The organism is Mesorhizobium sp. A623, assembly GCF_054489405.1.
On sequence record NZ_JBTMXB010000002.1, the window covers coordinates 1 to 227,310 of the forward strand.

Here is a 227,310-nt window from a genome sequence, read left to right on the forward strand (position 1 = left end):
CTGCTGCGCTTCATTGTCCGTCTCCAAAAGTGGGCGGACTCTACCAAAACATGGAGGAAGTTTAGGGTCTAAGGTCAACATGGGGGTACGTCCCCCCTGCTGCCGGGGGGTGTCTCTCCCAGCGGTGGCAAGGTCAGGCGTCCGTCAGGCACCCGCTAGGCAAGCTCTGTCACACCTGTGTCACAACAGATCGAAGGCACGGCTGGTTTTCTCGGCGTCGAACCAAAAGTGGTGTAAGCCCGGCGTCGGATGGGTTGTGTAGCTTTAGGAAAGGTCGTAGACTGCGCAAGCAGTTGATTTATCAACCTTTTCGGGAGGATCAAAGGTCCGACGAGGGAAGCACTGAGGCTATCTTAGATGGTCTGGATGGTGGGCGTGACAGGGATTGAACCTGTGACCCCTGCAATGTCAATGCAGTGCTCTCCCGCTGAGCTACACGCCCATCCGACGCCGGGCTTACACCACTTTTGGTGCAATGCGTCAATAGCTGCGGAGAGGAAAGAAGCGCGGTTCGTCAGGCTGGCGCAAATGCGGCCTGGAACGCGATGGAATAATGCATGCCGCCCGAACGTGCCCACTGGTTTCGGGGCAACGCTATGCACCACAACCAGGGCTTGAAGCGCGGCGCGTCGATCCGTTCAGGGGTGGCGTGCCTCAGGTCAGGCGGCTTGCAGCATCTTCTCGACTTCGTTGACGAGGTCGCGAAGGTGGAAGGGCTTGGACAGCACCTTGGCGTCTTTCGGCGCCTTGGAATCCGGGTTGAGAGCGACCGCCGCGAAGCCGGTGATGAACATCACCTTAAGATCGGGATCGATCTCGGTCGCGCGTCGCGCCAGTTCTATCCCGTCCATTTCCGGCATGACGATGTCCGTCAGCAACAGCGAGAAGGGTTCCTCGCGCAGGCGCTCATAGGCGCTCGCGCCATTGTCGAAATCGCTGACATGGTAGCCGGCGCGCTCCAGCGCCTTCACCAGAAAACGGCGCATGTCGTCATCGTCTTCCGCCAGAAGAATGCGTGTCATCATGTCCCGTCCGAATCACAGATCAGGGTTGCTGCTGCGCGAACCCGTTAACCATCCTGTATATGAATTGCCGACGGTAAAGATCAAGTGAATGATGAGCCAGAAGGCAAGCGCTTCAAGCTGGCTCTGGCCGTTGAAAAACTGGACATGTGCCCGGTGAGGTGGCACGGTCCGGCGATAGTGTCTGGATGTATGCGGGTAGGCTTCAATTGAACACGGCAGCCGAGGATTTTTCGGGCATAGCGCCCTTTGAAATCAGGGCGAGCGCCGAACAGCGCGTTCCCTTCATCTTCAGTTCGCCGCATAGCGGCCGCCATTATCCCGAACGGTTCCTCGCCATGGCGCGGCTTGACCGCAGCGCGATCCGCCGTTCGGAGGATTGTTACGTCGACGAGTTGTTCGGCAGCGTCGTGCCGCTCGGCGCGCCGCTGCTGGCGGCGAATTTCCCGCGCGCTTATCTGGACGTCAACCGCGAGCCGTGGGAACTCGATCCGCGCATGTTCGCCGAGCCGGTACCCTCCTATTGCAACATCCGCTCCGCACGTGTCGCCGGCGGTCTGGGTACGGTGCCGAAGCTGGTCGGCGAGGGGCTCGACATTTATGCCGGTCGCCTGCCGCTCGCCGAGGCGGTCGAGCGCATCGAGGCGATCTACAAGCCCTTTCATGAAACGCTGAAGCGGCTGTTGACGAGGACGCATGCCGCCTTCGGCTTCGCCGTCCTGGTCGATTGCCATTCCATGCCCGCCAGTATTCGCGTCGGCGACAATGGCGCCCGACCCGATTTCATCATCGGCGACCGTTTCGGAACTTCAGCCTCGACCGCATTTTCCGACGCGGCGATCAACATGCTTTCCGCCATGGGCTACAGCGTTGCGCTCAACAAGCCTTACGCCGGCGGTTTCATTACCGAGCATTACGGCCGGCCGGCCCGCCACCTCCACGCCTTGCAGATCGAGGTCAATCGCGGTCTGTACATGAACGAGCGGACCTTGCAGAAGTCGGTCGGCTTCGACGCGCTGGCTGACGATCTGGCGCGGTTTAGCGCTGACCTGATGGCGCTGCCCGATGCCTATTTCCTGGATCTGCCGCTGGCCGCGGAATAAGCGAGTTCTTTTACGGATCATTCACGCAGACAAGTCGGAGCGTTCACGGCACACCGAAGGCGCTTCGTTCGGCAGTATTCAGGAGACAAGAATTGGATATATCCACCGATTTCATGCGCCGCCTCGCACAGGCGGCCGCAGCCGAGACGTTGCCTCGTTTTCGAAAGCAGGGCGTGGTGTCCAACAAGGAGCAGGGCAGCTTCGATCCGGTGACGGAAGCCGACCGGGAGGCGGAGCGCGTCATCCGCGCGCTGATCAATGCGGAGTTTCCCGATCATGGCATTCTGGGTGAAGAGCACGGCAGCGAGAACATCAGCAGCCGGCATGTCTGGGTCATCGATCCGATCGACGGCACCCGCGCCTATATTTCCGGGCTGCCGGTGTGGGGAACGCTGGTCGGGCTGACGGTGGACGGTGATGCGGTCGCCGGCATGATGTCGCAACCCTTCACGGGCGAGCTTTTCTACGCCAACGCCTCCGGCTCGCATTATGAGGGACCGGGCGGTCCGCGAAAGCTTGCCACGCGCAAAACGACGCGTCTTGCCGATGCGACCTTGTTCACCACGACGCCGGCGCTGTTCAAAGGCAAGGAAAAGCGGGCGATCTACGACGGTCTCGAGCGCCAGGTGCAACTGGCGCGCTACGGCACCGATTGCTACGCCTTCGCCATGGTGGCGTCGGGCAGCGTCGATCTTGTCGTCGATCCCGGCCTGAAACCCTACGACATTGTCGCGCTGATCCCGATCATCGAGAAGGCGGGCGGCGTCATCACCACCTTCGAGGGCGGGCCGGCGGAAAAGGGCGGCGATATACTGGCGGCAGCTACGCCCGAACTGCATGCCGCCGCGATGGCCGCGTTGCGGGGCTGAGCCTACAAAGTACCGTCGTCGGTGCCGGGTATGAAAGCGTCGAAAGCGGCGAAAAATTGCTCGCGGTAAAGATCGGCTTCCTGCAGGATTTCATGGGCGGCGCCGTCGATTGTCAGCAGCGCGCCAAGGCGCAGACGCCTTGCATAGGCTTCGACGGCGCGCGTCGAGACGACCCGATCGGCACCGGCGGCAATGACCAGCGTGGGGACGTTGATGGCGGCCATGAACTCTGGAGCAGACACGATGCCGGAAGCCTTGCTGGCGGCCCTCAACCAGCCGATGGTCGGCCCGCCGAGCGCCAATTGTGGCCAGGTTTCGTAAAGCAGGGTGTTGCGCGCATATCGCGCCGGATCGGACGTCACCTTGTTCACCTCGAACGGCGTCCCGCCCTTTTGGCGTGGCCCCCACGCGGCGTACAGCCGCCCAAGGCCAAGCAGCCAAAGAACCGTCGTGACGCGGCGCATGGTCTTTGTCGAGACCCGCTGGCCGGGTAATGCCAGGAACGGTGCGATCAGCACCATGCGGCGAACCCGGTTGACCATGGAAGGGGCCGCCAGCAGCGCGATCAGCGCTCCGGCCGAATGGGCGAGGATATAGTAGGGGCCGCGACAGTCGGGCAGCACGATTTCCTCGAAGAATTGTTCGAGATCGTCGCCGTAATCCGAAAAACGCCTTACATGGCCGCGTTGGCGGTCGCGTACCAGGCGATCTGAATCACCTTGCCCGCGCCAATCGATCAGGGCGCTGCCCAGCCCCCTGCCGGACAGATCGCGGATCGTCTCGAAATATTTCTCGATGCATTCGTTGCGGCCGGGAAGGATGACCACGGTTCCCTTCATCGGGCGGCCGGTGGCTGCGAAATGCGCGTAGCGGATTTTTTTCCCGTCACGCGCGGTGAGAAAGCCGGTTGTCGCTTTCTTGGGCGTCGGATTGCCGGGGATTTCGTGGAAAATGTCCGTCATTCAACGCTTCGGCTGGCATCTGCGCCTGTGCGTCGACAGGCCTGCCATGGTGATAGAAAGCAAACCAGCCAAAAGCAAATGGACTTTGAGCGTCGGACCGAAAGGGGTTGCCGGTTTTCGGGTTATCCCGACGCTCGCTCACAGTGCCAGACAAGCAAGGCCGGAAGCGACCTGCGGTGCGCTTCCGGCCTCTGTCGATCCAGGGGAAGGGACGTTACACCCGGACCGGCCTCTTCGCGGTGGTTTGCGGCACCGCTTGTTCGTTGATGTCGAGGCCAATCTAGCGCGGTCCCGCTGAACGCAACCCGAAGCAGTGGTTCATTCGCCGTTCATCGAAGGCGCGCGCCTGTCGGGAATTTTGCTGTCGGGGAAATCTTGAAAAGGCGCTTGGCGCCCCCCAAATGTCTCCTGCGGCAGCCGCTATAGGGGCCGCTGGTCCAGCCGAAACGCCGTTGACGGGTTCGGCAAAGGCCAATCGCAAACCATGTTGCTCACCAGGAGAACAGACCATGCGTCATGTTGATTTTTCCCCACTTTATCGCTCGACCGTCGGCTTTGACCGGTTGTTCACCATTCTCGATTCGCTGGCCCAGCCCGATGGCGGCGCGCAGACCTATCCGCCCTACAACATCGAGAAGACCGGCGAGGACGCCTATCGGATTTCGATGGCGGTAGCGGGTTTTTCTGAAGACGAGATTTCGATCGAAGCGCACCGCAATGTGCTGACCGTCAAGGGTGAGCGCAAGGAAGAGACCGACGACGAGGGCAGCGAACTGCTCTATCGCGGTATTGCCAGCCGCGCGTTCGAGCGCCGGTTCCAGCTTGCCGACCATGTCGACATCACCGGCGCGGTGCTGAAGAACGGCCTGCTTTACGTCGACCTCAAGCGCAACATTCCCGAGGAACTGAAGCCGCGCAAGATCGCGATCACTTCGACCCCGGCGAAGGCCAGGCAGATCGAGGCCAAGGCAGCCGCGTAACGGATACCACCGTCTCCTCCCGAGACGAGAGGGTGGCGCAGCGATGCGCCGCCCTCTTCTTATTTGGCGAGCAGATGGCCGAGCTTGTCGACATCGTCGGCTTTCGTGGCAAAGCTTGCGACGAAACGATAGAGGCCCTCGTCTTCCCCGAGCGGGCCTTCGAAGCCTGCCGGTGCGTGCCAATCGTAGAAGGCGGCCCCTGCCGCCAGCATCTTTTCGGCATTTTCTTTCTTCAACACCGCGAACACTTCGTTCGCCTGCGGTTGCCAGGCCAGCCGGGCGGCGGAGGAATTCTCGATTGCTGCTGCAAGGCGCACCGCCATGGCATTGGCATGGCGGGCGGTTTCCAGCCACAGGCCGTCCTTGAAATAGGCGTCGAACTGCGCGGCGATGAAGCGCGATTTCGAGAAAAGCTGCGCGGCGCGCTTGCGCAGGAAAGTCAGTTCCTTGTCCTTGTCGAGGTCGAAAAGCACCACCGCCTCGGCGCACCAGCAACCGTTCTTGGTGCCGCCGAAGGACAAAATATCGACGCCGCGCTTCCAGGTCATTTCGGCGGGCGTCGTTCCCAGCGAGACCATCGCGTTGGCGAAGCGCGCTCCGTCCATGTGCAGCGGCAACTTATGCCGCTTGGCGAGCGCCGAGATTTCGGCGATGGCGTCGAGGCTGTAGACCGTCCCGCTTTCCGTCGACTGGGTGATCGTGACCGCAGCCGGTCGGCCGGTGTGGACGACTTCCGGGGCGAGGCGGGTCAGCGCCTGTTCCAGTTTCTTCGGGTCGATCCGTCCGAGCGCGCCGGCGACGGGCAGCAGCCGCGATCCGCCCATGAAGAATTCCGGGGCGCCGCATTCGTCTTCCATGACATGCGATTCGCGGTGGCACAGCGAAAAGCCGCCGGTCTTGTTGTAGGTGGCCAGTGACAGCGAATTGGCTGCCGTGCCGGTCGCCACGAAAAACACCGCGACTTCCCGCTCGAAGATCTCACTGAAACGCTCGTAGACGGCGCGGTCGAGATCGCCGTCGCCATAGGCGGTGGAAAAGCCGGCGGCGTTATCGGCAAGGCCGGCTGCGATCTTCGGGTGGGCGCCGGCCCAATTGTCGGAAGCGAAAAACATGGATGTATCTGCCTGGATGAGGGAACACGAAATTCGCCGCGACATTGATGGGTTTGGGCGCGAAGCCGCAAGAGCCAGGCGGCAAAAAATCCATGAAGCCAAAGGCGCGCGGCGGATGGCATCGGCAAATAATTTCAGGACCGCGGCGGGTCACGCAATTTTCGTTCGCGGACGCCTCAAGATTTTTACGAAACGGTCTTGTGCGGGGTTTCCAATTCTGTCATAAATTTAGGACAGCATTGCTGTCTTATTTAATCGCCCGCTACAGACTTCCTTGGCGTATCATCTTCGTCTTGGCAGTTTGTCGAGAGCAGCGCGCAGCGACCGACCTGTCTTCGGCCACGCCATGGCCGGCGGGATGTTCAGTCGGGTTCGCGTAATGGACCGCCGCTGTAGACGTTGAGTTTCGCAATTCGTGCCGCAGATTTTGGGGGAAGCCGATGCTTCCTGACGCAGCCAGCGGCCGACCGAAAAGGATGAGGACATGACGAAGTTGACGCTTTCTGCGACGAACGGCCAGGCCGCGCAGACGAAAGCGACAACCGTCAAACACCCCCCTTTGCGCACCGCCTTGCGAACCACGGACGGAATGGCCGCGCAGGGTCTCTATCACCCCAGCCGCGAGCACGATGGCTGCGGCGTCGGCTTCATCGCCAACATGAAGAACGTGAAGTCGCACGGTATTGTCGTCGACGGCCTGGCCATGCTCGAAAACCTGACGCATCGCGGCGCTGTCGGGGCCGATCCGCTGATGGGCGATGGCGCGGGCCTGCTGGTGCAGGTTCCCGACCGCTTTTTCCGCGAGGAACTGGCCGGGCAGGGCATCGAACTGCCTCCCGAGGGGCAGTATGGCGTCGGCCACTGGTTCATGCCGCAGGATGCGGCTTTGCGCGAGCATATCAACGAGATCATCCGCGAATCGGCCCAGTCGGAAGGCCTGCCGCTTATCGGGTTCCGCGATGTGCCGGTCGATAATTCGGCGCTGTCCAAGGCCCCGGAAATCGTCGCGGCAGAGCCGTTTCACCGTCAGGTCTTCATCGGGCGCACGCCCGATATCGACAATGACGAGGAATATGAGGCGCGGCTTTATCTGCTGCGCAAGGTCATTTCCGGCCGCATCTATGCGGAGAACGACAACAAGGATATCGGCGCTTATTGCGTATCGCTGTCGGCGCGGACCATCGTCTACAAGGGCATGTTTTTGGCCTATCAGGTCGGGTCCTACTACAAGGACCTGGCCGATCCGCGTTTCGAAACGGCGCTGATCCTCGTTCACCAGCGTTTTTCGACCAACACCTTCCCGTCCTGGAAGCTGGCGCATCCCTACCGCATGGTCGCGCATAATGGCGAGATCAACACGGTTCGCGGCAACAACAACTGGATGGCCGCGCGGCAGGCGTCGGTCGATTCGGAACTCTTCGGCAACGACATTTCCAAGCTGTGGCCGATCTCCTACGAAGGCCAGTCGGACACCGCCTGCTTCGACAATGCGCTCGAATTCCTGTTCCAGGGCGGCTACAGCCTCGCACATGCGATGATGATGCTGATCCCCGAAGCCTGGGCCGGCAACAAGCTCATGGGCAGCGACCGCAAGGCGTTCTACGAATACCACGCAGCCCTGATGGAGCCGTGGGACGGCCCGGCGGCAGTGGCCTTTACGGATGGTCGCCAGATCGGCGCTACGCTCGACCGCAACGGCCTGCGCCCAGCCCGCTACATCGTCACCGACGACGACCGCGTCATCATGGCGTCGGAAGCCGGCGTTCTCGACGTGCCGGAAGAGAAGATCGTCAAGAAGTGGCGCTTGCAGCCGGGCAAGATGCTGCTGATCGATCTCGTCAAGGGCCGTATCGTTTCCGACGACGAGATCAAGTCGGAGATCGCGACCCGGCATCCCTACAAGACGTGGCTTTCCAATACGCAGCTCATCCTCGAGGATTTGAACCCGGTCGAGCCGCGCGCGCTGCGCCGCGACGTGTCCCTGCTCGATCGCCAGCAGGCCTTCGGCTACACGCAGGAAGACCTGAAGCTGTTGATGTCGCCGATGGCGACTACCGGCCAGGAAGCGATCGGCTCGATGGGCACCGATACGCCGATCGCGGCGATGTCGGATCGGCCGACGATGCTCTACACCTATTTCAAGCAGAATTTTGCCCAGGTCACCAACCCGCCGATCGATCCGATCCGCGAGGAACTGGTGATGAGCCTGGTGTCCTTCATCGGCCCGCGCCCGAATATTTTCGACCTGGTCGGCTCATCACGCCGCAAGCGGTTGGAGGTGCGCCAGCCGATCCTGACCAATGCCGATCTGGAGAAAATACGCTCCATCGGTCATACCGAAGAGCGCTTCGATACCAAGACCATCGACATCACCTATTCGGCCAGCGAAGGGGCTGGTGGCATGGAGGCGGCGGTCGAGCGGCTGTGCGAGCGGGCCGAGGCGGCGGTCGCCGGCGGCTACAACATCATCATCCTGTCCGACCGCCAGATCGGGCCGGACCGCATCGACATCCCGACGCTGCTGGCGACGGCGGCCGTGCATCATCATCTGATCCGCAAGGGGTTGCGCACCTCGGTCGGGCTGGTGGTGGAATCCGGCGAACCACGCGAAATCCACCATTTCTGCTGCCTTGCCGGCTATGGCGCGGAGGCGATCAATCCGTATCTCGCCTTCGATACGCTGGCCGACATGCACAAGAACGGGGCGTTTCCGCCCGAGGTGGATGCCGGCGAACTGGTGTCGCGCTACATCAAGTCCATCGGCAAGGGTATTCTCAAGGTCATGTCCAAGATGGGCATCTCGACCTACCAGTCCTATTGCGGCGCACAGATATTCGATGCCATCGGCCTCAGGTCCGAGTTCGTGGACAAGTATTTCACCGGCACGGCGACGCTGATCGAGGGCGTGGGCCTGGAGCAGATCGCGACCGAAACGGTCAAGCGCCATGCCTCGGCGTTCGGCGACGATCCGCTGCTGCGCAATACGCTCGATGTCGGTGGCGATTATCTTTTCCGCATGCGCGGCGAAGCCCATGCCTGGACGCCGGATGCCGTCGCTACCTTGCAGCACGCGGTGCGGCAGGGTTCGTGGGAGACGTTCAAGGCGTTTTCGGCGCAGGTCGACGATGCGGTCGTGAATGCTCACGCCATACGCGGCCTGTTCCGCATCAAAAACGCCGAGGAAACGGGCCGCACCAAGGTTTCGCTGGATGAGGTGATGCCGGCCAGCGAAATCGTCAAGCGCTTCTCGACCGGGGCGATGTCGTTCGGCTCCATCAGCCGCGAGGCGCACACCACGCTGGCCCGCGCCATGAACGCCATCGGCGGCAAGTCAAACACGGGCGAGGGCGGCGAGGAAGCCGATCGCTACAAGCCGCTGCCGGGCGGCGGGGCCAATCCGGAGCGTTCGGCGATCAAACAGGTGGCGTCGGGCCGCTTCGGCGTGACGGCGGAATATCTCGTCAACTCCGACATGATGCAGATCAAGGTGGCTCAAGGGGCAAAGCCCGGCGAGGGCGGGCAGCTGCCCGGCCACAAGGTCGATGCGACGATTGCCAAGGTGCGCCATTCGACGCCCGGCGTCGGCCTGATTTCGCCGCCGCCGCACCACGACATCTATTCCATCGAGGATCTGGCGCAGCTGATCTACGATTTGAAGAACGTCAATCCGGCTGCCGATGTTTCGGTCAAGCTGGTGTCCGAGGTCGGCGTCGGCACGGTCGCCGCCGGCGTCGCCAAGGCGCGCGCCGACCACATCACCATTTCCGGCTATGACGGCGGCACCGGCGCGTCGCCGATGACGTCGCTGAAACATGCGGGCAGTCCGTGGGAGATGGGTCTTGCCGAGACGCATCAGACGCTGGTGCTGAACGGCTTGCGCTCGCGCGTCGCCTTGCAGGTGGACGGCGGCCTGCGCACCGGGCGCGACGTGGTGATCGGCGCGCTTCTGGGCGCGGATGAGTTCGGCTTTGCCACCGCACCGCTGATTGCCGCCGGCTGCATCATGATGCGCAAGTGCCATCTGAACACCTGCCCGGTGGGCGTGGCGACGCAGGACCCGGTGCTGCGCAAGCGCTTCAAGGGTACGCCCGAGCACGTCATCAACTTCTTCTTCTACGTTGCCGAAGAAGTGCGCGAACTGCTTGCCGAAATGGGCTTCACCCATCTCGACCAGATTATCGGCGACACCGACCTGCTGGAAAAGAAGGCGCTGATCGAGCATTGGAAGGCGCGGGGTCTCGATTTCTCAAAAATGTTCTTCAAGCTGGACTTGCCGGCTGAGCAGACCCACTGGACCGAACGCCAGAAGCATCCGATCGACGATGTTCTCGACCGCAAGCTGATCGAACTGGCCAAGCCCGCGCTTGAGGCCAGACAGCCGGTGCGCATCGAGGTGCCGGTGCGCAATGTCGACCGATCAGTCGGCGCGATGTTGTCGGGCGAAGTCGCCAGGCGCTTCGGGCATAAGGGCCTGCGCGAGGATACGATTTCGGTGAAGTTTTCCGGCACCGCCGGGCAGTCGTTCGGGGCGTTTCTGGCGCGGGGCATTTCTTTCGAACTGGAAGGGGCGGCCAACGACTATGTCGGCAAGGGGCTTTCGGGCGGTCGGCTCGTCATACGGCCGCCGGAAAACAGCAAAATTCGCGCCGAAGAATCCATCATCGTCGGCAATACTGTCCTCTACGGCGCGACCGAGGGCGAGGCCTATTTCAGCGGCGTTGCGGGGGAACGGTTCGCCGTGCGCAATTCGGGTGTCGCGGCCGTCGTCGAGGGCGTCGGCGACCATGGCTGCGAATACATGACCGGCGGCATCGTCGTCGTCATCGGCCAGACCGGCCGCAACTTCGCTGCCGGCATGTCGGGCGGCGTCGCCTATGTGCTGGACGAGGCGGGCGACTTCGCCGAACGCTGCAACATGGCGATGGTCGAACTGGAGCCGGTTCCCGAGGAAGACGATCTGATGGAGAAGCTGCTCCACCATGGCGGCGACCTCGACCACAAGGGCCGCGTCGACGTTTCCGGCGACATGACCAGCCATGACGAGGAGCGGCTTTACCAGCTCATCTCCAACCATGTGCACTACACAGGCTCGAAACGGGCCAGAGAAATCCTCGACGATTGGGTGAGTTTCAGGCCGAAATTCCGCAAGATCATGCCGGTCGAATATCGCCGCGCCCTGATCGAGATGGAGCGCTCGCGCATGGGCGTGGCGGCGGAATAGTGAAAGCACATCGGCTTACGAAGAAGAGTTTGACATGGGCAAGGTAACGGGCTTCCTCGAAATCGACCGGCAGGTACACAAGTACCAGCCGGCTTCCGACCGCATCCGGCATTTTCGCGAGTTCACGCTGCCGATGTCGGACAAGGAGGTCGAGAAACAGGCGGCGCGCTGCATGGATTGCGGCGTGCCCTATTGCCATGGGCCGACAGGTTGCCCGGTGCACAACCAGATCCCGGACTGGAACGACCTCGTCTATCAAGGCGATTGGGACAACGCGATCCGCAATTTGCATTCGACCAATAATTTCCCGGAGTTCACCGGCCGCATCTGCCCGGCGCCCTGCGAGGAAGCCTGCACGCTGAACCTCGAAGACAACCCGGTCGCTATCAAGACCATCGAGCAGGCGCTGGCCGACAAGGCCTATGAGACCGGGCATATCCGCCCCTATCCGCCGGCACAGAAGACGGGCAAGCGCGTAGCCATCATCGGCTCGGGGCCGGCCGGCATGGCGGCGGCCCAGCAGCTTGGCCGCGTCGGGCACGAAGTGCATGTCTATGAGCGCGAGAGCCGGCCGGGCGGGCTGATGCGCTACGGTATCCCCGACTTCAAGATCGAAAAACATTTCATCGACCGGCGCATCGAGCAGATGGGCGGCGAGGGGGTTTCTTTCCATTGTGGCGTCAATGTCGGGGTCGACAAGCCCGTGTCGGAACTGCTCGCCGAATACGACGCGGTGCTGTATTGCGGCGGCTCGGAAACGCCGCGCGCGGCCGGCATTCCGGGCGACGACCTGCAGGGCGTGCATGATGCGATGCCCTATCTCGTGCAGCAGAACAAGCGCATCGGCGGCGAGGATATCCAGTCGGTCGCCTGGCCTTCGGAGGCGATTTACGCCGGCGGCCAGCATGTCGTCGTCGTCGGTGGCGGCGATACCGCGTCCGACTGCGTGGGAACGGCATTTCGTCAGGGCGCAGTTCGCGTTACCCAACTGGACATCCGCCCGCAACCGCCCGAGAAGGAAGACAAGCTGGCGGTCTGGCCCTACTGGGCGACCAAGATGCGCACGTCCTCCAGCCAGGCCGAAGGCGCCGAGCGCGAGTTCCAGGTGGCGACGCTGGAGTTCATCGGCGAAGAAGGGCAGCTTACCGGCGTTCGTTGCTGCGAGGTGGATGAGGCGCGCAAGCCGGTCGCAGGCTCCGAATTCGTCATCCGCGCCGATCTCGCCTTCATCGCCATCGGTTTCGCCGGGCCGCTCAGTAAGGGCGTGGTTTCGGAACTGGACGGCCAGATGAGGATTGCCGCCGACAACCGCCGTTCGAACAATGTGGCCGCGAACGAACGCGACTACCGCACCAGCGTCGACAGGCTTTACGCGGCGGGCGATGTCCGTCGGGGCCAATCGCTGGTGGTCTGGGCTATCCGTGAGGGCCGCCAGGCGGCGCGCTCCATCGACGAGGCGCTGATGGGAGAAAGCGTCCTGCCGCGCTAACAGCATCGGTTCTACGTCGTCAGGGCGTGCTTGCCGTTGTCGTTCGGCGTGGAGCGGCCGTCACGTCGGTTTTGCCGTTGGGCGGCCATGAGAAATCGTCGGCGCGGCCCGGTGGCACGCTGGGCCCGTGGCCTGAAATCGCTGTCGTCTCGCCCGGAATTTTTCCATCGTGGCTAGGCATTGCCGCGCCGAGCAGTTCGGTACCGCCGTCAAGCGCCGGGTCGCTCAGCAACATGGGAACGGTCCTGTCGATGGCGGCAGGCGGCGTTCCGGCCTCGGGCGTCTTGACTGGTTCGCCCGCGGGGGGCGTGCCTGTGCCTGAATCGGTTGGCGACCCCAGTCCGAGTATCTTGGTCAGGGGCTTTTCGACATAGAAGGCGAGCTTGCGCCTGCCGGCCTTGGTCACGTTGATGCCGTCGTCGGAGCGCAGGCGCACAGGCTGGCCGTTCATATCCGGCCCGGTGATGACGAAGGCGCCGTTTTCGTCGGCAAAGCCATCCCAGATATCGATGAACGCGCCGCCGCCCGCTTGCGCGGCCTCGCGATAGATGTCGTTGAACGCCAGCATGTCCGAGGTCATCCTGGCATTCTTGAACGACGGCATGCCGACCCAGAGAAGCGGCACCTTGCTCGATGCGATCGCCTTGCCGAACGCTTGCGTGCGCGCTTCATATTCCTTGGTCCACGCTTCGGAGCGAGGGGATTCGCGCGCCTCGCCGATCTGCATCTGCTGGCGGTCGTTGGACCCTATCATGACGATGATCGCGGCAGGCTTTGCTTCGGCGATCACGCTGCCGATCTGCTTGGGCCAATCGTAATAATCGTCGCGCACGAAGCCGGAAGAGCCGTTGCTGCGGTTGACGATGGCGACGCTCGGATTTTCTTCGAAGGCCTGTTCCAGGCCGTCGGCCAGCCCGGAGGCCATGAAATCGCCGACGACCAGCACCGTGCGCGCATCCGGCGCCTTTTCCACGGCAGGCGTTTCGACGACCGCCGGCTGACGCTCGACCCGCCTCTTTTTCGCCTTTGGCGGAGCAGGAAACCGGTCCAGGGGCTGTACGCGCTGGCTCTTGCGCGGGAACAGGAGGTCGCGCAGGGACCAGCCCTGCTCCTGGGCCATGGCCGGCCTGGAAAACGTACCGGCAACGGCGATGCCCAGGACAACGAGTGCCAGAACGAGGATCGGTAACGCGCGATGCGTCGCTCTAATGCGTAAAGCCGGCCCCACGTCCTTCCTCCGTATCGGGAGCGAACGCTCCTACCGCTTGCGCAGCCATTTGAGCACTTCCATGCTCGGATGCCCATCGGGGGTCAGGCCTGCCTTTGCCTGGTAGGCCAATATGGCGGCTTTCGATCCGCTGCCAATCTTGCCGTCGAATTTGCCGTCATAATAGCCGTGTTCCGACAGTCTTTGCTGAAGTTCCTGGCGTTCCTCGAACGACAGCTTGGTGAAGGGCCGGTTCCAGTCCTGCACCAGCCCGCCATAGCCGGCAATCTGATCGGCAAGCAGGCCGACGGCCATCGCATATTTGTCGGCGTTGTTGTAGCGCTTGATGACGGAAAAGTTCTTGATCATCAGGAATGCCGGCCCGCTACGGCTGTCCGGCACCTTCAGTACCGCGCTGTCGGATTTGCTCGTGAAAGGCTTTCCGTTGGCGCGGGTGAGGCCCAGCGCTTCCCATTTAGCGACCGACATCGAACCGCTGGGGAATTTGCGTCCCGCAGGCAATTCCACCTCGTAGCCCCATGTCCTGCCGGTCTGCCAGCCATTCTTGTGCAGAAGATTTGCAGCGGTCGCCAGCGCATCGGGAACCGAGGTCCAGATGTCGCGCCGGCCGTTGCCGTCCATATCGACGGCGTAGGCCTGGTAGCTGGTCGGGATGAACTGCGTGTGTCCCATGGCGCCGGCCCAGGAGCCGCTGAGATGACTTTCGTCGATGTCGCCGGTCTGCAGGATTTTCAGCGCGGCAATCAACTGCGTGCGCGCGAATTTGGCGCGCCGCTTGTCCGCATAGCCGAGCGTCGCCAGCGAGCGCACAACATTGCGCATGACGTCGTCGCGCTTGAGGATTTCGCCATAGTTCGATTCCATCGACCAGATGGCGAGCAATATGTAGCGGTCTACCCCGAATCTTTTCTCGATGCGGTCGAGCCAGGGCTTCCACTTGCGCGCCATTTCCTGGCCGACGGCAATCGAGTGGTCCTGAACCCGGTTGTCGAAATAATCCCATGCGGGCGCGGTGAATTCAGGCTGGTAGCGTGCCTTCTCCAGGACGACGGGGTCGATATCCTTGATGTTTCTGAAAGCCTGATCGTAAGTCTTGCCGGAAACGCCATGCTGGATCGCCGTCGCGCGGAACCCGGCTACCCACTGGCGGAAGCCGGCATCGGCAAATGCCGAGGTGGAAGGCATCAGTATGGCGAGCGAGAGGCCGATGGCCGTCATCGTGCGCGAGAAACGTCTGGTTGCGTTGCAAGGGGGCACTTTTTCCTCCTTCTCTATCCGGGAAAGGTCAGTCATGGCCCATGCAGGTTATGAATTAGTTTACCATAGGCGGGCTGGGGAACGAAAAGATGCAAAAGTGATTATTGTCGGTGAACGACCAATGCTCCGCTGTTCAGTAATCCTCAATTTCGGCATGACACTATCGCCTGAAAGGCCGTCCGAAAGGTTTGGCCGTGGCATCGACAAATGGATTTGCCGAAGAGCCTCCAGAAACGGATAATCAAACGCATGAAAAAAGTTCGCAAGGCAGTTTTTCCGGTCGCAGGTCTGGGCACTCGCTTTCTTCCAGCCACCAAGGCGATACCGAAGGAAATGCTGACCGTAGTTGACCGGCCGGTCATCCAGTATGTCGTCGACGAGGCGCGCGATGCCGGCATCGAACATTTCATTTTCGTCACCGGACGCAACAAGGGGGTCATCGAGGATCACTTCGATATCCAGTTCGAGTTGAATCACACGCTGAACCAGCGCGGCAAGACGGCGCAGCTGGCAAAACTGGACGCGCTCCAGCCGAAGGCGGGGCAGACGAGTTTCACCCGCCAGCAGGAGCCGCTCGGTCTCGGGCACGCCGTGTGGTGCGCGCGCGAACTGGTCGGCGACGAGCCGTTCGCCCTGCTTTTGCCCGACATGATCACGCTGCCGGAGCATGGCTGCATGAAGGATATGGTCGACCTCTACAACCAGACCGGCGGCAGCATTATCGCGGTCGAGGAATGCGATCCGGCCGATACGGACAAATACGGCATCGTCGGCAAAGGCGAAGACGTTCACAGCGGTTTTCGCATCAGCGGCATGGTCGAAAAGCCGAAGCCGGGAACCGCGCCGTCCAATCTCTATATCAATGGGCGCTACATCCTGCAGCCGCAGATATTCGACATACTGGCCGACCAGGAACGCGGCGCGGGCAACGAAATCCAGCTTACCGACGGCATGCTGAAGCTCCAGGCCCAGAAGGCGTTCTATGGCTATCACTATCGGGGCCGAACCTTCGATTGCGGCTCTCCGGAAGGGTTCGTCGAGGCAAACGTCGCCTTCGCGCTGGCCCGCTCCGATACCAAGGAAAGCATGCGCGACGTTATCCGCAAGCTTCTCGACTAAATCAGGTCCGGGAAGGGCTAGCGCGGCGGGGGGATAATCCCGGCCGCCGCCCTAGCGCTGCAGCTTCAGCCCGACGAAGATGCTGTTGGTGGTTGCATCGCGCCCAGGCAGGTTGCTGGTCAGCTTTTCTGTCCGCGCGCGCGTCGTCAGGCCGGCATAGCGGTTCAGCCACCATGTCAGGCTCGCCTCGGCGCTCAGCGTCCGGTCGCGCGCGTCCGATCCGACATAGCGCCGCCAGTCGACCCCCAGCGCGGCATTGCCGGTCAAATTGTCGCGAATTTGCCGTTCCAGCGACAGTCTGCTGGAGTAAAGCAGCGAACCGCTCTCTCCGGGATTTGTCGTGCCTTCGACGATCGTTGAGCCGGAAAGGCCGATCGTGGTGCCGCGCTCGGGCGACCATCGCAAGTCCGCGTTCACCGTCGCGCCCGAGACCGGCCCGAGCCGGTCGTCGTCAATGGCGTCGCGCAGCCAGCCAGCGGAAAATTCTCCGGCAAGCTTTTCGCCCAGGTCGAGTTCGACGCCGGCGCTCGCGCCAAACCGTATCGCCGAACGTTCATAGCCGCTGTTGTCGATGCGCTGGCCATATACCCGGCGGCCGGTTTCCACCTCGACGAAGGGTGTCAGTGCGGGCGAAATCTCGTAGCCGCCGCGAAGCTTGGCCGTATAGAGCGTGGCATCCCGATCCTTTTGCGAAAGGCTTCCACCCGACGATAGTTCGGCATCGCCATAGATGTCGTGTTGAACGGCGCCGGTTAGGGCGAACCGGGCCTTGCCGACATCCTTTTCGATGCCGAGGCTGCCGTCCAGTGTCTGGCGCAAGGGCTGCGAGATCGCTCCTTCGATGGCGTCTGGTGAGGATGCCGATTCCGGCGCCGCCTCATAACCCAGCTTGGCGATGGCGCGCAGGTCGTTGGCCAGGTCGATGTTGAGCGTTCCCTCGACGCGGCCGCGTAAATCGTCGATCTTTTGGCCCGACAGCGTCTTGCGGTAGGTGAGATAGCCGTCGGCGCTGGCGGAATTCTCTCTCCAGTCGGATGCGGCGTTGAGGCGTAGCGTCGTTTCCGACAGCACCGCCGAGGAGCCGTTGAAGCTCGAATCGGCGTTCGAGGTGGCCGTGACACCCTCTTCGAGGCTTGGCCGCAGGATGAAAGAACCGGCCCGGATGCCAACGGCGGCGAAGGGGTCTTCTTCTTCCGGCTTTCGGTCCCCACCTTCGATGGAGCCTGTCCGCTCGACGCCCGGATCGAGCTGCTGCCTGTCGTCATAGTCGACGGTTCGAGCCCGCCGATTCGCGCGCTGCTGCAATTCGTCGCCGGCCGGGTCGGTGTCGGTCGCATTTGGGTCGGTCGAATTTGTGTTGGCCGCCGTCGCTCGTTTGGTCGGCGCTGGCTTGCCATTTGACGTGGCCGGGATTTCTTCGTCGGTTTTTCTATTTCTGGTCGCGGCGGACGATTGGCGCTTCGGAGCGGCTGCCGGGCGTTCGGAAAAAGGATCGTCGGCTGCGGCCGGCGCGGTTGGGTCGTCGGTGGGGTCGGTCAGGGCGCCGGTGCTGGCCGGGACGTAGGTGGGAGGAAGAAGCGCATCGGAATTCGCTGTCACGGCTTGTCCGGCCTGCGGCCGCGCCGGAACCGCACCCGTGATGATCCGGTTCTGCTGGACCGAATTTTCCGAAACCTCACCGCGCAGCCCCAATTGCTGGGCGTAGGCCGACGATGCGCCGGCCCACGCCAGGGCGCTTGTCGTCAACAGCAGCGCCAAAGCGGCCTGCCTTGCGCCGGCGCTTCGGCTTGTGAAATGGGTACGCGGCATCGTCACCTCGGCGGCGCACGCGCGCCATGCTTACCGAACCGTAAATGGGGATGGTTAATGGAGGGTTGAGAACAGCGTGCTTGCGTGCGGGGCCCGGCCAATTCCGTTGGACAGGAGGCCGTCAACGCAGTAATCGCATGCCGATGGCAATATCTGGGGTTCCTGGAATGAAGCAGCCGGACCGGCAGGCATCGATCGATTCGGCATTGCGAACCGTCTCGACGGAGAGGGCGGGCGTTGAGGCGCTGGCCCATTCGCTGGAGAACGGCCTGTCGGAGCCGTTCGCGCGGGCTGTCGAGACGCTGGCCGCTATCAAGGGGCGCGTCATCGTCACCGGGGTCGGTAAAAGCGGCCATATCGGTTCCAAGCTTGCCTCGACGCTTGCCTCTACCGGAACGCCGGCCTTTTTCGTGCATCCAGCCGAGGCCAACCATGGCGATCTGGGCATGATCGCTGAGGACGACGCGATCATCGCCCTGTCATGGTCGGGCGAGACGGTGGAACTGAAAGGCATCATCGCTTATTCGCGGCGCTTCTCCATTCCGCTTATTGCGATCACGGCGGGCCAAACTTCGGCGCTGGCGCGCGAGGCGGATGTGCTTTTGGCGCTGCCGCGCGCTGCCGAAGCGTGTCCGCATGGCCTGGCGCCGACAACATCGGCGCTTCTGCAACTGGTGGTCGGCGATGCGCTGGCGGTTGCGCTTCTTGAAGCGCGCGGCTTTACGCCGGATCACTTCCGCACATTCCATCCGGGTGGGCAGTTAGGTGCGAACCTGACGCAAATCCGCGAGATCATGCATGTGGGCGACAAATTGCCGGTGGTTGCCTCCGGCACCGGCATGCGCGAGGCCATACTGGAGCTGTCGGGCAAGGGCTTTGGCTGCGTGGCGATCGTCGACGCCGACGGCGCGCTGGCCGGCATCATCACCGACGGCGACATACGCCGCCAGATCGGCAGCGACCTCCTGTCGATGACGGTGGATCAGGTCATGACCAAAGGGCCGAAGACGGTGAAGCCGGAGACGCTGGTGGCAAAGGCGCTGCAGATGATCAACGCGTCCTCGATCACCGCGCTGATGGTGGAACAGGACGGCCGCCCGATCGGCCTGGTTCATCTGCACGATTTGCTGCGCATCGGTGCGGCGTAGGTCGGTCCCGCCCCTAACCGGTCAGATAGGCTCGACGGTCAGTTCCAGATCGGTTTCCGCTGCAGAGACGACGCGCACGCGTGTACCGGCGGGCAGGTCGGGGCCTGACACGCGCCAGAACGTGTCGCCAAGCTGGACGCGGCCGCGCCCTTCGCGGATCGGTTCGGCAAGCGTGGCGGTCCGGCCGATCATCTGTTCGCCGCGCCGGTTGAGCAGCGGCTGGTCGGTTGGCTGGTTGCGCCCGCCCATGAGCTTCTTGCCGACATAGGCCGACAACAGCGACAGCGCCAGAAAGACCAGGACCTGCACCTGCCAGGCCCAGAACCCGGCATCCCACAGCAGCAGCGATATAGCCCCGACGATCAGCGCGGCAATGCCGATCCACAGCAGGAAGATACCGGGCGCGACAATCTCCGCGCCCAGCAGGACGATGCCAAGCACCATCCATGTCCATGGGCCGAGTTCCGAGACGATGCGCTCGATCATGGCTGCTTCCGTCTGACCATGGCCGGCCTCAGTTTTCACCGGTACGGATCACCGGCGGCCGCGAGGCCTGGCGCTGCGCGCCGGCGGTGCCGTCGGGCCGGAAAACTTCCTTGGCGATCTCGCCGATGCCGCCCAGCGTGCCGATGAGCGACGAAGCCTCCATGGGCATCAACACCACCTTGGAGTTGGTCGCCGAACCGATCCGGGCGAGCGCTTCGGTATATTTGAGGGCAACGAAATAGTTGAGCGCCTGAACGTCGCCCTTGGATATGGCTTCCGAAACGACCTGCGTGGCCTTGGCCTCGGCTTCGGCGGAACGCTCGCGCGCTTCCGCATCGCGGAAGGCGGCTTCCCTGCGGCCTTCCGCCTCGAGGATCTGCGACTGCTTCAAGCCCTCGGCATCGAGAATCTGGGCGCGCTTGTTGCGCTCCGCCATCATCTGGCGGCCCATCGATTCGACCAGATTGGCCGGCGGATTGATGTCCTTGATCTCGACGCGCGTGACCTTGATGCCCCAGGGATGCGCCGCCTCATCGACAACGCGCAGCAGGCGCTCGTTGATCGCATCGCGGTTCGACAGCAATTCATCGAGGTCCATCGAGCCCATGACGGTGCGGATGTTGGTCATGGTCAGGTTGAGGATGGCGTTCTGCAGGCCGGCGATCTGGTAGGCTGCCTGCGGCGCGTTCAGCACCTGGTAGAAGGCGACTCCGTCGACGCCGACGATGGCATTGTCCTTGGTGATGATTTCCTGCGTCGGGACGTCCAGCACCTGCTCCATCATGTTCATCTTGGCGCCGATTGCGTCGATGAACGGGACGATGAGGCTGAGGCCGGGCGTCAGCGTCTTGGTGTAACGGCCGAAGCGCTCGACGGTGTAGTTATAGCCTTGCGGAACAGTCTTGATGCCTTTGAAGAGCACCAGGATGACGAGGGCGACAAGCACAAGGACCGCAATGTCGAAACCAGAGAAATCCATTCCGCCTACCCTCAACGCTATACGGCAGGACGGTCATCCGTCTGCTCCGTAAAAGACACTTAAGGGGAATTGGCCACCGTTACAATCGCGGGAGGCTAGGCCGGGGTATCAAACCCAGCCGGACAGTTCGCGCCGAACCATTGCCTCGATCACCGCCATGCCCTCGGCGCTGTCGTTGAGGCAGGGGATATGCGAAAAGTTCTTGCCGCCCGCGGCCTGGAATTCCTCCCGCACTTCGCGGCCGATTTCGTCCAGCGTTTCGATGCAGTCGACGGAAAAGCCCGGATTGACGACGGCGATCGATTTTATGCCGTCCTTGGCCAGTTGCTCGACCGTCTTGTCGGTATAGGGCTGCAGCCATTCCTGCGCGCCGAAGCGGGACTGGAAGGTGATGATCAGTTTCTTGTCGTCCCATCCCAGCCGTTCGCGCAAAAGTTGCGTCGTCTTGTGGCAATGCTGGAAATAGGGGTCGCCCTTTTCGAAATAGGCTTTGGGAATGCCGTGGTAAGAGGTGAGCACCACTTCCGGCTCGAAGTCGAGCGTTGCCAGATGGGTCTCGATTGAACTGGTCAGGGCGTCGATATAGACCGGCTCGTCATAATAGGGCGGCACGCTGCGCACGGCCGGCGCGCGGCGCATCTTCATCAGGGCACGAAACAACTGATCGTTGGCCGTGGCCGTGGTGGTCGCCGAATATTGCGGATAGAGCGGAAAGCAGACAATGCGGTCGCAGCCCTGCTCGACCAGCTTTTGCGCAACGCTTTCCGTCGAAGGGTTGCCGTAGCGCATGGCCCAATCGACCACCACGTTGGGAAGATCGGCTAATGCCCGCGCCAGCTTCTGCCCTTGTGCGCGGGTGAAGGTATGCAGCGGCGATTCGTTTTTTCCCCGGTTCCAGATGCGGGCATAGTTGGCGCCCGATTTTTGCGGGCGGGTGGTCAGGACCAGGCCGTAGAGGATCGGATACCAGATCGCCTTGTTCAGTTCGATGACGCGCGGATCGGACAGGAATTCGCGAAGATAGCGCCACATCGGCTTGTAATCGGTGCCGTCCGGCGTGCCGAGATTGACCAGCATGACGCCGACCTTGGCGGGCTTGACCGGCGGAAACCCCTTCGGCAGCGGGCTATCGGCCTTCGCGGCGATCGGATCGACGAGGTCTGGCAAGGTCATGGCGGGCTTTCTCCGGGCATCGTTGCATACCTAACGATGCGGAGCCAGGTTTCAATGCCGCGTCTGGCCGCACCTTGCCCGACAGGGCCGGGTGCCTCCGGAGTTGCCCGCATCCCGTAATGGCCCTGCCGGTGCCGGCTTAGCTGCGCCGCGTCAGCACGAAGTTCTGCCCGGCGGCGCTCGTGCAGTTGAGCTGGCTGGTCGATACGAGCAGGCAGTTGAAGCTGATCGGCGACTGGCGGATCAGGGACGTACCGTTGATCTCCACCGAGGTTGCACCGGTCGCGATATAGCTGCCTTCGGCCAGCTTCTGGCCGGTGTCGGTCGCCACCGTCTGGAAGCTGCCGGACGAAAGCGTCGACAATCCGGTGCCCTGCGCGTCGATCCAGGAGCCCTGGACGCCTTTGGGCGCCTGATTGCCGGCCAGTGGCGTGGAAGGCCCGCTCGTGGTGCAGGCGGCGAGCGCCATAGCTGCCGCCACGGCAAGGCCGCCCGAAGAAATGGTGCGCAAAAGCTTCATATGAAAGTCCTCTCCTCAGTCCGCCCCTTTTCAATCGCCCGATTTCCGGGTGATTGCAAGGCACGCAGGTGGGGGGCCACCCCCGCTATCGCACGAGGATGTTGCGGAACTGCCACGGGTCGGCCGTGTCGATGTCTTCCTCGAACAGGCCGGGGCGGTTATCGAGCGGCGTCCAGTCGGTGTAGTAGCCTTCCACCGGTCCAAGATAGGCCGACTGGACCTCCAGGCAGCGCCGATAGTCGATCTCGTCGGTCTCGACGATGCCGGCCTCAGGGTTTTCCATCGCCCAGACCATGCCGGCAATAACGGCCGAAGTTACCTGAAGGCCGGTTGCATTGTGGTAGGGCGCGAGCCTGCGCGCTTCTTCCAGCGACAGATGCGAGCCGTACCAGTAGGCGTTCTTGGCGTGGCCGTAGAGCAGCACGCCAAGCTCGTCGACGCCATCGACAAGTTCGTTTTCCTCCAGCACGTGCTGCACGCTCTGGGCCTTGCCTTCGGCACCGAACATTTCGTGCAGCGACAGCACTGCGTCGTTGCAGGGATGATAGGCATAATGGCAGGTCGGGCGATATTTCGCCTTGCCGTCCGCGCCGTGAACGGTGAAGAAATCTGCGATCGAGATCGCCTCGTTGTGCGTCACCAGAAAGCCGTATTGCGGGCCGGGCGTCGGGCACCAGGAGCGCACGCGCGTGTTGCCGCCGGGCTGTTCGAGATAGATCCCGACAGCCGAACGGTCCTTGTGCGTCCTGGCGTTTGCCGGCATCCACTTTTCGTTGGTGCCCCATCCGAGTTCTGCGGGTTGCAGCCCTTCTGCGATAAAGCCTTCGACCGACCATGTGTTCCAGAACACGCCCGCCGGCTTGGGCTTGGCGGCGCGCTGCGTGTCGCGCTCGGCGATGTGAATGCCCTTGACGCCGGCTTTCTCCATGAGCGCTGCCCAGCCGGCGCGGTCGTGCTGCGCCGGTTCGGAGAACTCCAGCCCAAGGTCGGTGGCGAGATTGAGCAATGCCTGCTTGACGAACCAGGACACCATTCCGGGATTGGCGCCGCAGGTCGAAACGGCGGTGGTGCCGCCGGGATTGGCGAGTTTTTCCTTCAACAGCGTCTCGCGCAGCGCGTAGTTGGTGCGGCTGGCATTGTCGGCCTCGGCGTCGAAATAGAAGCCCAGCCACGGCTCGATAACGGTGTCGATATAGAGCACGCCCAGTTCCCGGCAGAGCCGCATCAACTCGACCGACCCGGTATCGACCGACAAATTGACGCAAAAGCCCCGGCCGCCCCCCTTGGTCAAAAGAGGCGTCAGCAATTCCTTGTAATTGTCCCTCGTTACCGCCGCCTGCATGAAGGCGATGCCGCGTTCGTCCAGCGGGGCGCGGTCGATGTCGCGCGGATCGATGACGATTGCCCGCGTCTTGTCGAACTTGAAATGACGCTCGATCAACGGCAGCGCGCCCCGGCCGATCGAGCCGAAGCCGATCATCACCATGGGACCACTGATTTCACCGTAGACGGGCCATTTTTCATTCGCCATTTTCGGGGGCGCTCCTTTTCTGTTGAGACGATGGGTTGTGGAACGTCGGTTCCCAGACGAAAACGGGCCGTCAGCGGCCCGTATTGTCGGTGGCAATTATAGAGGGTTGGCTTTGCAAAAGCGAATCCGGGCCGTCGTCAGTCTGCGCCCGCCATGCCCTGCAAAAGAGCGACGAGCCGGTCGCGGTCCGCCGTCACGCCCTTGTAGTCGAGTTGCTTCTCGTCGAGCGCGGAAAGCTGTTCGGCGAAAGTTGCGGCCAGCGTCGCCCGTTCGGGATGCTTGGCCAGCACCTTTAGCGGGTCGAGATGGATGCGGATCGTGAACAGGATGTCCTTTGAGGCCGGCAGTTTCCGCAGCGTCTGCCGCTCGACGCGGATGAAGGCGTGGGCGGCGATATCGCCGTTCGGATAGCGCGACGGGCGGCTGGTGGCGCGCTCGTCTCGCTCGACGTCGGAAAGCGGCTGATAGAGCGCATCGCCCGCCTGGATGGACCAGTTGTAGCGCTCGAGCGGCTGGTCGATCTGCAAGGCGTCGAACATGCGCGCGATCAGCAGGTCCGGCCGGGAGCCGGGGCCGAAACCCGGGACCGGGATATGGATTTCCTGCAGCGGCTTGCCGAATTTTTCCACAAGCGACCATGAGGACGGGAAGCACAGCGAACCGGCGACCAGTCGCCAGCCCTGCTCGCTCCGGCGCATCAGGATCAGGTCTTCCTGGACCAGCAGCGAGGCGGCGTAGATCGGCTGGCTTGCCAAATTGCCGGACGGCTCCGGTGAAGCCGCGCTCGGCACATCCGGAAAATGCCGGCGCATGTGGTCGGTAACGAGATCGAGCACTTCCTGCTGCGCGGTTTGTGTACCCGCTTCGGCGACGAGAATTTTTTCGGGTATTTTTGCGTAAAGCCGCCGCTTCTCCGCCAGATGAGCGGAATGGTGCTCGTCGACCTCGATCCAGTTGTCGAGATCGAGCGGCTTCAACCCGATGGTGAACAGTTTTGAAGAGCCGTCATAGGGCGTATGGGCAGGCAGTTTCGTCACGATTTGTGTGCTCGCTTGATGTATTCCTTGGGTATCAAGCGGCAACCGGCTGCGCAATGCATGGGTCTTAGGCCAGCCTCGCCGGGATCAGGCCGCGTAGCGAGTTGCCGACATATAAGGCGCTGGCGGTGCGCAGGTCGGCCATGGTTAGGACGGCTTCTTTTGCTTTTGCCCGGTCCAGCATTTCTGCGCGCAGCACGCCGGCCAATAGTCCGCAGCCGAGGCGCGGCGTCAGCAGGATGCCGCCGCAGAAATCGGCGAAAAGCGTGGTGATCGTGCCTTCGCAGACTTCGCCGCGCTCGTTGGTCAGAAGCACCTCGTCGGCTTGCGCGGCCGGATATTCGGCGCGCGCCCGCACATAGACCTCGCGCCGCGTGGTCTTGTGGCGAAGCAGCCCGTCGGTGGAAGCCAACCGCGTTTGCGCCAGTTTCACACTCCAGACCGCGTCAGCCGGGAGCGGTTCATAAGCCTGGGTGGTGGCGCTCGCGGTGCCGTTTCGCGCAAGCACCAGACGCACGCGCAGCGGCAGGGCGGATCGGCTGACAGTGCTTTCGAGCGTCGAGCCGATTTCATCCGCCCCATAGTCGAAACCGAGTTCCGATGCCGATGCACGGAGCCGTGCCAGATGCCGCTCGAAACGGACAAAGCCGTCGCCCGGCTCCCAGCGCATGGTCTCGATCAGGTCGAAGCCGGCAGGCTCCCCGTTGCGAAGCGGGCCTTGAGCAGACACTCCTGGTATTCCTCCTCAACCTTGGAATCGAAGACGATGCCGCCGCCGACATTGTAGACGGCTTCGCCGTCCGGAAAGAGCGACAGCGTGCGGATCGCCACCGAAAAACGCATCGTGCCGCCCGGCGCGATCCACCCGATGGCGCCGCAATAGACGCCGCGCGGCGTGCGCTCCAGATCGTGCAGGATTTCCATCGCCCGGATTTTCGGCGCGCCGGTGATCGAGCCGCAGGGGAAAAGTGCGGCGAACACCTGGCGGATGCTCAGGCCGGGCAGCAGCTTTGCGCGTACGCGGCTGACCATCTGGTGCACGGTCGGATAGGATTCGATGTTGAAGAGTTCGGGCACTTCCAGCGTGCCGACCTCGCTTATCAGCGAGATGTCGTTGCGCAGCAGATCGACGATCATGCGGTTTTCCGCCTGGTTCTTCTCGTCGTTGCGCAGAAAGGTTTTCAGCGCCGCGTCCTGTGCCTTCGTTTCCCCGCGTGGCGCGGTTCCTTTCATCGGATGCGCCTCGATGATGCCTTCAGCATCGATCTTGAAGAAAAGCTCGGGCGAACGCGACAGAACGATGGGCTCGCCCAGATCGACCAGCGCGCCATACCGCACTGGCTGGCGTTCGGTCAGCGCGTTGAAGGCGGCAAGCGGTTCGCCGGACCATTGCGCATTGACGGGAAAGGTCAGGTTGCCCTGATAGCAGTCGCCCTCGCGGATATGGCGGTGCAGGCGCGAAAAGCGCTTTTCATAATCCTCGAACGACCATGCCGCTTTCGCGTCGAAGATCGGCCCGTTGGTGGGGGGCTGGCGTGGCGCGGCTACTGCCCGCTCGGACGGCCCGTCGAAAACGCCAAGACATAGAAGTGGGGCGCGGCGGTTTTCCGGCAGCAGCGGCACCAGTTTGGGTTCCAGCAGGTAACCCGCTTCGTAGGAGAAAAACCCGGCCAGCCATTTGCCGGCATCGTGGGCTGCCTGGGCCGCCGCCAGTGCCGGCTCGAATTCATCGGCATCATAGGCTGCGATGATCGCGGCGGGTTGCTCGAACAACACCTCCCGACCGGCAAGATCGTCTCGGAACAGGGCAAAGGGCGCGGGCATGAAATGAAGGGTCCGTTTAGTCCAGCGCTTCCAGTTCGTCGATCAGCCCGCCGATAACGCCAAGGCCGATCTGCCAGAAGGCGGGGTCGGTCGCGTCGAGGCCGAAGGGGGCGAGCAGTTCGGAATGGTGTTTGGTGCCGCCGGCGCGCAGCATGGTGAAATATTTGTCCTGAAAGCCGCGCTCCGCGTTCTGGTACACCGCATAGAGAGAGTTCACCAGGCAGTCGCCGAAGGCGTAGGCATAGACATAGAAGGGCGAGTGGATGAAGTGCGGGACATAGGTCCAGAACGTCTCGTAGCCCTCACGCAGCTTGATCGCCGGCCCGAGGCTTTCGGCCTGCACTTCCAGCCAGAACTGGCCGAGCTTGTCGGATGTCAATTCGCCGTTCTTGCGCTCGGTATGCACCTTGCGCTCGAATTCGTAGAAGGCGATCTGGCGCACGACCGTATTGATCATGTCCTCAACCTTCTGCGCCAGCATGGCCTTGCGCTCGCGCTTGTCTTTCGTCTGGTCGAGCAGCGAGCGGAAGGTCAGCATCTCGCCGAACACCGAGGCTGTTTCGGCCAGCGTCAGCGGCGTCGAGGCCATCAGCGCGCCCTGGCCACCGGCCAACACCTGATGCACGCCATGGCCCAGTTCATGCGCCAGCGTCATCACGTCGCGCGGCTTGCCCATATAGTTCAGGAGAACATAGGGATGCACCGACGGCACGGTCGGATGGGCGAAGGCGCCGGGTGATTTTCCCGGCCGTACCGGCGCGTCGATCCAGTGACGGTCGAAGAAGGTGCGGGCGATGTTGGCCATTTCCGGTGAGAAGCGGTCGTAAGCCGTCAGCACCGTGTCTTTGGCCTGTCGCCAGGGAATCGTCGCCTGCGGGGTTTCGGGCAAAGGCGCGTTGCGGTCCCAATGGTTCATGGTGTCCATGCCGAGCCAGCGCGCCTTCATCGCATAATAGCGGTGCGACAGGCGCGGATAGGCCTCGCGAACGGCGGCTGCGAGTGCATCGACGACGGGGCGTTCGACGCGGTTGGCGAGATGGCGTGAATCTGCGATGTCCTCGAATCCGCGCCAGCGGTCGGAGATTTCCTTGTCCTTGGCCAGCGTATTGGTGATCAGCGTGAAGCTGCGCAGGTTTTCGCGGAAGGTTGCGGCCAGCGCTTCGGAAGCCTTGCGGCGAACCTCGCCATCGGCATCCTGCAGACGGTTGAGCGCCGGCTCCAGCGTCATTTCCTCGCCATCGATGTCGAAGCGCAGGTCGGTCATCGTTTCATCGAACAGGCGGTTCCATGCGCCCCGCCCGGTGATGGATTTCTCGTGGAAAAGCTGCTCGATGCGGTCTTCTAGCTGGTACGGCTTGTCCTTGCGCAAATCGAGGACCCATGGCCGGTAATGGCCGAAGGCGGGGTCGGCATCCAGCGCCTGTTCGAGCACGGCGTCCTCGATCAGATTGAGTTCGAGCGCGAAGAACAGGAGATGCGCGCTGGCATCCGTCATTTTTTCCTGGATGTCGCCGTAAAGCTTGGCCCGCTGCGGGTCCGAGGTGTTTCCGGCATAGATCAAGCCGGCATAGGAGACGATCCGGCCGATCAGTTCCTCCAGGCCTTCATAGGCCTGCAGCGCCTCTCCAAGCCTGCCGGAACTGCCGCGGCCGGCTTCGGCGGCGAGCGTGCCTTTCCAGCGGTTTTCGAAAGCGGCGGCATCGGCGGCGGCAGTCTTGAGGTCGCGCGCCAGTTCCGGCGCTTCCATGCCGGAATAAAGATCGCCCAGGTTCCACTCCGGCAAATCGCCAAGCGCTGCTGCACGCTGGTCGGCGCCTTGTGCGGGGGAGGCGGTTGCCCTGTGGCGAAGCGAAACGGTGCGCATGACAGATACCTTGTAGAATTGAGGCTTGGGTGGAGCAGGAACCTTGCCGAAGAGGAAAAGCCGATCAAATCCTAAGGAATTCGTTCACCGGCTTTTTTGAAAGCTTATTTAGAACCCTGTGCCAAGATGATCCATAGGGCAAACTTCCTCGGGCGGGCGATTTCCATCAGTCATGGCAGGTTCCATACTCATAGTCGATGACGATCCGGTGCAGCGCCGGCTGCTTGAAGCGGCGGTAACACGGTTCGGCCATACGGCAATCGTCGCGGATGACGGCGAAGCCGGCTTGTCGGCGATGGACGGGCCTAAAGGCCGAGACATTTCCGTGGTCATTCTCGATCTGGGGATGCCGGGCCTCGACGGCATCGGCGTGCTGAAGGCGATGCGCGAACGCGGCATCACCATTCCCGTCATCGTGCAGACCGCGCAGGGCGGCATCGAGACGGTGGTCCTGGCCATGCGGCATGGCGCTTTCGACTTTGTCGTCAAGCCGGCCTCTCCCGACAAACTCAATGCGTCCATTACCAACGCGCTGAAGGTCGAGGCTGTCGGCGACGAAATAAAGCGCTCGGCGCGCCAGGGCGGGCAGCGCCTCACCTTCAAGGACATGATCACGCACAGCCCCGCCATGGAGCGGGTGATCCGTCTCGGGCAGAAAGCCGCGGCGTCCAGCATCCCGATCTTGATCGAAGGCGAATCGGGCGTCGGCAAGGAACTGGTGGCGCGCGCCATCCAGGGCAGCGGCGATCGCCGGACCAAGCCTTTTGTCACCGTCAATTGCGGCGCGATTCCCGACAATCTGGTCGAATCCATTCTGTTCGGGCACGAAAAAGGATCGTTCACGGGCGCTACCGAGAAACACACCGGCAAATTCGTCGAGGCGCATTCGGGCACGCTGTTCCTGGACGAGATCGGCGACCTGCCGCTCGACGTGCAGGTCAAATTGCTGCGGGCTGTGCAGGACGGCGAGGTCGATCCGGTCGGAGCCCGCTCGACGGTGAGGGTCGACATAAGGCTGATCTCGGCTACGCACCGCGATCTCCTGCAACGGGTCAAGGACGGAGCCTTTCGCGAGGATCTTTTCTATCGGCTGAACGTCTATCCCATCTTCGTGCCGCCGCTTCGGGACCGGCGCGACGATATCGAGCATCTGGTCAGGCATTTTCTCGACAAGGTCGGGCCAGCCGATCCGCGCCGCCGCCTGAGCGGCATTTCCGATGCGGCCCTTGCCATGCTCCGAGCCTATGACTGGCCCGGCAATATCAGGCAGTTGGAAAACGCCGTGTTCCGGGCCTCGGTGCTGGCCGAAGGCGATGTGCTCACCGAAGAGGAATTTCCGCAAATCCGGGCGCAGGTCGAAGGCGTCGTGCGTCTTGGCGCCGAGGCGGAGGCTCCCGCCGTTGCGGCTGAAACTCCGGCAGAGGATGCGTCCGCACTGACGGCCACCGGCGCGCGGGCCGATCTTGTGCAAGCGCGGCCGGGAAGGCTGGACGCGCTGGACGAGCGGGGCAATGTCCGCTCGCTTGCTTCGGTCGAGCTGGAGATGATCAAGCTTGCGATCGACCATTACAACGGACAGATGAGCGAGGTAGCCCGCCGCCTCGGCATCGGCCGGTCGACGCTTTACCGCAAGCTTAAGGAATACGGCATCGATCCTGAAACCGGCCGGATGGAGAGGCTCGCATCCTGACGGCGTGGACAGTGTCCACGCCTTGCACTTGCCCGGGGAATGCGAGCGACAATCACGCATTGTGGCGGACGGTAACAGATAGTGTTGGTGACTACGCCGAAAATTCATCTAAACCAACGGTTTACCACGATTGGCTGATGCCGGTTTTCGCCAGGGTATCGCCATGGTGTTACCGCATTTGAACTTCAATAAGCGATGATTAACCATTAGGATCGATAATCGGATGTGACTCGGTACATCCGTTTGGTCAAATCCGGGGACAAACGGCAGCCTTTAGGGCCATTTGATTTGAACAGAATCGAACGACACGCACATGGGCGGCGTAAGCCAGTCTGGCCGCGATGGTTGGCCGCGATGGTCTTTGCTACCGGCCTTCTAGCCATGAGTTCGGGCGGTGCATCCGCCTCGACGCGGTCGTTGAAATTTTATCACCTTCACACGCACGAAAAGGCCGAAATCGTCTACAAGCGCAATGGCCGCTACGATGCGGCCGGCCTGAAGAAGATCGACCATATCTTGCGCGACTGGCGGCGAAACGAGCCGGTCAAGATCGATCCGCGCCTGCTGGATCTGGTCTGGGAGGCCTATCGAGCCACAGGCTCGCACGAATATATCCAGGTCATTTGCGGCTACCGCGCGTCAGCCACCAATTCGATGCTGCGCAGCCGCAGCAAGGGCGTGGCGCAGAAAAGCCAGCACGTTCTCGGCAAGGCGCTCGACTTCTATATTCCAGGCGTGCCGCTCAAGAAGCTGCGCGATATCGGCCTGAAGATGCAGGGTGGTGGCGTCGGCTACTATCCCACTTCCGGTTCGCCCTTCGTCCACATGGATGTAGGCAATGTTCGCCATTGGCCGGGCATCAGCCGTCAGGAACTTGTGCGCGTGTTCCCGAACGGCAAGACCTTGCATGTGCCGAGCGACGGCAAGCCGTTGCCCGGTTATGCGCAGGCGCTCGCCTCTTACAAATCGCGCAAGAGCAGCGGGACGACGGCAATCGCTCTCGCCAGCGCCACCAGTTCCAGCCGGTCCGGCGGTCTGCTTGCTGCCCTGTTTGGCGGCGGCGCCGACGAGGAGGATGACGTTGCCGATGTCGCGACGGCGGCTCCAAAGGCCAGAACCGCAAAGGCGGCCCCCGCGGCAAAGAACAGCCTGCCCGGCATCACTATCGTAGCGCCCGAGAACGCGAAGCGCACCGACCTTGTCCAGGTTGCGGAAGCCGCGCCTGAACCCGAAGCGGATTTGCAGCCGCAAACGCCTGAAAAGATCATCGCCGAACTGCCGGCGCGCAGCATCCCGCTACCGGGCTTTGCGCCTCGGCCCAAGGTGGATGTCGGCGTGCAGGTGGCCGAAGTCGCACAGCCGGCTGAGCCGAATAGCGTTCCGTTCGCGGTCGCGTCCGCGCAGCCGGTAGAGGCAGCACTTCCGGCAACGGCCGACGTCCCCTTCGAGGCTGCAAGCGAAGTACCGTCTTCCGACGACGCGCCGCAAATTGCCGCAAACCATGTCCCGCTGCCCAGCTGGCGGCCGGAGATGAGGACGACCTCCGATATGATGCCCAAGGATGCGATCCTGCTGGCGCTTGCCGATACGACCGTCAGCGGCAATGCGGCAAGCGACGTATTGGCGGTGTTGCCTTCGGCGCGGCCGGCCGTTGCCACGCCGGTCGACGCCAAACTGGCCGATGTCAGGCAGGCTCAGGTTACGCGCGACGAGATCAAGGCGGTTCTGGATCGTGTCTCTACCGCCGATTATCAGGTGGCTTCGCTGGCAAACGCGCCACGCTCGGCCTTCAGCGATCCGGCCGGGATCGATGCGGCATCGCCGCGAGTGGCTATAGCTAGCCGCCCGTCCGGGTCCGATCCTGCCTCAGCCATCGGTGCCGGGGTGAAGACGACCCGCAAGGAAGCCCGCGCCAGCGCGCGCGACCTCAAGCCCGAACCAAAGGCGATCGTGGTGTCGGCCGAGCCGAAGGCTGCCCGCTGGGCGCTGCACAGCGCGGACTATGTCGCGACGGTTTCGGATTCCACGACCGCGCCGCGTTATGCCTACAACCTCGTGCGTACCGCGCCGAGCGAAGTCTATACGAATGGCTTCCAGTCCGGCAACGAGATGGCCGACGCCAACCGCTTCACCGGCAATGCGGTGAAATTCCTGTCGGTGGCCCGCTTCCAGACCAAGTAAAAATACATTCGACCGCAAAAAAGGCCGCGCTGTTTGCGCGGCCTTTTTCGTTGATGGGCGAAGAAGTTTGAGGATCAGACTCAGCTTTGGCCGAGCCTGCTTGCCTCGCGAGCCAGCGCCTCGATGGCTTCCCATTTGCCGGCCTTGACCAGGTCGTCCGGGGCAACCCAGGAGCCGCCGACGCAGGCGACATTGGGCAGGGCCAGATAGTCGCCGGCGTTTTTCAGGCCGATGCCGCCCGTCGGGCAAAAGCGGACGTCGGCGATGGGTGACGCCAGCGCCTTGAGAAATGCCGCGCCGCCGGCCTGCTCTGCGGGGAAGAATTTCAGGAAATTAAGCCCGGCTTCTCTCGCGGCCATGATTTCGCCCGGCGTGATGGCGCCGGGAAGCAGCGGGACCGGGCTGTCTTGAGCGGCGGCCAGCAATTCGCGGGTGATGCCGGGGCTGACGATGAATTTCGAGCCTGCCTTGGCAGCATCCTCGAACTGGCGCGCATTCAGGATAGTGCCTGCACCGACGACGGCCTCTTCGACTTCCGCGGCAACGCGCCGGATCGCCTCGAGCGCATCGGCGGTGCGCAACGTGATCTCGATCATCGGCAAGCCGCCCCGCGCCAGCGCCCGCGCCAACGGAACGGCATGAGCGACATCGGCGATCTTCAGGACAGGGATCACCCGCTGGCCGTTGAGAAGGGACATAAGCAGTTCGGTCTTGCTGGACATTTCGATCTTTCTGGAAGGCGTCGTGAATTTCAACCGATTAACATGAGGGCGGTTTGCTGTCCACGATGCGGGCGGCGAAGCCGTCTCAGCTTCGCCCGAACAGCCCCGCCAGCCAGCCGGTGAGCCGTCTCCAGACTTTCCCTACAGGGCCGGGGGCTGTCAACGCGCCCTCGATGGCGGCGTTCGTTCTTGCGCCGACGATCCCGTCTATCGCCAAGGCGTGATCGCGCTGGAACGCCTTGACAGCCTGCACTGTGGCCGGCCCGAAAACACCATCGGCGGCGAGCGGATAGCCGAGCGCGGTCAGATCGTGTTGCAGATCGGCGACGGACGTTCCTTTCGAACCGCGTTTGAGCAGGGGCATGGCAGGCCGTGCCTTCGGATCGCGGGACGAATAGCGCGAATAGGCGGTGGCGAGCTTGGTCTCATAGGCGTTCCGCTTATAGGCCGGGCCGTTATAGGAGCGGGCAAAGCCTGCCCAGTCGTGCTTGCGCAGCGCGTCGCGCAGGCCGGCCTTGTCGATGTATTGCATCATAAGGCGGACCTGGCCTGCAACGCCCGAGCGGGCGGTGGCCACGAGCGCATCGACGTCGGCATAGCCAAGCCATGCCCAGTGCGCGCCCATCACCTGCCCCAGGCCCCAGGACACCGATTCATAGGCGGCCTTGGCGTCTATCGCTGCCGCCTGCTCCAGCATTCGCCAGCGGGCGGTTTGCGTCCTGGGGTTGGCGATCGCGCCGGCTACCGGTGCGGCGAGGCCTTTTTCACGGGCGACGGCCCGCTTCCTGTCGCTTAGCCGCCGGTCGAAATAATGCGCCTCGAAGCGTATCAATGGTTCTCGCCTGCCATCGACATCGGCAAAGGCGGTGCCACCGCTTTCCACATCCGCAACCGCCAGAAGCGCTGCTGGTTCGATGTCGAGGCTCTGAGCAGCCTTGGTGATCTCCAGAATAATCTCTTCAGCGAACATGCGAAAATCTCCCGTTTGGGGAAATTCTCACTCCATTGCCCGGCCCGTGGACAAGCTTCAGGCAGTGACGCGTCGGCCGCTTTTTGGGGCAGCTCGGTAAGGCCTTGATTGGAAACCACAACGGGCTTTGTCTTGAATCGGCGCGCCTGACCGTTTAGGGGCTTTTGCGATGAGCGTTTCCACACCCCCGCATCCGTTTCGCGTCGCCGCGCTCTACCGCTTCTGCCGGCTTGAGCGGTTCGAGGAATTGCGCGCGCCGCTGACGGCGTTTTGCGGTTCCTATGGCGTCAAGGGTACGTTGCTGCTCGCCTCGGAAGGCATCAACGGGACGGTCGCGGGCACGGAAGCAGCTATCGCCGAACTGATTGCCTATCTTGGCGGCATCCCGGAATTTGCCGGCCTCGAGGTGAAGTTCAGCAGCGCCGACGCCATGCCGTTCCGCCGCATGAAGGTTCGGCTCAAGCGCGAAATTGTTACCATGGGCGTCGACGGGATCGATCCGCAACGGAGCGCCGGCACCTATGTCGCGCCGTCGGACTGGAACGCCCTGATCGCCGACCCGGATACGGTCGTCATCGATACGCGCAACGGATACGAAGTTTCGCTCGGGACGTTTCAAGGGGCGCTCGATCCCGGCACGGAAAGCTTTCGAGAGTTTCCGGCATGGGTCGAAGCGCATCGGGAGGAGTTCGAAGGCAAGAAAATTGCCATGTTCTGCACCGGCGGCATTCGCTGCGAAAAGGCGACGGCCTTTGTGAAGGCGCAGGGTATCGAGGACGTGTTTCATCTGAAGGGCGGCATCCTGAAATACCTCGAAGAGGTGCCGGCCGAGCAAAGCCTGTGGGAGGGCGAGTGCTTCGTCTTCGACGAGCGTGTTTCGGTGTCGCACGGGCTTGTCGAGGGCGAGGCGGAACTTTGCCGCGCATGCCGTTTCCCACTGACGGCAGACGACCGGCTGTCGCTCCGGTATGAGCCGGGCGTTTCCTGCCCGCATTGTTATGAGGCTCGCTCGCAGGAAGATCGCGCACGCTACGCCGAGCGCCAGCGCCAGGTGGAACTGGCGGCGGCACGAGGCGAGGAACATATCGGCGGCTAAGAGCCCATTTGCTAACTCTACCCAGCCGGTCATCTGACGCAATTTTCTGCGCTTCCGGTGCTCACGTACTGATGTACGCTCCGCTTCGGTTCTCGAAAACCACGCCATATGCCTCGGCAGGGCGAATTATCAAACGGACTCTAAGCGCTTGCCGTCATTGTAATGCCAAGGTTGCGCCCCTACTTCATCGGCACCTGAAACCGGCCCATGGCTGGCCAATCTGGAGGCGTTGATGTTCGATCCCAAGAAGCTGCTCGACGATCTGCTTGGTTCGCAAGTTCCCGGTACGAGCGGGACCGTGCGCGACAAGGCGGAGCAGGCCGTGCAGTATGCCAAGAACAATCCGCTGGCGGCCGGCGCATTGGCAGCGGTGCTGCTTGGCACCGGAACGGGCCGGCAGGTTACCGGTGCGGCCGTCAAGCTTGGCGGTCTGGCGGCAATTGGGGGCCTCGCTTACAAGGCGTATCAGAACTACCAGAGCGGTAAGGCGCCCGCCGATGCACCGGTCGCGAGCGAGCCCGAATTGTTGCCGCCGCCGTCCGATACAAGATTTCACCCGTCGCAGGCACCGCAGGGCGAAACCGAATTCGCGCTGATGCTGGTCAGGGCGATGATTGCCGCCGCCAAGGCGGATGGTCGGGTCGACGACGAGGAGCGCCGCAAGATCGGCGAGAAGCTCAGCCTTTCGGGTATGGCCGGCGAAACGGAAGCTTTCCTGAAGGCGGAACTTGACGCGCCGTTCGATATTGGCGCGCTGGTCGCGTCTGCCCAGAGCGAAGAGCAGAAGGTCGAGCTTTATACAGCCTCGCGTCTTGCCATAGATGCCGACACCCGCGCCGAGCGCGGCTATCTCGATCTGCTTGCGGGACGCCTCGGCCTTCCGGACGCGCTGGTCGATCACATCGAGGCTACGATCTCCTCCGTAAAAGTGCCCGCACCGGCCGGAACCACGCCGAACCCGCGCTGGTGACCGTGACATGGGAACGGCTCTTTTCGCGTTAAGATTTCGTTAACCGAACAAGCGCATGGTTCTCATCAGTCGGATAGGCTTTCCTCCTCCCAAGCCAGTCCGGATCGGGGCGGTCGCCAATGACCGCCCTTTTTGTTGCGGCCAGATCGACCTCGGCAATGCGCCGACCGGGATGGCGCAGCCGATGGCCATTTGTCTGCCGCGCGGGCACTCGATGTCGCGACGGCGCGGAAACCGCGCTGGTCGAAGCCCACGGTCCGGGTGGATCATTATATTGGTCCAGTTAGGTGCTAAATCGAGCTTTCGACAGGTTGCTCATTCGACACGGCATTTTTGAAAGCCTGCGCGTGGGTATCAAAACAAGGGGGATTTTTGCGTGTCCGACGATCTCGAGAACTGGAAACCCCGCCCACGGCCCGAACGCAAGATCATGAATGGCCGTTTCGTGCGGCTTGAGCCGTTGGATGCGGGCAAGCATGGCGACGGCCTGTTCGCGGCATCGACGGTGCCGGATGCCGACGGCCGATTTACCTGGCTGTTCGAAAATCCCCCCGAAAGCCGCGCCGCGTTCGATGCCTGGATCGAGAAAGCGCAAGCCAGCGAAGACCCCCTGCAGTTTGCGGTGATCGACAAGGCCAGCGGCAAGGTCGCCGGGCGGCAGACGCTGATGCGGATCGAGCCGAACCATGGCGTCATCGAGATCGGCAGCATCTATTGGGGGCCGCTGATTTCGCGCAAGCCGGCAGCCACGGAGGCGCAGTATCTGTTCGCTCGCTATGTGTTCGATGAATTGGGCTACCGCCGCTACGAATGGAAGTGCCACAACGATAACGCGCCATCCAAGCGTGCGGCAGAACGGTTCGGTTTCAAGTTCGAGGGCATCTTCCGCCAGCACATGGTGGCCAAGGGTGGAAATCGCGATACGGCTTGGTATGCGATCATCGACAAGGAATGGCCGGCGCTCAAAAAGGCCTATGAAAACTGGCTTGACCCTAGCAACTTCGACAGCGAAGGCGTACAGAAAAAGCGCCTCGAAGATTTCTCTAAGTAATTGAGGCGTAAGGTTATTTCATCACAGGGAAGGTATGTGATGACACACGCCCACGATGACGGGCCGCATGGCCACAGCCATGGCGGCGGCGCGCATGTCCATGCGGGCACGGACAAGAAACGCGTGCTGATCGTGGCCTGCCTGACCGGCGGGTTCATGGTCGCCGAGGCGATTGGCGGTTGGCTCACCGGTTCTCTGGCGCTGCTGGCCGATGCCGGCCACATGCTCACCGATTCGGTGGCGCTGGCGCTCGCATGGTATGCGTTTCATCTGGGCGACAAGCCGGCCACCGGCCGCCACACCTATGGCTTCGGCCGGGTCAAGACGCTGGTTGCCTACACCAATGGCCTTGCCATTTTCGTGGTGGCGCTGTGGATCTGCTACGAGGCGTGGAGACGGTTCGAGGCGCCATCGCCTGTGTTGGGTGGGCCGATGCTGATCGTTGCCGGGCTCGGCCTGCTGGTCAATATTGCCGGGTTCCTGGTGCTGCATGGCGGCGACCGCGAAAGCCTCAACATGCGCGGCGCCATATTGCATGTGCTGGGCGATCTGCTGGGATCGGTTGCGGCGATCGCGGCGGCCATCGTCATCCTGCTTACCGGCTGGATGCCGATCGACCCGATCCTGTCGGTGCTGGTGGCGGTGTTGATCCTGTTCAGCGCCTGGCGGTTGATGCGCGAAGCGGCACACGTGCTTCTGGAGGGGACACCTTCCAGCCTTGACCGCGATGGGATTGCCGCCGATCTGGTGAAGAATATTCCCGGCCTGCGCGAAGTCCACCATATGCATGTCTGGTCGCTCGACGGCACAAGCAATATGGCGACGCTGCATGCCTGTCTCGTCGAGGGCGTCGATCCTTATGAAACAGTGCTTGCCGTCAAGCAGCGGTTGAGCGCAAAGCACGGCATCGACCACGCAACCGTCGAGCCTGAATTCGGCCGGTGCGCCGATGGTCCGGACCATCATCATGACCACGCGGATGACGATCACGATCATGCGCACAATACGCCGCGGCCCCGGCACTATCATTAACGGGCCGCGTTGAGTAAGACCCGTGCAGTCTGCCTCACTTCAATTTCCGGACCGGGGTTAAGAAAATGGATCGCGACAACAGGAATGCGGCAATCGCCGCTGCTGTGATCTTGGTGCTGTTCTTCTCCTTTGCCTATTACCTGCCGGTCATCATGCTGGCAGCCGGCAAGGTATCGGGAATATTGGCGGGCGTCGTCGTGGCCGTCTTCATGCTGGTGCTGTTCGTGGTTTTCTGGTTGCGTGGCCGCAGCCAGCGCCGCAAGGGCAACTGATCTGGTTGAGCCGCTCTCAGGCGCTTAGAGCGGCGGAAAGAAGCAAAAGCCCGAACAGGAAGACGAAGGCCGCGCCGCCGATCTCGACGAGCGCATGGATGCGATTGCCGAGGCGTCCGTCTCCGGCGAAGTAGACGGCCCAGTTCTTGGCGGTCACCGCGATGGTGGCCAGCGCCGAGACGGTGATGGCGGTGCCGAGCGCCATGGCGAGCACCGACAGGATACCGCCCACCCACAGGCCGTTAAGCAGCGCGAAGGAAAGCACGATCAGCGCGCCGGAGCAGGGGCGAATGCCGACGGCGACGACCGCGGTCCAGGCCGTGCGCCAGTCGAAACGGTCGCCGGACAGCAGTGCTGGATCGGGTGCGTGTCTGTGGCCGCAGGTCTCGCAAACCTCGATTCCCTGGCTGGGAAGCTCTTCGCGGTTATGCGCGGGGTAGCGCAGGCGACTGTGTGTTTGCGTGCAATAGGAGCCGTCGGCATGGATATGGCCCGCCGCCGACGCATGGGCAGCCGAAAGGCTGCGGGCAGCGCGTGCGCCGAACAGCCGGAGCAGCGAAGGCCCGGCTTTCTTCCACAACAACCATGCGCCGAAACCGGTTACAAAGACGTAGCTCGAAATTTCAAGAAAGCGGGCGGCATCGGTCATCGACACCGATGTGCCGCGCAGAACGAAATAGGCGAGCAGCATGACCACGATCGCGGTTATCGCCTGCAGCAGCGCCGAAACGAACGACAGGAGGATGCCGCGCCGCAGCGCTACCTCGTTCGCCACCATGTACGAGGAAATGACCGCCTTGCCGTGGCCGGGGCCGGCGGCGTGGAAGATGCCATAGGCAAAGGACAGGCCAATGAGCAGCCAGAGCTTGCTCTCATCCTGGCGCATGGCCTTCATGGCGTTGGCCAGCGCCCGGTAAAACGCCTGTTGCTGCTGGTTGATCCACAGCAACTGGTGCGCGAACAGGCCGGTGCCGGCCGGCATTGCGTCGTTGGTGCCGATGCCGAGCGAACTCTGGGCCTGCGCGAGGCCGGTGAAATGCGACGCAACGAAAGCCGCGGCCAGCAAGCACAAGATCATGCGAAGGTTGGCTTTAGTCACCTTGTCTATCCGCTCGCCCGGCAGTTCAGTTCCAGCTTGGTCGCGAAAATCTTGCTCATGTCGGTGCCGGTCGGATCGTTGAAGAAGGCATCGGTCAGCGTCTTCTGGTTCTCGGCAATCGCGGTGTCCGGGTCTGGCCGGATAACGGTTTTCGTGCAATTCGCGGGCATCTCGTCGACGGCCATGTTGGCGTCCTCTGGAAAGTCGATGGCGGTATAGAAGGTCGGATCATAGACGCCGAAATCGATCTTGCCGGCCAGCTTGATCGGGGTGTCGGGCTCGGATTCGAACAGGACGATAAGCTGGTTATTGTCGAAATTGGCCATCAGATGCGAAGGCGGCTTCATCTTCACGTCCTTGCCGTCAACCGTGACGAGTTGGAAGTACTTGTATTCCGCCAGCGAGGCGAAGATCGTGTCCGACACTTCCTTCAGTTCGGTATCGTCCAGCTTCAAGTCGGAATTCTTGTCGAATTCCATCAGCACCGTGCTCGAAAACAGATCGTCGAAGCGCCAGACGTGGCGTAGCGCCGTCACGCTTTGGCGATCCGCGCTCAGCACGACGTCCAGCCGGGCTTCGGCAAAGACGTGCGGGTGCGCGTCGGCCGTCCCAGCGGCAGCCAGCAGCGATGCCGCAGCGGCGGCCAGCGTGAAAATTCGTCTTTTGAGCGGCATGGCCCATCGCAGATTCGTCGGCGGTCAAGAAAGCCGAGAGTTATCACAAAGGGGGCGAAATTCGGACCGGCCGCACCCTAATCCGTCACCACGACCGAAAGCGTTTACCGGGGTTCCGCATTTTTGAACCATTGCGCCAGGAAATCGACGAAAACGCGCACTTTCGCCGGCAGGTAGCGTCGATGCGGGTAAACGGCAAAGATGCCGGCCCCGGAAAGAATGCGGCCGTCCAAGGCGGCAACCAGACGACCGCTTTCAATTTCGGGCGCGGCGATAAAATCGGGCAATATGCAAAATCCGAGGCCCGCGACCGCTGCCGCCCGCGCGGTCATGGGGCTGTTGACCACAATCGGCCCCGACACCGCAACGCTTACCGGGTCGCCGCTGTCGCCCTTGAACTGCCAGTTGGAAAGCCCGCGACCGTTGGTGTCGACGATGCAGGGAATGCGCGCAAGATCCTGCGGCCGCTCGGGCATGCCATGCTTGGCGATAAAATCCGGCGAGGCGCACAGCCGCACCGAGAACGGGGCAAGCCGCCGCGCGATCAGCGAGGAATTCTCCAACCGCGAGATACGCACGGCCAGGTCGAAACCTTCTTCGACCAGATCGACGAATCGGTCGTCGAGGTGAATGTCGAGCACGATATCGGGGTGCTGCCGGGCGAAATCGATCAGCGACTGGCCGATCGGCGCGTCAGCAAAGGTGCGCGGTGCGGAAAGCTTGATGCGGCCGCGCACGTCGCCGGATGATTCGCGCACCGCATCCGACAGGCTGTCGACCTCGCGGATGATCTCCGATGCGCGCCGGTAATAGGTGTGCCCGGCTTCGGTCAGCGAGAACTGCCGCGTCGTGCGGTTGAGCAGCAGCGCGCCAAGATCGTCCTCCAGTTCGCGCACATATTTGGACAATAGCGCCTTGGAGCGGCCGATCTTGCGGGCCGCCGCCGAGAACCCCTCCGCCTCGACGACATCGATGAAGGCGCGCATGCGGGTCAGGGTGTCCATGGCGTGGGTCTTTCAGTCTGTTGGTCGCAACGAATCATCAAGAGCAGACCGCGGCTGGGGCCATTCCGCGAGAATCCATCAGGCGTGGGCAGGCTTATAGCCGAGCGCTTCACCAGTTGAAAGAACGGGCTGCGGCGGGCGCTTTCCAGGCCCCGAAACGGGTAGTCGAAATTAAATGCGAAAATCGAATTTAGTCATTGATTGGACATGATTCTCTGCCTATATCGCGCTTGCCCAAAGTCGCACGTGCCTGTGGGTGTCCGCCGATCCTCGAATGGCGAGAAAATCGGTAAGGTAACCGGAGCTAACCCCTCCGGTCGGTTTAGCGGCCAACCGCGAAATCGAGGACACCTTGAAGCAACGACGGTGCGGGCCTTTCTGGTTCTCTTCCGGCTGTCCAAAAGTCGGAATTACTGAAGAGGCACACCATCATTGCCGGCAGTGCGGAACGGGGTACTCCCAATCCAAGCCAAGGCAGACAAAGCGGGTTTCTGGCCGGGCAAGGCCATCGACCCATCGCCGCGAGATGGCGTTTCATGGTTCCGGTGTCTCCACCGGCTGGTTCCATGCATTTCTATCTCGCCTTTGTTTGACGAGCGCGATCGCGAGGCCGAGGCCCGTGTTCCGCACCCTTGCGCGCGCTTGAACGAGCGCGTCTGGAGAGAGCTATGGCAACCCAGCGCATTCTTGATTTCCTTGCAGTCCGACGACCGGAAGGTCCTTGCCTCGTGGTCGATCTTGAAGTCGTCGCGGACAATTTCCGCGCCTTCGAAAAGGCCATGCCCGATTCGAAAATCTACTACGCGATCAAGGCGAACCCGGCGCCCGAGATCCTGCGCCTGCTGGCGCAGATGGGGTCGTCCTTCGACGCCGCTTCCTTCGCCGAGGTCGAGATGGCGATGAATGCGGGCGCTACGGCCAACCGCATTTCCTTCGGGAACACGATCAAGAAAGAGCGCGACATCATGCGCGCCTATGAGCTTGGTATCCGCATGTTCGCCGTGGATTGCGTCGAGGAAGTGGAAAAGATCGCCCGCGTTGCGCCGGGCGCCCGCGTATTCTGCCGCGTGCTGACCGACGGCGAGGGCGCCGAGTGGCCACTGTCGCGCAAGTTCGGCTGCGTGCCGGCCATGGCGGTCGATGTGCTTCGCCGAGCCAAAACGCTTGGCCTGGACGCCTATGGCGTGTCGTTCCATGTCGGCTCGCAGCAGATCGACCTCAACGCCTGGGATCGGGCGCTGGGCGACGCGCGGCAGGTATTCGCCAGGTTGGCCGAAGAGGGCATCGTGTTGAAGATGGTCAATATGGGCGGCGGTTTTCCGACGCGCTATCTGCGCGACGTGCCGGCGGCGCAGGCCTATGGCCACGCCATTTTCGAAGCGCTGCGCAAGCATTTCGGCAATGCCATTCCCGAAACCATTATCGAGCCGGGTCGCGGCATGGTCGGCAATGCCGGTGTCATCAAGTCCGAAGTCGTACTGATTTCCAAGAAGGCCGACAACGACAATGTGCGCTGGGTTTTCCTCGACATCGGCAAGTTCGGCGGGTTGGCCGAGACGATGGACGAGGCGATCCGCTACCCGCTCGTCACGCGCCACGACGGCAGCGAGACCGCGCCTTGCGTGCTGGCTGGCCCGACCTGCGATTCGGCCGACGTCATGTATGAAAAGACGCCGTACCCGTTGCCGCTGTCGCTGACCATCGGCGACGAGGTGTTGATCGAGGGCACCGGCGCCTACACGACAACCTATTCGGCTGTCGCCTTCAACGGCTTTGAACCGCTCCGATCCTACGTGATCTGACGGCTCATCGAGCCGTCAGATCGATCCGCCGCCGGCGTTGATGTCGGCGACGGATTCGCTTGTGGAAAATCCGCTCGTGAAGGATCGCGAAAATGGAAATGTCCGTCGAAATCCTGGATGGCTCGCCTCTTTTTGAGGTTGGGGCGGAAGCCGCCGCCAACGGTGCGGCGCGCGAAGCGTTGCTTGACCGCGCCATGGGACTGGCGCGTCGCCGCAAATCATCGGAAAAGCTGCGCCGTGGCCGCCGGCCCGCCGAGGGCCTTGCTTTTGTTGCGCGCAACCCTGCTGGAACCGTTGTCGGCACCGTCCGTCTTTGGGATGTATCGCGCTGGGTGAGGGCGGTGCTGCGGCGCTGTTGCTTGGGCCGCTTGCGGTCGATCCCACATGCAAGAATGCCGGTATCGGCTCGGCGCTGATGCGCTATGCCGTGGCGGAAGCCGCGCGGCTTGGCCATTCGGCGATCCTGCTTGTCGGCGATGCGTCTTATTACGCCCGCTTCGGCTTTTCGGCCACAAGCACCGGAGCGCTTTCCATGCCCGGCCCGTACGAACGGCACCGCTTCCTGGCGCTGGAATTGACGCCGGGGGCGCTGGATGACGCAAAGGGTACGCTGAAGCCTGCGGGCCGCAAGCTGAATGCGGCAGGCAGGCGCGAAATACTGGCGGCCTGACCGGGGTAGAGCCTCGGGCCTGGCCGGGTCAGCCGATCAACTGGCTGAGGGCCATGGCGACGGTCATGTCGCCTTCGACCTTTATCTTGCCGGTCATGAACGCCATGGTCGGGTTGAGGTCGCCTGCGATCAGCGATTCCAGATCGTCCAGCGACAGCTTGATGGTGCAATCGGCCGCGCCGTCCGTGGTCGAAATGGTGGCGCCGTCGATGACGATCACGCCGTCGCTGCCCGTATCGAACTTCACGGAGCGGTCGAAACCGCCGCTTTCCACTCGCGCCCTGATCTGTTCGGCAATGTCGTGAATGCTCATCGTGGCTTCTCCTGTCATCGGCTGGCAGGCGCGCTGCCCGTATAGCCGCCTCGCCATGCACGAAGGCAGCATCACGCGCTATACCCTTTATCTTACGTTTACGTCAACTGGATGGGGGCGGCCGAGCCTATGCGTCCAATCGGGCGCACGGTGTCTACTGGCTCTCTTTCGGTTTTATCAGGGGAGCGGTGTTCTCGGCCCCCTTTTTTCGCCGGATGGAATTGTCGCGAATCTCGTCTTTTGTCAGGAAGTCGATCTGATCGACCAGGATTTCGTGCACCAGTTCCTCACCTACCCGCGCGTTGATCGAGGTGCGGATAGCCTCTCGAAAGGCATTGATGTCGAATTCCGTCTTCTTGGTGAAGTCGATCTGCGGGTTCATGTAAAGATAGGAATAGACCTCATCGGTAATCAGGGCCTCCGCTGGAACCGATAATTTCTTCACCTGCTCCGGCTCGACGGTATAGACGAGCTTGGTCAGCAGATAGCCTTCGATTGCCGAATTGCGCACCAGCGGCACGGAAATGACGTCGGTGTTGACGTAGTCCAGGCCGCCCAGCATCGGCTTGGGCGGTTTGTCCGCGCCGGCCTCGCCTGCCGCCTGAAACGAATAGAACACCGCCCCGACCGTGGCCACGCAGATCCAGATTGCCGCGGCGATGAATTTTATCATCGCGTGCTCACGGCCGCGCCCAGCCGAACTCGCTGGCGCAATAGGTGCCGTCCGCTTCGGCGCGCTGGATCGCGTTCTTCAAGAGGTTGGCGACTTCGGTAACGGCGTTGAGATGGGCGACAATCGCGGCTTCGTTGGCAGTCAGCTTTTCCTTCAGCCGGGTCAATCCGTCCCGGTGCTGTTCCATATGTTCGCCCTGGCTCATGCCTTTCATGGCGCGGTTCAACTCGTAGAGGCAGCGGCTCTTGCGGGCGTTCGACGCCTTCAGGTCGAAGCGGGGATCGGCGCGGATACCGGCGGTTTCCTCTTCGACGGCATCCTCGATGCGCCGGATGATGATGTCGAGATTCCCAGTGCGCACGAAAGGAACCGGCGCGTCCGTTGCCGTCGTCAGCGCGGGCAGGTTCGACGTGAATTCGGAATAGTCGGCCATGCCCTAGACCTTTCCTTTGACTTGCGCGGCTGTCTCGTCACCGGTCATGGAACGCGCCATCCGGCGTTCGACTTCCTGGACCAGCGAGGTAGACAAAGCGGCCTGGCGGTCGCTCTCGACCCGTTCCGGACCGCCCGAAACGGGGCCGATGGGAACCTTGCGCTTGCCATCGAGATAGTGGTCGGCGAGCATCGACCGGGCGATGCCGATGCCGCCGCGTTCGGCCATCACGTCGGCGATATGCTCGGCCATCTGCGACTTCCACATGTCGCCGGCGAGGCCCTTGCCGTAAACGCCTTCTGCGTCTTTCGGCAGCATGTTCTGGATGAATGTCTGCAGGACCATCGCCTCGAAGCGCTTGAATTTCGTCGCATCGCCGGAATCGGTCTGGGTCGCCGTCGTGCGCGAAAATGTCGTTGTACGCGAAAGCATTGGGGCGTCGTCGATCGTGAAGGCGGGCGAAGCGGCTCCGGCCCGCTTGGTCAGGGCCGCGCGCGCTGCCTCGATCTCGGTCGGGCCGACGGCGCGGGCAACGTCCAATACGATGTCGCTGGGTGGGGAGATTGCCAAAAGTTCCGGCCCTCGCGTGGTTTCCTGATCGTATCCTTGCAAAACAAGCTTGTGGCAGGCTTACGAAGGTTCGCTTTTGCGCTGCAATCCGATGAGGTCGAGCCTGTCGCGGTCGGCCAGTTCGCGCTCTTCGCTGCGGCTCACCTCTTTGTAGGCGCGCTCGACCATGTTGGTTCGCGCGGTCGCCGCGACGATGGCGCCGGCCTCCTGACGGGCGCTGTCGAGGTTTTGCTGCTGGCGCGCTGCGGCATTGGCGATGCGGCGATGATAGAGATCGGGAAACAGGCCGGAGAGCGAATCGGCGGCGTCGAAACGTTCGACCAACGCGCTCGCCTCGGCCTGGGCCTCGTGTGCCTGGGACAGGAATGTTGCGTGGCGCGTTTCGTGCAGGGCTTTCAATTTTTCCTGCACGAGGACCAGTTTTTTCAGTCGTTGCCTGCGGGTGGTCATGAATTATCGTGCCAAGGTCATGTCGATGAAATTGTCGGCGAACAGCGATAGCAGCGTACCGATCGCGAAATAGAAGATGATCATGCCACCGGCGATGACGAAGGGCAGCGAGATGAAATAGACCGGGATCTGCGGGGTCAGCTTGTTGACGAAGCCGATCGTCAGGTTGACCAGGATCGCATAGGCGACGAACGGGCTGCCGAGGCGCAGCACCAGGAAAAAGGAATCCGATAGCGTATCGGTGACATCGACCAGTGCCGTTTGCGGGTTGAAGAAAACGTTGACCGGGGCGACCGAGTAGGACGACACCAGCGCGCGGATCACCTCATGATGAAAGTCGAAGACAAACAGGAACAGAAGCGCCGACAGCGAGATGATTTCGGCCAGCGCCGCCTGCGGTTCCGGTTCCTCGATGGCGGGACCGCCCATGCTGGTCAGGCCGATCTGCATGGCGATGGCGGCGCCGATGAAGCGCAGCGCTTCCATGTAAAGCCTTGTCATCGCGCCGATCAGCCCGCCGACCAGAAGTTCGGAGGCGATCATCGGCAAAAGGACCGCCGGATGGGGATCGGCGAAGGGATAAATCTTGTCCCACAGAAAGCTCAGCAGCCCGAAGGTCACGGCGACCGATACGAACAGCCTGATCTGCAGCGGCACGCGCACGCTCGACGTTCCGGGCATCAGCATGAAACAGGCGCCGACCCGGCAGAAGGCAAGGAACGCCGCGATGATGACATCTTGCGAGAGAATGGGGAGGCCGGTCATGGCGCGCGGCCTGACGAGGTTGCTACCACCCCTGACCCCTGCCCCCAAGGGGGAGGAGGGTTCTGCAGCGCCCAGTCGCAAGCAAGCCGCCAACCTTTGCGGCAAGACGCCACAAGATTTCCCTCCCCCTTGTGGGTAGGGGTCGGGGGTAGGGGCAGGTCGGGCGAACCTTCGAGAATTTTCATGTGGCCTACGAGATGGTGCCCAGCACCCTGACCTCGACGCCCTTGGCGATTTCGACGTGGCTGAGCACGGGCAGCGTGGTGAACAGGCGTTCCACGATCATGCGCACATAGGGCCGCGCATCCGGGGCGGTAACGAGGACGAAGCGCTCTCCCGCCTCGAGAAATTTGCGGATCGCCTTGGTGGCGTCCTGACCGAATTCCTCGAGTTGGCGCGGGTCGATGTCGAATTCGCGCACCTCGCCCTTGGCGTCGCGCTTGAGGCTCTGGTGGAAGGCGAGGTCCCAGCGGTTACCGAGCCGCAGAACCTTGAGCACGCCGCCTTCGGAAAGGTCGCCGCAAATCTGCTGGGCCATGCGAACCCGCACATGCTCGACGATCTGCTCGGTGCGGCGCACATGCGGCGCGATTTCGGCGATGGCCTCGATGATGAGATGCAAATTGCGGATCGAGACGCGCTCGGCCAGCAGCAGTTTCAGCACCGCCTGCAGGCCCGGATAGGAGATGTGCGTGGTGCAAATCTCGTCGGCAAGCTTGCGGTATTCCGGGTCCTGCCGCTCGAGCAGCGCCTTCATGTCCTTGTAGGACAGGAGCTGCGGCAGGTTGTTGCGGATGACTTCCGACAGATGCGTAAGCAGCACCGACATGTTGTCCGCATAGGTATATTGCTCGCGCTTCAAATCTTCGGCGAAGGTCTCCATCACCGAGAAGGCGCGCATGCCGAATGCCGGCTCGCGCACCTCTTCGCCCGGAATGTCGGGAAGGTCGCGCGTGCCCAGCAGGACCATGATTTCGCCGACCCGCATCTGGTATTCGGCAACGACCGTGCCGTGCACCTTGATCTGATAGCTCTTCGGCGGGATGGCGAAATCGTCGGTCAGGCGAACCTCCGGCACGACGAAGCCGTATTGGGTGGCGAATTTCTTGCGCATCTTGGCCATGCGGAACGCCAGTTCCTGATGCGATGAGACCAGCTTGGTCGACAACTGCTTGCCGATCAGAAGCTCGATTTCGGCGGTGGCGAGCGACGCCTTGATGGAGTTCTTCTCCTCTTCGACCTTGTCGACGCTCTGCTGCTCCTTGACGGCGTCCGCCTCCGCGACGCGACGATTTTCACGCAGCGGAATGATGTAGCCGAGAGCGGCCATGGCCGCTGCCATGGCGAAGAACGGGAACATCGGCAGGCCGGGCATCAAGCCAAGCAGCGTCAACATCGACGCGGCGACGTAGAGGGCGCGCGGATGGGCGCCAAGCTGGCCGAAAACCGCCTGGTTGGTCGATCCGCGGGTGCCGCCCTTGGAAACGAGCAGGCCGGCGGCGAGCGAGACGATGAGCGCCGGGATCTGGGTGACGAGGCCGTCGCCGACGGAAAGCTTGATGAAGACATCGGCGGCTTCGCCCATGCCCATGTCGTGGCGGATATAGCCGATGGCGATGCCGCCGACGATGTTGATGGCGGTGATGATGAGGCCGGCGATGGCGTCGCCGCGCACGAATTTGGAGGCGCCGTCCATCGATCCGAAGAAGGAACTTTCCTCTTCCAGTTCGCGGCGGCGCAGTTGGGCGGTCTTGTCGTCGATCATGCCGGCCGACAGGTCCGCGTCGATCGACATCTGCTTGCCCGGAATGGCGTCCAGCGTGAAGCGTGCGCCGACCTCGGCGATACGCGTCGCGCCCTTGGTGATGACGATGAAGTTGACCACGACCAGGATCATGAAGACGATCAGGCCGATGACGAAGTCGCTCGACATGACCAGCTTGGAAAAGCCCGAAATGACATAGCCGGCGGCATGGGTGCCTTCATTGCCATGCGCCAGGATCATGCGTGTCGTGGCGATGTTGAGCGAAAGCCTCAGCATCGTGGCGATCAGCAGGATGGTCGGGAAAGACGAGAAGTCGAGCGGCCGCTGGATCCACAGGGCGACCATCAGGATCAGCACCGAAAGCGCGATGGAAAATGCGAGACCGATATCGATGAGGAAGGCCGGGATCGGCAGGAACAGCACCGCCAGGATGAAGACGATGCCGAGCGCAAAGAAGACGTCGCGGCCGTTCTTGGGCAGCGGAACCGCCGAGATGCTTTCGCTGATTGCCATCTGTGCTCCGGCCTAACCGTCTTGCCGGGCATCAGACAGAGGCCCGCTAGTTCGAAACTAGTCGTTCAAGCTTGCGCGAGGGTGGCAGGCAGCCCGCCGGAAACCGCCTCGCGTGCGGGGGAGACGGTTGTCAGGCGCTGGCGGCGGGCGTATCAGCGCGCAACTTTTGTTCGATCCTGAGCCGTATGTTGCCTTCAGCAAACCAATACGCCCTGCGTGCTCGTCGCCTTCGCGCCGTGTTCATCCGGTCCATTCCGATGCTGCAGGCGCGCGGCATAGCGGTCGTCGTGCTTGCTGCCGGCGTGGGCGTGGCGGCAGGCTTCATCGTCACGGCGATGAGCCAGTTGGTGCAAAGCCTGCACTGGCTGCTGTTCGGCCTGCAGCCGGGCGCACGCCTGTCGGCGATGTTTTCGTTGCAAAGCCCGATCCAGGCGCTGATGCCGGCGATGGGCGGTATCCTGCTCGGACTGACGTTCGTTTATCTTAAAAGGCGGAAATACCGCACGCCCGTCGACCCCATCGAGGCCAACGCGCTGTATGGCGGGCGCATGTCGCTTACCGACACCTGCATCATCGCCGTACAGACCATGATCTCCAGCGGCTTCGGTGCTTCGGTCGGGCTGGAGGCCGGCTATACGCAGGTTGGGTCGGGGCTGGCGTCGCGGCTGGCGCGCACCTTCAACCTGCGCCGCAACGACACGCGCATTCTGGTCGGCTGTGGTGCCGCCGGCGCCATCGCGGCCGCGTTCGATGCGCCGCTGACCGGTGCCTTCTACGGGTTCGAACTGATCATCGGCATCTACTCGGTCGGAAATGTCGCTCCGGTCATGGCGGCAGCGATCTGTGCGTCGCTTACTGCCGAAATGTTTGGCGGCGTACCGTTTCCGCTCGAGCTTTCGGGCCTGCCGGCGCTGACCGCCAGCCAGTATCTGCCGTTCCTAGTGCTGGGGCTGCTGGGCGGCGGCGTATCCATTGCCATCATGCGCCTGGTAAACCTGACCGAACGGGCCTTTGCGAGAATGAAGATCAGCGGATCGCTGCGGCCTTTCATCGGCGGCTGTGCGGTTGGCCTCCTGGGCCTGGTCACGCCGCAGGTCTTGTCCAGCGGTCACGGCGCGCTGCATCGCGAATTCGCCATGAATTACGGGCTTGCCGTGGTGACGAGCGTTTTCCTGCTCAAGCTCGCCGCATCATCGATCTCGCTCGGGTCCGGCTTTCGCGGCGGCCTGTTCTTCGCCTCGCTTTTTCTCGGCGCCCTGCTTGGCAAGATGTTTGCGGGCGTGATGGCCTTCGTGTCGCCGGCGACCGGCATCGATCCGTCCGTGGCAGCGGTCGTCGGCATGACATCGCTGGCGGTCGGGGTCGTCGGCGGGCCGTTGACGATGACGTTCCTGGCGCTGGAATCCACCCGCGACCTGACGCTGACCGGCGTGGTGCTGGCGGCCTCGATCATGTCGGCTATCCTGGTTCGCGAAACGTTCGGGTATTCCTTCTCCACCTGGCGCTTTCATCTGCGCGGCGAAACCATTCGCGGCGCCAACGATATCGGCTGGATGCGCAGCCTCACTGTCGAGAAAATGATGCGCAAGGACGTCAAGACCATAGACGGCTCGACGACGCTGGCTGCCTTTCGCACGGCGGTGCCGCTGGGTTCGGCGCAGCGCGTCATCGCCATCGACAGCGAGAAGCGCTATGCCGGCGTGCTGATCGTCGCCGAACTGCACAGCGACCTTTCAAATGCGGAAAGCCCGGTGCTGGCGCTGGCCAAGTTCAAGGACGCGGTTCTGGTTCCCACCATGAACGTGCAATCGGCGGCCGAAACCTTCGAGCGGGCCGGGGCCGAGGAACTGGCGGTGGTCAAGGACTTTACCGATCGCATCGTCGTCGGCCTGCTCACCGAAGGGCACCTGATGCGGCGCTATGCGGAGGAACTCGACAAGGCGCGGCGGGATCTTTCGGGCGAGAGCGACTGAACCGCTGCTTGCCGGCAGGAACACCCATATCAATGGCGGTTTCTTGGCTCGCTCGCCGCGCCAAGGCCGTGGTCGGCGCTTGTCGGGCGCTCGATCATGCGGCGCACGCGGGGCCGCTCATTGCCGCTGTGCAATGCGCGGATACGCTCGGTAATCGCTGAATCCGCATGCGTGGCCCGCGTATTGTGGCGGATATAATCGAGCCAGGTCGGCGTATGATAGCTTTCCATCCATAGTTCGGGATTGCCGAGGTCGCGCCCCAGCGTCCAGTTGCGAGCGCCGTCGCGGCGGCGGATGCGTCCACGTTCGGCCATCAGCGCGATGAACTCCGGCAGGTCTTCTTCCTTGATGACATATTCGATCATGATCGCGATGGGGCCGCTGCGCGGCTTGAGGTCGAGCGCAAGCATCGGCTCGGTCCAGCGGTTGAGCGGATCGAGGTTGAGCGCGGCATGCTCAGGCAAGGGCAAAAGCAGGCCGATGGCGCCGCCGGCCAGCATGGCGACGCCTGCGGCGATCAGCGAGACATCGACGCCATGTGCGTCGGCGACGACGCCCCAGATCCAGCTGCCGAGCGCGATGCCGCCGAAATTGGCGGTCTGGTAGATCGACAGCGCGCGGCCCACCACCCAGCGCGGCGTCGACATCTGAACGGTTACGTTGAAATGCGAAAGAGCGATCACCCAGCAGGCGCCGCCGACGAACAAGCCGATTGCCGTTTGCCACGCTTGATGGCTGAAGGCCGCGTTGACGGCGCAGAACGCGAAACCGGCAAAGGCCCAGCGCACCATCGTTTCGCTGGAAAGCAGCGCGCGCAGCCGAACGCTGGCGAGTGCGCCGCAGACGGCGCCGACGCCGAAAGCGCCGAGCAGGATGCCATAGGTCAGCGCATCGCCATGGATGAGGTCGCGCGCGATCAGCGGTAGCAGCGCAAGCACGGAGCCGGCGGTGAAGCCGAAGGCGAATGCCCGCACCAGCACCTTGCCGATGTTGGGCGACATGGCGACGTAGCGCAGGCCGGCGGCCATAGCGGCGCCGAATGCTTCGCGTGGCAGCGAAGCGTCCGGCAATTGCGGCTTCCAGCGAAACAGCACGACGATCAGGGCGATATAGCTGAAGGCATTCGCGGCAAAGGCGGCGGCGGCCCCGGCGGCGGCGACGATGATGCCGCCGATTGCCGGTCCGACGCTGCGTGTCAGATTGAAGCCCAGGGAATTGAGGGCCACGGCCGCCGGCACCTTGGCGCGCGGCACGATGTCGCCGACCGACGCCTGCCAGGACGGGCTGTTGAGGGCGGTGCCGGAATCGATCAGGAAGGTGAAGGCGAGCAACGACCAGGGCGTCAGTAGGCCATTATAGGCGAACACCGTCAGGACGACCGAAATGACGAGCATGAAGCACTGTGCGGTCAGCATGACCGTGCGCCGGTTGAAGCTGTCGGCGATGGCGCCGGCAACCAGCGAGAACAGCATGATGGGCAAGGTGGTGGAGGCCTGGACCAGCGCAACCTGATAGGGCGACGTGGCGATCGTGGTCATCAGCCATGCAGCGCCAACCCCCTGGATGAGGCCGCCGAAATTGGAGACGAGGCTGGCGCCCCAGACCGCGCGGAAGATGCCGTGCTGGAAGGGGGCCAATGCCGAGACACGTTCGCTTTCCGGCTCGTCGTCGATTACATGCGTGGTTCCGCTTTCGTGCGGCATTCGGCTTCCCCGGCAGGACTTTCAGGCGGCGCAAATCGCGTTGGCGTTAAAGCATCGGACCGAAAAGTGGCGACGGTTTTCGGATTATTCCGATGCTCAATCAAAATGTTAGAGCGTCCTTTGTGCGTCCAATCGGACGCACGGCGCTCTAATGTAACCTACGGTTTGCAAAGGTCGATTGCCTTTTGGAGAAAGACCGTCAGAATCCGGTCTGGACACGCTCGAAGATGACGTTGGTGAATGCCGAGATCTGGCTGCCGATGAACGGGCCGGTAAGCGCCACGACGAGCATGATGGCAACGATCTTCGGAACGAAGGTCAGCGTGATTTCCTGAATCTGGGTGAGCGCCTGGATGAGCGCTATGCCGACGCCCACGGCCATGGCGACCAGGACGACGGGAGCAGAGGCGGTCAGGACCGTCCACACCGCAAACTGGACGATGTCGAGCGCGTCGGCTTCGTTCATGCTTCAGGCGGCCGGCTTGATCGTTATGCCGGGGCCGACCGCGACCTCCGTGCCATCGCCAAGCACGGCGATCAGGCCGGAGCTTGCGAGGCGCACCTCCGCGACCGTGCCGGTGGTGGCGCCATCGGAGGAAGTGATGGAGCGGCCAATGATGCTGTCGGCCTGCGCCAATGCCGAGGTCTGGAGAATCTGATCGAGCTTGGCATTCGACTGCACCGTCTGCTCGACCTGGGAAAAGGTAGCGAGCTGGGCCACGTATTGGGTGGAATCCATCGGCTGTGTCGGATCCTGGTTCTTCATCTGGGCGATGAGGAGTTTCAGGAAGGAGTCGTAATCAACCGCCGTCTTGGATTTCTGGGCGGCCTGGCTGGTGCCCACGGGAAGTGTCGTCGTCATATCCACGTTCATATTCAGCGTGCTCCCACTGCCATCGGGCGACCGCTATTGTCGTCCCGAACCCTGTTGTCGTCCAGAACCGGATTTTCGCTGCCGGAAAGCAGGCTGTGTTCGATAGGATAGAGCGCGCGGATCGCCTTCAGCGCCTCATAGATCCTGTCTTCGCCGACCATTCGGTCGATGTTCTTGAGCGCGCTGCGTACCTGCTCGTCCTGGAAGGTCACCAGCAGAAGCGGCAGCGAGCGGCGAACCATTTCACGCGCGTCGACGGCCCCTTGCGGGTTCATCAGCATGACCTGCAAGATGAAGTAAAGCTGCTTGAGCGGCGTCGATGCATGTTCCGGCTGCAGCACATGGTTTTCCAGCAGGAACTGGACGTCGTTGAGGAGTTCGAGCGTCACCTTGCGGTCGACACGGATGACCGCGCCGTTGACATAGAGCTTTTCGTTCGGCTTCAGCGACAGTTTCAGCGTGTTTTTCATTGAATGCCGTCCCGGATGATCTGGGAGACTTCGATGATGCCTTCGAAATTGTCGGTGCGGCCCTGCCGGATGTCCTCGGCCTCGCGCAGCACCCACAGGCCGATGGAAATCAGGTTGGCGCGCAGTTCCTTGGGCAAGGCATTGTCGCTCGAGCCAAGATCCTCGACGAAATTCGTCCAGACGCGGTTGGTGAAGTGCAGGGCCTCGATGGCCTCCATCGACTGATGGCCCGCTGCCGCCGCCGCCGTCAGCAGGTCGATGGATCGGCTGAGGAGCTGCCGCTCACGATCCTTCGCGTCTGCCACCGAGTCGGTCTGAATATCGGCGTATGAGAATTGGTACATCGCGGGTTCCGTCGGGTCTGGATCACGGGGTGAGGAAGTTGAGCAGGCTAAGCTGCTGGATGCGCGCGGTGAGAGCGAACGATGTCTGGATATGCGACACCAGATCGTTGACGCGGTTGGCCGCTTCGTAGGGGTCGACGCCTTCCAGATCCAGGATATGGCGGTTGAAAAGGTCGATCTGGGTGCTCATGCGGGTGTTGGCGTCCGTCACCCGCTGCTGGACGATACCGGTCTGCGACCGCGTCTGGTCGAGATTGCTCAACGCCTCGCCGACGAGAGAGAGCGAACGGGTGACAAGCGCCCGCTTGGCGTCGTCGCTCACATTGCTTCCCATCAGCTGCGTGACCAGCGAAGCAGCCATGGCCAGCTTGCGCACACCGTCATTGTTGGCGCTGACCGAGGTTTGCGTCGTCTCGTTCAAGGCGATGCGGCTGACGATCGATTCGTCGGTGGCGGTCGACCAGTTTTGCCAGTCGGTGCCGAAAAATTGCGGCTGGATGTCGTTGTCGATGAAATCGTTCATGTCGGCGGCGCTGATGCCTGCCGCCGCCGGATCGTTCTGGCTGAAGCCGAAACGGGCGACGAAGGCGCTGTCGAATGCCGCTTGCGCCGGCGAGCCGGCCTCGGTGAAATCGCCCATCGGCTTGATGTCGGTATTGGTGCCGGCAAACAGGTATTCGCCGTTGATGCTGGTGTTCAGGATCGATGCCAGCGCCTGCAGCGTCGCCTTGCCGCTGTCGCGGGTGATGTTGTCGGTCAGGTCGCCGGAGGTGGCGCTGGCAAGGCTGGAAAGCAATGTCTGCGCCTTGTCGGCAAGCTGATCGAGCGCATCCTGCGTAGCCGTCAACCGTGCTGCGACAAGCCCGTTCGAATCGACGATTGCGTTCAGCCGGTCGAGGTCGCGGGCAAAGGTGACGGACTGCGCCGTGCGGCTGCCCAAGGCAAGGCCGACGTCGGCCACCTTGCCGGTGTCCATTTCCTTCTGTGCCTTGACGAGATCCACCTGCATGCGCATCTGCGAATAGCGCATCGCGTTGGAAATGCCCGAGGATGAGACGGAGGTGGCTTTCATGGCTTACCCCGCCGCCTGAAGCAGGGAGTCCAGCATCTGGTTCACCGTGCTGAGAATGCGAGCCGAAGCCTGATAGGTGTGTTCGAGGTCCAGCAGCATCGACATTTCCGTGTCGACATTGACGCCTGTGTCGTTGGACAGCGCCTCGGCGGAGCGGGTGGCCAGCGCTTCCTTGGCATCGGCAGCACTTGAGGCTTGCTGGCGCACGCCCTGGAACCAGCCGATGGCATTGGCCGAATAGGCGGTCACGCTGGAGTCGCTCGTCATGCCGGCTGCCGGGCTGAAAACCATCGGCTTGTCGAGCCGGTCGCCATAGGCGATCAGCAGGTCGGCATAGGCGGAGCCGCTGGTGTTGACGACATAGGCCGCGCCATTGGCGCCTCCGTCGCGCAGTTTTGCAGGATCGCCGCCGGCGGCAGGGTCCATCGCCGCGTTGATCCTGATCGAACCGGCCAGGCCGTTGACCAGCGTGCCGGCAGTCGGGACCGCAGGCCCGCCGGACCAGGTGAAAAGGCCGGCTAGATCGGGATTGCCCGGCGATGTTTCCGCAAAAGCCGTGACCAGCCCGCGCGCTATTTCGTCGAGCTGGCTCTGCATGGTGGCGGCGACGCCGTCGCGTAGCTGCACCATCCCGGCAAGCTTGCCCGAGGCGTCAGTATTGCCGCCCGTGCCGCCGGTAACGCGGACATTGTCGATATAGACGGCGCTTCCCGCCATGCCGGCCGCGTAGCCGGGCGAGGGCGAGAACGTGACCGAGCGCGGGATCGTCTCGAACAGCGTCGTGCCGTCGGTCGTGGTGATGACCATATCGTTGCCGCCGCGCGTGTAGGTCGAAACCGGCACGTATTCGGCGATCTTCTTCAGCAGCGCGTCGCGCTGGTCAAGCGCGTCGGATACGTCGGAGCCGGAGCGTGTTCCCGACACGATTGCCGTGTTGGCATCCTGAAACTGGCCGAGCAGCGAATTCAGGTCGTCCACGGCCGCAGCTATCTGGCCATCGGTCTGCGTGCGAAAATCCTGGATCGCGTTGGTGCCGTCGTTCAGCGAGCGCACCACTTGCCGGGCTGCATCGATGACGCTGGCGCCGAGATTCTGATTGGATGGCGAGGTCGAATAGAGCTGCAGCGCATTCTGGAGCGCGCCGATGGCGGTCGACGCCGACGAGGCGTTATCGACGCCGTTGACCGAAAGGTCCAGCCTGTCCATGCCGTTGTACAGCGCGCTCTGGCCAGCCCATGACGACAGCGCCGACAGGTTCTGGCGAAAAAGCAGTTCGTTGGTTGCGCGCTGGATATCGACATAGCGCGCGCCGGGCGCGGTGGAGATGACGGTCGCGGTACGTCGTGAATAGTCCGGGTTGGAGGCGTCCGACACATTGCGGGAGACAACGCTGGTCTGGCGCGACGTGTTTTGAAGTGCCGACTGGGCGATGTTCAATGCGGAGGACAGCGACATGCGGGTCTTTCAGAAGCCAGCGGCCTCTTTTTTATCTCTTCAGGTTGACGAGTACGTCCATGAGGTCCGAACCGGTCTGGAACACTTTCGAGTTGGCGGTGTAGCTGCGCTGTGCCGCGATCATGTCGGTCAATTCCTCGGCGATATCGACGTTGGAGTTTTCCAGCGCGCCGGAAACGATGGAGCCCTGCTTGCCTTCATTGGCAAACCCGATGCGAACGGCGCCGGAATCGGTGCCCTGCGAATAGACGTTGCCCGGCAGCACGGTGAGATTGTCCGGGCTCTGTACGTCCGCCAGCGGTATCTTGTAGAGCGCCTTGGTGGAACCGTCCTTGTACTGCGCGAAGATGGTGCCATCCTTGCTGATCTGGATCTTGTCGATGGTGCCGGGCGCGCTGCCGTTTACCGCCCCGTCGGACACGGTGAAGCCTGCACCGAGCTGGCTCATCTTGGAAAGATCGAGGGTGAACGATGCGCCGCCGGGGACAGGCACCGTAACACCGCCAGGCGGAGTTATCATCTTGCCGGTGGTGGCGTCGAAGGCAAGGTTTGCCGTGCCGAGCGCGCCGCCGGTATAGGGGAACGACGTGCCGGGGGTGGCCTGCGACTGGTCGAAGACCGTGACTTCCCACTGCCCCGCCGTGGGCGTCTTGGTGAAATACACGTCCAGCAACTTCTTGTTGCCGAGATTGTCATAGACGACCATCGACGATTTTGCCGAATACTCGCTGGTGGAAAGGTTAGCCGATGGCAGGTCGCCGGTGACCGGTGTGGCATTGGCTGCGAGGTTGCCGGTGTAATAGCCTTCGGTGCTGGGCGTCGCTGACATTTCCTTGTCGGAGATTATTACCGGCTCAAGGCCATCGAAGCCGTTGACGGTCGCGGCGGGGGTTCCGTTCTCATAATTGTAAGCCATGAGCTGGTAGCCGGCAGCGTTGACCAGTCTGCCTTCGCCATCTGGAACGAATGCGCCCGCGCGCGTCAGAAAGGGGGTGCCGCTTGGGCTCTGGACCACGAAGAAACCGCTGCCGTCAACGGCGAGATCCGAAACGGAGGTCGTGTACTGCATCACGCCCTGCGCGCTGATCGAATTCATGACCGTCGTGGAAACACCGCCGGAATTGTAGGCGCCGCCTGTCGTGGGCATGACCAGCGTGGAGAATTCGGTGGAGGCGCGCTTATAGCCGGTGGTGTCGGCGTTGGCGATGTTGTCGGCGGTGGTGGACAGGCGGTTGGCCTGCGCGTTCATGCCGGACACGCCGGTCCGCATCATTCCATATAGGCTCATTGAAGTGTTTCCCCGTATCCCGCATGGCAGGTGACAAGGTTAGCGCTTCTGTCTTGCGCGAGGCTGGCGCAATTGGCGGCCATCAGAAAACCAGCCGATAGCCGAGGAAGCGCTTGGAATCGATGGGGTCGCTCCCCAGCCGTTCGCGCAGCTTCTTGCGCAGCTTGCTGATGTGGCTTTCCACCACGTTTTCTTCGACATCCTCGTCGAAGATACCGTAGATCGCGTTGAAAACCTGCGTCTTGGTCACGCGCCGGCCGCGGTTGCCCGCCAGATATTCGAGGATGCGCCGCTCGCGCCGCGGCAAGGGAAGCGGCTGGCCGTCGATCTCGGGATCGCGCCCGTCCATGAAGATGCGCATCGCGCCGATTTCGGTGTAGGCCACGTCCTCGTGGGCGCGGCGGCGGATGGCGGTTATGCGCGCCAGGATTTCGCGGATGTGGACCGGCTTGCGAATGACGTCGTCGACGCCGGATTCAAACAGGCGAAGGGTGTTTTCAAGGGAGTGCTGTTCGCTGAGCGCGATGACCGGTGCACCTGTGCGGTTGCGCAGCTGGCGCGGCGAAATCGTGCTCTCGCGGCAATCGCCGATAAGGAAGGCCCGGACCGACTTGAGGTCGCCGTCCGCCGCGCCCGACACCCAGTCGTCGAAGTCGCCGGGCGCGAACCCGGCGCACGCTATCCCCTCGCGGTCGAATAGTGAGTTGTAGCCCTCGGTTACCAGCTCGCGTTCATCTACGACCACGATCATTGGCCCGTCCCCCGAATCAGTTCATCTGCCCCTGGGTCAAAGGGGTAGTCGCAGTCGGGAATCGTGGACAACCATCAATTCTTGTAGCTAGTTTCTTGGGAGTCTGGCGGAATGCCCCGTTGCGGAATCGGTCCTTGGCGACCGCTGGGGGCGGTCCAGGAGCATGGCTCTCCGCCCTCCGAAACGGCATCTAGCCGGTTCGGATAGGGGTCGATCAATACACTTTGGGATTGCAGAACGCACGCGCGTTGGACGTCCATTTACCGAAGCCGACCGCGACCATATTGGTGATGACGCGGCAGACGTAGCGTTTCTGCGCGGGGTCGTTGTCAGGCCCGGCATGATAGCGCGCGACGGCCATCGACCATGTCTCGTGGCGGGCATGCAGGCTGGCCAGGAACCGCGCCGCATAATCGACATTCTGGCGTGGATCGAGCATGTCCGCGACGCTGCGGAAATGCGAGGCGTGATAGTGATGGTTGATCTGCATGCAGCCGAGATCGATCAGTTTTTTGCCCGCGCGTTGCGCATTCGCGAACGCTACGAGCGCCTCGCTACGGCTTTTCGGAAATACGGCTTTCCCCTCTATATTCAATGCATTAGGCTGAAGGCTGCCTTTGTTTCCGGTCTCGGTCAGACCCACGGCATAGAGGATGCCGGCAGGAATTCCATACCGGTCTGAGGCGCGCAGGATTTCGGCTTCGCACGGATTTCCGGATGTGCTGGCGGCAAGGACGGGCAGGCTAGATAAACCGATCTCCACCAGGACGCAGGCGAGGAGCCGGAGCATTCTGCTCGTGATTATGACCGTCATTGTTGCGGTTCCTTCCGGATTGCTGGCCTCCAGACATGTTGCCGTCGCCACCGGAATTACCTGACTGGAAAGACGAGGAATCGCGGCCGCCGGCACCGCCGTTCATGGCCGCGTTATCTGTCCGGGCGGTCGCCGGTGCTGCTATCGAAGGTTGCAGGACGGTCACTTTGTCGACGTCGAAACCCATCGCGTGGAGCGACTTGACGAGGCTGTCCGCATCGGATGACAGCCGCCTGTGCGCTTCGTGATTTTCCGGCGTCAGTTCGATCGAAAGCTGGCCTCCCGAAAGGCGAAGACTGGCCGTGATCATGCCGAGTTCGGCAGGATGCAGTTCGATCTTCAAAATGTGTGACGATTGCGCAACAGTGGAAGCCCATTGGGGAAGCCCATTGGACGGCGAAAAGGCCGCGCGCGCGCTGCCGTCCATCGCGATGGCGCTGGCGAGGCTGGTTACCGTCTGGCTTGCCGGATGCTGGGCGGGCGCCGGAAAGTTGTGTTCGCCGGTGACGACGACATGCGCGGGAGATGCCGCTTGTCCGTCGACGCGAGAATTGCGGAGCGTGGACTTCGGCGACTCCTTGTCGGCTTTCCTGTCAAGGGCCGAGACTGGCTCTTGCGAGGTTTTTTCATCACGATCAGGCCCGGCCAGGTCGGCAGGGTCGGTCGGATTGGCCGGACCGACTGGGCCGGCCGGCTTGGCTGGATTGGCTGGATTGGCTGAACTTGCCGGGTTTGCCGAATTGGCGGGACCGGCCAGCGACGGGGTTTGCGGGACGTCCGGCTTGCCGTTTCGTACTTCCGTGGCCGAGGTTCTGGCCTTGTCTCGTGGTATGGCTGCGGGGTCGTTCGCGGCCACCGACGCGACCATCGTTTCCAATCGACCCGGTGCTGGCGCAGACGTCTCGCCTGTTGGTGCCTGCGGCATGTCGGCCGTTATCCCTGCTTTTGCCTTGGCGTCCGCTTCGCCGGACGCCGGCGCAGTGCGAGGCTCGCTCAGGGCGATAAGCAGGGGTATTTCGGCGTGCGGCTGGTGATCTTCGGCGTGCTTTGCCTTGCGGTCCTTGTCTTTCGGCTCCGCTGTGGCCGATGTCGTCGCCTCATCGCTGCCTTCCGGCGAAGGGTCGGTAGCGTCGTCCGCGGTCGCCATGGCCTTGTCGTCGCTATCAGTAAATTTCGTGACCAAGTCCGGCCAGTGTGGCTGAAGGAAGGCAGCGGACTTGGCTTGATCCTGCGCTCTTGGCGGTTGCGCGGTTTGCTCGGCATTCCGCAAATGGCTGCCGAAGTCGGCGTCGCCCTTGTCGTCGCCGGTCGTTCGGGCAGGCTGGGCGCCGGAAGTAACCGGACCGGGTAAAGTTGCGCCGACATTCATTTGGGGGAGGCTCCCAGCATCTGGTCGATTTTTGCTAGCTTGCGTTGGGCTGCGGCAATGGCGGTGTCGGTGTGATCGGGTGCGAGCGTTGTCTCGTTCGTCGAAACAGGTTCCGCATATGCGGCCTCGATTGGAGCGGCCCCGATTGGCGCGGCAGAGGCAGGCGAGGCGGATGCTTCGATAATCGGCTTTTCCGGCATGGCGCCCTCGACAGCGGGCAGGTCGGTCGCTTCCGAAACAGCAACGTCAGGCACTGGCTGGCTGGCATCAGGGGGCGGCGGGCCTGCGACGGGCGCGCGCCTTGGCGCGGCAACAGGTGGCGGGGCGGCGACCATCTCGCTGGCAACGGCGCGGGCGGCATCGAGCAGCGATTGATCGCCTAGCGAAAGCTTGCTGCGATCGATCGATTTCAGTTTCTCGCGCACCTCTTCGACGGTGGCCGAGGTAACGGTGGAGAGGCTGGCATAGAGCAATGCGCGCGGGTCGTCCTCGTTGCTGTTGCCGTTGCGGCCCTGTTCGGCCTTGGCCGAGGCGAAGGTCGAAAGATCGATCAGCCCCTCGATTGCCGCGCGTCGGGCGATGCGCAGGTAGATCACCTTCTCGCGCTCGGCATCCATCATCGCGGTGATGTCGGCCAGCTTGGCCTGGCTGACGCCCTCATGCAACGCGATCGCGCCCGCGACGAAGGCGTCGGCGAACTGGCTGGCGTAGGGTGAACGAAGAAAGCGCTCGACATACTGGGTGGAGGCAAGCGCGAAACGCGCGGCGTCGCCTTGTGCGGTGGCGATGGCGACGGAACGGCGAAGTGCGGCCTCCTCGACCAGCGTGCCGGGGCTGAGCAGGCGTGCCTGATCGAGTAACGCAAGTGCCTCGACGGGGTGTTCCGAAGCGAGCAGCGATCCCTTGACCAGCGCGAGAAACGCACCAAGGTCGCTCGGCAATAGCATCGGATCGACAGGCTTCAGGGCTTCGATGGCGGCGGCGGGATGGCCGCTCAGATAGTCAATTACCCCTTCGGAGATGGCGCGATTATTGCCGTCAAGCTCGATGCGCGACGTGGCCACCTTGAGGGTCGTGGGGTTGCCGCCGCTCATGCCATAGACGAGCAGGGCACGAAAATTCTTCGGCTCCTTGAAGAGGTCCGGCGAAGCTGCGCGCAGCCGCGCATCGATCATCTCCAGCAGTTTCCCCTGCATCGGCAGCGCGGCATGGTCACCATTGGCGATGCGGTCCTGCACGAGTTGCAGCGAGCGCACGAGTTGGTAGGGCTGCAGTTCTTCGCCCGCCATCGACGCGCCAGGCAGGATGATCGCCGAAAGAGCAAGGCCGATCATGCAATGCCAGGCCGATGGATGGTGGGGCGCGAGGCGTCTCATCCGTCGTTTTCCAGGCGGATTTCGATGCGGCGGTTGACGGCGGCCAGAGGATCGGACGCGTCCTTGGGTTTGCGATCGGCGAAACCGGATACTTCGACGACGCGGCTCTCTTCGACACCGCCGCGAACCAGCATGTAGTACGCCGATTGAGCACGCGCCGTGGATAGCCGCCAATTATCATAGGTGGCGCTTTTGAAGGGGCGGGCATCGGTATGCCCTTCTATCGTGATCTTGCCCTTCTGGCCGTTGATGATGCGGCCGATCTTGTCCATCGCCAATACGAGGTCGTGGTTGGGCGTGGCCGAACCGATCTGGAACATGCCGAAATCCAGTTGATCGGTGATGGAGATGATGACGCCCTTGTCGGTCACTTGGACCGAAACCCCGTCATGCAGCTTGTCGCCTGCCTTGAACGCTTCCGCAATTTGCTTGCTGACTTCCGCCGCAGCCTTGCGAGCGCTGGCGGACGGCGCGCTTTCCGCTTTGCCGATCTTGTCTTGCGTCGTCTTGTCTTGCGCCGTCTGGGCGGTGTCGTTGGCGGCGGTGGTTTCGCCTGGCTGCGCCGGCGTGCCAGAAGAGGGGGGAACGGCCTTGACCCTGACCACCTGCGTTTCGGCGGCCTTGTCGCCGGGCTGTACCGGGTCGCCCTCTATCTTCGCCCGCTCGGCGCTGGCTTCGGCTGCCGGCTCGGCGATTTGCTGGGACCAGAAATCGGGAGCAAAGGGGTCGCGATAGGAAGTGCCGCCGGACGCGCCTGTCGCGGGCCCCGCATTTTGCATGCCGCCATCGCCTTTCTGGCTGACGTTTTGCATCGTGCCGGTGTCCATGGCGATTTCAGCCAGCACGGCATACGGATCGGCGAAGAGGCGTTCGTCGGCATTGTCGGCTCGCTTGGGGGCCGCCGCGGAATCCTGAGTTTGCGAAGACTTGGCGCCGCTGTCGCCGCCCTGGCCCGCTTTGGAGGTCGATTTCTCAGGAGAATCGGCCGTCAGTCCCGATTCTCGCGGGCCATCGCCAAGATCCTCCAGACCCTTGCGGCTGGCATCGCGGTCGATCAGCTTGACCGGGTTGAAGTAGCTGGCAACGGCTGCCTTTGTCTGCTCGTTGGCGGCATTGATCAGCCACATGACGAGGAAGAAGCACATCAAGGCGGTCATGAAGTCGGCGAAGGCGATTTTCCAGACGCCGCCGTGAGGGGCTTCGTCATGGTCGCTATGAGCGCGCCGGACGATGATGATTTCTTGCCGCGCATCGTGGGTATCGACGGCGCTCATGCGAGAATCTCGCCGAATGCGTCGGCCCATTCGCCCATGCGGGTTTCGATCACGGTATCGTCTATGACGACGGTCAGGTCGAAACCGGACGCTTCGACGAAATCGAGGCGCTCGGCATGGGTCCCGAGTGCGGCGACGAGCGGCTCGAACAGCGATTGCGGCCCGCGCACCTTTATGCGCGTTGCCTCTCTTCCGCCAATGCTCGCTTGAATGGAACGGGCGAGCGCTTCCAGCGAGCGCTTGCGCAGATCGTCGCCGAGCGCGTTGCCGAGAATGCGGGTAACGGAAGCCCCGACGACTTCGCCGATGCGGGCTTCCATGGCGTCGATCCGCTCGGCGATCCGCTTGCCGACATCGTCGCCAAGGCTTTCGAGAAATACCTTGGCCTCTTGCGCATTTGCCTCGCGCTCGGTCTCCAGTGCTGCCTGGTGCGCTGCGGCCAGCCTTGCCTCCAGCGCGGTCTCGGCCTCGGCAACGGAGCGGGCGACGATGGCCGCGACATCCACTGCCGGCTGGACATGCCGTTTGGGCTGGTCAGCTTCCGTCGGAGCCGTTCCATGGCGCGGGAGGCTTGCGCCGAAATCCGGCAACAGGTCGAAAAGGGCTGCGGAGGGCATCAGCCGACGGCTTCCTGGGCGGCCCATTTACGCAGGATCTGCGCGGTGCGCTCCTCGTTGATGTCAACCATGCGGGCAAGCCGATCCTGCGGCGCCGGCCTCAGCTTCTGGCGAAGATCGTCCAGCGCGGTCGGCCCCGTGCGGCTCAGGGCCGCTGCATCGGCTGCCCCGTCAGGATTTGGCAGCGCGCGCTGAACCTCGTCGAAGCTCGGTTCGGCCAGCGCCGGCGTCGCCTGCGCGGTCAGGGCCGCCGCCATCGGCCGCAGCCCGAAGAATGCCACCAGGAAAACCACGACGATGAAGGCGGCGGCATTGATCAGGCTGCCGGTATAATGCCCGATAGATTCCAGGATGCTGGTTTTCGGGATCGCCTCGCCGTCGAGGCCGTCGATGAATTCCACCGAGGAGACGTCGATGACGTCGCCGCGCTTGTCGTCGAAGCCGGTGGCCGACGCCACCATCTTCTGGATGTCGGCAACCCGCGCGGCGATATTTTCCGGCGTGGCGTCCTTGCCAAGGATCGATACCAGCCTTTGCCGGTTGACCACGACGGCAACCGACATCTTGCTGACCGAATAGCCGTTAGAAACGGTGGCTATCTTCTTGGAATTGATCTCGTAATTGGTAATCTCTTCCTTGCGGTCGTTCTGCGAGGTCGATTGCGGCCCTTCCGTAGTGGTGGTCTGGGTTTCGGGCAGGTTCTGTTCGACGCTGGCCGGCGTGGAGGTCTGTTTCTGGCTGCTGTTCTCGTTGTTGCGCACCGTCTGCACCGACCGCTCGACGCGCGAATCCGGATCGAAGATCGTTTCCTCGATCTGGCGCGTGTCGGTGTTGACGTCGGCCTTGACGCTGGCGCGGAAATTATCGGGGCCGAGATAGGGGCTTAGCGCGCGGCGGATGTTGTCCTCGATCTGCGCTTCGACCGATTGCTCGATGCCCAGCGTGCGGGCGGCGCTCGAATTCGAGGGATCGTCGCCCGATGCGAGAAGGTTGCCGCTGGAATCAAGCACCGTTACCCGGTCTGCGGCCAGCGCCGGCACCGCCGCGGCGACAAGGTGACGGATCGACATGGCGGTCTTCTGGGCGTCGACGCCGCTGTAGCGGATGACGACGGAGGCCGACGGCTGCTGCTCCTCGCGGCGGAAATTGGCGCGTTCCGACATGACGATGTGGACGCGTGCCGCCTTGATGCCGGAAATCGAGCGGATGGTGCGGGAAATTTCGCCTTCGAGCGCCCGCACGCGGGTGATCTGCTGCATGAAGGAGGTGAGGCCGAGCGAGCCGACATTGTCAAACAGCTCATATCCGGCATTGGCGCTGGTCGGCAGACCCTTTTCGGCCAGCAGCATGCGCGCTTGCGCCGTGGCGCCGGCGGCAACGAGAACCGTGGTTCCATCCGAGCCGACATCGAAGTCGATGCCGGCTTCGCCGAGCACCATGCCGATCTGGTTTACGTCGGACCGCTCCAGCCCGACATAGAGCGTTTCGTAGGCGGGGCGGTTGAGATAGACCGCGCCGATGCCGATCACCGCAAACACCAGCGCCGTTATGCCGGCCAGGATGGCCAGCCTCTTCGTGCCGAAACCCTTGAGGTTCGAGATGATAGTCTGGATCTGTTCCGGCACGGATCGATGGCTCCCGCATCATTGCCCATGCCGACCCTAGACCGCGAAGCTTGTGCGAAAATGAAATCGGGCCGCATCATTGACGCGGCCCGATAATCTCTACGCAGATCCGGACGTTCAGCCCTTGAACAGGGACAGGATGTTTTGCGATGTCGCGTTGGCGATCGACAGCGACTGGATACCGAGCTGCTGCTGGACCTGGAGCGCCTGCAGCTTTGTCGATTCCTGGTTCATGTCGGCATCGACAAGCTGGCCGACGCCACGGTCGATGGAGTCCATCAGCTTGGAAACAAAGTCCTTCTGCATGTCGATGCGGGACTTGGCGGCTCCGAGTTCGGAGGCGGCGGCCGTCATGGTGCCAAGCACTTTCTCGATATCGGTCAGGAGGTTGTCGAATTGGACAGCATCGGAGGAGCCGGTGACGCTGGCCATACCAGTCGCAGACAGGTCGATATCGAGGAGCGATACCCCGGAATTCGTTCCGCTCGCGTCGAGGATGCCGGCATGCGTCGACGCCGAGGCGTCGATGAGGCGGATATTGCCATACAGGATGCTGATCGATCCGGTGATCACGGCGCCGGTCGAATCACGGTTGTAAGACGAGATCACATCCAGGGAGAGGTTGGTCGAGGTCGAGTCCGTCTTGAGCAGATTGGCTCCGGCGTAGGTGGCGCCGCCAATGGAGTCCTTGAGCTGATCCTGGTATGCCTTGATCTCACTTTGAATCTTGGCCCGATCTTCCGGGCTGGAGGTCTTGGCCAGAAGCACCTTGGCCTTGATATCGTCAATGACGGTCATGGCCGAGTTCATCGCGGTATAGGCGGTGTCGACCTTGCCTGCGCCGAGGCCGAGCGCATCCTGCACGACCGAGTTCGCCTTATTGTCGGAACGCATCGTGGTCGCGATCGACCAATAGGCTGCGTTATCGCTGGCATCGGCGACGCGGAAACCTGTCGAGATACGGGCCTGCGTCTGCTCGAGCTGCTTGTTCGTCGCGTTCAGGCTCTGCAATGCAGTCATTGCAGAAGCGTTCGTCATGATGCTTGCCACGGGACACCCCTTCCTCAAACCACCCGCCGGTCCGGGCTGGTGAAACCCAGCACACACGTTCGGTTAACCATATTTACAAAGGCATGGTTAACAGACGATTAAACGGGCGGAGCTTGGGAAGCGGGTTGAACGCGAAAAGGCCGCGCTTCCAGAAGAAGCGCGGCCTTTTCAGTTTGATACCCGGCTGGAGTGCCGGGTGCGAGCCTTAGCCGCGGAACAGCGACAGGATCGACTGCGTGTTCGAATTGGCGATCGACAGCGACTGGATGCCGAGCTGCTGCTGGACCTGAAGCGCCTGCAGACGGGTCGATTCCTTGTTCATGTCGGCATCGACAAGCTGGCCGACGCCGCGATCGATCGAGTCGGACAGCTTCGAGATGAAGTCCTTCTGCATGTCGATGCGGGCCTTGGCTGCGCCGAGTTCGGCCGCGCCGGTGGACATCAACTTCAAGCCGGCTTCAACGCCCGTCAGGAGGTCGTCGAAATCATCCGAGTCCATCGCAGCCGTCGAAACATCCAAGGTGAGGATCGAAACGGTAGCAGCGCCCGAGCCGGTCGTGGTGAATTCCGTGTCGAGCATGCCGGCCTTGGCAGTGCTGGCGTCGATCAACTGTATGCTGTCATAGTCAATTTCGATCGTCCCGGTCGTTACCGCGCCCGCCGTGGTGCGGTTGTACGAAGTTAAGACCGTCAGCTTGGTGTCTGTTGTAGAGGTCGAATCGGTCTTCAGCAGGTTGGAACCGGCATAGTTGGCGCCGCCGATATTGTCGGTAAGCTGCGCCTGGAGCGACTTGATTTCGGACTGGATTTTCGTGCGATCGTCTGCACTGGATGTCTTCGCCAGCAGGACTTTTTCCTTGATCTGGTCGACGACATTGATAGCCGAATTCATCGCGGTATAGGCGGTGTCCACCTTGCCTGCGCCGAGGCCGAGCGCATCCTGAAGGACCGAGTTGGCCTTGTTGTCGGAGCGCATGGTCGTGGCGATCGACCAGTAGGCGGCATTATCGCTGGCGGTGGAAACACGGTAGCCCGTCGAGATGCGCGACTGGGTGGCTTCGAGGGCCTTGTTGGTGGAGTTCAGGCTCTGCAGCGCGGTGAGCGCAGCGGTGTTGGTCATGATGCTGGACATGAGTACGCGTACCTTGTTTTTACTGGAAAACTTTTGACATACCGGGCTGTCCGGTATGACGGTACGGCATCATGCCCATGATCGCTGAAACCCGATCACCCGCCATTTGCTGGAAGATGACAGAGACTCCCTGCAAAAGGGCTAAGCTTTATGGTTAACGGAGAATGAAGTTCCTTCGCCGACGTTTGCCCTGGCGGCAATGCCCTTTTTAGGGGCGAGGCAGCCCGTTATTCCCCTGAAAGAGACAGCTTCGCGCAATCCATGCCGGTTAAAATCGGCGCATGGGATGCCCAAGCGGCACGAAACTATCTGGGCTGGGGAAGACATGGCATCGGCAAAAGGCGCTCGCAAAGACTTTTTGGCAAACGGCCATCGCTCGCCGGCAGGCGGTAGGATCCGCGGCGCCGACGCGCTCGTGCAGGCCGTGGTTGGTGGTGGAACAAGCGCTGCCGATCTGATCGGTTCCACGCAGGACATTTCCCAAGACCGGAAGACGATCAAGAAGGCTAGCCGAATTCTGAAGCAAGCGGTCGAAGCCCTGGATGCACGCCGTTGCAAGGCTTCGGAGGCGCTCTTCGACGAAGCAATCGCCCTGCTCGATACGCCGCCGTCGCGCTTGTGGTGCTATCGCCTTGTCGCCGCGTCCAAGGGGGACAATTACGAATACGTCGTCAACAATTACCAGCGCATCCGGGCTCTCGCTTCCAGCGATGAGGAACTGGTGTTGGTCGATCGCGCCTGGATCGACTGCCTTGCTGCCGGAGGCTACTTTCAGGAAGCGTTGCGGGAAGCCGAGACGTTGTTGTCTACCCGCAAAACCAGCGCCTGGGCCTCGATCAAGTCCGCCACCGGCGTCATCCACGCCCATCTTGGCAATCTCGACAAGGCAATCGCCATCCAGAAGTCGATTCTAGAAACCGAGCCGGCACATATACTCGCGCGCTGGAACCTTGCCATCCACCAGTTGGAGGCAGGCGAATTGCCCGAAGCCTTCGACAATTACGAGGCCCGCTGGCAATGGCCGGATTTTCCCTCGGAACGCCGTACCTTCGACGTGCCGCCATGGAACGGGGAGAAACTCGAAGGGAAACGCATCCTCGTTTGGCGCGAACAGGGGGTAGGCGATGAAATCCGATTTTCGGGCATCCTGCCTGATCTCATCGCTACCGGAGCGCAAATAACGTTCGAGTGCAGCGGCAAGCTTGCCGCGCTTTTTCGCGCGTCCTTTCCGGAAATCGATGTCCGCGCCGTGCAGCCTGCCGACATGCGCCGGCAGCGGGACTATCGGGATTTCGATTTTGAGGTTCCGATTGGCTCGCTGACGCGGCACTTCCGGCCGACGGTGGCGGAAATGCAAGCGAAATGCAGGCCGTGGCTCAAGCGCGACGCCAAGATCGAGAACCAAGTACGCACCGACATGAACGTGGCCCCGCAACAGCCGGTCATCGGTCTCAGTTGGCGGTCGACCAATCGGAACCTGCAAAGGAACCGGCATTTCGTGGGTGCCGACTACCTTGCGCCCCTGAAATTGCTCGGCGGGAGCAAATTTCTTTGCGTGCAGTATGACGAGTGCCGGGACGAGGTTGCCTCGATGCGCGAGTTGGGCCTGCCGATATATGACTTCCCCAACATCGACCAGATGAACGATCTGGTGTCGGCATCCTATCTCCTGGGGGCCTGCGATCTGGTTATCTCCGCCCCCACGGCTACCGCTGAGCTTTCGGCCGGGCTCGGCGTTCCCACCATAATGTTCGGGTCCAGGAATTCCCACATCCAGCTTGGAACGGATGGCGTGCCTTGGCATCCGGCGTCGCGTTACCTGGCGTTGGACCCGGACGACCCTATTGGCGTTGCCAAATCCGTTCTCTTCACCTGGAAGGAAATCGCCCCCTGGGCTGAACAAGCGAGCATTTCCGGACGGAGCATCGACTGGGGTCTGTCCTTTCCAGGGGCTGGCTGAAAGGCCGTTACCGAATCGGTTACGAGTGAACAGGGCCGGCGTGATTGCCGGTCTCTTTCTTTGTGGAAACGGCGGATAAGGGCTGGGTCAAGCCCGGCGTTCAGTTGAACGATCGCACCAGGCTGCCGACCAGCAGGTTCCAGCCGTCGATCAGCACGAAGAACATGATCTTGAACGGCAGCGACACCACGGTCGGCGGCAGCATCATCATGCCCATGGCCATGGTGATCGTGGCGACGATCAGGTCGATGACGAGGAACGGCAGCACGATCAGGAAGCCGATCTCGAAGCCGCGCCTTATCTCGGAAATCATGAAGGCCGGAACAAGCACACGCAGATCCACCGTGTCGCGCGCTACCTGCTGGCCGCGTTCGCGGGCGAGGTCGGCGAAAAGGTCAAAGTCCTTGTCGCGCACGTTTCGCAGCATGAAGGTGCGGAACGGATCGGAAATCTTTTCGAACGCCTCTTCCTGCGTGATCTGGTTGGCCATCAGCGGCTTGACGCCATTGTTCCACGCTTGGTCGAAGGTCGGCGCCATGACATAGAAGGTCATGAACAGCGAAAGCGAGATCAGGATCATGTTGGCGGGCGTCGACTGCAGGCCGATACCGGCGCGCAGGATGGAAAAGGCGATGATGAAGCGCGTGAAACTGGTGACCATGATGAGCAGGCCGGGCGCCACCGACAAGACGGTGAGCAGGCCGAACATCTGGATGATGGTGCCGACGGTGCTGCCGTCCGCCTGGGCGATGCCGCTAAGGTCGATCTGCTGGGCAGAGGCGACGGAAACGGCGGCAAGGACGATGGCTATGCTGGCGAGGAAAATTTTCATTCAAACAACAACGTCCGGATAAGCACAGCCTTCACATGGCCGCCGCTGCGAATGGATGCGCGTTCCTGCAGGTCGGCCTTAAGGTGCTGGTAGCCGCTGGCGCCCTCGATCTGATGCAGCTTGAGCGTGCGCACGAAAGCCAGCAAATCCTCGTGGACCGCCCGCGCCATTTCCGGAGGCTGGGGCGCGTCGAACACGATCGATGCGTCGAGACGAACCCAGACGGTGTCCGGGGAGGCTAGATTGGTCGTGATGGGCGCCAGTTCGACCAGAAGTGCGGCGGCGTCCGGCCCATGGGATTCGGAACCGGCCTTATCGTCTTCCTGCCTCTCGGTAGCAGGCTTGACGCTGGGCGGAGCTTCCGAACTTTTCAGGTAGGAGCCGGAAAGCCAGCCGATGCCGAGCGCAGCAACGGTCATGGCGGCCAGCATCGCTACCTGGACAACCGTCGAGGGACCGTTTTTCGAGGGCGCTTGTTCCACGGTTGCCACGGCCGTCTTGCCTCTCGCCATTTCAGAACGGCAGCACCTGGTCCAGCAGTTGCTGGCCATAGGCCGGCTGCTGAACCTCGGTGATGCGGCCACGGCCGCCATAGGCGATGCGGGCCTCGGCGATGCGCTCGTAGGAGATCGTGTTTTCCGCGCCGATGTCGGACGGGCGCACGATACCGGCGATGGTCAGCACCCTCAATTCAGCGTTGACGCGGACTTCCTGCGAGCCCTTTATCATCAGATTGCCGTTGGGCAGCACGTCGGTGACAACGGCCGCTACATTGAGATCGATCGATTCCGAGCGTTCCGTCGCGCCGTCGGCATTGGTCTTGGTGGCCGAATCGAGACTGCCCTTGCCCTTGCCGCTGGTCGAATAACCGTCCCAGCCGAGGTCCGCGCCAAAGCCGAGCGAACGCGTTGCGGTGCGGCTCCTGTCGTTCTGGTTCTTGAACTTGGCCTTGTCGTTGATCCTGATCCTCACGGTGAGGATGTCACCTTCCCTGAGTGCGCGTGGATCGGTGAAAAGCCGGCTCTGGCGGTCGTCCCACAGCGAGAATTTCCTGACAGGGGCCGAAGGCGTTTCGGGATAACGATAGACCGAGGTGCTGCCGTCCTCGATGCCGGAACCGACCGGCGACAGGGCCGGCTCCTTGCCGACCTCCCTGAGATCGGTGGCGCAACCGGAAAGGCATATGAAAGCCAGCAGCATGAGGGATTTGCGGATCATGAGGGGTCTACTCTGCGGACAGCGCTGGCCATGATGCCGGTGAGGGCGGCTGCTGCCTTGCCGTCCATTTCATTCAGGATGACGCTGGCCTTGCGCGTGTCGAGTTTCATCAGAATTGCGGCGGCGAGATCGGCATTGACGATCGCCAGGCGTTCAGCGGCGGCGTCGGGCTTCATCCCGGCATAGATCTGGACGACACCGTCCTCGGCCCGCGCCAGGAATACCTCGCGCCGTTTCAGCCATGTTTCGTATTCCGCCGTCTTGGCATCAAGCGCCTTCATGCGGGTGTCGATATCGGCTTGCAGCTGCTTCAGTTCGGCTGCCTGGAGAGCATAACGGCGGTCGCGCGCCGCATCGGCGATGTTGGAGCAGAAGCGCTCGACCTCGCTTTCGTCGCCGGTGGGCGGGGTCACCCTGGCCAGTTCCTGAGGCGCTGGCGCGGCGGCGGGCGCGCCAGGCAATACCTGTCGAATGGTTTGCGCATGCGCGGCACCGGATGCGGCGAGCATGGCGGCGAGCGCCACAGCAAGGCCGCTGCTGCCGGAAAAAGGATGATGCGAGACGAGGGTCATCGGCAAGCCTCTCATTGGACGACCAGATCGGCCTGCAAGGCCCCGGCCGACTTGATGCCCTGAAGAATGGCGATGATGCCGTCAGGCTTGACGCCGAGCCTGTTCAGCCCCGAAACCAGCGTCTCGAGATTGGAACCATCGAGGACGGCAACCCGCGCGTCCGGCTGCGTCGCATCAATGGCGGTGTAGGGTTCGATCGCCGTTTCGCCGTTGGAGAACGGTTCGGGCTGCACCACCTTCGGGGCTTCGGTAATGCGCACGGTCAGCGTGCCGTGGCTGATGGCCACCCGCGAAATCTTGACCTCGTTGCCGATCACGATGGTGCCGGTGCGCTCGTCGATGACGACGCGGGCCGGTGTGTCCGATTCGACCATCAGGTTCTCGATCTCGGCGTAGAAGCGCGCCGCCGAAATGCCCTTCGGCTTTTTGACGGAAACGGTGCGTGCATCCCGCTCGGCGGCGACGCGAACACGGAAGCGCTGGCCGGTATAGTCGTTGATGGCGTCGGCGATGCGAACGGCGGTTGAGAAGTCGGGGTTGCGCAGTTGCAGGGTCAAGACCTGCTGGTCGCCGAATTCAGCATCGACCGCGCGCTCGACGATGGCGCCGTTAGGCACCCGTCCGGAAGTCGGCACGCCTTGCGTCAATTGTTCGGCCTGCCCCTGCGCATTGAAGCCGGAAACGATGACGGAACCTTGCCCCACGGCATAGATCTCGCCATCCGCGGCCTTCAGGGGGGTCATCACCAGCGTACCGCCCGCCAGCGACGTGGCGTCGCCCATGGAGGAAACGTCGATGTCGATGCGTGCGCCCGACTGGACGAAGGGCGGCATGTTGGCCGTGACGATGACGGCGGCGACGTTCTTGGCGCGGGCGCTGCCGCCCTGCGTCGCGATGCCGAGGTTTTCGAGCATGGCGCGGATCGACTGTTCGGTAAAGGGCGAGTTGCGTAGGGAATCACCGGAACCCTGCAAGCCGATGACAAGGCCGTAGCCGACAAGCTGGTTGTCGCGGGCGCTTTGCAATTGCGCGATGTCCTTGATGCGCGAGGCGACCTGGCCGGGCGGCAGCGAACTTGGGCCTGTCGACACCTGGAACATGCGCGCCGTGGTTTTCGGATCATAGTCGGGATCGATAGACGCTGCGCCGTTCCTGGCCGCAAGCTCGCGCTTGGCCTTGGCCGTCAGCCCGTCGGCAAGGGCAGGTTGCAGGCAAAGCGCCGTCGCTGCCAGAAGAAAGACGAGGCAGCGCTTCATGACGCGCCGACCCGAACGGTGCCGTCGGCCATGACTGTGCCGGAAAAGACCTTGCCGCTGTCGATATTGCGCACCTTGACAAAATCGCCGGTAGAGCCGGGTTCCAGCGTCACGGCCGCAGCCGAGATGGTCAGCGGACCGACGGCGAAGATGACCTGCACCGGCGCACCCCGCTCGACCACCCACGGCTCGCGAATGGCGTTGATGGGGATATAATGGCCGGGCAGCAGCGTGCGTTTGGCGATCCGGCCGTCGAGTTGGTCGATTTTCGTGGCGACCGAGGCAGGCTTGCGCTTGCCTGGCACCAGCGTCACTTTCTTCAGGGCTGCGAGCGCGATGGTTTCGCCGGGATAGATGACCCGGTTGGGGATGAGCACGACTTCGCTTGTTGCCTGTGTGCCCGAAACCGCCGCCGCGTTGTCCTGCGCGAAGGCAGGCACGCCGACCGCCAGCAGCGCCCCGACAAGGGCTGCACGGCAAGAAGCGAAGCGGAGGATCGGCAGCAGCACGGCTCGTTACCTGATGCTCTTGGATACGACGGAAGCCATGTCGTCGGCCGCCTGGATGACCTTGGAATTCATTTCATAGGCGCGCTGCGCGGAAATCAGCTCGGTGATTTCCTTGACCGGGTCCACGTTGGAGGCTTCGAGATAGCCCTGTTCGATGGTGGCGTAGCCGGGATCGCCGGGAATGCCGATATTGGCGGCGCCGGACGCCGGCGTTTCCTGGAACAGATTGTCGCCAAGCGGGGCAAGGCCCGCCTCGTTGGCGAAGTTGGCCAGCGTCAACTGACCGAGATCCTGAAGGTCGGTCTGGCCGTCGATGCGGGCAAATACCTGACCCGTCTTGTTGACGATGACCTCGACGGCGTCCTGTGGAACGGTGATCGCCGGGATTACGGTCGCGCCGTCGACCGTCACCAACTGGCCGTCGGCGTTGGTGTTGAAAGCGCCGGCGCGACTATAGAGCGTGGAGCCGTCGGCGGCTTCGATCTGGAACCAGCCCTTGCCGGTGATCGCCAGGTCGAAGTTGTTGCCGGTGCTTGTCAGTGAGCCTTGGGTGTGGACGTTGCGGACGGCAGTGGTCTTGACGCCAAGACCGATCGAGACCCCTTCCGGAACGATCGAGGAATTGGCGCGGTTGGGCACGCCCTGCGTGCGGTCGACCTGATAGAGCAGGTCGGAAAATTCGGCCCGCGCCCGCTTGTAGCCGGTGGTGTTGATATTGGCGATGTTGTTGGCGATCACTTCCAGGTTCGTCTGCTGGGCGTTCATGCCGGTGGCGGCGATGGCGAGTGCTTTCACGGAAATTCCCTCAGATGCTCATGCGGCTGACGTCGAGATAGGCGGAAACGATCTTGTCGCGGATGGCGACGGCCGTCTGGAGTGCCTGCTGTGCGCTCATGACCGCGTCGGCAACCTCGCGGGTGTCGGCGTCGCCTTTGAGCGCCTGCAGCGAAACCTGTTCGGCGTTCTGCAAGGTGTCGATCGTCTTTGTGGCGGCCTGCTTCAGCGCGTCGGTAAAGGACGTGGCGAAACTGTCGCCCGACAGCGGTGCGGCACCGCCCTGGAACAGGCTGGTTGCCGCATCCGTGCCGCCGATGGCGGGTTTTAGTTGAAGAGCGCCGATGCCGCCGATCATGCCTAGTTCCTCATCAGGTCAATGGTCATGGAAATGAGGTCGCGCGCCTGCTTGATGACCTGCAAATTGGCCTCGTAGGAGCGGTTGGCCTCCGTCATGTCCGCCATTTCGACCAGCACGTTGACGTTGGGCATCTTGACGTAACCCTTGGCGTCGGCGGCCTCGTTGCCGGGCTGGAATTCGACGGGAAAAGCGGAATGGTCGCGGTCGATCGCGCTGACATCGACCAGCGAAGCGCCCGAGGCGCGGTCCAGTTCGGAGACGAAGCTGATGGTCTTGCGGCGGTACGGATCGGCGCCCGGCGTCGAGCCGGTCGACTGGGCGTTGGCGAGGTTTTCCGAAACGACGCGCAGGCGTTCGGACTGCGCGCCGAGGCCGGATGCTGCGACTTTCAATGCGGCGGAGAGCGCGTCCATGGTCAGCCCTTCACCACGGTCATCATCATGGTATGGAAGGCCTTGACGATGGCCGTGTTCAGCTCGAAGCCGCGGCGGACCTCGCCGGCCTTCACCAGTTCGTCTTCGACCACGACGGTGTTTTTCGAGGGCAGGATCGCGCCGTTATATTCCTGCTGGCGGATGGTGTAGCCGGCCTGCGTGGCGCCGGTGCCGAGATGACCGGATTGCGTTGCGCGCAGTGACACTTCGGACTGATCAAGAACCTTTTCGAAAGGCTGGACGTCGGTGGCGGTGTAGCCAGGCGTGTTGGCGTTGGCGATGTTGCCGGCAATCGACGACTGGCGCACGGCGAGCCATTGCGCCTGCTTGGTTGCAAGACCGAAAAGGTTGACGGGCTCCATGAGAATCTCCGGGCAGGTTGCCGCAGACTACGTCGCCAGTCTTGCGCGGGCCTTGCGCAGGTTCTCCCGGATCAGGCTGCTATTTCGTCAGCGCGACGACGCGGTTGGTGCTGGTGACCAGAACCCATTTGCCGCCACGCTGTTCGATGGAGGCGACCTTGCTGTTGTCCGGCAACGTGGAGCCGGGCTGGACGATCCACAGGCCGGCATTGTCCTCGATCATGGCGCGGCCATTGGCGACATGCACCAACTGGAACTCGGTATGTTCCGCGGGGAAGGGCTGCTGGTCGAGGCCGGGCGCCTTGTCGGGGTCCTCCGGTCTTTCGGCAGGCGTGCCGGTGGCGAACAGATCGAGGTTGCGGGCCGACATATCGGATGATGGATCCGGCACGATGCCCATGGGACGATCCGACATGACCATCCGGCCGCTCCTGTTGCCGTGGCCGCCCAGCTTGAAGCCGTGGCTGCTGAAGCGGATGTCGTTGTAGAAGATGTACCAGGGAAACAGCGCGCAGATCAGGCCGAGCGTGACACCAAGCGCGGCAAGCACCAGGTCGCTGCGCCGGTCGGATTTTATCTTCGGTTTCGGAAACTGAGCCTGAGGCGGTGAAGGCCAGTCTGCCGCGAGCGAATTTTTTGCGCGGGGAGCCGCGCCGCCGGGTCGCGACTTGACTGGCGACTTTTTCGAAAAAAGCCCTGAAAGCAGGGAGCGGCGGCTTTCTTCGACGCCGCCTTCGCCAACCTGCTTCTCGGCAAGCAGTTCTTGTAGCACGCGCTCGGTGCGCTGCCGTTCACTCTCCGGCATCGGCATTCTGCTTCACCTTCAAATGACGGGCGAGATCGGAGAACGGATCGGCGGAGGGCCGGTCCTTCGGCGATTGGGTGAGGGCTTCATAGATGAGCGGAACCTGCAGAACGGCCATGTCCAGTTCGGCGTCGACGCCGCCCTGGTAAGCCCCGAGCAGGCGGATGTCGCGCGTATCCTCGAATCGAGAGATCATCGATTTCAGTTTCGTCACCAGTCCCCGCTGCTCGGGGCTCCAGGCCTTGCCGGCAAGGCGCGAGATGGAGGACAGCGGGTTGACGGGCGGATAGCGGCCCTGCTCGGCGATGGCGCGGTCCAGCACGACATGGCCGTCGAGGATGCCGCGCACCGAATCGGCAACCGGGTCGTTGTGGTCGTCGCCGTCGACCAGCACGGAAATGATGGCGGTGATGGAGCCTGTTCCCTCGACGCCCGGCCCCGCACGTTCCAGCAGCTTGGGCAGGTCCGTGAACACGGATGCCGGATAGCCGCGCGCGACCGGGGGCTCGCCGGTTCCTGTCGCTACCTCGCGCAGCGCGTGCGCAAAGCGGGTGATCGAATCCAGCACCAGCAGCACGCGATGGCCCTGGTCGCGGAAATGCTCGGCAACCCGCATGGCGGTATCCGGGGCGCGCCGGCGCATCATGGCGCTCTCGTCGCTGGTGGCGACGACGGCAACCGTCTTGGCCATACTTTCGCCGATCGTATCCTCGAGAAATTCGCGCACCTCGCGGCCGCGTTCGCCGATCAGCGCCACCACGACGGTATCGAATGCGTCGGCACCGGCCAGCATGGCGAGCAGCGTCGACTTGCCGACTCCGGAGCCGGCAAAGATGCCGAGACGCTGCCCAAGGCAGAGCGGCGTGAAGATGTCGATGACGCGCACGCCGGTCATGAACGAGGTGCCGACGCGCTGGCGCTCCATGGCGCCTGGCGTGGCATCGTTGCCGGAGCCGGCATCATCGCCCCGGATCAATGCCGGCCCGCCGTCGATGGCGCGCGCAAGCGCGTCGATGGCGCGGCCGCGCCAAGAGGCATGCGGGTTCACCGTCAACGGGCCGCGGCGGAATACGGCATCGCCGATGCCGGCTTCGGCGCTGCGCTCGAAGGGGGCGACCACCACCTCTTCCCGCGCGATCTTGATGATCTCGCCGCTTTTGGTTCCTGCCTGGCTGCGGTGCTCGACGACGTCGCCAAGCCGGGCGATGCTGGAAAGGCCGTGCGCCTTGTAGTGGGTGGGAGAGACCTCCACGATGCGGCCGCCGCGCCGCAGCAACGTTTCCTCGTCGCCGAAACGGCGCCAGACATGCTCAAGCGCCGACAGCGAGCCCTGCGGGTCGGCATCGACGGCGCGTTCCGCCACGCGCACCAGGGGCTGGTCGGGCGACATTCAGGCGGCGCTACTTGGAGCCGAGCGCCTTGATCGCTTCGTCGCTGGACGAAGCGACCTGGCGCATCAGGGCCGCGGTGTTCTCGAAGGCACGCTGAACCTGGATCAGCCGGGTCATTTCCAGAATCGGGTTGACGTTGGATTCCTCGATGAAGCCCTGCGCCATGCCGGCGTCGGTCCGGTCGACCACCGGTTCCGGCTCCTTGGCCGGCACGACGCCTGAATTGCCGTAACGGACAAAATTCGGGCCGGGATCGAAGTCGAACAGGCCGATGGTGCCGACAGACTGAGCGCCTTGGCGGAGCGAACCGTCTGCCCCGGCCTTGGGCGGACCGCCGCGCGGGTCGAGCTGGATCGGCGCGCCGCCGGCATCCAGTACCGGATAGCCTTCGATCGACATGAGCTGGCCGTTCTCGTCCATCGAGAAACGGCCGTCGCGCGTCATCACCGTACCGGCCGGCGTTTCTATGCCGAACCACGCGTCGCCCTGGATGGCGAAGTCGAACGGGTTGCCGGTCTGGGTCATCGCGCCATGTGCGCCCGACAGGAACGTCTTGCCCGTGGAAGCAAAGGAAACGGACTTTTGCCCGGTGCCCGACACGACGTCCTCGAATTTCACCCCGGTGGCGCGAAAGCCGACGGTCGAGGCATTGGCGACATTGTCGGCAATGGTGTCGAGGCGGCGTTCCAGCGCGATCTGGGCCGATAGGGAGACGTAGAGACTATCCTGCATCGGGTCCTCAGTATCTCAAATTCTGCATGGCGATCATCAGATCGGTGGAAATGCCGATGGCGGTCGGCTGCGCAAACAGCACGCTGACCGAAGTCACCGCGCTGGAGGTGGGGTGGTTGATTTCATAGAGGCTGGTGAAGCGGGTCAGAAACTTGTCGAGCTTGGCCGGATCGGTGAAATCGGCGATGTCCAGCTTGCTTTCGAAAAGTGCTGCCTGCCTGTCGATGTCGGCGGTAGCGAAGGAATCGGGCAGGCCGAGCGCGGTGCGCACCACGGAAGCCAGCGCCTTGTCGGCCAGTACGTCGTACCAGTTGGTGATGTCGGGCGCCTTGCGTTCGAAGTTGAGCGCGAGGCGCACGCCGTCATTGGTCTTGCCCGCGTTTTCTTCCAGCGTCTGGCGCATGTATTTGTCGACGGCAGGCTGGCCCGCGGCGACATAGGTCGTCGCCTCCTCGCCATATTGCTCGAAGTTGAAGGCGGATACGAAGGCCGCATAACGCTTGTCCGAAAGCTTGTTTGCGGGGCTGTCGGGGTCCTGGACGCCGCCTTCGAGCAACGAGCGCAGGTGGGCCGGGTTCTCGGTTTGCGGATCGAGCCCGAAAGAGGAAAGGGCGTAGTTGAGCAGCCGCTTGTCGGCCATCAGGCCGTCGATGGACGTGAGCTTCGTGACATTGGCCTGGTAGTAGTCGGTTTCCGCCTTCACATAGCTGTCCGGCGGCTTGACCAGGCCAAGCGCGTTCAAGGTCGTATAGCCGGCAGGCGTGGTGTCGAGCACGACCGATCGGGACGTTGCGTTGGAACCGTATGCCTCGAAATTAAAGGCATGGACGAAGGCGCCGTATCGCTTGTCGTCAAGCTTGTTGGCCGGGCTGTTGGGATCGCTGACGCCACCGGTCAGCATCTTCCGGATCGTCGCCGGGTCCTCCAGGGACGCGTCCAGCCCGTAAGCCGCCAGGGCGTAGGTCAGCAGGCGCGTGTCCGCCATAAGGCCGTTGATCGACTTCACCTTGGAGATGTTGGCGCGGAAATAGGCGGTTTCCGGGTCGGCGTTTTCGATATGGTAGCGGGGGGTCTGCTCGATCACCTCGAGGCGCGACGTCGTTGCGGCTCCGTAGTCGGCGAAGTCGAAGGCGGCGACGAACGCGGCGTAACGCTTGTCGGTCGACTGGTTGGCCGGGCTGCCCGGATCGCTGATGCCGCCCAAGAGCATGGTGCGGACACGGTCCAGCGGCTCCTTCGTCGCGTCGAGCCCGTAGGCGGCCATCGAATAGGTCAGCAGGCGCTTGTCGAGGAGCAGGTCGTTGACCGACTTCACGCTGCCGATATTGGCGCGGAAATAGGCGTTGTCGGGATCGTCGCTCTGAAGGTAGAGCGCCGGCGTGGCCTGGGTCACCTCGTCACGCGCGGTTGTCGCCGTGCCATATTGCGAAAAGTCGAAGGCCCTGACGAAGGCCGCGTAACGCTTGTCGGTCAACTGGTTGGCAGGACTGTTCGGGTCGCTGACGCCGCCCGCCAGCATATCGCGGACCTTGACGGACGATTCCGTTTTCGCATCGAGGCCGAAAGCGGACATCGCGAAAGTCAGCAGGCGCTTGTCGCCGATCAGGTCGATGATCGAGGTCACCTTGCCGATATTGGCGTTGTAGTAATCGGTTTCCGCCTGCATCGCGCTCGAGCCGCCGCCGGGCAGGGTGAGGCCGGTTTCCTTGAGATAGGCTTGCGGGGTTTGCGTGAGCACGGCGCTGCTCTGCGTGGTCTGGTCACCGTGTTGTGCGAAGTCGAAAACGGTGACGAAATTTGCGTAACGCTTGTCGGCAAGCTGGTTGGCCGGGCTGTTGGGATCGCTGACGCCGCCCTCCAGCATCTGCCGCACGGTGGCTGGCGGCTCGGCGGCGACGTCCAGCCCGAAGGCGGCCATCGCATAGCCGAGCAGGCGCTTGTCGCCCATCAAATCGTCGATCGACTTCACATTGCCGATATTGGCGAGGAAGTTGATCGTTTCACCCCGGTGGCCATCGAGGCCACCTTGCGTGGCGTTGAGTTCGACCTGGATCGCAAAATTCTTGGTCACGCCCTGCTGGGCCATATTGTAGGACGTAGCCGTTTCGCCGTTCTTGGCGAAGTTGAAGGCGGAGACGAACTGGGCGTAGCGCTTGTCGGTCAGCTTGTTGGCAAAACTGTCGGGGTCGCTGACGCCTTCATTCAGCGCCTTGATCATGAACGCCTTGGCGTAGGCCATGTCTCCCAGCCCGTAAGCCTTCATCGCATAGTTGAAGAGGCGGTAGTCGTTGACGAACTCTTCCGCGCTTTTCACCTTGGTGATATTGGCGAGATAATAGTCGGTCTCGCGCTTGACCGCGGGCTGGATTTCGACGCTGTCGATCGCCTTGGGAATGTCACGCGCTATCAGTTGATAGCTCGTATAGGTGTTTATCATGGCGCGTCTCCGGCCGAATCTATCCGCAAGATAACCGAACTTCCTTGCGCGAAACTGAATCGGCCCCCGCCTGCGATTCAAGCCTCACACAAGGCACGCGTGCGATTCGATACGCTTGACGTGAGTCGGAAGGATCGGCCGTGGGCATTCTGATCGGATTGGTAGTGACGCTCGGCTGTGTGCTGGGCGGCTTCATGGCCATGGGCGGGCATCTGCAGGTGCTGATCCAACCTTATGAAGCGGTCGTGATCTGTGGCGCCGCCCTTGGAACCTTCATCGTGGCCAATTCGATGAAGACGGTAAAGGATACCGGCAGGGGCATCGTCGAAGCGCTCAAAGGCTCCGTCCCCCAGGAACAGGATTATCTCGAAACTCTCGGCGTGCTGCACGCGCTGATGCGCGAATTGCGCTCCAAATCGCGCAGCGAAGTCGAGGCGCATATCGACAGCGCCGAGGAATCGGCGATTTTCCAGGCTTTCCCGACCGTGATGAAAAATCCGGACCTGCGCAATTTCATCTGCGATTACTGCCGCATCATCATCATCGGCAATGCACGCTCGCATGAAATCGAAGCGCTGATGGACGAAGAGATACAGACGATCCGCACCGACAAGCTGAAAGCCTACCACGCCATGGTCGCAGTGGGCGACGGGCTGCCGGCGCTCGGCATCGTTGCCGCCGTGCTCGGCGTGGTCAAGGCCATGGGGGCGCTGGATCAGTCGCCGGAGGTTCTGGGCGAACTGATCGGGGCTGCCTTGGTCGGCACGTTCCTCGGCATCTTCCTTTCCTATACCGTGGTCGGTCCCATCGCCACCAAGATCAAGACGGTGCGCGAGAAGAAGAACCGGCTCTACGTCATCGTCAAGCAGACGCTGCTGGCCTATATGAACGGCGCGCTGCCGCAGGTGGCGATCGAGTTCGGCCGCAAGACCATCTCGTCGCATGATCGCCCGTCCATCGACTCGGTGGAGCAGAGCACGATGAACACCGGCGCCGCCGAAAAGAAGGCGGCATGAGCCGTGCGGCTGGCGCTAAAGCGACGGCGGACGGCATGCACAGCGCGTCTAGCCCGGCCGAGACTCGTGCCTTCATCATCGAGCGGCTCGTCGGCGACACCGGCGAGCCCGAGCAGGTGATCGCCGCCGCGCGGGCCTTGGCCGAGCGCGCCGTGCCGGCCATCATGGCCGGGATGCACCAGAACATGGCGATCAGCATCGCCATTGAAGTCATCGACGTGGAGGTCGTTCGCTTTGTCGAGGCGCGGCCGCCGCAAACAAACCATGCCATGACCATCGCGGCATCCGCGTCCTCGCCCGATGCGCTGGTCCTGTCGATCGACAACGATGCGCTGGCGGTGATCGTGAGCACCCTGTTCGGCGGTGATCCACAGGTTGCGGTGGCGCCCATTGCGCGAGAATTGTCGCCGCTTGAAACCGAAGTCGCGACCATGGTGTTTGAGCAGGTCGCCCAGGCCGTCAACGGTTCCGGCCCGCGTGCCTTCGAATTCAAGCTGCCGCTGCCGCTGGCGATTACCGGAACGGAAATGACCAGGCACCTGCTGCGCGATGGCCCGGGCGTACGCGTGACGTTTTCCGTGGCGACGCCGTCGTCGCGCGGGACCATGGCGCTGACGATGCCGCAGCGCGTGCTGCTGAAGCACCGCGGCGATACGGGCGCCGCTGCCCGCGATGCAGTTCCCGCCACCGAATGGCGCGACCGCTTCTCCGAAGAAGTCATGCGCTCTACGGTGAACCTCGAGGCGACGATGCCGCTTGGCCGGCTGACGCTTGGCGACCTTGCCGGCTTCGAGCAGGGCATGGTCATCGAGTTCGATGAAACGGCGCAGGCCCAGGCCCGCCTTTCGGCGCGCGGCAAGACGCTGTTCGTATGCGAATTCGGGAAACTAGGGCAGAATTACACCGTCCGAATCAGGCATCCTTTCGATGCCGGGCAGGACTTCATCGATGGGCTTTTGCCGGGATGACGCGTTTGCGCCAGCAGGCATTGCTTTCAGGAGACGACGCATGAGCCAGACTGAACCCGAGGCCGGGGCCGGCATACCCGACGAGCAGTTGGATCGGGCCATCGAGGAACTGCGTGGCGTGCTCAAGGAAGAAGAGCGGCGTCCCGATGCGGCCTTTCGCGCCGCCGGTGCGACAAATTCCGGCATCATCATGAACATCCCCGTCGATGTGCAGATCGTTCTGGGCAGCACCGAAATGCCGGTTTCGGAGTTGATGGCGTTGCAGAAGGGGTCGACGGTTGCGTTGAACCGCCGCATCGGCGAGCCGGTCGACGTCGTCGTCAACGGCCGCAAGATCGCGCGCGGCGAGATCACGGTGCTGGAAAGCGACCCGTCGCGTTTCGGCATCAGGCTCACCGAAATCATCGCCGCCGCCAAGAGCGCCTAAACGTGGTTGAAGCGGCTGGGCGGGGAGGGGCAGCATGACGCAGTTGGCACTGACGCGCGCGCAAAAAGCCGCCGCCATCCTGGTGGCGATGGGCAAGCCGTCCGCAAGCAGGCTGCTCAAATTCTTCAAGCAAGAGGAACTCAAGGCGCTGATCGAAGGCGCGCGGCTGCTACAAACGATTCCGCAGAGCGTCCTTGAGCAAATCGTCGCCGAATTCGAGGCCGAGTTCACCGAGGGGGCGGGCTTGCTCGATTCGGCAGACAAGATGGATACCATCCTCAATGAGACGCTTTCGCCCGAGGAAATGAGCGCCATCATGGGCGGCAAGAAGCCTGTGGCGACCGATGGCGCACCGCCCCCGATTTGGCCCGACCTGGAAAATCTCGATCCGGCCAGGCTGGGCGCGTTCCTGGCGGGCGAACATGCACAGACATCGGCCATGGTCTTGTCCAAGCTTTCGCCGGAAGCCGCCGCCAAGGTGCTGCTCACGCTGGAGAAGCCGTTGCGCAACGCGGTGATCGGACGGATGGTGACGACGTCGACATTCTCCGACACGGCGACGCGGATCGTCGAGAACCAACTGCGCAGCCGCGTGCTTGCCGAAACGTCGTCGACGGACAATTCGGCGGGGCAGGCGCGCGTCGCCAGCCTGCTGAACGAGATGGACAAGTCCCAGCTCGACGAGATCATGCAGGATCTGGAAATGTCCGGCACGCCGGACCTGGCGGCCATCAAGGCCCGGCTCTTTTCCTTCGAGGATATCCTTCTGCTGACCCAGAAGGCTCGCGTGGCGCTGTTCGACGGGCTGTCGAGCGAGTTGGTGACGCTGTCGCTGCGGGACGCCCCGCCAGAGGTGGTCGAAGCGGTGCTGTCGTCGATTGGCGCACGCTCGCGCCGCATGATCGAGGCCGAACTCGGCCAGGGTGTGAACGGCATCCAGCCGGCCGATATCGCACAGGCGCGCAAGACCATTGCCACCACGGCGGTCGCCATGGCGCGCGAAGGGGCTTTCGAGCTTCCCGCCACGCAGACGGCTGAAGCCGCGTAGGCCGCGGGCGGCGTAAGCCATGGCGGATGAAGACAAGGACTCCAAGACAGAAGACGCGACCGAAAAGAAGGTCCGCGACACGATAGAAAAGGGCAAGCTACCCCAGTCGCGCGAAACGGCGCTGCTGGCGTCCTTCCTTGCCATCCTGATCTATACCGTTTTCTACGCCAAGGACGCTTTCGTCGATCTCGGCGTATTCCTGTCGATGTTTCTGGAAAAGCCGGAAGCATGGCCGATGGACACCGCAGCGGATGTCACCTTGCTGTATAAGAGCGTCATGATGGAGATCGGCCGCGCGCTGGTCGGCCTGCTGGTCCTGTTGGTGGTGGCGGGTGTTGGCTCTTCGGTTCTCCAGAACCTGCCGCAATTCGTCGGCGAGCGGATCAGGCCGCAGCTTTCGCGCATCTCTCTTTCGAAAGGCTGGAACCGTATGTTCGGTATCCAGGGCTTCGTGGAATTCCTGAAGTCGCTGGCCAAGCTTGGCTTTGTCAGCGCGGTTCTGGTGTTCACCCTGTCGCAGGAACACCGGCGGCTTTTGGCCGGAATGATTACCAATCCGCTCGAATTCGCCATGGTCATCCGGGGAACCGTTGTCGACATCCTGGTGTCGATCATCTTCGTCATGGTGCTGATCGCCGGCGCTGACCTTGTCTGGTCCCGCTTCAACTGGCGCCAGGAAATGCGGATGAGCAAGCAGGAGGTGAAGGACGAGTTCAAGCAGTCGGAAGGCGACCCCATCGTCAAGGCGCGGCTGCGGTCGCTGGCGCGCGACCGGTCGCGGCGGCGCATGATGGCGGCGATACCGCGCGCAACGCTGATCATCGCCAACCCAACCCACTTCTCGATAGCGCTCAAATATGTGCGCGAAGAGGATTCGGCTCCGCTGGTGCTGGCCAAGGGCCAGGACCTGGTGGCGCTGAAGATCCGCGAAATCGCCAAGGAGCACAATATTCCGGTCTTCGAGGACGTGGCGCTTGCGCGCTCCATGTACAAGCAAGTTTCGGTGGATAGTGTGATCCCGTCGCAATTCTACCAGGCCGTCGCGGAACTGGTGCGGGTTGTCTATTCGAAAAAAGCTTAGGCAGGTCATGAACGGACGGTCCATCGCACAATGAATCGACAGCCCCATGCAAACACGCGAGAAATCATCGTGGCCGAGGCCATCGAGCAGGTGGTGCGCGAGCTTCGGCTGATCGATGTCGCCGACTACATCGCCTTCATCCGGCTGGAGCATTTCGCCTGCCTGTCCGATCTCGTGGATTCCGCGGCAGAGCTGTTTTTCATGCCCGGCACGCTGAAACTCGGCCATGGCGGCGAAGCCCATATCGATTGGAGCGGCAGCCCGCGCATCGAACTCGACCTTGAAATGCGGCCGCCGGGTGCTACCGTCTATTTCCAGTTGACGCTGAGCGAGCACGACGCGTCCGTCGTGGTCAACTACGTGTCGTTCGAACATCCCGACGAAGACCCGGCCCGCAACACCGCGTTTTTGCAGAACGTGATCGACCAGGCGCGTATCCGGCGGGCTGAACCGGCGACGATCCGCTAGAGCGGTGGACGCTCGAATAATCCGAGCTGCCGCTCTATCTTTTTGTTTGAGCATCGGGTTTTCCGAAAACCGGTAACCACTTTGCGGCCCGATGCTCTGGCTCGTTACTCGATCAGGCCCAGCCGCAGCGCCTTGGCTACCGCTTGCGTGCGGCTGACGGCGTTGAGCTTCTGGGCGCATTGGGTGAGGTACTGGTTGGCGGTGTGGACGGACAGCTTCAACGCCCGTGCGATGGCTTCGCTGGTATACCCGTTCGCCGTCAGCTTCAGGCATTCCAGTTCCCGCTTGGATATGGCTCTCGCCTGGCCGCAATCGCCGGGCCTGATGCGCGCCACGGCGGCGAAAAGCGAAAAGCAGCGGGCGTGGATTTCGTAGAGCGCGTCTTGCGGCAGGGAAATTTCCGACCCGAGGAATACAACCAGCCCGCATTGACCGCGTTCGGCGTGAACGGGAAATGCGATGCCGTCGGTGCCCCGCGCCAGTGGCCCGATGGGTGAGGCGCAGGAAAGATCGCGGAAGACGGCGTCCGTGCCGGGCATGCCGGTGTCACCCCACCAGCGCGGCACGGTCGATACGCGCGTATGGCCGACGATTTCCTCTCCGTTATTGCCCGACATGAATTTGGTCGTGACGGCAACGCCGGGATATTCGCTGTCGAAGCAGGGAACGAGGCGCGCCCGCTCGGCCGATGGGCCGATGAAGAACAGCCCGAAACCCGATGCGTTGAGATCGGTGGCGATCCAGCGGCAGCGGCGGACGGCATCGGGGATCGTGATCGTGCAATGCGTTTCGGAACCAGGATTGATGGCGCCGAAGGGATTGCGATGTTCATCGAACGAGGTTTCGGTGTCCTGCCCGATGTCGTTCCTGACTGCGAAGGCGTGGGTCAAATGATGCCGCTCCTGATCGCGGTTGCAATTGCCATGGCGCGGTTCGACGCTCCGAATTTCTGGATCGCATGCGTGATGTAGCTGTTGACGGTGTTGGAAGAGACGCTGAGGATGACCGCAACCTCGTCCGTGGTCTTGCCCTCCGAAACCCAGAACAGGCATTCGCGTTCGCGGTCGGACAGCGGGTCCTGCATGGCCGACTGGGCAAGAAGGTCGGGAACCTGGGACAGCGCATAGCAGCATTTCAACTGGGCCTTCATCAGCCCGGTAGGGTCGATGCTGCCGGCCTCCGCCGCCGAGAACAGGATAAACAGGCGCTGGTGGCCGACATTCAGCCGCTGCGAATAGATTTCGGCGTGGCCAAGCACATCGAGAAGGCGCGCTTCCTCGCCGGTAATCAGGCCGGGCGCCTGGCTTGCAAGGAGGGGTTGCGGCCGGACGCCGGGGGCGGCGGTCAGCGGTCCCTGGGCGAGCGCGGCGATCAGCGGCTTGCCGGTCAATTCGATGGCATCGAATATCCAGTTGGAAGAAACGATGCGGGCATGGTTCCTATCCTGATCGTGGACGAGGGCGACAAGCATGTAGCTGTCGGCGCCTATTTCCGCGCAAAGGTTCATGAAAAAACCGGTGAGATCGCCACGGGACGCCAGCCGTGTCATCGGGCCGCTCGCCGGGTCGTTCTCAAGAAGGGCCGCAGAACCGTTCATCTTGTCATCAGGCCAGAATCGCTTCCCATGCCCGGTGCCGGCATTGCTGGCAACGGACCCCACTACGCAAACTTTTACGATGGCACACACCGGGCACACGACAGCACCCGGATCAGGCTGGAATCCATGGGGGAACGCGAACCGTCCGCGTCTGGCACCGGGAAAACGACCGGCTGGCGACACTTTGGGTGGTAAGCCGCGCCCCCCAAGGACCGGCTGATTCGGGGGTAATGTAAACGCACTCGAATCCGACTTCAAATGCCAATTGACAAAAAATTAACCATAAAATTATTTCGCGAGGTCGATGGGCCGGCAGGCGGCACTCCACGGTCGTCGGCGCCTTGAAAAGGAACGATTTCGGACACGGTCAGGCGCCGCCGTTGCCGCTTTCCTGTGGAGGTGCCTCTTTGGAGCCGCACGGCGGTTGGCTCCGGCGGTCGCTGCGCCTATGGTCGCCCGCCCGAGCAAAATCACGACGAGATAAAATGGCCACCGACATCAAGCGTATCGCCGCAATCATCGCGACGGAAATCAATGCCCGAGCCGAACAGGCCGCAGCCGCCATAGGCCTGCTGGACGAGGGCGCGACGGTGCCGTTCGTGGCGCGCTATCGCAAGGAAGTGACCGGCGGTCTCGATGACACCCAGCTTCGCCTGCTTGCCGAACGGCTCGTCTATCTGCGCGAGTTGGAGACGCGGCGCGACACCATCCTTGGCTCGATCCGCGAGCAGGGCAAGCTGACCGAGGATCTGGAAGCGAAGATAGCGGCGGTTTCGACCAAGGCCGAACTGGAAGACATTTACCTGCCCTACAAGCCCAAGCGCCGCACCAAGGCCGAGATCGCACGCGAGCGCGGCCTGGGACCGCTGGCCGAGGCCATTCTGGCCGACCGCGCCGCCGTTCCGGCTGAACTGGCCGCAGCCTATGTGACCGAAGAGGTCGCGGACGCCAAGGCCGCGCTCGACGGCGCGCGCGACATCCTGTCCGAGCAATTCGCGGAAAACGCCGATCTGGTCGGCAAATTGCGTACCTACATGAAGGACCGCGCTTTCCTGCGCTCCCGCGTCGTTACCGGCAAAGAGGAAGCCGGCGCGAAGTTCTCCGACTATTTCGATCACTCCGAGCGCTGGGCCACCGTTGCCGGCCACCGCGCGCTGGCCATGCTGCGCGGCCGCAACGAGGAATTTCTGTCGCTCGATATCGAGGTCGATGCGGACGACGCATCGCCGGTCAAGCCCGTGGAAAGGACGATCGCCAGCGCCTATGCCATCGGCCAGCAATTGCCGGGCGACCGCTGGCTGATGGAGGTGGTCGGCTGGACGTGGCGGGTGAAGCTGTCGCTGCACCTGACGCTCGACCTGATGCGCGATCTGCGCGAGCGGGCCGAGGAGGAGGCGATTCACGTCTTTGCCCGCAACCTCAAGGACCTGCTGCTAGCGGCACCGGCGGGATCGCGCGCCACGATGGGGCTCGATCCCGGCATCCGCACCGGCGTCAAGGTGGCGGTGGTCGACGGCACCGGCAAGGTAGTGGCGACGTCGACCGTCTATCCGTTCCAGCCGAGAAACGATGTGCGCGGCGCGCAGGCCGAGCTTGCAAGGCTTATTCTCCAGCACAAGGTCGAACTGATCTCCATCGGCAACGGCACCGGCAGCCGCGAGACGGAAAGACTGGTCGCGGACATGCTGGCCGACATGGTTTTCGATAATGGCGCGGCCAAGCCGATGAAGGTCATCGTCAGCGAGGCGGGTGCTTCGATCTATTCGGCGTCGGCGACCGCTGCCGCCGAATTTCCCGATCTCGACGTATCGCTGCGCGGGGCCGTCTCCATCGCGCGCCGCTTGCAGGACCCGCTGGCCGAACTGGTCAAGATCGAGCCGAAATCGATCGGCGTCGGCCAGTATCAACACGATGTCGACCAGTACCGGCTCGGGCGCTCGCTGGAAGCGGTGGTCGAGGATGCGGTGAATGCAGTCGGCGTCGATCTCAACACGGCCTCCGCGCCGCTTTTGGCGCGCGTGTCCGGCCTTGGCGCATCGCTGGCCGAGGCAATCGTTGCGCATCGCGATGAGACAGGCCCGTTCGCCAGCCGCCGCGAATTGCTGAAAGTTGCAAGGCTCGGGCCGCGCGCCTTCGAGCAGAGCGCCGGCTTCCTGCGCATCCGCGACGGCGCGGAGCCGCTCGATGCGTCGTCGGTGCATCCGGAAGCCTATGGCGTCGCCAAGAAGATCGTCGCCGCCTGCGGCCGCGATTTGCGTTCGCTGATGGGCGATAGTGCGGCGTTGAAGGCGCTCGATCCGCGCGTTTTCGTCGACGAGCGTTTCGGCCTGCCTACCGTGCGCGACATCATCGCCGAGTTGGAAAAGCCCGGCCGCGATCCGCGCCCCGGCTTCAAGACGGCGACTTTTGCCGATGGCGTCGATGACATCAAGGATCTGAAGCCCGGCATGCTGCTGGAAGGCACCGTCACCAATGTCGCGGCGTTCGGCGCTTTCGTCGATATCGGCGTGCATCAGGACGGGCTGGTGCACGTCTCGCAACTGGCCGACCGCTTCGTCAAGGACGCGCATGAGGTGGTCAAGGCCGGCGACGTGGTCAAGGTGCGCGTTGTCGAGGTCGATATCAAGCGCAAGCGCATCGGGCTTTCCATGCGCAAGGATGGCGGCGGCGAACAGCGGCCGGTGCCGCGCGAACGCGATGCCGGCAAACCTCGGGCAGCTTTGGCTCCACGCCAACCGGAAAAGCCGGCGCAAGGCGCATTCGGAGCGGCGCTGGCCGACGCCATGAAGCGCAAGTGACCGTCTGCTATTGAACGCGTGCTCGCGTGCTTTCGTTTGATTTTTTTATCGTTGCGGTCGATAAGTCGGCCCACATGAAACCTTTGGAGACCGAGCATCATGGCCGCCGACAAAAATGCCTTCGTATGGGACGATCCTTTCCTGATCGAGGACCAACTGTCGGAAGACGAGCGGATGATCCGGGATGCGGCGGCCGCCTTCGCCGCCGACAAACTCGCCCCGCGCATCGAGGAGGCCTATCTTCATGAAAAGACCGATCCGGCCATCTTTCGCGAGATGGGCGAGGCGGGCCTGCTCGGCATCACCGTTCCGGAAGAATATGGCGGGCTTGGCGGCAATTACGTAACCTACGGGCTGGTGGCGCGCGAGGTCGAGAAGATCGATTCCGGCTACCGCTCGATGATGAGCGTGCAATCGTCGCTGGTGATGTATCCGATCCAGGCCTATGGCTCGGAAGAGCAGCGCAAGAAATTCCTGCCCAAGCTGGCGAGCGGCGAGTGGATCGGCTGCTTCGGCCTGACCGAACCGGATGCCGGTTCCGATCCGGGCGGCATGAAGACGCGGGTCGAAAAGACCGCGACCGGCTACCGGCTCACCGGCTCCAAGATGTGGATTTCCAACGCGCCGATCGCCGACGTGTTCGTCGTCTGGGCGAAGTCGGCCGCGCACGACAACCAGATCCGCGGCTTCGTGCTGGAAAAGGGCATGAAGGGGCTTTCGGCGCCCAAGATCGAAGGCAAGCTGTCGCTGCGCGCCTCGATCACCGGCGAGATCGTCATGGAAGGCGTCGAGGTCGGCGAGGATGCGCTGTTGCCGAATGTTTCGGGCTTGAAGGGTCCGTTCGGCTGTCTCAACCGCGCGCGCTACGGTATTTCCTGGGGCGCGATGGGAGCGGCGGAAGACTGCTGGCACCGCGCGCGGCAGTACGGGTTGGACCGCAAGCAGTTCGGCAAGCCGCTGGCCGGCATGCAGCTTTACCAGAAGAAGCTTGCCGACATGCAGACCGAGATCGCACTTGGCCTGCAGGCCTCGTTGCGGGTCGGTCGGTTGATGGACGAAGGCAAGATGGCGCCGGAAATGATCTCGATCGTCAAGCGCAACAATTGCGGCAAGGCGCTCGACATCGCGCGCCAGGCCCGCGACATGCATGGCGGCAACGGCATCCAGATCGGCTACCACGTCATGCGCCACGCGCAGAACCTGGAAACCGTGAATACCTATGAAGGCGCGCATGACGTGCATGCGCTGATCCTCGGTCGCGCCCAGACCGGCCTGCAGGCGTTTTTCTAAAAAGTTGAGGGATAGAGTCGCAATGCGGCTCTATCCTTTTGGCATCGCTGTATAATCCGTCGACGCGGATGATTGCGGAACGGCCACTCCCTTCTGACAAGAAGAATCAGGGCGGCGTCTTATCGTCCTGTTTTGGAATCGGAATCCGCGCCTGTCGCCGCCGAGCTCGGGATTGCCTCAGACGGCAGAATTTTGTCGACGCGATGTCGGATTCGACCCTACTCTTACGTCCTTGGACAAGAGAAAGGGTTTTCATGCTTTATGCCATCCTCTGCTATGCCTCCGAAGACGTCGTTACCAGCTGGACCAAGGCCGAGGACGACGCCGTCCTGGCCAGGCTCTCCGTCGTGCAGGAGAAATATGCCAAGGCGGGCAAGCTCGGGCCGGTGGCGCGGCTACTGCCGACCACGGCGGCAACCACGCTGCGCCAGGTCAAGGGCGAGGCCATCGTCATCGACGGCCCCTTTGCCGAAACCAAGGAGCAGTTTCTCGGCTTCTACACGGTTGATTGCGCAGACCTCGAGGAGGCCGTCGGCTTTGCCCGTGAGCTTTCCGCAGTGAATCCGAGCGGCGGCTCCTATGAAATCCGGCCGATCAGCCTGCTCAATCCGGTGAAGGCCACCATCGGATGAGCGATCTCGGCTGGATCAGTTCGGCGATCTCTTCTGCCCGGCCGCAGGCCATGGGCGCGCTGCTGCGTTATTTTCGCGATCTCGATACGGCCGAGGAAGCCTTCCAGGATGCATGCCTGCGGGCGTTGAAGAACTGGCCGCAGAACGGACCGCCGCGCGATCCCGCCGCATGGCTCATTTTCGTCGGCCGCAACAGCGGCATCGACGCCATGCGTAAACGCTCGAAGCAAGCGCCGATGCCGGCGGAAGACCTTGTTTCGGACCTGGAGGATGCCGAAAGCGACATGGCGGAGCGGCTGGACGGGGCGCACTACCGCGACGATATCCTGCGTCTGCTGTTCATCTGCTGCCATCCCGACCTGCCGCCGGCGCAGCAGATCGCGGTCGCGCTGCGCATCGTCTCCGGCCTTTCCGTCAAGCAGATCGCTCGCGCCTTTCTGGTCGGGGAAAGCGCCATGGAACAGCGCATCACCCGCGCCAAGGCGCGTATCGCCGAGGCTGGCGTGGCGTTCGAGACGCCGGGACCGGTGGAGCGTTCCGAGCGGCTGGCGGCGGTTGCGGCCATGGTCTATCTCGTCTTCAACGAGGGCTATTCTACCAAGAGCGGTGAAGCATCGCTGCGCGCGCCGCTATGCGACGAGGCGATCCGGCTGGGCCGCCTGCTGCTGCGCCTGTTCAAGACTGAACCAGAAATCATGGGCCTGACGGCATTGATGCTGCTTCAGCACGCGCGCCTTGCCGCCCGTTTCGATGCCGGCGGCGAGATCGTGCTGCTGGAAGACCAGGATCGCAGCCTGTGGAATGCCCGGATGATCGGCGAGGGGCTGGCGCTGGTCGACAAGGCGCTGCGGCATGCCAGGCCCGGCCCTTATCAGGTGCAGGCGGCGATTGCCGCCCTTCATGCGCGGGCGGCAAAGGCCGAGGACACTGACTGGCAGGAGATCGACTTACTCTACGGCCTGCTGGAACAGATGCAGCCGTCGCCGGTGGTGACGCTCAACCGCGCCGTCGCCGTTTCCAAGGTGCGCGGGGCGGAAGCCGCACTTGCCATGATCGAGCCGCTCGAACAGCGTCTGTCCGGTTATTTCCATTTCTTCGGCCTCAAGGGCGGCTTGCTGATGCAGCTTGGCCGGGACGAGGAAGCGCGTGTCGCCTTCGACCGGGCCATCGCGCTGGCCAATACGGCGGCCGAAGCCGCCCATATCCGCATGCATATCGACCGGTTGATGAAGGATAGCGCTGGAAAGCGTGCTGTTGTGAAAACGGCGGTTTGAGGCGTCATGCGGTCGAGTTTTGCTGCGCCTTCTGGTCCAACGTTCCGCCGGCCGCTTGGCGGTGCGCCGGGGTAGCGGAACCGGCCTGAAACGGGTAATGCCTTCGCCATGATGGCCTCGCGCCCACGGTTGCGCAGGCGAATGGTTTTGAAGGGAACGAAAATGACGATTGCCAAGGAAACGGCTGCCCTGTTGGCGAAGCTGGGTGTTGCCGGTGGCGTGCTTGAGGGCGGCGACCTTTTGGTGCACAGCCCGGTGACGGGCGAACAGATCGCGGCGCTGAAGACGATTTCGCCGGCTGATGCCGGCAAGGCCATCGAGGCGGCGCACGAGGCGTTCAAGGCGTGGCGGCTGGTGCCGGGGCCGAAGCGCGGCGAACTGGTCCGCCTGCTCGGCGAAGAATTGCGCGCCCACAAGACCGAACTTGGTCGGCTGGTGTCCATCGAGGTCGGCAAGATTCCGTCCGAGGGCCTGGGCGAAGTGCAGGAAATGATCGACATCTGCGATTTCGCCGTCGGTCTTTCGCGGCAGTTGTACGGCCTGACCATCGCCACCGAGCGCCCCGGCCACCGCATGATGGAAACCTGGCATCCGCTGGGCGTCGTCGGCGTCATCTCGGCCTTCAATTTCCCCGTGGCGGTGTGGTCGTGGAACACGGCGCTGGCGCTGGTGTGCGGCGACGCCGTGGTGTGGAAGCCCTCGGAAAAGACGCCGCTGACGGCGCTTGCCTGCGAGGCGATCTTCAAGCGCGCCGTCGCGCGTTTCGGCAAGGATGCGCCGGCTGGCCTGGTGTCGGTGCTGATCGGCGACCGCGCCGTCGGCGAGGTCCTGGTCGATCATCCCAAGGTGTCGCTGGTGTCGGCCACCGGCTCGACCCGCATGGGCCGCGATGTCGGCCCGCGCCTGGCCAAGCGCTTTGCCCGCGCCATCCTGGAGCTGGGCGGCAACAATGCCGGCGTCGTCTGCCCGTCGGCCGATCTCGACATGGCGCTGCGTGCGATTGCCTTCGGCGCGATGGGCACCGCCGGCCAGCGCTGCACCACGCTTCGCCGCCTGTTCGTGCATGACAGCGTCTATGACCAGCTCGTGCCGCGGCTGAAGAAAGCCTATCTGAGCGTGTCGGTGGGCAATCCGCTGGAGACTTCCTCGCTGGTCGGTCCCTTGATCGACAAGCAGGCCTTTGACGGCATGCAGAAAGCCATCAAGGAAGCCGAAGCCCATGGCGGCAAGGTGACGGGCGGCAACCGCGCCGAAAACGGCCATGCCGATGCGTATTATGTGCATCCGGCGCTGGTCGAAATGCCGAAGCAGGCCGGTCCGGTCACCGAGGAAACCTTCGCGCCGATCCTCTATGTGATGAAATATTCCGATTTCGACGACGCCCTCGATCAGCACAATGCGGTCGGCGCAGGCCTGTCGTCGTCGATCTTCACGCGCGATCTGCAGGAAGCGGAACTGTTCCTGTCGGCCGGCGGTTCGGACTGCGGCATCGCCAACGTCAATATCGGTACGTCGGGCGCTGAAATCGGCGGCGCGTTCGGCGGCGAGAAGGAAACCGGCGGAGGCCGTGAATCGGGCTCCGACGCGTGGAAAGCCTATATGCGCCGCGCCACCAACACGGTGAACTACTCCAAGGAACTGCCGCTGGCGCAGGGCGTCTCGTTCGATATCGAGTGAACGGGATTTTCTGAATAAGTCGGACAAAAGGGCGCGGTGTCGAAACCGCGCCCTTGCTTTTTACGGCCCGGTGCTCTTGTCTTTGCCAGGTCGAATAGTGTGGAGGGGACGATCATGTCGGGTGTCTATGAGGTTCTAGACCCGCGTTTTGCGCGCCTGTTCAACGGCACCGCGCAGGTGGAGCGTTTGTTCACCGGCTGCCGCTGGACGGAGGGGCCGGCCTGGTTCGCCGCCGGCCGCTATGTCATATGGTCGGACATCCCGAACAACCGCATGCTGCGCTATGACGAAGCGGACGGCCATGTCAGCGTCTTTCGTCAGCCTGCCAACAATTCCAACGGCAATACGGTCGACCGGCAGGGGCGGTTGGTCACCTGCGAACATTCCGGCCGTCGCGTGTCGCGAACCGAGTTTGACGGGTCGATCACGACGATTGCCGATCGCTGGCAGGGCAAGCGCCTGAATTCGCCCAACGATGTCGTCGTGAAATCGGACGGCTCGATCTGGTTCACCGATCCGGCCTACGGCATCGAAAGCGATTATGAGGGCGACAAGGCCGACAGCGAAATCGGTGCCTGCAACGTTTACCGGGTCGATCCGGGTATAGGCACGGTGGAAGCCGTCATCACCGACATGGTGCGGCCGAACGGCCTTGCGTTCTCGCTGGACGAAAGCCTGCTTTATGTCTGCGATACCGGTCGCACGCACGGCCCGGAAAACCCGGCGCATATAAGGGCTTTCGACATCGGCGCAGGCAACAAGGTTTCTGGCGGCAGGGTCTTTGCCGATTGCACGGTTGGCCTGTTCGACGGCTTTCGCCTCGACGATGCGGGCCGTATCTGGACCAGTGCCGGCGACGGGGTCCATTGCTACGACCCGGACGGCACGCTGCTCGGCAAGGTGCTGGTGCCGGAGATCGTCGCCAACTGCGTGTTCGGAGGGGCCAAGCGCAATGTGCTCTATATGTGCGGAACAACCTCGCTCTATGCGGTGCGGCTGATGGTCAACGGCGCGAAGACGTTTTAACTCACCAACAGATCAGTTGGCGCGAATTTGGTTACGTCGATCAGGCCGACATCGGAAATACGCAGTTCGGGAATGACCACCAGCGCCAGTAGCGAATGCTGCATATAGGCGTTGTTCAGCCGGCAGCCGCAGGCTTGCATGGCTGCGATCAGCGCATTGGCTTCTTCGGCGACGATCTCGGCGCGCTGGTCCGACATCAGGCCGGCGATGGGTAGTTTCACCAGCGCCAGTTCGCGCCCCTCGCTGAATAGCACCACGCCGCCGCCGACTTCGCCCAGCCGGTTCGCGGCCAGCGCCATGTCGTTCTTGTCTGTGCCGACCACGATCATGTGGTGGCTGTCATGCGCGACCGTGCTGGCCATCGCGCACGGCTTGTCATAGCCGAAGCCAGAGACGAAGGCGTTGACGACCTTGCCGGTTGCCCGGTGCCGTTCGACCAGTGCGATCTGGCAGACATCGGCCTGCCGGTCCATTCCGACGAGGCCGCTTTCCACCGGCAGTGAGCGCTGCAGGGCGCGCGTCGGCGCCTGGTTTTCGATTACGCCGATGACGCGCGCGGTCACCGCGTTGGCGCCTTCGGGTGCTGCAATATCGAAGTCGGCTCCAGCCAGTCTCTTGCCGAGGTGCACGGTGTTCTTGGCTGTCGGCGGATAGTCGTAATGGGGGATGGAACCGGTAAGCCTGCCGTTTTCGGCAAGCACCTGCCCCCGGCCGATGACGGTTTCGACGGGCAGCGCGACAAGATCGGAAGTCAGGATGAGGTCGGCGCGGCGGCCGGGCGTGATCGAGCCAAGCTCGCGTTCCAGCCCGAAATGCTGAGCGGTGTTGAGCGTCGCCATCTGGATTGCGGTAATAGGCTTCAATCCCTGCGCGATCGCATGGCGGACGACGCGGTTCATATGGCCTTCGCCCACCAGCGTGCCGGAATGGCTGTCGTCGGTACACAGGATGAAATTGCGGGAATCGAGGCCGTTCTCGGTGATCGCCTTGACCTGTGCTGCAACGTCATACCAGGCCGATCCGAGGCGAAGCATGGCGCGCATGCCCTGGCGCACGCGGGCGGTGGCATCCTCGACGCTGGTTCCCTCGTGGTCGTCCGCCGGTCCCGCTGCCGCATAGGCATGGAAGGGGCGGCCGAGGTCTTTGGAGGCATAGTGGCCGCCGACCGTCTTGCCGGCCGCCTGCGTATGGCCGATTTCGGCCAGCATGTTGCGGTCGCCTGCCGCGACGCCCGGAAAATTCATCATCTCGCCAAGTCCGATGATGTTCGGCCATGTCATGGCCTCCTTCACATCCTCGGGGCCAAGTGCCGCGCCGCTGTTTTCCAGGCCCGGCGCGCTCGGCGCGCAGCTGGGCATCTGGACGTAGATGTTGATCGGCAGGCCGGCTGCTTCGTCGTGCATCAGCTTGACGCCGTCCATGCCGAGCACGTTGGCGATCTCGTGCGGATCGATGAACATCGAGGTGGTGCCGTGCGGGATGACGGCGCGGGCAAATTCGGTGACGGTGACCATACCGCTTTCGACGTGCATATGCGCGTCGCACAGGCCCGGCACCGCATAGCGGCCCTTGCCGTCGATGATTTTGGTGTCGGGGCCGATGGCATGGCCGGCATCCGCGCCGACAAAGGCGAAACGCCCCGCCGCAATGGCTATATCGGTGCCTGCAATGATCTCGCCGGAGTGCACGTTTACCCAGCGCACATCGCGGATGACCATGTCGGCGGGCGTTCTGCCCATGGCGACGTCGACCAGACGTGGCGCGCTTTCAGCCCAGCTTTTAATCACGATGTTTCCTTTTGATTGCCGGCGCGGGGAGGGGGCCCTTGGCGCGGCCTGACTATTTATAGCGCAAAGCCGTGACAAGTCCGGGTCACGGCAGGAATTGCTATCCGGCTCCGAATGCTCCCGGCGTCGGCGTGGTGACGATGACGGCTTCTCCGGCTTGCAGAACGGTCTGGTCGCAGGCTTTCAACGTTTCAAGCGAGCCATCCGCGCGCCGGATTTGCGTGGAGCCGACCTCGCCGTCGCCACCACCGCACAGCCCCTGCGGCGGGCGGTTGCGGTGCGAGGACACGATCGCGCACTCCATCTTTTCGAGAAAGCGGATGGTGCGGCTGGTGCCGTCGCCGGCATCCCATTTGCCCTTGCCGCCGGTTCCCTCGCGGATGTGAAAGTCCTCCAGCAGCACCGGGAAGCGGAGTTCCAGCACTTCCGGATCGGTCAGGCGCGAATTGGTCATGTGCGTGTGAACGCCGGAGGTGCCGGCAAAACCGCGGCCGTCGTTCATTCGGCCGGCTGGCGAGCCGGAACAGATCGTCTCGTAATACTGATAGGTCTGGTTGCCGAAGGTGAGGTTGTTCATCGTTCCCTGCGCATTGGCCATGGCCCCCATCGCGCCGAACAGCGCATTGGTGACATGCTGCGACGTCTCGACATTGCCGGCGACGACGGCGGCCGGATAGGCGGGTTTCAGCATGCAGCCGTCGGGGATGACGATGTTGATGGGCCGAAGGCAGCCGGCATTCATCGGGATATTGTCCTCGACCATGACGCGGAAGGCATAAAGCACGGCTGCGCGGGTAACGGGTTCCGGCGCGTTGAAATTGTTCTTCATCACCGGCGAGGTGCCGGTGAAATCGACCATCGCCTCGCGCTTTTGCCGGTCGACGGTGATCCTTACCTTTATGACCTGGCCGGTGTCGGTCGGATATTCGTATTCGCAGGCATCGGGCAGACGTTCCAGCACCCGCCTGACGCTTTCGGCGGCATTGTCCTGCACATGGCCCATATAGGCCTCGACCATTTCGAGCCCGAAATGCGCGACCATCTTGCGCAATTCGGCGACGCCCTTCTCGTTGGCGGCGATTTGCGCCTTGATGTCGGCGACATTCTGGATCGCGTTACGGACAGGATAGGGGTGATCGGTGAGCAGCGTGTTCAGTTCCGCCTCACGGAAACGGCCGCGCTCGACCAGCCGGAAATTGTCGAACAGCACGCCTTCCTCGTCGACGGTGGTTGCCAACGGCGTCATCGAACCGGGGGCGGTGCCGCCAATATCGGCGTGGTGGCCGCGCGATGCGGTCCAGAAGAGAATTGTACCTTGCGCGTCGTCGAACACCGGCGTCACCACGGTGATGTCGGGCAGGTGGGTGCCGCCATTATAGGGCGCATTCAGCGCAAACACGTCGCCCGGATGAATGTCGCCGGCATTGAGCCGGATGATGGTTTCGACCGATCGGTCCATCGAGCCCAGATGCACCGGCATATGCGGCGCGTTGGCGACAAGAGCGCCGTTGCGGTCGAATACCGCGCAGGAAAAATCCAGCCGTTCCTTGATGTTGACCGAATAAGCGGTGTTCTGAAGCGTCACCCCCATCTGTTCGGCAATCGACATGAAGAGGTTGTTGAACACTTCCAGCATGACCGGATCGGCACCGGCCTTGCCGGAAAGACCGGTGCCAAGCGCCTCGCGCCGCTGCTTCTTTTCCACGCGATGCAGCAGGACATGGTCGCGACGGGTGATTTCGGCCTGCCAGCCGGCTTCGACGACGATGGTCTGGTTCGGCTCGATGATCAGGGCGGGACCGGCGATACGGTCGGAGGGACGCAAATCTTCGCGGCGGTAGACGCCGGCCTCCCGCCATCCGCCGTCGCCATAGACCTGCCGTGTCTCCGAGGAGGGTGCGGTGCGCGCGGGACCGGGTGAGGCAACGGCCTCGTCGTGGCGTTTGTCCGCGCTGCTGCTGCCTTCCACCGCCACGGTTTCGACAATGAGTGACTTGTCGTCATAGGCGAAACCGAATTGCGCCTTGTGGGCCGATTCGAAGCGTTTTTTGGCCTCTTCAAGGGAGCCGTGGCGAAAGTCCACCGGCAGCGTCGTGTCGGTACCGTCATAGCGAATGTGCAGGACGGGCTTGATGTCGATGGCAGCCTCTTCGATGCCCTGTTCGGTTAATTCATCGACAACGACGATGCGCAACGTGTCGATCATGGCTTCGATGTCGGGCAAGGAAGGATCGGCCAAGGGGACCAGCAAAGCTTGCTGGCGCGAGGCGAAGAGCGAGGCAAGGCCGATGCCGTAAGCCGAAAGCAGGCCGGAGAAGGGATGGATGAGCACGGTCTCCATGCCCAGGGCATCCGCCACCGGGCAGGCGTGCTGGCCGCCTGCGCCGCCAAAACAGTTCAGCAGATAGTCGGTTACGTCATAGCCGCGCTGGATGGAGATCTTCTTGATGGCGTTGGCCATGTTCTCCACGGCAATGGTGACGAACCCTTCGGCTACCGCTTCGGGCGTCCGCCCGTCGCCGATTTCCGCGGCAAGGGCAGCAAATCTTTCCCGCACGACGGTGCCGTCGAGCGCCTCGTTCTGGCCGGGGCCGAAGATCGTGGGGAAAAAATCCGGCTGCAGCTTGCCGAGCATGACGTTCGCGTCGGTGACGGCAAGTGGGCCGCCGCGCCGATAGCAGGCCGGGCCGGGATTGGCGCCGGCCGAATCCGGGCCGACGCGGAAGCGGCCGGCTTCATAGTGCAGGATCGAGCCGCCGCCGGCCGCCACTGTATGAATGCGCATCATCGGCGCGCGGATGCGCACGCCGGCCACCTCCGTGTCGAAGGCGCGCTCATAGGCGCCGCCATAGTGGGTGACATCGGTGGAGGTGCCACCCATGTCGAAGCCGATCACCTTTTCGAAGCCTGCAAGCCTTGCCGTCTCGACCATGCCGACCACGCCGCCGGCAGGACCGGACAGCAGCGCATCCTTGCCTTGAAATTTTTCCGCGGCGGTCAGCCCGCCGGAAGACATCATGAATTTTAAACTTGGGCTCGCGGCCGTGCGCTCGCTTTGCTCGCTGGCCTCCGCCGGGGCGGCCGATGACGGCCGACGCGCGGTCGCGCTTGCGGGCTCTGCCCGACCCTTGTCTATTCCCAATTCCGTGGCCACCCGCTGCACGTAGCGCGACAGGATCGGCGACAGATAGGCATCGACGACGGTGGTGTCGCCGCGCCCTACCAGCTTGATGAGAGGCGAGACCTCGTGGCTCACGGATACCTGCAAAAAGCCGAGCTTGCGGCAAACCCTGGCGAGCGCCTGTTCATGGTCCGGATGTTTCCAGGCATGCATGAAGGCGATGGCGACGGCGTCTATCCCGTCGGCCTTGGCCTGCTCGATGGCCGGAAGAACCGAAGCGATGTCGAGCAGCCTTTCGATGCAGCCATCGGCGCGCACGCGCTCATCCACCTCGACGACGCGCTCATAAAGCTGTTCGGGCAGGATGATTTCCTTGGCGAAGATATCCGGCCTGGCCTGGTAGGCGATCTTCAGCGCATCGCGAAAACCCCTGGTGATCAGCAGCAGGACACGGTCGCCCTTGCGCTCCAAAAGCGCATTGGTGGCGACGGTGGTGCCCATCTTGATCTCGCCGATCGTGCCTGCCGGTATGGCTTTGTCGCCGTCCAGGCCGAGCAGGCCGCGAATGCCGGCGATCGCGGCGTCGGCATAGGCTTCCGGATTCTCCGAGAGCAGCTTGCGCGGGTGCAATTTACCCTGCGGATCGCAGCCGATGACGTCGGTGAAGGTACCGCCGCGATCGATCCAGAAATCCCACTTCTCGCCCATCGCTTGTCCCTTGTGGCCTCGCCGCCGCAGCATGGTTGCGACACATCAAAACAAACGCAATTCGTCAACCGGCAATGACCGGCCGGCTGATTTTTCAGGCCGGTTTCAGGAGACGAGGTTGAAAGCCGTTTGGCCGAACGTGCGAGCGTCAGCCTTTCGGCGCATCGTCAGGCTTTATCAGGCGGGCATAGATTTCGCCGACGATGCCGCGGCGGAACACGAGCACGCAGATCATGAAGATCGCGCCGGTGGCGATGGTGACCGGAAAGCCGGAGGTCGCCAGCGTATTCTGCAGGCCGACGACGAGGCCCGCGCCGACGATCGGCCCGACCATGGTGCCGATGCCGCCAAGCAGCGTCATCAGGATGACCTCGCCCGACATCTGCCAGGTGACGTCGGTGAGCGTCGCGAACTGGAAGACGATGGCTTTCATGGCACCCGCAAGCCCGGCCAGCGCTGCCGACATGACGAAGGCGGCAAGCTTGTAGTTGGCAACCGAATAGCCGAGCGAAATGGCGCGATTTTCGTTTTCTCGGATCGAGCGCAGGATCATGCCGAAGGGCGAGTTGACGATACGCCAGATGGCAAAGACGCCGATCAGGAAGACGGCCAGCACCACATAATAGATGTTGAGGGGTTCATGCAGGTCGATGACGCCGAAGAAATGGCCGCGCGGCACGCCCTGGATGCCGTCCTCGCCTTCGGTAAACGGGGCTTGTACGCAGAAGAAGAAGAACATCTGCGCCAGCGCCAGCGTGATCATGGCAAAGTAGATGCCCTGCCGGCGGATGGCGAAGAAGCCCATGATCAGGCCAAGCACGGCTGCGCCCGCGACGCCGAGCAGGATGCCGGCTTCCGGCGGCCAGCCCCAGACCTTGACGGAATGGGCGCAGAAATAGGCCGCGCCGCCGAAGAAGGCGGCATGGCCGAAAGAGAGCAGGCCGGTATAGCCGAGCAGAAGATTGAAGGCGCAGGCAAACAGGGCGAAGCACAGCATCTTCATCAGGAAGATCGGGTAGACGAAGAAGGGTGCGGCCAGAAGGGCGATTATGCCAAGCGCGACCAGCGTCCATTCAAGACGTGCGGAGGTTTTGGCGCGGGCCTCCTGAAGCGTCACCTCTGCCATCTCAGGCGTCCTTTCCAAACAGGCCGGCGGGGCGGACCAGAAGAACGATCGCCATGATGACGAAGATGACGAGGTTGGAGGCTTCCGGGTAGAAAACCTTGGTCAGGCCTTCGGCGAGGCCCAGCATATAGCCGGTGACGATGGCGCCGAGGATCGAGCCCATGCCGCCGACCACGACGACGGCGAAGACGACGATGATGAGATCCGACCCCATCAGCGGGCTGACCTGATAGACGGGGGCTGCCAGAATGCCGGCAAGCCCGGCCAACGCCGACCCCAGGCCATAGGTGAGCGTGAGGAGCAGCGGGACGTTGACGCCGAATGCCTGCACGAGACGCGGGTTTTCGGTTGCGGCGCGCAGATAGGAGCCGAGCCTTGTCTTCTCGATCAGCGCCCAGGTGCCGAAGCACACGATCAGCGAAGCGATCACCACCCAGCCGCGATAGATGGGCAGGAACATGAAGCCGAGATTGGTGCCGCCCGATAGCAGCGCCGGAACCGAATAAGGGTTGCCCGACACGCCGTAATAATAACGGAAAATGCCTTCGAGAACCAAGGCGAGGCCGAAAGTGAACAAAAGCCCGTAGAGCGGATCGACGCCGTAGAGCCTCGATATCGCCAGCCGCTCGATCACCATGCCGAACAGGCCGACGAGGACCGGCACCAGGATCAAAGCGGGCCAGTAACCGATGCCCAGATAGTTAAGCAACAGATAGCCGACGAAAGCGCCCAGCATATATTGCGCGCCATGGGCGAAGTTGATGATCTGCAGCATGCCGAAGATGATCGCTAGCCCGAGGCTCAGCATCGCGTAGAACGAGCCGTTGATGAGGCCGACCAGCAACTGGCCGAGCAGCGCCTGAATAGGAATGCCGAAGATCATCGTCATGGCCGGGTTGCCGCGGTTAGATTGAGCGCTGGCTGCGTTGCCTTGCGACCATGTTTTGGCAGGCGCTGATGTCTTTGGCGACGCGCCATGGATTCCCGACCGCTCGTTCCTCGCTCACGAGGCCGGGAAAGACGGGTTTGCTTGCATCCGTCTGCAAACCGGTGAAGCAGGCCACCAGTACGGGCAGCAAAGAACTCCGTCATTCCCGGCCTCGTGAGCGAGTGCGTAGCGCGAGCGGTCGGGAATCCATGCCGCGCCCTTTCGCAAGCCAACGGCGATCTGGACCAGTGGGAGTTCAAGTCACGGTTCCTCACCATCACACCCCCAGCACTTCGTGAAGTTCGCCCATGTGCGACGACAGTTCGCCGACCGGGAAGCCGCCCACCACCTTACCATGTTCCATCAGGTAGAAGCGGTCGGCGACGCGGCTGGCGAAGCGGAAATTCTGTTCGACGAGCAGGATGGTCATGCCGCGCGCCTTGAGTTCCACCAGTAATTCGCCGATGCGCTGCACGATGACGGGCGCCAGCCCTTCGGTCGGCTCGTCCAGCAAAAGCATGGTGACGCCAGTGCGCAGCATGCGCGCGATCGCCAGCATCTGCTGTTCGCCGCCCGACAGCTTGGTGCCCTGGCTGTTGCGGCGCGCTTTCAAATTGGGGAAGAGGTCGAAGATTTCCTCGACGCTCATGCCGCCCTTGGCGACGACCGGCGGCAGGACGAGGTTTTCGTCCACGCTCAGCGTGGCGAAGATGCCGCGTTCTTCCGGTACGAAGCCGATGCCGGCATAGGCGGTGCGGTGCAGTGGCAGATGCATGAGATCGTGGCCGTCGAAGGCGATTTCGCCGGTGCGCTTGCGGATCAGGCCGACGATGGAACGCAAGGTGGTCGTCTTGCCGACCCCGTTGCGGCCGAGCAGCGTCACCGTCTCGCCGCGAAAGACCTCCAGGTCGACGCCGTGCAGCGCATGGCTCTCGCCATACCAGGCGTTGAGGCCTCGTACTGCCAGCAGGGGCGAATTTTGCGCCATCAGGCGTACTCCGTGCCCATATAGGCGACCTTGACCCGTTCGTCGTTGCTGACGGTAGCGTAGTCGCCGGCGGCCAGTATCTCTCCGTGCTGCAACACGGTTATCCAGTCGCAGAGGTCCGAAACGACCGTCAGATTGTGTTCGACCATCAGCACGGCGCGATCCCTGGCGACCGACCGGATGATGTCGGAAACAGTGCCGACGTCTTCGTGGCCCATGCCGGCCATCGGCTCGTCCAGCAGCAGCACCTTGGGGTCCAGCGCCAGCGTGGTGGCGATTTCCAGCACGCGCTTGCGCCCGTAGGACAGGTCGCCGGCCAGCCGGTTTCGGGCGTCGTCGAGGCCGACGGAACCAAGCAGTTCCATGGCGCGCGGCGTCAGCCGGTCTAGCGTGTCGGCCGAGCGCCAGAATTGGGTGCTTAGTCCGCCCGGCCGCTGCAGGGCGACGCGCACATTGTCGAGCACGGAGAGGTGCGGGAAAACCGCCGAAATCTGGAAGGACCGCACCAGGCCCATGCGCGCGACCTTTGCGGGCGAGGTGCGGGTGATGTCGCGGCCGAGCAGTTCGATCCTGCCGCTGGTCGGCGCCAGGAACTTGGTCAGCAGGTTGAAGACGGTGGTCTTGCCGGCGCCATTAGGCCCGATCAGCGCATGGATCTTGCCGTGATGGACGTCGAGATCGACATTGTTGACGGCGGTGAAGCCTGCGAAATCGCGCCGCAAGCCGCGGGCGGAAAGCACCACCTGCGGCTTGTCGTCAGAGCTTGTCGGTGCCGTGGCCACGCCGGCGGCACCCGTCACTTAAGGTCGCAACCGCTTTCGGAAGCGGACATGAACGCCTTGTCGCCGGGAATGGTGGCGAGATAGGTGTAGTAATCCCAGTCCTTCTTGCTCTCCTCGGGCTTCTTGACCTGATAGAGATACATGTCGTGCACCATCGAGCCGTCGGACTGCACCTTGCCGTTCTGGGTGAAGGCGTCGTTGACCGGCATTTCATGGAGTTCCTTGGCGACAGCCTCGGTCTCGTCGGTGCCGGCCTTGTCGATCGCCTTGAGATATTGCATCACGGCCGAATAGGTGCCGGCCTGGATCATGTTGGGCATGCGCTTGGTGCGCTTGAAGAAGCGCTCTGCGAATTCGCGGCTCTTGTCGTCGCGATCCCAGTAGAAACCTTCCGTCAGCACGACGCCCTGCGCTGCCTCAAGACCGAGGCCATGCACTTCCGCCAGCGTGAACAGCAGCGCTGCCAGCCGCTGGCCACCCTGCACGATGCCGAATTCCGAGGCCTGCTTGATCGAATTGGAGGTGTCCAGGCCGGCATTGGCAAGGCCGATGACCTTGGCGCCCGAGGACTGCGCCTGCAGCAGGAAGGAGGAGTAGTCCGTGGTGCCGAGCGGATAGCGCACGGAGCCCAGCACCTTGCCGCCCTTGTCCTTGACGTAGGTGGAGGTCTGTTCTTCCAGCGAATAGCCGAACGCATAGTCGACGGTGAGGAAATACCAGCTGTCGCCGCCGGCCTCCACCAGCGCACCGCCCGTTCCGACAGCCTGCGAATGCGTATCGTAGGCCCAGTGGAACCCGTAGGGCGAACAGGCCTTGCCGGTCAGGTCGGTCGTCGCGGCACCCGTGACGATGTCGATCTTCTTCTTGTCCTTGGAGACGCCCTGCACGGCAAGCGCGACGGAAGAGGTGGTCAGTTCCATGATGGAGTCGACCTGTTCGGTATCGTACCATTGGCGGGCGATGTTGGAGGCGATGTCGGGCTTGTTCTGGTGATCGGCATCGACGATCTCGATCGGCGCGCCCTGAACCTTTCCGCCAAAATCCTCGACCGCCATCTTGGCCGCCTCGACCGACCACTTGCCGCCGAAGTCGGCATAGACGCCGGACTGGTCGTTGAGGATACCGATCTTGACCTTGCCGTCAGAAATATCGGCGGCCATGGCGGGAATTGCGGTCGTTGCCAGAAGTGCTGCGGAAATCAGGTACGATAATCTCACTGGTAGTCCTCCCTTGTTGCAGCTTGTCCAGTACTCGGAGGCTGCTTGTTATGATTCATAAATGATCCAAGGTTCATGCCTTCGTCAAGGAAAGATGTCCGGCTGCGGCGGATACCTTGTTTTCGGCCGGTCCACGCGGCGGTCGTCGAGAACATCCCTGGTTGTACCAGATGGGCGCCGGAGTCTGACAGATACGGCTTTTTTCCATTGCCCGATTGCGGCAGGCGCCCTTGTCGGAGAAGAATAGGACGATGGGCAGGAAAACGGACGGCCAGACTGGTATCGACGCCATCGATTATGGCGAATGGGACTATATCGTCGTGGGGGCCGGCTCGGCCGGCTGCGTTCTCGCCAACCGCCTGAGCGCTGATCCCCGCAACCGCGTTCTTCTGCTCGAAGCCGGTGGGCGGGATAATTATCACTGGATCCATATTCCGGTGGGCTACCTCTACTGCATGGGCAATCCGCGCACCGACTGGTGCTACAGCACGGAAAAGGAGAAAGGCCTCAATGACCGCTCTCTTTCCTACCCACGCGGCAAGGTGCTGGGCGGCTGCTCTTCCATCAACGGCATGATCTATATGCGCGGGCAGGCGCGCGACTACGACCAGTGGCGCCAACTCGGCAATCCCGGCTGGGGGTGGGCGGACGTGCTGCCGCTGTTTCGGCGCTCGGAAGATCACTACCAGCTCGACGATGAAAATCACGGGCAGGGCGGGCCGCTACGCGTCGAACGGCAGCGGCTGAACTGGCCGATCCTCGATGCGGTGCGGGAGGCGGCGGGCGAACTCGGCGTTCCGGCAACCGAGGATTTCAACACCGGCAACAATGAGGGCGCGGGCTATTTCGACGTCAACCAGCGCCATGGCGTGCGCTTCAGCGCGGCGCGCGCCTTCCTGCGGCCGGTGCGGTCGCGCCAAAATCTTCGCGTCGTCACCCATGCGCTGGCCGAACGCATCCTTTTTGACGGACGCCGTGCTACCGGGATTCTGTTTCGTGACGCCGATGGGCGCATGGCCACAGCTATGGCTTCGCGCGAGCTTGTGCTTTCGGCCGGTGCGGTCAACTCGCCGCAATTGCTCCAGCTTTCCGGAATTGGTCCATCAGCGCTCCTGAAGGAAAACGGGGTCGAGGTTCTCCACGATCTGGCGGGTGTCGGCGAAAACCTTCAGGACCATCTCCAGATACGCACGGCGTTCCGCATACAGGGCGCGGCGACGCTCAACGAACGGCAGGCGACCTTGTGGGGCAAGGCGGGCATCGCGCTGGAATATGCGCTCAGGCGCTCCGGCCCGATGGCGATGGCGCCAAGCCAGTTCGGCATTTTCATGCGCTCCGATCCCCGGTTCGATACGCCCAATATCGAGTTCCACGTACAGCCGCTGTCACTGGAGAAGTTCGGCGATCCGCTGCACCGCTTCCCGGCGATCACCGTTTCGGTTTGCAACCTTCGGCCGGAATCGCGCGGTCACGTGCGTATCCGCTCCGCCGATCCGCACCAGCCGCCGATGATTGCGCCGAACTATCTGGCGACCGACGGCGACCGCGAGATCGCCGCGCAGTCGATCACCCAAGCAAGGCGGCTGATGGCAACCGAACGCTTGCGCATGTATCGCCCCGAGGAATTCAAGCCCGGCACGCATATCAGCAGCCCGGACGATCTGGCGCGGGCGGCCGGCGATATCGCGACCACCATCTTTCACCCGGTCGGGACGGCCAGAATGGGGGACGATGCCCGATCCGTCGTGGATGCGGAACTCAAGGTGCATGGCATCGAGCGGCTTCGCGTCGTCGACGCTTCGATCATGCCGACCATCGTTTCGGGCAATACGCATGCTCCAACGGTGATGATCGCCGAAAAGGCGTCCGACATGATCCTGAACCAAGGCTGACGGTCCGCCGGACCATCTTCATGATTTCACGCCCTGGACCTGCGCCGATGGGGCGTATCCGGTTGCGCACCGGCATCGTCGTAGTTGATGTATGCGTGCAGGGTGTAGCCGATGTGCTCGGCCATGAGGATGCGGGCGCTCTCGCTATCCCTGTCCAGGGCCGCCTCCATCAAAGCGGTATGGTGCTCGATCGCCATCGCTTCGCGCAAGGCGGCGATGGCCTTTTCATAGCCGTCCTGGAAGCCTTCGGCCGCCTTCAATATGGGGGCCAGACCGAGAAAGCGGTGGTGGCGGCGCAACTGGTCGGAAATGGTCGCCTGGAACCGCAAGAGCCAGTTCGAGCTGGCGGCGCTTAGCAAGGCGCCATGGAAGGAGGCATGCTTTTCGTCCCATTCGTCGACCGCTGCCTCGGATGGGTCGTCCGGGGCGACCTTGCAGCGCGAGAGGCGGTAGTGGCTCGTCACCACCGCGGACTCCCATTCTGCCCCCCCATTGGCAATGGACTCCAGCAGCAGCGGCAGTTCGACCACCATGCGCGCGCGCGCCAAATCTTCCAGTTCGGGCCGCGAGACGGGCGCGACGGCAAAGCCGCGGTTGCTGATCGCGGTGACCAGCTTCTCCGCCTCGAGCCGGGACAGCGCCTCGCGCAGCGGTGTCCAGCCGACGCCATAGGCATCGCGCAAAGCGCCGAGTTTCAACGGCGCGCCGGGTTTCAGCCGCGTCGTCAAAATGTCGTGGCGCAGGAGCCGGTAGGCCGCTTCCGTCTTGCTTGATGAGACTTGGTTGTTCATGGCGCCTGCGATAGGATGAGCGAGGTGGCGTCACCTCTGTGTGAAACAGCAGAACAGCCGGATTATATATAATCTTGGCGATGTTGCCTATCTATATATATCTGTTTGACAACCTTTTTGGAGCGGCTATTGTCTTCTCCAGAATGGCGAGAGCGCCTGTTGCGCGTGCCTGTCTCTGAGAGGGGGTATCATGACTTTTTCTAAATCCGGCTGGCTTTCAGGACTGGTCCTGGCTGGCGCGTTCGTGGCAAGCGTGGCTACGGCCGCAGCCGATCCGATCCGCATCGGCATCGCGAATTTCGGCGAACATCCGCAGCTTAATGCGTCCATCGCCGGGTTCAAGAAAGCCTTGTCCGAAAATGGCTTCGTCGAAGGCAAGGACGTCGTTTATTCGGAAAGCCACACCAATTTCGATGCTTCGCTGGTGCCGCAGATGATCGCCAAGCTTCAGGCGGAGAATCCGAAGATCATCTACACCGTGACGACGCCGGTATCGCAGATCGCGATGAAGGCGCTGGCCGGTTCGGGCATCGATATCGTGTTCACGGCCGTTACCGATCCGGTTGCGGCGAAGCTGGTTCCTTCGTGGGATTCCGGAGGCGACGGCATCACCGGCTCCAGCGACCTTCAGGACATGGCGGCCGTGATGAAGTTCACGCATGAGCTTCTGCCCAATGCCAAGAGGTTCGGCGTGCCTTACAATCCGGGCGAGGCCAATGACGTGGCGCTGCTCGAAAAGGTCAAGGAAGCCGCGCCCGCTGCCGGTTTCGAGGTCGTTTCGGTCGGCGTCGATAATGTGAACGACATCCAGCAGCGCATCGCTTCGCTGGCCGGCAAGGCCGACGTCATCTACACGCCGGCCTCGAACCTTCTTCAGCCGGCGATCGCGGCGGTTTCGGCGGCAGCCCGCCAGGCCGGCATCCCCATCGTCAACTCCGATGACGGCGCGGTCCGCAGCGGCGTGGTGCCGGCAAGCTTTGCCGTGAACTACGAGCAGGTCGGCGAGAACGCCGGCAAGATTGCGGCGCAGATCCTGAAGGGTGCGGACCCGAAGAGCATTGCGCCTTCGAGGCCAGCCTATGCAGACCATGCGCCCTTGATTTCGCGTAAGGTCGCCAAGGAATTCGGCATCGAAATCCCGGCATCCTTCGACAATTGCAACTGCTTCGCGGACTGATCCAGCGAACCGATCAATGAATGGCGGCGACCGTGTCGCCGCCATTTTTTCAAACCGGTTGCGGTTGCACGGAGGGGGCAGATGCTGGAAATCCGATCGGCCCGAAAGGTCTTCTATCAAGGCCGGGCGGATGAAAAAATCGCGCTGGACGATCTCACCCTGACATTGGCCAGCGGCGACTTCGGCGTTGTCATCGGCTCCAACGGCGCCGGCAAAAGCAGCATGCTCAATGCCATTTCCGGCTCGCTCATGCTGGATTCAGGCCAGATCCTCATCAATGGCGACGATGTGACGGCAACGCCGGTGCATAAGCGCGCGGCGCGGTTGGCGCGTGTGTTCCAGGACCCGATGCGCGGCACCGCCGCGTCCATGACGGTCGCCGAAAACATGCTGCTTGCCGACCTTCGCAGCACCAAGCGCAGCCTGCGCCTTGGTCTCAACGCAACGCGGATGGCGACCTATCGGGAGCGGTTGGCGGTGCTCGGGCTCGGGCTCGAAAGCCGTCTTGACACAAAGGTGGAACTGCTTTCCGGCGGCCAGCGCCAATCGCTGTCGCTCATCATGGCGGTCAGCGGTTCGCCCGATCTGCTGCTGCTCGACGAGCACACGGCGGCACTCGATCCGCGCACCGCCGACATCGTCATGAAAGCGACCATCCGAACCGTGGAAGCCTTGAAATTGACCACGCTGATGGTGACGCACAACATGCAGCACGCCATCGATTTCGGAAACCGCGTCATCATGCTGGATGCGGGACGCGTGCGTCTCGAAATCACCGGCGACGAAAAGCGCGACATCACGGTGACGGACCTGATCGGTCATTTCTCGGTCAAGACCGACCGTATGCTGCTGGCGAGTTGAGCATGGGTTTTCTTGAAGAAACGCTGTCGAGCTTCATCGCGCTGATCCCGGTCACGCTCGCGCAAAGCTTCATCCTCAGCTTCGTCGTGCTCGGCATCATGATCCCGTTCCGCATGCTCAGCTTTCCCGACCTGACCAGCGAGGGCGCGTTCCCGCTTGGCGGCTGCGTGTGCGGGGTGGCGCTTGCCGCCGGCGCGTCGCCGCTGACGGCCATCGCCGCAGCGCTTGCCGCCGGCTTTGCCGCTGGCTGCTGCACGGCGTTCATCCATCTGCGGTTTCGCATCCATACGCTGCTCGCCGGCATCCTGATCCTGACGATGCTCTACAGCGTCAATCTGCGCATCATGGGCCGCTCCAACCTGTCCGTGTTCGGCAATGCCACGGTGTTCGACTGGGTGCCGGGCTTGCGGGAAGGCTTTCCGGCCAGCAAGATCGTGGTTGCCGGCATCATCAGCGTAGCCGTGCTCATCCTGCTTTGCCTCTATTTTAAGACTGAGAAGGGCACCGCCGTGCGTGCTGTCGGCGCGAACCCCGACATGGCCGAAGCGCAGGGTATCAATGTGTGGGCCGCCACCATCGGTGGCATCGGGCTGGCTGGCGCGTTCTCGGCAGGCAGCGGCGCGCTCATGGTGCAAAGCCAGGGTTTTGCCGACGTCAATATGGGCCTCGGCATCCTCATCAACGGCCTTGCCGCGCTGATGATCGGCGAGGCGATCACGGGCAAGCAGACGGTGCTGCGGCAGTTGCTCGCCCCGTTCGTCGGCGCGATCGTCTACTACCAGCTCGTTTCGCTGTGTCTTGCCGCCGGCATGCCGCCGCCCGATCTCAAGCTCGCCACCGGCATGTTCGTGCTCATCATGCTGGCCCTGCCGAGCCTGAAGCTCAATCGCGGGCCGGCAGCGGCGCGAGAAACTTTTCGCGAGTAGCTGGAAGTATAAGCATGCCCAAACTACCCGACCAAGCCGCCGTCGAAGCGCTGGACGCCGCCGATCCGCTTCGTGCGTTTCGCGACAGGTTCATCCTGCCGGACGGGATCATCTATCTCGACGGGAACTCGCTGGGCGCGGCATCTCCGGCGGTGTTCGCCGAACTGCAAAAGGCGGCCACGGAGGAGTGGAGCCAGGGGCTTATCCGCAGCTGGAACACGGCCGATTGGTTCGACCTGCCGCTGCAACTGGGCGACCGGATCGGCGGCCTGATCGGTGCCGCCGCCGGCCAGACGGTGGTTTGTGACACGACGTCGATCAACATCTACAAGGTCCTGCACGCCGCACTCGCCTTGCGACCGGAGCGCCACGTCATCGTTGCAGAGGGCGGCAGCTTTCCGACCGATCTCTACATGGCCGAGGGCGTCGCCTCGACCCGGCCCGGCACGACGCTGCGGCTGGAGGGCGTCGATGCGCCGTCGATCGAGGAATTGATCGACGAGCATGCCGCCGTGGTCCTGGTCAACCACGTCAACTACAAGACCGGCGAATTGCGCGACATGGCCGCGTTGACCCGCAAGGCCCACGCGGCGGGTGCGCTCATCGTCTGGGACCTTTGCCACAGTGTCGGTGCGCTGCCCGTGGATCTCGACGGTGCGGACGCGGATTTCGCTGTCGGCTGCACCTATAAATATCTCAATGGCGGGCCGGGTTCGCCTGCCTTTATCTATGCCGCGCACCGGCATCATGCCGGCATCGTCCAGCCGTTGAGCGGCTGGTGGGCGCATGCGCGCCCCTTCGCCATGGAGCGCAATTTTTCGGGCAGCGAAGGCATCGGACGCTTCCAGTGCGGCACGCAGCCGATCCTGTCGCTGCGCGCGCTGAAGGGCGCGCTCGACATCTGGGACGAGGTAGACATGGCGGCCCTGCGCCGCAAGAGCGTCGCCCTGACCGATCTGTTCATCGAATTGGTCGAGGTGAAATGCGGCCGGCATGGCGTCTTGCTGGAAACCACGCGCGATAGTGCGCGGCGCGGCAGCCAGGTTTCGTTCCGGCACGACAATGCCTATGAGGTCATGCAGGCGCTGATCGAGCGCGGTGTCATCGGCGATTTCCGCGCACCCTCGACCCTGCGCTTCGGTTTCACGCCGCTTTACACGAGTTTTCGCGACGCATGGCAGGCGGCGACCGTGCTGGAAGAAATACTGGAAAGCGGTTTCTGGCAGGACGCGCGCTTTGCCGTGCGCGCGGCGGTGACCTGATCCGGCGACTGCGGGCTCCGCCGCCCGCAATCTCTCAGCCGCCTGCGAGTATCGGGGGACTTCGCCATGACCGCACCACGCCGCCCGACACTTGACGAGATCGCCGAGGCGCGTGCGCGCATAGAACCCCATTTTGTGCGCACGCCGCTGGTAAAACTCGACCTCGGGCTGCCGGGCCGGCAAATCTTCCTGAAACTGGAGACGCTGTCACCGATCGGGGCTTTCAAGCTCCGTCCGGCGCTGAACGCCGTGTTGTCACGCGATCCCGCGACCCTCCGCGACGGCGTCGCGGTCACCAGCTCCGGCAACATGGCCTATGGCATGGCCTTCGCCGCGCGCCTCGTCGGCGTGCCGATGGTTGCCTACATGTATCGCGGGGCGCCGCAGACCAAGATCGATGGGGTGCGGGATCTCGGCGGCGAGGCGCGCTTCATCAGCGCTGAGACCTGGTGGGACTACATCATCGGCGCGGACCGGCCGAATGCGCCGGAATTGCTGATCAACCCGGTGACCGACCAGGCGGTGCTGGCCGGAAACGGCTCCATCGGCATGGAAATCGTCGAGGACCTGCCCGATGTCGACGTGGTGCTGACCCCCTATGGCGGCGGCGGCATGACCACCGGGGTGGCCAGCGCGGTCAAGGCCGTTTCCTCACGGGCGCGTGTCTTCGCGGTCGAAGACGACAGCGCCGCCCCGGTCCGTGCTTCGCTTGAAGCCGGGCGGATCGTGACGGTGGAGACCCGTCCGTCCTTTATCAAGAGTATCGGCGGCCCGTCGCTGGTGCCGCAGCTCTGGCCCGTCGTGCGCGACCTGATCGACGGTGCCATCGCCGTCAGTCCCGCTGAGGTGGCAGAGGCGATGCGGCTCTTGTTCAGGAAGGCGAAAATCGTGGCCGAGGGGGCGGGCGCAGCCTCGCTCGCTGCCGCGATCGCGCGGCCCGATCTGACGGGCAACGTCGTCTGCGTGATCTCCGGCGGCAATATTGACGCGGCGGCCTATTCCGTGGTGCTCGGGGGCGGCATTCCGGCGGCTTGAGCCCAAGAGATCAGACGCCGAGATAGCGGTCCTGAAGTTCTGGCGTCAGCGCATCCGGTCGGCCTTCGAACACCGACATACCCTTTTCCAGGATGACGCAGCGGTCGGCCACGGGCAACAATTCGGACAGCGTCTTGTCGACCACAAGGATGGACTGGCCCGCCGCCTTCAACTGGCGAAGTGCTGCCCAGATGTCCTGCCGGATGACCGGGGCCAGGCCTTCGGTCGCTTCGTCAAGGATCAGCAGGCGCGGGTTGGTCATCAGCGCGCGGCCGATGGCCAGCATCTGCTGCTCGCCGCCGGACAGGGTGTTGGCGTATTGGCTGCGCCGTTCACCGAGACGCGGGAACAGCGCGACGACGCGCTTCAGGTTCCAGTCGGTGCCGCGCGCGGCGACCAGAAGGTTTTCCTCGACGGTGAGATTGGGGAAGCAGCGCCGTCCTTCAGGCACGAGCCCCAGCCCCAGCCGGGCGATGCGGTGCGCTTGCAGGCCGGAAAGGTTGGTGTCGGCAAAGTCGATGGTGCCACTACGGGGCCGGACCAGGCCGAGGATCGAGTTGATCGTCGTCGTCTTGCCCATGCCGTTGCGGCCCATGAGGGCGACGACCTCGCCGTTTTCGACGGTCAGGTCGACGCCGAACAGCGCCTGCGAAGCGCCATAGAAAGTTTCAAGGCCGCGAAGCGCAAGCAGGCTCATGCCGCTTCTCCGAGATAGGCCCGGCGCACCTCGGGGTTGGCGCGGATTTCGTCCACGGTTCCGGTCGCGAGGACGCGGCCATAGACGAGCACGGAGATGCGGTCGGCCAGTGCGAAGACGGCGTCCATGTCGTGTTCCACCAGCAGGATCGGCGCTTGCTGCCGCAACCGGTCGAGGAAGCCGGTCAGGTTTTTGGAGCCTTCCGGTCCCATGCCGGCCATCGGCTCGTCGAACAGGAACGCTTTTGCGCCGATGGCCAGCGCGATGGCGATTTCCAGTTGCCGGCGCTCGCCATGCGAGAGTTCTGCAGCGGGAATTTTCGCCCGCGCGGCCATGCCCACCTGTTCCAGCACGGCCATGGCCGGCTCGACCAGCGTTTTGTCGGTGTTGACGGGCCGGAAGAAGTGGAAGCTCGAACCTTGCCGCGCCTGTACTGCCAGCATGACGTTGCGCAGCGCCGAAAATTCCGGCGCGACCGACGATATCTGGAAACTGCGCCCTAGGCCGCGCCGCGCCCGTGCCGCCATGTCGAGCCCGGCCATGTCCTGCCCGAGAAAGCGGATCGCGCCGGAATCGGGGGTGAGCGAGCCGGAAATCTGGTGGATCAGCGTGCTTTTACCAGCCCCGTTGGGGCCGATCAGCGCGTGGATTTCACCAGGTTTGAGGTCGAGCGTGATGTCGTCCGTCGCCTTGAGCGCGCCGAATGTCTTGTTGAGATTTTTGATTTCGAGGATGGGCTCAGCCATGGCGCGCTTTTCCCGCTACAAGGCCAAGCAGTCCCTGCCGCGCGAACAGGACGACGCCGAGCAGGATCAATCCGAGAAAGAACTGCCAGTGTTCGGTGATGCCGCCCAATACGAATTCGACCAGCACATAGACGATGGCGCCGGCAACAGGCCCGAACAGGCGCGCCTTGCCGCCGAGGATGATCAGCACGATCAGTTCCCCGGACATCTGCCAGGACAGCATGGAGGGGCTGACGAACCGGTTGAGGTCGGCAAACAGCGCGCCGGCAAGGCCCGTCATCATCGCCGAGATGACGAAGGCGACCAGTTTTATGCTGAAAGGCGAGATGCCGACCGCGGCCAGCCGTGTCGGATTTTGTCGTGCCGCTTCCAGCGCTGAGCCGAAACGCGAGCCGCGCAGTACGGAAAAAAGCGCCAGCGCCAGCATCAGCACGGTGAAGCAGATCAGGAAATAGGGCAGGGGTTGCGCGGTGTTGACGCCGGGAAAGCTGTTGCGGACATAAAGCGACAGGCCGTCCTCGCCGCCATAATCGGGCCAGGAAACGGCGAAATAGTAGATCATCTGCGCGAAAGCCAAGGTGATCATGATGAAATAGACGCCGGATGTGCGCAGGCTGATGATGCCGATGGGGATCGCCACAAGGCCACAGACGACGATGGCCGCCAGCAAGATGACCGGCATCGACGTGGTCGCGGGCAGGCCGAACAGCACGGTCTCGCCGTTGAAGGCGTGCGTCGCCAGAATGCCGGCGACATAGCCGCCAAGGCCGAAAAACGCGGCGTGGCCGAACGATACCAGACCGCCGAGGCCGAGCGCGATGTTGAGGCCAAGTGCCGCCAGCGCAAGGATGACGATGCGGGTCGCCAGCGTGACATAGAAGGTTTCGCCGGCGAGAGACGCGCCGATCGGCACCGCCAGCAGCAGCAAGGCAAGCACGCCGTTGATGAGGCTTTGGCGCGCCGGCATCATCCGTGCCCCGCAAACAGGCCGCGTGGCTTAAATGCCAGGATCAGCGCCATGACGATGTAGATCAGCATGGAGGCAATGGCCGCGCCAACCATGTTGGCTTGCGCTGAAGGCAGCGCCAGCGCCAGAAGTTTTGGCAAAAGAAAACGCCCCATCGTATCGACCGTGCCGACGAGAATTGCGCCGACCAGCGCTCCCTTGATCGAGCCGATACCGCCGATGACGATGACAACGAAGGCGAGGATGAGCGCCGGTTCGCCCATGCCGACCTGCACCGACTGCAACGCGCCGACCAGCGCGCCGGCCAAGCCGGCCAGCGCCGCACCCAGCGCAAAGACGACGGTATAGAGCGTACGAATATCGACGCCGAGCGCCGCGATCATTTCACGGTCGGTCTCACCGGCGCGGATGCGCATGCCGAGGCGCGTGCGCGATATCAGCAGATAAAGGCCGATGGCTACCACGATGCCGACGCCGATGATCGCCAGCCGGTAGAGTTGGTACTGGCCGCCGCCGGGCAGCGGCACCGCGCCTTGCAGCAGCGGTGGAATGTCGAGATAGAGCGGAAACGAGCCGAACACCCAGCGCGTGCCTTCCGACAGGATCAGGATCAGCGCGAAAGTGGCGAGAACCTGGTCGAGATGGTCGCGGTCGTAGAGGCGGCGAATGACCACGATCTCCATGATCGCGCCGGCCGCTGCGGCAGCCGCGAGGCTGGCGGCAAGGCCGATCCAGAACGAACCGGTGGCCGCCGCCACGGCCGCACAGGCAAATGCCCCGATCATGAACAGCGAGCCGTGGGCGAGGTTGATCAAGCCCATGACGCCGAAGATCAGCGTCAAGCCGGCCGCGATCAGGAACAGCATGACGCCAAGCTGCAACCCGTTCAGCAATTGCTCGATCAAGAGGGCGGTGGTCACGGGGTTTTTCGCTGTATGGTTTGCGGGATGGAGAGGGCGGTAGGACGGATAGGGCGGAGAAGACCCCCGCTCCGCCTCGCTTTGCTCGGCACCTCTCCCCCTCAAAAGGGGGGAGGAAAGAGGTGGCGGCTTTTCCTCTCCCTTTTGAGGGGGGGAGAGGTGGTTTGCGAAGCAAATCGGAGTGGGGGTAATCTTCAATGCTTCCCGTAAACGGGGAAGATTTGCCTACATCTTGCAAAGTTCGGCATAGGCGTCGCCGTGCTTCTCGAAGGCCGTGCCGATGATCTTGTTGGTCAAGACGTCGCCTTCCTTCACCACCTCGCGGACATAGATGTCCTGGATCGGGTGGTTGTTGGTGTTGAAGGTGAACGAGCCGCGCACGGACTTGAAGTCAGCCGCTTTCAGCGCCGCGCGAAAAGCGTCTTTGTCCTTGACGCTCGCCTTGGACATGGCCGAGAGGATCAGATTGGCCGTATCCCAGCTTTGCGCCGCGTAGATCGAGGGCAGGCGCTTGTATTCGGCCTGGAAGGCACTCACGAACGCCTTGTTGGCCTCGTTGTCGAGATCGTGCGACCAGCTTGCCGAGTTCTTGACGCCGAGCGCGGCGTCGCCGATCGCCGGCAGCACGTCCTGGCTGAAGGAGAAGCTTGGGCCGAGCACCGGAATGCCGACACCCGACTGCGCATATTGCTTCATGAAGGCGATGCCCATGCCGCCCGGCAGGAAGAAAAACACCGAGTCCGCACCCGAAGCACGGATCTGCGCGATCTCGGCGGCATAGTCGGTCTGGCCGACCTGCGTGTAGAGTTCGCCGGCCAGTTCGCCCTTGTAATACCGCTTGAAGCCGGTCAGCGAATCCTTGCCGGCCGGATAGTTGGGCGCGAGGATGAAGGTCTTCTTGTAGTCCTTGTTGGCGTATTGCCCCATCGCCTCATGGAAATTGTCGTTCTGGTACGCGACGTTGAAATAGTTCTTGTTGCATTTAGCGCCGGCGAGCGCCGAGGGGCCGGCATTCGGCGACAGGTAGATGACATCCTGCGCCACCGCGTTGGGCACCACCGCCATGGCGAGGTTCGACCAGATGATGCCCGTCATCAGATCGACCTTGTCGCTCTGGATCATCTTTTCGGCGATCTGCACGGCAAGCTCGGGCTTCTGTGCGTCGTCTTCGATGACGAGTTCGACATCCTTGTTGCCGGACTGTTTCATGGCCAGCGTGAAGGCGTCACGCATGTCGACGCCAAGACCGGCGCCGCCCCCCGAAAGCGTGGTGATGACGCCGATCTTCACCGGTTCCGCCTGGGCCAGCCCCGACGCCGTCATTGCAAGGCCAAGCAGGCTGGCCGTCAAAATACTACGCATAAAATTCTCCTCCCGATTTCATTTGGCCGATATCCCCTTTTGGGGATTTCCGATTGTTATAGCCGGGTGCGAACTTTCCAGAGTTCCGGGAACAGTTCAACCTCCAGCATCTTTTTAAGGTAGGAAACGCCACCGGTTCCGCCGGTCCCGCGCTTGAGGCCGATGATGCGTTCGACGGTAGTGACGTGGTTGAAGCGCCAGCGGCGGAAATAGTCCTCGAAATCGACCAGTTTCTCGGCCAGTTCGTAGAACATCCAGTAGCGGTGCGGGTCGCGATAGATCGTTTCCCACGCGGCAAGCACCTGCTCGCTCTCGCCGCGTGTTTCGCGCCAATCGGTGCGGGTGGCGTCCGCGCCCATGTCGAAGCCGTTGCGGGAAAGAAGTAGGATGGCTTCGTCGTAGAGCGAGGGCTGGGCGAGGATCGTCTCCAGCCTTTCCAAAATGTCCGGGCGATGGCTGTGCGGCCCGAGCATCGCCAGATTGCGGTTGCCGGCAAGGAATTCGATGGCGCGGTACTGCCACGACTGAAAACCGGACGATTGGCCGAGCGAATTGCGAAACTCGGTGTATTCGCTGGGCGTCATCGTGCGCAGCACATCCCAGGCATTGTTGAGCTGCTCGAAGATACGCGCCACCCGCGTCAGGATCTTGAAGCAGGGCCGCACGTCGTCTTTTCGCAGCGAGCCGACCGCGAAATGCAGTTCATGCAGTGCCAGCTTCATCCACAGTTCGGAAACCTGATGCTGGGCGATGAACAGCATCTCGTCATGGGCGCTGGAAAGCGGTTCCTGCGCGTCGAGAATCTTTTCCAGGTGCAGATAGTCGCTATAGGACATACGCTCCTTGAACGACATCTGCGCGCCCTCGGTGGAGGGGTCGTAGCTCATTGCGCGCGCTCCAACCGCAACCGGAATCGCTGGATCTTGCCGGTCTGCGTCTTCGGCAAGGCGTCGAGGAACTTGACGGAGCGGGGATATTTGTAGGGCGCGATCGTCGCCTTGACGTGGTCCTGCAGCCGTTTGACCATCAGCGCGTCGCCGGCAGCGCCCTTGACCAGCACGACATAGGCTTCGACGATCTGGCCACGCGCCTCGTCGGTGGCACCGATGACGGCGCATTCGACAACGTCGTCATGCGCTAGAAGAGCCGCCTCCACCTCCGGCCCGGCAATATTGTAGCCGGCGCTGACGATCATGTCGTCGGAGCGGGCGGCGAAGTGGAAGAAGCCATCCTCGTCCTGAAAGAAGGAATCGCCGGTCAGGTTCCAGCCGTCGCGGACGTAGTTATGCTGGCGGTCGTCGGCCATGTAGCGGCATCCGGTCGGGCCGCGCACCGCCAATTTGCCGATCGTACCGCGCGGCGCTTCCTGCATGGCGTCATCGACGATGCGCGCTTGATAGCCGCCGACCGGCTTGCCGGTCGAGCCGGGTTTCATGTCCTCGAACCGGTTGGAAATGAAGATGTGCAGCATCTCGGTCGCGCCGATGCCGTCGAGGATCGGCTTTCCGGTCTTTTTTACCCATTCCTCGAATACCGGGCCGGGCAGGGTTTCGCCGGCCGATACCGCGACCCGCAGCGACGACAGGTCCGCACCCTCGTCCATGGCCTTCATCATGGCCCGGTAGGCGGTCGGCGCGGTGAAGCTGATCGTCGCCTTATAGGTCTCGATGATCTCGATCATGTTGGGCGGCGAGGCGGTTTCGAGCAGCGTCGCGGTCGCGCCGAAACGCAGCGGGAAGATCGCCAAGCCGCCAAGGCCGAAGGTGAAGGCAAGCGGCGGCGATCCGACGAAGACATCGTCGGGCGTGACGCCGAGCACGTCCTTGGCATAGCCGTCGGCGATGATGAGCAGATCGCGGTGGAAATGCATGGTGGCCTTCGGCGTGCCCGTGGTGCCGGAGGTGAAGCCGAGCAAAGCGACATCGTCGCGCCCGGTCTTGACCGCGTCGAAGCGCACCGATTTGCCAAGCGCCAAGCGGTCCAGTTCCGCGTCATGGTTCGCCGTGCCGTCGAAGCCGATGACCTTTTGCAGGAAGTCGCTGTCCTTGGCGCAGGCGACCATCTCGTCCATCAGACGGGTGTCGCACAGCGCCAGGCCGATCTCCGCCTTATCGACGATCTGGGCCAGTTCGCCGACGCGCAGCATGGGCATGGTGTTGACGACGACCGCGCCGGCCTTGGTGGCGGCCAGCCAGCAGGCGACCATGGCCGGATTGTTCGCCGAGCGGATCAGGATGCGGTTGCCGGGCTTGACGCCATAGTCCTCGACCAGCGCATGCGCCAGCCGGTTGGTCCAGTCCGACAGTTCCTTGTAGGTGCGGCGGCGGCCATTGCCGATCAGGGCGGTATTGTCGCCAAAACCCTTGTCGACCATGCGGTCGGTCAGTTCGACCGCAGCGTTGAGGTAGTCCGGATACTGAAAATCATCGAGCAGGAATGTGGGCCATTCGTTCGACGGCGGGAGATTGTCGCGCGTGAACGTGTCCGTATGCGCCGTTGGCCCAAGCATGATCGCGATTTCCTCCCATCGACTGACGCCGGCGCATTCTCCCTGTCGATGCGCCGCCTTCGTCGATCCGGAAATCATGGCACCAGCCGAAAATTATTTCAAGCCTAAAGCTTTTTGTGGCAGGGTGATTTTGACGACTTAGCGGCCAGCCGCGGAACTGCTATGGCCAACTGGCAAGCAATATCGGGAGGGGATCAATGTTTCATCGGGTGGAGAACTGGAGCGACGCCTATACCAACAGCGCGCATATTGCCGGCGGCGAGCGTTGGCCGGCGGCATGGGTCGAACCCGCCCAGAATTTCCGCGATGCCATGAGTGCTGCCGGGCAGGCGAAGCTCGACATTGGCTACGGGGACGGCGCTCGTAACCGCTTCGACCTGTTCCTGCCGACGGGCGATCCGCGTGGTCTGGTGGTGTTCGTGCATGGCGGCTACTGGCTGGCGCTGGACAAGGGTTTCTGGTCGCATCTGGCCGCCGGGCCGGTCGCGCAGGGCTATGCAGTGGCCGTTCCCTCCTACACGCTTTGCCCGGCAATCCGCATCGCCGGCATTACCAGCGAGATCGGTGCAGCCATTTCAGCCGCCGCAGCGATGGTTGCCGGTCCGATCATGCTGACCGGGCATTCCGCCGGCGGCCATCTGGTCAGCCGCATGATCTGTGCGAACTCGCCTCTGACCGGCGACATTCGCAGCCGCATCCGTCATGTTATGTCACTCTCCGGCCTTCACGATCTGCGGCCGTTGATGGGTACCGGCATGAATGAAGAATTGCGCATCGACGAGGCCGAAGCGCTGGCCGAGAGCCCGGCTCTGCTGCGGCCGATGGAAAACGCCCGCGTTACCTGTTGGGCGGGCGGCAGCGAGCGGGCGGAATTCCTGCGGCAGAACGCCCTTCTGGCCAATATCTGGACCGGTCTCGGCGCTGCGACCAATGTCGTCGTCGAGCCGGACAGGCACCACTACAATATCATGGACGGTCTGACCGATCCGCACCACCCGCTGACGCGGGCCTTGGTGGAATGCCCGTGACGTTACAATTTTTGTCCTACTCTCAGGCGGCTTTCGCGCGGAGGATGCTGGCGGGCGGCGCTGCGATGGGATCGGCATTGTGGCAGAACCGGCCGAGCCGCTCGATCAGCACGCGGCGGGCGTGATGCGGCGTTAGCGTGTGGTCGGCTGCTTCAAGCGTTAACCGGTCAACACCGCGCATCGCCCGAAGGCGCTCGCCGTTCGGGCCGAAATGGCGGTCGATTTCCTCCAGGCTGAGGTCGCCTTGCGAGGTGACGAGCAGGATTTGCACACCGCGATTGGACAGCGCCTGCATCCAGCCTGCAACCGGGGAACCGTGCAGAAGCTTCAAGGGATGCAAGCGGAGCAGCATCGTCTTGGCTACTTCCAGTCCGCGCCGGATGGTGTGCCGCGCCAACCGGGACACCCCGGCGCGCAACCGCGATTTGTTCTTCGCAGGAGCGATTTCCTTCAAGGTGCTGTGGCTCTGTCCAAACGCAACCTTCGACGTCTCGTAGGTTTTCCAGACGGCCAGTTCCAGCGCGTAGGAACTGTTCCAGGAAAAGCACAGCGGATTGATCATGACGAGCCTCGTCACGCGCTTGTCTGCGCGCGCCGCGTGGAACGCCTGGAAAGCGCCGGAGCATGTGCCGACCAGGCCGATGCGCGAAAAGCCTGCCCTCTCCATCCAGTCGACCGCGCGGATGACGGCAAGCTTCGTGCGCTGGTCGTAGAGGAACACCCGCCCATCTGGCGGGCCGTCGCTCAAGCCCAGCCCCGGCAGGTCGATCCGCAGCGAGGCGATGCCTTTCGCTGCGAGCGCGCGGGTCGCCTCGACCGTGCCGCGCGCCCAGCCGACATGCGGAACCCCGCCGGCGTTGAGGAAGATGAGAGGATCGGCAGCCTGGTCGCCGTCAGGGCGGCAAAGGACGCCGCGGATCGGCAGGTCGCCGGCGACGACGACCGGCTGCTCGTGGTAGCCGTCGCCGCGCAGGATTTGCGGTTCAAAAGAAGGGGTCTTCACGTTATTGCCGCGTGCCGAACCGGCATTGCCGGCTACCCAGGCTGCACAACGCTCCAGCGTGCGCATCGGGATCTGGTTGGCGGTGGGATCGCACATCAGCAGATTGTAGCCGTCGAATTCGCCGAACTCGATGGCGTTCTGCGGCATGCCGTCGATTGCCGGTCGCTTGCCGTTGGTGAAGATCATCACCTTGGACGCGGCGGTTCCGGCCAGGTCATTTTGCCAGTTCAGCACCGAGAGATCGTCCAGCGTTTCGTGCGGCAGCCGAAACCCGGCCACTTGAAGGCCGTCGAAAGCGTCGGGCGCGCCGCTTGCGGCAAGAGGGGCGTCGATCATGCGCGAAAGCGCGGTCATCTCGCGCACATAGGCCCTGCCGGAAGAAGGCGGAGCCAGCAGCATCAGGCCGGCCACGTCGTCGCGCCGGGCCGCCGCCAGTGGAGCAAGCAGCGCGCCCAGCCGGAAGCCGACGAGGATGACGTCTTGCACGCCCGTCTCCTGCTTCAGCCTGTCGGTGGCATCGCCGATACTTTTCACCCAGGCTTCGACCCGTCCGGGCTGCATGGTATCGCCGGCGGAATTGCCGCAGCCGGGATAATCGAACTGGAGCACGGGGCAGCCAGCCGCAGCGATCCGGTCCGCGAGCAGCTTCAGGAAGTGGCGGCTGCACAAATCCTCGAAACCGTGCGCCCCGGCAATGACGACGCCGCGACTGCCGGGGGCGTCCGTCAGCCAGCCGATTGCGTTGTCGAATACGATCGATCTCATGAAACCGCCTCGGCGTTTCGGGTTTCCCCGCTTGCCACCGGCTCAGGCGTGGAGGGCCGATAGGCGATGTCGCGGTCGGCATTGATGGCGCTTACGGTGCCTGACGGGCTGCCTGCCATTGGCCCGATGAGGCGGACGATTTTCTCGCTGCCCGGCACGAGATGGAAGCCGTTTTCTTCAGCCCGGAACATTTCGTCGCGAATGTCGACGTGATAGGCCGCGCGCCGGCAATCCAGCGCCATCTGCCATCCGGCCGGCGTGCGCTCCACCCTTGCCGAAAGCCCGACATCGCGCCTTCCGGTCATTGTGCCGGGCAGGGCGTGGAAAGCCTCGGCAATCTTGTCGCCATTGTCGGGCACGAAGCGCGCTACCGTCATTTCATGCCCGGCGGGGCCGAACCGGTAGGCGTAATTCATGTCGAAGAAGGCGCCGAGCACGTCGAAGCCGGACAGCGTCAGTGCTCCATGCGCCTCGACGTGGACGGGTTTGCTTCCCTTTGCCACGGTCACGGTTCCATCGCGCAGGCAGGTGAGCGACAAGTTGCCTTGCACCGGCTCGGGACCGTCATTGACGAGATGGACCTCCAGTCCGTTGACGCCCTCGTCGGACAGGATCAGCCGCAGCGGCTGGAAGGCGCGCTTCAGCGCATGCCAGACCGATTTCGGCCTGCCCGTGGCATCAACGACGCCCCAGCCGGCACCGATCTGCAAATCCTTCCAGAACCAGACCAGTGCGCCGGCCGTCGGCGAGCCGGGCCGACGCCACTCGTCGATGGTGCGTTCCATTACTTCGGCCGTCACCGCACGCGACAGGTCCAGATAGCGGGCCGGGTCCTCCCGGCGCAGGCGGCGGGCATCGACATCGAACAGCGTTTCCAGATAGTGCTCGCGAATATCCTCGAAATCCCAGGATGCCGAGGCATCGCGCGGAACGGCCGCCTTCCAGCGTGGATCGTGCACCGGCGGAACGGGAAGGTGAGCATCCAGCGTCGCCTGGTCGGGCACGTTGGCGAAGGCCAGGCATTCGCTGCCAAAGCGCACGCGAGCGCGGCGCGCGTCCTCCAGCGGCCGGCAATATGCGCCGACTCCGTAATAATGGGTCGGCCCGCCATTGGCGACGAAGGGCAGGCTGCCACCCGACGGCGAAGACGGGACAAGCACGAGGTCGGGCCGCAGGGCCTCCGCCACCGGGCGCACCACCATGTCGAACCACGGCGTCGGATCGACATGCGTGGGCAGGCCGAGCATTGCAGCCTGCTGGGCAATCTCGCTGCCGCCGCACAAAACAGTTAGCGACGGCGAATGCGAAAGCCGCTTGAGAAGACCGGTCACCTCGCGCGCCAGCTTATCGCACCAAGCCGCGTCCTTGGCCGGATAGTCGAAATTGGCAAGCATCAGATCCTGCCAGACCAGGATGCCCATTTCGTCACAGAGCGCATGGAAGGCATCCGATTCATAGACGAAGGTGCCGCCGAGGCGAAGCATGTTGACGCCGGCCTCGCGCGCCAGTTCGAGGTCGTGTTCGATGGCCGCGCGGCTTTCCGGCAGGCGCGCCGGGTCCGAGGGCGTCCATACCGCGCCGCGGCAAAAGATAGGCACGCCGTTGACGACTAGGCGGAAGTCTCGGCCCTCGACGCCACGGTCGAGTTCGATGTTGCGGAAGCCGACGCGGCCGATAGTGCTGCGCACCGCGCCGAAAATGGCTGTCACCGCATGCAGCGCCGGCTCGCCGTAGCCGGCAGGCCACCAGGGCGCTACATCGGGAATATGAAGTGTGGCCGTGAGGCGGGTAGGGCTCTCCCTATCCAGCGCTGCCGTTACGCCCGCGCAGGTGACGGTCGCCTGTTCTCCGGCATCGAGCGGTTCGGACAAGGTGATTGCGACCGACAGCTTGCCCGTCTCCCCGTCCAGTTCAGCTTGAAGCGCGGTATCGACAATATGCGGAACAGTATGGTCGCGGACGAGCTTGATCGGCCGCCACGGTCCGATGGCGTCGAATTGCGGGCACCAACTCGGCAGGTGGCCGATCAGCGTCGTGCGCACCAGCCGTAGGCGCTGGTCGCCGACCATGCGCGGCCGCCAGCGGGCACGCGGTCCCGTCACGCCTTCCAGATGGCGGTCGAGGCTGCGGAAAGCGATGGAAAGCTGCTCGCCGCCGGCGAGGTCGACCGGCACTTCATGCGCCTCGAACATCGATGTCGATGTGAACAGAAGGCGGTCGTCCAGCCAGACTTCGGCAATCGTCGCCAGACCCTCGAATACCAGGCGCGCTGGGCCGCGCGCGTCGAGCCTGCAGCGATACCAGATGTCGCGATCATGCAGCGGGGCAGGCGCTTTGTGATCCCATCGCCCGTGCCTTTCGAGCGTGCCAGCCACGGTTCCGGGACAATCGGCCTCCAGCCATTCGGCATCGCGGTCGGTGGCGGTGGGCGAGGGCCACGCGCCGGCGTCAGAGACGGCCAAAAACCATCCCTGTTCCAGCCGTTCGGCAGCGTCGCCCATCGACACCGAAGCGTCCATCCCAAGCTCCCCAGATGCGACCCACATGGCCGCGCGATGCTAAGCCGCCTTCAAAATGCCCATGTCCGACAGTTGTTCGTCCAGCGAAACCATCGCCGTGTCGTAGGCCCTTGCCATCGGCTCGATCAGGTCGGCAAGGCCATCGAAGCGCTGGCGGGCCATGGCGCGGGCAAGCTTGAACTGCATCGCCTTGGCGACATCGGCTATCCGCTCCGCGGCCTCGGCAGGCTCGGCGAAATCGATCTCGGCGTGGCGTCCCAACCATGCGAGGTGGCTTGCCAGTAATTCGAAGTTCGCGCCCACCTGCCGCAGCGTGTTGAAGGCATAGGTGTGGAAGTATTCGGGCGCGCGGCCCGCCAGGGCCTTGGCGTGGTCTTCGAATTCCGAACCATAGACCGCAAGCGGGTTGCGTTTCGGACGCCGCGACAAATGATGGCCAAGCAGGGAAAGGGCTGCGGAAACCGTATCCTGTGCGGGGCGCGGCGCATCGAATTTCACGAACTCGGCATAGGGAAACAGTGGCAGGCCGTGCGCGTCGGCCTCGCTTCTCGTGGCAAAAATGCCGTCATAATCTTCTCCCTCGAGGGCGAAGAAGCCATCATTGTGAAAGTAGTTCATCCGCTTGGCCTGCGGATCGAGGCCGTTGATGCCGATGGAGGTCTTGGAGTGCCCGATCTGGTAGGTGATGCCGCGCGTGTCGGGCAGGTAAAAGGCATCAACCTCGATCAGCGGCAGGCGGCCGCGCTCGATCTGTACAAGCAGATGATCTTCCAGCCGGTCGAACAGCGCCAGTTCCTGAATGTCCAGCCCTGCCAGCCGCTGCAGGTCGGCGGTCGGAAACTTGAAGAAGGTGAACTGGTCGCCTTCATAATCCTGCGCCACCGTGAAGCCGAGGGCCGCGACCGGGTCATGTCCCGTTGCGGCCATGATCTCGATCAAGAGATCAACATAGCAGTTGGTCTGCGGCCAGCGCCGTTCCGGGTCGTGCAGGGCATGCGGCCTGTAGGCGGTCGGATCGAGATTGGCGATGGCCTGCCGCATGTCAGGCACCCCACAGCACGGCGCGAACGGAAGCCGGCCACGCCTCGATGTCGGGGCCATGATGGCGAAACAGCGCAAGGGCCACGCGCTCCAGGCCGAAGCCGACACAGGCCGAATGGCAGGTGCTGCCGTCGGCGAATTTCAGGCCCCAGGTCTGGCCGAAATGGTCCTGATGGTAGTTGAAGCTCAGGCAGGCAGTCGGGTTTTCGAGGCTCGACACGGGGATGAGCAGTTCGAATTTCAGGCCCTGGTCGCGCTGGCTGTTGGCCATCATCTTGCCGCCACGGCCGAAGAACGGATCGTTGGCCACATCCACGTCGCAGGGCAGGCCGAGTTGCTCGATCATCGCCTTGCCGCGCGTCAGCCAGCTTTCGCGGAAGGCGTGGACCTGCTCGGCCGTGCCGATCTTGACGAATTCGCGCATGCGGAAAAGCTGCATCCGTGCCGGGTCCTGCGACGGCTCATGGCGGAAGCAGTAGGACGACAGTTCGAACAATACCCCCTCGGCCGCCACCGGGCCGCGCGCGGCGACGGTCGGATAGAGCGGATAGCAGGCAGCCGGCGTCAGCGCGACATCGGTGGCCTTTTGCATCTCCGTCCAGTCCTGGCCGTCTTCCATCATGCCCAGCAGCGAGGCATGCTCGCGCTCATTGCCCATGAAGGAGTGCACGCAGCCGGCAAGCTGCGGAAAGCTCTTCATATAGCCGCTCTTCTCCAGAGTACGACGGCTCATGCCAGGGGGGAAATGGATGCGCGTCGCCTTGTCCGGCGCGCCAAGGCGCGTGACCAGCCGCTCGAAGCGCTCGATCACTTCCTCGAAGGCGCCGGAGCGGCCGTAAAGGCCATCGACGCCGGTTTCGAACAGGATGCCGTTCTCGAACAGATTGTCGAGCAGCGTCTTTGCATCGAAGGTCTTGGCGTCCATGTCAGTGTCCCAGCGTGGTATCGAAGCGGCTCATCAGCATGAGCGTCGCCGTGTTGGAAAGAATGCGGTCGTTCGAGATCATGATCGGTGCGGAGGTGACGTCGCGCATATGGCGGCCGACGCTGAACGGCGTGCCGTTCTTGTAGCCGAGGATGCCGTTGATCAGCATGGCAAGGCGCACGACCTCGCCGGCCTTCTCGCTGGAGGCCACCTTCAAGGCGTTGATCTCGGCTGCAAAGCCAATCGAGGACAGTGCGTCGTCATTGCCGCGCGCGGCGTCGAAACAGTGGATCGCGGCTGTCAGATGTCCTTTCATCTCCTGCAGCTTGGCGGCCGCCTCGGCCAGACGCAGCGCGCCGGGCGGCATGGTGTCGGGCTGCTTGCGCGCCGCCGCCTTGACGAAGGCCTGCGCCCGGTTGAAGGCGTCGGCGGCAATGCCGAACCAGGTCGCCGCCCAATAGATGTGCGAGCTTGCCAGCATCGACTGCGCGGCGATCTCGGAAAACGGTTTTGGGAATATCTGCTTCGCATCGCCAGACGCTTCGAGGTGAAAGCCGTCCGAGCAGGTGCCGCGCATGCCAAGCGTATCCCACACCGAAGTGCGCTCCAGCGAGCGGTTGGCGTCGTTGGGGATGACGACCATGATCTGGTCGGAGCCGGCGGCATCCGGCGCGCGCCGGGCGGTCGCCAAAATGGCGTCGGCGTAATTGCCATAGGAAATGACGGTGGCTTCCTTGGTCAACGCGAAGCGCCCGCCGGCAACCTCGATGGCGCAGATCGAATTGCGCAGATTGCCGCCAATGCCGGCTTCCGTCGTCGCCGAGGCCATCAGCAACTGCTCGGTGGCGATGCGGCGCATATAGGCGCGGTGCCAATCGCTGGTGATGCCGTGCATGACGAAACTCGACGTCTTGATCTGGTGCATGGCGTAAATCATGGCGCTCGAGCCGCAAGCCTGGCCAAGCTGGACGATCAGGTCTGCGATCAAGAGCGTTCCGACGCCCTCGCCGCCATGATCGGCGGGAATGGCGATGCCGAGCAGGCGTTCCTGTTTCAGCGCGTCGATCGTCTCCTGGGGAAATCTGCCTTCATGGTCGACGGCATCGGCGTTCCGGGCAGCCACGAGCGCTACGCGATGCATGCGCTCAGCGGCCGAATCTCTCACCGCGGCCGATGCCGCGGTGTCGATTTTTTGAAGGACATTCATGGCCGTTACGCCGCTTTGCGCGTCAACTGGGCGATGGCGTCCGCAACATTGGCCAGCGACGAGAACGTACGGCGCGTCAGCATCGTCTCGGGGAACTCAATGTCGAATTCCTCTTCGAGCGCCAGCATCATCTGGACCGAAGCAAAGGAAGTCAGCCCCGCATCGTAGAGATTGGCATCGTCGGAGAGGGCCGCGATGTTCAGCGGAATCGACGGATGACCGGACAATAGCGTGCGAACCTGGTCTATCATGGAAGTGCCCATTTCTGTTGTCAGTGATTGCTGGCGGCAATCTGACCTCATAAGGCAACCATGACGTTAACGCGCCGGGCTACGTTCAAGCAATATTAAGGAATGGTAACAAAGGCCCCGTCAAATTTAGATATGCTTGCGTGCATGCACGGGCGGCGCGCCGGAGAAGCACCCGGCTCCGGTTTCGCGACAAGGGCGCACGCCAAAGCAAGCTGCCGCGACCATCCGTTCGAATGTTCGCGGCAGGCCTACATTTTTCCTGCCGCCTTTTATCAGGCGGAAGGTCGGCGTTCTCAGGCGGCCTTTGGCTTGCGACCGCGCTTTGCCGGTGCAACCGGTTCCGGCTGGGCCGGCTTGCGGCCGAGGCCCATCTTCTTGGCCAGCGCGGAGCGCGAGGCGGCGTAATTGGGCGCCACCATGGGATAGTCGTGCGGCAATCCCCACTTCACCCGGTATTCATCGGGCGTAAGCCCGAACTGAGTCAGGTGACGCTTCAGGGATTTGAATTTCTTTCCGTCTTCCAGGCATATGATGTAGTCCGGAAAGACAGACTTCTTCGGATTAACTGCCGGTACAGGCGCTACCGTTTCGACTTCCGTGACCCGTCCAAGTCCCGAGAGGGCTGCGCTGACATTGGCTATCAACGCGGACAGTTCGGAAGTGGGAAGCGGATTATTCGAAACGTAGGCAGAAACGATATCCGCCGTCAGTTCTAAATGTGCTTCATTCTCGGCTATGGTATCGCTCATCATTGACTTTTCTTTCGATACTGGCCCCACCGTCGCTCCGTTTAGTGCTTGTTTTGCCAAAGCTCAACCCACGCAATGCGTTTTGGCCACTTGTTTCCCCGTTGATTGCGGGTTTCACCTTCCCATAATCGGAGTGTGGCAAAGATAACACTTTCTATACCCGAGATCGAGGTGGAAACTTCATCTTGTTTTGCATCGACGATGTACCGCAGTATCCCCTTAAACGAACGGTACGTCACGCTTGCCTAATGACTTCGATCCAGTTCGTCACGCTTAGCCCTCCCTGGCCGTATGGCGATAGTAGGCTACGCCCGACGGAGAATGCTTACCCCTGAATTCCCAAGTCGAAACGTCCCATCGGCAGTCGTAGCATCGGCCGAACCCGATCCTCGTCAGCGCGGCAGAACCCTGTCGGGAAATGGATCGGCAGGGTGTCGACATGTCGTTTATGCTTGCCCAACTCCTGTGCACTTTCGCGTTGACGGTGTTGCTCGTCGCATGGCTTCGACAGGCGGCGGTGCCGCTTGGCCTGCTGGATGCTCCCGACGCCAGAAAGCAGCATGACGGCAAGGTCCCGCTTTGCGGCGGAATCGCGGTGTTCCTGACATGGGGCGCTGTGGGATACGGCTGGTCAACGAATTTCCCCATCCCGGCAGGACTGTTGCTGGGGCTTGGCTTGCTCGTCCTGGTCGGGATAGCGGACGATAAATGGCGGTTGCCGCCTTGGCCGCGACTGGCCATGGAGACGCTTGCCGCTGTCGTCCTGATCGCCACCGCCGACATTTCGGCCATCAATTTCGGGCTCGGCCCGGTCTTCGAGCCGACAGGGCTGGGCTATGCGGCCATGCTGGCGGTGCTGGTCGTTTTCGCGGTCGGTACGATGAATGCCATGAACATGATGGACGGCATCGATGGCCTCGCCGGGGCAAGTGCATCGGGCGCGCTGTTCTGGCTGGCGCTGATGGCTTCCTATGCCGGACGACCTGACCTGGCGCTGCACATCCTTCTCCTGCTTGCGGCGACCATCGGATTTCTGGTGTTCAACATGCGCAATCGCTGGCGGGCCAAGGCCGCCGTGTTTCTTGGCGAGGCAGGCAGCATTACGTTGGGAGGGGCCCTGGCCTATTTCGTCATTACCCTCGCAGGCGGTCCCGGCGGCCTGCCGCTCCCGGCCTTGTTGTGGGTTCTGGTCGTGCCGAGTATCGACATGGCCAGCCTCGTCGTGAGGCGAATTCACGCGCACAGAAGCCCTCTTTCACCCGACCGGTGGCATATGCACCATCTGCTTTTGCAGATGGGTTTTTCTCCAGCCGCCGCCGCAGGGTTGATCGCCGCCGCGTCCGGCCTGTGCGGAGCCATCGCCTATCTGGGCATCGTTCTCGACATTCCCGGACCGCTGATGGTCGCTGGTCTGGCCGTTCCCGTGCTCGTGCACACGGCCGTGGTCTGGTCCGCCACCCGCGACGCGCAGGTCAAGGCGGAAGCCCGCAACTGGATAGTCAACAGGCTTGCCTCCGCGACGGGCCGGCCCTCCGGAGGTTCAGCATGAACTTGCAAGTCTTACCCGCATCGCCCGCCCGCCCGTCGACGGCCATCGGTTGCCCTTCCGTCCTGATCCTAACGCTCAACGAAGAACGCAACCTTCCAACCTGCCTGGAGGCCGTGGCGTGGTGCGACGACATCGTCGTGCTGGATTCTTTCAGCAGCGACCGGACGGTCGAGATCGCCAAAGCGGCAGGGGCGCGCGTGTTCCAGCGCGTGCACGATAGCGAAATCGGCCAAAGGAGTTACGGCCTGACCCAAATTCCGTTCAAGAACGCCTGGCTCTACATGCCGGATGCCGACGAGATCACGACGCCTGAACTGCGCGACGAGATCCTGTCGGTGACGACCGACCCGATGCCGCGGGAATCGGCGTTTCGCGTGCGGTTCAAGGTCATGTTCATGGGCAGGTGGATCAAGCACAGTTCGCTTTACCCGACCTGGGTCGTGCGCCTCGTTCGGCCGGCCGAAGTGCGTTTCGAACGGACCTTCCACACGGCCTGCTACTGTGACGGAGGCGAGGGCGAATTGAAGGCGCTGCTCCCTCATTTCAGCTTTAATAACGGCATGAATGCCTGGTTCGCAAAGCACAACCGCTACTCCGAGCACGAGGCGCGAGAGGCGCTGGAGCACCGGCGCAAGTTCAGGCCCGATCCGTTTGGTCTTTTCAGCCGCGATGCGCGCATGCGCCGGCGGGCAATGAAGCAGCTTTCCTACTGGATGCCGTTTCGGCCGACCTTGCGGTTCCTTTACATGTATGTGCTGCGGCTGGGCATTCTCGACGGAAAGCCCGGTTACACCTATTGCCGGCTGATCGCGGCCTATGAGCAGATGATCGTCGTCAAGATCGCGGAATTGCAGCGGCGGGAAAAAGGCCTGCCGATATGAATGCAGTCCTGCCGCCACTCGCGGGTGGCGCCCGCTCGTTTGCCGGCTGGGGAATGTCGTGACCTGGGCCGTCACAGCCATCCTGTTTCTCTTCGTCCTGTGGTTCCTGGGCGAAGGCTTTGTCGATTCACGAAAGTTCTACGAGTTTCCCTTCCTCGCCGGGGTCATGACCTTCAGTTTCATCATTCCGCAATTGCCCGGAATCCTGATGAGCCCGCTCATCCCTGAAGGCGACTACATCCGCACCATCGCCGTCGCGATCTCCTGCTTGGTGATGCTGCGGCTTGGCTGGGCGGGGCCGGCCGAACCGCTGCACATCTTTCGTCAGAAATTCGATGAGCGCCGTCTGCTGGTGGTCGCAATGGTGTTTTCGCTGGTCGGGGCGGCGTTCTACTACAAGCTCAGCCATCTGCCGGGCGAAATATCGATCGGTGTACAGATGACCGGCATGCCCGTCGTCTATCTGTTTTTCGCCCGCCTGCTGACCTATGGCCTGGCGATCGCCCTGCTGTGCTTCGCGCGCCGGCCGAGCAAGTTTGCAGCATTACTGATCCTCATCGACCTCGTTTTCTACCTCGAACGTATCGTCATTACCGGAAAACGCGCAGAAGCCGTCGAACTGGTCATGATGATCGTGCTTGCGTTCTGGTTCCAGCGACGCTGGGTCGTGCCGCGCTGGGCGATTGTCGCCGGCCTGGCGGCGGGTCTCGTCACCACGACGAGCATGGCGGACTATCGCCAGATCACACGCGCCAATGACGGGCCGGTTCTCGATCAGATATCCGAGATCGATATTACCAAGAATCTGGAGACGCTGATCGAGCAGGGTGGGGATGAGATGTCCAACGCAATCGAGCGTATCGGCACCGTAAGCCACCATATGCAACTCGATTACGGAAAGATTCACTGGAATCGCCTGGTTTTCAATTTCGTTCCGGCGCAACTTGTCGGCAGTTCGATCAAGAATTCCTTGATGTTCGCGCTACCGCCTCCGGCACGCGACTATACGCCTCTGACAGGCACGACCGAAACCGGGATGGCCGACGCTTTCCAGTCGTTCTGGTATTTCGGGGCGCTCAAGTTCTTCCTGCTCGCCTATGTCGTCTTCCGGATATGGACGTCGGCGATGGCGGGATGGACGTCCGCGCAACTCGCCTACATGCTCAGTATCGTGCCGGCGATGCATTCGATCTCTCACCTGACCGACTGGGTGATCCAGGTCTGGGTGCATATGGGTCTGTTTCTGGTGCCCGCCCTGCTGTTCGCCCTGGTGATCGACCATCCCTCGGGGCCTCGTCCGTTACCTTCCGGTTCGAAATTGCCTGCCCACCGTCCCGACATGCCTTTGGCTGCCTGAACAAGAGTGTCGTAAAATGACATCGCGATTTACCGGTTTCTCCAGGGCGCTTGAAAACGCCAGTCCGCCAAAGCTGGGCGGGCAGACATTCGGGCTCCGGCACCGTGCGCTCCGTCTGTGCTGGATGATTTGCTGGACGCTATTCGCGCGCTGGACCCCGCCGCAGATGAACGGGCTGCGCCGCGCGCTCCTTCAACTTTTCGGAGCCCAGATTCATCCCACCGCCCGGATAAGATCGAGCGCGCGGATATGGTGGCCGGGCAATCTCGTCGTGGGCGCGCATGCCTCGCTCGGCCCCGGCGTCATCTGCTACAACATCGCCCGGATCGTCGTGCGCGACTTCGCCGATGTCTCGCAGCGGGCGCATCTTTGCACCGGAACGCACAATATCGACGATCCCGATTTCAGGCTGGTCGCCAAGCCCATCATGATCGGGCAGCAGGCATGGATCGCGGCCGAGGCGTTTGTCGGCCCCGGCGTAACCGTGGGGTGCGGCGCGGTTCTTGGCGCGCGTGGCGTTGCCTTCAAGGATCTGGACGACTGGACGGTTTATGCCGGCAACCCGGCAAAGCCGATCCGGAAACGCCGGTTCTCAGAAAGACCGGACCTTCGCCTCAAGGGCGAGTGTTGAGTAAAGGGCACCAAAGCGTTCCGCGATCACGGTCCAGTCGAACCGATCGGACGTCAGGCGCCGCGCCCGCGCGCCCATCGCCAGGCGCTCGGCTTCGTCCATGTCGAAAAGGCGGCGCACGCCGGTTCGGATGGATGCCTCATCCGTCTCCATTCTTAGCGCACAGCGCGCGGTGAAGGCTTCCGGCAGGTTACATTGCGGCGTCAAAAGCGCCGGCAGGCCTGCCGCGAACGCTTCGAGCGCGGCCATCGGCAGGCCCTCGCTCAGCGACGGCAGGACGAAAGCGTCGGCCGAGGCGTAAGCAAGGTCGCGATCCTTGCCGAAGACCGGCCCCGCCATATGGACATGCTTGCCGGCCTGGTTCGCTTCGATGATTTCGGCAAGCGCCTGCCGGTAGGAGGCATCCACCGGGCCGGCCAGCACGAGATGCCAGGGCGACCCCGGTTCGCGTTCGTCGATCCATGCCCGGATCAGTTCGGCCACTTGCTTCTTTGGCGTGACCCGGCCGAGAAAAAGCAGGATTTTCGCCTCAGGACCGAGTTCGCGACGCCACTGGGCCTGGCCAATGACGGGGCGCTGCTGGTCCACGCCATTCGGCAGGACGACGGTTGCCGTATCGATGCCGGCACTCACTATGGCTTCGTGTTCACTGTCACAAAGCGCGTGCAGGATGGCGGCGTTTTTCAGGTGCCGGTCCTCGAAGACCACCCTTGCCAGGCGCTTCTTCCAAGCGCTGTTGTTCAGCGCCCAGGGGTCGAGCATGCCATGCGGGCTGACCACGTAGGGCCGCCCGGTGCGGCGTGCCCAAGAGCGGGCTGCGATGGACGGATACATCCACAAGCCGTGGACATGAAGCACGTCGATCCGGTGCCGAAGCAGGAGCCGGTCGAGTTCCGGCGCGAATCCGAAGGATGCCGGGCCAATCGCGCGGGCGAGATGTACCGGAATATCGCCGAAGTCGCGATTGTCGTCGCCCGGTGCACCTAGGCTGAAGATATCGACCGACACGCCGGGTTGCCGCCGCAGCGCCAGCGAAAGGGAGCGCACGGCTTCGCTGACACCGCCGCTCGAAGTCGAAATCGATCCGACCAGCATGCCGACCCTGACATCCGTGCCGGAGCGGATCGGCAAGGTCGAAAGGTTGTGCATGTTCATGGGGCGGCCACCGCGCCGTTCGACCGGGCTGCCTGCCTGTGACGATCGCGCACTGGCGTGAGCGCGGCCCTCAAACGCTTGCCGTAAGCGGCGAGGTCGTAGCCGGCGGCGGTTTCGCATGCCTGCCGCGACATGGCTTCCAGCAAGGCGCGATCGTCATTCAAGACGCTTAGGCTACGGCATATCGCCTCGACGTTGCCCGGTTCGACAATGAACCCGTCCACTCCATCACGAACGACGCTGCCGGCGTTTGGCGTGGTGACAACCGGCAACCCGGCCGCCAGTGCCTCGTAAACCACCGTCGCCGAACCTTCGCAGACCGAGGGCAGCAGGAACACGTCGGCCCAGGCATAGTGATCCATGATCTCGGTGCGGGGAACAGCACCTCGCAGATCGAGGGCTGTCCGCAATTCGTCCTGTCGCGGCTGGGCGACAAAGCAGGGGCCCACCATGCGGAAATCCGCCGTTTTTCCCATCCTGCGCGCCGCTTCGAGCACGTAGGGCGCGCCTTTGCGCAAGCCGACAGCCCCGACCGTCAGCACACGCAGCGGCTGCTCCGGGCGCGGGGGGCGCGGCGGGAGCCGGAAGCCGGCGTCTATGCCGTAGGGTACGATCACGCATTTCTCGGTCGGCCCGCCTGCTTCACCGATGCCGTCGCGGACAAATTCGGATGGACAGATGATGATGTCGGCCGCTTTCCACTCGGCGATTTCGCGCGCCGCGTAGGCGCCGGAAAGCAGATCGTCTTCGATGGCCGGCTCCCAGTCCGGAAAGCGGTCGGCCTCGCCTGCAACCAGCCGGTCGACGCTTGCTCGCGGGGCGATGATCTGCTCGACCGCGGTCCACAGGCCCCGTGCCCGCGCCGCTTCCAATTGCTCCAGGCATTCGCCGCTGATGCCGTAGAAGCCGCTGGCCGCGCCGAAGCCGTTGCGGACCACGCCTGCCGAAAAATCGTGCGCCGCACGGATCGCCACCGCCGTCTCGGTGGCGCGCCTCGCATCGAACATGACGCTCAACACGGACGTTAAGCCTATGGCCTCGAAACACCGGATACGCTCGCGCGGTATTCCCTTCGGGACGCGGCCGGCCAGGCGGCGCAGGCTTTTCGGCAGGAACCGGCTGGGCAAGCCGGCCAGCGCGCGCGGCCAACCCCGCGTCGCGCATATGTCGGTATAGAGCCGCTCAAGCTCGTTCGCCTCGTTGAATATCCGGGCCACGGCATAGTGCATGCGCGCGCCGCGTTGGCTGACAACGACGCTGTCGCTCACCGCCCGACTCCCCCGGAAACGGCCGCCTTGGCTCTGATCGGGCGCGGTTCAGTGCCCAGCAACGGTGAGATTGCCCGCAACCATTCCGTCACGCCCCGGTCGCGCGCATAGTCGCTCTCGAAAAGGCGGTGGGCGCGCTCCCCCATGGCCGCGACCAGGGATGGCGACGCTTTGAGGTCGATGATCCGCCTGGCCAGCAGATCGGCCTGGCCGGGTTCTACCGTATCGCCGCATGCGCGATCGCGCAATATGGAGGCAATCTCGCCATCGGAAGCTCCGATGAACAGCGTTGGTCGGGCCGCCGCCAGAATGCCGTAGAATTTGCTCGGGATGATGCAATGCTCCAGCCTTGGCCGGAGCGAAACGATATGGATGTCGGCCGCTCCCATGCTCTCAGTCAGCCGTTCGCTCGGCTGGAACGGCTTGAACAGGACGTTGCGCAAATCGCGCCTTGCCACTTCGGCCTTTACGAAGGGGAGTTGCTGGCCATCGCCGATGAGCAGGAAACGAATGCCTTGTTCCTCCCGCAGCATTTCGGCAGCGTCGAGTAGCGTGGCGAATTCGTGGGCCCTGCCGAAATTGCCCGAATATCCAACGACGAAGGCGTCTCCCAGCCCCCATTGCCGCCGCAAATCATTGCGGTTGCGGGTCACGGGATGAATTTCGTCGCCGTTCGACCAGTGATGGGCGATTGTAATCGGCGTCCCTTGTTTGCCACCCGGCTGGCCGGCCTCGATATGGCGCGCCATTGTCGCGGTCGGGCAAAGCAGCAGCGCGGAGCGCTTGTGCGCCCAATCCCGGAGAGCGAGAAAAAGCCTGCCCGGCAGTTTGCGCGGATCGATCATGCCGAGTTCCATCGCCGTTTCCGGGAACAGATCCATGATCCAGTCCACTTTCTTCGCTCCCGTGAGCCCGAGGGCGGCAGCGGCCGTGACGGTGAGCAGGGGAGGGTCCGTGCAGACGACGCAAAGGTCGTCGCGGCCAGCGTGGCGAAGCCACCATGCGGCGGCTGAAAGATGAAAGGCGGCATAGTCCATGGCGCGCCCGGCAATGCCGTGCTTGCCGAAGCCTGGGCTCCAGAGCCGATGGACGGCGACGCCATTTATGGTCTCGCGGGCCGGCAGGACGGCATCGCGATTATCGTGACAGGAGCGCGAGGCGATTACGGCGACGTCGCAACCGCGCTCGGCCAAGGCGAAGGCAAGACTGGAAATCATCCGGCTGGTTGCCGACTGATCCGGGTAAAAGTAGCGGTTCGCAAAGATTATTCGCATGGGCTGGCAGATGTCCCCCGGCGGAATGGCTGTTCGCGTGTCGCGATCCTCAAAGCTTGACGTGGAACTTTGGCAGCCGGCCGGCTTGGGCATCAAGGGCTACAAAAGCGGTAGCCACCCGCCCTCGCGGGGTAGGGGCAACCTCCGGGCAGACTATTTTCCCGCATGGGTGAACGCTGCCATGCGCAGCATCGGCCTTTCGGAGAAGGAACCGACCAAACGGTGGCTCACCGGATTGAGAGGATGCGGATTTGCGGTGTGTCGGCGAAACTTGGCGTTGGAAGTCCGGCAAGGGGCATGCCGGCCAGCAACGCCAAGGGTATGCAAGTGGCAGAAAAAACGGCGCTCATCATCGGGGTCACGGGACAGGACGGCGCTTATCTCAGCGAGTTGCTTCTCTCGAAAGGCTACCTCGTTCACGGGCTGAAACGGCGATCCTCTTCCTTCAACACATCGAGGATCGACCATCTCTACCAGGACCCGCATGAGGAGGATGTTCGGTTTCGGCTTCATTATGGCGATCTCACCGACGCCACCAATCTGTGCCGGGTGGTTCAGGAAGTGCGGCCCGACGAGATTTACAATCTCGGAGCCCAGAGCCACGTCCAGGTCAGCTTCGAGACGCCGGAATACACCGCCAATGCCGACGCGCTAGGCACGCTGCGCCTTCTGGAGAGCATGAGAATTGCCGGCCTGACCAAGAGTTGCCGCTTCTATCAGGCGTCGACCTCGGAGCTTTTCGGCAAGACCGCCGAAGTCGCGCAGAACGAACAAACCCCATTCGCGCCGCGTAGCCCATATGCGGCGGCCAAGCTCTACGCGTACTGGATCACCAACAATTACCGGGAAGCTTACGGAATGCATGCCTCGAACGGCATTCTCTTCAACCATGAAAGCCCGGTTCGCGGCGAGACGTTCGTCACCCGCAAGATCACGCGCGCCGTTGCCGCGATCGAGCGCGGGCTGCAGGACAGGTTGCGGCTCGGCAATCTCGACGCCAAGCGCGACTGGGGGCATGCGCGCGACTATGTGGAGGGCATGTGGCGCATCATGCAGCAGCCGGAACCCGACGATTACGTACTTGCAACCGGGGAGACCCACACCGTGCGGGAATTCGTCGAGCATGCATTCCGGACCGTCGACAAGACAATCGAATGGACCGGAACCGGCGTCGACGAAAAAGGGATCGATGCGGCAAGCGGTGCCGAACTGATCGAGATCGACCCCCGCTACTTCCGGCCGAACGAGGTCGATTTTCTCCTCGGCGATGCCTCGAAGGCAAGGCAACGGCTGGGCTGGCACCATACCGTCGGCTTCGAGGCGCTGGTCGCCGAAATGGTGCAGTCGGATATGCGGTCGATCATGCTGGAGGCAGGCCGCAATGATCGCTACGACGCCTGACATGACGATGCGTTACGACCTGCGCGGCAAGCGTGTCTGGGTCGCGGGGCATACCGGGATGGTGGGCTCCGCCATCGTGCGACGGCTGGGAAACGAAGGCTGCACGCTGCTTTACCCCACACGGCAGGAACTCGACCTTACGCGCCAGAAGGAAACCGAGGACTGGATGCGGGAAACGCGGCCGCAGGCGATCGTGGTCGCCGCCGCACGCGTGGGCGGCATTCTGGCGAACGCCCGCTACCCGGCGGATTTTCTGTACACCAACCTGATGATCGCGGCCAATGTCATTCATGCCGCGCAGGAAAACGGTGTCGATAAGCTGCTCTGGCTGAGTTCAAGCTGTGCCTATCCACGCGACGCGCCGCAGCCGATCCGCGAGGACATGCTGCTGAGCGGCCCGCTCGAAGCGACGAATGAAGCCTATGCCATCGCCAAGATTGCCGGAACGAAACTCGCCGGCGCCTATGCTTCGCAGTTGAGCCGAAGCTTCATCACCGCGATGCCGACCAACCTTTACGGTCCCAACGACAATTTCGATCCGGCGAGTGCTCATGTCCTTCCGGCGCTGATGCGCAAGATTCACGAGGCCAAGCAGGCGCGGCGCGGGCAGGTAGTGCTGTGGGGTTCCGGGACCCCCTTGCGCGAATTCCTGCATGTGGACGACCTTGCCGACGCCTGTGTTTTCCTGATGAAGAATTATGCGGGGAAGGACCCGATCAACATAGGGGCCGGGCACGAGATTACCATCCGCGACCTGGCCAGCCTTATCGCGCAGGAGGTCGGCTTCGAGGGCGAGTTCGTCTATGACGCCACCAAGCCGGACGGCACACCGCGCAAGCGCCTCGACACCGCCCGCATCGATGCGCTGGGCTGGCGGCCGACGACGGACCTGAGGAGCGGCATTCGCATGCTTTATGCGCATTGGTTGACGCGCGCGGACCCGCTTGCGATCGCCGCCGGTTCCTGAACTTTTCTCAATTGACGGATGCCTGCCGGCTCGCTGCCGGCACGCCGAATTCCACCCGCAAAATGTCGCCTGGGCGTATTTCGAGACGGTCGTCCGCCGCGATCTGCTCGTATTGGCCATTCGCGCCGCGGGTTACCGTCATGATCATTCGCGTGTCGCGCGCGGCCGCCGCCGCTTTTCCCGCCGTCGAGGCGATCTCGACCATCGCGGAAAGCAGCGCTGCCTGTTTCCTCGTCATCCGCGCCAGTTCGAGGTCGATGGCCTGGAGCGCGGTGGCGGAATCGGTCTTCAACTGGTCAAGCATTGCCGTCTTGCGCTGCTGGATCGCGAGCCGGTTTTGCTCGGCGCGCGCCAGATAGGTTTGCAGTTCCAGCGCGTCCCGCCTTGTGGAGGACAGTTCGCGCTCGGTCTGGCGCAGGTTGGATTTGGCCGTGAGCCCACGCTCCGCGAGACTTTTGGCGGCATCCACATCCTCGACAAGCAGGGCGATCTCGTCATTATGCAGTTTCATGCTCTCGTTGATAGTCCGCATCTCATCGGCATAGCTTGCCTCTTGTGCCGCGAAAGCTTTCTGGTCCGCTTCAAATGCGTTTTTGCGCGCGGCGAAAAGTGTCAGTTCCCGTTTGACCAGGTCTTGGCCCGTGGCCTGATCGACCGGGTCCGATATGTTCGGCGACGGATAGAAAAGGTCGGTCTGGTCCATTTCAGCCTGCACCCGTTGACGGCGGATTTGCAGCGCAAACATCTGAAGCTCAAGGTCGGCATATTCCTGGCGCGTGGTAATCAGTTGCAGGGCTGCCGCATCCGGATTGTTCTCCAGATGCCCGGCTCCCCCCGCCATGGCCAGCAGTTCAAGCGCGATCATCCCCGGCCGATACTCATATTTGCCGGGCGTGCGTACATCGCCGAGAACGAACACCGGGCCGTATTCGGCAATCGAGGTGGTGACGGATGCGTTCGGGACATGCTCGGAAAGCGACTTGCCGAGGATCACCGCGATTTCCTGCGTCGTCTTGCCGACGACCGCAATGCTGCCGACCAGAGGGTAGACCATGGAGCCGTCGCTGCCGACAGGAAACCGGCCGGACAACCCGACATCGCCGTACACATTGACCTGGAGCGTGTCGCCGGCAGCGATCGTGTAGGAAGATTGGCCGGCCAGTATTGGCGAAGCGCCGATCAGGCTGAGCGCTATGCCTGCTGCCATCGACAACAGGCGTCGCGATCCAAGGGCAGTTTGCGCGGGTCGCGTGGTTGGAACCTTGCCCATCTCTAAACTCCTGCTGGCTGACCGGTGAGACTTTTACCAAAGCCGCTTGCACCGGTGGGTGCGCGCTTGCGCGCCTCCGATTGCTCGTCGTCGGCGAAGAAGCCCGAGCGAAGCGGCCGAAACCTGTTGAGGACGAGGCCGAGCGGCCGACGCTGGCAGGCAGCAAGGTTTTCCGTAGCCGTGACAAGGCTCTCCGGCCTGGCCATATCGGCCCTGACCACGAAAAGAGAGGTGTCCGCGGCCATCGCGATGTGGAGAGCATCGGCCGACCCCTCCAGATCGGGCGTGTCGATAAGAACGTAATCGAACTGCCGCTTCAGATCTTCGATCAGCGCCAGGAACCTGTTGCTGGACAAAAGATGCTCGGGCAGAGTGGCGCTGCCGCGCGCCGCGATGACGAAAGCATGGCTTTGAGGATCGCCGTAAAGCAGACCGCTCGCCGGGTTCTGACGGTCCGTTATCTCGTCGAGAAACGCGGTGGCATCGACGCCGAACGCCTTTGCGATTTCCGGGTTTCGAAGATTGGCGTCGACGGCCACGACGCGTTTGCCGGATGCCGCGAGGAACCGCGCCAGGCCAAGGGTGAGGCAGGTCTTGCCGGCTCCCGGCTGTGCCGAGACGATGGCGATCGCCTGAGACCCCGGCGCTGCACCGGTTTGGCCGGAGCGAAGCGTTGCATACAGGTTTCCGAGCGCCCTGCCGTATTCGGATCGTGCGGCGAGCAGGGCTTTCGGGGATGCGCCTTTCTGGCTCTTGGAAAGCTTGGGTATGTAGCCGATGACCGGCGAACCCGTGATCGCCTCGACCCGGCGCGGCGATCGCAGTTTGCGGCTGCGCAATTCCGAAAGCATGGCTATTGCCAATCCGAAACAGGCGCCGAGAGCAAAACCCAGACCGAGCCAGTTCGCCAGCCTGGGGCTTTCCCTGCGCGTGTTTCCCGCGGCGGTCGAAATCAGCTGCGCCTGCGGGGTTACCATGCCTTCCTGCTCGATGGCCTGCTTGTAGCGGGCGAGATAGCTTTCATAGACGGCACGATTGGCGTTTACTTCGCGCTCGATCTGGCCGAGATGCACCGCGTCCTGATTGGCCTTCGAGAGATTTTCCTGCGCCTTCTGAAATGTCTGTGCGACGCTCTCGCGCTTCTGGCGGGCGATGGTGATCTCCGTCTCCAGGCTTTCGATGACGCCGTTCACTTCCTGATCTATGCGGTTCTGCAGGCCGGCGATCTCGTTTTTCAAAACAGGAATCTGGTCGCTCTTGGAGGCTCCGCTTGCCTCGATGGCCGCCAGCTTGCGCTCCGCTTCCGCCTGGTCTGAACGCAGGGTCTGGATGACCGTGGAGCCCAGAATCTCGCTCAATGCGGGAATGTCCTTGCTCTGCTGCAGCGTGCGGGCGGTCGCAAGACGCGCCTCCACACCTGCAAGCGTTGCCTCCGCATTGGTGATTTCAACATTGAGGCTGGTCACGCGTTGAGCCTGGATGGTCATCCCGTCGACCTGCGAGAGGCCGGCCTTGCGGCGAAAATCCTCCGCGGCTTTTTCGGAGGCTTCCAGGCGTCCACGCAACGCATCCAGTTTGCTGCCCAGCCACTCCGCGACACGAAGCGTGTCCTGCCGCTGGGTTTCGATCTGGTGATCGACGTAGGTCTTCGCAAAGGTATCTGCCGCTGTCGCGGAGAATCCGGGGTCCCGGTCACGGAACGCGATGTAGATCGTATAGGAGTGGCCGTCGTTGGCTACGCTCAGGCCTGAAAGCAGGCGATTGGCCTTGTCGAGCAGAACGCTCGCATCGCTGCCCGCCCGATCCTGCTTCGCCAGAGAAGGTGAGGCCGGCTCGTCGGCGAGCGGTATTGGAATTCCCGCGGTTTCCAACCTCTTGACGACGTCCTGCGCCAGCATGGTGGAATTCATGATATCGATTTCGCTTCTCAGGGCAGGGCTGTCCTGAGGCAATGGCGATACCACGGCTTCCGTCGGAAGCGCCTGAATCCGCCGCGAGTCGAGAACGAGGACCGCTTCCGAGACGTAGCGTGGCGGCGCATTGAGGTAACCGATCATCCCGGCGGCGGCGCCGGCGATAGCCGGCAACGCCACCAAATATTTATGGCGCCCGAACAGCGAAAAGACATTCGGGAACAGAAGGCGATCCTCATCTGGACGCATGTCGGAGATAATCACGGCAGTTCTCCCTAGAGCGCCGTTCGTCCAATCGGACGCACAAACAACGCTCCAACACTTTGATTGAACATCGGAATAATCCGAAACCTGGTTCCGCTTTTCGGCCCGATGCTCCAGGCCGAAATGTCAGCTGCCGGGTTTCGGCTACCTATCTGCCGTTCATCTCGGTTGGGAGAAGATCGCCGATCTTGTAGGCGACTTCCGTCCTGTTGGTTGCCCTCAGTTTCTTCATGATATTGCGGATGTGCACCTTGACGGTGCTTTCCCGAAGGTTGAGCTCATGGGCGATGATCTTGTTGGCCTTGCCACGCCGAAGCGCCATGGCTACCTCGGTCTGCCGCGGCGTGAACATGCCCGACAGCGGGTGTGGCACCTCGCCCTGTTCCATGATCCTGCCGATGGCCATCATGGAACTGGCCGGGACGAAAGTCCCCCCAGCAATGGCCAGCCGGATCGCTTCGACGCATACTTCGATGCTTACCGAAGACGGGATATAGCCTCGCGCGCCATATTCCAGCGCCTTGACGATGCCCGGCAGATCTTCGGCATTGGCCAGCACTATAACGGGAACGGGTTTGAAACTCGCGACAAGCTGTCGAATCTCGGTTGCGATGTGTTCCTCGGAGAGCTTGTGGCCTCCCACATTGAGGATCACGGCAGAAACCGGAGGATGGATATCCTTTTCCATGTGCCAGTCGCTTGCCGAATTGAAGGCCAGCACGTCGAATTGGCCGCATTGGGCCTTCAGAATTCGGCTGAAACATTCGCGGTCCAATGCCCGGTCATCAAGGATGAGGACAGTATCGGGAACTCCGATAGCCGGTTGCGACATGTAGTCTAGCGCAGGAATACTGAAACGTGCGGTATCTTTATCAAGTATATGATTAACACGGTTGGCTTCCATGACATGACTCATTTTTTACTCCCATATAAATTTCTATTACCGCCGCCACTAAAATCGGCGAGAGGTTATCCGTTTCCCCACAGATTAGCCTTCTTGAAATTATCCCATGATTTTCGATGGAGTTATTAATATTTGTTAATTTCCATTAACTAAATTTCGCGTCTTGAACGAATCCAGATGAATCTGAATTAAATTGAAATATTCAACCAAATATATGGAGAGTGAATCTATCGTGGGATGAGGTAACTCGCATCGAATTCGGCAAAATTTACTGCCGCCTTGTAGTCGATGAACCTGACTTTCCCACGATGGAACTCATAGAGTCCGAACTCGCGCGCTTCCCTCAGCATGCGATTGACATGGATGCCAGTCAGGCCGAGCGCGCTGGCGAGATCATTTTGAGTAAGCGGGCACAGGAATTCTTCCCGCGTCGCCACGCCGGCAAGTTCAAGTCTCTCGCCCAGTTCCAGCAGAAAATGCGCCGTGCGCACGGCAGCTTTTCGCTGCCCCATATCGGCCAGTCTTTCCGTCAGCACCGCCCTTTGCCGATCCATTGCGTCGCTGACGTAGCAGGCAGAGGGGGAGGCGCCGGCTGACAAAGCGCGCAGCGCGACAGCCGGGCCAACCCATACCCGCAGCGTCGTTATGGACGAAAACCCGTCGCCTCCACTGAAACGGCTACCGCAAAGTCCGACAACGTCGCCAGCCACGACCACATCGATCAGGTGCTGTTCCCCACCCGGAAGGTCCTTGCAAAGGCGTCCCCAACCGGATTCCACGAGAAACGCCCGCGTATCCTTGTCCCCCTGGCGAACAATGGCCGTGTCAGGCGGATAGACTTTGGAGGTGAACCTGAGTTCCTGGGCTAGGTACCGCCCCGCATCGTTCAATCGAAACGTGCAGTCCTTGCGAGGTAGAACCTCTATTGAGTATGGAATGAAGGATGCGGTCAAAAAGAGCCCCCAATTGCCCACTAAAGCCGTATTCGAATTGTGGGATAAGGAAGCGGCCTGCCTCCTTTGATTGCATTGATCAATTGAAGGATAGGGTCGCCGCCGCAACTCTGATTGTACAGGCGCGTGGAACCCCACCCCCATTGACCATCCGAGGGGGTACGATACCCAGTTGGTGCGCTAACTACGTTCGCAGATCGGAATCAAACCGCGCCAGAAAGGAATCCGTTTCGTATCCTGGCGCTTAATTCGCGACCTTGGCTTCGGTATGGAGCAACCCACGGTGGCGGGGACGGTCGCAAATCCTGCTGATCGTTGCGAGAGGCGCTGGAGTTGGGCGGGCGAGGGCAGGGGGGCCTTTCGCGGGCTACAAAATCTCGGCGACGCCCTCTGGCTCCGACCAGCCTCCGCGAAAAACCAGCTCTGCTGCGCGCAAGCCGCCGGCTTGCAGGCGAACAATCGGTTCGGGGCCGAGCGCATTCAGCAATATTCCCATGTGGCCGGGCCTGGGCTCCTTCTCGGGCCAGACCGCAAAGCCATGCTGTCGGGCGGAGCCGCGATCGATGTCGCCCCAGAACTGGCAGACCAGCGCTTGCGGGGCGATACTCGCCAGTCTCTCAAAGAGCGCTTTGCCCAACCGCTCCCCGCGCGGCTGGAGCGCGACCACGACGGCGTCAAAATCCCTTGATCGCAGCGTGGCCACATCCGAGCAGGTTTCGACGAAGGCTCCCTCTTCACGCAGCCCGTTTTCGATAAAGGGCAGGAACGGATTGTCGCAGAGCAACGCTATCCTGCACCCGAACGGCGACATGCCGGCGTCGCGCAACAGTTTTGCGCAAAGCCGGCCGAGGAAAGGAAATACCGCGACGTCGCGATGCCGCTCGTTGACGCCCGCGACCTGGATGCCGCGATCGCGACAGGCATTCAAATCGAGGTCTGAACCGCGGAATTCCCACGCCTCGAACATCAGGGCGATTACCGCGGACGGTGGCAATCGCTCGATCATGGCGCGCGTGATCGGCCGCAAATGCCCGGAATTCGTGAGGATATCGCAGCAAGCGAGCGCTTTTGGGTCGAGGTTTGGCGCGATCTCGATCCTTTTGTCGACGCCAGCCATCCTTGCCAGGGCAAGAGTGGCTCGCGCGGCATCCGCGCCGCTACCGTGGCTGGCCGACCCGCGCGCAACGGCAAAGACGTTATGTGCGCCCGCCATGGCGGCGATGACGGCCGTGCAGGCATAAGCGCCGGTCGCCGCTTCGGTGACGACGCGCAGGCCGGTCAGGTCGAGTTTGAGCGCGGTGATCCGTTCGCGCAGGATTTCCAGAACAGTACGCGCGAAACCATCCGTCGGGGGAAATCCCTCGATGCTCGCTACGCTACCCATTGAACATCGTCCATGCGCGGCGCGCGGGCCGGCGCCTGTGCGCGGTTCATGGCATCGGCAAGCACGGCGACGACCCGCATCTGGGTCTCGTGCGTCATCTGCGGGAACAGCGGCAGTATTATCGAATGGTCGCGGGCGGATTCCGACCGGCGCAATCCGTGACGCTTCGGCAGGCCCGCGTAAGCAAGCTCCATATGCACGCACATGATACCGCGCCGCGTGGCTATGCCGTTGTCGAGCATGTATTGCATCACCATGCGTTGGTCGACCCCGGGCACCAGCCCGATGCAATAGCTTTGCCAGTTCGAGCGCGCCCATTCAGGTTCGCCCGGTGTGTGAACGCCACGCATGCCGTCCAGCGCATCGTGATACGTCTCCGCGCGCCGCCGGCGGCACGCGATGATCTGCGGCAGCCGCTTGAGTTGCTGGCGTCCTATGGCGGCCTGAATGTCCGTCATACGGTAGTTGTAGCCCGGCTCGAGATAGTCTTCGAAAATCACGGTCGGGCTGCCGTGGCGAACAGCGTCGGGAACCGACATTCCATGCTGGCGCAACAAGCGGAAACGCGCGTCCCACTCGGGATTTTGCGTCGTCAGCATGCCGCCGTCCCCGACGGTGACGACCTTGCGCGGATGGAAGGAAAAACAGACGATGTCGCCCTGCGGGCGGCCGATCTTTTGCCAATCCCCGTCCAAAAATATCTCCGAGCCGATGGCGCAGGCTGCATCCTCTATCACCGGGATCTTGTGCCCGCGCGCCACTTTCAGGATCGCTTCGAGGTCGCAGGGCATGCCCATCTGATGGACGCACAGGATCGCCCGCGTGCGCCGCGTGATGGCCGGCGCGATCGCCGCCGGGTCCATGTTGAAGCCATCCTTCTCGATGTCCACGAAGACGGGCATGGCGCCGCACTGGCGGATGGCGTTGGCCGTGGCGATGAAGGTGTGGCTGACCGTAATCACCTCGTCGCCCGGCCCGACACCCAATGCCAGCAGCGCCAGATGCAGAGCCACGGTGCAATTGGAAACGGCGCATGCATGATCGGCACCCACCAGTTCGGCGAATTCGCGCTCGAATGCCGCCACCTGCGGCCCTTGTGTCAGCCAGCCGGAAAGAACGCATTGCGCCGCCGCATCCGCTTCTTCCTGCCCAATCAAGGGTTGTGCGATCGGTATCACGATGCCTTCTCCGTTAAGTCTTGAAGCTGGATTTCACCGCGCCACCAGGCGACGAGATCGGCGATGCCGTCATTCGGGGCGATGGTTGCCTTGAACCCGAGGTTCCGTTGCGCCGCCTCGGTGGAGGCAAGCCGGCGCGGAACCGGGTTGATCGAGCGTTGCTCGGCATGCGTGGGCCGCAAATCCGGACGGCCCATGGCGGCCGAGAAACGCTCGGCCAGTTGCAGCAGGGACGTTTCCGTTCCGCTGCCGACATTGAAAACCGTGTCGCTGGCGCTAGCCCTGGCGGCCAGCAGATTGGCGCGCGCGACATCGCGCACATGCACCATGTCCATCGTCTGCGTTCCGTCTCCGAAGATGATCGGCGGCTGGCCGGCTGCGAGCCGCTCCATCCAGCGCACCATGACCTCTGTATAGCGGCCATGAATGTCCATGCGCGGGCCGTAGACGTTGAAGTAGCGCAGCGCCACATAGTCGAGCCCATACATGTCGTTGAAGGAGCGCAGCAGCCCTTCACTGAATGACTTCGCCGCGCCGTAGAGCGTGCGGTTGCCGTAGGGATGGTCGTTTTCGACGGTTGGGAAATTTTCGGCCATGCCGTAGATCGACGCCGACGACGCCATGACGACCTTGCGCACCTTCAGTTCCATGCACAGGCGCAGAAGATCGTAGGTCGCATCCACCATCACCTGCATTGCCTCGTCGGGCTCCGCCGCGCAGTGGGTAATGCGCAAGGCTGCCTGGTGGAACACGGTGTCCGTGCCGGCGGTCAGCTTTCGCATCAGCGCCTTGTCGCGAATATCGCCCTTGACCAGTTCGACGACGCCGCTTTTCAACGCCCTGGACAGGTTTCCGATATTGCCGCGCACCATATTGTCGATCACGGCAACCTGCCCGCACCCTTCGTCCACCAGCAGGTCGACGATGTGCGAACCGACGAAGCCGGCGCCGCCTGTCACCAGAACCCGCCGTCCGCGCAATGTCTCGATTTGGTTGGGCAAGGGTTTTCCTTTCAGGCGGATCTGGCCAGGCCACCGGCGGTCATGGCGTTGAGTGCATGGATGACGCGCGAGACGTCGCCGGCCGGCAGTTCGGGATAAAGGGGCAGGGAAAGCGTTTCCGCCGCAAGCGCTTCGGAAACCGGAAAATCGCCCTGCCGATAGCCAAGCCCGCTATAGGCCGGCTGGAGGTGAACGGGCCGGGGGTAGTGGACATTTGTCGAAACGCCAGCGCGTTGAAGGTCGGCCCGAAGGGTATCGCGGTCGGGATGCCGGAACGCATAGACATGGCAGGCATGGTCCATGCCGAAGGGGCCCGCAGGGAGCCCGATGTCGCCCTCGAGGCGGTCGTGATAGGCATTGGCGATGCGGCGGCGCTCAGCGTTCCAGCCGTCCAGCCTCGGCAATTTCACCTCGAGAGCAGCGCATTGCAGCGTGTCCAGCCGGAAATTGAAGCCATGCTGGACGTGGTTGTATTTTCCCTCCTGGCCCCAATCGCGCAGGCAACGGATTTTCTGGGCGAATTCGGTGCAGTTCGTGGTGACGGCGCCGCCTTCGCCGCACGCGCCGAGGTTCTTGCCGGGGTAGAAGCTGAAGCAGCCGAGATCGCCGAATGCGCCGGCCCGGACACCGCCCCGCTCGGCGCCATGCGCCTGCGCAGCATCCTCGATGACCGGCAGCCCATGTCTTTTGGCGATGGCGTTGATCGCTTCCATGTCGGCCAGCCGGCCATGCAGGTGAACCGGCATGATCGCCTTGGTGCGCGATGTAATGCTGGCGGCGATTTGCGCGGGATCCATGGTCCAGATGTTCGGATCGATATCCACGAACACCGGCTTTGCGCCCGCATAAACGATGGCCGCGACAGTGGCCACGAAAGTCATCGGCACGGTTATCACTTCATCGCCGGGACCCACGCCGGCCGCAAGCAGCGCAAGGTGGACGGCGGACGTTCCGGTATTGACGGCGACGGCATGCTCGGTTCCGCAATAGGCCGCGAAATCGGCCTCAAAACGGGAAACGGCATCGCCCATCACGAAATTGCAGCTTCGCAGGGCCTCCAAGATCGCGCTTTCCAGTTCGGGGGCAATCGAACGATATTGAGCGCGCAGATCGAGGAACGGGATCATGAGGCTTTCCTCAAGGTGCCAAGCTCGATCGGCCGGCCGCGCGTCAGCGTCGAATTCGTCGCAGCCGCCAGCATCTCGACCACGCGCAGGCCGCACTGGCCGTCGGAAGTCGGCCGGTCATTGTTTTCGATGCAGTGGAAGAACTGCTCGATTTCCGTCAGCAGCGCTTCCTTCGGCGCAATCGCAGGCGCCCACATTTCACCGCTGCGATAGGAGACGCGCCGTTCATGGGCCGATCCGGGCTCTTCGGCGATGTCCACGCCCCTGTCGTAAATCTTGACCTTCTCGCTGGTCTGCATGTCGTCATAGATGACCATCCGGCGGCTGCCGCCGATCAGCGTCTGGCGTACCTTGACCGGCGCCAGCCAGTTGACGTTGAGGTGGGCCATGGCGCCGTCGTCGAAATAGACCGAGAGATGCGCCATGTTTTCCTGGCTGTCGGGAACGCAGCGGGCGGCGCTCGCCGAAATCGCGACGGGAGCGGCGTCGAACAGGTAGTCTATGATGGCGAAGTCGTGCGCCGCGAGGTCCCAGATCACGTTCACGTCGCGCTGGAACAGCCCGAGATTCACGCGGATGGAGTCATAATAGTAGATGTCGCCGATCCTGTCGGCGTCGATCAGGCCGCGAATGGTCTGGATCGCACCGGTATAAATGAAGGTGTGATCGACCATCAGCACCCGCGAGCGTTTCGCCGCCTGCTCGACCAGTATCTCGGCCTTGCGCACCGAATCGGCCATCGGCTTTTCCACCAGTACGTGCTTGCCTGCCCGCAAGGCGGCGAGCGCAATGTCGAAATGGGTGCTGACGGGGGTCGCCACGATCACCGCGTCTATCGAAGAGTTGTCGATCAGGTCACGCCAATCGGTCACCAGCAGCGCCGAGGGATGGCGCTTGCCGGCACGTTCGAGTGCTGCGGGCGATTGATCCGCGATCATGGCGAGCGCTGTCGCATCGATTTCCGCGACCGCGCGGGCGAGGTTCGGTCCCCAGTAGCCGTATCCAATGATGCCGACGCGTATCATTTGTGGCCAACCTCTCCGAGAACCAGAACCTGACCGGTCTGGCGCAACCGGTTTGCATGGGCTCGCGTAGAGCCAGGCCGGCGGACATCGCCGATGACGCGCGCCGGAACGCCCGCCACGATGGCAAAGTCCGGCACGTCCTTCGTCACCACCGCGCCAGCGCCGACCAGCGCTTCCTCGCCGATGGTGACGCCACAGACGATGGTTGAATTGGAGCCGAGGGCTGCGCCGCGCCGAACCAGCGTCGGCGTGCATTCCCAGTCGCCGTCGGCCTGCAGGGTGCCGTCATCGTTGGTGGCGCGCGGAAACAGGCCGTTGGTGAACATGACGCCATGCGCGACCATCACCGCATCCTCGATCGTCACGCCTTCGCAAATGAAGGAATGGGACGAAATCTTGCAGCGTTCGCCGATCACGCTGCCCTTCTGGATCTCCACGAAAGGCCCGATCCGGGTTCGCGAACCGATACGGCAGCCATAGAGATTGACGAGGTCGGGATACAGGACGGAGACACCCGCCCCCATTTCGCAATCGTTGATCGGCATCCCATTCCCCCAGATCGGTTGCAGCGCTGCTTAACGAAGCCGCGTTTCCCGATTCAGTAGTCGGTTTGGTCGATGCTGAAACGAGCGCACAATGGCTGATCTGCGCTAGGTGAGGGGCCTAAGGCGGATGGCGCGCGCCCTGCCATGAAGCTTACGCCGTTCGCCCATTGGGCATCCGATGGGTCAGGGGATGAGGTTACGCCTTTCGGGCGACCACCGGCTTGCAGCACCGCGATGGTCAACTGTCCAGCAGCTTGCGGATATGTTTTGCGAGTTCGGCTGTTGAATAAGGTTTGGGCAGCACTTTCAGCCGGGAATTTGATCGGCGCTTGTCGCCGTCGTCGTAGCCCGAGGTCAGCAGCATCTTGACGGCGGGACGGTTTGCACCCACCCACTGTGCCAGATCGCGGCCCGTCATGCTGCCCGGCATGAGAATGTCGCTGAAAACGAGCTTGATTGGTGCTTTCGATTCCAGCCATTCGATCGCTTCCACAGCCGACCTCGCCTCGCGAACGATGTAGCCCAGATTTTCGAGCCGCTTCGACGTAACGTCACGAACGCGGTCGTCGTCTTCGACGACAAGGATAAGCTCTCCCTTAGCTGTCATTTCGACGCCATTGTCGGGCGGAGCTGGATTGCTGGACGGTTCCTGTTCGGGGGCCCGCGGCAGGTAGATGCTGAATGTCGTGCCTTTGTCGACCTCGCTTTCGAGTTCGATAAAGCCCTCGGATTGGCGCGCAAAATTCGAGACGCTGACGAGACCAAGGCCTGTGCCTTTACCCGACTCCTTGGCCGTAAAGAACGGTTCGAATGCGCGCGCCAGAATTTCCGGCGCCATTCCATGCCCTGTGTCCATGACGCAAAGCAGGACGAAATCGCCCGGGCGGGCTTCGCTGTCCAGTTTCCGGTTAGTCTCGTCGAGCGTAATGTTGCGGGTCCTTATCACGAGTTCGCCGCCTTGCGGCATGGCATCGCGCGCGTTGAGCGCGAGATTGAGGACGGCGCTTTCAACCTCTCCGGCATCGGCTCGGGTCGGCCACAGATCGTCAGCCAGTTCCGCTGTCAACGTAATGTTCGCATCGAGCGTGCGTTCCAGCAACATGATGGTGCCGGATACCCAGCGGTTGAGATCGATCCTCTCCGGTTCCAGCCGGCGTTTGCGCGCGAGAGAGAGAAGCCGCTGGTTGAAACTGGCCCCGGTTTCGGCGGCCTCAAGCGCCTTGCGGATCATTTTTCGAGCGTCCGCCTGATCGATGCGCGGTTCGGCTAATTCCAGGTTGCCGATGATGATGGCCAGCAGATTGTTGAAATCGTGTGCGACGCCGCCGGCGAGTTGGCCGATGACTTCCATACGCCGCTTGCGCGCAAGTTCCTCTTCCGCCTGCTTGCGTTCGGTCGCGTCTCGCATGACGCAGGTGAACGACGGCCGCCCCTTGGCGTCCCGCCACTCCGCGACGGTCAGGTCGATGGGGAATACCCGGCCGTCCTTGCGTCTCCCGTCTCGCCCGAACCCTCTGTTCCCGACCGCCTCGGCTTGCGTGAACAGGCTCTCGGTCAGGGATCCGGTCGCCTCGCGCTCCGGAACGAGCGTCGTGATCTTCTGGCCGACCAATTCATTTTCCGCGTAGCCAAAGATCCTGTCCGTGGCGGGATTGACCGACTGTATGCGGCCATCGTCGTGAATCACCACGATCGCATCCACGGCCGTGTCGACAATGGCCCTGAGCCTGGCCTCGCTTTCGCGAAGTGCGCCCTCAGCCGCCCTGCGCTCGGATATGTCTTCGATCACCGAAATGAAATATTCGACCTCGCCGGATTCGCGCCGGACACAGCTTACGGTGAGGTTGACCCAGACGGTGGATCCGCCTTTTCGGACATAGCGCTTCTCGATGCTGTAGCGGTCGATAACCCCGGTCAGGATGTGGTTGCTCAGGACTTGTTGCGCTCCAAGATCGTCGGGATGTGTAAGTTGCTGGAATTTGCTCTTCAGGAGTTCTTCCGCCGGATAGCCCATTATCTGGCAAAATCGATAGTTTACGCTGATCCACGATCCATCCGGCGCAAGGTGCGCAATGCCAACGGCCACGTTGTCGAAAGTTGCACGGAATCGGTGTTCGCTTTCGGCAAGCGCCAGATAAACCTGCTTGCGCTCGGTGATGTCGAAAGTCAGCCCCACCATTCGCTCCGGCTTGCCTCCTTCATCGAAGGTCCGGCGGCCTGTCGAAAGCATCCAGCGTTCGCCGCGCTCGCCATGCAGGATACGAAATTCGCACCGGAAGCTGCTGTGCTGGGCGATCGAGGCATGGACCGCATCCTTGAAGGCCTGGCGGTCCTGTTTGTTGACGAGCGCGAACATCTGTTCTGCGCGCAATACCGAACCTAGCTCGGCACCCCACAATGCGTACATTTCCGGTGACCACCACATTTCGTCGCTTTGGGGGTCCCAATCCCAGGTGCTGCCGCCACTTGCTTGCAAGGCCCACTGCAATCGTTGCTCGTTTTCGAGAGCCGTATGCGCGTGGGCGCTATTCGCCCGCGCTTCGCCGACGCGAGCCTGTGCCCGATGCATCACCTCGCAGATCGCAATGATGAGAAAACTGTTCACAAGAAAAGAGACGATGCGAATGACATCCATTCGACCGGTGATTGGAGCGATGGACACCAACACGTACACGAGCGACAGGGCGGTCGCGAAAATGCCGGCGCGGTAGCCGCCGACCACGGCGGAGATCACCACGGCCGCGTACAGCAACGTCAGCGGGAACAACGCGCTTGCTTCGCCGATCACCATCCAACGGACGAGAAAGGCGGCTCCGACCGTCCCGGCTGCAACCAGCATGCCAAGTATGTTCGCTTCCAGCTTCCGTCGATGGGCAGCGAAAAGGCCCATTTCCAGAATGGCGCGTTCGAACTGCCTGATCCCCACCATGCACAAACCCCGGCTCCGTCAACCTGAGCTTCACTCCAAATCGGAGGTAGATACCTTGGTAACATTTGCCGCGAGCATGTAGCCCGCCCCACGCACGCTCTGGATCATTTCCTCGTTATCGTCCATTTCGGTCATCTTGCGACGCAGGCGGCCGATCTGGTTGTCGACCGCCCGATCGTTCGCGGCCCATGCGGGCCCTTTGACGAGGTCCATTATCTGGTTGCGTGAAAGCACACGGTTGGGCCGAAGCGCGAAGGTTTCGAGAAGTTTGAATTCCGTGCTGGTGAGGCGCGTGGTTTTTGCGGCCGGCGACACCAGTTCACGCCGACCGCAGTCGAGAATCCACCCGCCGAACATATACTTCTCGGCAGCAGGCTCATCGTCCTCGCGCGGCGGTCGATTGTTGCGGCGCAGGACGCTGCGTACACGGGCCAGAAGTTCACGGACGTGGAACGGCTTCGTGATGTAGTCGTCGGCGCCCAGTTCGAGGCCGACAACCCGGTCCACGGCCTCGGCCTTGCCTGTGACCATGATGATCGGCACGTCGGCCCGCTTTCTCACGGAGCGGGCAATCGCCAGGCCGTCCTCGTTCCCCAGTTTCAGGTCCAGGGTAATCAGATCGGCAGGCTGTTTGTCCAGGATCGCAATGAGTTCGTCTTCGTTCCCTGCCTCACTTACCAGAAATCCTTCCGGCTCGAGGCAGGATCGAATAACTTCCCTGATTGCGGCATCGTCGTCCACAATCACTATGTGATACAGATGACTAGGAATTCGGTTCCCCTAAATTGTGCAGCTAAACACAATAGCACGCCACCGAGTTCCGTCGCAAACGGCGTTAATGCGCGGATCAACCAACTTTCGGACAGTATGTGTTTGGGGCCGTCATCAACGTGATGTCGAGATCACGTGTCGCTTGACACTTAAACACAAGACTACGCTGATTTTTGCCATGGTGAGCCAAGCAGGCAGCGCCGGCGCGTTCCGGTAAACGGCAAGGTATTCTGGTTTTACTCTGGAAACAGATGCCGCAGGAGGAATTGCATCTTTTGCCGTATAACATAGGGACTGCGAGAAAAGGTCGAATGGTCGTCATTTGGCGTAATCAGCATGTTGAACGTCTTCCCGGCCCCGACAAGCGCTGCGGCGAGTTGCTGGGTAGCCGCTGGATGCACGTTCTCGTCGAAATCGCCGTGACCGAGAAAAAGCTTCCCTTTCAGGTTGCCGGCCAGCGAACTGTTGGCGACCGCGTCGTAGTTGGATGTGCCGTCCGGATTAACGACCAGCCGGCTGTGCCATGACGACGATCAGCTTGGGATGTTTGGTATGAGGTGGGATGTTGCCGGACATGCGAGCAGCCCGGCAAGTGGGGGCGGGCTATGCGATGATGGCGGGGATCATAGGTCGACAGTCGATGCGGTATTCGCCGGTGTCGATTGTTTTGCTCGTGGGCGGGCCAGCCAGATGCCGAACAAGATCGCAAGGCCCCCAAGTCCCTGCAAAGGCGTGACGGCCTCGCCGAGAATCGCCCAGGCGAGTGCGGCTGCCGCGAGCGCTTCAAGAAAGATCACCAGCGAGGAAAACATGGATGGCAATGTGCCGAGCGCGTAGGAGAGCAGCCCCTGGCCACCGGCATGGCTGATCGTCGCGAGGCATATCAATACCAGCCAACCATTGGCGCTAGATGGAAACAGAGGCTGGCCGTAAAGCAGATTGGCGCCGACGGCAACGATGGCGAGCAGGGCCGCCGTGATCAGGCTCATGTGAAACGTGATCGTTGCGGCACCTTCGGTCCGGCGCGCCCACTCGACGGTCAGAAAATAGATGCCGAAGAACACGGCAGTGAGCCCGGCATAGAAGTCGCCGATCAGATGGCTAGGTGAAAGCGCGAGCGATTGCCCGATCAGAGCCCCTCCACCGAGAAGACAGAAGAACAGACCGATAATCGTCATCGGCGCCACACTACGACCGAGCGCAAACCAGCCGATCAGCCCGACCCAGACAGGGGCGGTCGTCGCGAAGAAGGTAGAATTGGCGATGCTGGTGTTGAGAATGGCCAGGTGCCAGAAGAACAGGTCTCCCGTGAAGGCAAAGCCGGTTGCAACGACTGCCGGCGAGAAGCGCCGGACCGGCGCGCCGGGTTTTCCATTCCTCTGTTCGAGCCGCATCCAGGCATAGAGGACCGGCAGCGCGAGGAATACGCGAAAAAACGCGCTGGCAAACGGCCCGACGTCTGACAGCCTAACGAAAATCGGCGAAATGCCCATGGCAATCGCGCCGCCGAGAAGCGCGATGAAGCCCGGCCAGAAGGCCCGGCTCGCGGGGGATGATGCCTCGATAGAGACGGCCATTGCCGTTATGATCCTCGCTGAAACGGTGCGGCTGGCATGCCGGGCCGCGCCTCAATATGCTGAACCGGGTTTCTTCTCAATATCGATTTGCCTGGCATGTGCGCGGATCCTGACACGGCGAGCGGTTACACCATGTGAGAATTTCCAGGCGGGAAGATTTCCAAGTTGCTGATTTTACTGAGAAAAAAATGGTAGCGGGAAGTGGACTCGAACCACCGACCCCAGGATTATGATTCCCGTGCTCTAACCAACTGAGCTATCCCGCCAGGGCGGCGAATATCCCGAAAAGCAATCGCAGTTCGAGGGGTTCGCCAAGGTCGGGCGGATATAATGTCGCCGGGGTTGCCCTGTCAAGCTTCCATGGGCGATGGCCGGGGCGATATTCGTGTCCCGGCAAAACCCGAATTTCAGGCATTTCAACACCGTCGCCGGGGTTGAGTTACGGTTCCCGCACCGCTATGTGTCTGCTACGAAATTCTCGAGCTTACATTTGATGAAACCGCGCATTGCAGTCCTTGGATGCGGATACTGGGGCAGCAACCATATCCGCACCCTCAAGGCCCTTGGTGCGCTCTACGCGGTTTCGGATGTCAATCCGGCCCGCGCCGAGGGCTTTGCCAGCGAGCAGGACTGTCTGGCGATTGCGCCGGACGCCCTGTTTACGGACAAGAACGTCGACGCCATCGTCCTGGCGCTGCCACCGCAATTTCATGCGGACATGGCCATTCGGGCCGTCGAGGGCGGCAAGGACGTGCTGGTGGAAAAGCCTGTCGCGCTGACGGTGCCCGACGCCGAGCGGGCGGTGAAGGCAGCCCGCGACAATGGCCGCGTCTATATGGTCGGCCATGTCCTGCGATTCCATCCGGCTTTCGAAACGTTGAAGGCACTGATCGACAAGGGCGAACTGGGCGAGGTGCGCTACATCCACTCGCACCGGCTGGGTCTGGGCAAGTTCCATACCGAAAATGACGCGCTGTGGGATCTGGCGCCGCACGATCTGTCGATGATCCTGGCGATCACCGGCACCGAACCGCTGGAAGTCCATGGCGAGGGCGCGGCGATCCTCGACAATCTCAGCGACTTCGCTCACCTCGACATGCATTTCCCGAATGGGGTCAGCGGACATCTTTTCGCATCCCGCCTGAACCCTTACCGGGAGCGGCGGCTGACGGTGGTCGGCACCAAGGCCATGGCGGTGTTCGACGACGTCGAGCCGTGGGAGCGCAAGCTTGCCGTCTACCGCCACGCCGTCTGGCAAGACAGCGGCCAGTGGGCGTTCACGGCCAACGAGCCGTCTTATGTGGCGGTCGAGCAGGGCATGCCGCTGACGCGCGAGCTGGAACATTTCATCCAGTGCATCGAGACGCGGGCCGAGCCGCGCACGGATGGAGCCGAGGCCATCACGGTGCTGAAAATATTGACGGCCGGGACTGTCAAGCACGACAAGCGCCGCCGTTAAGCGTCCGTTCGCAAACTCTACCCAGCCGGTCATCTGGCGCAACTTTCTGCGCTTCCGGTGCTCACGTACTGGTGTACGCTCCGCTCCGGTTCTCGAAAGTCACGCCACATGCCTCGGCCGGGCGAGTTATCAAACGAACTCTAAGAACCGGATACTTCGCTCTATCTACTCGGCGGCGATATGGGCGGGGTTTGCCGCCAGTTTCTTCAACATCGCTTCGGCATCGGCGCTGCGCTGCGACCGGCCGATAAAGCCGCCGCCGAGGACGCGGGCGTCGTTGCCGTCGTCGGAATAGAGAACGCATGCCTGGCCCGGCGCGATGCCGGACTCTCCATCGGCAAGCTCGACCCAGACGGCGCCGTCGCCGCGATGCAGCGTGGCGGGCCGCGGCGGGCGGGTGGAGCGCACCTTGGCGAAAACCTCGGCGCCATCGGCGGGAATATCGGTCAATGCGCCGTCGCCCAGCCAGTTCATGTCGCGCAGGTAGATCTTGTGCGTTTCCAGCGCTTCACGCGGGCCAACGACGACGCGCGCATTCTCGGCATCCAGATGCACGACATAAAGCGGCTCGCCGGAAGCGACGCCGATGCCGCGCCGCTGGCCGATCGTATACCGCAATATGCCGTCATGACGCCCGAGCACGCGCCCGTCGATATGGACGATGTCGCCGGGATTGGCGGCATTTGGCCTAAGCTTGGCGATGACGTCGGAATATTTTCCCTGCGGCACGAAGCAGATGTCCTGGCTGTCATGTTTGGCGGCGACGGACAGGCCCATCTCCTCGGCGATGGCGCGCACCTGCGGCTTCGGCAGGTGGCCAAGCGGAAAACGCAAATAGTCGAGCTGCGCCTGCGTCGTGGCAAAGAGGAAATAGCTCTGGTCGCGATCCAGATCGACAGGGCGGTACAGTGCCCGATGTGCGCCATTGGCGCGCGAGCGGATATAGTGGCCGGTCGCCAGGGCGTCGGCCTCAAGCTCCTGCGCGGTCGCCAGAAGGTCGGCGAACTTTACGGTCTGGTTGCAGGATACGCAGGGGATCGGCGTTTCGCCGGCCATATAGCTGGCGGCGAAAGGATCGATCACGGCCTTGCGGAAGCGTTCCTCGTAATTCAGCACATAATGCGGAATGCCGAGTGTCTCGGCAACGCGGCGGGCGTCGTCGATATCCTGGCCGGCACAGCAGGAACCGGCGCGATGGGTCGCCGCGCCATGGTCGTAAAGCTGAAGCGTGACCCCGATGACATCGTAGCCTTCCCGTTTGAGCAGGCCTGCGACGACGGAGGAATCGACGCCACCCGACATCGCCACCACGATTCGCGTTTCTTCAGGGCGTGCGGGAAGGTCGAGGCTGTTCATGGTCAAGTCCGTATTCTCAACGGTTCGGGTTCAAGGCCCGAACGATGCGCCGAATATAGGGCAAGCTTGGCGACTTCGCCAGCACCGGGGTGCCGGGGCAGGGGTCGCACCTACGGTTTTGTGCGCGTTGTTTCAAATGCCACTGAAATCCCTAACGCGGCATTCATGATCCTTACCTATCCATTAGGGCGGGCTTAGGCAATTTTTAAAGCTGTGACGGTAATGTGGTGGGGATTGGGTCTTTGAGTTTTTAGTAGAGAGTACGATGACCGATCTAATTAGACCGCGAGTCAAATATGTTATCGGGCCTGACGGCAGCCCTCTTACCATTGCCGATCTGCCGCCGACCAATACAAGGCGCTGGGTTATCCGGCGCAAGGCGGAAGTTGTTGCTGCCGTGAGGGGCGGGCTTCTGAGCCTTGAAGAGGCGTGTCAGCGCTATAAGCTGACCACGGAAGAGTTCCTCTCCTGGCAGGCATCGATCGACGAGTACGGCCTAGCGGGATTGCGCACGACCCGCATCCAGCAATACCGCCACTGAGTGTCGGCGTCCCTTCGGACGCACAAACGGCACACTGCGGTATTGATCGTTCTCCGGAACAATCGGAACGTGGCTCCCTTTCGGGGGTGAAAGCCCGTTCGGCGTTGGCCGACGGTTTTTTGCTGTTCTGAAAGACGGTTGAGTTCGCCGACGCCTTGCGGTCCGCCGCGACGCGCGAAGGATGCTCCAACTCGCAGTTGGAGCGGCCAACGCCCGGGTAAACCCGGGCTTTCGCTCTACCTCTTTGTTTGAGCGTCGAATTTTCCGAAAACCGGCTTCCGTTTTTCGGTCCGACACTGGCTGCCCGGTGCCGCACAGGCGCGTTTCGGGGGCGAAGACGCCGCTCCCGTTGCATCCTGGAACAAACAACCAAGTGACGGCACCGCCTGCCATACGGTGCGGATTTCATCGGCGGCGATGCGTCATAGTTGCGCGGGCGCGCTTTGCCCGCGTTAATGGGGCCGTCAGGTCAGGGGCAGGCTTCGGCGTTTAGCCGATCATCGCGCTGCGATTGTCGATCTCGACGTCCCGAAGCCTTGTGTCTCGCGATTCGAGCAATTCCGCCTTGGAAAGCTCCGCTTCAGCTTCAGCGAGTAATGATTCGGCAGCGCTTCGCTGCTGGGCGAGGTCGGACTGGGAATTCCTGAGATTGTCGCGCCGCAGGCGCGCCGCCGTTGCGAAGGTCGGATAGGCAAAATGAGATGTATCGGTAATGCCGGCCTTTTTCTCTTCTGCGGCGATCTGCAATTCCAGTTCGCCGGCCATTCGCTCGAATTCGGCGATCATCATATCGAGCTGCAGCAGTTGTCGCCGCTTCTCGGTGACTTGAAACTGCTTCAGTCGAACCAGGTTCTCACGTGATTTCATGATTCGAAACTCCAGCATACGCACACTTGCACATAGCGTTCAAACGACCCCGGCAGGGCCTGTCCCGCCTGTTTCCCCTAGCTTTCCCCTCGCTATAGGAAACAAAATCCTAAAATTTTTTCATGCCGGTAACCATTCGTTTACGGGCATTGTTAATCATAGGACCCAGGACTTAAGGGCAGGTAAAAATTTCGACACGGAAAACGATGCCACCTTATGAGTCAGAAGAATCGCTTAGTCCGGACTTCTAATGTTTCGGATTAACGAATCGGCATCGGGATTCCGTAGCCGATTCAAGTGAGTGTAGAAATTGGTTAAAAAATCTGGTATCGTAACGGGTACGTAATTAGGATTTGTTAACCATTAGGTGGCAGCTTCGACTTAGGAAATTGCTGCTCCGATTCAGGACGGCTCGGAAACGGATCGGTAGCGGAAAAGGGGAATGAGATGCGCGTTCTGCTGATTGAAGACGACAGTGCAACCGCACAAAGCATCGAATTGATGCTGAAGTCGGAAAGCTTCAACGTATATACGACCGATTTGGGCGAAGAAGGCGTCGATCTCGGAAAGCTTTACGACTACGACATTATCCTTCTCGATCTGAACCTCCCCGATATGTCGGGTTACGAGGTGCTGAGGACGCTTCGCCTCTCCAAGGTCAAGACGCCGATCCTCATCCTTTCCGGCATGGCCGGCATCGAGGACAAGGTCCGCGGCCTGGGCTTCGGCGCCGATGACTACATGACCAAGCCTTTCCACAAGGACGAACTGGTCGCCCGCATCCACGCTATCGTGCGCCGCTCGAAGGGCCATGCCCAGTCGGTCATCACGACCGGCGAACTGGTGGTCAACCTGGATGCCAAGACGGTCGAAGTCAGCACCCAGCGCGTGCACCTGACCGGCAAGGAATACCAGATGCTGGAGCTGCTTTCGCTGCGAAAGGGCACCACGCTGACCAAGGAAATGTTCCTCAATCACCTTTATGGCGGCATGGACGAGCCGGAATTGAAGATCATCGACGTCTTCATCTGCAAACTGCGCAAGAAGCTCGATGCGGCATCCGGCGGCCAGAATTATATCGAAACCGTCTGGGGGCGCGGCTATGTGCTGCGCGAGCCGGAAGAGGTTCGCGAAATCGCCTGACGGCAGGCTACGACGCAATAAAAGCCCGGCTTCTGCCGGGCTTTTTGCATTGTGGAAGCCAAAAAGGCCTGAGCGTCATCAATCCACGCGGAGAATCGCCCGAAGGCGATCCGTTCCATGGGGCATCATGCGCGCCGATCAGGCGGCGCTGTCCAGCGTGCGGAAACGTTCGGTCAACTGGTGACGGTTGAAGGGTTTCAACAAATAACCTTGGGCGCCGGCGCGCTTGGCGCGCATGATCGCCCCGATGTCGACTTCGACCAGGGAAACCAGGATTGTCGGCACGACCGGCGTGTTCAGGGTTCGAACCTTGCGAATGAAATCGGTCGTCGGCATGCCCTCCATCGCGCCGTCCACGACGAGTATGTCGGGCATGTCGGTGGCGCACATTTCCAGTGCCTCGGGACCGCTGGAGGCTTCGATCACCAGCATATCCGGTCCGCCAAGGATACGCTTGGCGACTTTCCTGACAACGCTCGAATCGTCGACGAACATGCATCGCTTCATTGCCATCCCCTTATTGCCTGATCTGCCCGGCGTGGCCGGTCCCCTGACAAGCGAGTGTAGGGCAGGCTGGTAAAGAAGCGGAAAAGCCGATGGATAAATTTGTCTCGACTATGCCTGTTTCGTGCTCAGGAAGGCTTTATTTCCGGGGCTTTGGGCACCGTTCAGCTTGCCGTCAGGACGATTTCGTCCATCGTGGCGTGGATCGAGATGGTCATTGCGGCCTCGCGCGCCAGAAGCAGCGTATAGTAAGGCTGCACCGAATGGGCGTCGATCGGCTCGTCCGGCTGGTTGCCGGAATGAAGTTCCAGGAATTTCGGCGGGACGCGCAGCATCGGGCCGGCGGAAGTAAGCGTGAAGCGCGGCTGCGTCTCGACGTCTTCCAGCGTCACTGAAATCTTGCCGCCGCGCGGAATGGCTGCATTGGCCACCAGAAGGAGGTTGAGCAGCAGCTTGACCTTGTTCTTGGGCAGCAAGGCGCGCGTTCCGGTCCAGGTCAGTTCGGGCTTTTCGTTCTTGAGGAACGCATGGGCGACGTTTTCGGCGTCGCCGGTGTCGATCAGCATGCCTGCCGAACCGGCGGCTCCGAACGCGATGCGCGCAAACTGCAAGCGGGCAGACGCGTTGCGGGCGCTCTGGCGGATGAGGTTCATGGCGTCTTCGTCGGCGCCGCCCTCGTCCAGCAGTTCCAGTCCATTATTGATCGCGCCTACCGGCGAGATGATGTCGTGGCAGACCCGGCTACACAGCAGCGCTGCGAGATCGGGTGCGGACAGGGTGAAAAGCTCAGCCATGGAGAATCCCCGGTAAAGGCAAAAACAGCAAAATGAAATTCACGAAACGCTACATCGACGAATCGCCCCAACTCCGACTTGGGCGGGTATACAGCCAGCATCGGAGCATCAACAAATCATAAATCGATCTTTCGGCAATACGCCCGCAATAGGTCGCCCGACGGCCTTTGTGCCGCCATCTTCATGTGAGACTTTAATGGTTGAAAAACGATTACGGCCTAGATTGGCACCATAACAGTTTATCCTGACATACCCGAAGCGGCCAGCAAGGAGCCTGCACGGGTGAGGCGTCGGCGAAAGCGCTCCCTGACGGAGATTGGAAGCAATGTTTTCCCGACTTTACGACCGGAATGTTTTCCGTGTCCTTACGATGATGATTGCCCTTGCGGGTTTTTACGGCCTGTCGGTCTCCGCCTCGCAGGCACAGGAATATACCGCACAGGAAATCGTCGATTCCGGCCATAAATTCTTTGGCGCGACGTCCGGCGGCCTTGCCAGCGTGGTCGAGAAGATTTTTGCGTCTTACGGCCTGCCGAACGGCTATCTGCTCGGCGAGGAAGGGTCCGGCGCCTTTATCGGCGGGCTCACCTATGGCGAGGGAACGCTCTACACCAAGAACGCCGGCGACCACAAAACATTCTGGCAAGGTCCTTCGCTGGGCTGGGATTTCGGCGGTGAAGGGTCGCGCGTGATGATGCTCGTCTATAATCTGGACGACGTGAGCGCCATCTACAACCGCTTCGGCGGCGTTGCCGGCTCGGCCTATGTGATCGCCGGCGTCGGCTTCAACGTGCTCAAGAACAACAACATGCTGCTGGTGCCGATCCGTACCGGCGTCGGGGCACGGCTCGGCGTCAATCTCGGTTATCTGAAGCTGACCGACCGGCCGACGTGGAATCCATTTTAAGGCTTGGATTTTAACGGGCTCCCTGCGGGGAGCACTGGATTTGCCTCGGCGCAACGTGGCACAGTAGCGTGCCTGCGAAGGCTTCCGCGATCCATAGCGAGTAGAGCGTCTTGGTCCAGCCTATCCTTTTCTTCGCGCTCGGCTTCCTCGGTGCCGGATTTCTTGCGCTGCTGGTCGCTCCGGCCATCTGGCGCCGGGCCGTCTCGCTGACGCGCGCCCGCATTCAGGGATCAATGCCGCTGACCCTTTCCGAAATCCAGGCGGACAAGGACAGCATGCGCGCGGAGTTCGCCATGGCGACGCGCAAGCTGGAAATGACCGTCGGGACGTTGCGCGAGAAGGCGGCCGGGCAAATGGTGGAAATCGGCCGTAGCCGCGAGCAACTGGCGGCGCTCGAAACCGAACGCGCCGCGCATGAACTGAAGATCGCGGCACAGGAACAGGCCAACGAGGCGCTTACGGTCATGGCGCGCAAAAGCGAAGAGCAGGTCGGCACCCTGTCCGCCAGGCTGGCGGACAGCGAACGGCTTGCCGAGGAGGCGGCGCAGGAACTGGAACGGCTGGGCCAGATGTATGACGAGGCGAGCTTTGCCGCCAGCAACCGGCAGATCGAACTGGTGGCCAGGGAATCCAGGCTCCAGGGGCTGACCGACGAAATGTCTTCGCTGCGCACCCAGCACAAGGACGCGCTGCGGCGTCAAAAGGAGATCGAAGTGGAACACCGGTTGTCCCGTGAAGCCATAGACGCCGAGCGGAAAAAGGCGAGCGACCTCGACAAGAAAGTCGCGCGCCTGATGGCGACTTTGGCGGACCGGGACGAAAAGCTCGACCGCCGCGAAAAGGAAATCGAACGGCTGCGGGAGCAGTCGAAGGGCGTGGCTCCCGCTGCCGCGAACCCCCGTCGGGAGGCCGACATCGAAAAAGCCATCGGCAAGCTGGACGTTGCTCGCGAGCGGCTGGAAGCGCGGCTGGTGGCGCTTGCCCGCGAGAACAAGCAACTGAGGACCGATGTTGCGGCGGCGCAGCAAGCGCATTCGCCGGGAGACGAGGCGGGCGACGCTTCGATGCTGCGCGAGCAGATGCATGATCTCGCGGCGGAAGTGGTCCAACTGACGGCGCTGCTCGACGGTCCGGATTCGCCGATTTCCAAGGCGCTTGCGGCCCCTCAGGTCGATCAGGCCTCCGGGCAACAGGGCGAGCGCATGATGAGCCTTGCCGACCGGGTCCGGGCCTTGCAGAAAGCGGCGGCTGAAGGCTGAAAGCCAGGCGGGATCGTTCCAGTATCAGTTCTTGATGCGGGAGAAATGGTGCAGCGCAATGGCGGAGGCGGCGGCGACGTTCAGGCTGTCGAAGTCTTTCGCCATCGCAATACGTACCGTCTCCAGCCGCTCCAGCAGGGGGCCGGGCAGGCCTTCCCCTTCCGTTCCCAGAAACAGCGCCAGCCGTTTTCCTGGCCGCGCGTCGCGAATGTCGATAGCGCCGCGCGGCGACAGGGCAAATTGGTCATAGCCGAGCCGGTCGAGCGTCCCGATAAAACCGCTCGTATCGTCGAAGGTGGCGAAGGGCACTTTCAGCGCCGCGCCCACCGAAACGCGGATTGCCTTGCGGTAGAGCGGGTCGCAGCACGACGTGTCCAGAAACACCGCATGAGCGCCAAAAGCTGCGGCATTGCGAAAGATCGAGCCCATATTGTCGTGGTTGGAAATGCCGACCAGTGCGACGATCAGCGGTGGAAGATCCGCCAGCAGGGCTTCCGCGTCCTGGCGCGCGCGCTTGATGCCGATGGCCAATATGCCGCGATGCATGTGGAAGCCAGCAATCTTGTCCATGACCTCGCCGGACACGACATGGACCGGCAGGGATTCCGGGGCTTTCGCCAGAATGTCGGCCAGGCCGGCCAGCCTGTTTTCCAGCACGAGGATCGATTCGGTGGTGAAGCGTCGCGCCGATAAAAGCACGTCGAGCACCACCTTGCCTTCAGCGATGAAGCGGCCCTGCCTGCCGGCCAGGTCGCGCTCGCGAATATCCAGATAGGCCGCGATCCTGGGGTCGTGCGGATCGTCAATGCGGGTGAGATTCATGGCTTTCCCGGTGGGCTGGAGCATCGGACCGAAAAGTGGTTGCCGGTTTTCGGAATACTCCGATGCTCACCAAAAGTGTCGCCGGGATAAAGCTGCGTGGTCGCTTGTGGTCAAGTCCCCGTGCGGCGCAGGGCCGGGGCTGCCTGCTCCTCGTCATCGAAAACGGCGCTTAGCATCTGCAAAAGCGCTCGCACCATCTCGGATTGGCAGGAATAATAGATCATCTGCCGGTCTCGACGGGTCTGAACCAGGCCGAAGGCGCGGAGTTTCGCCAGGTGTTGCGAAAGCGCCGACTGGCTGAGCGATACTTTTTCGGCAATCGCGCCGACCGACATTTCGCCGTCCAGCAAATGGTTGACGATGATCAGCCGTTTTTCGTTGCCCATCAGCATCAGGAAGGAAGCCGCAGCCTCGGCATTGTCGATCAGCTTGGACGAAACCATCATTAACCCCACACTTTCCCTGCTTTCCAGCGCTATGGGGGCAGATAGCGCGGGAATTCCATCAATCAATCGTTCGCGGCACAAGACCGACACCGAAAAGATGCCTGCAAATGGCCGCGAGAAAATCTCGGCGCAGCCGCATCGAGATGCGGCAAATCATTTGCGCCGCAAGCCCGACGGCGCAAATGGAAGGTAGAAACATTTCACCCAAACCACAACCGCAACCGGCTGGTTGAAGCGGCCATTGCCATCAGGACTGTGGCGGTTCTGCCGCACGCCCGGCCCGCGCCATCTCCACCAGACTGGGGCGCAGCTCGGTGGAGACCTTGAGAGGCTGGGGAAAAAATACCCTGTGGACATCGTCTCCAGAAGCAATGTCGATACCATCAGCATCGAATCCGGTAACCCTCCAACCGCTGCCTGAAGCCTTGGCGAAATGGCGCGCATAGACGGCGATCGCATCAAGATGGTCGGCGTTCATGTGGTCGAGCGCGCCTTGTTCGCTGGCCGCCAGCTCGTCGTTGATGGGGCCCGAGACGAGAAGGTCGGCGCGTTCGAGCCGGTAGGCCTTGCCGAACCCGGCATTCAGGCTGGCGCTTTCCGGCTCGAGGCGGAAGATCGAAAAATCGCCAAGCCCGACATAGAGCTTCGCCTTCGGATTGCGGTTCAGGTAGCGCCGCTCGGCGCGGATGTGATCCGGCCCGCCCCGTTCCAGCCGCGTGGCGCGGCAGGCCAGCGTGATGCGCGGATGCGCCAGGGGATCGCCTTTGCCGGTCACGCCGACCAGCAGCGAGCAGCGCGGGTCGGCCAGAATGGCGGGTGTGTGGGCCGAGAGCATCGAGACGAGGATCAGCGGCGCACCGTCGATGTCTGTCGCGACGCCGACGCGGTTGACGTTCGGCGCGCCGGTCTTGGGGTCGATGAAGGCAAGCGAGCCATAGCGCGCGCCGCGCACCAGCGTCCTGGCCAGCCGGATCGCCTCGGCATTAGTCTGGCGCAGCACGTCCTTCTTTTTGTCTTCCAATTTGCTCACCGCAATAAGTTGATATTCTTTCTCCACTTATTGCGGGTCAGGCGGCGTTTGACAAGGTTATTTCCGCCATTCGGCGCCAACAGCCACGAAGGCTGCATTCGACCGCACGGCGGACACTCATGGCTGCCGTCGCCGATCCCAAAAGCCGCCTCTTCAGCGGTCCGTCAGGCTAATCGCCGTGACTATGCTGGAACGTATGTCAACCTGATCACGTCCTCGCCGATACGATCGCTCGCCACGAGGCGCAGCGGGGGCCGCGGGCCGGCGAAGAACGGCTTGCCGCCGCCGAGGACAACGGGATGGAGGTACAACCGATACTCATCGACAAGGCCCATGTCGGTCAGACTTCCCGCCAACTCTGGTCCGGAAACTTCAATCACCCCATCGAGTTGAGCTTTCAAACCGCGTATCGCCGCCTCGACCTCATCATCGACAAGGGTGGCGTTCGGGCCAACGGACTTCAACGAGCGTGACACGACCCACTTCGGTTGGCTCCGCCACGCCGCCGCATAGTCACATTCTGCCTCACCCCACTCAGAATGATCCTCGTCCCAATACCGCATCACCTCATACATACGGCGACCGTACACACTGCCGGCGAGGCCGCGCACGTCGTCGATGAAATGACGAAAAAGCACGGGATCGGGTACAAATGCCGTGTGGTCGTGGTCGACATAGCCGTCCAGCGACTGGTTCAATCCAAAAACAAGCTTCGCCATAAGGGATCTTCTCCTCGCCATCTTCTCGCAGGCTGCCGAGGGTACGCAAAAGTGAAGCGGGCTACAATCGAGCGACCCACTTGCCGCCATGACCCATTAGCAGAAGTCCTCTTTCCGGCCCATCGCGTACAAAGCAGAATGTCGCCTAACCACCCAATCGCAGACCTCTTGACTGGACGCAGGCTTGGTGGCGGTGGCCACCGAATACCAGTTATTTCGGGGCCATGCGGATCGCCCCGTCTAAACGAATAGTTTCGCCGTTGAGCATCTGGTTTTCCACGATATGCAGGGCAAGCGCGGCGTATTCCGATGGCTCGCCAAGCCGCGAGGGGAACGGCACGGCGGCCCCCAGCGAATCCTGCACGTCCTGCGGCATGCCGGCCATCATCGGCGTCTTGAAGATGCCGGGCGCGATGGTGCAGACACGGATGCCGGAGCGGGCGAGGTCGCGCGCCACCGGCAGCGTCATGCCGACGATGCCGCCCTTGGACGAGGAATAGGCGGCCTGGCCGATCTGGCCGTCATAGGCGGCGACCGAGGCGGTATTGACGATGACGCCGCGTTCGGCCCCCTCGAGAGCATCGAGTTTTCCAGCGGCGTCGGCGAAGAGACGGATCATGTTGAAGGTGCCGATAAGATTGACCTCGATGACCTTGCGGTACTGGTCGAGCGGATGCGGCCCGTCCTTGCCGACCGTCTTCACGCCGATGGCGATGCCGGCGCAGTTGACGAGGATGCGGGCGGTTCCGAGTTTCTGGCCCACTTCTGCAATCGCGGCAACACCGCTGTCGGCGCTGCTGACGTCACATTGGACCGCGATGCCGCCGATGTCCGCAGCGACCTTGGCGGCGCGTTCCATGCCGACATCGAGAATGGCGACCTTGGCGCCCTTGGCGGCAAGCGCCCGCGCCGTCGCCTCGCCAAGGCCGGAGCCTGCGCCAGTTACGATTGCGACCTGTCCGTTCGGGTTCATTTTTCTCTCCTGGTTTTCCGCACAGTACGGAGACGGTGCAGGCGGCGCAACGTACCTATCGGCGTTGAGCCTGGTCGGCGTGGCAGACTTCGCCGGAAAGCTTGCGCACGGTTCCGGGCATGATTTCGTGGGCCAGCACCCGGTTGAGGTCGACGGGGCGGGGCATCAAGATCTGGCCGTGCGGTACTTTGGTGAAGCCGAGCGGCCCGTAATAGGGTTCGTCGCCGACCAGCAGGACAGAAGGCACGCCCGCCGTTGTCGCCGCTTCCAGCGCCATGGCCACCAGCCGCCGGCCGATGCCGAGGTTCTTGAAGGCCGGGCGCACCGCCAGCGGCCCCAGCATGACGGAACGGCCTTCGCCCGCTGCTATCGGCGTCATCCGCACCGAAGCGATGACGGTTTCGCCTTGCATGGCGACAAAGGACAAGGCCCGGTCGTGCGGGCCGCCTTCGCGTATCTTGTAAGCGGCGCGCGCAAAGCGGCCCGGCCCGAAAGCTTCTTCGTTGATGACGTCGATCTGGTGGTCATGCGCCGGGGTTTCCGGCAGGTAGGTCACGTCGGCAGAGTTCATGGTCGTCGCGTTCCGGTATGCGAGGAAAGATGCTGCAAGGCGCAGCGTTCGCCAGTCAGCGCCTGTTCAGGCGCGGGCGTTCTTTCGTCGTCGGTCGAACCGGATGGATGCAAAGACGTGGACCATGGTGGTTGTCCGCTAGCATCAAATGTCGGCCGCTGCAATCGGCCTTTAGCCCCGGAAGGGGGGCCGATTGACACTCTGTTCAAGGCAAATGCTTTTCGGATCGTCGTCGGGTGCCTTACATGTGGTGAAAGCACGGAAGGACAAGATTATGGGATTGCTGGTTGAAGGCAAGTGGCAGGATCGCTGGTACGACACCAAATCGACGGGCGGCAAGTTCGAGCGGTCGCAGTCGCAATGGCGCGATTGGATCACGGCTGACGGCGCCCCGGCACCAGGGCGCAAGCGCGGTTTCAAGGCCGAGTCCGGCCGCTACCACCTCTATGTCTCGCTGGCCTGTCCGTGGGCGCACCGCACCCTGATTTTCCGGGCGCTGAAAGGACTGGAAGAAGTCATTTCCGTTTCGGTGGTGCATCCGTTCATGGGCGCGGACGGCTGGACGTTCCTGGCAGAGGACGGCGCTACGGGCGATACGCTCTATGGGCTCGACTTCCTGCATCAGCTCTACACCAAGGCCGACCCTGCCTATTCAGGCCGGGTGACGGTGCCCGTGCTGTGGGACAAGCGCGAAAAAACGATCGTCAGCAACGAGTCGTCCGAAATCATCCGCATGCTCAATTCCGCCTTCGACGAGTTTGGCGACGCGAGGCTCGATTTCTATCCCAAGGCGCTGCGCGGCGAGATCGACACGATCAACGCGCTGGTCTATCCGGCGATCAACAACGGTGTCTATCGCGCCGGCTTCGCCACCACGCAACAGGCCTATGAAGAGGCGTTTCACGAGCTTTTCGCCACGCTGGACCAGCTCGAGGAGCGCCTGTCGAAGCAGCGCTATCTGGTCGGCGGGCAGATCACCGAAGCCGATTGGCGGCTGTTCACGACGCTGGTGCGCTTCGATCCGGTCTATGTCGGCCACTTCAAATGCAATCTGCGTAGGATTGCCGACTATCCGAACCTGTCGAACTATGTTCGCGAGCTTTACCAGGTACCGCGGGTGGCCGGCACGGTCAATATCCAGCACATCAAGGCGCATTATTACGGCAGCCACGACACCATCAACCCGACGCGCATCGTGCCGGTCGGCCCGGCGCTCGATTTCGATGCGCCGCATGATCGTGCCCGGTTCCGGGAAGCGGCGTGAGTTACCAGTAGAGCGAGGGCGTTGCGCCGCTGAACACTTCGGCGATGCGCCGCAGGGTCGCTGGGGTGACGCCCTCCGGCAATTTGTCGAGCGGGAAGAAGCCGGATTCGGCAATCTCGCGGTCCGGCGTTTTTGGCCTGGATTGGACGAAATCCTCGATCAGGTAGAAGCCGACATGGTCGCGCCGGCTTGACCGTCGGTTGAAGTGCAGGGATTTGAGCCGAGGCGGCGCGGTGAAGGCGATGTTGCCTTCCTCGGAAAGCTCGCGCTCCAGCGCTTTTTCCAGCGTCTCGTCGACCTCGACGCCGCCGCCCGGCAACTGCCAGCCAGGCACGTAAGTGTGGCGGATAAGGAAGACCGAGTTCGTCGCGCGGTCGTAGACGAGGCCGCGCACGCCCAAGGTCATTGGTCGCCTGAGCAGGAAATAGAGATGGAACAGCTTGGCCCGAAAGCCCGGCCAGCCGGTCTGGCGGAACGCTTCTTCGTTGTCCTCGGTCATCCGCGGTAAAACCTTCGGTGGAAAGCCTGGCCTTCGTCGCCTATGAAGAGAAAATGTTCAGGCTTGCGCATATTTCCGATGTCCATCTGGGGCCGCTGCCCGCTGTAACCTATCGCGACCTCGCCTCCAAGCGGGTGGTGGGCTATGTCAACTGGCAGCGCAACCGCCGCCGCCATATGCGCGATGCGGTGCTCGACACCATCGTCGCCGATCTCAAGGCAAGCGAACCCGCCCATCTTGCCGTTACCGGCGACCTGGTCAATCTGGCGCTGGACGGCGAGATCGAGATGGCGCGGCTATGGCTGGAAACGCTGGGCTCGCCGCAGGACGTGTCGGTGGTGCCCGGCAACCACGATGCCTATGTGCCGGGCGCTTTCGACAAGGCGTGCCGCTCGTGGGGCGCATGGATGAGCGGCGACGGGGCCAGTTCCCCGGTCAACCGAGATGCGTTTCCCTATCTGCGCGTGCGTCAGAACATAGCGCTGATCGGCGTCTCGACGGCGCGCGCCACCGCCCCCTTCATGGCCAACGGGTTTTTCGGGGAGAGGCAGGCGGCGCGGCTGGAGAAGATCCTGGAAGAGACCGGCCGGCGCGGGCTTTTCCGGGTCATCATGATCCATCATCCACCAGTGCGCGACGCTGTTTCTCAGCACAAGCGCCTGTTCGGCATCGGTCGCTTTCAAAAGGCGATGCGCCGACAGGGGGCGGAACTTGTCCTGCACGGCCATTCGCACCTGCCATCGCTCAACATGATCGACGGCAAGGGAGCTAGAATCCCGGTCATCGGTGTCGCTGCCGCGGGCCAGGCGCCGGGCGGTTCGCATCCGGCGGCGCAATACAATCTTATCGACATAGACGGCGAAAAGGGCGACTGGCGCGTGCGCCTGACACGGCGCGGGTTGACCGGTATCGCCCTGCCGCCAAGCGATCTGGAAACCGTGGAACTCAGCGGCAACGCCGCTGCGTCGATCAGGAACTGAACAGGGCCGCGCTGATGCGGTCCCAGAACAGCACGGCCGATATTCCGAGCCCGAACAGCGCCCCGGCAAGTATCAATGCCAGCCCGGCGGCAAGTGCGGACCACACCTTGCCGCGCATGCGCGAGCGCCCGTTCAAGGGCGGCTCGGCTTCCGCCACGGCGTTCCGGGAAACCCCGGCGACCGGCTCGGCACCGCCTTCCATCAGCCGCTGCCGCTCGACGATGCGTTCGGCGACATAGCGCGTGACCTGGTCGGCGACAGGTCTCATATCGGTCGACTCGGCCAGCACCACGCGGCCGACGCGCGTATCCCTGAGAAAGCGAAAGGTGCGACGGTCGCGTCCCATCGCGACATGGCTCACCGCATCGATCCACAGGCGCGGCTGAAGCCCCGAGGATACGGTGAAATCGAAACTATCCATATCGGCGGGAACGTCCGCGAAAACGGGCGCGAGTTCGGCGGCCAGCAGTTCCAGCCGCATGCGGTGCGCATCGCGCATGTCCACGACGACGTCGTCGCGATCGGCGAGCGCGTTCTTGACGTCCCGCACCACGACGGAAAGCGTTCGCGCCTGGTTCAGGGGGCTATCGCTTGCATCACTCATCAGCTTCAGCCTCGGGTTTGGTTAACGAGGAGTTACCACAGAAGATGGTGAAATACAGCCGCCAGATCAACCGGGGAGAGCAAGATTGGCGAGGATTGCGTCGCGCACTAGTTCTGGTGTCTCTCCAATCAGCATGTGGCCGGCTCCCGGCGCGACGCGGACGGTAAAATTGGCAGGCAGGTCGGCGGACTGTGTGAACGGCACGACGGGGTCATCCGTGCCCCACAGCAGCGTGACAGGCATCGTCAGCGTCGCCAGCATTTCGCGCGGGATCATGCCTTGGCGGTCGTCCCTGGTGATGGCGGCGGCGATTTCGACCAGCTTTTCCGTCTGGCCGGGCCGTCCGCGCATGGCGAGATAGGAGCTGAGTGCATCATCGGTTACGGTTGCGTTCTCGCCCGACATGGCCGCCAGGCAGGCGCGCAGTTCAAGTGCATCGACGGCCTTGGCATAGCGGCGCAGCAGGGGACCGTTGATTTCCGGTCCGAAACCGCCCGGCGCAAGCAGTGTCAGCGAGGCGATGCGCTGCGGCTCGGCCAACGCCATCAACGTCGCCACAGCCCCGCCCATGGAATGGCCGACGACATGGATTTTTTCTGCCCCACGCTCGGAAAGGTCGGCCAAAATAGCGCGCGCGGCAAATTTGGCCGAGCCGGCACCCGGTGTTTTCAGCGAAAGGCCATGGCCGGGCAGGTCATAGGCGATGGTGCGTGCATGCCGCACAAGCGAGGGCAGGATCGTATCCCAAACGCCATGAGCCGCGCCGAACCCGTGGATGAATACGATTGCCTCGGACCCGCTTCCTGCTTCGACGGCATGGATCGCCGTGGTCGGATCGCCGGTGTCAGCTTGCATTGAAAATGCCGGCTTCATGCAACGCGTCGATCAGGCGGTCGGTCAGATCCGCAGGGTAATTCCTTTCAGCGAAAACCTTGCGCGGATTTGCGACGAAACGCGGAAATTGCTGGGTCAGCGTATCCTTGAGTTCTCTTAGCTCTGCGTCGTCGCCAAACGCCTTGGCGCTGATGATGCGCGCGGCGAGATAGTGCGATTTGGGTGCCGTCGTCATCAGCGCGTCGCTGGCCTTCCTGGCGCCGGCCATGTCGCCTTGCATGAACTTTCCGACGAACAAGCCGAAATTCCACCATGTCGGATGGGCGCTCGTCGCCTCGACCGCGCGCGCGAGGATAGGCGTTCCCTCGCCATACTTGCCGGCGAAGATGAGGCTGTAGCCATAGCCGGCGGCCATGCCGAGATCGTAGGGGTTGAGCTGGTAGGCCTTGTGCATCCAGTGGATGGCCGATTCCGACTCGCCCTGTCGGGATTTGAGATAGCCGAAGGAACGATGCACGGCGGCGCTGGTTGAACCCATATGGATGGCGCGGCGGGCAAACTCGAATGCCTGATCGGCGGTTGCGCCCGCTGGATAGGCGTAGTGCTTGGTAACCGCCTCCAGGTGCAGCGAAGCGATTTCGGAATAGACGAGCGGCGACTTCACGCTCTTTGCGACCAGGTTTTCAAGGCAGCGGTAGGCCGGCTCATGGGTCGCGGCGTTCTGGTCGAGATAATATTTTTCGTCCAACAGCAGGCACCGGGTCAGGCCTTTCTGCAGGCCGTTCTGCTCGATGTAATTGTAGATCGTGCCGGAAGCTGGAACCGTGGCCGTCAGGATGCTTGCGATGCCGTCATCGATCTTCTGCGGCAGCGCGTTCGCAGCATCAAGGCTTTGCGACAGCAGGACCCGGCCGGTCGCCACGTTCTCAAGTTCGACAGTGACGCTGTCCGCGCTCTGCCCGGGCAGGATTTGGAAAACGAAGCTCGACGCATCGGCGACCGGGTCAGGCGATCCGGAGATGTTGCGCCCGATGAAGTCGATCGTGTCGAAGCCCGAAAGCCCCGCACGTAGCGACGATGCGATCCGGTCCGCTGCTTCCCCCTTGGCCTTGACGCTGAGATAAACCACGGGCAGCACTGTGGACGATTGAGGCGCAGCGATACTGCTCGTTGCGGCGATGTCGGCTCTCGCCATTTCGACGCCGTCCGGCGATAAAGAACCGCCCTGGCGAACGATCAGCACGCCGAGCATGACGATGACGAGCGTGATCGCGGCCCAGAAGAAGGGAAGCTGGCGCGCCATGGACGGCATGCCGATCAGGCCCCGGCGACGCTTCGACGCCGCAACCGCCGTAGTTTCTTCGATCACGGCTCCCGCAAGATTTTCGTCGAGGGCCAGGGAGGCCGGCACAGGCACCGCATTGGCTTCATAGGCGGGAACGTAGCTGCCGCGCGGAATGGTGATGCGCAAGCGTTCCGACACGCCTTCGGTCGCGAAATACTGGGTCAGAAGCTCGCGAAGTCGACCCGCCTGGACCCGCACGACGGCATCGGTCGAGGAATCGAAATCATTGTCCTTGCCGAAGACGTCGACGGCAATCGCAAACCCCTTCAATCTCGCGGAGCCGCCCGCCTGCTGGCGGTCGACCAGATAGCGCAGCAATTCCCTTGCGCGTTCGGAACGTGCGAACGTCTCGCTGGCGAGAACCCGCTCCAGCGTCTCGCGCACTGCGGGGGCGGCAGGCGTGGAATGCTGCAAGTCTCATCCCTTTCGACGGGCGGCAGAATCTAGGATCGATACTATAGCGCTTGACCTCGCGCACAAGCGTTTGCTTTCGAGGGTGCCGGCCCGCCGGACAGTTATCCAGAGGGCCGGCCCCGATTGGTTAACCGGCGCTTATTGCGATGATCCGGTTGGCGGCGGACACGACCGCTTCCAGCGAAGCCGACGAGATGTTGGTATTGATCCCGGCGCCGAACAGCTTTCCGCCTGGATGCTCGACCTCGACATAGGAGATCGCCGAGGCGTTGGAACCGCGCTGCAGGGAATGCTCGGAATAGTCGAGAACCGACATTTCGACGCCGATATGACGTGACAACGCCTCGACGAAACTGTCGATCGGCCCGGTGCCCGTGCCGGTAATGGCTACTTCGTGGCCATTGTCGAGGATGGTCGCCTCGATCAGGCGGCGGCCCTTCACGGCCGTATCCGGATAGGTTCGGTGTTCGACATATTTCAGCCGCGCGCCGGGCTGGTCGACATAGGTTTCCATGAATTGTTCATGGATGCGTTTCACGGAGACTTCCTTGCCCTCGGTGTCGGTGATCGCCTGAATGTCGTGGCTGAACTCAATCTGCAGATTGCGCGGCAGGTTGAGGCCGTAGTCCGCTTGAAGCACATAGGCGATGCCGCCCTTGCCGGACTGCGAGTTGATGCGGATGATCGCTTCGTACGAGCGCCCGACATCGGCCGGATCAATGGGCAGATAGGGCACTTCCCACAGCGGGGTGTTGGCCTTTCTCAGCGCCTTGATGCCCTTGTTGATGGCGTCCTGATGCGAGCCGGAAAAGGCGGTGTAGACCAGTTCGCCGACATAGGGGTGGCGTTCGGGAATCTTCAACTGGTTGGAATATTCGTAGACCGCCTTCATGCGGTTGATGTCGGAACAGTCCAGTTTCGGATCCACGCCCTGCGTGTACATGTTGAGCGCCAGCGTGACGATATCGACATTGCCGGTGCGCTCGCCATTGCCGAACAACGTGCCTTCGACGCGGTCGGCACCGGCCATCAGGCCAAGTTCGGTCGTGGCGATGCCGGTGCCGCGGTCGTTGTGCGGATGCAGCGAGATGATCAGGTTTTCGCGGTTGTCCAACTGGCGGCACATCCACTCGATGCGGTCGGCATAGACGTTGGGCGTCGACATTTCCACGGTGGAAGGCAGGTTGACGATGAGCTTGTTTTCGGGCGTCGGCCGGATGATCTCGGTGACGGCGTTGCAAATCTCCAGCGCCACTTCCAATTCGGTGCCGGTAAAACTTTCCGGCGAATACTGGAAGCGGTATCCGCCGCCTGCCTTCGCCGCCATGTCGGTGATCATCTTGGCGGCGTCGGTGGCGATGCGCTTGATGCCGCGCACGTCCTTCTCGAACACCACGCGGCGCTGCAATTCGCTGGTGGAATTGTAGAAATGGACGATCGGGTTGGTCGCGCCTTGCAGCGCCTCGAAGGTGCGCGTGATGAGCTCCGGGCGGCACTGGACCAGCACCTGCAGGGACACATCGGCCGGCACGTCGCCTTGTTCGATGCACCAGCGGGCGAAATCGAAATCGGTCTGCGAGGCCGAGGGAAAGCCGATCTCGATTTCCCTGAAACCCATGTCGAGCAGCAACTTGAACATGCGGACCTTGCGCTCGTGCCCCATCGGGTCGATCAGCGCCTGATTGCCGTCGCGCAGGTCGACCGAACACCAGATCGGCGCCTTGTCGATGGTCTTGGACGGCCATGTCCGGTCGGCGAGGCCAACGGTCGGGTAGGGGGCGTATTTGCGGGCCGCATTGGCCATGCCGCGCTCCATTGCGCGAGCGGGGCGGGCTGGTTCCTGTATGTTCATCGTCTTCGTCTCCAAGCGGCCCGGCGAAAGCGCTTCACGCGGTTTTCGGTGCCAAGCTGCGCCTTTATTCAGATTTCATTCGCGGATTATGACTTTGCCAAGGAGCATGAATGCCTGACGGCGGTTCCCGACCGCCGGGCGCTCCTTCAGCGAACCCGGCGATCGCCGATAAGGCCGAGAAGACGGAGCGTGGAGGAAAGCGCGCGCAGCGTCTCGCCAGCAAAGCCGGTCGGACGGGAAGCAATCGATGCAGGGCGCGTATTCATGGGCATTTCCATACAGGAGGGCTCGAAGCGAGGCAAGGGGGTTACTCCTTCACGGCCCGCGCGATCAGCCTTGCCAGGCTGGGGCCAAGCAGCAGTACGATCAGGAAACGCATCGTCTGTAACGCCATGACGAAGGAAATATCGACGTTTTGCGTGGCGGCGGCGATGATGGCGATGGAATCCATGCCGCCGGGGCTGGTCGCCAGATAGGCGGTCAGCGGATCGATGCCGAGCAGATCGCTGAGGAGCCAGGCAAGACCGCCGCAAAAGGCGATCAGGATGAGGATGGAGCCGATGATCTGGGGAAGCGCGCGTGCTGCGTGGCGCAGGATGGCCTTGGTGAAATTGAGGCCGATCGACCAGCCGATGGAAGCATAGCTCAGCGCCAGCAGCCATGGCGGCAACTGGAAATCGACGCCGGCAAGCAGGTGCAGCGCCGTGCCGAGGATCATGGTGCCGAGGAAATGGGGTGAAGGCAGGCGAAGCACCCGGCCGCCAAGGCTGCCCGCCAGTGCCACCGCGACGGTCGCCCCGAAAGGCAGCGGCTCGAGCGGCGGAAACCAGACGATGGCCGGCAGTTCGACACCGGACGTATCGACCCACAGCCGGGCGACGAGGGCGGCGGCCGCCGAAACGAAGATGACGCGCATATACTGCATGAACGCCACGAGGCGCTGGTCGGCGCCGAACGCGCCAGCCATCAGCACCATGGCTGTGGCGGCTCCCGGCGATGAACCCCATACCGCGGTCGTGCCGGGCAGGATGCGCCAGCGGCTGATCAGCCAGCCCAGCAGACTCGATGCCGCTATCGTTGCCAGGACGGTGCCGAGAAACAGCGGCCAGTCGGCATAGAGGCTGACGAAAATGTCGGGTGCGATCGAATTCGCGATCAGGCACCCGACGATTGCCTGGCCGGCGTTGAAGGCCAGGCGGGGCACGCGCACGGTAGCGCCGTTGGTGCCCGCGGTGATTGCCGCCAGCATGGGGCCGATCAGCAGGGCGGCGGGAAGGGCCGCCGCCTCCAGAGCGCCGGTGAACAGGAGCGATACGGCAAGGATGAGCAGCCATTGCCATGGCGATGCAATGCGCCCGAAACGTTCAGCCTGCGATGGGTCCATGCGCCGTCATAGACAGGATTGGCGGGAATGCGAAGCCGGGTGCGGAGACTTGAAGCCGATTCTGGACCGGCCTTGCACTGCGGAGCGCCTGCGGCCCAGTTTCAGGGGGTAGCCAGTCCGAAGCCGCCGACCGGCTGCGTCTCGATCTGGAATTCGAAGCCGGCGACAGATGGTTTTGCCTTGGCGATCGCGGCTTGTACTTCCGGCAGAGCGAGCGATGCCTTGTGGCTGGCCGCATCGGTCCACACCTCGGTTATCCAGATCGCGGTCGTGTCGGCCGGATCGCGCGCGATGATGTAGTTCAGGCAGCCCGGCAGCGCGCTCGTGACCGCCAGCAGGATTTCCAGCAGCTCTTCGCGCTTTCCCGGCACAGAGCGCATCTTTCCGATCAGGCCATACATCCATCAACTCCCATCGCAGCGTCGAAATAATCCAGCACGGCTTTCGCGAGATTGAGCGAAAAGCGGTCCACGTCAAGGCCTCAGATACGCATAGCCCTGGCCCTGCAGTTGCGCGAGCTTGACGCCGCCGCCCGTCTCGGCGCTGACGAAGCCCGCAAGAAGATCGCCAAGCGTCATATCCATGCCGTGCATGGTGTTGGCGCAGGCGTGCGGCGTCAAGCCGTCGCGAACGAGGCTTGAGAAGCGGCCGGAAATGGCGGATGACGCGCTGCGGCTTTTGAACGCCGCGAGCGCCGGGCCGTGGACGACAAGCGCGATTTCTACATCGCCGCCGGTGCCTTCGTAATGGTTCTTGATATTGCCGAGGACAAAGCCGACCCTGTCGGCATCGGCGAGATGATAGACCACCTTCTGCCGTTCGGGGCCGGGTGAGGCCCTGGCCTGGCCGACGCCGACCAGCGTTGCTGCGGCGGCTGCAAACCCGTGAAACATGTCCCGGCGAAGCATGGCATCCTCCCGCTTATGGCCTTGACCGCATTCTTAGCATAAAATCCTCGGCTGTCGTGTTTCGGGAGGGATCGAAATGATGCTGCTTGGACGAATCGCGGGCGCAGGCATTGCTGTCATGCTCGCAAGCCCCGCGTTTGCGCAGGCGACGAGTTCCGCGCTCAGCCCCGACGGCAAGGACGCCTGTTTCGGGCGTGTCTACGACGCGGCACACCTGAAAACCCATCCGAACCAGAAAATTGCCCGCATCTTCTTTCTGCAGGGCAACAACCCGGTCAATCGCCCGATGGAGGAGGCGGACTATGTCATGGGGAGCGGCTACACGTCCTATATGACGACGACGGCGCGCGGAGCCGACAGGCCCGAATGGGTAGGCGGCTGGTGCGGCATGTCCGGCAGCGACGAGGAGGCAGGGGCCATTCATTGCGGCATGGAGTGCGACCGCACCATGGCGCAGCTGAACCTTGACGCGAAGGGAAGCCTGATCGTCAGCAGCATCGACCGGGATATCTATCTCGACCCCGACTCGGAAGAGATGCTCGGCAAGGCCGGTTATGAAAAGCAGAGGCTGGGGAACGATGACAACGGTTTCAGGCTCGATCCGATGCCGGTAGCGGCCTGTGCCGCCGAATTCGCCAAGATCGATCCGGTCGATGCCGCCTTGGGCGATCCGCTGCGTGTGCGCCTGAAGCCCGACCAGCCCTTCTGCTTCGGGCGCGATTATTCCGCAGCCCATCTCGGCTCGCACGCCGACCAGATGACGCAGACGATCCGCGTTTATCGGGGCAAGACGGAACTTGCCGCCTTTGCCGCGGGCGGCAAGACAGATCGTTGGCCAAATGGCGCTGATATCACCGTTGCGATAGCCGCCCGCCCGGGATCGGGCGCCGTGAACCAGACCTATTCATGCGAGGCCGAGGGCGATCAGTGGCGCTGCGCGGCAAGCGACAAGAACGCGACCGCGACCTGCGATGTCGGCCAAAAGGAAATCTACCTGCGGCGCGGCGTCAACGGCACGATGATGCTGGCCAATCCGAACAGCGGCCTTGCGCTTGTCGATCTCTGCTCGACGGGCGACGAAAAAACCGCGTCGGACGACAGATTGTTCCGGCTCGATCCGATGCCGCAATCGGCATGCGGCCTATAGAGATCATCAGGCGAAGGGGACGGCGACCGTTCCCTTCGGCAGCTTGGCTTCGTCTTCCGGTTCGACATGGATGATGACCCGGACCGATGGAATATCGGCCTTGAGCGCGTCCTCGATACGGTCGCAGATGACATGGCTTTCGCCGACCGTCATCTCGGCATCGACCACCATGTGAAACTCGATGAAGGTGGCGCGGCCGGCAATGCGCGTCTTGAGGTCGTGGACCTCCAGCGCGCCCTTGGAGTTGGCCGAGATGATGTCGCGGATGTGCATATGCTCTTCGGTGTCGACGCCCCGGTCCATCAACCCGTTCAGCGACTGCCCGGTAACGCGAAAACCCTGGTACAGAATATTCAGCGCGACGATGAGCGCGAGCAGCGGGTCGAGCACATGCCAGCCGGTCAAGATTGACGCGACGAGGCCGATGATGACGCCGACGGAAGTCACCACATCGGTCATGATATGGCGGCCGTCCGCCTCCAGCGCCGGCGATTTGGCCTTGCTGCCGAAGCGGATCAGGATCGTGGCCCAGACCGCGTTGACGATTGCCGCCCCGCCATTGACGGCGAGGCCTTCCCAAGGCTGTTCGATCGGCAGCGGATTGCGGATCGTATGCCAGACCTGGCTGATGATGAGCAGCGCCGCGACCACGATCAGCACGCCTTCGAGCACCGCGGAAAGATATTCCGCCTTGTGATGGCCGAACGGGTGGTCCTGGTCGGCCGGCTTCTGGCTGACGCGGATTGCCCATAGGGCCGCCACCGCCGTGATCACGTTGACGATCGATTCCAGCGCATCCGAATAAAGCGCGATCGAGCCGGTCATCCGCCAGGCGACGAACTTCAGGCCCATCACCACCAGCGCGACGACGATCGACCAGAAGGCGATGGTCGCCACGCGCTTCTTGGCGGCGTCTCTGGTTGCGATTGTGCTCATTCTAACGCGAAACCTCGGCTAAGCCGCCTTTTCCCGGGCCTTGCGCGGCAGGTGCACGACGACGTTCTCGATCATGCGCATGCCGGCGTCGCCGCCCAGCGTCATGATGGATTCCGGGTGGAACTGCACCGCGGCAACCGGTTCGCTTTCATGTTCGAAGGCCATGATGGTGCCGTCTTCGCTGGTCGCGGTTACTTCGAACGCGGCGGGAAGCCGTGCCGGGTCGGCAAAGATCGAATGGTAGCGCCCCACGGTGATGTCGTTCGACAAGCCTGAAAAGATGATGCCCGGCTTCGATACGTGAATGCGCGACGGCTTGCCGTGCATGGGCACGGCAAGTTGGCGCAACTCGCCGCCATAGGCTTCCGCCAATGCCTGCAGGCCGAGGCACACGCCGAAGATCGGCAGGTTGCGCTGACGCGCTTTCTTGATGGTTGCGGCGCAATCGAAATCCTTCGGCGTGCCGGGGCCGGGCGAAAGCACGACGAGATCGGGCTTCAGCCGGTCGAAGGCCTCGTCTGGAACCGGGCTGCGAATGGTCGAGACATTGGCGCCGGTCTGGCGGAAATAATTGGCCAGCGTGTGGACGAAACTGTCCTCGTGATCGACCAGCAGGATGTTGACGCCTTCGCCGACGCGGGCTGCGGTGCGCTCGGTCGCTGCGGAATTGGCAGCCTTTGCGTCGCGGATAGCGGTAAGCATGGCGGATGCCTTCAACTCGGTTTCAGCTTCTTCTTCTTCCGGCACGGAATCAAACAGCAAGGTAGCGCCGGCGCGCACTTCTGCAATCCCGTCCTTGATGCGGATGGTGCGCAGCGTCAAGCCGGTGTTGAGGTCGCCGTTGAAATGCACCATGCCGACCGCGCCGCCATACCAGGCGCGCGGGCTCTTCTCGTTCTGCTCGATGAAGCGCATGGCCCACAGTTTTGGCGCGCCGGTCACCGTCACCGCCCAGGCGTGGGACAGGAACGCATCGAAAGCGTCCATGCCTTCGCGCAGTCGCCCCTCGATGTGATCTACGGTGTGGATCAGGCGCGAATACATTTCGATCTGCCGGCGGCCGATGACGCGCACGGAGCCGGGTTCGCAGACGCGGCTCTTGTCGTTGCGGTCGACGTCGGAACACATGGTCAGTTCGCTCTCGTCCTTCTTCGAGTTGAGCAGCTTGAGGATCTGCTCATGGTCGGAGATGGCGTCGTCGCCGCGCTTGATGGTGCCCGAAATCGGGCATGTTTCGACGCGGCGGCCGTTGACGCGCACGAACATTTCGGGCGACGCGCCGACCAGATACTCGCCTTCGCCCAGATTGATGAAGAAGGAATAGGGCGAGGGGTTGATCGACTTCAGCTTGCGCGCAATGTCGGAGGGGGCGCTTTCGCAACGCTCGTAAAACATCTGGCCCGGGACGACCTCGAACAGGTCGCCGCGCTTGAAGCTTGCCATCGCCTTGCGCACGATGTTGGCGTATTCGCCCGGTTCATGGTCGCCGCGCGGCGGGATGCGGTCGGATGGCTTGAACGGCTCCGGGGTCTGGTCGCGCGGCAGGCTTTCGGTGGAAAATCCGTCGCCCGAATAGTCGTAGCGGTTGGTCCAGGCCTTGGCCGAATAGTGGTCGACGACGAGGATTTCGTCGGGCAGGAACAGCACCAGGTCGCGCTGGCTTTGCGCGCGCTCCAGCGTGTGCTCGACCGGGTCGAACTGAAAGGCGAGGTCGTAGCCGAAGGCGCCGTAGAGGCCAAGGCTGGCATCGTCGTCGCTCTTGAACAGGCCGGTGATCGCGCGCAGCACCGTAAACACCGAGGGAGCGCGGCTGCGCTCTTCCTCGCTGAAGACGCGGCCCGGCTTCTCGACGTCGAGCCGGATCAGCTTCTTCGAATTCTCCGTGATCGTTATTTCAGCGAGCGGTTCCAGCGCCTTGCCGATCACCGGCAGCAATTCTTCGCCGCGCTTGTTCAGTGCTTCGATGCGCATGGCCCGGCCTTTGGCCGAAATCACCAGCGGCGGGTCGATGATCGCCGTATCCCAGCGCGTGTAGCGGCCGGGATATTCGTAATTCGAGGAAAACACAGCCCCACGCCGCGAATTCAGCCCGTCGATATACGGGTCGATCGCGCCCTCATAGGGCCGGTCATGGCGCTGGCGTGTCACGGCGACACCGCCCGCGGTAACGAAGCGCTCGGCTCCGTTTTCCAGAATCTGTACCGTCATCGTCGTCTCCATCCGATCGTTGGCAGCGGACCCGGAGCGCAAAAATAAAATGGCCGCCCGGATATTCCGTTGCGGCCACCATCCACTTTTTTCGCGCGCACGCGCTTCAAGAGGCCGCTGTCAGCAGGCCCACCACCAGATGTTCTTGGTCGAATGCGCGTTCATGGGATTCCCATAGCGGCGAATGAAAAGTTGGGCAAGCGGATTCGAGTGGGCCGCTTCAATCTTCCAGCGTGCCGGCGCGGGCATCGCCGCTCTTTCCAGCCCCGACCAGTTTTAGCAAATCCTCGCCGGTGCGGATGATGCGCCGGGAGCGCCGGGTCAGGATATAGCCGGCCTGCGGTGCGAAAACCTCGGTCCTGCCGCCAACCTCGCCCGGCGCATGGACGATGGTGGCGAGGCGCGCGCCCTTTTCGACGCGGTCGCCGGGCTTGACGTCGTAAAGGATCGCGCCGGCGGCGGGCGAGGGCATCATGTCGATGTTTTCCAGCGGGGCGACGACGCCCTTGAAAGGGCCCGGCGTGGGCAGGGCGGCGTCAGTGATAACGCCGCGCGCGACGAGCAACCGGTAGAGGCCTTCCGCATCCGCCTCCGCCGAAGCGCCATCGACATCGTTGATGCCGCGATATTCCACGGTGGTGACGGCAAGCGTCTCATAACGCGCCTTGTCGGCGTTGATATAGGGGTTGAAGGAGGCCTCCTCGAAGGCTGAGCCGCTGGCGCCTTCCCACAAAAGTACCGCATCGACGCCTATGGTGGCGGCGCAATCCTGCATGGCCGGCCATAGCTTTGCGGGCACATAGAGATAGGCGACACCCTCGTCATCGCAATGCAGGTCGAGAACGATGTCGTGGCCGATGGACAGTTTCAGCAACCGCCGCTTCAGCCGCTCGTCGATGGTTGTCGGCGCGCTTTCGGTAGGCAGCAGGGAGGTGTCGGGGCTATCGATCAGCGGAAAGTCGCGGTTGAAATTGGTGCGCGTGCCGAGATGGAAGCGGCCCTGATGGTCGCCGAAATGGTACTGGGCGCGGCCGACCGGGTTGGCCCATGGCACCAGCGTGATCGCGCCTTGGATGCGCCCCTCCGCTTCGGCCTTGGCCAGCTTGGGCATCAACGCGTCGATGGCGACCGTGCCGGGCAGTTCGCCTGCATGCAGCGCGGCCTGGAGATAGGCGGACGGCGCGCTCTTGTCCGAACCCGTGAAGCGGAAGACAGGAAACTCATAGGCGACGCCGTCGCTGTCGCCCGCCAGCCGTTCGATCGATTTTAGCATGCGCTTGGTCTCCGCAAAGAAGCAGACGACATGCCAATTTAGTCGAGAACTGTCGATGGAGGACCATTGGTCCAGCGAGGTTCGCGCATATGCTTGGAGTAGCTTACCGGTCGAGCACCGATCTTATCTCGACGATGTTGGAGCGGACCTGAAGCAGGTTGAAGCCCATTGTCGCGAGATGCGAGGGGAAGAACGCACTGGATTCACTGCCGTTCGAGATGATCCACGGCTGCACGTTGAGCGAGGCGCGGGACTGCTCCTCCATGCGCGCCCAAAGTGTCGTAACGTTGCGCTCGGCAATGACGGCGGCAAAATCGGAACGTGCGCCGATCAGTATGCCGTAATAGGCGTAGAGCTGGCCATAGGCGAACCAGAAGCGGTCATCGGCGCGCAGGTCGAACCAGCCCGCGTCCGAGGCCTCGATGCGCGCGCGCAGGATGTCGGAGGTCGAGCCGATGTCGCCCGCGATGCGGTCCAGGAATTGCATGAGGTTGTCGGCGCGCGCGTCGAACGTCACCTGGCATTTTTCCAGGCTGGCGTTGTAGGCGCGCAACTTGGTGATGGCCTCGCGGTAGACGCTGGGCGTCGGACGGGTCGGGCCGCGCCAGCCAATGTACCAGGCATCCTCATTCCAGGCGAGCGCGGTTCGGGCGTCCTGCAAGTTCTGGTCGATTTGCGAAGTGCCGCGCACGCGTCCGAGCGTATCGACCAGTTCGGTGGTGGTACGCCGCAAGACCTGGTTGATGCCCAACTGGAACGCCGCTTTGTTGTCGAAGAACGGCGTTTTGCGCCAATCGATGCCGAAGAAGCCCATCTTCGACACGACCATCGAGGATATCCATGAGTTCTGATTGACGTTGAAGTCGATCAATTCCGCCGAGACGCCCACTATGGCCGAAGGCTGGCAGGTTTGTGGCGTTGTCGTTGTCGTGGCGGCATTTCCCGCGACGGGGCTGCCGGCGAGGGAAGCGCTTTTCTGCTGCGCAAGCGCTGCCGGATAGTCGGGGTTGAAATTGTTCCACCACTGTGTGGCGTAGAAGAAATTGGCGTAGAGGCCGACCAGTACCAGAAGGGCCGCGCCCAGCACGGCTTTCAGGATCCAGCCACGCTGCGTGTACCAGCGGCCCGCCCACAGGAACGGCCATAGGATCACCCCGATAAGGAGGCCGATGCCGCGGCCTATCCACTGGAAGATGCGGGTGACGAAGTTCACGATCGGGTCAAGCATGGCGTCACCTCCGTCAGTCTGTCAGGCCGTAGAGGCGCGCGCGAAACGCTGCCTTGTCTTTCAGATATGTGGTTTTGAGCACATCGACAACATGCGATCGCCACGTCGGGCCAAAGCCCTCATAGTCCTTGTAGAATGCCGGCTTGTTGAAGATGTAGCGTGACACGAAATCCTGCGGGACGAAATCCGAGATCAACTGGCTGGTAAGCCAGGCGTCGGGATGGTCGGGCTTGGCGCGGACCACCAGAAAGCGCTGGCGGGGGGAAACATCCTCGAGCTTGAGGCGGCCCGACTGCGCGATCTGACGCTTGGCGGCGTTGAGGAAGGGAAAATTCCCGTCCTTGGCGATCAGATCGGCATGGCCGTGAATCCACGCCTGCAGCCAGACCTTGTCCGCGTCGGAAAGGTTGCGGTCTGGCTCGGCTTCGCGGATCAGCGCGCGCACCACCATTTCGGCCCGGTGCTCCAGATAGCCGGACGTTTCTATCCACGAAGCGCGGGGAAGTTCGATGCGGCCGGAACTTGCCAGAAACTTGATGACGGCCTCGGCATCGTGGATCGACAGATAGCTGACCTGCCATGGCCGAGAGCGGCGAAAGCCCGGTGCGGCCGGATCGCTGATGACGGTGGTTACGTCCGGGTCGACAAACACGTAGAGCCCGCCGAAATGGCTGGTCCAGTAGGCGTTGTGACGGAAGATCACCTGATCGGGGACGAGTGCGTTTTCGCGAATATCGCCGCATATTTTGGCAAGTTCGACCATGCGGTTGAGCATGGCGTCGTTGCGCCAGGCGTCGGGTTCCTGGCGCAGCCGGTCGACAAGCGTGCCGAGTTCGGCCGCCTTGCCCAGCACGTCCTCGGCCGACAACACCTTGAACTCGACCTGGCTGATCGACAGCAGGTCTTCGATGTCCTCGACCCTGGATACCGAATCCTCGATCTCGCCGTAGATCACGTCCTTGATCGTCAGCGCGTCGATGGCGCGACTGTTCTTCGACATGAACTCGAACATCAATTGCGATGTATTTGAAAAAGCGGTGTGGACGACCGGCAATGCCACTTGCGACGGCGTCAGGATGATGAAGCGGCGGTTGACCTCGTTGGGGTCGAGATAGCTGTAATCGCCGCATTCCTCGGCCACCTGCGGCGAAAAGCCGGTGCGGTCGATCTCGAAGCTTTCGAGCTTTGTCGGCGCAAGCCCAAACGCGCCGAGCGCCTTGTTGTAGCGCTGGATCAGATGCGGCTCCTCGATGGTGAGCAGCCTGCCGTAGATCAGCGCGTTTTCGCGCAGCAGCGGGAATTTTGCCGGCATCAGCTTAGTCCTTCGCCCCGTTTACGGGGAGAAGGTGACGCCGCCTTTCCTTCTCCCCTTGTGGGAGAAGGTGGCCGAGCGAAGCGAGGTCGGATGAGGGGTGTTGGCCGGAGTACCACCGCCTCATTCCTCCCAACACCCCTCATCCGTCTCGGCGCTGTGCGCCGATCCACCTTCTCCCACAAGGGGAGAAGGCAAGGCGCCGGATACTCACGCATTCCACAGCCCCTTCTTCTGCAATTCCGCCATTTCGCGGGCCGCGCGTTCGCGCAGGCGGGCATCGCGCAGAAGTTTTTCGACCGCCGCGTCGTCGGATTTGTCGGAGTAGCGGAATTCCGAATCCGCGTAGCGGTTGATCTCCTGCATGACCATGTCCATCGAGAACGGCCCGCGCAGTTCCTCGATCATGGCCTTCTTGGCGTCGTAGGGCTTGTGCATGAAAGCTTCCGGCTTTTCGAACCACCCGTCCGGCAGTTCGATGTCCATGGCGCGCATTTTTATGGCGTCGGTGACGTTCTTGATCGCGCGCCCCGTAAAGCGCGGCTCTGCCTGCTTGATCAAATGAAGGTAGGTGCCGATATCGGCCAGCGACTTCGGCGCGCCATTGTCCTTCATGAAGCGCTCATAGACTTTTTCGAGCCCGTCTTCCTGCGGCTTTTCGAAGTCCCGGTAGGCTTCGCTGACGGCGCGCTGGATTTCCTGCGCGGCATAAAGCTTGTGGTCGCCGAGCGGGATTTCGTGATTCTTTCCAGCAAGAAGCACGAAGATGTCAATGTAGTCGTCGCGCGTTTGCGGGCCGTCGACCAGCCAGCGAGCGCCGGCGCGCTGGCGCAGCGCATCGTCGACGTTTTCGGGATAGTTGGAGAACATGCCGAAGCTGGAATTACCGCGCACGACGGTTGCAGCACCGCCGAAGGCGTCCATCAGAACGCCGGTGATTTCTTGCTGGCCGGCCGATGCGCGGTCATCCGAGCGCTTGGCCGCCACCTGGTCGATATCGTCGATGGTGCCGAAGCCGATGGCGCGCGGGTTCAGCACATTGTTGATGAACTGGCGGCAGTTCTGGCCCGACTTGCCCTGATAGGACGAAATCTGGTCGACGCCGAAATTCTCGTAGATAAAGGGATAGGAGGCGATCTGGCAGTAGTCGTTGACGAGGCCGGCGATCATCTGGATCAGCGTCGTCTTGCCGGTGCCGGGCGCGCCGTCGCCGATGAAGGTGAACAGGAAGCCGCCCAGTTCGACGAAGGGGTTCATCTGCCTGTCGAAGTCATAGGCCATCAGCATCTTGGCGAGCTTGACCGACTGGTATTTGGCGATGTGGTTGCCGACGACTTCCTCAGGCTTCTTGAAGCTCATCACCAACGGCTTGGATTTCTTGCCCGGCGCGACATCGAAACCGTCGAGGGTGAAATCATCGGCATCGATGCGGATATGCGCGTTTTCGAACGGTCCGAGACCGTCGAAGCGGCTCTTGCGCTGGAGCAGCCCGTCGATGGCGACGCGGGCGAAGGCACGGGCGCGGATCATCAGGTCGGCGTCGTCTTTCGCGCCCGCAATGGCGCGGTCCAGTCCCGCAACCAGCGATTTCACTGCATCCTGCGGGGTGTCGAACAGGAAATCCGGCTCCGGCGTATCGTTGGGCGCTTCGCCGTCCGTGTCGATCAACTGGAACAGATAGGACGCGAAGGAGAAGGCGGCGACATAGGCGGAGGCCGACAGCAGCTTCTTGAAATGCGCGGCCTCGTCGCCTTCCAGCGGTGTTCTCGCGTTTTTCGCCTGCAGGCCTTCGAGGTCGGTTCCTTCGGCGAAAATGCCGGCGACAGCCAGTGCTACTGCCACGCCACGGCGGGCGCGGAAAAGCAGCGTGTGCTGCGGGATGGAGAGCAACGGGTCTTCGGGGTGGACCGCTTGCACGGTCTTTTGCAGTTCCACCTCGCGGGTGTGGCGCACAGAGCCGACCGAAACGGTGGAAACGAAACGGCGGTTGGTGCCGGCAAGCGCGGTGCCGGATTCTCGCGACGAATCCTCCAGCACCACGATGCGCGTGACGAAACTCTGCGCCGTGGCCCGGTGTTTTTCGATCGCCGCTTCCGGGATGGTGGTCAGGCCGGTGTCCATCGCTTGTCCCTCCTGATCTGTCGCATCTGGCGATGAAAAAACTCACACATCGCTGATCACCTGTCCGTTCGACAGGATATGCACCTTGTAGCCGCCGAAAATCTTGTCGGCCTCGCCGGCGGCGTAGAGCGCCTGATAGGCTTCATGCGGGATCAGCGCGTGGTTCTCGTAGGCGGAGACGCCCTGCCGCGTCGCTTCCAGATCGTCGGTGTCGATAAAAAATTCCTGCGTGGTTTTCTCGCTTGAAAACAGGCCCTTGCGGCCGGGCTTTTCACCCTTGGAATACACTTCCTGGATGGTCCAGGTCAGAAGCCATGCGTTTTCCGGCTTGCGCACCTTCGACAGCACATCGGCCACGGTGGAATTGTTTTCGGTGATGCCCGCCGAATAGAACGGCCCGAGCACGACCCGGCGCAACTGCTTAGGATGCAGTTCCTGAAAATCCTTGTCGAGATTGACCGCGATCGTCATCGGCGACAGGGAATAGGCAGAGTTCTTTTCGGTGAAGTCGTCGAAGCTTCGGGCAAGCTCGGGATTGAGCAACCCGTCCACGGGCAGCGGAATGTCCACCTTGTCGTTCAGGCGGCCGTTGGCCCCGACCAGCTGACGGACCATGGCCTCGGACGAATCCTCCACCGTCACCATATAGACCAGCGGCAAATTGGCGGTGCCGTCGAAGGTCGCCCAATGGACCAGATAATAGGGCCGCCCCGTCTTGGGGTTGACCGAGACGTTTGCGGTCTGGGCCAATGTGAACGGGCTGAAGGTGTCCTCGCTTTTCACGTCCTCGAGGTAAAGCCGCTCGGCCATCGACTTTTGCAGCGCGTCGGGAAAAGCCTTGTGGCGCAGGATGAAGTCGGCCATCTCCTCGCGCAATTCGTCGGGCTGAGGAATGGTGGCAAGGCGCTGGTCGGCCTGGCGGCGGTCGTTTTCCAGTTCGAGCAGGTTCTGGAACACCGGAAAGCCGCTGTCGGCGCGCGAAATGCGAAAGCTGTCCATGAAACCCAGCCGGTTGCGCCAGCAGGAGAATGATTTGTCGAGCCGCGCGATATGTTCAGCGACGATCTTCGCGACGATGCCGTGCCGATAGAGCGGCGAGCGGTCGTCGCGCATGAACACTTCAAGGCCGCTGAGGGCTGCGTTGATGGCCGCGAAGTAGCGTTCGGCGGGATCGTCGGTAGGGGTCATGGATGGTGCTTGCCCCGCACTTGCCCGGCTTATGATGTCTGCACGTAGTCGGCGGCGTTGTGCTTCTTGAGCACGTCGTCGAAGCGGCGGGCGAAGGCGTCGTCGGCCAGCTTCTTGCGGCGCTGGATGTCGGCGGTCGTCACCATGTTCTTCTCGTGCAGTTCGAGCAGGTCGCCAATGTGCTTTTGCGAGGCGGCGCCGATGCCGGCCATGGTTTCTTCCGCCGTGTTGTCGACCTGGCTGCCCAGCGTGTTGATCTTGTGGGCCACGTCCTGCTGCGCTGCCGTCTTCAGCGAATCTTCCAGCGCCTTGTAGAGCACGATGCGCTGTTCGGTATCGATGGTCAGCTTGTTGATCAGGGTCGACTGCGCGGCGATCTGGTTGTTGAGCGAGTCGACAAAGGTCTGGAACATCGACGTATAGCGCTCCAGCGTCTGGCTTTCGGCCAGCAGCTCCTGCTCTTTGGCCTGCTTTTCGTTGTATTCGGTGGCCATCTTCGAACGCTCGCCCTCAAGCTGTGTCCGGTCGGTCTGGCTGGTCGAGGAAGCGATCCGGTTTTCTATATCGAGCAGCGCCGGGTTCAGTTCCTCGATGCGCTTCTGCACGTCGGTCAGGTTGGCGATGGTCGCCTTGCGGCGCTCGATCACCTGGCCGAGACTTGTTTCCGAAGTCTTGTAGCGCTGGTCGAGCACGTCCTTCTGCGCCTTCAGGATGCCAACGATGGTGTCCGACTTGGTCAGAAGTTCCTGCAGATTGCCGGCCAGCGACATGTTGCGGACGCGCTCGGTGCGCATGCGCTGCTTGGACTGTGCGGAAAAGATGCCGACGAAGCTTTCCCAGCCGGTGTAGTTCTTCATGCTCTCGAATTCGGAGCCGAAGACGTTGGTGGCGTCCTCGAGGCCGATGATGAGGTCGGCGATATTGCCTTCCATCACCTTCTGCTGCTTCAGCACATCCTGGATGCGGGCGTTCTGGATATCGAAATCGGCATCGCCGATCTTCTTGTCGGCCTGCGCGAGCGTGTCGAGCACGGTGCCCGACTGTTCGATCCTGGCGCGCATGTCCTGCACGACCTGCTGGGTCTTGGCTATTTCGGCATCGAAATTCTGCAATGTCGCCATAGAGGCCTCCCTGTTCGGCATCATGCCGGTGCTGCGAGCGACCGCGAATATATGTGCGGCATACCGGTATGGGAAGGCGAGGCAGCACGAAATCGGGAAGGCGAGAAATCCAGGCGGCAGGGCGCTGGACAAAAAATGCCCGCAAGCAGCCGTCCGCCATCGGATCGCTCCGGATGGCGGGCTGGCAAGCGCCGGGTGTTTGGCAGTTACGCTGCTGCGGGACGCGGAGCCCGTGGATCGGGGCGCAAGGGCAACTTCTTTACCGGGGCGGCAATCAGGCCTTCACGGATAGCGAGCTTGCGCGCAGCCTTGCGGGTGCGGCGAATGGCTTCTGCCTTTTCGCGGCAGCGCTTTTCCGACGGCTTCTCATAGGAACGACGGGCCTTCATTTCGCGGAAGACGCCTTCGCGCTGCAATTTCTTTTTCAGGACCCGCAGAGCCTGGTCGATGTTGTTGTCGCGTACAAGAACCTGCAATGGCTTTCCTTCTTCTGGTTGATAGTGATCGGAAACGATGAAGCGGCACCGGAATTTGCGCCGGCACCGTGGCATTCACCGAATATATAGGTGGACGAAGCGCACTCTAACAGGTTTTGAACGAATTGCACGTACCGATTGACCGAACAAATTCAACGCCTGGTGAAGCCGATGAAATCCTCCGGCACGGCGCGGCCCATTTCCTCTTCCCAATGGCGGCGGCACAGGGAAACATAGATGTCCTTGCCGATCGCCACCTGTTCGCCCTGTTTCGCGACCTTTCCGTCAGCGCCAAGCCGTACCACCATCGTCGCCTTGCGACCGCAGCGGCAGATGGTGCGTACTTCCCGCAATTCGTCGGCAATGGCAAGCAAAGCGCGCGAACCGGAAAACAGATTGCCCTGGAAGTCGGTGCGCAGGCCATAGCACATCACCGGGATGTTCAGCCGGTCCGCCACGCGGGCGAGTTGCCACGCCTGTTCCTCGTCGAGAAACTGGGCCTCGTCAACGAATACGCAATGCACGCTCGCATGCTCATGGTGGTCGGCGACGCGGGCAAACAGGTCGTCGCCGGACCGGAACAGGCCGGCCTCTGCCTCAAGCCCTATCCGGGAGGAAATGTAGCCGCTGTCGCCTCTGTTGTAGTGCCCCGCGACGAAGTGCATCGGCGTCATGCCGCGTTCGCGATAATTGTACGAAGCCTGAAGCAGCATCGTTGTCTTGCCTGCGTTCATCGTCGCATAGTGGAAATAGAGCTTGGCCATGGCCCGTTCTACTCCGAAGACCGGTTTGCCGAGAGGGCGCCCACCGGCTTTCCCCGGAAAAAATGGCTACCATGTCGTTCATCGGCCAGCGCGCGCCGTCACTCGCGATTGCGTTGGCGCTTGAAACCGCACCAAAATGGTGTTTGGCTGTAAAAACAAGGTGGATAGGGAAATCCGCTTCGCCAAAAATTGCAAATGGGAGAAGTCATCATGTCGCGTATGAATTCCTTTGTTGCCGGGCTTGGCCTGGCGGCGTTTCTTTCCACGAGCGTTGTTTTCGCCGCCGATCCGGAAAGCTGCAAGACGGTGCGCCTTTCGGATGTCGGCTGGACGGACATCCAGGCGACAACGGGCGTCGCTTCGGTTTTGCTGACCGCGCTCGGCTACGAGCCGAAGGTGATCCAGCTGTCCGTGCCGGTGACCTATGCGTCGCTGAAGAACAACGATCTCGACGTCTTCCTCGGCAACTGGATGCCGTCGATGACCAATGACATCAAGGACTACACCGCCGACGGCTCCGTCGAGACGATCGGCGTCAACCTCACCGGCGCCGGCTACGGCCTGGTCGTGCCGACCTATGTAGCCGATGCGGGGGTCAAGACATTGACCGACCTTGGCAAGTTCAAGGACAAGTTCAACGGCAAGATCTACGGCATCGAGGCCGGCAATGACGGTAACCGCATCATCCTCGACATGATCAAGAACCCGGCCGACAATCTTGAAGGCTTCGAACTGGTCGAGTCCTCGGAAGCGGGCATGCTGACGCAGGCCGAGCAGGCGATGAAGAACAACGAATGGATCGCGTTCCTTGGCTGGACACCGCATCCGGTGATGGGCGCGATGAAGATCACCTATCTCGACGGCATGGGCGATTCGGGCTTCGGCGCCGCGACGGTCAGCACCAATGTGCGCAAGGGCTACACCACGGAGTGCCCGAACGCCGGCACGTTCATCAAGAACCTCAAGTTCAATCTCGACATGGAAGGCGAGATGATGGACGCGATCCTCAAGGGGAGCGACGCCAACACGGTGGCGACCGACTGGCTGAAGAAGAACCCGGACGCGGCTACGCCATGGCTTGCCGGCGTGACGACCATCGACGGCGGCGACGCTGCCGCAGCCGTCAAGACCGCGCTCGGCAACTGAGCCGGTCGCGCCGATCTTGATGCCTAAAAGGGCGGCTTTCTGCGAGGCTGCCCTTTTAGTCTCCCCGCCAACAAGCGACGCGGTGAGCCAATCAGGAGGCGATCGACGCCAGACAGGAGATCCGGCGTAGATCGAAAGCGCTTTGCCGACCCGTCGGCATGACGGAAGGCGCACGTATTTTATTCGACGGAAACGCTCATTTCCGAATCCGCATCCGGTTTGGGGAAGAAGCGAGACGAGGGGAGCGAGATGGATCCGGTTTCGAAATTTCTGGCCAGTTACAAGATACCCATAGGTGCCTGGGGCAAGGATTTCTTCACGTTCCTTACCGACAATTTCGATACTATCTTCAGAGCCTTTTCCAGCGGGCTCAACCTTCTGCTCGACAATTTCGTCGATCTTCTTCTGGCCGTGCCGCCGGTTTTTCTGGCGCTGGTGATCGCCGGTATCGCCTGGCTGTTGCAGCGTTCGAAACCACTCGCGTTCTGGGTGTTCGTCGGGCTTGTCTTCATCATCAACCAGGGCCTGTGGAAGCAGACGGTGGAAACCATGGTGCTGGTGGTGGCGGCCGCTGCAGCCTCGATGGCCATCGGCGTGCCGCTCGGCATCTGGGCGGCGCACAAGCCGAAGGTCTATCGCATCATGCTGCCGGTGCTCGACATGATGCAGACGCTGCCTACCTTCGTTTACCTGATCCCGGTCCTGACCCTGTTCGGCCTTGGCAACGCACCGGGCCTCGTCGTGACCATCATCTTCGTCATTCCCACGCCCGTGCGGCTTACCTATCTGGGCATGACTTCCGTGCCGACATCGATCGTGGAGGCGGGCGAAGCCTTTGGCGCCACCAAGCGCCAGCTCTTGTGGAAGGTGGAATTGCCGGCGGCATTGCCCACCATCATGGCCGGCCTGACCCAGGCGATCATGCTGTCGCTGTCGATGGTGGTGTTTGCGGCCCTGATCGGCGCAGGCGGCCTCGGCACCGAAATCAACCGTGCGCTGGGTTCGCGCCGGATCGATCTCGGGCTTGAATCCGGGCTTGCCATCGTCGTGCTTGCCATCATCCTCGACCGCATGAGCCGAATTACCACCGGAGGCAAGAAATGAACGTCGCGGTTGATTTCAAGAACGTCGATATCGTCTTCGGCACGGAGAAGCCGAGGGCGCTGGCGATGATCGACACCGGTGCTACGCGCCAGGAAATCCTGGCGCAAACCGGGGCTGTGCTCGGTTGTGCCGGCTGCAATCTTACCGTCCAGGAGGGCGATATTTCGGTGCTGATGGGGCTTTCCGGATCGGGAAAGTCGACCCTGCTTCGCGCCGTCAACATGCTCAACGTTCCCTCACGCGGCCATGTCTTCGTCAAGCAGGGCGACAAAGCCGTCGATGTCGTCAATTGCAATACAGCCACGCTGCGCGCCATTCGCCAGAAACAGGTGGCGATGGTGTTTCAGCAGTTCGGGTTGCTGCCATGGCGCACCGTGGAGGAAAATGTAGGCTTCGGCCTTGAACTCGCCGGCGTGCCGGAAGCGGAGCGAAAGGAGCGCGTACACAGGCAGTTGAAGCTGGTGAACCTGGAACAATGGGCCCAGAAATACGCGCATGAGCTGTCCGGGGGCATGCAGCAACGTGTCGGTCTGGCGCGCGCCTTTGCGACCGAAGCGCCCATCCTCTTGATGGACGAGCCGTTCTCCGCACTCGATCCGCTGATCCGGACCAAGCTTCAGGACGAATTGCTGCAGCTTCAGGCGGAACTCAAGAAAACCATCATCTTCGTGTCGCACGATCTGGAAGAGGCGCTCAAGATCGGCAGCCATATCTCCATCATGGAAGGCGGTCGCATCGTCCAGACCGGCACGCCCGAAGACATCATTCTAAATCCCGCTAACGATTATGTCCGCGACTTCATCGCCAATGTAAATCCGTTGTCCGTGCTGACCGCCTGGAACGTGATGCGCGACAAGCGCGAATTGGAGCAGGGCGAGGACGGCTGGGTCTGGCTCGACCGGCGTGCCACGACGCGATTCAAGATTGACGAGCAAGGGCTGGTGATCGCCGCCGAGCGCAATGGCGAGCCTGCCATATGGGTGTCGTGCGCCGACGTGGAGGGGCAGCCGGAGGAGGCGACCCAGGTGTTCTGGGCGACGCCCGGCACGTCGCTCAAGACGGTGATGCTTGCCATGCACCGCTCGCAGACCGCACCCGTGGCGCTGTTCGACGACCAGTCGCGCTTCGTCGGCTCGATCGGCATCAGGGATGTGCTTTCGGCCGTACTGAGGCGGTAATTGACAAAGTGAATCAGGATATGGCTCCAACGGCCTGATTTAGAATCGAATTATTTGTGGCCGGCAGCCGGTTTTGACCCGAAATTGTCGAAGGCGCTCCCCTGCTAAGGGAGTAGCCTAGGCTTGCACCGCAGCGACGGTGACCTTGGGCAGCGTCAGTTCGGCGCAAAGCCCGCCGCTGGCGTGATTGCTCAACCGGATGTCCCCGCCCATGCTGCGGGCGATGTTGCGCGCAATGGTCAGGCCAAGGCCGGAGCCGCCGGTTTCGCGGCTGCGCGATGTCTCCCCGCGCACGAATGGCCTGAAGACCTGCTCGAACTGCTCAGGTGCCAGCCCGTGGCCTTCGTCGCGGATGGTCAGGACGAGGGTTTCGTTCACGTGGTGCAGGCCGAGATGGACCTTCTTGCCGTAAAGGACGGCATTGTTGACGAGGTTGGTGATGCAGCGCCGCAGCGCGACCGGCCGCGCCAGGCAGACCATGCCCCGTGCGGTTTTCGGATCCGGCTCGAATGAAACCGCGTCGTAGTTGTCGGCGATGGAATCGACCAGCGACCACAAATCGATTCGCTCCGGCCCTTCTTCGGCGATCTCGAAGGTGGCGAAGTCGATGACCGAGCGGGCTATCTGGTCGATGTCGGAAAGGTCGTGCGCCAGCGCCTCGCGCGCCTTGGACCGGCCCAGAAGTTCCAGCCGCAGGCGCATCCGCGTCAACGGCGTGCGCAAATCATGCGCGAGTGCCGCGGCCAATTGCTCGCGATCCTCGACATAGTCGCGCAGCCGCGATTGCATGGCGTTCAGTGCCCTGGCGGCTGACCGGTATTCGCGGCTTCCGTTCTCGGCCAGCGGCGGGCTTCTCAAGTCGGCGGAGATGGCGCCGACCGCACGCTCCAGCGCCCGGTACGGAGCCGTCAGCCGGCGCAGCGACCAGATCGACATGATGACGACCAGCGCCGCGACGATGGCCGATAGCGGCGTGCTGTCGAGGCTGAGTATGGGCGCGACCGGCGTGACCGGCATGGTGAAGTTCAACCACTGGCCATCGGCGAATTCGATGGATGCGGTGAGCTTCTTGGCTCGGGCAAAGGTGGTCGACAGCGCCAGCAGGTCGCGCTCGACCTCGCCGATTTTGCTGTCGTCGTCCGGCTCGCCCGGCGCCGAGGCATGCCGCTCCGCAGCGTCGCGGCGAACGCGTGCGTCGACGACCCCGAATTTCGACAGGCGGCCGACCAGAATGTCCTCCAGTTCGGCCAATGCGTCGTCGGTTGCGATCGGCGACGTCACGACGGGCGTGTCCGAGACGGTCAGCGCATTGCCGCTGTTGGAAAGGCCGGCGGCAAGCGTCCGGCGGTCCTGCGGCGAGGCCTTGTTCATCAATTGCACGAAGGAGAAGGCACGCTCGTTGAGGCGGTAGAGTTCAACCACGTCGTTGCCTGTCCTGCGGTCGCGCTGGACCAGATAGAAAGTCGTGACCTGGCTGACGAGCAGGCCGGCGATGACGACCAGCAGCACCCAGGCCGGCAGCGTCTGCGGCAGGAAGCGTTTCATTCCGCTATCGTTTCCGGCATGAACTGGTAGCCGCCGCTGCGCACCGTCTGGATGAGACTTGGCGCGCGCGGATCGTCTTCCATCTTGCGCCGCAGCCGGCTCACCAGAATATCGATCGAGCGGTCGTAGCTCGCGCCTTCCTCGCCGCCGGACAGGTCGATGAGCTGTTCGCGCGTCAAGATGCGCTGTGCGCTTCGGGCGAAGGTGTGGAGCAGGTTGAATTCCGCTCCCGTCAGTTCGACAAGCACCTCTCCTGGCGCCAGCAGCCTGCGGCGCGATACGTCCATGGTCCAGCCGGCGAAGCGGTAAATCTGCCGCTGGGGCTCCTTGCGCGCCTCGGGCGCATTGCGGCGCAGCACGGCGCGTACCCTCGCCAGCAATTCGCGCGGGTCAAACGGCTTCGGCACATAGTCGTCGGCGCCCATCTCCAGCCCGACCACGCGGTCCGTCGTCTCGGTCACGGCGGTCAACATGATGATCGGCGTGGGGTGGCGGGCGCGAAGCTCGCGGCACAGTTCCAGCCCGCTCTTGCCGGGCAGCATCACGTCGAGAACGATGAGATCGACCGGCGCACGGCGCATGGCCGCCTCCATCTCGATGCCGTCGGCGGCGACCGACGCGCGCAGGCCGCGCTTGTGGAAGAACTCCTGCAGGAGTTCGCGAATATCCCTGTCGTCATCGACGATCAATATATGCGGATCTGTTTTCACGGGCCTGCCAGCATCGGGTCGCTCGACCATCGTCTTAGAGCGCGATTGATGGCAAAACTAAGCCTTTGGCAAGGTGCCAAAATTGCCGGAAACAATCCGGAAACAACATTCAACATTCCAGACAAACTGGCGAAAAAAACCGGTGCGATAACGGCATTCGTGGCGGTCAGGAGATCGACCGCGCACTCGTTCCGGGGTTTCAGGACCCAGCCATGCAAAGAATCTCGATCCGATTGGTGAGTACGTTGCTTCCCCTCCTGCTCGTTACAGCCACGGTCGGAAATTCGGATGCAAAGGGCATGGGCCAGAAAACCCTGATTACCCGGAGCGAACGTTGCAGCCGGCTTAGTCGTCAGGTCGACGAAGCCATCCAAAACCATGCCAAGGGGATGCAGGTCACCGAGGCAAAGGTGCTTCAGAGGAAAGCGCACCGGTTCTGTGCCGACAAGCATCAGGCACAGGGCATACGGCCGCTTGCAAACGCTCTGAAAGTGCTGGGCGCGGCACCGGTAGACCCGAACCAGTGACCGGAAACTCGACCTGTGAACAAAGGAAAATCACCATGAACAAGTCTCTGCTCTCCGCCCTCGGCGTCGCCGTTGCCCTCGCTTTCTCGGTCCCGGCCATCAGCGCTGCAAACGCCGCCACGACGACCACCACCACCGCCACCACGACGACCGCCGTGAAGAAGCCCGTGCATAAGGTTGCTCACAAGGTCATTCACAAGAAGATGGTCAAGAAGATCGTTCACAAGAAGGTTGCGCCGAAGAAAGCCCCTGCCAAGACCACCATGTAAGTTTGCGTATCTCACTCCAAGGCCGCTCCGCGATTGCTCGCGGGGCGGCCTTTGTGTGTGGAGAAGGGGTAGGGGAATAGGGAGAAAAATATGGAGGCAACTCACAAGAAGAAAAGCTACCCTTCGTGCTGAATTTCTACCCTACTCCCTACCTGCCTTCCCTGTACCACATCGATCCCATGGCCAGCAGCAGCAGGCCGAGCCCCAGGAAGCCGCCGAACAGGGGCACGCGGCTGACAGCTTTCAGCACGCTGTCGTCGGTGGTCCTGAGGCCGATCCAGTCGTTGCCGGAAGCTTCGCCGGACGAGCGAACAGGAACGATAGAGGGCAGGGTTACGCCATTGGCCGACGCCGTTGCCAGCCGGCGCACGCTGCCGCCGGTCGCCTCGGCTGCCGGCTTGAGCTTGTCTAGTGTGGAGATCACGTCGGTGAATTCCGGCGCGTTGACCGGTCCGACATGGGCAAGAGCAGTCAGATTGCCGTTGCCGACCTGATAGAGGCCGATTTCCTTGACCTCGACGCTGCCGGTAAAGACGCCGGGTTCTGACTTTTGCAGCTTCACGCCCAGCGCCTTGCCGGACGGCGTTATGACCTGGGCGGTGCCGGGGTCGTCGCTCATTGTCTGGCGGCGTATTTCAAGCACCATGCCGCGCCCGTCCGCCGTCAGGCGTTCTTCTTCCAGTTCCGGCTCCTTCATCAGCCAATGGGCGATGCGGCGGTAAAGCTGGACATGCGGGCCGCCGCCCTCATAGCCGCGCGCCCACAGCCAACCCTGGTCGGAAAGCAGCATGCCGACACGGCCTTCGCCCTTACGGTCGAGCACCAGCAGGGGGCGGTCGTCGGCGCCCTTCATCACCACTTCGCCTTCGGGGTTCTCGACGCCGATGGTGCGGAACCAGCGGCTCCAGTGCGGCGGTTCGGTGGCCGAGCCGTCGAGGCCCCGCGTTACCGGGTGACGCTGGCCGAGATCGGTCAGGCGCGGATAGAAAGCCTTGTCGATCACCTCGCCGGTCGGCATCGCCGGCAGCGCCGCCATCAGCGGCGTGCGGGCTATCGTCTGCTCGCCGGCATATTCGGGTCCCGCCGCGATCAGCAGCGCGCCGCCCTGTTCCACATATTCGGCGATGTAATCGTAATAGAGGATCGGCAGCACGTCGCGGTGCTGGTAGCGGTCGAAGATGATGAGGTCGAAATCCTTGATCTTCTCGACGAACAATTCGCGCGTCGGGAAGGCGATCAGCGACAGTTCGTTGATCGGGGTGCCGTCCTGCTTTTCCGGCGGCCGAAGGATGGTGAAGTGGACGAGGTCCACCGATGCATCGGACTTCAAAAGGTTGCGCCAGGTCCGTTCGCCGGCATGCGGCTCGCCGGAAACGAGCAATACGCGCAGATTCTCGCGGATGCCATCGACCAGCGCGATGGCGCGGTTGTTGGCATCGGTCAATTCGCCGTCCTGCTTGTCGATGGCAAGCTGGACGATATTGCGGCCGGCATTCGGGATCGTCACCTGAAGCGGCATCGCCTGTCCGACGAAAGCACGTTCGACCGAAACCTGCTCCCCATTGACGGAGACGCGCACATCGACCGGGCCGGATTGGCCGTCGGTGGCGATGACGCGGTAGGTCATGTCCAGCGGCTTGCCGACGAGGCCGAAGCGCGGCGCGCGCTCGAAGCGGATGCGGCGATCTTTTTCCTGGTCGTTGCCGGTAATCAGCGCGTGCAGGGGGGCTGCGAATTCCGGCGCACCATTCGGTGCGTCATGCACCTCGCCGTCGGTGATCATGATCGCGCCGCCGATGCGCGATGGCGGCACGTCGCGGAAGGCATTGTCCAGCGCCGAGAACAGGCGCGTCTCGGTGCGGTCTTCAGCGACCCCGGCCTGGCCGGTCTCGACCACGCGCACATCGAACTGCTTGAAGCGGGCGAGGCGATCCTTGACGCCGGCAAGGGCAGCATTGGTCTGGGTGGTGCGCTCGCCAATGTCCTGGCTCTGGCTGCGGTCGACGACGACGGCGACGACGCTTTTCAGCGGCTCGCGGTCTTCATCGAGAAAAACCGGATTGAATAGGGCGGCGGCCAGCGCGACCAGCGCCAGCGCCCGCAGCCACGCGCCGCGCTGGCGAAACCACAGCCCGGCGAGCGCGAGGATGGCCAGCGGGGCAAGCAGCGCCGCAAGCCATGGCCAAGAAAGCAGGGGATCGAAGGCAAGCGACCAGTTCATGCTACTGCCCCAGCCGTTCGAGCAGGACCGGAACATGCACCTGGTCGGATTTGTAGTTGCCGGTCAGCATGTACATCATGATGTTGACGCCGGTGCGCAGGGCATAAACACGCTGCATCGGGTCGGACGGCACGGTCGGCAAGAGCGGGTCGCCATTGGCGTCGATGGCCCATGCCCCGGCGAAATCATTGGCGGTAATCATGATCGGCGAGACGCCGTCGCCGGTGCGTACCGGGCGGTTGTCGGCATTGGTGGCATCCGGCGATGCCTCGACCCAAAGCGGGCTGCCGTTGAAGCGGCCCGGAAACTCGGCAAGGATATAAAACGACTTGGTCAGCACATGGTCCGGCGGCACCGGTTCCAGCGGCGGCACGTTGAGGTTGCCCAGAATGTCGCGCAGCCGTTCGGTCGCGGGGCTGGTGGAATCGGCGCCGATACCGGTGGAAAACTGGTCGCGCGTGTCGAACAGCACCGTGCCGCCCTGGCTCATATAGGCGTCGATGCGGGCGATCGCGGCCTGGCTCGGCATCGGTGCCGTCGCATCGACCGGCCAGTAGATCAGCGGATAGAAGGACAATTCGTCCTTGGCGATGTCGACGCCGGCCGGATCGCCCGGCTCCAGCGCGGTCTTGTCGATGAGGAAGCGGTTCAGCCCCTCGATGCCGGCGCGGCTGATGGAATCGACGCCCGGCTCGCCGGTCAGCACATAGGCGATGCGGGTCTTGGCGATTGCCTCGATGGCGACCGAATCGCCAGGTTTGGAATCGTCGGCGCGGGCATTGTCGGCATGAGCAATCAACGCGCCCAGCGCGATCAGCATGACCGCCGCCGTGGTGGCGGAAGTGCGCCGGCGTGCGCCGCCTCGGCGCGAAAACAGACCGCCCATCCAGAATACGGCCAGCGTATCGAGCAGCATCAGCATCAGCGCCGCCGCCACGAGCGACCCCTTGAGGTGAAGCGATTCGTCGAACGCATAGTTCATGGTGGTGACAGGAACGGAAATTTGCGGCCGCTTCAGCGGGGTCAAGACACTGTCGGCGTCGAGCAGATTGTGGGCAAAGACGCCGGCATCGGAGCCATAGAGGCCGGGCGGGTTCTCCAGGGTGACGGGCGCCTTGGCGCTTGGAACCAGCGGCCGCGCATCGGGGGTCGGAGGGACAAGCGCGCCGTCGGCGGCGATCATGCGGTAGGGCGCAAGCGTTGCCGACGACGCCTCAGCATTGGCGGCGACCGCGCCCTGGTTGCGTGACAGTTGCACGAGGCGGCGCAGCATTTCCACGAAGCTGCCGGAAATCGGCAGGTTCGACCACGTCGCTTCCGGCGTGGTGTGGAAAAGCACCAGCGTGCCCTTGCCTTTCTTCAGGCCGGTCACCAGCGGCGTGCCGTCGGCGAGGCTTGCCCATGTGCGCTCCGCGATGTCCGGCCCGGGCTCGGCCAGCACCTGCCGGCTGACGGTGACTTCGGTCGGGGCAGCCAGGTCGGCGAAGGGGCCGGTCTTGGGAAATTCGGCGACCGGCTGCGGCGTCGTCCATGACAGGGCACCTCCCAGCGAACGCTCGCCGGCGCGCAGGCGCACTGGCAGGAGATCGTCGTCGCTGCCGGCGGCGGCAAGGCGCGAGCCGGCGAAGCGCACCAGCGTGCCGCCATTGTCGACCCAGTCGATCAGCCTGTGCCGGACCTGGGGGGGAATGGTGCCGACATCGGCCATCACGATCATCGCGGGCTTGCGATCGAGCAATTGCGGGATGGCGTCGGCCAGGTCGGCGCTCGACGGTTCGACCAGATCGGCGAAGGGCGAGAGCGCGCGGCGGATATAGTAGAGCGGCGACAAAAGCGGTTGCGCCTGGTCGGCGTCGGCCTGCCCCAAAAGCCCGACGCGGCGGCGCTTGGCACTTTCGTCCAGCACGCGCACCGCGCCGGCATGGCGTTCGCCGTCCAGCGCTACCTGCGCAAAATCGTTGCGCAGTTCGAACGGCACTTTCATCGTGCCGGTGCCCTTGGTTTCGCCTGGCCCGAAGGTCAGCGTGGCGTCGGCGATGCGGCGGCCCTTGTCGTCGAACGCGCCGGCGGTGATTTTTCGCGGCGCGGAGTCGCTTTGGGCCCGGATCGCGGTCAGGGCAAACCCGTCGACCTCGTTTTCGGCGCTGGTGAGCGCGATTGCCGCAATCCGCTCGGGCGTCACCCAGACGACATTGGTGGCATTTTGCGAAAGCAGCGTCTTGAACGCACCTTCGTCGCCTTGCGCCGCCAGTCCATCGGCGAGCACAGCAACGCTGGCGCCTGGCAGGGAAGAAAGCGCCTCGGCAACGCGGGCATAGACGGTGGGGCGGTCGGTGGGGATCGGGCGCGGCTTGGCGGCGCGCAGCCGGTCAATGGCCGCCGCCGCATCGAATGGGCCGATCTCCACGTTGGGTTTTTCGGTAGTGAAAGCGACGACGACCGGCTCGCTCTTGGAGCCTGCGTCGTTGATCAACCGCTCGGCGGTGGCGACGCGCTTGTCCCAGTCGGGGGCGGCGGCCCAGTCATTGTCGATGACAAGGGCGAGGGCGCTGCCTTCTGTCGGCAGTTTTTCGTGTGGGTTGAATACCGGTTCGGCAAGGGCGGCAATGACAAGGGCTGCCATCAGAAGGCGAAGCAGCGTCAGCCACCACGGGCTTTTCTGCGGTGTTTCCTGCCGCTTCAGCACGCGCGCCAGAATTTTCAGCGGCGGGAAGATTTCCGCCTGCGGCTTAGGCGGCGTCAGCTTCAACAGCCACCAGATGACCGGCAGCGCCAACAGGCCCCACAGCACCATCGGCGTACCGAAGGAGAGCGGCAGCCAGCTCATGACAGAGGCCTTCGGAGGTTGTTGCGCTCTGGCCAACACCCCTCATCCGACCGCGCTCCGCGCGGCCACCTTCTCCCACAAAGGGAGAAGAGAACGGCCGCGTCCTCCTTGCCGCCAATCGTCGGCAGTTGAGATTGGCGGGGGCGGGAATGCGACCTTCCCTTCTCCCCTTGTGGGAGAAGGTGGCCGCGCGGGGCGAGGTCGGATGAGGGGTGTGAGGAAGAGCGCATCATGGCCGCATGCCCCCGCCAAAGCCGTCGGCGCTCATGGCCATATGCACGCGGGTAAGCGCGTCGGAGGCCAGATGGTCGGTGTGGTTGGTGGTAAAGCTCCAGCCCAGCCGCCGACACCAGCCGGCCAATTCGGCGCGGCGCGCGGTGTAAAGCCGGCGGTAGTCGTCGCCCAGCATCTCGGCACGGCCCGCCGTCAGCTTTTCACCCGTTTCCGGGTCGGTGAACTCGGTGCGCCCGGCGAAGGGAAAGCTTTCCTCGGCCGGGTCCGACACTTCGACAAGATGTGCGCGCACGCCGCGACGGGCCAGGCCGTCCAGCCATTCGAAGGTTTCCTCGACCGGATCGAGGAAGTCGCTGATCAGCACCATGTCGGAAAAGCGGCGGACGGCGACAAGGTCGGGCCGGGCCGGCAGATGGCCGGCATGGGCAAGATGGGCGGCGACGCGTTCGGCACCGTTGCGGGCGGTGAACGGATCGGTCAGCCCCGGCCAGGCGATGCGCTCGCCGCCGCGCGACAAAAGCTCGGCCATGGCCAGCGCCAGCACCAGCGCGCGCGATTCCTTCGACACCGTGGCGGTGGTCGATTGGTAGAGCATGGAAGGCGAGGGGTCGGCCCACAGCCAGACGGTGTGGGCGGCTTCCCATTCGCGGTCGCGGACATAGGTGTGGTCGTCTCGGGCGGAACGCCGCCAGTCGATGCGCGAGGAATCGCCCTCGACATAGGGGCGGAACTGCCAGAAATTCTCGCCGATGCCGCGTTTCTTGCGGCCGTGCCAGCCGGCGATCACCGTGTTGACGATGCGGCGCGCCTCGACCAGCAGGTCCGGCATCAGCGAAGCCCGCAGGCGGCCGCGGGCAAGCGCGTCGCGCGCTTGTGCCGGTGCCTGGGCTTCACCGATGCGAGTCATCAAATGCCTTTCACAAGCTTTGCCACCACGTCGCGCACGCTGGTGCCTTCGGCGCGGGCGGCAAAGGTCAGCGCCATGCGGTGCTGCAGCACCGGCTCGGCCAGCGCGCGCAAATCGTCGATGGAGGGCGCGAGGCGTCCGTCATAAAGCGCACGAGCGCGGGCGCACAGCATCAAGGCCTGGCTGGCGCGCGGCCCCGGACCCCAGGCGACGAGCTTGTCCGTATCGGCGTTACCCTGATCAGGACGGGCCGAGCGCACCAGTTTGAGGATCGCCTCGACCACGCTTTCGGGAACCGGCATGCGGCGCACGAGCGTCTGGATTTCCTTCAGGCGCTCTGGGCGGAGTACGTTCTGGGCTTTTGCGTCCTCGATGCCTGTGGTCTCCAACAGGATGCGCCGCTCGGCCTCCAGTTCGGGGTACAGGATATCGATCTGCATGAGGAAGCGGTCGAGCTGCGCTTCGGGCAGAGGATAGGTGCCTTCCTGCTCCAGCGGGTTCTGCGTCGCCAATACATGGAAGGGGGCGGGCAGGTCGTGACGCGCGCCGGCGATGGTGACGTGGTATTCCTGCATCGCCTGCAGCAGGGCCGACTGCGTGCGCGGGGAGGCGCGGTTGATTTCGTCGGCCATCAGAAGCTGGGCGAAGACCGGCCCCTGAATGAAGCGGAACGAGCGGCGGCCGCTTTCGTCCTGCTCCATCACTTCGGAGCCGAGAATATCCGACGGCATCAAATCGGGCGTGAACTGGATGCGGCTGGTATCGAGGCCGAGCACGATGCCGAGCGTTTCCACCAGCTTGGTCTTGGCGAGACCCGGCACGCCGACCAGCAGCGCGTGCCCGCCGGCGAGAAGCGCCACCAGCGTACGCTCGACGACGCTTTCCTGGCCGAAAATGACTCGCCCGACGCCCTCGCGGATACGGGAAATGTCGGCCAGCGCCTTTTCGGCCTGTTCGATCATGTCCTTTTCGCTGATCGGGCTTTCCTTGACCATCACGCTCATGCAGCATCGATCCTTGTGTTTGGACTATCGAGCCGCACGACCTTAGCCGCGATTCGGGCTCGCGTTGCGCCTCGGCTGAACTTAAATCACTAAGTCAGGCTGACAAGCGCAACAACAGTGACTATTTCGTGACGATGATCGATAGCTTTCCCGATAGCCAGAGAACTCTTGCCGATGCCGCCGATGCGCGCGGCCTCGAGGCGCTGATTTCGCGCGCCGCCCGCGCCGGCAAGGGCTTGCCGCCGGTAGAGCGCTGGAATCCGGAGTTCTGCGGCGATATCGACATGGAAATAAGGCAGGACGGCACCTGGTTCTACATGGGCACGCCGATCGGCCGCATGCCGCTGGTACAGCTTTTTTCCACCGTGTTGCGCAAGGACGAGGACGGCAAGACCTATCTGGTGACGCCGGTGGAGCGGGTCGGCATCCGCGTTGTCGATGCGCCTTTCGTCGCCGTCGAGGTCGATGTTTGCGGCACGGGCGAGGATCAGGCGATCACCTTTCGCACCAATGTCGGCGACGTGGTCGAGGTCGGGCCGGACAATCCGCTGCGCTTTGTCGACGAGGCGGATACGGGCGGGCTGAAGCCTTACGTGCTGGTACGGGGGCGGCTGGAGGCGCTGGTGGCGCGGCCGGTGATGTACGAACTCGTCGGCCATGGCGAGGAGATCATGGTGGAGGGCACGCTGGTATTTGCCGTGCGCTCGCGCGGGCAGATTTTTCCAATCATGCTGGCGGAAAGCCTGAAACGGCTGAGCACCTGATGGATATTTGTGCAGCCTTGCCGTTCTCAGCCGCCGATTTTCGCCTGCGCGTAGCAAGCCAGCCTGCGGCAAAGGCCGGCGACGACTATGGCGATCATCGCTTCAATCCGGGTCATCCGCGTATCACGTCAAACAGGACGCTGCGCGATGCTGCAGTGCTGATCCCGGTAATCGACCATGGTGCGCAAGCTACCGTGCTTTTGACCAAGCGCGCCGAGAAGCTGCGCAACCATTCGGGGCAGGTGGCCTTTCCCGGCGGCACCATCGACGCGACCGATCCGACGCCGGAATTCACAGCGCTGCGCGAGACGATGGAAGAAATCGGCCTGGCCAAAAACTTCATCGAGGTAATCGGGCGCATGCCGGATTACGTTGCCGGCAGCGGTTATCGCATCGTTCCGGTGCTCGGCGTCGTGCAGCCGGGCTTTACGCTGACGCTGAACCCGGATGAGGTCGACGCCGCCTTCGAAGTGCCGCTGTCCTTCCTGATGGACCCGGCAAACCACCGGCGCGACAGCCGTATGTGGAACGACCTCGAATGGTTTTTCTACGAGATGCCCTATGGCGGCCAGCGCGTGTGGGGGGTGACGGCGGGCATTATCCGCACGCTTTACGAAAGGCTTTATGCGTGAGTGTCAGCATTGCCGACAAGGCCGACTGGCTGGTCGAAAAACATCTGCAGCGCCTGCTTACCGTGCTGAGCGCAGAGGGCGAGGAAGCGCGCATTGCTGGCGGCGCGGTGCGTAACGCGCTGATTGGCCAGTCTGTCGCCGATGTCGATATCGCCACCACGACCTTGCCGCTGGAGACCGTGCGCCGCGTCGAGGCAGCAGGGTTCAAGGCCGTGCCGACCGGCATCGATCATGGCACCGTGACCGTCATTGCCGGCGGCAGGCCGTTCGAGGTGACGACGCTGCGCGCCGACATCGAAACCGATGGGCGGCACGCAAAGGTGTCGTTCGGGCGCGACTGGAAGGCGGATGCCGAGCGGCGCGACTTTACCATCAATGCGCTCTATGCCGAGGCCGATGGCGCGGTGATCGACCTGGTCGGCGGGCTTGAGGACATCAAGGCGCGGCGGCTGCGTTTCATCGGCGATCCCGAACAGCGCATCCGCGAAGACTATCTCCGCATCCTGCGCTTTTTCCGCTTCTTTGCCTGGTGTGGCGAAGGCCGTCCCGATGCCGAGGGCTTGAAAGCCTGCGCGCGTCTCAAGGACGGCCTGGATCGGCTTTCGGCCGAGCGCGTCTGGGCGGAATTGAAGAAGCTGCTTGGCGCACCAGATCCGGCCCGAGCGCTGCTGTGGATGCGCCAGTCCGGCGTTTTGACTCAGGCGCTGCCCGAAAGCGAGAAATGGGGCATCGACGCGATCCACGCGCTGGTCAATGCAGAGCGTGATCTAGATTGGAAAGCCGATCCACTCGCGCGGCTGGAAGCCATCGTGCCGCCGGACGCCGCGCGCATGAAAACGCTGGCCGAGCGGCTGAAATTTTCCACCCGCGAAGCCAACCGCCTGAAAGACTGGAGCCTGACCGCCGCCGTCGAGCCGAAGACGACAGAGGCGCAACTGGCAAGAACGCTTTATCGCGGCGTGCAACAGGGGGTCATCGACCGGCTACAACTGGCGCTGGCATCCGCGCGTGCGCGAGCCGTCGAAGACGACAAGGCAATGATTGAAGCCGGCGGCTTTTCGCGGCTGCTGGCCTATGCCCAAAAATGGGAAAAGCCAGTTTTCCCGATCAAGGGCGCCGACCTTGCAGCCCTTGGCGCCGCGCAGGGGCCGGAACTTGGCGCAACGCTGACCGCGCTGGAAAACGACTGGATCGAGTCGGCCTTTACGCTCGACCGCGGCGCGCTGCTCGACCGCGCCGCCAAGGCATTGGGCTAGAGCATCGGACCGAAAAGTGGCTACCGGCTTTCGGATTATTCCGATGCTCAATCAAAGTCCTAGAGCGTCCTTTGTACGTCCAATTGGACGCACGGCGCTCTAGTCAGGCCGCGTCGCGAACCTTGTCTATGCGCGAGCGGATTGCTTCCACCATCGTTTCGCGGATGGTCGTCTCGCCATGCGTTTCACGCATATGCTGGACGGCCCGGCGCATGACCTCGGCCTCTTCCTCGGCGCGCGTATGCCATTCGCAGCCGGGGACAAGCGAGCCGCAGTGAAATTCTTTCATCGGGATTCCTCCTTTCCTCGTTGCCGTTGAACTGTAACCATAACACAGAATAGGGCGAACCGGTTGCAAAAGGCAGCGAATTCCAATGCCTTTACCAACAGCCTACCGTGCCAGCCGGACCTGGGTCAGCGACCGCGCGATCTTTTCGAAGGAAGCGAGCAATTTTGCGGAATCGGAGGCGTCGAAATAGTGTTCGGCGTCGGTGGCGCAGCCTTGCAGCATCGTCTTTGCCGGTCCGTCATCGACCATGAAAGCGATGGAAAAGATCTCGATAGCTTTTGATTTTGCATAGGTGCACAGCGTCGTGGTGTCGGCGTTGGCAGCTAAGCGTTGATTGGCATTGGCGCTGTTGGTATCGCCGAGCAACGCTCCGCCGTTCAGATAATCCATATTCAGGGTTCCGGTCAGGTTGACGCGTCGCGTGTTCAACCCGTCCGTCATCAGGACGATCACCTTTCGCGGCTTGGCATTGGCCGAGTCGTAGGCCAACCCTTCGCTGTACGGTTCAGAACTGGAAAGAACGTTGACACCCCACATTACGCCGCCGGGAATGTAGGTCTGTGGTGTGTAGCCGGAGCGTGAGGTGACCATGCCTGTGATCCCGTCCTGTATGGTTTTCTCATTATCTGTCAGCGGGATGATTTCGGTCAGGCATTTCTGTTTGGTGTCGACGTAGCCGGGATAGAGGATACTCGGCGAGAGATCATCCAGCAGCAACTTCTTGTTGACGACGCGCGATCCCACGCAGCCAAACCATTTGTAGCTCGTCGTGCTGGTGTTGGTCGTCGTTTTGGGATCGACCCAGAACTGTTCACCGACATTTTCGTATTTGTATTTCGAGCAGGCGCGGGACCAGGTTTCGGTCACCCAGACGCCATCCTTTTCCACCTGCCTGCTGCCTGCTTCTCGCCATTCGAGGCAAATGTCCGTCTTCTTCGTCTTCTGGTCCCAGTAGCCTTCATGGTTCGTAGTTGTCGTCACGGTCTTGGTGTAATCCGCCGGCACAGATAGCCATGAGGCATTACGGTTCTTCAGGCCGACGTTGATCTGTTCGGCATATGGCACCAGCGCGATGCGTACATCGGCGCTGTCGCTCTTGTGTAACTGGGTAACCAGCCCCGCTGCCGCCTTCTTCAGGGTCTGGATCTTGTTTTCGTAGTTCATGGATTCGGTATTATCCAGCACCAGCGCGACTTCCACGCTGCCCGTCACCGCGCGCACGGCCAGCGCCGATGCCTGGACATCCAGCCTGTGGATATTGGCCAGTCCCATGAAATAGGTTGGAATATTGCCGCCGAGACCAAGGTCGACCTTGTCGTCCTTGATATCGAGCGAAGCGACAGTGACGTTCTCGATCCGGTTCCTGGATGTGTTGCCGACGACCATCTCGCCGGCCAGCACCCGCAATTTGGTGTCGTCGCGTTCCGGCGAAGCGGCGACTGCAAGTGAGGCGGCGTCGGCCAGATCCTGCAGATGCTGCTTGGCCGCGACATAGCGGACATAGTCGACGGAGAAGCCGATCGCCAGCAACAGCGGCAGGGTCATGACCGCCAACAGCATCACGTAGTTGCCGGAGCGATCCACCAGAAAGCGTTTCAGCATTCAATACCCCCATCGCACGAAACGTCACATGCATCGGGGCGACCCAAATAGGAAACGGGTTGCGAATTGGTAAGCGTGCGGCCGGCATCCGCCAAGAATGGCGGGAGGGTTCGCGAGTGGTAAAAAGTGTGTGAATAAAGTGCCTTATGCGCCGTCGGCTGCACAGGCACTCCATTATGGCCATTTCACCTGCGGCGGCATTGATGACAGGATCGAGCTGACGTTGCCGCCCGTCTTCAGGCCGAAGATGGTGCCGCGGTCGTAGAGCAGGTTGAATTCGACGTAGCGCCCGCGCCGGATCAACTGTTCCTCGCGGTCGCCGTCTGTCCAGTTCTCGTTGAAATTGCCGCGCACCAGATGCGGATAGACGACGAGGAAGGAACGGCCGACTTCCTGGACGAAGTTGAAATCGGCGTTCCAGCCGCCGTTTTCCGCCGGCGAATGCAGCCAGTCGAAGAAGATGCCGCCGGTGCCGCGCGGCTCGCTGCGGTGCGGCAGGTAAAAATACTCGTCGCACCAGGCTTTGTATTTGTCGTAGTCGGCAACTGCCGCGTTGCGCTCGCAGGCACACCGCATCACTTTGTGGAAGGCTTGCGTGTCCAGATCGTCCTGATGGCGTCGCCGGTCGAGCACCGGGGTCAGGTCGGCGCCGCCGCCGAACCACTGGCGCGATGTCACCACCATGCGCGTGTTCATGTGCACGGCCGGCACGTTCGGATTCCAGGGGTGCGCGATCAGCGAGATGCCGCTCGCCCAGAAGCGCGGGTCTTCCTCGGCGCCGGGCATCTGCTTGCGGAACTCGGGCGAGAATTCGCCGTGGACGGTCGAGGTGTGGACGCCGACTTTCTCGAAGACGCGGCCATGCATCATCGACATGGTGCCGCCGCCGCCCTTGCCTTCGTCGCGCAGCCACGGCGTCTTTTCGAAGCGGCCCGGAACCCATGAGGCATGCGGACCGGCCAGGTCGTCTTCGATCTGCTCGAAACTGGCGCAGATGCGGTCACGCAATTCCTCGAACCAGGCTTTCGCCGTTTGCTTCTTTGCTTCGATGTCGGCTGGCAGTCCTGCCGGTATTTCAGGGCGTTCCAAATCGCGGTCTCCGGTGGCGGGCTTTTGGCGGGCGGGTGAATCGCCGGACAAATGACTCGTCTTTTATGGGCGCGATCCCTAATCTGTTAAGGTCGAGGGTCAAGGAGTTCTTTCATGCGCACCCCCGCACGGCCGCCGCTGGACGGGCTGAAGAAGCAACTGGATCGCAGCCGCGCCGAGAACGCGGGCAAGCCGCGCGACGGGTTTTTGCGCGAGACTTTCGTCTTGTCGCGGGCCGATGCCCGACTCAAGGCGCAGGAGTGGTTCGCGCGTTTTCCCAAGCAGGCCTACTGGACCGAGATCGAAAGCTGGTTCGAGCGGCCGGGCGACGTCATCGAGTTCACGATCAGGCGTCTGCCGGCTGCGGATTGATCTGGTGGAGAGCCTCGCCGGCCACCATTGCCACGGACAAGGCGACGTTGATGCTGCGCGGGCCGGCAACCATCGGAATGGTAAGGCTGGCGTCGGCCGCGTCGTGGACATGGTCCGGCACGCCCGCCGATTCTCGACCGAAAAGCAGAATGTCGCCGGGTTCGAAGGAAAAGCTGGTGTAGGCAAGCGTGGCTTTGGTCGATAGCAGCACCAGGCGCCGGCCCACGCGGCCGCGCCATTGTTCGAAGGCGCTCCAGTCCACATGGCGGGTGAGTGCTGCCATTTCGAGATAGTCCATGCCGGCGCGCTTCAGGTTTCGGTCCGACAGGTCGAAGCCTGCCGGTTCGATGATGTCGACTCCAAGGCCCATGCAGGCGGTAAAGCGCAGAATCGTGCCCGTGTTGCCGGCGATGTCGGGCTGGTAGAGCGCGATGCGAGGACGAGCGTTCATTGGGCTGCCTTCCGAATGTGACATATCGGCCACAACTAGATGCCGCTGGCCGCGTTTCATCCGGCTTGCATCTGGCCTTTTTGCGCGAATGCGTCTATAGGGCTGGCATTGTCAACTCGAACCGAAGGAGGGGAAATGATGATTGTTATCAATACCAATCCACCCCTCGCGTGGCTGATGCGCACGCCGGCGGTTCAGGGTCGGCGCTTCTTCTGAAATTTCAAGCATTGTCGCACTTGTCCCGCCGAAACCCGGTTCCGGTTTTCGAAGGATTTTTGCGATGTTTTTCCCACGGCCCACACGGCTGACGCTCCAGCCCGAATCACCGACGCCCGATTTCGGCCTGCCTGCCGGTCGAATGCCGGGAGGCCGAGCCGATTCGCAATTTATTCACGAGCCAAAACGATTTCATATGGAAGACGGACCGATGTTCGATCCCTTTAAGACACGCAATTTCGGTTGCACACAGCCTGCTAATGCCCCGTTCTGGGCGCTTTTGATAGGCGAGACCCATGCCTCGGCGGTACATGCACAACCGCGTCGGCGGCCGCATCCCGGCATCCTGCCTGACGTCAATTTTTCGCGCATGATCCCGCAAACCGAGCAGGCTGAACAGACTGCCCGGTCGGCCCCCACTCTCGCTCCCGAACAGGGCGGTCGGCCGGACGATTCCGACATGCCCCGCTCCATGTGCCCGCTTGCCGCTTAGAGTCCGTTTGGAAACTCTACCCAGCCGGTCATCTGGCGCAACTTTCTGCGCTTCCGGTGCTCACGTACAGTAGTACGCTCCGCTCCGGTTCTCGAAAGTCACGCCATATGCCTCGGCTGGGCGAGTTATCAAACAGACTCTTACGGCGACGCCGAACCACCCCGATGGATGAGTAGCAGACGATGTTTGACTGGTTTGAAAAAAGGCTCGATCCGTTTCCGCACCAGGAACCGGTCGAGCCGCCCAAGACGCTGATCGCTTTTTGCGTGCATTATACGCGCGGCGCGTGGCCCTATATCGCGATCACCGGCTTGCTGATCACGGCAATCGCTCTGGCGGAAGTCTGGATGTTCGGCTTTCTCGGCCACATCGTCGACTGGCTGTCGGCGCAAAACCGCGAGACCTTCCTGCAGACCGAAGGCTGGAAGCTGGCCGCCATGGCTTTCGTGGTCGTGGTGCTGCTGCCGGCCATGGCGCTGCTTCAATCGCTGGTGCACGACCAGACCCTGATGGGCAATTATCCGATGCGCATCCGCTGGGACGTGCACCGCTATCTGCTCAGGCAGTCGATGACCTTCTACCAGGACGAATTTGCCGGCCGCATCGCCACAAAACTGATGCAGACGGCGCTGGCCGTGCGCGAATGCGTTATCAAGGTGATCGACGTCCTGAACTATGTCGTGGTCTATTTTCTCGGCATGCTTTTCATCGTCGGTTCGTCCGACTGGCGGCTGGCAATGCCGCTGCTGGGGTGGCTCGTCGCTTATGCCGTGCTGCTGCGCTATTTTATCCCGCGGCTAGGCAAGGTCGCGGCCGAGCAGGCCGATGCACGCTCGACGATGACGGGCCGTGTGGTCGACAGCTACGCCAATATCCAGACCGTAAAACTGTTTTCGCATGCACAGCGCGAGGCTTCCTATGCGCGAGAAAGCATGGCGATCTTCATGGAAACGGTCTATCGGTCGATGCGGCTCGTCACCAGCCTGTACGGTGCGCTTTACCTTATCAACTCGTTGCTTTTGTTCACCGTTTCGGCGCTGTCGATCTGGCTGTGGTTGGGCGACAGGGTGTCGATCGGTGCCGTCGCCGTGGTGATCGGCCTGGTGCTGCGGCTGTGGGGCATGTCGCAATGGATCATGTGGGAAATATCGGCGCTGTTCGAAAACATCGGCACGGTACAGGACGGCATCGGCTCGATCTCGCTGCCGCGCCTGGTCGAGGATAGGCCGGGCTCGAACGACATCGCCGTCGATCGCGGCGAAATCAGCTTTGACGGAATTGGCTTCCACTACGGTAAGGGCAAGGGCATCATCGACAATCTGTCGTTGACGGTGAAGCCCGGCGAGAAGGTGGGCATCGTCGGCCGCTCCGGCGCCGGCAAGTCGACGCTGGTCAATCTGTTGCTGCGTTTCTACGATCTGGAGACAGGCCGCATCCTCATCGACGGGCAGGACATTGCGTCGGTGAAGCAGGATTCGCTGCGGGCTCAGATCGGCATGGTTACGCAGGACACCTCGCTGCTGCATCGCTCGGTGAGCGATAACATCCTCTATGGCCGCCCGGACGCCGGCGAGGCGCTGATGATCGAAGCAGCCCAACATGCCGCAGCGACGGATTTCATCGGCGGGCTGTCGGATGCCAAGGGCCGCAAGGGGTTCGACGCCCATGTCGGCGAGCGCGGCGTCAAATTGTCTGGCGGTCAGCGGCAACGTATCGCCATCGCCCGCGTCATGCTGAAGGACGCGCCGATCCTTATTCTGGACGAGGCGACCTCCGCGCTCGATTCAGAGGTGGAAGCGGCGATCCAGGAGAACCTCTACAAACTCATGCAGGGCAAGACCGTCATCGCCATCGCGCACCGGCTTTCGACCATCGCGGCGATGGACCGGCTGGTGGTAATGGACAAGGGCGCCATCATCGAAGAAGGAACCCACGAGGAACTCGTCGCCAAGGGCGGGCTTTATGCCCAGTTGTGGCAGCGCCAGTCCGGTGGTTTCCTGCCGGATGACGACAGGCGCGACCCGGCGGCCGGGCAGGCACTGGATTTGGAAAAGCAGCCGGCGGAGTAGGACGCTACTTCAATCCGGCAGCCTTGCGCAGGGCGGCGTTCATGCGGGTTTGCCAGCCGCGACCGCCTGTTGCGAATGCTTCGATCACGTCGCGGTCGAGCCGAAGATGGACGGAGCGCTTGGTGTGCTCCGACCTCGGCCGCCCGACGCGTCGTGCCTTGGCCAGATCCAGCGGCGGATTATCCGGGTCGCTGAGCGCTGCTGCTGTAAGGGCCGCATCTTCTTCGTCCGTCAGACTTTCCAGATACTTCTTGGCAATGGCACGGGCTTGCTCGCGACTCCGCGCTGGCGGCGTTGGAGCTTCTGTTCGGATAACGCTTGATCGGCTAATTCTAGCAGGATTCGACATAGCCTCTCGCCTCTGTTTTGTTCGCCCGACGCAGGGAAATGACGCGCACGATATCTTCGGCTTCCGTATAGACGAGCACGTAAATATCACCGTGGATAACGCCGATGGCCTTCAACCGCTCCTCGCCATAGTCGAAATCGTCATCGATGATGACAATGGCGTTATCGAATTCAAACAAGAGCACAAGCTCGAAGCCGACCCCATGTCTGGTCTTGTTCGACCTTGCCTTGTTCTCGTCCCACTCGAACTGCATAGCGCGCCCACGCCGGAGTTATTGTATACACGATATTGCCTGAGATGACAAATATTTTTGTGGCCACAATAAATGGTAGTGCAGGCTGCTTCGCAGATCGGGGGGCGGCGGCATGATGCAGGCAATCTATCGCTGGTTCGAGAATCGGGTCTATCCGTTCCGGGAGCCTGCGAATCTCAGGCCGCCTTCCAGCGTCCTGGGCTTCATCTGGCACTATGTCGGCCAGGCGAAATACGCTTTCTTCGCCATGCTGGTCATCGGCGGCATCGCGCCGCTGGTGGAGGCTGGCCTGTTCTATTTCGTAGGGCGGCTGGTCGATATCCTCGACCAGCTTCCGGCCGAACGGAGTTGGCAGGCGCTGTGGAATGCCGCCGGCTGGGAACTCGTGTTCATGGCCATGGTGGTGCTGGTGGTGCGCACCGTGGTCGTCGGGCTTTCAGCGCTTCTGGACGAACAGACCATCACGCCCGGCTTCTATAACCTGGTACGCTGGCAGGCGCACCGGCATATCTCGCGCCAGTCCTATTCCTTCTTCCAGAACGATTTCGCCGGCCGTATCGCCACAAAAGTCTGGCAGGCGGGGCAGGCGACCGGCGACCTGATGGAAAGCTTCATCGAGGTCGTCTGGTTCATGATCGTCTATACGGTCACGACGCTGGCGCTGGTTGCCGGGCTCGACTGGCGGCTGGCGGCGCTGGTGGTGGTATGGATCTCCGTGTTCGGCTGGCTGGCGCGCCGCATCCTGCCGCAAGTGCGCAAGAACGCGGAGGCGACCGCCGAGGCCGGCTCGATGATTACTGGCCGCATCGTCGATTCCTATTCCAACGTTCAGACGCTGAAGCTGTTTTCGGCCGATGGCGACGACCGCTATATCCGCAACGGTTTCGACATCTATCTGGGTGCGTTGCGCCCGTTCACCCGCCGGCTGACCGACATACGCATCGCCTTGACGCTTTTGTCGGGAACCATGATCACCGTCATTGCCGCCTTTGCCATCTATCTGTGGGTGGAGGGTTCCATCACCGTCGGCGGCGTCGCATTTACGCTGGCGCTGGTGCTGCGCCTCAACATGCTGTTGGCGCGGCTGATGATGCAGATGAACGGCATCTTGCGGAACCTCGGCGTACTGGAGAATTCAAAGGCGCTGATCTCGCAGCCGCTCGGCCTGGTCGACGCGCCGGATGCCAAGGAACTGGTCGTCACCGGCGGACGCATCGACGTGAAAGACCTCGAATTCCACTACGGCAAGGGTTCTGGGGTGCTGAATGGCATCGATCTGGTCGTGCGGCCGGGCGAAAAGGTCGGGCTGGTCGGGCCATCGGGCGCCGGCAAGACCACCATCGTCAACCTGTTGCTGCGGCTCTACGACCTCGAAAGCGGATCGATCGCTATTGATGGCCAGGATGTGTCGAAGGTGACTCAAAACTCGCTACGCGCCAATATCGGCGTGGTCAGCCAGGATACCGCACTTTTCCATCGTTCCTTGCGCGACAACATCAAGCTCGGCATGGAGGACGCCACCGATGAAGAGGTGACTGCGGCGGCGAAGAAGGCGGAAGCGCACGACTTCATCCTCGGGCTTCGCGACAACAGGGACCGCATCGGCTACGGGGCCTTCGTCGGCGAGCGCGGGGTGAAATTGTCGGGCGGCCAGCGCCAGCGCATCGCCATTGCGCGCGTCTTCCTCAAGGATGCGCCGATCCTGGTGCTGGACGAGGCGACCTCGGCGCTCGATTCGGACATCGAGGCGGCAATCCAGGACAATCTCACCCGGCTGATGCAGGGCAAGACGGTCATCGCCATCGCCCACCGGCTCTCGACCATCGCGGCGCTCGACCGGCTGGTGGTGCTGGACGGCGGCCGCATCGTCGAGCAGGGCACGCATGACGAACTGGTCGCGCTCAATGGGCTTTATGCGCGGCTGTGGAAGCGCCAGTCGGGCGGTTTCCTGTTTCACGAGGAAAGCGCGCTGGAGGAAACCCGGCCGGCTTGAGGCATTTTTAACCTTCCACAGGCTGGTTTTACCCGGTTTTGGGCCGGATAGCGCCCGTATCGGGCTTCTGCGGATTTACTCCCCGCGACAATCTGCCCTTGGGCCTTCACCCGACTGGACAAAAAGAGCCGTCACGCATAAACCGAACTGCAAATGCCGGAGGAATCCGCGAGCCCGTTTGCCGTGCGCTGCCGGGCTTGTGCGATGGAGCGGGGACAAGGCTCTACTCACCGGCACGGAAGAGGCAAAAGGATCAGGCAACGTGAGCGCTACCGAGATCGAAGATCCCAATCGTCGTGATTTTCTTTATGTCGCCACCGGCATGGCCGCTGTGGTGGGTGCGGGCGCTTTCGCCTGGCCGTTCATCGACCAGATGCAGCCCGACGCTTCGACGCTGGCGTTGTCCACGGTCGAAGTCGATGTCGCGTCGCTGACGCCCGGCATGTCGCTTACCGTCAAATGGCGCGGCAAGCCTGTCTTCGTACGCAATCGTACGCCCGAGGAGATCAAGTCGGCGCAGGACGTCAAGCTTGAGGAACTCAAGGACCCGCTGGCCCGCAACGCCAATCTGCCGGCCGACGCCAAGGCCACGGACGTGGATCGCTCCGCCGGCAAGGACAAGGAAAACTGGCTGGTCATGGTTGGCGTGTGCACCCATCTGGGCTGCATCCCGCTTGGCCAGGAAGGCGAGTTCGGCGGCTGGTTCTGCCCTTGCCACGGCTCGGTCTACGACACGTCGGGCCGCATCCGCCACGGGCCGGCGCCGGAAAACATGGCAATACCGGAATTCAAGTTCATTTCCGATACCAAAATACTTATTGGCTGAGGCAGGGGATATTTTCATGAGCGAGGGACACTCGACCTATACGCCGAAGTCAGGTCTGGGACGCTGGTTCGACGCCCGCCTGCCTTTGCCGCGCTTGGTCTATGATTCGTTCGTTGCCTATCCGGTGCCGCGCAATCTCAACTATTTCTGGGCGTTCGGCGGCATTCTTTCCATCATGCTGGTGGCGCAGATCCTGACCGGCATCGTGCTGGCCATGCATTACGTCTCAGACACGTCGCTGGCGTTCGATTCCGTCGAGAAGATCACGCGCGACGTCAATGGCGGCTGGATGCTTCGCTATCTGCACGCCAACGGCGCGTCGTTCTTCTTCGTCGCCGTCTATATTCACATCTTCCGTGGCCTGTACTACGGCTCCTACAAGGCGCCGCGCGAGCTTCTGTGGATCCTCGGCTGCATCATCTATCTCCTGATGATGGCGACCGGTTTCATGGGCTATGTGCTGCCATGGGGCCAGATGAGCTTCTGGGGTGCCACCGTCATCACCGGTTTTTTTACCGCCATCCCATTGGTTGGCGACTGGATCCAGCAATTGCTGCTGGGTGGCTTCGCCGTCGACAATCCGACGCTCAATCGCTTCTTTGCGCTGCACTATCTGTTGCCGTTCATGATTGCCGGCGTGGTGGTGCTGCACATCTGGGCGCTGCATGTTGTCGGGCAGAACAACCCGACCGGCATCGACGTCAAGTCGAAGACCGATACCGTCGCCTTCACCCCCTATGCGACCATCAAGGATGGCATGGCCATGGTGGTGTTCGCGCTGGTGATGGCCTATTTCGTCTTCTACATCCCGAACTATCTCGGCCATCCGGACAACTACATCATCGCCAACCCGCTGAAGACGCCGGCGCATATCGTTCCTGAGTGGTACTTCCTGCCGTTCTATGCGATCCTGCGCGCCATCACCTTCAACATCGGGCCGATCAATTCCAAGCTCGGCGGCGTGCTCGCCATGTTCGGCGCCATCGTCATGCTGTTCCTGGTGCCGTGGCTCGACACTTCCAAGGTGCGCTCGGCGGTTTACCGGCCCTGGTACAAGCTGTTCTTCTGGCTGTTCGTGGCCGATGCCATTTTCCTTGGCTGGCTCGGCTCGCAGCCTGCCGAAGGCAGCTTCGTGTTCATGGCGCAGATGGCGACGCTGTTCTACTTCGCCTTCTTCCTGATCGTGATGCCGGTGCTCGGCCTGATCGAGACGCCGCGCCGCCTGCCCAACTCCATCACCGAGGCCGTGCTGGAGAAGAACAAGGGCGGCAGCGGTCATCCAGCGGGTGCGGCAGCCGCACCTGAAACCAAAGGCTGAGCGACAAGAGAATCGATGAGGGGTTTGGTATGAAGAAGATTCTCACGTCGCTGGCGGCATTCGGCCTGATGCTTGCGGGCGCAGCCGCGGTCAGCACCGCCGCCGTGGCCGCGGAAGAGGCGCATAGCGCAGCCGCGCCGACGCATTTCCCGATCCATGAGCCGAAGGAGTTCGACTGGAGCTTCTCCGGCCCGTTCGGCACCTACGACAAGGCGCAGTTGCAGCGCGGCCTGCAGGTCTACAAGGAAGTCTGCTCCGCCTGTCACTCGATGGACCTGGTGGCGTTCCGCACGCTGGCGGACCTCGGTTATTCCGAGGCGCAGGTAAAGGCGTTCGCGGCCGAATACACGATCCATGACGGCCCCAACGACGATGGCGACATGTTCGATCGCCCCGGCAAGCCGTCCGACTATTTCCCGGCGCCGTTCCCGAACGAGGAAGCAGCCGCCGCGTCCAATGGCGGTGCGGCTCCGCCCGACATGTCGCTGCTTGCCAAGGCGCGCGGCGTCGAACGCGGCTTCCCGCAGTTCGTCTTCGATATTTTCACGCAGTATGCGGCGGGCGGGCCCGACTATATCCATTCGTTGATGACCGGCTATGAAGAGCAGCCACCGGCCGGCATGGTCATTCCCGAGGGCACCCACTACAACCCGTACTTCGCATCGGGCATTTCCCTGAAGATGCCGAATCCTCTTTCGGACGGCCAGGTCACCTTCAGCGACGGGTCGCCCGAGACGGTGGAGCAATATTCGGAAGACGTGGCAGCTTTCCTGATGTGGGCAGCCGAGCCGCACATGGAGGACCGCAAGAAGACCGGCTTCCGCGTCATTGTCTTCCTGCTGCTCTTCGGTGGCCTGATGTACCTGACCAAGCGCAAGGTGTGGACCAGCGTGGCGCACTGAACTGGCTCACGTATAAATGTTCAAGGGCGCCGGCGGGCGCCCTTTTCTTTTGCGCAGCAAATCGTCAAGATTAAAATACGTTGCGATATTTCGGATTCGGATGTCGCGCTTTCGGTCTCTCTCCCACGCATGTCCTTATCCCGAAACCGGTTCCCTCTTTCGGGCGGCATGCTCCAGCCGGCAACGGAATCTTGCCTCATGAAACCATCCCTCGAAGACACGCTGCTCGCCTCGATCCGGACCATTCCGGATTACCCGAAGCCGGGTGTCCTGTTTCGCGACATCACCACGTTGCTCGGCAATGCGCAGGCCTTCCGGCGCGCCATCGACGAACTGGTGCATCCCTTTGCCGGGCAGAAGGTGGACAAGATCGCCGGTATCGAGGCGCGCGGGTTCATTCTGGGGGGCGCGGTTGCGCACCAGCTTTCCGCCGGCTTCGTGCCGATCCGCAAAAAGGGCAAGCTGCCGCACGAGACAGTGCGTGTCGCCTACAGCCTGGAATACGGGCTGGACGAGATGGAGATGCACAAGGACGGCGTCGCGCCCGGCGAGAAGGTCATTCTCATCGACGACCTGATCGCCACCGGCGGGACGGCCGAAGCCGCCGTCAAACTGCTCAGGCAGATCGGCGCCGACATCATCGCCTCCTGTTTCGTCATCGACCTGCCTGACCTTGGCGGCCGTCGAAAACTGGAAGCCTTGGGCGTGCCGGTGCGCACGCTGATCGGTTTCGAAGGGCACTGACGAATGCTGCCCGGCAGCGCTCAGAAGCGCTGGAAGGCTTCATAGAGCGTGAATATCGCAACCGCGATCAGCAGCGCTCCCGCGCCGCGCCCGACCCAAATCGTCGCGGTCGGATTGCCGGCCAAGGCTTCCCGGCCGGTGCCTGCCGCCAGAGCCAGCCCACCATAGACCGCCATCTGGACGGTGACGGTCATGGCACCCATGATGACAGCCTGCAGCCATAACGGGCCGTATTCCGGCTTCATGAACTGCGGAAAGACGGCGAGTATGAACAGCCATGCCTTCGGGTTAAGGACGCAGGTCAGCAGGCCCTGAGCCGCGATGCTGCCCAGAGGCTTGCGCGCCGCCGGGCCTATCGCATGGACCTCGATGGTCGACCGCGCAAGCGTGAAGCCGATCCACGCCATATAGAGCGAGCCCACGATCATCATCACGGTCGAGATCGACGGCACCAGGCTGGACAGGCCCACCACGAAAATCGTGCCGAATATCGTGTGGCACAGACCTCCCAGCGCAATGCCGGCCGTTGCGGCCACGCCTGCCTGTCGCCCGCCGGTCAGCGCATTGGCCATCACGA

General features: G+C 62.4%; 207 protein-coding genes, 2 tRNA genes and 1 pseudogene (1 of these 210 only partly in view). 68 read left to right on the forward strand and 142 right to left on the reverse strand.

The features are described from left to right. Positions 1–367: 367 nt before the first annotated feature. Together ACX3P1_RS02290 and cpdR are read right to left on the reverse strand one after the other, a co-directional pair. Positions 368–442 (reverse strand) — tRNA-Val (locus ACX3P1_RS02290). A gap of 217 nt (positions 443–659) precedes the next feature. After that, positions 660–1,022: a cell cycle two-component system response regulator CpdR gene (gene cpdR, locus ACX3P1_RS02295; protein ID WP_459078236.1), complete on the reverse strand. Its 363-nt coding sequence runs from the start codon at positions 1,020–1,022 to the stop codon at positions 660–662. A gap of 188 nt (positions 1,023–1,210) precedes the next feature. Between cpdR and ACX3P1_RS02300 the strand changes: the two genes are divergently transcribed. Further along, positions 1,211–2,125, forward strand: coding sequence for an N-formylglutamate amidohydrolase (locus tag ACX3P1_RS02300; RefSeq protein WP_459077925.1), 915 nt, complete (start codon positions 1,211–1,213; stop codon positions 2,123–2,125). A 92-nt stretch (positions 2,126–2,217) separates the two neighbouring features. Then, positions 2,218–2,994: a histidinol-phosphatase gene (hisN, locus tag ACX3P1_RS02305; protein ID WP_459077926.1), complete on the forward strand. Its 777-nt coding sequence runs from the start codon at positions 2,218–2,220 to the stop codon at positions 2,992–2,994. A gap of 2 nt (positions 2,995–2,996) precedes the next feature. Here the strand turns inward: hisN and ACX3P1_RS02310 are convergent, their stop codons facing one another. Continuing rightward, positions 2,997–3,956 carry an alpha/beta fold hydrolase gene (locus ACX3P1_RS02310; RefSeq protein WP_459077927.1) on the reverse strand — a complete coding sequence of 320 codons (960 nt, stop codon included), beginning with the start codon at positions 3,954–3,956 and terminating at the stop codon, positions 2,997–2,999. 509 nt (positions 3,957–4,465) lie between these two features. Here ACX3P1_RS02310 and ACX3P1_RS02315 point away from each other — a divergent pair. Beyond that, a complete protein-coding gene (locus ACX3P1_RS02315; protein WP_459077928.1) occupies positions 4,466–4,936 on the forward strand; it encodes an Hsp20 family protein in 471 nt (156 codons plus the stop codon). A 59-nt stretch (positions 4,937–4,995) separates the two neighbouring features. On the opposite strand, the gene ACX3P1_RS02320 is transcribed toward ACX3P1_RS02315, so the two are convergent. Then, positions 4,996–6,048 carry a threonine aldolase family protein gene (locus tag ACX3P1_RS02320; protein WP_459077929.1) on the reverse strand — a complete coding sequence of 351 codons (1,053 nt, stop codon included), beginning with the start codon at positions 6,046–6,048 and terminating at the stop codon, positions 4,996–4,998. Positions 6,049–6,532: 484 nt separating this feature from the next. Between ACX3P1_RS02320 and gltB the strand changes: the two genes are divergently transcribed. Continuing rightward, complete coding sequence (gene gltB, locus ACX3P1_RS02325; protein ID WP_459077930.1) at positions 6,533–11,269, forward strand: glutamate synthase large subunit; 4,737 nt, start codon at positions 6,533–6,535, stop codon at positions 11,267–11,269. A 34-nt stretch (positions 11,270–11,303) separates the two neighbouring features. Continuing rightward, entirely contained in the window at positions 11,304–12,758 is a 1,455-nt protein-coding gene (locus tag ACX3P1_RS02330) for a glutamate synthase subunit beta (protein WP_459077931.1), read from the forward strand. Positions 12,759–12,777: 19 nt separating this feature from the next. Here the strand turns inward: ACX3P1_RS02330 and ACX3P1_RS02335 are convergent, their stop codons facing one another. Both ACX3P1_RS02335 and ACX3P1_RS02340 read right to left on the reverse strand, forming a co-directional pair. Continuing rightward, positions 12,778–13,986: an SGNH/GDSL hydrolase family protein gene (locus tag ACX3P1_RS02335; RefSeq protein ID WP_459077932.1), complete on the reverse strand. Its 1,209-nt coding sequence runs from the start codon at positions 13,984–13,986 to the stop codon at positions 12,778–12,780. Between the two features lie 30 nt (positions 13,987–14,016). Continuing rightward, complete coding sequence (locus tag ACX3P1_RS02340) at positions 14,017–15,204, reverse strand: lytic murein transglycosylase (protein WP_459078237.1); 1,188 nt, start codon at positions 15,202–15,204, stop codon at positions 14,017–14,019. A 288-nt stretch (positions 15,205–15,492) separates the two neighbouring features. On the opposite strand from ACX3P1_RS02340, the gene galU reads away from it, so the two are divergent. Continuing rightward, positions 15,493–16,362 (forward strand): UTP--glucose-1-phosphate uridylyltransferase GalU, encoded by an 870-nt coding sequence (gene galU, locus ACX3P1_RS02345; protein WP_459077933.1) that lies wholly within the window; start codon positions 15,493–15,495, stop codon positions 16,360–16,362. A gap of 51 nt (positions 16,363–16,413) precedes the next feature. On the opposite strand, the gene ACX3P1_RS02350 is transcribed toward galU, so the two are convergent. Further along, on the reverse strand, positions 16,414–18,171 hold the full coding sequence (locus tag ACX3P1_RS02350) for an outer membrane beta-barrel protein (protein WP_459077934.1): 1,758 nt from the start codon (positions 18,169–18,171) through the stop codon (positions 16,414–16,416). A 167-nt stretch (positions 18,172–18,338) separates the two neighbouring features. Between ACX3P1_RS02350 and ACX3P1_RS02355 the strand changes: the two genes are divergently transcribed. After that, on the forward strand, positions 18,339–19,319 hold the full coding sequence (locus ACX3P1_RS02355; RefSeq protein ID WP_459077935.1) for a KpsF/GutQ family sugar-phosphate isomerase: 981 nt from the start codon (positions 18,339–18,341) through the stop codon (positions 19,317–19,319). Between the two features lie 21 nt (positions 19,320–19,340). Here the strand turns inward: ACX3P1_RS02355 and ACX3P1_RS02360 are convergent, their stop codons facing one another. The 9 genes from ACX3P1_RS02360 to ACX3P1_RS02400 form a co-directional block, all read right to left on the reverse strand. Continuing rightward, complete coding sequence (locus ACX3P1_RS02360; protein ID WP_459077936.1) at positions 19,341–19,805, reverse strand: NfeD family protein; 465 nt, start codon at positions 19,803–19,805, stop codon at positions 19,341–19,343. A gap of 28 nt (positions 19,806–19,833) precedes the next feature. Then, complete coding sequence (locus tag ACX3P1_RS02365) at positions 19,834–20,784, reverse strand: SPFH domain-containing protein (RefSeq protein WP_459077937.1); 951 nt, start codon at positions 20,782–20,784, stop codon at positions 19,834–19,836. Positions 20,785–20,892: 108 nt separating this feature from the next. After that, positions 20,893–21,957, reverse strand: a complete 1,065-nt coding sequence (gene hemH, locus ACX3P1_RS02370) for a ferrochelatase (protein ID WP_459077938.1) — start codon at positions 21,955–21,957, stop codon at positions 20,893–20,895. A gap of 139 nt (positions 21,958–22,096) precedes the next feature. Next, positions 22,097–22,477 (reverse strand): hypothetical protein, encoded by a 381-nt coding sequence (locus ACX3P1_RS02375; RefSeq protein WP_459077939.1) that lies wholly within the window; start codon positions 22,475–22,477, stop codon positions 22,097–22,099. A gap of 85 nt (positions 22,478–22,562) precedes the next feature. After that, positions 22,563–24,008 (reverse strand): homospermidine synthase, encoded by a 1,446-nt coding sequence (locus tag ACX3P1_RS02380; protein WP_459077940.1) that lies wholly within the window; start codon positions 24,006–24,008, stop codon positions 22,563–22,565. Positions 24,009–24,145: 137 nt separating this feature from the next. Continuing rightward, positions 24,146–25,045 carry a heme-dependent oxidative N-demethylase family protein gene (locus ACX3P1_RS02385; RefSeq protein ID WP_459077941.1) on the reverse strand — a complete coding sequence of 300 codons (900 nt, stop codon included), beginning with the start codon at positions 25,043–25,045 and terminating at the stop codon, positions 24,146–24,148. A gap of 67 nt (positions 25,046–25,112) precedes the next feature. Next, positions 25,113–25,775 (reverse strand): aminotransferase class IV family protein, encoded by a 663-nt coding sequence (locus tag ACX3P1_RS02390; protein ID WP_459077942.1) that lies wholly within the window; start codon positions 25,773–25,775, stop codon positions 25,113–25,115. Beyond that, positions 25,724–26,869: an aminodeoxychorismate synthase component I gene (locus tag ACX3P1_RS02395; RefSeq protein WP_459077943.1), complete on the reverse strand. Its 1,146-nt coding sequence runs from the start codon at positions 26,867–26,869 to the stop codon at positions 25,724–25,726. Before ACX3P1_RS02395 ends, ACX3P1_RS02390 begins: the two co-directional genes overlap by 52 nt. A 16-nt stretch (positions 26,870–26,885) precedes the next feature. Continuing rightward, positions 26,886–28,733, reverse strand: coding sequence for a M3 family oligoendopeptidase (locus tag ACX3P1_RS02400; protein WP_459077944.1), 1,848 nt, complete (start codon positions 28,731–28,733; stop codon positions 26,886–26,888). A 172-nt stretch (positions 28,734–28,905) separates the two neighbouring features. Between ACX3P1_RS02400 and ACX3P1_RS02405 the strand changes: the two genes are divergently transcribed. After that, positions 28,906–30,423 carry a sigma-54-dependent transcriptional regulator gene (locus ACX3P1_RS02405; RefSeq protein ID WP_459077945.1) on the forward strand — a complete coding sequence of 506 codons (1,518 nt, stop codon included), beginning with the start codon at positions 28,906–28,908 and terminating at the stop codon, positions 30,421–30,423. Between the two features lie 354 nt (positions 30,424–30,777). Further along, on the forward strand, positions 30,778–32,604 hold the full coding sequence (locus ACX3P1_RS02410) for a DUF882 domain-containing protein (protein ID WP_459077946.1): 1,827 nt from the start codon (positions 30,778–30,780) through the stop codon (positions 32,602–32,604). Between the two features lie 80 nt (positions 32,605–32,684). Here ACX3P1_RS02410 and ACX3P1_RS02415 read toward each other — a convergent pair whose 3' ends face one another. Both ACX3P1_RS02415 and ACX3P1_RS02420 read right to left on the reverse strand, forming a co-directional pair. Further along, positions 32,685–33,326, reverse strand: coding sequence for a 2-dehydro-3-deoxy-phosphogluconate aldolase (locus ACX3P1_RS02415; RefSeq protein WP_459077947.1), 642 nt, complete (start codon positions 33,324–33,326; stop codon positions 32,685–32,687). An 85-nt stretch (positions 33,327–33,411) separates the two neighbouring features. Next, positions 33,412–34,296 (reverse strand): N-acetylmuramidase domain-containing protein, encoded by an 885-nt coding sequence (locus ACX3P1_RS02420; RefSeq protein WP_459077948.1) that lies wholly within the window; start codon positions 34,294–34,296, stop codon positions 33,412–33,414. 169 nt (positions 34,297–34,465) lie between these two features. Here ACX3P1_RS02420 and trhO point away from each other — a divergent pair, with 169 nt between their 5' ends. From trhO to ACX3P1_RS02445, 5 genes are all read left to right on the forward strand, one after another. Further along, positions 34,466–35,392 (forward strand): oxygen-dependent tRNA uridine(34) hydroxylase TrhO, encoded by a 927-nt coding sequence (gene trhO, locus ACX3P1_RS02425; protein WP_459077949.1) that lies wholly within the window; start codon positions 34,466–34,468, stop codon positions 35,390–35,392. Between the two features lie 232 nt (positions 35,393–35,624). Then, positions 35,625–36,362 (forward strand): tellurite resistance TerB family protein, encoded by a 738-nt coding sequence (locus ACX3P1_RS02430; protein ID WP_459077950.1) that lies wholly within the window; start codon positions 35,625–35,627, stop codon positions 36,360–36,362. 430 nt (positions 36,363–36,792) lie between these two features. Beyond that, positions 36,793–37,413: a GNAT family N-acetyltransferase gene (locus tag ACX3P1_RS02435; protein ID WP_459078238.1), complete on the forward strand. Its 621-nt coding sequence runs from the start codon at positions 36,793–36,795 to the stop codon at positions 37,411–37,413. Between the two features lie 39 nt (positions 37,414–37,452). Further along, positions 37,453–38,445 carry a cation diffusion facilitator family transporter gene (locus tag ACX3P1_RS02440; protein ID WP_459077951.1) on the forward strand — a complete coding sequence of 331 codons (993 nt, stop codon included), beginning with the start codon at positions 37,453–37,455 and terminating at the stop codon, positions 38,443–38,445. Positions 38,446–38,510: 65 nt separating this feature from the next. Beyond that, positions 38,511–38,717: a hypothetical protein gene (locus tag ACX3P1_RS02445; protein ID WP_459077952.1), complete on the forward strand. Its 207-nt coding sequence runs from the start codon at positions 38,511–38,513 to the stop codon at positions 38,715–38,717. A 16-nt stretch (positions 38,718–38,733) separates the two neighbouring features. Here ACX3P1_RS02445 and ACX3P1_RS02450 read toward each other — a convergent pair whose 3' ends face one another. The 3 genes from ACX3P1_RS02450 to ACX3P1_RS02460 all read right to left on the reverse strand — a co-directional run bounded on the left by ACX3P1_RS02450 (position 38,734) and on the right by ACX3P1_RS02460 (position 41,494). Then, positions 38,734–39,795, reverse strand: a complete 1,062-nt coding sequence (locus ACX3P1_RS02450; RefSeq protein ID WP_459078239.1) for a nickel/cobalt transporter — start codon at positions 39,793–39,795, stop codon at positions 38,734–38,736. A gap of 26 nt (positions 39,796–39,821) precedes the next feature. Further along, positions 39,822–40,490, reverse strand: coding sequence for a DUF1007 family protein (locus tag ACX3P1_RS02455; protein WP_459077953.1), 669 nt, complete (start codon positions 40,488–40,490; stop codon positions 39,822–39,824). A 104-nt stretch (positions 40,491–40,594) separates the two neighbouring features. After that, the gene (locus ACX3P1_RS02460) at positions 40,595–41,494 is read right to left on the reverse strand and encodes a LysR family transcriptional regulator (protein ID WP_459077954.1); all 900 of its coding nucleotides are present in this window, start codon (positions 41,492–41,494) and stop codon (positions 40,595–40,597) included. A 668-nt stretch (positions 41,495–42,162) separates the two neighbouring features. Between ACX3P1_RS02460 and ACX3P1_RS02465 the strand changes: the two genes are divergently transcribed. Further along, entirely contained in the window at positions 42,163–43,296 is a 1,134-nt protein-coding gene (locus tag ACX3P1_RS02465) for a type III PLP-dependent enzyme (protein WP_459077955.1), read from the forward strand. 92 nt (positions 43,297–43,388) lie between these two features. Continuing rightward, positions 43,389–43,966, forward strand: a pseudogene (locus ACX3P1_RS02470) (GNAT family N-acetyltransferase). Positions 43,967–43,994: 28 nt separating this feature from the next. Here ACX3P1_RS02470 and ACX3P1_RS02475 read toward each other — a convergent pair. The 7 genes from ACX3P1_RS02475 to flhA all read right to left on the reverse strand — a co-directional run bounded on the left by ACX3P1_RS02475 (position 43,995) and on the right by flhA (position 49,448). Beyond that, a complete protein-coding gene (locus tag ACX3P1_RS02475) occupies positions 43,995–44,279 on the reverse strand; it encodes an SCP2 sterol-binding domain-containing protein (protein WP_459077956.1) in 285 nt (94 codons plus the stop codon). A 154-nt stretch (positions 44,280–44,433) separates the two neighbouring features. Beyond that, positions 44,434–44,952: a hypothetical protein gene (locus tag ACX3P1_RS02480; RefSeq protein ID WP_459077957.1), complete on the reverse strand. Its 519-nt coding sequence runs from the start codon at positions 44,950–44,952 to the stop codon at positions 44,434–44,436. A gap of 7 nt (positions 44,953–44,959) precedes the next feature. After that, positions 44,960–45,385, reverse strand: a complete 426-nt coding sequence (locus tag ACX3P1_RS02485) for a hypothetical protein (protein ID WP_459077958.1) — start codon at positions 45,383–45,385, stop codon at positions 44,960–44,962. Positions 45,386–45,388: 3 nt separating this feature from the next. Further along, positions 45,389–45,955, reverse strand: coding sequence for a rod-binding protein (locus ACX3P1_RS02490; protein WP_459077959.1), 567 nt, complete (start codon positions 45,953–45,955; stop codon positions 45,389–45,391). A gap of 60 nt (positions 45,956–46,015) precedes the next feature. Further along, positions 46,016–46,405 (reverse strand): hypothetical protein, encoded by a 390-nt coding sequence (locus tag ACX3P1_RS02495; RefSeq protein WP_459077960.1) that lies wholly within the window; start codon positions 46,403–46,405, stop codon positions 46,016–46,018. 3 nt (positions 46,406–46,408) lie between these two features. Next, positions 46,409–47,170, reverse strand: coding sequence for a flagellar biosynthetic protein FliR (fliR, locus tag ACX3P1_RS02500; RefSeq protein WP_459077961.1), 762 nt, complete (start codon positions 47,168–47,170; stop codon positions 46,409–46,411). A gap of 190 nt (positions 47,171–47,360) precedes the next feature. Beyond that, entirely contained in the window at positions 47,361–49,448 is a 2,088-nt protein-coding gene (gene flhA, locus ACX3P1_RS02505; RefSeq protein WP_459077962.1) for a flagellar biosynthesis protein FlhA, read from the reverse strand. 185 nt (positions 49,449–49,633) lie between these two features. On the opposite strand from flhA, the gene ACX3P1_RS02510 reads away from it, so the two are divergent. Beyond that, a complete protein-coding gene (locus tag ACX3P1_RS02510) occupies positions 49,634–51,421 on the forward strand; it encodes a chloride channel protein (RefSeq protein WP_459077963.1) in 1,788 nt (595 codons plus the stop codon). 29 nt (positions 51,422–51,450) lie between these two features. On the opposite strand, the gene ACX3P1_RS02515 is transcribed toward ACX3P1_RS02510, so the two are convergent. From ACX3P1_RS02515 to ACX3P1_RS02595, 17 genes are all read right to left on the reverse strand, one after another. Continuing rightward, complete coding sequence (locus ACX3P1_RS02515; protein ID WP_459077964.1) at positions 51,451–53,124, reverse strand: MFS transporter; 1,674 nt, start codon at positions 53,122–53,124, stop codon at positions 51,451–51,453. A gap of 199 nt (positions 53,125–53,323) precedes the next feature. Beyond that, positions 53,324–53,590 (reverse strand): flagellar biosynthesis protein FliQ, encoded by a 267-nt coding sequence (fliQ, locus tag ACX3P1_RS02520; protein WP_459077965.1) that lies wholly within the window; start codon positions 53,588–53,590, stop codon positions 53,324–53,326. Between the two features lie 3 nt (positions 53,591–53,593). Further along, entirely contained in the window at positions 53,594–53,998 is a 405-nt protein-coding gene (gene flgD / locus ACX3P1_RS02525; protein ID WP_459077966.1) for a flagellar hook assembly protein FlgD, read from the reverse strand. 2 nt (positions 53,999–54,000) lie between these two features. Then, positions 54,001–54,468, reverse strand: coding sequence for a flagellar biosynthesis repressor FlbT (gene flbT, locus ACX3P1_RS02530; protein WP_459077967.1), 468 nt, complete (start codon positions 54,466–54,468; stop codon positions 54,001–54,003). Further along, positions 54,465–54,812 (reverse strand): flagellar biosynthesis regulator FlaF, encoded by a 348-nt coding sequence (gene flaF, locus ACX3P1_RS02535; protein ID WP_459077968.1) that lies wholly within the window; start codon positions 54,810–54,812, stop codon positions 54,465–54,467. The genes flbT and flaF overlap by 4 nt, the downstream gene beginning before the upstream one ends. Positions 54,813–54,834: 22 nt before the next feature. Further along, positions 54,835–55,884 carry a flagellar hook-associated family protein gene (locus ACX3P1_RS02540; protein WP_459077969.1) on the reverse strand — a complete coding sequence of 350 codons (1,050 nt, stop codon included), beginning with the start codon at positions 55,882–55,884 and terminating at the stop codon, positions 54,835–54,837. Positions 55,885–55,887: 3 nt separating this feature from the next. Further along, a complete protein-coding gene (gene flgK / locus ACX3P1_RS02545) occupies positions 55,888–57,339 on the reverse strand; it encodes a flagellar hook-associated protein FlgK (protein WP_459077970.1) in 1,452 nt (483 codons plus the stop codon). A gap of 31 nt (positions 57,340–57,370) precedes the next feature. Further along, entirely contained in the window at positions 57,371–58,627 is a 1,257-nt protein-coding gene (locus ACX3P1_RS02550) for a flagellar hook protein FlgE (RefSeq protein ID WP_459077971.1), read from the reverse strand. 82 nt (positions 58,628–58,709) lie between these two features. Next, complete coding sequence (locus ACX3P1_RS02555) at positions 58,710–59,378, reverse strand: response regulator transcription factor (RefSeq protein ID WP_459077972.1); 669 nt, start codon at positions 59,376–59,378, stop codon at positions 58,710–58,712. 214 nt (positions 59,379–59,592) lie between these two features. Continuing rightward, positions 59,593–60,192, reverse strand: a complete 600-nt coding sequence (locus ACX3P1_RS02560) for a transglycosylase SLT domain-containing protein (protein ID WP_459077973.1) — start codon at positions 60,190–60,192, stop codon at positions 59,593–59,595. Beyond that, positions 60,122–61,561, reverse strand: a complete 1,440-nt coding sequence (locus ACX3P1_RS02565; RefSeq protein ID WP_459077974.1) for a flagellar hook-length control protein FliK — start codon at positions 61,559–61,561, stop codon at positions 60,122–60,124. Before ACX3P1_RS02565 ends, ACX3P1_RS02560 begins: the two co-directional genes overlap by 71 nt. Next, entirely contained in the window at positions 61,558–62,937 is a 1,380-nt protein-coding gene (locus ACX3P1_RS02570) for a chemotaxis protein MotC (protein WP_459077975.1), read from the reverse strand. The genes ACX3P1_RS02565 and ACX3P1_RS02570 overlap by 4 nt, the downstream gene beginning before the upstream one ends. Beyond that, on the reverse strand, positions 62,934–64,211 hold the full coding sequence (locus ACX3P1_RS02575) for a MotB family protein (protein WP_459077976.1): 1,278 nt from the start codon (positions 64,209–64,211) through the stop codon (positions 62,934–62,936). Before ACX3P1_RS02575 ends, ACX3P1_RS02570 begins: the two co-directional genes overlap by 4 nt. Next, positions 64,208–64,828, reverse strand: a complete 621-nt coding sequence (locus tag ACX3P1_RS02580) for a hypothetical protein (protein WP_459077977.1) — start codon at positions 64,826–64,828, stop codon at positions 64,208–64,210. Before ACX3P1_RS02580 ends, ACX3P1_RS02575 begins: the two co-directional genes overlap by 4 nt. Then, positions 64,828–66,453 carry a flagellar basal-body MS-ring/collar protein FliF gene (gene fliF / locus ACX3P1_RS02585; RefSeq protein ID WP_459077978.1) on the reverse strand — a complete coding sequence of 542 codons (1,626 nt, stop codon included), beginning with the start codon at positions 66,451–66,453 and terminating at the stop codon, positions 64,828–64,830. Before fliF ends, ACX3P1_RS02580 begins: the two co-directional genes overlap by 1 nt. 117 nt (positions 66,454–66,570) lie before the next feature. Further along, complete coding sequence (locus ACX3P1_RS02590) at positions 66,571–67,503, reverse strand: flagellin N-terminal helical domain-containing protein (protein WP_459077979.1); 933 nt, start codon at positions 67,501–67,503, stop codon at positions 66,571–66,573. 205 nt (positions 67,504–67,708) lie between these two features. Continuing rightward, complete coding sequence (locus ACX3P1_RS02595) at positions 67,709–68,635, reverse strand: flagellin N-terminal helical domain-containing protein (RefSeq protein ID WP_459077980.1); 927 nt, start codon at positions 68,633–68,635, stop codon at positions 67,709–67,711. A gap of 325 nt (positions 68,636–68,960) precedes the next feature. On the opposite strand from ACX3P1_RS02595, the gene ACX3P1_RS02600 reads away from it, so the two are divergent. Then, a complete protein-coding gene (locus ACX3P1_RS02600) occupies positions 68,961–70,595 on the forward strand; it encodes a hypothetical protein (RefSeq protein WP_459077981.1) in 1,635 nt (544 codons plus the stop codon). Between the two features lie 100 nt (positions 70,596–70,695). Here the strand turns inward: ACX3P1_RS02600 and fliP are convergent, their stop codons facing one another. From fliP to ACX3P1_RS02670, 14 genes are all read right to left on the reverse strand, one after another. Next, positions 70,696–71,427 (reverse strand): flagellar type III secretion system pore protein FliP, encoded by a 732-nt coding sequence (gene fliP, locus ACX3P1_RS02605; protein ID WP_459077982.1) that lies wholly within the window; start codon positions 71,425–71,427, stop codon positions 70,696–70,698. Then, positions 71,424–71,918 (reverse strand): flagellar basal body-associated FliL family protein, encoded by a 495-nt coding sequence (locus ACX3P1_RS02610; protein ID WP_459077983.1) that lies wholly within the window; start codon positions 71,916–71,918, stop codon positions 71,424–71,426. Before ACX3P1_RS02610 ends, fliP begins: the two co-directional genes overlap by 4 nt. Positions 71,919–71,940: 22 nt before the next feature. Next, a complete protein-coding gene (gene flgH / locus ACX3P1_RS02615; protein ID WP_459077984.1) occupies positions 71,941–72,645 on the reverse strand; it encodes a flagellar basal body L-ring protein FlgH in 705 nt (234 codons plus the stop codon). After that, entirely contained in the window at positions 72,642–73,217 is a 576-nt protein-coding gene (locus ACX3P1_RS02620) for a MotE family protein (protein WP_459077985.1), read from the reverse strand. The genes flgH and ACX3P1_RS02620 overlap by 4 nt, the downstream gene beginning before the upstream one ends. 11 nt (positions 73,218–73,228) lie before the next feature. After that, positions 73,229–74,473 (reverse strand): flagellar basal body P-ring protein FlgI, encoded by a 1,245-nt coding sequence (locus ACX3P1_RS02625; RefSeq protein WP_459077986.1) that lies wholly within the window; start codon positions 74,471–74,473, stop codon positions 73,229–73,231. Further along, entirely contained in the window at positions 74,470–74,982 is a 513-nt protein-coding gene (gene flgA / locus ACX3P1_RS02630; RefSeq protein ID WP_459077987.1) for a flagellar basal body P-ring formation chaperone FlgA, read from the reverse strand. The genes ACX3P1_RS02625 and flgA overlap by 4 nt, the downstream gene beginning before the upstream one ends. A 6-nt stretch (positions 74,983–74,988) precedes the next feature. Beyond that, on the reverse strand, positions 74,989–75,777 hold the full coding sequence (gene flgG / locus ACX3P1_RS02635) for a flagellar basal-body rod protein FlgG (protein ID WP_459077988.1): 789 nt from the start codon (positions 75,775–75,777) through the stop codon (positions 74,989–74,991). 10 nt (positions 75,778–75,787) lie between these two features. Beyond that, a complete protein-coding gene (locus ACX3P1_RS02640) occupies positions 75,788–76,114 on the reverse strand; it encodes a flagellar hook-basal body complex protein FliE (protein ID WP_459077989.1) in 327 nt (108 codons plus the stop codon). Between the two features lie 2 nt (positions 76,115–76,116). After that, positions 76,117–76,530, reverse strand: a complete 414-nt coding sequence (gene flgC, locus ACX3P1_RS02645; protein WP_459077990.1) for a flagellar basal body rod protein FlgC — start codon at positions 76,528–76,530, stop codon at positions 76,117–76,119. A 2-nt stretch (positions 76,531–76,532) separates the two neighbouring features. Next, the gene (flgB, locus tag ACX3P1_RS02650) at positions 76,533–76,913 is read right to left on the reverse strand and encodes a flagellar basal body rod protein FlgB (protein ID WP_459077991.1); all 381 of its coding nucleotides are present in this window, start codon (positions 76,911–76,913) and stop codon (positions 76,533–76,535) included. Positions 76,914–76,992: 79 nt separating this feature from the next. Further along, on the reverse strand, positions 76,993–77,718 hold the full coding sequence (locus ACX3P1_RS02655) for a hypothetical protein (RefSeq protein ID WP_459077992.1): 726 nt from the start codon (positions 77,716–77,718) through the stop codon (positions 76,993–76,995). Next, the gene (gene fliI, locus ACX3P1_RS02660) at positions 77,705–79,108 is read right to left on the reverse strand and encodes a flagellar protein export ATPase FliI (RefSeq protein WP_459077993.1); all 1,404 of its coding nucleotides are present in this window, start codon (positions 79,106–79,108) and stop codon (positions 77,705–77,707) included. Before fliI ends, ACX3P1_RS02655 begins: the two co-directional genes overlap by 14 nt. 10 nt (positions 79,109–79,118) lie before the next feature. Next, complete coding sequence (gene flgF, locus ACX3P1_RS02665; protein WP_459077994.1) at positions 79,119–79,841, reverse strand: flagellar basal-body rod protein FlgF; 723 nt, start codon at positions 79,839–79,841, stop codon at positions 79,119–79,121. Positions 79,842–79,848: 7 nt separating this feature from the next. Beyond that, positions 79,849–82,278 (reverse strand): DUF1217 domain-containing protein, encoded by a 2,430-nt coding sequence (locus ACX3P1_RS02670; protein ID WP_459077995.1) that lies wholly within the window; start codon positions 82,276–82,278, stop codon positions 79,849–79,851. Positions 82,279–82,418: 140 nt separating this feature from the next. Here ACX3P1_RS02670 and motA point away from each other — a divergent pair, with 140 nt between their 5' ends. Genes motA through ACX3P1_RS02700 form a run of 6 tightly spaced genes read left to right on the forward strand, consistent with a single transcriptional unit; the run spans position 82,419 to position 87,286 of the window. Continuing rightward, positions 82,419–83,294 carry a flagellar motor stator protein MotA gene (motA, locus tag ACX3P1_RS02675; RefSeq protein ID WP_459077996.1) on the forward strand — a complete coding sequence of 292 codons (876 nt, stop codon included), beginning with the start codon at positions 82,419–82,421 and terminating at the stop codon, positions 83,292–83,294. Further along, positions 83,291–84,262, forward strand: coding sequence for a FliM/FliN family flagellar motor switch protein (locus tag ACX3P1_RS02680; protein WP_459077997.1), 972 nt, complete (start codon positions 83,291–83,293; stop codon positions 84,260–84,262). The genes motA and ACX3P1_RS02680 overlap by 4 nt, the downstream gene beginning before the upstream one ends. Positions 84,263–84,302: 40 nt before the next feature. Then, a complete protein-coding gene (gene fliN, locus ACX3P1_RS02685; protein ID WP_459077998.1) occupies positions 84,303–84,689 on the forward strand; it encodes a flagellar motor switch protein FliN in 387 nt (128 codons plus the stop codon). A 34-nt stretch (positions 84,690–84,723) separates the two neighbouring features. After that, complete coding sequence (locus tag ACX3P1_RS02690) at positions 84,724–85,737, forward strand: flagellar motor switch protein FliG (protein ID WP_459077999.1); 1,014 nt, start codon at positions 84,724–84,726, stop codon at positions 85,735–85,737. A 19-nt stretch (positions 85,738–85,756) separates the two neighbouring features. Continuing rightward, positions 85,757–86,818, forward strand: a complete 1,062-nt coding sequence (gene flhB / locus ACX3P1_RS02695; RefSeq protein WP_459078000.1) for a flagellar biosynthesis protein FlhB — start codon at positions 85,757–85,759, stop codon at positions 86,816–86,818. A 30-nt stretch (positions 86,819–86,848) separates the two neighbouring features. After that, positions 86,849–87,286 carry a hypothetical protein gene (locus tag ACX3P1_RS02700; RefSeq protein ID WP_459078001.1) on the forward strand — a complete coding sequence of 146 codons (438 nt, stop codon included), beginning with the start codon at positions 86,849–86,851 and terminating at the stop codon, positions 87,284–87,286. Positions 87,287–87,390: 104 nt separating this feature from the next. On the opposite strand, the gene ACX3P1_RS02705 is transcribed toward ACX3P1_RS02700, so the two are convergent. Both ACX3P1_RS02705 and ACX3P1_RS02710 read right to left on the reverse strand, forming a co-directional pair. Further along, a complete protein-coding gene (locus ACX3P1_RS02705) occupies positions 87,391–88,176 on the reverse strand; it encodes a helix-turn-helix transcriptional regulator (RefSeq protein ID WP_459078002.1) in 786 nt (261 codons plus the stop codon). After that, positions 88,173–88,883, reverse strand: a complete 711-nt coding sequence (locus ACX3P1_RS02710) for a helix-turn-helix transcriptional regulator (RefSeq protein WP_459078003.1) — start codon at positions 88,881–88,883, stop codon at positions 88,173–88,175. Before ACX3P1_RS02710 ends, ACX3P1_RS02705 begins: the two co-directional genes overlap by 4 nt. Positions 88,884–89,368: 485 nt before the next feature. Here ACX3P1_RS02710 and ACX3P1_RS02715 point away from each other — a divergent pair, with 485 nt between their 5' ends. The 6 genes from ACX3P1_RS02715 to ACX3P1_RS02740 all read left to right on the forward strand — a co-directional run bounded on the left by ACX3P1_RS02715 (position 89,369) and on the right by ACX3P1_RS02740 (position 97,580). Then, positions 89,369–91,681, forward strand: a complete 2,313-nt coding sequence (locus ACX3P1_RS02715; RefSeq protein ID WP_459078004.1) for a Tex family protein — start codon at positions 89,369–89,371, stop codon at positions 91,679–91,681. Between the two features lie 99 nt (positions 91,682–91,780). After that, complete coding sequence (locus ACX3P1_RS02720) at positions 91,781–92,971, forward strand: acyl-CoA dehydrogenase (protein WP_459078005.1); 1,191 nt, start codon at positions 91,781–91,783, stop codon at positions 92,969–92,971. Positions 92,972–93,225: 254 nt separating this feature from the next. Further along, positions 93,226–93,603: a YciI family protein gene (locus ACX3P1_RS02725; RefSeq protein ID WP_459078006.1), complete on the forward strand. Its 378-nt coding sequence runs from the start codon at positions 93,226–93,228 to the stop codon at positions 93,601–93,603. Next, a complete protein-coding gene (locus tag ACX3P1_RS02730) occupies positions 93,600–94,877 on the forward strand; it encodes an RNA polymerase sigma factor (RefSeq protein WP_459078007.1) in 1,278 nt (425 codons plus the stop codon). Before ACX3P1_RS02725 ends, ACX3P1_RS02730 begins: the two co-directional genes overlap by 4 nt. 162 nt (positions 94,878–95,039) lie before the next feature. Further along, positions 95,040–96,554 (forward strand): L-piperidine-6-carboxylate dehydrogenase, encoded by a 1,515-nt coding sequence (gene amaB, locus ACX3P1_RS02735; RefSeq protein WP_459078008.1) that lies wholly within the window; start codon positions 95,040–95,042, stop codon positions 96,552–96,554. 114 nt (positions 96,555–96,668) lie between these two features. Continuing rightward, on the forward strand, positions 96,669–97,580 hold the full coding sequence (locus tag ACX3P1_RS02740) for an SMP-30/gluconolactonase/LRE family protein (protein ID WP_459078009.1): 912 nt from the start codon (positions 96,669–96,671) through the stop codon (positions 97,578–97,580). Here the strand turns inward: ACX3P1_RS02740 and ade are convergent. The 7 genes from ade to ACX3P1_RS02775 all read right to left on the reverse strand — a co-directional run bounded on the left by ade (position 97,577) and on the right by ACX3P1_RS02775 (position 108,180). Then, positions 97,577–99,319 carry an adenine deaminase gene (gene ade / locus ACX3P1_RS02745; RefSeq protein WP_459078240.1) on the reverse strand — a complete coding sequence of 581 codons (1,743 nt, stop codon included), beginning with the start codon at positions 99,317–99,319 and terminating at the stop codon, positions 97,577–97,579. The two genes, ACX3P1_RS02740 and ade, sit on opposite strands and share 4 nt — an antisense overlap. Before the next feature lie 148 nt (positions 99,320–99,467). Then, entirely contained in the window at positions 99,468–103,196 is a 3,729-nt protein-coding gene (locus tag ACX3P1_RS02750; RefSeq protein ID WP_459078010.1) for a hydantoinase B/oxoprolinase family protein, read from the reverse strand. 148 nt (positions 103,197–103,344) lie between these two features. Next, on the reverse strand, positions 103,345–104,322 hold the full coding sequence (locus tag ACX3P1_RS02755) for a branched-chain amino acid ABC transporter permease (protein ID WP_459078011.1): 978 nt from the start codon (positions 104,320–104,322) through the stop codon (positions 103,345–103,347). 1 nt (position 104,323) lies between these two features. Beyond that, positions 104,324–105,211, reverse strand: coding sequence for a branched-chain amino acid ABC transporter permease (locus tag ACX3P1_RS02760; RefSeq protein ID WP_459078012.1), 888 nt, complete (start codon positions 105,209–105,211; stop codon positions 104,324–104,326). A gap of 316 nt (positions 105,212–105,527) precedes the next feature. Continuing rightward, the gene (locus ACX3P1_RS02765; RefSeq protein WP_459078013.1) at positions 105,528–106,238 is read right to left on the reverse strand and encodes an ABC transporter ATP-binding protein; all 711 of its coding nucleotides are present in this window, start codon (positions 106,236–106,238) and stop codon (positions 105,528–105,530) included. Next, a complete protein-coding gene (locus tag ACX3P1_RS02770; RefSeq protein WP_459078014.1) occupies positions 106,238–107,038 on the reverse strand; it encodes an ABC transporter ATP-binding protein in 801 nt (266 codons plus the stop codon). Before ACX3P1_RS02770 ends, ACX3P1_RS02765 begins: the two co-directional genes overlap by 1 nt. Further along, a complete protein-coding gene (locus ACX3P1_RS02775) occupies positions 107,035–108,180 on the reverse strand; it encodes an ABC transporter substrate-binding protein (protein WP_459078242.1) in 1,146 nt (381 codons plus the stop codon). Before ACX3P1_RS02775 ends, ACX3P1_RS02770 begins: the two co-directional genes overlap by 4 nt. Positions 108,181–108,488: 308 nt before the next feature. Here ACX3P1_RS02775 and ACX3P1_RS02780 point away from each other — a divergent pair, with 308 nt between their 5' ends. Further along, positions 108,489–110,129 carry a GMC family oxidoreductase gene (locus ACX3P1_RS02780; protein WP_459078015.1) on the forward strand — a complete coding sequence of 547 codons (1,641 nt, stop codon included), beginning with the start codon at positions 108,489–108,491 and terminating at the stop codon, positions 110,127–110,129. Positions 110,130–110,155: 26 nt separating this feature from the next. Here the strand turns inward: ACX3P1_RS02780 and ACX3P1_RS02785 are convergent, their stop codons facing one another. After that, on the reverse strand, positions 110,156–110,920 hold the full coding sequence (locus ACX3P1_RS02785) for a GntR family transcriptional regulator (RefSeq protein WP_459078016.1): 765 nt from the start codon (positions 110,918–110,920) through the stop codon (positions 110,156–110,158). Positions 110,921–111,110: 190 nt separating this feature from the next. On the opposite strand from ACX3P1_RS02785, the gene ACX3P1_RS02790 reads away from it, so the two are divergent. From ACX3P1_RS02790 to ACX3P1_RS02810, 5 genes are all read left to right on the forward strand, one after another. After that, positions 111,111–112,097: an ABC transporter substrate-binding protein gene (locus tag ACX3P1_RS02790; protein WP_459078017.1), complete on the forward strand. Its 987-nt coding sequence runs from the start codon at positions 111,111–111,113 to the stop codon at positions 112,095–112,097. 81 nt (positions 112,098–112,178) lie between these two features. After that, positions 112,179–112,958: an ABC transporter ATP-binding protein gene (locus ACX3P1_RS02795; RefSeq protein ID WP_459078018.1), complete on the forward strand. Its 780-nt coding sequence runs from the start codon at positions 112,179–112,181 to the stop codon at positions 112,956–112,958. Between the two features lie 2 nt (positions 112,959–112,960). Beyond that, complete coding sequence (locus ACX3P1_RS02800; RefSeq protein WP_459078019.1) at positions 112,961–113,884, forward strand: ABC transporter permease; 924 nt, start codon at positions 112,961–112,963, stop codon at positions 113,882–113,884. Between the two features lie 14 nt (positions 113,885–113,898). Continuing rightward, the gene (kynU, locus tag ACX3P1_RS02805; RefSeq protein WP_459078020.1) at positions 113,899–115,146 is read left to right on the forward strand and encodes a kynureninase; all 1,248 of its coding nucleotides are present in this window, start codon (positions 113,899–113,901) and stop codon (positions 115,144–115,146) included. A gap of 66 nt (positions 115,147–115,212) precedes the next feature. Next, complete coding sequence (locus ACX3P1_RS02810; protein WP_459078021.1) at positions 115,213–116,181, forward strand: threonine ammonia-lyase; 969 nt, start codon at positions 115,213–115,215, stop codon at positions 116,179–116,181. Between the two features lie 10 nt (positions 116,182–116,191). Here the strand turns inward: ACX3P1_RS02810 and ACX3P1_RS02815 are convergent, their stop codons facing one another. The 7 genes from ACX3P1_RS02815 to ACX3P1_RS02845 all read right to left on the reverse strand — a co-directional run bounded on the left by ACX3P1_RS02815 (position 116,192) and on the right by ACX3P1_RS02845 (position 123,382). Continuing rightward, a complete protein-coding gene (locus tag ACX3P1_RS02815) occupies positions 116,192–116,878 on the reverse strand; it encodes an ABC transporter ATP-binding protein (protein WP_459078022.1) in 687 nt (228 codons plus the stop codon). Beyond that, entirely contained in the window at positions 116,875–117,624 is a 750-nt protein-coding gene (locus ACX3P1_RS02820; RefSeq protein ID WP_459078023.1) for an ABC transporter ATP-binding protein, read from the reverse strand. The genes ACX3P1_RS02815 and ACX3P1_RS02820 overlap by 4 nt, the downstream gene beginning before the upstream one ends. Beyond that, positions 117,617–118,594, reverse strand: coding sequence for a branched-chain amino acid ABC transporter permease (locus ACX3P1_RS02825; RefSeq protein ID WP_459078024.1), 978 nt, complete (start codon positions 118,592–118,594; stop codon positions 117,617–117,619). The genes ACX3P1_RS02820 and ACX3P1_RS02825 overlap by 8 nt, the downstream gene beginning before the upstream one ends. Further along, positions 118,591–119,511: a branched-chain amino acid ABC transporter permease gene (locus ACX3P1_RS02830; protein ID WP_459078025.1), complete on the reverse strand. Its 921-nt coding sequence runs from the start codon at positions 119,509–119,511 to the stop codon at positions 118,591–118,593. The genes ACX3P1_RS02825 and ACX3P1_RS02830 overlap by 4 nt, the downstream gene beginning before the upstream one ends. Positions 119,512–119,736: 225 nt before the next feature. Further along, a complete protein-coding gene (locus ACX3P1_RS02835; RefSeq protein ID WP_459078026.1) occupies positions 119,737–120,873 on the reverse strand; it encodes an ABC transporter substrate-binding protein in 1,137 nt (378 codons plus the stop codon). A gap of 56 nt (positions 120,874–120,929) precedes the next feature. Continuing rightward, positions 120,930–121,760, reverse strand: a complete 831-nt coding sequence (gene kynA / locus ACX3P1_RS02840; protein ID WP_459078027.1) for a tryptophan 2,3-dioxygenase — start codon at positions 121,758–121,760, stop codon at positions 120,930–120,932. Further along, positions 121,757–123,382 carry an AMP-binding protein gene (locus ACX3P1_RS02845; protein ID WP_459078028.1) on the reverse strand — a complete coding sequence of 542 codons (1,626 nt, stop codon included), beginning with the start codon at positions 123,380–123,382 and terminating at the stop codon, positions 121,757–121,759. Before ACX3P1_RS02845 ends, kynA begins: the two co-directional genes overlap by 4 nt. 197 nt (positions 123,383–123,579) lie before the next feature. Between ACX3P1_RS02845 and ACX3P1_RS02850 the strand changes: the two genes are divergently transcribed. Then, positions 123,580–124,410, forward strand: a complete 831-nt coding sequence (locus ACX3P1_RS02850; RefSeq protein WP_459078029.1) for an alpha/beta hydrolase — start codon at positions 123,580–123,582, stop codon at positions 124,408–124,410. 22 nt (positions 124,411–124,432) lie between these two features. Here the strand turns inward: ACX3P1_RS02850 and ACX3P1_RS02855 are convergent, their stop codons facing one another. The 7 genes from ACX3P1_RS02855 to ACX3P1_RS02885 form a co-directional block, all read right to left on the reverse strand. Beyond that, positions 124,433–126,178: an alpha/beta fold hydrolase gene (locus tag ACX3P1_RS02855; RefSeq protein ID WP_459078030.1), complete on the reverse strand. Its 1,746-nt coding sequence runs from the start codon at positions 126,176–126,178 to the stop codon at positions 124,433–124,435. After that, entirely contained in the window at positions 126,175–128,697 is a 2,523-nt protein-coding gene (locus ACX3P1_RS02860) for a glycoside hydrolase family 2 protein (RefSeq protein ID WP_459078031.1), read from the reverse strand. The genes ACX3P1_RS02855 and ACX3P1_RS02860 overlap by 4 nt, the downstream gene beginning before the upstream one ends. A gap of 39 nt (positions 128,698–128,736) precedes the next feature. Continuing rightward, the gene (locus tag ACX3P1_RS02865) at positions 128,737–129,738 is read right to left on the reverse strand and encodes a DUF1839 family protein (protein ID WP_459078032.1); all 1,002 of its coding nucleotides are present in this window, start codon (positions 129,736–129,738) and stop codon (positions 128,737–128,739) included. A gap of 1 nt (position 129,739) precedes the next feature. Continuing rightward, positions 129,740–130,663: an amino acid--[acyl-carrier-protein] ligase gene (locus ACX3P1_RS02870; RefSeq protein WP_459078033.1), complete on the reverse strand. Its 924-nt coding sequence runs from the start codon at positions 130,661–130,663 to the stop codon at positions 129,740–129,742. A 1-nt stretch (position 130,664) separates the two neighbouring features. Next, a complete protein-coding gene (locus ACX3P1_RS02875) occupies positions 130,665–131,870 on the reverse strand; it encodes an acyl-CoA dehydrogenase family protein (protein WP_459078034.1) in 1,206 nt (401 codons plus the stop codon). A 5-nt stretch (positions 131,871–131,875) separates the two neighbouring features. Further along, complete coding sequence (locus tag ACX3P1_RS02880; RefSeq protein WP_459078035.1) at positions 131,876–132,121, reverse strand: acyl carrier protein; 246 nt, start codon at positions 132,119–132,121, stop codon at positions 131,876–131,878. A 293-nt stretch (positions 132,122–132,414) separates the two neighbouring features. Beyond that, positions 132,415–132,870, reverse strand: a complete 456-nt coding sequence (locus ACX3P1_RS02885) for a Ros/MucR family transcriptional regulator (RefSeq protein WP_459078243.1) — start codon at positions 132,868–132,870, stop codon at positions 132,415–132,417. 439 nt (positions 132,871–133,309) lie between these two features. Here ACX3P1_RS02885 and ACX3P1_RS02890 point away from each other — a divergent pair, with 439 nt between their 5' ends. From ACX3P1_RS02890 to ACX3P1_RS02905, 4 genes are read left to right on the forward strand one after another with little or no spacing between them, the layout of a single operon-like run. Next, entirely contained in the window at positions 133,310–134,419 is a 1,110-nt protein-coding gene (locus tag ACX3P1_RS02890; RefSeq protein WP_459078036.1) for an MraY family glycosyltransferase, read from the forward strand. Beyond that, complete coding sequence (locus ACX3P1_RS02895) at positions 134,416–135,300, forward strand: glycosyltransferase family 2 protein (RefSeq protein WP_459078037.1); 885 nt, start codon at positions 134,416–134,418, stop codon at positions 135,298–135,300. The genes ACX3P1_RS02890 and ACX3P1_RS02895 overlap by 4 nt, the downstream gene beginning before the upstream one ends. Before the next feature lie 58 nt (positions 135,301–135,358). Then, the gene (locus ACX3P1_RS02900; RefSeq protein ID WP_459078038.1) at positions 135,359–136,657 is read left to right on the forward strand and encodes a hypothetical protein; all 1,299 of its coding nucleotides are present in this window, start codon (positions 135,359–135,361) and stop codon (positions 136,655–136,657) included. Positions 136,658–136,673: 16 nt separating this feature from the next. Next, entirely contained in the window at positions 136,674–137,288 is a 615-nt protein-coding gene (locus ACX3P1_RS02905; protein ID WP_459078039.1) for an LbetaH domain-containing protein, read from the forward strand. Here ACX3P1_RS02905 and ACX3P1_RS02910 read toward each other — a convergent pair. The 3 genes from ACX3P1_RS02910 to ACX3P1_RS02920 are packed head-to-tail and all read right to left on the reverse strand — an operon-like array spanning position 137,250 to position 140,985. Next, complete coding sequence (locus tag ACX3P1_RS02910; protein WP_459078040.1) at positions 137,250–138,443, reverse strand: glycosyltransferase; 1,194 nt, start codon at positions 138,441–138,443, stop codon at positions 137,250–137,252. The two genes, ACX3P1_RS02905 and ACX3P1_RS02910, sit on opposite strands and share 39 nt — an antisense overlap. Then, a complete protein-coding gene (locus ACX3P1_RS02915; protein WP_459078041.1) occupies positions 138,440–139,711 on the reverse strand; it encodes a glycosyltransferase family 4 protein in 1,272 nt (423 codons plus the stop codon). Before ACX3P1_RS02915 ends, ACX3P1_RS02910 begins: the two co-directional genes overlap by 4 nt. Next, the gene (locus ACX3P1_RS02920) at positions 139,708–140,985 is read right to left on the reverse strand and encodes a glycosyltransferase family 4 protein (RefSeq protein WP_459078042.1); all 1,278 of its coding nucleotides are present in this window, start codon (positions 140,983–140,985) and stop codon (positions 139,708–139,710) included. Before ACX3P1_RS02920 ends, ACX3P1_RS02915 begins: the two co-directional genes overlap by 4 nt. Before the next feature lie 327 nt (positions 140,986–141,312). Between ACX3P1_RS02920 and gmd the strand changes: the two genes are divergently transcribed. Both gmd and ACX3P1_RS02930 read left to right on the forward strand, forming a co-directional pair. Continuing rightward, positions 141,313–142,386 (forward strand): GDP-mannose 4,6-dehydratase, encoded by a 1,074-nt coding sequence (gene gmd, locus ACX3P1_RS02925; RefSeq protein ID WP_459078043.1) that lies wholly within the window; start codon positions 141,313–141,315, stop codon positions 142,384–142,386. Beyond that, positions 142,367–143,353 (forward strand): GDP-L-fucose synthase family protein, encoded by a 987-nt coding sequence (locus ACX3P1_RS02930; protein WP_459078044.1) that lies wholly within the window; start codon positions 142,367–142,369, stop codon positions 143,351–143,353. Before gmd ends, ACX3P1_RS02930 begins: the two co-directional genes overlap by 20 nt. A gap of 7 nt (positions 143,354–143,360) precedes the next feature. On the opposite strand, the gene ACX3P1_RS02935 is transcribed toward ACX3P1_RS02930, so the two are convergent. The 15 genes from ACX3P1_RS02935 to ACX3P1_RS03005 all read right to left on the reverse strand — a co-directional run bounded on the left by ACX3P1_RS02935 (position 143,361) and on the right by ACX3P1_RS03005 (position 160,460). Next, on the reverse strand, positions 143,361–144,623 hold the full coding sequence (locus ACX3P1_RS02935; protein WP_459078045.1) for a polysaccharide biosynthesis/export family protein: 1,263 nt from the start codon (positions 144,621–144,623) through the stop codon (positions 143,361–143,363). Between the two features lie 2 nt (positions 144,624–144,625). Next, entirely contained in the window at positions 144,626–146,800 is a 2,175-nt protein-coding gene (locus ACX3P1_RS02940) for a GumC family protein (RefSeq protein WP_459078046.1), read from the reverse strand. Positions 146,801–146,948: 148 nt separating this feature from the next. Then, complete coding sequence (locus ACX3P1_RS02945; RefSeq protein WP_459078047.1) at positions 146,949–147,704, reverse strand: LuxR C-terminal-related transcriptional regulator; 756 nt, start codon at positions 147,702–147,704, stop codon at positions 146,949–146,951. A 227-nt stretch (positions 147,705–147,931) separates the two neighbouring features. Continuing rightward, complete coding sequence (locus ACX3P1_RS02950) at positions 147,932–148,801, reverse strand: Crp/Fnr family transcriptional regulator (RefSeq protein WP_459078048.1); 870 nt, start codon at positions 148,799–148,801, stop codon at positions 147,932–147,934. A 223-nt stretch (positions 148,802–149,024) separates the two neighbouring features. Continuing rightward, positions 149,025–150,041, reverse strand: a complete 1,017-nt coding sequence (locus ACX3P1_RS02955; protein ID WP_459078049.1) for a hypothetical protein — start codon at positions 150,039–150,041, stop codon at positions 149,025–149,027. Next, positions 150,029–151,219 carry a DegT/DnrJ/EryC1/StrS family aminotransferase gene (locus ACX3P1_RS02960; RefSeq protein ID WP_459078050.1) on the reverse strand — a complete coding sequence of 397 codons (1,191 nt, stop codon included), beginning with the start codon at positions 151,217–151,219 and terminating at the stop codon, positions 150,029–150,031. The genes ACX3P1_RS02955 and ACX3P1_RS02960 overlap by 13 nt, the downstream gene beginning before the upstream one ends. Next, positions 151,216–152,199: an NAD-dependent epimerase/dehydratase family protein gene (locus ACX3P1_RS02965; RefSeq protein WP_459078245.1), complete on the reverse strand. Its 984-nt coding sequence runs from the start codon at positions 152,197–152,199 to the stop codon at positions 151,216–151,218. Before ACX3P1_RS02965 ends, ACX3P1_RS02960 begins: the two co-directional genes overlap by 4 nt. A 32-nt stretch (positions 152,200–152,231) precedes the next feature. Continuing rightward, positions 152,232–153,347, reverse strand: a complete 1,116-nt coding sequence (locus tag ACX3P1_RS02970; protein WP_459078051.1) for a DegT/DnrJ/EryC1/StrS family aminotransferase — start codon at positions 153,345–153,347, stop codon at positions 152,232–152,234. Next, positions 153,344–154,372 (reverse strand): Gfo/Idh/MocA family protein, encoded by a 1,029-nt coding sequence (locus ACX3P1_RS02975; RefSeq protein ID WP_459078052.1) that lies wholly within the window; start codon positions 154,370–154,372, stop codon positions 153,344–153,346. The genes ACX3P1_RS02970 and ACX3P1_RS02975 overlap by 4 nt, the downstream gene beginning before the upstream one ends. Continuing rightward, entirely contained in the window at positions 154,369–154,917 is a 549-nt protein-coding gene (locus ACX3P1_RS02980; RefSeq protein ID WP_459078053.1) for an acyltransferase, read from the reverse strand. The genes ACX3P1_RS02975 and ACX3P1_RS02980 overlap by 4 nt, the downstream gene beginning before the upstream one ends. Positions 154,918–155,155: 238 nt before the next feature. Then, positions 155,156–157,846 (reverse strand): PAS domain S-box protein, encoded by a 2,691-nt coding sequence (locus ACX3P1_RS02985; protein WP_459078054.1) that lies wholly within the window; start codon positions 157,844–157,846, stop codon positions 155,156–155,158. A 30-nt stretch (positions 157,847–157,876) separates the two neighbouring features. Next, positions 157,877–158,587 (reverse strand): response regulator transcription factor, encoded by a 711-nt coding sequence (locus ACX3P1_RS02990; protein WP_459078055.1) that lies wholly within the window; start codon positions 158,585–158,587, stop codon positions 157,877–157,879. 266 nt (positions 158,588–158,853) lie between these two features. Continuing rightward, the gene (locus ACX3P1_RS02995) at positions 158,854–159,129 is read right to left on the reverse strand and encodes an alpha/beta hydrolase family protein (RefSeq protein ID WP_459078246.1); all 276 of its coding nucleotides are present in this window, start codon (positions 159,127–159,129) and stop codon (positions 158,854–158,856) included. 111 nt (positions 159,130–159,240) lie between these two features. Next, positions 159,241–160,194 (reverse strand): DMT family transporter, encoded by a 954-nt coding sequence (locus ACX3P1_RS03000; protein ID WP_459078056.1) that lies wholly within the window; start codon positions 160,192–160,194, stop codon positions 159,241–159,243. A 189-nt stretch (positions 160,195–160,383) separates the two neighbouring features. Then, positions 160,384–160,460 (reverse strand) — tRNA-Met (locus ACX3P1_RS03005). 227 nt (positions 160,461–160,687) lie between these two features. Between ACX3P1_RS03005 and ACX3P1_RS03010 the strand changes: the two genes are divergently transcribed. Beyond that, positions 160,688–161,653, forward strand: a complete 966-nt coding sequence (locus tag ACX3P1_RS03010) for a Gfo/Idh/MocA family protein (protein WP_459078057.1) — start codon at positions 160,688–160,690, stop codon at positions 161,651–161,653. A gap of 165 nt (positions 161,654–161,818) precedes the next feature. On the opposite strand, the gene mnmA is transcribed toward ACX3P1_RS03010, so the two are convergent. Then, positions 161,819–163,015 carry a tRNA 2-thiouridine(34) synthase MnmA gene (gene mnmA, locus ACX3P1_RS03015; protein WP_459078058.1) on the reverse strand — a complete coding sequence of 399 codons (1,197 nt, stop codon included), beginning with the start codon at positions 163,013–163,015 and terminating at the stop codon, positions 161,819–161,821. A gap of 259 nt (positions 163,016–163,274) precedes the next feature. On the opposite strand from mnmA, the gene sciP reads away from it, so the two are divergent. Next, positions 163,275–163,550 carry a CtrA inhibitor SciP gene (gene sciP / locus ACX3P1_RS03020; protein WP_023679563.1) on the forward strand — a complete coding sequence of 92 codons (276 nt, stop codon included), beginning with the start codon at positions 163,275–163,277 and terminating at the stop codon, positions 163,548–163,550. A gap of 489 nt (positions 163,551–164,039) precedes the next feature. Here the strand turns inward: sciP and ACX3P1_RS03025 are convergent, their stop codons facing one another. Beyond that, a complete protein-coding gene (locus tag ACX3P1_RS03025; protein WP_459078247.1) occupies positions 164,040–164,417 on the reverse strand; it encodes a flagellar export protein FliJ in 378 nt (125 codons plus the stop codon). 447 nt (positions 164,418–164,864) lie between these two features. Between ACX3P1_RS03025 and ctrA the strand changes: the two genes are divergently transcribed. Beyond that, positions 164,865–165,560 (forward strand): response regulator transcription factor CtrA, encoded by a 696-nt coding sequence (ctrA, locus tag ACX3P1_RS03030; RefSeq protein WP_459078059.1) that lies wholly within the window; start codon positions 164,865–164,867, stop codon positions 165,558–165,560. Between the two features lie 138 nt (positions 165,561–165,698). On the opposite strand, the gene ACX3P1_RS03035 is transcribed toward ctrA, so the two are convergent. Continuing rightward, the gene (locus ACX3P1_RS03035) at positions 165,699–166,067 is read right to left on the reverse strand and encodes a response regulator (RefSeq protein WP_459078060.1); all 369 of its coding nucleotides are present in this window, start codon (positions 166,065–166,067) and stop codon (positions 165,699–165,701) included. A gap of 161 nt (positions 166,068–166,228) precedes the next feature. Beyond that, entirely contained in the window at positions 166,229–166,858 is a 630-nt protein-coding gene (chpT, locus tag ACX3P1_RS03040; protein ID WP_459078061.1) for a histidine phosphotransferase ChpT, read from the reverse strand. Positions 166,859–167,228: 370 nt separating this feature from the next. Here chpT and ACX3P1_RS03045 point away from each other — a divergent pair, with 370 nt between their 5' ends. Both ACX3P1_RS03045 and ACX3P1_RS03050 read left to right on the forward strand, forming a co-directional pair. Further along, positions 167,229–167,765: a DUF1134 domain-containing protein gene (locus ACX3P1_RS03045; RefSeq protein WP_459078248.1), complete on the forward strand. Its 537-nt coding sequence runs from the start codon at positions 167,229–167,231 to the stop codon at positions 167,763–167,765. Between the two features lie 110 nt (positions 167,766–167,875). Continuing rightward, positions 167,876–169,024, forward strand: a complete 1,149-nt coding sequence (locus ACX3P1_RS03050; protein ID WP_459078062.1) for a hypothetical protein — start codon at positions 167,876–167,878, stop codon at positions 169,022–169,024. Positions 169,025–169,048: 24 nt separating this feature from the next. Here the strand turns inward: ACX3P1_RS03050 and ACX3P1_RS03055 are convergent, their stop codons facing one another. Both ACX3P1_RS03055 and ACX3P1_RS03060 read right to left on the reverse strand, forming a co-directional pair. Next, complete coding sequence (locus ACX3P1_RS03055) at positions 169,049–169,846, reverse strand: TrmH family RNA methyltransferase (protein ID WP_459078063.1); 798 nt, start codon at positions 169,844–169,846, stop codon at positions 169,049–169,051. 110 nt (positions 169,847–169,956) lie between these two features. Continuing rightward, positions 169,957–170,289 carry an ArsR/SmtB family transcription factor gene (locus ACX3P1_RS03060; protein WP_459078249.1) on the reverse strand — a complete coding sequence of 111 codons (333 nt, stop codon included), beginning with the start codon at positions 170,287–170,289 and terminating at the stop codon, positions 169,957–169,959. Here ACX3P1_RS03060 and ACX3P1_RS03065 point away from each other — a divergent pair. Further along, positions 170,276–170,485: a hypothetical protein gene (locus ACX3P1_RS03065; protein ID WP_459078064.1), complete on the forward strand. Its 210-nt coding sequence runs from the start codon at positions 170,276–170,278 to the stop codon at positions 170,483–170,485. The two genes, ACX3P1_RS03060 and ACX3P1_RS03065, sit on opposite strands and share 14 nt — an antisense overlap. 54 nt (positions 170,486–170,539) lie before the next feature. Here ACX3P1_RS03065 and ACX3P1_RS03070 read toward each other — a convergent pair whose 3' ends face one another. From ACX3P1_RS03070 to ACX3P1_RS03085, 4 genes are all read right to left on the reverse strand, one after another. After that, positions 170,540–171,313 carry a HugZ family pyridoxamine 5'-phosphate oxidase gene (locus tag ACX3P1_RS03070; protein WP_459078065.1) on the reverse strand — a complete coding sequence of 258 codons (774 nt, stop codon included), beginning with the start codon at positions 171,311–171,313 and terminating at the stop codon, positions 170,540–170,542. A gap of 191 nt (positions 171,314–171,504) precedes the next feature. Further along, complete coding sequence (locus tag ACX3P1_RS03075) at positions 171,505–172,041, reverse strand: dihydrofolate reductase family protein (protein WP_459078066.1); 537 nt, start codon at positions 172,039–172,041, stop codon at positions 171,505–171,507. A 211-nt stretch (positions 172,042–172,252) separates the two neighbouring features. Further along, complete coding sequence (locus tag ACX3P1_RS03080) at positions 172,253–173,014, reverse strand: 3-hydroxyacyl-CoA dehydrogenase (RefSeq protein WP_459078067.1); 762 nt, start codon at positions 173,012–173,014, stop codon at positions 172,253–172,255. A 55-nt stretch (positions 173,015–173,069) separates the two neighbouring features. Beyond that, the gene (locus ACX3P1_RS03085) at positions 173,070–173,585 is read right to left on the reverse strand and encodes a GNAT family N-acetyltransferase (protein WP_459078068.1); all 516 of its coding nucleotides are present in this window, start codon (positions 173,583–173,585) and stop codon (positions 173,070–173,072) included. 274 nt (positions 173,586–173,859) lie between these two features. Between ACX3P1_RS03085 and ACX3P1_RS03090 the strand changes: the two genes are divergently transcribed. Beyond that, positions 173,860–174,849 carry a glutathione S-transferase family protein gene (locus tag ACX3P1_RS03090; RefSeq protein WP_459078069.1) on the forward strand — a complete coding sequence of 330 codons (990 nt, stop codon included), beginning with the start codon at positions 173,860–173,862 and terminating at the stop codon, positions 174,847–174,849. 1 nt (position 174,850) lies between these two features. Here the strand turns inward: ACX3P1_RS03090 and ACX3P1_RS03095 are convergent, their stop codons facing one another. Next, positions 174,851–175,348 carry an NUDIX domain-containing protein gene (locus ACX3P1_RS03095; RefSeq protein WP_459078070.1) on the reverse strand — a complete coding sequence of 166 codons (498 nt, stop codon included), beginning with the start codon at positions 175,346–175,348 and terminating at the stop codon, positions 174,851–174,853. Positions 175,349–175,401: 53 nt separating this feature from the next. Here ACX3P1_RS03095 and ACX3P1_RS03100 point away from each other — a divergent pair, with 53 nt between their 5' ends. Further along, positions 175,402–176,328: a metallophosphoesterase family protein gene (locus ACX3P1_RS03100; protein ID WP_459078250.1), complete on the forward strand. Its 927-nt coding sequence runs from the start codon at positions 175,402–175,404 to the stop codon at positions 176,326–176,328. Here ACX3P1_RS03100 and ACX3P1_RS03105 read toward each other — a convergent pair. The 7 genes from ACX3P1_RS03105 to ACX3P1_RS03135 all read right to left on the reverse strand — a co-directional run bounded on the left by ACX3P1_RS03105 (position 176,318) and on the right by ACX3P1_RS03135 (position 183,669). Then, complete coding sequence (locus tag ACX3P1_RS03105) at positions 176,318–176,932, reverse strand: hypothetical protein (RefSeq protein ID WP_459078071.1); 615 nt, start codon at positions 176,930–176,932, stop codon at positions 176,318–176,320. The genes ACX3P1_RS03100 and ACX3P1_RS03105 overlap by 11 nt on opposite strands. Before the next feature lie 66 nt (positions 176,933–176,998). Next, on the reverse strand, positions 176,999–177,787 hold the full coding sequence (locus ACX3P1_RS03110) for an alpha/beta fold hydrolase (RefSeq protein ID WP_459078072.1): 789 nt from the start codon (positions 177,785–177,787) through the stop codon (positions 176,999–177,001). Then, positions 177,777–179,525 (reverse strand): tetratricopeptide repeat protein, encoded by a 1,749-nt coding sequence (locus ACX3P1_RS03115; protein ID WP_459078073.1) that lies wholly within the window; start codon positions 179,523–179,525, stop codon positions 177,777–177,779. Before ACX3P1_RS03115 ends, ACX3P1_RS03110 begins: the two co-directional genes overlap by 11 nt. A gap of 127 nt (positions 179,526–179,652) precedes the next feature. Further along, positions 179,653–181,329: a 2-isopropylmalate synthase gene (gene leuA, locus ACX3P1_RS03120; protein WP_459078252.1), complete on the reverse strand. Its 1,677-nt coding sequence runs from the start codon at positions 181,327–181,329 to the stop codon at positions 179,653–179,655. A 355-nt stretch (positions 181,330–181,684) separates the two neighbouring features. Beyond that, positions 181,685–182,761, reverse strand: a complete 1,077-nt coding sequence (locus ACX3P1_RS03125) for an AbrB family transcriptional regulator (RefSeq protein ID WP_459078074.1) — start codon at positions 182,759–182,761, stop codon at positions 181,685–181,687. A gap of 101 nt (positions 182,762–182,862) precedes the next feature. After that, a complete protein-coding gene (locus ACX3P1_RS03130; protein ID WP_459078075.1) occupies positions 182,863–183,162 on the reverse strand; it encodes a putative quinol monooxygenase in 300 nt (99 codons plus the stop codon). Between the two features lie 72 nt (positions 183,163–183,234). Then, complete coding sequence (locus tag ACX3P1_RS03135) at positions 183,235–183,669, reverse strand: DsrE family protein (protein WP_459078076.1); 435 nt, start codon at positions 183,667–183,669, stop codon at positions 183,235–183,237. 76 nt (positions 183,670–183,745) lie between these two features. On the opposite strand from ACX3P1_RS03135, the gene ACX3P1_RS03140 reads away from it, so the two are divergent. Continuing rightward, positions 183,746–184,816, forward strand: a complete 1,071-nt coding sequence (locus ACX3P1_RS03140; protein WP_459078077.1) for a hypothetical protein — start codon at positions 183,746–183,748, stop codon at positions 184,814–184,816. Between the two features lie 6 nt (positions 184,817–184,822). Here the strand turns inward: ACX3P1_RS03140 and ACX3P1_RS03145 are convergent, their stop codons facing one another. The 10 genes from ACX3P1_RS03145 to ACX3P1_RS03190 all read right to left on the reverse strand — a co-directional run bounded on the left by ACX3P1_RS03145 (position 184,823) and on the right by ACX3P1_RS03190 (position 197,443). Further along, entirely contained in the window at positions 184,823–185,752 is a 930-nt protein-coding gene (locus ACX3P1_RS03145; RefSeq protein ID WP_459078078.1) for a cation diffusion facilitator family transporter, read from the reverse strand. A gap of 18 nt (positions 185,753–185,770) precedes the next feature. Continuing rightward, a complete protein-coding gene (locus ACX3P1_RS03150; RefSeq protein WP_459078079.1) occupies positions 185,771–187,960 on the reverse strand; it encodes an anthranilate synthase in 2,190 nt (729 codons plus the stop codon). A gap of 220 nt (positions 187,961–188,180) precedes the next feature. Next, positions 188,181–189,233, reverse strand: a complete 1,053-nt coding sequence (locus ACX3P1_RS03155) for a M14 family metallopeptidase (protein WP_459078080.1) — start codon at positions 189,231–189,233, stop codon at positions 188,181–188,183. A 103-nt stretch (positions 189,234–189,336) separates the two neighbouring features. Further along, the gene (locus ACX3P1_RS03160) at positions 189,337–190,461 is read right to left on the reverse strand and encodes a DUF2333 family protein (RefSeq protein ID WP_459078081.1); all 1,125 of its coding nucleotides are present in this window, start codon (positions 190,459–190,461) and stop codon (positions 189,337–189,339) included. A 13-nt stretch (positions 190,462–190,474) separates the two neighbouring features. Next, entirely contained in the window at positions 190,475–191,773 is a 1,299-nt protein-coding gene (locus ACX3P1_RS03165) for a DUF6638 family protein (RefSeq protein WP_459078082.1), read from the reverse strand. Positions 191,774–191,983: 210 nt separating this feature from the next. Then, positions 191,984–193,894: an AAA family ATPase gene (locus ACX3P1_RS03170; RefSeq protein WP_459078083.1), complete on the reverse strand. Its 1,911-nt coding sequence runs from the start codon at positions 193,892–193,894 to the stop codon at positions 191,984–191,986. 42 nt (positions 193,895–193,936) lie between these two features. After that, a complete protein-coding gene (locus ACX3P1_RS03175) occupies positions 193,937–195,082 on the reverse strand; it encodes a hypothetical protein (protein ID WP_459078084.1) in 1,146 nt (381 codons plus the stop codon). A gap of 29 nt (positions 195,083–195,111) precedes the next feature. Next, positions 195,112–196,203 (reverse strand): hypothetical protein, encoded by a 1,092-nt coding sequence (locus ACX3P1_RS03180; RefSeq protein ID WP_459078085.1) that lies wholly within the window; start codon positions 196,201–196,203, stop codon positions 195,112–195,114. A gap of 206 nt (positions 196,204–196,409) precedes the next feature. Beyond that, entirely contained in the window at positions 196,410–196,679 is a 270-nt protein-coding gene (rpsU, locus tag ACX3P1_RS03185; protein WP_459078086.1) for a 30S ribosomal protein S21, read from the reverse strand. Positions 196,680–196,831: 152 nt separating this feature from the next. Continuing rightward, positions 196,832–197,443, reverse strand: coding sequence for a thymidine kinase (locus ACX3P1_RS03190; RefSeq protein ID WP_459078087.1), 612 nt, complete (start codon positions 197,441–197,443; stop codon positions 196,832–196,834). 210 nt (positions 197,444–197,653) lie between these two features. Between ACX3P1_RS03190 and ACX3P1_RS03195 the strand changes: the two genes are divergently transcribed. From ACX3P1_RS03195 to choV, 3 genes are all read left to right on the forward strand, one after another. Then, on the forward strand, positions 197,654–198,589 hold the full coding sequence (locus tag ACX3P1_RS03195) for a choline ABC transporter substrate-binding protein (protein ID WP_459078088.1): 936 nt from the start codon (positions 197,654–197,656) through the stop codon (positions 198,587–198,589). 249 nt (positions 198,590–198,838) lie between these two features. Next, entirely contained in the window at positions 198,839–199,693 is an 855-nt protein-coding gene (choW, locus tag ACX3P1_RS03200; RefSeq protein WP_459078089.1) for a choline ABC transporter permease subunit, read from the forward strand. Further along, a complete protein-coding gene (gene choV / locus ACX3P1_RS03205; protein ID WP_459078090.1) occupies positions 199,690–200,871 on the forward strand; it encodes a choline ABC transporter ATP-binding protein in 1,182 nt (393 codons plus the stop codon). Before choW ends, choV begins: the two co-directional genes overlap by 4 nt. A 117-nt stretch (positions 200,872–200,988) precedes the next feature. Here the strand turns inward: choV and ACX3P1_RS03210 are convergent, their stop codons facing one another. Together ACX3P1_RS03210 and ACX3P1_RS03215 are read right to left on the reverse strand one after the other, a co-directional pair. Further along, complete coding sequence (locus ACX3P1_RS03210; RefSeq protein WP_459078091.1) at positions 200,989–202,416, reverse strand: ATP-binding protein; 1,428 nt, start codon at positions 202,414–202,416, stop codon at positions 200,989–200,991. After that, entirely contained in the window at positions 202,413–203,126 is a 714-nt protein-coding gene (locus ACX3P1_RS03215; RefSeq protein ID WP_459078092.1) for a response regulator, read from the reverse strand. The genes ACX3P1_RS03210 and ACX3P1_RS03215 overlap by 4 nt, the downstream gene beginning before the upstream one ends. A gap of 299 nt (positions 203,127–203,425) precedes the next feature. Between ACX3P1_RS03215 and ACX3P1_RS03220 the strand changes: the two genes are divergently transcribed. Next, positions 203,426–203,653, forward strand: coding sequence for a hypothetical protein (locus tag ACX3P1_RS03220; protein ID WP_459078093.1), 228 nt, complete (start codon positions 203,426–203,428; stop codon positions 203,651–203,653). Between the two features lie 35 nt (positions 203,654–203,688). Continuing rightward, positions 203,689–203,922 (forward strand): hypothetical protein, encoded by a 234-nt coding sequence (locus ACX3P1_RS03225; RefSeq protein WP_459078094.1) that lies wholly within the window; start codon positions 203,689–203,691, stop codon positions 203,920–203,922. A 148-nt stretch (positions 203,923–204,070) separates the two neighbouring features. On the opposite strand, the gene ACX3P1_RS03230 is transcribed toward ACX3P1_RS03225, so the two are convergent. From ACX3P1_RS03230 to ACX3P1_RS03245, 4 genes are all read right to left on the reverse strand, one after another. After that, positions 204,071–206,143, reverse strand: a complete 2,073-nt coding sequence (locus ACX3P1_RS03230; protein WP_459078095.1) for a hypothetical protein — start codon at positions 206,141–206,143, stop codon at positions 204,071–204,073. Position 206,144: 1 nt separating this feature from the next. Then, positions 206,145–208,970, reverse strand: a complete 2,826-nt coding sequence (locus ACX3P1_RS03235) for a DUF4159 domain-containing protein (protein WP_459078096.1) — start codon at positions 208,968–208,970, stop codon at positions 206,145–206,147. A 229-nt stretch (positions 208,971–209,199) separates the two neighbouring features. Beyond that, positions 209,200–210,111: a DUF58 domain-containing protein gene (locus tag ACX3P1_RS03240; protein ID WP_459078097.1), complete on the reverse strand. Its 912-nt coding sequence runs from the start codon at positions 210,109–210,111 to the stop codon at positions 209,200–209,202. Then, positions 210,111–211,115: an AAA family ATPase gene (locus tag ACX3P1_RS03245; protein WP_459078098.1), complete on the reverse strand. Its 1,005-nt coding sequence runs from the start codon at positions 211,113–211,115 to the stop codon at positions 210,111–210,113. Before ACX3P1_RS03245 ends, ACX3P1_RS03240 begins: the two co-directional genes overlap by 1 nt. A 134-nt stretch (positions 211,116–211,249) precedes the next feature. Here ACX3P1_RS03245 and ACX3P1_RS03250 point away from each other — a divergent pair, with 134 nt between their 5' ends. Genes ACX3P1_RS03250 through ACX3P1_RS03260 form a run of 3 tightly spaced genes read left to right on the forward strand, consistent with a single transcriptional unit; the run spans position 211,250 to position 213,767 of the window. Then, positions 211,250–211,879: a DUF1285 domain-containing protein gene (locus tag ACX3P1_RS03250; protein ID WP_459078253.1), complete on the forward strand. Its 630-nt coding sequence runs from the start codon at positions 211,250–211,252 to the stop codon at positions 211,877–211,879. Next, complete coding sequence (locus ACX3P1_RS03255; RefSeq protein ID WP_459078099.1) at positions 211,879–212,511, forward strand: CoA pyrophosphatase; 633 nt, start codon at positions 211,879–211,881, stop codon at positions 212,509–212,511. Before ACX3P1_RS03250 ends, ACX3P1_RS03255 begins: the two co-directional genes overlap by 1 nt. Further along, complete coding sequence (locus ACX3P1_RS03260; protein WP_459078100.1) at positions 212,508–213,767, forward strand: CCA tRNA nucleotidyltransferase; 1,260 nt, start codon at positions 212,508–212,510, stop codon at positions 213,765–213,767. The genes ACX3P1_RS03255 and ACX3P1_RS03260 overlap by 4 nt, the downstream gene beginning before the upstream one ends. A gap of 103 nt (positions 213,768–213,870) precedes the next feature. Here the strand turns inward: ACX3P1_RS03260 and ACX3P1_RS03265 are convergent, their stop codons facing one another. From ACX3P1_RS03265 to hemF, 3 genes are all read right to left on the reverse strand, one after another. Further along, on the reverse strand, positions 213,871–214,056 hold the full coding sequence (locus ACX3P1_RS03265) for a DUF1059 domain-containing protein (protein ID WP_459078101.1): 186 nt from the start codon (positions 214,054–214,056) through the stop codon (positions 213,871–213,873). 102 nt (positions 214,057–214,158) lie between these two features. Further along, positions 214,159–215,658: a TadE/TadG family type IV pilus assembly protein gene (locus ACX3P1_RS03270; RefSeq protein WP_459078102.1), complete on the reverse strand. Its 1,500-nt coding sequence runs from the start codon at positions 215,656–215,658 to the stop codon at positions 214,159–214,161. Between the two features lie 174 nt (positions 215,659–215,832). After that, positions 215,833–216,747 carry an oxygen-dependent coproporphyrinogen oxidase gene (gene hemF / locus ACX3P1_RS03275; RefSeq protein WP_459078103.1) on the reverse strand — a complete coding sequence of 305 codons (915 nt, stop codon included), beginning with the start codon at positions 216,745–216,747 and terminating at the stop codon, positions 215,833–215,835. 114 nt (positions 216,748–216,861) lie between these two features. Between hemF and ACX3P1_RS03280 the strand changes: the two genes are divergently transcribed. After that, entirely contained in the window at positions 216,862–217,119 is a 258-nt protein-coding gene (locus ACX3P1_RS03280; RefSeq protein ID WP_459078104.1) for a hypothetical protein, read from the forward strand. On the opposite strand, the gene ACX3P1_RS03285 is transcribed toward ACX3P1_RS03280, so the two are convergent. Continuing rightward, positions 217,094–217,570 (reverse strand): tRNA (cytidine(34)-2'-O)-methyltransferase, encoded by a 477-nt coding sequence (locus ACX3P1_RS03285; protein WP_459078105.1) that lies wholly within the window; start codon positions 217,568–217,570, stop codon positions 217,094–217,096. The two genes, ACX3P1_RS03280 and ACX3P1_RS03285, sit on opposite strands and share 26 nt — an antisense overlap. A 427-nt stretch (positions 217,571–217,997) precedes the next feature. Between ACX3P1_RS03285 and ACX3P1_RS03290 the strand changes: the two genes are divergently transcribed. Together ACX3P1_RS03290 and ACX3P1_RS03295 are read left to right on the forward strand one after the other, a co-directional pair. Continuing rightward, positions 217,998–218,279 (forward strand): hypothetical protein, encoded by a 282-nt coding sequence (locus ACX3P1_RS03290; protein ID WP_459078106.1) that lies wholly within the window; start codon positions 217,998–218,000, stop codon positions 218,277–218,279. 182 nt (positions 218,280–218,461) lie between these two features. Further along, entirely contained in the window at positions 218,462–220,348 is a 1,887-nt protein-coding gene (locus ACX3P1_RS03295) for an ABC transporter ATP-binding protein (RefSeq protein ID WP_459078107.1), read from the forward strand. A 4-nt stretch (positions 220,349–220,352) separates the two neighbouring features. Here the strand turns inward: ACX3P1_RS03295 and ACX3P1_RS03300 are convergent, their stop codons facing one another. Together ACX3P1_RS03300 and ACX3P1_RS03305 are read right to left on the reverse strand one after the other, a co-directional pair. Then, positions 220,353–220,697: a BrnA antitoxin family protein gene (locus ACX3P1_RS03300; RefSeq protein ID WP_459078108.1), complete on the reverse strand. Its 345-nt coding sequence runs from the start codon at positions 220,695–220,697 to the stop codon at positions 220,353–220,355. Further along, the gene (locus ACX3P1_RS03305) at positions 220,681–220,950 is read right to left on the reverse strand and encodes a BrnT family toxin (RefSeq protein ID WP_459078109.1); all 270 of its coding nucleotides are present in this window, start codon (positions 220,948–220,950) and stop codon (positions 220,681–220,683) included. The genes ACX3P1_RS03300 and ACX3P1_RS03305 overlap by 17 nt, the downstream gene beginning before the upstream one ends. 112 nt (positions 220,951–221,062) lie before the next feature. On the opposite strand from ACX3P1_RS03305, the gene ACX3P1_RS03310 reads away from it, so the two are divergent. The 5 genes from ACX3P1_RS03310 (at position 221,063) to ACX3P1_RS03330 (ending at position 226,733) form a co-directional block, all read left to right on the forward strand. After that, on the forward strand, positions 221,063–222,943 hold the full coding sequence (locus tag ACX3P1_RS03310) for an ABC transporter ATP-binding protein (RefSeq protein ID WP_459078110.1): 1,881 nt from the start codon (positions 221,063–221,065) through the stop codon (positions 222,941–222,943). 262 nt (positions 222,944–223,205) lie between these two features. Beyond that, positions 223,206–223,769, forward strand: coding sequence for a ubiquinol-cytochrome c reductase iron-sulfur subunit (petA, locus tag ACX3P1_RS03315; protein ID WP_459078111.1), 564 nt, complete (start codon positions 223,206–223,208; stop codon positions 223,767–223,769). 16 nt (positions 223,770–223,785) lie between these two features. Next, entirely contained in the window at positions 223,786–225,087 is a 1,302-nt protein-coding gene (locus tag ACX3P1_RS03320; RefSeq protein ID WP_459078112.1) for a cytochrome b, read from the forward strand. 29 nt (positions 225,088–225,116) lie between these two features. Next, a complete protein-coding gene (locus ACX3P1_RS03325; RefSeq protein ID WP_459078113.1) occupies positions 225,117–225,989 on the forward strand; it encodes a cytochrome c1 in 873 nt (290 codons plus the stop codon). A 198-nt stretch (positions 225,990–226,187) separates the two neighbouring features. After that, positions 226,188–226,733: an adenine phosphoribosyltransferase gene (locus tag ACX3P1_RS03330; protein WP_459078114.1), complete on the forward strand. Its 546-nt coding sequence runs from the start codon at positions 226,188–226,190 to the stop codon at positions 226,731–226,733. Between the two features lie 20 nt (positions 226,734–226,753). Here the strand turns inward: ACX3P1_RS03330 and ACX3P1_RS03335 are convergent, their stop codons facing one another. After that, positions 226,754–227,310, reverse strand: partial view of a LysE family translocator gene (locus ACX3P1_RS03335; RefSeq protein WP_459078115.1) — the 3' portion only. 76 nt of this gene lie beyond the right edge of the window; the window shows 557 of its 633 coding nt (coding positions 77–633); its start codon lies beyond the right edge, outside the window; the stop codon is at positions 226,754–226,756.

What these genes read in the sequence shown, in the direction of transcription:
- cpdR (WP_459078236.1), bottom strand. Translation starts at nt 1,022, where the DNA reads ATGACACGCATTCTTCTGGCGGAAGACGATGACGACATGCGCCGTTTT.
- ACX3P1_RS02300 (WP_459077925.1), top strand. Translation starts at nt 1,211, where the DNA reads ATGTATGCGGGTAGGCTTCAATTGAACACGGCAGCCGAGGATTTTTCG.
- ACX3P1_RS02310 (WP_459077927.1), bottom strand. Translation starts at nt 3,956, where the DNA reads ATGACGGACATTTTCCACGAAATCCCCGGCAATCCGACGCCCAAGAAA.
- ACX3P1_RS02315 (WP_459077928.1), top strand. Translation starts at nt 4,466, where the DNA reads ATGCGTCATGTTGATTTTTCCCCACTTTATCGCTCGACCGTCGGCTTT.
- ACX3P1_RS02320 (WP_459077929.1), bottom strand. Translation starts at nt 6,048, where the DNA reads ATGTTTTTCGCTTCCGACAATTGGGCCGGCGCCCACCCGAAGATCGCA.
- gltB (WP_459077930.1), top strand. Translation starts at nt 6,533, where the DNA reads ATGACGAAGTTGACGCTTTCTGCGACGAACGGCCAGGCCGCGCAGACG.
- ACX3P1_RS02330 (WP_459077931.1), top strand. Translation starts at nt 11,304, where the DNA reads ATGGGCAAGGTAACGGGCTTCCTCGAAATCGACCGGCAGGTACACAAG.
- ACX3P1_RS02340 (WP_459078237.1), bottom strand. Translation starts at nt 15,204, where the DNA reads ATGACGGCCATCGGCCTCTCGCTCGCCATACTGATGCCTTCCACCTCG.
- galU (WP_459077933.1), top strand. Translation starts at nt 15,493, where the DNA reads ATGAAAAAAGTTCGCAAGGCAGTTTTTCCGGTCGCAGGTCTGGGCACT.
- ACX3P1_RS02350 (WP_459077934.1), bottom strand. Translation starts at nt 18,171, where the DNA reads ATGCCGCGTACCCATTTCACAAGCCGAAGCGCCGGCGCAAGGCAGGCC.
- ACX3P1_RS02355 (WP_459077935.1), top strand. Translation starts at nt 18,339, where the DNA reads ATGAAGCAGCCGGACCGGCAGGCATCGATCGATTCGGCATTGCGAACC.
- ACX3P1_RS02360 (WP_459077936.1), bottom strand. Translation starts at nt 19,805, where the DNA reads ATGATCGAGCGCATCGTCTCGGAACTCGGCCCATGGACATGGATGGTG.
- ACX3P1_RS02365 (WP_459077937.1), bottom strand. Translation starts at nt 20,784, where the DNA reads ATGGATTTCTCTGGTTTCGACATTGCGGTCCTTGTGCTTGTCGCCCTC.
- hemH (WP_459077938.1), bottom strand. Translation starts at nt 21,957, where the DNA reads ATGACCTTGCCAGACCTCGTCGATCCGATCGCCGCGAAGGCCGATAGC.
- ACX3P1_RS02375 (WP_459077939.1), bottom strand. Translation starts at nt 22,477, where the DNA reads ATGAAGCTTTTGCGCACCATTTCTTCGGGCGGCCTTGCCGTGGCGGCA.
- ACX3P1_RS02380 (WP_459077940.1), bottom strand. Translation starts at nt 24,008, where the DNA reads ATGGCGAATGAAAAATGGCCCGTCTACGGTGAAATCAGTGGTCCCATG.
- ACX3P1_RS02395 (WP_459077943.1), bottom strand. Translation starts at nt 26,869, where the DNA reads ATGCCCGCGCCCTTTGCCCTGTTCCGAGACGATCTTGCCGGTCGGGAG.
- ACX3P1_RS02400 (WP_459077944.1), bottom strand. Translation starts at nt 28,733, where the DNA reads ATGCGCACCGTTTCGCTTCGCCACAGGGCAACCGCCTCCCCCGCACAA.
- ACX3P1_RS02405 (WP_459077945.1), top strand. Translation starts at nt 28,906, where the DNA reads ATGGCAGGTTCCATACTCATAGTCGATGACGATCCGGTGCAGCGCCGG.
- ACX3P1_RS02410 (WP_459077946.1), top strand. Translation starts at nt 30,778, where the DNA reads ATGGTCTTTGCTACCGGCCTTCTAGCCATGAGTTCGGGCGGTGCATCC.
- ACX3P1_RS02415 (WP_459077947.1), bottom strand. Translation starts at nt 33,326, where the DNA reads ATGTCCAGCAAGACCGAACTGCTTATGTCCCTTCTCAACGGCCAGCGG.
- ACX3P1_RS02420 (WP_459077948.1), bottom strand. Translation starts at nt 34,296, where the DNA reads ATGTTCGCTGAAGAGATTATTCTGGAGATCACCAAGGCTGCTCAGAGC.
- trhO (WP_459077949.1), top strand. Translation starts at nt 34,466, where the DNA reads ATGAGCGTTTCCACACCCCCGCATCCGTTTCGCGTCGCCGCGCTCTAC.
- ACX3P1_RS02430 (WP_459077950.1), top strand. Translation starts at nt 35,625, where the DNA reads ATGTTCGATCCCAAGAAGCTGCTCGACGATCTGCTTGGTTCGCAAGTT.
- ACX3P1_RS02435 (WP_459078238.1), top strand. Translation starts at nt 36,793, where the DNA reads ATGAATGGCCGTTTCGTGCGGCTTGAGCCGTTGGATGCGGGCAAGCAT.
- ACX3P1_RS02440 (WP_459077951.1), top strand. Translation starts at nt 37,453, where the DNA reads ATGACACACGCCCACGATGACGGGCCGCATGGCCACAGCCATGGCGGC.
- ACX3P1_RS02445 (WP_459077952.1), top strand. Translation starts at nt 38,511, where the DNA reads ATGGATCGCGACAACAGGAATGCGGCAATCGCCGCTGCTGTGATCTTG.
- ACX3P1_RS02450 (WP_459078239.1), bottom strand. Translation starts at nt 39,795, where the DNA reads ATGATCTTGTGCTTGCTGGCCGCGGCTTTCGTTGCGTCGCATTTCACC.
- ACX3P1_RS02455 (WP_459077953.1), bottom strand. Translation starts at nt 40,490, where the DNA reads ATGCCGCTCAAAAGACGAATTTTCACGCTGGCCGCCGCTGCGGCATCG.
- ACX3P1_RS02460 (WP_459077954.1), bottom strand. Translation starts at nt 41,494, where the DNA reads ATGGACACCCTGACCCGCATGCGCGCCTTCATCGATGTCGTCGAGGCG.
- ACX3P1_RS02465 (WP_459077955.1), top strand. Translation starts at nt 42,163, where the DNA reads ATGGCAACCCAGCGCATTCTTGATTTCCTTGCAGTCCGACGACCGGAA.
- ACX3P1_RS02475 (WP_459077956.1), bottom strand. Translation starts at nt 44,279, where the DNA reads ATGAGCATTCACGACATTGCCGAACAGATCAGGGCGCGAGTGGAAAGC.
- ACX3P1_RS02480 (WP_459077957.1), bottom strand. Translation starts at nt 44,952, where the DNA reads ATGATAAAATTCATCGCCGCGGCAATCTGGATCTGCGTGGCCACGGTC.
- ACX3P1_RS02485 (WP_459077958.1), bottom strand. Translation starts at nt 45,385, where the DNA reads ATGGCCGACTATTCCGAATTCACGTCGAACCTGCCCGCGCTGACGACG.
- ACX3P1_RS02495 (WP_459077960.1), bottom strand. Translation starts at nt 46,405, where the DNA reads ATGACCACCCGCAGGCAACGACTGAAAAAACTGGTCCTCGTGCAGGAA.
- fliR (WP_459077961.1), bottom strand. Translation starts at nt 47,170, where the DNA reads ATGACCGGCCTCCCCATTCTCTCGCAAGATGTCATCATCGCGGCGTTC.
- flhA (WP_459077962.1), bottom strand. Translation starts at nt 49,448, where the DNA reads ATGGCAATCAGCGAAAGCATCTCGGCGGTTCCGCTGCCCAAGAACGGC.
- ACX3P1_RS02510 (WP_459077963.1), top strand. Translation starts at nt 49,634, where the DNA reads ATGTTGCCTTCAGCAAACCAATACGCCCTGCGTGCTCGTCGCCTTCGC.
- ACX3P1_RS02515 (WP_459077964.1), bottom strand. Translation starts at nt 53,124, where the DNA reads ATGCCGCACGAAAGCGGAACCACGCATGTAATCGACGACGAGCCGGAA.
- fliQ (WP_459077965.1), bottom strand. Translation starts at nt 53,590, where the DNA reads ATGAACGAAGCCGACGCGCTCGACATCGTCCAGTTTGCGGTGTGGACG.
- flgD (WP_459077966.1), bottom strand. Translation starts at nt 53,998, where the DNA reads ATGAACGTGGATATGACGACGACACTTCCCGTGGGCACCAGCCAGGCC.
- flbT (WP_459077967.1), bottom strand. Translation starts at nt 54,468, where the DNA reads ATGAAAAACACGCTGAAACTGTCGCTGAAGCCGAACGAAAAGCTCTAT.
- flaF (WP_459077968.1), bottom strand. Translation starts at nt 54,812, where the DNA reads ATGTACCAATTCTCATACGCCGATATTCAGACCGACTCGGTGGCAGAC.
- ACX3P1_RS02540 (WP_459077969.1), bottom strand. Translation starts at nt 55,884, where the DNA reads ATGAAAGCCACCTCCGTCTCATCCTCGGGCATTTCCAACGCGATGCGC.
- flgK (WP_459077970.1), bottom strand. Translation starts at nt 57,339, where the DNA reads ATGTCGCTGTCCTCCGCATTGAACATCGCCCAGTCGGCACTTCAAAAC.
- ACX3P1_RS02550 (WP_459077971.1), bottom strand. Translation starts at nt 58,627, where the DNA reads ATGAGCCTATATGGAATGATGCGGACCGGCGTGTCCGGCATGAACGCG.
- ACX3P1_RS02555 (WP_459077972.1), bottom strand. Translation starts at nt 59,378, where the DNA reads ATGATCGTGGTCGTAGATGAACGCGAGCTGGTAACCGAGGGCTACAAC.
- ACX3P1_RS02560 (WP_459077973.1), bottom strand. Translation starts at nt 60,192, where the DNA reads ATGACGGTCATAATCACGAGCAGAATGCTCCGGCTCCTCGCCTGCGTC.
- ACX3P1_RS02565 (WP_459077974.1), bottom strand. Translation starts at nt 61,561, where the DNA reads ATGAATGTCGGCGCAACTTTACCCGGTCCGGTTACTTCCGGCGCCCAG.
- ACX3P1_RS02570 (WP_459077975.1), bottom strand. Translation starts at nt 62,937, where the DNA reads ATGAGACGCCTCGCGCCCCACCATCCATCGGCCTGGCATTGCATGATC.
- ACX3P1_RS02575 (WP_459077976.1), bottom strand. Translation starts at nt 64,211, where the DNA reads ATGAGCGCCGTCGATACCCACGATGCGCGGCAAGAAATCATCATCGTC.
- ACX3P1_RS02580 (WP_459077977.1), bottom strand. Translation starts at nt 64,828, where the DNA reads ATGCCCTCCGCAGCCCTTTTCGACCTGTTGCCGGATTTCGGCGCAAGC.
- ACX3P1_RS02595 (WP_459077980.1), bottom strand. Translation starts at nt 68,635, where the DNA reads ATGTCCAGCATCATGACCAACACCGCTGCGCTCACCGCGCTGCAGAGC.
- ACX3P1_RS02600 (WP_459077981.1), top strand. Translation starts at nt 68,961, where the DNA reads ATGGCATCGGCAAAAGGCGCTCGCAAAGACTTTTTGGCAAACGGCCAT.
- fliP (WP_459077982.1), bottom strand. Translation starts at nt 71,427, where the DNA reads ATGAAAATTTTCCTCGCCAGCATAGCCATCGTCCTTGCCGCCGTTTCC.
- flgH (WP_459077984.1), bottom strand. Translation starts at nt 72,645, where the DNA reads ATGATCCGCAAATCCCTCATGCTGCTGGCTTTCATATGCCTTTCCGGT.
- ACX3P1_RS02620 (WP_459077985.1), bottom strand. Translation starts at nt 73,217, where the DNA reads ATGACCCTCGTCTCGCATCATCCTTTTTCCGGCAGCAGCGGCCTTGCT.
- ACX3P1_RS02625 (WP_459077986.1), bottom strand. Translation starts at nt 74,473, where the DNA reads ATGAAGCGCTGCCTCGTCTTTCTTCTGGCAGCGACGGCGCTTTGCCTG.
- ACX3P1_RS02640 (WP_459077989.1), bottom strand. Translation starts at nt 76,114, where the DNA reads ATGATCGGCGGCATCGGCGCTCTTCAACTAAAACCCGCCATCGGCGGC.
- flgC (WP_459077990.1), bottom strand. Translation starts at nt 76,530, where the DNA reads ATGGACGCGCTCTCCGCCGCATTGAAAGTCGCAGCATCCGGCCTCGGC.
- flgB (WP_459077991.1), bottom strand. Translation starts at nt 76,913, where the DNA reads ATGGAGCCCGTCAACCTTTTCGGTCTTGCAACCAAGCAGGCGCAATGG.
- ACX3P1_RS02655 (WP_459077992.1), bottom strand. Translation starts at nt 77,718, where the DNA reads ATGCCGGAGAGTGAACGGCAGCGCACCGAGCGCGTGCTACAAGAACTG.
- fliI (WP_459077993.1), bottom strand. Translation starts at nt 79,108, where the DNA reads ATGTCGCCCGACCAGCCCCTGGTGCGCGTGGCGGAACGCGCCGTCGAT.
- flgF (WP_459077994.1), bottom strand. Translation starts at nt 79,841, where the DNA reads ATGCAGGATAGTCTCTACGTCTCCCTATCGGCCCAGATCGCGCTGGAA.
- ACX3P1_RS02670 (WP_459077995.1), bottom strand. Translation starts at nt 82,278, where the DNA reads ATGATAAACACCTATACGAGCTATCAACTGATAGCGCGTGACATTCCC.
- ACX3P1_RS02680 (WP_459077997.1), top strand. Translation starts at nt 83,291, where the DNA reads ATGAGCCGTGCGGCTGGCGCTAAAGCGACGGCGGACGGCATGCACAGC.
- fliN (WP_459077998.1), top strand. Translation starts at nt 84,303, where the DNA reads ATGAGCCAGACTGAACCCGAGGCCGGGGCCGGCATACCCGACGAGCAG.
- ACX3P1_RS02690 (WP_459077999.1), top strand. Translation starts at nt 84,724, where the DNA reads ATGACGCAGTTGGCACTGACGCGCGCGCAAAAAGCCGCCGCCATCCTG.
- flhB (WP_459078000.1), top strand. Translation starts at nt 85,757, where the DNA reads ATGGCGGATGAAGACAAGGACTCCAAGACAGAAGACGCGACCGAAAAG.
- ACX3P1_RS02700 (WP_459078001.1), top strand. Translation starts at nt 86,849, where the DNA reads ATGAATCGACAGCCCCATGCAAACACGCGAGAAATCATCGTGGCCGAG.
- ACX3P1_RS02710 (WP_459078003.1), bottom strand. Translation starts at nt 88,883, where the DNA reads ATGAACGGTTCTGCGGCCCTTCTTGAGAACGACCCGGCGAGCGGCCCG.
- ACX3P1_RS02715 (WP_459078004.1), top strand. Translation starts at nt 89,369, where the DNA reads ATGGCCACCGACATCAAGCGTATCGCCGCAATCATCGCGACGGAAATC.
- ACX3P1_RS02720 (WP_459078005.1), top strand. Translation starts at nt 91,781, where the DNA reads ATGGCCGCCGACAAAAATGCCTTCGTATGGGACGATCCTTTCCTGATC.
- ACX3P1_RS02725 (WP_459078006.1), top strand. Translation starts at nt 93,226, where the DNA reads ATGCTTTATGCCATCCTCTGCTATGCCTCCGAAGACGTCGTTACCAGC.
- ACX3P1_RS02730 (WP_459078007.1), top strand. Translation starts at nt 93,600, where the DNA reads ATGAGCGATCTCGGCTGGATCAGTTCGGCGATCTCTTCTGCCCGGCCG.
- amaB (WP_459078008.1), top strand. Translation starts at nt 95,040, where the DNA reads ATGACGATTGCCAAGGAAACGGCTGCCCTGTTGGCGAAGCTGGGTGTT.
- ACX3P1_RS02740 (WP_459078009.1), top strand. Translation starts at nt 96,669, where the DNA reads ATGTCGGGTGTCTATGAGGTTCTAGACCCGCGTTTTGCGCGCCTGTTC.
- ade (WP_459078240.1), bottom strand. Translation starts at nt 99,319, where the DNA reads ATGGGCAGAACGCCCGCCGACATGGTCATCCGCGATGTGCGCTGGGTA.
- ACX3P1_RS02750 (WP_459078010.1), bottom strand. Translation starts at nt 103,196, where the DNA reads ATGGGCGAGAAGTGGGATTTCTGGATCGATCGCGGCGGTACCTTCACC.
- ACX3P1_RS02755 (WP_459078011.1), bottom strand. Translation starts at nt 104,322, where the DNA reads ATGGCAGAGGTGACGCTTCAGGAGGCCCGCGCCAAAACCTCCGCACGT.
- ACX3P1_RS02760 (WP_459078012.1), bottom strand. Translation starts at nt 105,211, where the DNA reads ATGACGATGATCTTCGGCATTCCTATTCAGGCGCTGCTCGGCCAGTTG.
- ACX3P1_RS02765 (WP_459078013.1), bottom strand. Translation starts at nt 106,238, where the DNA reads ATGGCGCAAAATTCGCCCCTGCTGGCAGTACGAGGCCTCAACGCCTGG.
- ACX3P1_RS02775 (WP_459078242.1), bottom strand. Translation starts at nt 108,180, where the DNA reads ATGGCCGCCGATATTTCTGACGGCAAGGTCAAGATCGGTATCCTCAAC.
- ACX3P1_RS02780 (WP_459078015.1), top strand. Translation starts at nt 108,489, where the DNA reads ATGGGCAGGAAAACGGACGGCCAGACTGGTATCGACGCCATCGATTAT.
- ACX3P1_RS02785 (WP_459078016.1), bottom strand. Translation starts at nt 110,920, where the DNA reads ATGAACAACCAAGTCTCATCAAGCAAGACGGAAGCGGCCTACCGGCTC.
- ACX3P1_RS02790 (WP_459078017.1), top strand. Translation starts at nt 111,111, where the DNA reads ATGACTTTTTCTAAATCCGGCTGGCTTTCAGGACTGGTCCTGGCTGGC.
- ACX3P1_RS02795 (WP_459078018.1), top strand. Translation starts at nt 112,179, where the DNA reads ATGCTGGAAATCCGATCGGCCCGAAAGGTCTTCTATCAAGGCCGGGCG.
- ACX3P1_RS02800 (WP_459078019.1), top strand. Translation starts at nt 112,961, where the DNA reads ATGGGTTTTCTTGAAGAAACGCTGTCGAGCTTCATCGCGCTGATCCCG.
- kynU (WP_459078020.1), top strand. Translation starts at nt 113,899, where the DNA reads ATGCCCAAACTACCCGACCAAGCCGCCGTCGAAGCGCTGGACGCCGCC.
- ACX3P1_RS02810 (WP_459078021.1), top strand. Translation starts at nt 115,213, where the DNA reads ATGACCGCACCACGCCGCCCGACACTTGACGAGATCGCCGAGGCGCGT.
- ACX3P1_RS02815 (WP_459078022.1), bottom strand. Translation starts at nt 116,878, where the DNA reads ATGAGCCTGCTTGCGCTTCGCGGCCTTGAAACTTTCTATGGCGCTTCG.
- ACX3P1_RS02820 (WP_459078023.1), bottom strand. Translation starts at nt 117,624, where the DNA reads ATGGCTGAGCCCATCCTCGAAATCAAAAATCTCAACAAGACATTCGGC.
- ACX3P1_RS02825 (WP_459078024.1), bottom strand. Translation starts at nt 118,594, where the DNA reads ATGATGCCGGCGCGCCAAAGCCTCATCAACGGCGTGCTTGCCTTGCTG.
- ACX3P1_RS02835 (WP_459078026.1), bottom strand. Translation starts at nt 120,873, where the DNA reads ATGCGTAGTATTTTGACGGCCAGCCTGCTTGGCCTTGCAATGACGGCG.
- kynA (WP_459078027.1), bottom strand. Translation starts at nt 121,760, where the DNA reads ATGAGCTACGACCCCTCCACCGAGGGCGCGCAGATGTCGTTCAAGGAG.
- ACX3P1_RS02845 (WP_459078028.1), bottom strand. Translation starts at nt 123,382, where the DNA reads ATGCTTGGGCCAACGGCGCATACGGACACGTTCACGCGCGACAATCTC.
- ACX3P1_RS02850 (WP_459078029.1), top strand. Translation starts at nt 123,580, where the DNA reads ATGTTTCATCGGGTGGAGAACTGGAGCGACGCCTATACCAACAGCGCG.
- ACX3P1_RS02855 (WP_459078030.1), bottom strand. Translation starts at nt 126,178, where the DNA reads ATGAGATCGATCGTATTCGACAACGCAATCGGCTGGCTGACGGACGCC.
- ACX3P1_RS02860 (WP_459078031.1), bottom strand. Translation starts at nt 128,697, where the DNA reads ATGGACGCTTCGGTGTCGATGGGCGACGCTGCCGAACGGCTGGAACAG.
- ACX3P1_RS02865 (WP_459078032.1), bottom strand. Translation starts at nt 129,738, where the DNA reads ATGCGGCAGGCCATCGCCAATCTCGATCCGACCGCCTACAGGCCGCAT.
- ACX3P1_RS02870 (WP_459078033.1), bottom strand. Translation starts at nt 130,663, where the DNA reads ATGGACGCCAAGACCTTCGATGCAAAGACGCTGCTCGACAATCTGTTC.
- ACX3P1_RS02875 (WP_459078034.1), bottom strand. Translation starts at nt 131,870, where the DNA reads ATGAATGTCCTTCAAAAAATCGACACCGCGGCATCGGCCGCGGTGAGA.
- ACX3P1_RS02880 (WP_459078035.1), bottom strand. Translation starts at nt 132,121, where the DNA reads ATGATAGACCAGGTTCGCACGCTATTGTCCGGTCATCCGTCGATTCCG.
- ACX3P1_RS02885 (WP_459078243.1), bottom strand. Translation starts at nt 132,870, where the DNA reads ATGAGCGATACCATAGCCGAGAATGAAGCACATTTAGAACTGACGGCG.
- ACX3P1_RS02890 (WP_459078036.1), top strand. Translation starts at nt 133,310, where the DNA reads ATGTCGTTTATGCTTGCCCAACTCCTGTGCACTTTCGCGTTGACGGTG.
- ACX3P1_RS02895 (WP_459078037.1), top strand. Translation starts at nt 134,416, where the DNA reads ATGAACTTGCAAGTCTTACCCGCATCGCCCGCCCGCCCGTCGACGGCC.
- ACX3P1_RS02905 (WP_459078039.1), top strand. Translation starts at nt 136,674, where the DNA reads ATGACATCGCGATTTACCGGTTTCTCCAGGGCGCTTGAAAACGCCAGT.
- ACX3P1_RS02910 (WP_459078040.1), bottom strand. Translation starts at nt 138,443, where the DNA reads ATGAACATGCACAACCTTTCGACCTTGCCGATCCGCTCCGGCACGGAT.
- ACX3P1_RS02920 (WP_459078042.1), bottom strand. Translation starts at nt 140,985, where the DNA reads ATGCGAATAATCTTTGCGAACCGCTACTTTTACCCGGATCAGTCGGCA.
- ACX3P1_RS02930 (WP_459078044.1), top strand. Translation starts at nt 142,367, where the DNA reads ATGATCGCTACGACGCCTGACATGACGATGCGTTACGACCTGCGCGGC.
- ACX3P1_RS02935 (WP_459078045.1), bottom strand. Translation starts at nt 144,623, where the DNA reads ATGGGCAAGGTTCCAACCACGCGACCCGCGCAAACTGCCCTTGGATCG.
- ACX3P1_RS02945 (WP_459078047.1), bottom strand. Translation starts at nt 147,704, where the DNA reads ATGGAAGCCAACCGTGTTAATCATATACTTGATAAAGATACCGCACGT.
- ACX3P1_RS02950 (WP_459078048.1), bottom strand. Translation starts at nt 148,801, where the DNA reads ATGGGGGTGGGGTTCCACGCGCCTGTACAATCAGAGTTGCGGCGGCGA.
- ACX3P1_RS02955 (WP_459078049.1), bottom strand. Translation starts at nt 150,041, where the DNA reads ATGGGTAGCGTAGCGAGCATCGAGGGATTTCCCCCGACGGATGGTTTC.
- ACX3P1_RS02970 (WP_459078051.1), bottom strand. Translation starts at nt 153,347, where the DNA reads ATGATCCCGTTCCTCGATCTGCGCGCTCAATATCGTTCGATTGCCCCC.
- ACX3P1_RS02975 (WP_459078052.1), bottom strand. Translation starts at nt 154,372, where the DNA reads ATGATACGCGTCGGCATCATTGGATACGGCTACTGGGGACCGAACCTC.
- ACX3P1_RS02980 (WP_459078053.1), bottom strand. Translation starts at nt 154,917, where the DNA reads ATGCCGATCAACGATTGCGAAATGGGGGCGGGTGTCTCCGTCCTGTAT.
- ACX3P1_RS02985 (WP_459078054.1), bottom strand. Translation starts at nt 157,846, where the DNA reads ATGGTGGGGATCAGGCAGTTCGAACGCGCCATTCTGGAAATGGGCCTT.
- ACX3P1_RS03000 (WP_459078056.1), bottom strand. Translation starts at nt 160,194, where the DNA reads ATGGCCGTCTCTATCGAGGCATCATCCCCCGCGAGCCGGGCCTTCTGG.
- ACX3P1_RS03010 (WP_459078057.1), top strand. Translation starts at nt 160,688, where the DNA reads ATGAAACCGCGCATTGCAGTCCTTGGATGCGGATACTGGGGCAGCAAC.
- sciP (WP_023679563.1), top strand. Translation starts at nt 163,275, where the DNA reads ATGACCGATCTAATTAGACCGCGAGTCAAATATGTTATCGGGCCTGAC.
- ACX3P1_RS03025 (WP_459078247.1), bottom strand. Translation starts at nt 164,417, where the DNA reads ATGAAATCACGTGAGAACCTGGTTCGACTGAAGCAGTTTCAAGTCACC.
- ctrA (WP_459078059.1), top strand. Translation starts at nt 164,865, where the DNA reads ATGCGCGTTCTGCTGATTGAAGACGACAGTGCAACCGCACAAAGCATC.
- ACX3P1_RS03035 (WP_459078060.1), bottom strand. Translation starts at nt 166,067, where the DNA reads ATGAAGCGATGCATGTTCGTCGACGATTCGAGCGTTGTCAGGAAAGTC.
- chpT (WP_459078061.1), bottom strand. Translation starts at nt 166,858, where the DNA reads ATGGCTGAGCTTTTCACCCTGTCCGCACCCGATCTCGCAGCGCTGCTG.
- ACX3P1_RS03045 (WP_459078248.1), top strand. Translation starts at nt 167,229, where the DNA reads ATGATGATTGCCCTTGCGGGTTTTTACGGCCTGTCGGTCTCCGCCTCG.
- ACX3P1_RS03055 (WP_459078063.1), bottom strand. Translation starts at nt 169,846, where the DNA reads ATGAATCTCACCCGCATTGACGATCCGCACGACCCCAGGATCGCGGCC.
- ACX3P1_RS03060 (WP_459078249.1), bottom strand. Translation starts at nt 170,289, where the DNA reads ATGGTTTCGTCCAAGCTGATCGACAATGCCGAGGCTGCGGCTTCCTTC.
- ACX3P1_RS03075 (WP_459078066.1), bottom strand. Translation starts at nt 172,041, where the DNA reads ATGGCGAAGCTTGTTTTTGGATTGAACCAGTCGCTGGACGGCTATGTC.
- ACX3P1_RS03080 (WP_459078067.1), bottom strand. Translation starts at nt 173,014, where the DNA reads ATGAACCCGAACGGACAGGTCGCAATCGTAACTGGCGCAGGCTCCGGC.
- ACX3P1_RS03085 (WP_459078068.1), bottom strand. Translation starts at nt 173,585, where the DNA reads ATGAACTCTGCCGACGTGACCTACCTGCCGGAAACCCCGGCGCATGAC.
- ACX3P1_RS03090 (WP_459078069.1), top strand. Translation starts at nt 173,860, where the DNA reads ATGGGATTGCTGGTTGAAGGCAAGTGGCAGGATCGCTGGTACGACACC.
- ACX3P1_RS03095 (WP_459078070.1), bottom strand. Translation starts at nt 175,348, where the DNA reads ATGACCGAGGACAACGAAGAAGCGTTCCGCCAGACCGGCTGGCCGGGC.
- ACX3P1_RS03100 (WP_459078250.1), top strand. Translation starts at nt 175,402, where the DNA reads ATGTTCAGGCTTGCGCATATTTCCGATGTCCATCTGGGGCCGCTGCCC.
- ACX3P1_RS03105 (WP_459078071.1), bottom strand. Translation starts at nt 176,932, where the DNA reads ATGAGTGATGCAAGCGATAGCCCCCTGAACCAGGCGCGAACGCTTTCC.
- ACX3P1_RS03110 (WP_459078072.1), bottom strand. Translation starts at nt 177,787, where the DNA reads ATGCAAGCTGACACCGGCGATCCGACCACGGCGATCCATGCCGTCGAA.
- leuA (WP_459078252.1), bottom strand. Translation starts at nt 181,329, where the DNA reads ATGGCCAATGCGGCCCGCAAATACGCCCCCTACCCGACCGTTGGCCTC.
- ACX3P1_RS03125 (WP_459078074.1), bottom strand. Translation starts at nt 182,761, where the DNA reads ATGGACCCATCGCAGGCTGAACGTTTCGGGCGCATTGCATCGCCATGG.
- ACX3P1_RS03130 (WP_459078075.1), bottom strand. Translation starts at nt 183,162, where the DNA reads ATGTATGGCCTGATCGGAAAGATGCGCTCTGTGCCGGGAAAGCGCGAA.
- ACX3P1_RS03135 (WP_459078076.1), bottom strand. Translation starts at nt 183,669, where the DNA reads ATGCTTCGCCGGGACATGTTTCACGGGTTTGCAGCCGCCGCAGCAACG.
- ACX3P1_RS03140 (WP_459078077.1), top strand. Translation starts at nt 183,746, where the DNA reads ATGATGCTGCTTGGACGAATCGCGGGCGCAGGCATTGCTGTCATGCTC.
- ACX3P1_RS03145 (WP_459078078.1), bottom strand. Translation starts at nt 185,752, where the DNA reads ATGAGCACAATCGCAACCAGAGACGCCGCCAAGAAGCGCGTGGCGACC.
- ACX3P1_RS03150 (WP_459078079.1), bottom strand. Translation starts at nt 187,960, where the DNA reads ATGACGGTACAGATTCTGGAAAACGGAGCCGAGCGCTTCGTTACCGCG.
- ACX3P1_RS03155 (WP_459078080.1), bottom strand. Translation starts at nt 189,233, where the DNA reads ATGCTAAAATCGATCGAACGGCTGGCGGGCGACAGCGACGGCGTCGCC.
- ACX3P1_RS03160 (WP_459078081.1), bottom strand. Translation starts at nt 190,461, where the DNA reads ATGCTTGACCCGATCGTGAACTTCGTCACCCGCATCTTCCAGTGGATA.
- ACX3P1_RS03165 (WP_459078082.1), bottom strand. Translation starts at nt 191,773, where the DNA reads ATGCCGGCAAAATTCCCGCTGCTGCGCGAAAACGCGCTGATCTACGGC.
- ACX3P1_RS03170 (WP_459078083.1), bottom strand. Translation starts at nt 193,894, where the DNA reads ATGGACACCGGCCTGACCACCATCCCGGAAGCGGCGATCGAAAAACAC.
- ACX3P1_RS03175 (WP_459078084.1), bottom strand. Translation starts at nt 195,082, where the DNA reads ATGACCCCTACCGACGATCCCGCCGAACGCTACTTCGCGGCCATCAAC.
- ACX3P1_RS03180 (WP_459078085.1), bottom strand. Translation starts at nt 196,203, where the DNA reads ATGGCGACATTGCAGAATTTCGATGCCGAAATAGCCAAGACCCAGCAG.
- ACX3P1_RS03190 (WP_459078087.1), bottom strand. Translation starts at nt 197,443, where the DNA reads ATGGCCAAGCTCTATTTCCACTATGCGACGATGAACGCAGGCAAGACA.
- ACX3P1_RS03195 (WP_459078088.1), top strand. Translation starts at nt 197,654, where the DNA reads ATGTCGCGTATGAATTCCTTTGTTGCCGGGCTTGGCCTGGCGGCGTTT.
- choW (WP_459078089.1), top strand. Translation starts at nt 198,839, where the DNA reads ATGGATCCGGTTTCGAAATTTCTGGCCAGTTACAAGATACCCATAGGT.
- choV (WP_459078090.1), top strand. Translation starts at nt 199,690, where the DNA reads ATGAACGTCGCGGTTGATTTCAAGAACGTCGATATCGTCTTCGGCACG.
- ACX3P1_RS03210 (WP_459078091.1), bottom strand. Translation starts at nt 202,416, where the DNA reads ATGAAACGCTTCCTGCCGCAGACGCTGCCGGCCTGGGTGCTGCTGGTC.
- ACX3P1_RS03220 (WP_459078093.1), top strand. Translation starts at nt 203,426, where the DNA reads ATGGGCCAGAAAACCCTGATTACCCGGAGCGAACGTTGCAGCCGGCTT.
- ACX3P1_RS03225 (WP_459078094.1), top strand. Translation starts at nt 203,689, where the DNA reads ATGAACAAGTCTCTGCTCTCCGCCCTCGGCGTCGCCGTTGCCCTCGCT.
- ACX3P1_RS03230 (WP_459078095.1), bottom strand. Translation starts at nt 206,143, where the DNA reads ATGAACTGGTCGCTTGCCTTCGATCCCCTGCTTTCTTGGCCATGGCTT.
- ACX3P1_RS03235 (WP_459078096.1), bottom strand. Translation starts at nt 208,970, where the DNA reads ATGAGCTGGCTGCCGCTCTCCTTCGGTACGCCGATGGTGCTGTGGGGC.
- ACX3P1_RS03240 (WP_459078097.1), bottom strand. Translation starts at nt 210,111, where the DNA reads ATGACTCGCATCGGTGAAGCCCAGGCACCGGCACAAGCGCGCGACGCG.
- ACX3P1_RS03245 (WP_459078098.1), bottom strand. Translation starts at nt 211,115, where the DNA reads ATGAGCGTGATGGTCAAGGAAAGCCCGATCAGCGAAAAGGACATGATC.
- ACX3P1_RS03250 (WP_459078253.1), top strand. Translation starts at nt 211,250, where the DNA reads ATGATCGATAGCTTTCCCGATAGCCAGAGAACTCTTGCCGATGCCGCC.
- ACX3P1_RS03255 (WP_459078099.1), top strand. Translation starts at nt 211,879, where the DNA reads ATGGATATTTGTGCAGCCTTGCCGTTCTCAGCCGCCGATTTTCGCCTG.
- ACX3P1_RS03265 (WP_459078101.1), bottom strand. Translation starts at nt 214,056, where the DNA reads ATGAAAGAATTTCACTGCGGCTCGCTTGTCCCCGGCTGCGAATGGCAT.
- ACX3P1_RS03270 (WP_459078102.1), bottom strand. Translation starts at nt 215,658, where the DNA reads ATGCTGAAACGCTTTCTGGTGGATCGCTCCGGCAACTACGTGATGCTG.
- ACX3P1_RS03280 (WP_459078104.1), top strand. Translation starts at nt 216,862, where the DNA reads ATGCGCACCCCCGCACGGCCGCCGCTGGACGGGCTGAAGAAGCAACTG.
- ACX3P1_RS03285 (WP_459078105.1), bottom strand. Translation starts at nt 217,570, where the DNA reads ATGAACGCTCGTCCTCGCATCGCGCTCTACCAGCCCGACATCGCCGGC.
- ACX3P1_RS03290 (WP_459078106.1), top strand. Translation starts at nt 217,998, where the DNA reads ATGTTCGATCCCTTTAAGACACGCAATTTCGGTTGCACACAGCCTGCT.
- ACX3P1_RS03295 (WP_459078107.1), top strand. Translation starts at nt 218,462, where the DNA reads ATGTTTGACTGGTTTGAAAAAAGGCTCGATCCGTTTCCGCACCAGGAA.
- ACX3P1_RS03300 (WP_459078108.1), bottom strand. Translation starts at nt 220,697, where the DNA reads ATGTCGAATCCTGCTAGAATTAGCCGATCAAGCGTTATCCGAACAGAA.
- ACX3P1_RS03305 (WP_459078109.1), bottom strand. Translation starts at nt 220,950, where the DNA reads ATGCAGTTCGAGTGGGACGAGAACAAGGCAAGGTCGAACAAGACCAGA.
- ACX3P1_RS03310 (WP_459078110.1), top strand. Translation starts at nt 221,063, where the DNA reads ATGATGCAGGCAATCTATCGCTGGTTCGAGAATCGGGTCTATCCGTTC.
- ACX3P1_RS03320 (WP_459078112.1), top strand. Translation starts at nt 223,786, where the DNA reads ATGAGCGAGGGACACTCGACCTATACGCCGAAGTCAGGTCTGGGACGC.
- ACX3P1_RS03325 (WP_459078113.1), top strand. Translation starts at nt 225,117, where the DNA reads ATGAAGAAGATTCTCACGTCGCTGGCGGCATTCGGCCTGATGCTTGCG.
- ACX3P1_RS03330 (WP_459078114.1), top strand. Translation starts at nt 226,188, where the DNA reads ATGAAACCATCCCTCGAAGACACGCTGCTCGCCTCGATCCGGACCATT.